We start from the raw sequence: 230686 nt of genomic DNA, 5'->3' as shown, positions 1-230686 counted from the left end.
GTTTTTTACAATGCGCTTCATCAGCAACTTCCTCTTAGTGCAGTATTTATTAAGCCATAATCACTGGCCAAGCCTAAGCTGATATTCGCACACTGTATTGCTTGCGAGGCAGCCCCTTTTAGTAAATTATCAATGGCGCAACTGACCACCAACACTTGTTGATCTTGCTCATATTTCCAGTGCACATCAGCAAATGGTGTGTGGGCAACATTATCTACTTTTGGCCAAGTATCCACTAAACGTACTAATGGTTTATCTTGATAAGTCGTTAAATAAGCTTGCTTTACTTGTGCTTCCGTCACATCGGCTTTTAACTGCAATGTGATGGTGACCAATAAGCCTCTTTTATACGGCGCAAGATGAGGATTAAAGATTACCGAGGCACCCGCTTCCTGGCTGATTTCTGGCTGATGACGGTGCTGTAAAATATTATAAGGTGTTAAACTTACCTCATTAAAACTCGTTGCTAATGATGCTTTCCTACCTGCACCACTGACCCCACTAACACCATTGACCACAATTAAGCCATCCATTTTATGAAGTTGATGATGCGTAATTGGTTTTAACGACAACAAACTTGCTGTTGGATAACAACCTGGCACAGCAACTAAGTTAGTTTGTTTAATCTCTTCTGCCTGCCATTCAGCTAACCCGTATACTGCTTGGTCTAATAACTCGCTGTATTGGTGTTCAAACTCATAGTATGTCGGGTAGTCTTCAAGCTTTTTCAGCCTAAAGCCACCAGATAAATCAAATACTTTCACACCATATTCAATAAATGCTTGTGCCCATGTTGCGCTAAATTCATGAGGTGTAGCGAAAAACACAGCATCTAAGTCACCCGCCGCTTGTGCTAGCCATTGAGCTGAAAATGGTGTTAAAGGTAAATCACAAATACCTGCATATTTAGGATGAAGCTCAGAGAATGTTTTTTCAGCCGAACTACTGTGCTCTGACACCACTAAATGGTTTAACGATATTTTATCGTGCCCACAAAGTAATGCGATAAGCTCAGCGCCAACATAACCACTTGCCCCAATGACAGCTACCTTCATACATCCTCTTCTATTTGCAATTTTATTCATTAATAACGGTAATTTTTTACAAATTCCCTCGCAAAACACCTTGTTTTTACGGGAAACCTTTATCAAGCAGTTGTTTTTAAACTAAAACATATGAGCTTTATTAACTATAGATGTAACTTAGAAAATAAATTTCGTAGCCAGATAGTATTTGCTTCATTAAACTATTGGTTGATAATTTATCACTCAATGGGTAGTTATGCAACTTTTTAACATAACTATCTAAAAAATAATTCGAGGTTTTTTTTAATGCCATTACCCAACTTTAGTGAGTCACTTTTTCAGCTGATCGCCAGTCCTTCTATAAGCTCAACCCAAGAAAGTTGGGATCAAGGTAATAGAGATATTATTGACTTATTGGCCACTTGGTTCAGTGAATTAGGGTTTAGCATTTCTATTCACCCTGTGCCAGATACTCGCAACAAATTCAATTTGTTAGCCAAACTCGGTTCCGGTGAAGGAGGGCTATTACTGGCAGGCCACAGTGATACTGTGCCTTTTGATGAAAACCGCTGGCAGTCAGATCCACTGAAGGTTTTAAATCAAGATGATAAGTTTTTCGGCTTAGGTACATGTGACATGAAAGGTTTTTTCGCATTTATTCTTCAAGCAGTGAAACAGCTAGATGCTAAAAAGCTCACTAAACCACTTTATATTTTAGCTACGGCTGATGAAGAAACCACCATGGCAGGTGCACGCTTTTTTGCCAACAGCCAAGATATCAAACCCGATGTCGCAATTATTGGTGAACCAACAGGCTTAGTACCTGTGATCATGCATAAAGGTCACATGTCACATCGCATCAAAGTAAAAGGTCAATCGGGTCATTCTAGTAAACCCAGCTTAGGCGTTAATGCGATTGAGATCATGTATCAGGTGATTGGGCAATTAATCGCCCTTAAAGAAAAGTTTGCTGAAAATTTTCATAATAACGCGTTCGACGTTGCAGGCCCTACCCTCAATTTAGGTGCAATTAAAGGCGGCGATAATGCTAACCGCATCTGTGGTCATTGCGAGCTAGATCTTGATATGCGTTCACTGCCCGGTATGACGGATGCAGAACTAATACAGTTGTTGGCTGAGGCCATTGCACCATTAGCAGAAAAATACCCTGATAGGATCAGTTTTGATGAACTACACCCAAGTTCTCCAAGCTTTGAACAACAAGCATCTTCACCATTAGTGACCTTAGCAGAAGAAATCAGTGGTCATAGCTGCTGTGCCGTTAATTACGCGACAGAAGCACCGTTTATTCAACAACTTGGCTGTCAAACTATCGTATTAGGACCTGGTTCAATCAACCAAGCGCACCAACCTAATGAATTTTTAGCTCATAGTGAGATCAGCCAAACTAATAGAATTCTGACCACGTTAATTGAAAAGTATTGTTTATCGCCTTTGCGTTAAGACGCGAATTCACTGATGATGATCTGAGATGTTCTCACTAAATTTCGGCCGGTAGACTTTGCCTGAAACATTGCCTGATCAGCTTTGCTAATGGCAACTTCAATGTCGTGGTATTCTTTGACAGAGCAAACGCCAAAACTGGCCGTCAAAGTGATCTTTCCCTTATCTGACTCAATCGACAATTGCTCAGTTTGCTGACGTATTCGCTCTGCGACATCCACAGCATGTTCTATGTCTAATTTTAGGTAACAACAGATATTATCTAGAGGTTTTGTTCCAAAGCTTTTGATGGCTTTTCATCGAGAAAAACTCACTGGCATCCCAACAACGGGGTAACAAATCTAACTTTTTGCGCTCTTGGTAGTTTGAAGAGAGCTTCTCCAAGATTTCATTGAGTCGCTCCTTACTGATTGAAGAAAAGGCCTTGGCTGTGTCTGTATGGTATAAGTTAACACTCAGTGGCACTTCAATGTCTTGTCCATGACCAATAAAGGTTAAATTACGTGTAGCTGTTCTACACAGCGGATGATCTAATGTATTTGGGTATAATTGATTAACAATAGCATACTCATACTGTTCCCCTTCTTTACCATCACGATCTCTGGGAATATAGGTCACACCAAAGCCTTGTGGGAAGTCACCAGTTATTTCATGTAAAGTATCAACAACGTACTGACTACAGGTGCCCCGTTCAGCATTTTGATCAAGCGCTTGGTAGACCTTTGGCAATAACTTATAGTTATAGCTTGGCTTGGTTGATAGAATGATTGAAGTATAAATTTGTGGGACTTTCAGTAAGTTACCTATGCCTTGTTTTGGCGAAATAGCATTTTTTAATAAATGCTTAATGAACACTAACTTACTATGCTCTAACAGATTAAATTTATCACGTTCTGTTTTAGAGTTGCCTACATACAAAGCAGCGCCAATACCTTCGACCAAGAAATTAATCGTCTCTCGATAGTTTACCTGTAGTAATGATTTACGCTCATCAACCGGTAAGGTTCGATGAACATCAAGTTTGCCATCATCACCCGTTAAGATTTTTAGTGCGTCTTGATGAAAATTACCGATATCTTGCAATAGCGCTGCCATTACCAATGGAATTTTGACATTATCAACAAATGCTTGATAACTCTGTGCATCGACCTTCGGCCAATTTTGGTAGTTATCACCATCAATGTTATGTAAATACTGCTTTAAGTGCCCATCATGAGCAATAAAAGCTTCATCAATACATAGCTTATCTAATAACCTAAGACATAAAATTGCACGGTATAAAGGCTTACTTTTTTCATTGGCTTCGGCAACTTTTTTACCTTGAGTAGGATTTAGTAACTGAATAGTGCCCAGCATTTGCGCTGACTTACGATTACATTCGTTAAAGTTATTACCTTCAGTTAACTCAACAATTTCCCGACAAATATTAAGCAAAAACTGATGTCGCTCATTACTTTCATCTTTGAGTTCTTGTTTTATTTCTCGATACTCTCGCTCAGCTTTTGCAAGCTGCTTCTTGATTTTTTCATCTCCAGGTAGAGATTTAAGCTCGACAATTCTGGTTTTTAAAGTATCCAGCTTATTTTGATTTAAGGGTTGGCTTTCATAATAAGCCATGGCCCGTTCGAGCAAAGAATCTTTGACAATACTTTTGCCATATAACTTATTAATTATTACTTTCACTTGAGCAGTGAAATGAGTATCACTATAAACTTTACCCGACATAAATCGATATACTTGGTTGTCAATGATAATAAGGTTGATTTTATGCTAATGAATAATGCATTAAGACTCAAGTCATTATCATTGATATTATTAACGACTAATTATAACCATAGCCTATTTTACAAAGTATTGATGCTTTTTAATTTTACTTGATGGTGACGATCAATCAATTGACGGCAAATACTCACCAAATCAGAATGTAATCCACCAGCGGTAACATCTCGACCAGCACCAGGGCCTCGAATAATTAATGGGTTATCGTGATACCACTGACTTTTGATCAAAAACACATTGTCACAAGGCGTTAAGTTGGCAAACGCATCATCGTTATTAAGTACTTCTAGACTGACACGCGCATTAATTGTTTCACCTTCAATACTTAACCTAGCAATATAGCGAATACACTGATTATTTTGCTTAGCCGCTAAAAACCGTGAAGCAAAATATTCATCAAGTTGTTCAGCATTCGCTAAAAACTCTTGAGTGGACAAAGATTGTAGAGATTCAGGCACTAAATTTTGGCAGCTAATATCTGATAACGATAGTGTTAAACCCGCCATGCGCGCTAAGATCAGCAATTTACGCTGGACATCTCGACCAGATAAGTCTTCACGTGGATCTGGCTCAGTGATCCCTTGCGAGAGCGCGTCATGCATTAAGGTCGAAAAAGGCACGCTATTATCATAACTTTCAAACAGCCAAGATAGCGTACCTGAAAAGATACCAGAGATTTCGGTAATGCTATCACCACTGTTTAATAAATCTTGTATTGCATAGTTCACTGGCAAACCCGCACCTACGGTAGTGTTACCTAACCATAAACTTTTATTGGCCTTTGCCGTAGCTAACAAGTGTTGATAATGCTCAATACTGGAAGATGCCGCCCATTTATTCGCACCGATCACATGAATTCCTTGTTTAAAAAACGCTGGGTAAAGTAAGCTAAACTCTTCACTTGGAGTAATATCAACGACAATTAATTCATCATAAGGATGATGAGATAGCCACGACATTAACAACTCATGATCATAATGCTGCGCCTCATGCTCAAACTGTATCATTGCCTTGCTGACATCTATACCATCATTATTAATCAATGCTTTTTTCGATGACACTAACCCCACTAAATGAATATTTTCTAACAATGGAATACAGGCTAATTGCTCAGGTAGCATGGCTAAAAAGCGTTCACCAATATTACCAAGCCCTGCAACAACAAGACCGATATGGCGCACATCTTTCGTCATATTATGATGTACATGATTAAGCAATTCTACCGAACATGGCTGAATTAATACCGCAATTAAACTATGCTCATAAGCCGAGTCAGCGATGGCAAACACCCGTTCATGCTTTAAGGTTCGCTTAAATCTTGCTTTGATATCACCATGGTGAATAACACGATGTCCAACTGTAGCAATAATGGCTGCGGGGGTAAAAGACACTTCAGTATCATGGCTGGCTAACCATTGGCTAACGGCTTTTTGCTGCTGTTGATGGATCACAATATAGCCGGCTTTATTATCACCACACACACATTGAAAACGCTGTTGAGCTTCATCCCCAAGTTGTCCGATAAAACTCTCAGATTGTGCAAGCAGTAATTCATTTAAGTAAGTTACCGATAACTCTTGCTTGGCAATCTGACCAAATTTACCAATTTCAGTACCACTGATCTGATGATCAAAGCTACTGGCAACATGCAAATGTGTACTGTGATCCGTTAATGGCTGCAATGTTTTAGCATGCAGCACAGGGTTACCTAAACGGCCTAACTCTTTTGCTACGCCATTAGGTAAACGATGTAGCTTTCGTGCCGACGGAACAATTCGAGGATCAGCACTATAAATACCATCAACATCCGTCCATAACGTCACATTTAATGCGCCTGATAAGGAAGCCATAATGGTCGCCGAATAATCACTACCATTGCGCCCTAACGTACAGGTCTTTCCTTCGCTGTCTTGACAAATATACCCAGTAACAACCCCTAGTTTATTGGGCTGAACTAACTGAGAAAATTGTTCTTGGCTTAACTGATTATCTACTAAGCATTCTCTTTCATTGTTAATCACTAAAAATTCACGGGCATCTGCGTAATAACTAGGGCAGACACGTTCACTTAAAATCGCAGAAAGTAACCGTGCTGACCAAAGTTCGCCAAATGATAACAGGTCGGCTTGATGTTGTTCTGGAGCATGCGCTAGCCAATATTTTAATTGATGGACATCGGAGCATAAATAATCCAACATTCTATTGGCACTAGCGGGGCTCAATAAATCCTCAATCAATTGCGCTTGGACTTGCTGTAGTTCATCAATCGATGCGTGTAATTGACTATCTTGAGCCATTGCTTGTTGATAAATATGAAATAGCGCATCAGTAGTATCACCATTGGCAGAGACGACAATCAAATCATTCAATTGACAATGCTGACGGATAATATCAATCACTCGCTCAATACATTGAGTGGTCGCTAAGCTACTGCCTCCAAATTTATGGATTTGCACGGCTTGTTTAGCAAGCTGGTTTCGTTCTGCAGTTAGCTGTTCTACAACATTTACATGGCTCATAATGCGCTCAAATTCATCAATAGGTGTTAAAAATTTAGCCTTGTTGGCTAACCGTCAATCCATGGTCTAAATCAGCAAGAATATCGTCAATATCTTCAATACCCACGGAAATTCGCACTAACGATTGGGTGATCCCTGCTTCAAGTTGTGCCTCAATTTCCATGCCTGCATGTGTCATGGTTGATGGATGACTGATCAAGCTCTCAACACCGCCAAGCGATTGTGCCAGCGTAAACAATGACAAATTATCAAATAACATTTTTACCGCTTCCACGCCGCCTTTGAGCTCAAAACTCATCATCGAACCGGCACTCACTTGCTGTTTTTTCGCGATAGCATAATTTGGATGCTCGCTAAAGCCAGGAAAATAAACGTGCTCAATTGCCGGATGATTCTTAAGAAATTTCGCTACTGCATCAGCATTTTCTTGGTGCTGCTTCATACGTAACGGTAGCGTTTTTAAACCACGTAGCGCTAGATAGCTATCAAAGGCACTACCTGTGATGCCAATACAATTTGCCCACCAAGCGAGCTCTTCACCCAAGGCTTGCTCTTTAGTCACCAAAACCCCACCAACCACATCACTGTGACCATTGATAAACTTAGTGGTTGAATGAAAGACGATATCAGCACCTAAGGCTACTGGCTGCTGCAATAATGGTGATAAAAAGGTGTTATCAACCGCAACCAGCGCTCCCGCCGCCTGACTTGCCTGCGTAATGGCTGCAATGTCAACAATACGTAATAACGGGTTACTCGGCGTTTCAATTAACACCAACTTAGGTTTTTGCGCCAACGCTTGACTTAGGGCGTGATCATCATTTTGATCGACAACCACTAGGTTGAATAACCCACGTTTTGCTAAATGGGTAAATAATCGATAACTACCACCGTAACAATCATGCGGGATCACAACAGTATCTTCAGGCGTTAACAATTGACACAATAAGTGCACCGCAGACATACCAGTGCTAGTCACAATCCCAACACTACCTTGTTCTAGTTCAGCAATAGCATCAGCAAAGGTTGCACGCGTTGGGTTGCCCGTACGCGAGTAATCAAATTGTCGCTTATCATTAAAGCCTTTTAATGCGTAGGTACTCGATAAATGAATCGCTGGCACTACTGCGCCATAATGTTTATCGCTATTTATACCTGCTCTCACCGCGATTGTTGATGCTTTACCCGCTGCCATGATTTACTCCAAATGCTGAAAATTGATGATTTTTCATCATCAAGACCAAATAGATGTTTGGACGTCCAAAAGTCTAAATGTTTTAAATTATTGGGTCAAGAACTTTAGACATCTAAACTTCTACACATTCATTATTGACTCGCTACCGTTAACCAGTAAAATCTACTCTAGATACCATTGTGTTATATAAGCTGGTCAAACGATAACATAATATTTAATTAATACTTTATTTGAGGTAATTCATGGCTGAGTGGAATGGTGAATACATAAACCCCTATGCCGAGCACGGTAAGAAAAGTGAGCAGGTTAAGAAGATCACCGTTTCTATACCTTTACGTGTGTTAAAAGTGTTAACTGACGAACGCACTCGCCGTCAAATTAATAACTTAAGACATGCCACAAACAGCGAACTGCTTTGCGAAGCATTTTTACATGCTTTTACTGGTCAGCCACTACCGGATGATGCTGATTTAGCCAAAGATAATGAGCAAAAATTACCCGCAAGTGTCAGAAAGTTACTAGAAGAACAGGGTGTTACTGACTTCAGTCAATACGAAAACGACGAAGATTAAACTTTCTTCTACCACATAAAACAAGAAAGGCCCGCGGGCCTTTTTTGCTTTTAAGCTCTTTTAATGGCAATTAAGCCATATAATCACTTGGCATTTCCAGTGCTGCTACACCTGAATCAATCGCCGCTTGTGCAACCGCTTTAGCTACCCTTCCGCGCAATCGAGAATCCGTTGGTTTCGGGATAATATAATCTTTGCCAAATGACAGACTCTCTTCACAGCTAGCTTCTAATACTTCTTTGGTCACAGGCTCTTTTGCTAATTCACGAATAGCATGGACACAAGCCACCTTCATTTCATCATTAATGGTGCGTGCTCTGACGTCTAATGCTCCCCTAAAAATAAACGGGAAACAAAGCACATTATTCACTTGGTTAGGATAATCAGAACGACCTGTCGCGATAATCACATCGTCTCTTGCCGCCTTAGCCAGTTCAGGCTTAATTTCAGGATCAGGATTTGAACAAGCAAAAATCACAGGTTTTGCCGCCATCATTTTAACATGCTCAACCGCTAATACGTTTGGACCTGACACACCAACAAACACATCTGCGCCTTCAATCACATCTTCTAATGTGCGCATATCAGTATTATTGGCAAAAAGTTTCTTATACTCATTTAAATCATCACGGCGAGTATGAATAACCCCTTTGGTGTCTAACATATAAATTTTTTCACGTTGCGCGCCACATTTAATTAGCAATTCCATGCAGGCAATAGCAGCCGCTCCGGCTCCCATGCAAACAATCTTAGCTTCTTTTAATGCTTTGCCTTGGATCTCAAGCGCATTGATCATCCCCGCTGCCGTCACAATAGCGGTGCCATGTTGGTCATCGTGAAATACTGGTACTTTACAACGCTCAATCAGCGCTTTTTCAATCACAAAACACTCTGGTGCCTTAATATCTTCTAAGTTAATACCACCAAAACTATCTGCAATATTAGCGACAGTAGAAATAAACTCATCAACCGTTTTATGTTTCACTTCAATATCAAATGAATTAATTCCAGCAAAGCGTTTAAACAATAATGCTTTCCCTTCCATCACAGGTTTTGAGGCCATACCGCCTAAGTTACCTAGACCTAAGATTGCAGTCCCATTCGTGATCACCGCCACACTGTTTCCTTTACCGGTGTACTTATAAACATCATCTGGATTTTCAGCGATAGCCCTAACTGGCTCAGCTACACCTGGGCTATATGCTAGAGAAAGATCTTGGCTGGTTTCTGCCGGTGTAGTAATTTCAACACTAATTTTCCCCGGTTGTGGGAACTGATGGTAATCAAGCGCTTGTTGAGTGAAGTCTGTCATTATCTGTCCTAGGAGCGTTATATTTATATCAATATATTATATATTTCAAACTATCTATTTCTTTTTGTTATTTTTAATATTAACGTATTTCTAGCGTGACATTCAAGCTGGCAAACGGAATCTAAGACTTAAATATCAACCTTTACCATACGATTTTTCTAATAGATTTTCATATTATTCTGCTTAATATTCATTATGCGTTATTGGGCAAGAACTCAGAAGATAGACGAAGATAATCGAACTTCGATCAATGGATGATAAATAACGTTAAAATGTGGCGATTTTCGACAAACAACAAGGTGATGAGCTGGCATATAGAAATAGTTATCAGCATAATTAACTAATACACAGAAGCAATAACTAGCAACAAATAAATATAAAAAAACCACCCATAAGGTGGTTTTTTTTAACAGAAACTGAAGTTACTCATCAAAAGGGTTTACCAAAATGATGGTTTCATTTCGATCAGGACCTGTTGAGATGATATCAACTGGCACACCTGTTACTTCTTCAATACGCTTGATGTAAGCTTTGGCGTTTTCAGGTAAGGCATCAACAGATGTCGCACCTACCGTATTCTCACTCCAGCCCGGCATAGATTCATAAACAGGAGTTATTTCTTCATACCCTTCTGCTGCTGTCGGAGGCACAGTTAGCACTTCACCAGATTTTGTTTGATAGCCAGTACAAATTTTTAACTCTTTTAAACCGTCTAACACATCCAGTTTGGTTAAGCAGAAACCAGTAATACTATTTATCTGCACTGCGCGATGCATAGCAACAGCATCAAACCAACCACAACGACGCTCACGCCCAGTAGTAGCACCAAACTCATGACCGACAGTCCCTAAGTGATGACCAATTTCATCGTCTAGCTCAGTTGGGAAAGGCCCTGAACCCACACGTGTCGTATACGCTTTAGTGATACCTAAGATATAATCTAAGTAACGCGGACCAAAACCACAGCCTGTTGATACACCACCCGCTGTAGTATTCGATGACGTTACATAAGGGTATGTACCATGGTCAATATCAAGTAAAGTACCTTGGGCACCTTCGAACATGATAGAGTCACCAGCCTTGCGCGATTGATCAATGATTTCAGAAATATCTGCAATCATACCCATTAGCACTTCTCGTACTTCCATCGCACCTGCAAGAACTTCTTCGTAATTAACGGCTTCAACCTTGTAATACTGGGTTAAAGAGAAGTTATGGTATTCAACAATTTCTTTTAACTTAGATGCAAAGGTTTCAGCATTAACTAAGTCTCCAACACGTAAGCCTCTACGCGCGACTTTATCTTCATAAGCGGGACCAATACCACGACCTGTGGTACCAATTGCTTTGCTGCCACGTGCTTTTTCACGTGCAGCGTCTAATGCATTATGATAAGGAAGAATAAGTGGACAAGCATCACTGATCAATAAACGTTCACGAACGGGTACACCTCGTTCTTCTAACATTTTGATTTCAGTCATTAATGCTTTTGGACAAAGCACCACACCGTTACCAATTAAACATTTTACATTGTCACGTAATACCCCAGAAGGGATCAAATGTAAGACGGTTTTTTCACCATTGATAACTAATGTATGACCCGCATTGTGGCCGCCTTGATAACGCACAACATACTTGGCTTTATCTGTAAGAAGGTCTACGACCTTACCTTTACCTTCGTCACCCCATTGAGTGCCGAGAACTACGACGTTTTTACCCATGTTCACATTTTGGAAAAAAAATTAGGCGGGGATTCTACCAAAATAACAAATCGAGTCCAAGCAATTATTTGCTGGTTTTTAATACAATTTAAGAATATCTTCTAGTGAGAACAAGTTAACTCGTCAAAGCATTTTATTAAACCAAGTGCCAATTAACTCGCTAACCATAAAAGTATGATGCCAATAATAATAATGGTAATACCGAGAGAACGGATCGATTGCGGTGTTTCTTGCGCTAACTTCAACACATATGCACGCCATTTATTGGGAAACAAAGCGGGAATAAGCCCTTCAATAATCAATGCTAAAGCCAGTGCGGTGAGCAATAGCTCAAATGTCATCTTCATCGTTTATAAACTCGATTGTTAGTGCCTTGATAAACAAAAGCCATGACACTGTCATGGCTTTTTCAACTAATGAACGTGTGTGATCACTACTGTACTTTAGCGCTTTTTTTCAAGTAATGAAAAAATTCACTATCAGGCTTGACCACTAAGATATCATTTTTATTACTAAAGCTTTTTTCATAAGCCATTAAACTTCTGAAAAAATCAAAAAACTCGGCATCCTTACTATAGGCATCCGCATAAACTTTTGCCGCAAGTGCCTCACCTTCACCACGAATTTCAAACGCTTGCTTTTGCGCCGTTGCTAACATAACGGTGACTTTAGCATCGATGGTTGCGCGAATAATTTCTGATTGCTCTTGACCTTGTGAGCGATGCTCCTTGGCAACAGCAGTTCGTTCAGCACGCATACGATCATAAATTGAAGCGCTTACTTCAGCTGGAAGGTTAATTGCTTTTACTCGCACATCAATCACATCAATACCAAGATCTTTACGACTAGATTCAGAGCTCTCCAATGCTTTCGCCATAATGTCATCACGATCCCCAGAGACAATTTCCTTGATTGTGCGCGAACCAAACTCAGTTCTTAAGCCATTATTAATCTTTTGTTTTAACAAGGCACCTGCATTTTCAATAGAGCCTGAAGTACGTAAGTAATAGGTAGAAAAATCGACAATACGCCACTTAGCATACGAATCCACCATTAAGTCTTTCTTTTCAGAGGTTACAAAACGATCAGGTGCTTCATCCAGTGTTTGAATACGTGCATCAATTTTACGTACCGTTTCAATTAACGGAAACTTAAAATGTAAACCAGGCTCATAAATCACCGGTTTATTGTCTGTGTCTTTTTTCATTTCTGAAAACTTGAACACAATAGCTCGCTGACCTTCAAACACGATAAAAAGCGATGAAATAACTAAGACAAACAATGCGGCAAGCACAGCAATTATAAAATTCTTCATCGCTTAGTTTCTCCCATTATTAAATCGATCACTACGCCCTGACATCGCAGGTGCGGAACTCGTGGTATTATTAGTTGATGAACTTCTCACATTTGGTGCTGATTTAGGCAATATTCGTTGCGTACCTGACTGTTGCTCCATAATTTTATCTAATGGTAAATAAATCATATTATTACCACCTTCTACATCAACCATAACTTTGCTGGTATTGCTATATACCGTTTCCATCGTTGAAAGGTATAAACGTTTTCTTGTCACATCAGGTGCAGCTTGATACTCAGGTAAAAGTTTTTCAAAACGTGCAACTTCACCTTCTGCATCTAACACTGTTTGTTGTTTATAAGCCAAGGCTTCTTGTTCCATACGCTTCACTCGACCACGCGCTCTTGGCTCGATACCACGAGCATAAGCTTGAGCTTCACGCAGGTAACGTACTTCATCTTCTTGCGCTGCAATTGCGTCATCAAAGGCATCTTTCACCTCTTCTGGCGGGCGGGCATCTTTAAAGTTCACATCAACGACAATTAACCCTAAGTTATAAGGCTCAATAATTTTATTTAACTCAGCCCAAACATCTTGACGCACTTGTTCACGACCACTCGTTAAAATATCATCCATTCTTGAGTGACCAACCACATACCTTAGCGCACTATCTAATGCTTGGCTCAAACTGTCATCCGCATTAGTTACGCTAAATACATAGCTTCGCGGGTCAACCACTCGATACTGAATTTGCATTTCAACACGAACAACATTTTCATCTTGAGTCAACATAAAGCCTGAGGCCGGTAAATCACGCGTGGTTTGGATATCGATAGGAATAACACGTTCCATAAACGTCCATTTCCAACGTAATCCAGGATCAACCATTCCCGTGTATTGACCAAAACGTAAAACAATTCCTTTTTCGGCTTCTTTCACGGTATAAAAACCACTAAAGGCATACACTAAAATAGCAATAATCAGCACTAAGCTAATACCAATAGATGAGAAGCTTTTTCCACTACCACCAGAAGGCTTACCACCAAAGATGCCACCAAATTTATTACCTAGATCTTTTAACAGGTCGTCTAAGTCGGGTGGCCCTTGATTATTACCACCTTTGTTTTTCCAGGGATCTTTATCGTCTTTCCCCGGTTCATTCCAAGCCATGATGCTCTCCGCTATTCAAAAAAATTGGAAATTGACATAATAAGTCAACATTGTGCTTAATATATCAGTCTGTTAACGTTCGATAAAGTCTTCTATTAAGGCTTCATCCTGTTTAATTAATCTTTGCCACTCTTTCATGGGTAATTTCACTTGTAAAAGACAGTTCCCTTGCTCATCGTATTGCTCATCATTAATGCAATTAAGCTGATAGAGTGCGCCGCGTAATTTTCCATAATTAGGGGGAATTTTAAGACAATATTGCACAACTTCTTGCCCTAATCGCTCAGCTAAAGCGGTAAACAGCAAATCAATCCCTATGCCTTGTTGCGCCGACAGCCATACCCGAATTGGCTTGCCCGTATCGTCTCGATCGATACGTGGCTCGACATCTTCTAGTCGATCAATTTTATTGCAAACCAGTAATTGTGGCACTTCACCTGCCTCAATTTCATTTAACACTTCTTGTACTTGTTCGATATTCTCACTACGGCGTTCATCAGCAATATCGATCACATGGAGTAATAAATCAGCTTCACGCGTTTCAGTTAATGTTGCTTTAAATGCGGCAACTAAATCATGCGGTAAGTGCCTAATAAAGCCAACCGTGTCAGCCAAGATCACTCGCCCAACATCCTCGACTTCAATTTTTCTCAACGTTGGATCTAAGGTAGCAAATAACTGATCAGCAGCATATACATCGGCTCGCGTGATGCGGTTAAACAAGGTGGATTTCCCCGCATTGGTGTAACCTACTAAGGAAACGGTTGGTATTTCCGCACGATTTCTTGCTCGACGCCCTTGCTGACGTTGCTTTTCTACTTTCTCTAGACGTTTTCTGATGCTGCCCATACGTTCACGCAATAAACGTCTATCCGTTTCTAATTGGGTTTCCCCTGGGCCTCGTAAACCTATACCACCTTTTTGCCTTTCTAAATGCGTCCAACCACGGATCAGTCGCGTGCTAATATGACGCAGCTGTGCGAGCTCTACTTGTAATTTACCTTCATGAGTACGGGCACGCTGAGCAAAAATATCTAAAATCAAAGTAGTACGATCAACGACGCGACATTGACATAAGGCTTCAATATTTTTTTCTTGTGATGGTGAGAGGCTATGATTAAATAAGATGACATTGGCATCATACAATTTCACGGCATCTGCAATTTCTTGCGCTTTACCACTACCAACAAAATATTTAGTGTGTGGGGTATTACGTTTTCCAGTGACAACTGTTAAAGCGTCAATACCCGCAGAATCCACAAGCATTTCAAACTCTTGTAAATCCTCTCGGGCATTTTCATCAGGAAAGTCTACATGAACAAGTATCGCCTGCTCACCTGCTTGATACCTATCAAACAAATGAGCGACTCCGTACAATACTGGCTATGATCATTAATCTTCTTGATCCATAGATGGGTTGTAGCCAGCTTGATTTGCTTGAGGCGAGGTATTCACTGCTCTGGCTGGTACCACAGTTGAAATAGCATGTTTATATACCATTTGACTGACGGTGTTTTTCAGTAATATCACAAATTGATCGAATGATTCTACTTGTCCTTGTAGTTTAATCCCATTCACTAAGTATATTGCAACTGGAATGCGATCACGACGTAAAGCATTCAAAAATGGGTCTTGTAACGATTGCCCCTTTGCCATTATTTGGCCCCTTTTGTTATTGTTGTGAAACCTAATAGTTCAATTTGAACTGTTCATTAATTCTTTAACGGTGCTCTTTTTATTTATAGTAAATCTACACATAGTTTACTATCTAATAATTTTAATTATACATCAATGTTTAAAGTTTGCTTAGCACAGTTAAAATTTGATCTAGGTTGTTTTCATCTTCCATATTCAACCATTGCAAATTTGGCCAATTTCTTAACCAAGTTAATTGCCGTTTTGCTAACTGCCTTGTTGCACAAATCCCTCTAAACACCATTTCCTTATGATCAAACTCACCATGTAAATATTGCCACATCTGACGATACCCCACACAGCGTATTGAAGGTAAGTCTTGATGTAAATCATTACGCGCTATTAATTCAGCGACTTCTTGTTCAAATCCTTGAGCGATCATTTGCTCATATCTTAGCGCGATGCGCGCATGTAAATCTGCTCGCTCTTTTGGCGCAATGGCAAATTGTAAAACATCACCAGTAAGTGTTTCACCTTTAATCGCCGTTAATTGCGTCAATGTTTTACCTGTCAGACGATAAACTTCTAATGCCCGCGTAATACGCTGGGGGTCATTTGGATGAATTCGCGCCCCTGACTCAGCATCAACATTCACTAACTCTTGATGTAGCCACGCCCAACCTTTGTCTTCTGCCTGCTGCTCAATTTCTTTGCGCACATTGGTATCGGCTTGCGGTAAAGGTGAAATACCTTCGATCAAGCTTTTAAAATACATCATAGTGCCGCCAACCAATAAGGGAATACGACCTTGTCCGCGAATAGTTGCAATCTCGTTTAACGCATCCTGACAAAACTCAGCAGCGGAATAACTTTCACTGGCATCACGAATATTAATTAATCGATGTGGATATTTTGCCAACTCTTTTGCTGTTGGTTTTGCCGTACCAATATCCATATCTCGATATACCAGTGCCGAATCAACACTAATTATGTCACAAGGTAAAGCATCAGCTAATTCAAATGCCAACGCGGTTTTACCTGAAGCTGTTGGCCCCATTAAACAAATAACGGGAGGTTGCTTTGCTGACTGTAATGAAAAAGGTGACATAATAACTTATTCTAACGCCTGTATTGCTGATGTAAGGTCGACTTCAACTGAATTCAAGAGCAGTACTTGATTAATTTCATCCCCTTTTAACTCAAGAGTTTGTTGATACAACCATTGAACTTGTTGTTCATCAAATTCATTGCGTTTTTTTTCAGCAATGACCCGTGCCATGATATGTTGCCAATCACTGTCACTTAACGCTTGCTCCTTGGCATTAGCAAGACATAAAGTTATTAAGTGCTCAAAACTATTACTGACATCTTGGTTACGCAGCAAAGCAGGATATTGCCGGATTTGTATCGACTGTTTATCCAAAATATGACACACAATACCTAGTTGATTGAGTTCTTCTTGATGCTGTTCTACAAACTGGTGATTATCAGGCGGTAAAGACAACTTTATCGGTAATAATAATGGCTGGCTAGTTAAGCCTGTCGACCATTGTCGGGCTATTTTTTCCTGCTGCAACAAACAATACAGCTTTAATAAAGACAGCAATCTAGGCTGACCCGCCATAACAAAAAGCGCATAATCTGGTGCGACAAAATGCAATGGGGAGTTAGCGACTTGAACACTGCTTTGCTCAACCTCTCGCTCTGCTGCCACCTCGGTCACTTCATCAGGGAGATTAATAGGCGTCATTAACCGTTGATAGTTTTCACCCGCCAAAGCTGAAATCCCAGCACGATTAATTGGCCGATAATTAACTGATTTTGGCGCTTGCTCAGTTTGCTGATCAGCCTGTTGTAATTGACTGACATACTCACGACTTTGTTGATACGCCTGAGCAATTGCCTGCGTTGCTGTTGATAATGAACTACCTTGATGTGATGCAAAATGATCTATGTTGTCATCGAGTGCTTGCTCCTGTATGGGCGGTATTAACGCTTGATGACAAACCGAATAAATAAAATCATGCACATAACGCCCCTGATGAAATCGCACTTCATGCTTAGCTGGATGAACATTAACATCAACTTCTTTAGCATCAAGTACTAAAAATAACACAAACGCAGGGTAACTCTCATTCGTTAACAACTCTTGATACGATTGACGAATAGCATGATTAATTAATTTATCACGCATCATGCGCCCATTAACATAGCTATAACACATATCATTTTGATTACGACTATAGCTTGGTTGTGCTAGCCAACCTGATAGCTCAAGCCCATCATGCTGACAATCAATTTTAACCGCATGATCAATAAACGCCTGACCACACACTTGCGCAACTCGCCTATCTTTTTGTGCATCTGAATTAGCAATGCGGTATTGACGAATAGTTTTACCGTTATGCGTTAAGGTAAAAGCAACATCAAAGCGTGCTAAGGCGATCCGTTTGAGGACCTCTTCAATATGATTAAATTCCGTTTTTTCTGTGCGTAAAAATTTTCGTCGAGCCGGAGTATTGAAAAATAAATCAACCACATCAATTGTTGTCCCATCGGAATGTGCAGCTGGCTGAATAACAACATCCATATCACGCCCCTGAGCGCATGCTTGCCAAGCGTTTTCCTGTGATGTTGGCTTAGATGTCAACGTAAGACGGGCTACTGAACTGATACTGGCGAGCGCTTCGCCTCGAAAGCCAAGCGAACCGATTGCTTCTAAGTCCGATAAGTTTTTAATTTTACTGGTAGCATGGCGGCTTAACGCTAAGGTTAATTCATCTTTAACAATGCCTTTGCCGTTATCACTAATGCGAATACGTTTAGCACCACCTTTTTCAATATCAACCTTAATGGAAGTAGCACCGGCATCTAAACTATTTTCAATCAGTTCTTTCACCACAGAGGCAGGTCTTTCTACCACTTCGCCTGCCGCAATTTGGTTGGCAAGCCGTGCTGGTAAAATTTCTATCGTCATGAATAATTGTTCTTATAATTAATTGGTACGTGGAATTTTTAACATTTGCCCAATACGGACAACATTCGAACTTAAATTATTAATTGCTTTTAGTTGCCTCACCGAAACATTATAGCGCTGCGCTACTATCGACAAAGACTCCCCTCTCGATATCTTATGTTTCTTTAAACTGAGAGAAGCTAATAATGTCCCTTGAGGTGGGTTAGCTTCAAAATAGTGATTAATCGCTTTAGCAATGGCATTAGCTAATTTATATTGATGTGCCGAATTATTTAATCGCCTTTCTTCACCTGGATTGGAAATAAATCCGGTTTCAATCAGTACTGATGGAATATCCGCTGACTTTAATACTGCTAAGCTTAAACGCTCGGGTCTTTTCTTATGTAATTTCGTCACCCTTTTGATCTGATGAAGCACATGTTCAGCAAAATCATAACTACTGGCCATAGTATATTCTTTTTTCATGTCCGCTAAAGTAATTGCTAGATTTTTATCTTTTGTCTTCTTTATCGTTTCACCCGCACCACCTAATAACTCAGACTCTTTCTGACGATTAGCGATCCAACGAGTGAACTCCGAATCCGCACGACGAGTAGATTGCACCAATACAGATGCCCCATTTGGTCCCTGAGAAGTGAATGCATCTGCATGAATAGACACTAATAAATCTGCGCCACTTTCACGTGCTAACTCCGTTTTACGATCATGATTGACATAATAATCTCCTGTTCGGATCATCACAGCTTTAAAACCAACTTGCTTATCAACCAATTTAGCCAATTTTTTTGCGATAGCTAAAGTGACCCGTTTCTCATACGTTCCGTTCGCCCCGATAGAACCGGGATCTTCACCACCATGCCCAGCAACAATCGCAACAACAATTGACCGTTTATCATCAGGGGTATGCGTTAATACAGGTTTTGACACCCTATTTTTATCAAATAAATCAATAACTAAACGGTTACCATATTGCCCAGCTGGCGCTAACGGGAAAAGGTTAAGTTTATATTTCTCTTTTAATTCAAGCACTAATCGGGTCGAGTTTTTATCTTTTGGCGTTGAAGTCCGAATTTTAAGGATTCGATCATCATTATCAGCAAGCTGTTTCAACGCCACTAAGTTTCGGGTGTTTTTTAAATCTATCACTAATCGATCAGGGGACGATAAACTGAAATAGCTATATTCTGGCGTTGTTTTGAGATCAAGCACGACTCGAGTATTTTCAGGGGCAGGCCAAACACGCACACCATCAATACTGTTACTCATGCTCGCATAGGCAGCGTTAATAATGACGGTGCTTAACACCACAATTATTAAAAATAATAACTTGTTATTAACGCGTGATGTCATTGATATCAACCTCTTTTATTCAATGCTATTAATAGCTGTTTACCTAGCTCACTTTTTGCGACCAACTCTACTATACGCCCATCTCCCTGATACGCTATGTTGATCATCATATCAGCTGATGCTAATAACCCTTCTCCCTTTTCAGGCCATTCGATAAAACAACAACAATGCTCATTAAAGTATTCGCGAATGCCCATAAATTCAAGCTCTTCAGGGTCTGCTAAACGATATAAGTCAAAATGATAAACATGCCAATCAGCCAACTCATAAGGTTCAACCAAGGTATAAGTGGGGCTTTTCACATTACCGCTATGACCCATTCCCTGCACAAAGCCACGCGTTAATGTTGTTTTACCTGCGCCTAAGTCTCCGTTCAAATAGACCACAATCCCCTGATTTAGTTCTGTTTTTATTACAGCTGCCATTTGATTGCCTAAATCAACAGTCGCTTGTTCATCCGCTAATGGTATGGTTAAACAAGGAAGTGAATTCTCATCTCTTGTTATATTCGATTCCATGGTCATAAATTTTTGTGCTCTTCTGGTTTAAAAGGTGCTGAATCTGTGGCAATAAATCACTTGCTAACATACCGATTTTACCCGATTGCATAGCAAGCCTATCAGCTGCAGCACCATGAATATATACGGCTAAGCGAACTGCATCAATGGTTGAAGACATCTGCATGGCTAGCGCGGCAATTATACCTGATAACACATCGCCCATGCCACCCGAAGCCATACCTGAATTGCCACTCGTATTAATCCAAACATCATGACCATCACCAATTAAGGTGCCAGCCCCTTTTAACACACAAATGCCGCCATACTTTTCAGTGATCTGTTGAACCGCTGCAAACCTATTCTGTTCAACATCAGCAATCGAGCAAGCAAGTAATTTAGCCGCCTCACCCGGATGCGGTGTTAACACCCAATCTTGACGGTAACTTGGTTGCTTCGCGAGTAAACTTAACGCATCAGCATCGAGCACACACGGTTTGCAAGAGCTTAGCACACAATCAAATAGGCCTTGCGCCCAATCACTTTGCCCAAGCCCAGGGCCACACAATAACCACTTTGCTTTTTGATAAAAATGGGAATCGGTCAATGCTTGCTGATCGGCAGCCAATAGCATTAACTCAGGTCGTCCATTTGCCACCATAGAGACATTATCACCATGACAACAAACTGTAACTAATGAAGCTCCAGCTCTTAGCGCCGCTTCACTGGCAAGACGGATCGCCCCTGGCATACCTTGGCCTCCACCGATGGTCAACAATTGACCAACATTACCTTTATGACTGGCAGGCTGACGTTTGGGATTACTTGGTAACTTCGCACGCCCTTGTGAGCAACACGATTGAATGTAAACATTTGAAGAAATAGTGTGCTCAAAGCTCTCTGCTAAGGTCAGTGACGCAAAATACAAATGGCCACAATAATTTGCCGCTTGTCCGGTAAACAGCCCTTGCTTAGCAGCAATAAAGGTCACTGTCGCTTTGGCAGTTATCGCAGTATTTTCTACATAACCTGTGCTGGCATTAAGCCCTGACGGCACATCAACACTGACCACAGGAAGGTAGCTGTCATTGACAACTTCCACCAACTGCGCAATTTCTTTTGGCAATGCCCCTTTAAAACCAATACCAAATACTGCATCTACCACCAAATGAAACTGTTCATCACTGAGAAAACCTGCCGAAAGTGTCCTTTCATTTTGATAGATGAGCGTCACTTGACTCGCCAATAAATGCTCAAAGGCAATCTTCGCGTCTCCCTTTAATTCGGTAGGCTGACAACATAAATAAACCGTCACCGCCATGCCATGTGCTTGGGCAAGGCGCGCAATGACAAAGCCATCACCGCCATTATTTCCTTTACCACACAGTACTAACAACTTGTCAGTATTCGGATAAGTGAGTTGAAGATAATCAAATACCGCTGCCCCAGCCATTTCCATCAGCTTCGTCATGGCAATCGACATTTTATTCGCAATCCGCGCTTCATTTTTCAGTACCTGTGTCGCGCTATAGGCTCTTTGTGGTAAACTCTTCAGCAATTTTTCATCTCGCATCAACTATTTGACCTTTCATGACAGCTTCCACTATCAACTATCAAGAATTAGCAGAAAAAATCAAGTCTTGGGGCAAAGAACTCGGTTTTTCACAGTTAGGATTTAGTGATGTCGACCTATCGAAACACGAAAAAGCGTTACAGAGATGGTTAGCCAATGACTACCATGGCGAAATGGACTACATGGCAAAGCATGGCATGATGCGAGCAAGGGCCGAAGAATTGGTACCTGAAACAATTCGCGTGATCAGTGCTCGCTTAGATTACCTTCCAAGTCAGGCAAAATTTGCTCAAACGTTAAAAAATAAAAATAAAGCCTATGTCAGTCGTTATGCCTTAGGGCGTGATTACCACAAGTTAATGCGTAAACGATTAAAACAGCTTGGTGATAAAATACAACAATATTGCCAGCAGTTTAATTACCGCCCATTTGTTGATTCAGCACCTATTTTAGAACGTCCTTTAGCTGAAAAAGCAGGTTTGGGCTGGGTTGGTAAACACTCACTATTAATTAACCAAGAAGCTGGTTCTTGGTTTTTTCTGGGGGAATTGCTGGTCGATATTCCTTTGCCTATCAGCACACCCTCCACTAACCAGTGTGGTAGCTGTGTTTCTTGTATTAAGATCTGTCCGACTCAAGCTATCGTTGAGCCTTATGTGGTTGATGCCCGTCGCTGTATTTCATATTTAACCATTGAACTTAGAGATGCTATTCCTGAAGAGTTTAGACCGTTAATTGGCAACCGTATTTATGGCTGTGATGACTGTCAATTAATTTGCCCTTGGAATCAATATGGCCAGCTGACAAAAGAATTAGACTTTGAAGCGCGGCAACAACTTGATGATATCAATCTACTCGAGGTGTTTGCCTGGACTGAACAAGAGTTTTTAGATAAAACCCAAGGCTCGCCCATTAGGCGTATCGGCTTTGATTGCTGGCAACGCAATATCGCGGTAGCCTTAGGGAATGCAGATTATCAGCAAACCATCATCGCGGCACTTTCCAATCAACGCCCTCATGCCTCTGCGATGGTGGCTGAACATATTGATTGGGCACTAGCCCAGCAAAATCAAAAAAAGAAGGCTTTGTCGGAACAAGCATTTAGCATTAAAGAGACAAATAAACGCTTATCTGCACGGCTCATTCGCTCGGTAGAAAAAGGCTTGCCTCGTGATGCTTAAATATTTATTTCCATTGGTATAATAACAGCTTATGGCGCCGCTACATTTTCGAACAAGCTCAACCATTGAGTTTTGACTTGTTCAACCGACTCAGCCGTTTTGCCATCGAGTTTAGTGGTGTCAAAGAGCTTTATCGCCTTGTCTGCGTTATCTAGATAACAGTCATCTAGCTCATCACTTTGTTTTAATGAAATAAGAATTTTTAATAAACTGATGGCAAATTTTATACTGGTAGGTGCTAACTGAATTGCTTGTAAAACTGCTTCTAACGCGGGTTGCATACGTTTCTTTTGAAAATGTTCTACCGCCATATCATGCAGCTGCTTCGGCGTAAAATGAATATCGCTACGCTCTTGAGTTTCTTGTTGAATATAACGATTAACAACTTGGCTGGTCAGTGAATCACCCGAAATTTGGTTTTTAATTGATTCTAACAACAGCATGGCTTCTTCACGCATACCCAGCTCATGATACACTTTTACTTTATCTAAATTATCTTCAATTAGTGGCGTTGGACGAATAGAAATTTGATTTTCAACAATACGTTTTGCTTTTTCAGTTTCATTTCTGGCGTTACAAACGCGTGCTCGCGCCACATTGATCTGCTCTTTAAATAACGCGGCATCATCATACTCTGCTTCTAATTGCTGAATATGTCGTTCTGCTTGTTGCAGTAATTTATCAGCACCGCCATTAGTGATAGTGACCGCAAGATCTACCCCAGATCGAATAACGTTAAGTAATAATTCGGGCGAGTCATGAATAGAGTTTTTAGCGTTTTGGGCAATACTTTTTGTCGCTTGATATTGACCATGATGATCATGGTTAAGCCGTGCTAAATCCCAAGATTTCTTATTGCGTTCAATATTGCGTGGCGCTAGTGCAGTAGCTTTTTTGATCTCTCGATAGGCCTGATCATAATTCTCTTGTTCGATATAATATTGCGCTAACATATCATGAGTCGCAAAACGCGTTTCAGGCTTATCTTTTAAGGTATCAATCAACTCTTGTATATCTTCAATTCGACCTTGTTTTAATAAAGATTTGGCATAGCCAATATAAACCCATGAGTACTTATAAGTATTGAACAACTCTTTATAAAAGGTTTCTGCCTCTTTATATTCCAATAGGTTTAATAACGCTTCCCCCTTCATACGTAAAATATTGGGGTGAAAAGGCGCCAAACTTTTATCAAGTAAATGGCGATCAGCATAATAAATGACTTTTGAAAACTCACGTTCATCCATATTTTGATACAATTTATATAGCTGATTTTTCACTTGTAACGTTTGATCTAAACGCTTTTGCACTTTGGCAGGTTGTAGTGGTTTCACCCAAAAGTCATCTGGCTGCAATTCAATTATCGAGTTAACTAACGACTCACTGGTTTCAGTGCTAAGAAAAATTAATACGGTTGTTTTCTTTACATAGCCTTTAAACTTAAGCTCTTCGAGCAAATGAAAGCCATCTTTATCACTTTTTACATTAAACGAACAAATAATAATATCAAATTGCGTTTCACTACAAAGCTTAATACCGTAATAAGCATTTTGAGCACAACGAACCACTCTAATATCCATATTATACAAGGTGTGCTTTAAGGCATCATGAACTAAAGTATTGTCATCTATAATCAATACTTTTAAGTCGCGATGTTCACCAATAAAATTTTTAACCTGAGATCCCATTTGTTCAATCCAATGATTTGCATGACTGCAAATAATTACTCGCGACTTTTCTTTTTGTACATAATGACAAAATAGCGATTTTTTCTTGTTTGGTAAAGGCTTGCCAGCCGGTTATTTCATCTAGATGTCGATAACAGCCCAGACAAACATCTTGCTCATTTAAACAGCAATTTCGTATACAAGGACTTAAATTCTCATTATTGGGGAGTTTATTCATAATTAAATCGCCTGAGCAAAGTCCACTAACGTTTGATGCGCTGATTGCAATGTTTCTATCATAGGTTGCACACCTTTGCTTGCTTGTCGAACGGATTTTTTTGCTAACGCCTGACTTAATTGCTCTGTTACCTCAACCAACGCAGCAGCACTTAAAATGCGCGCAGTTCTATTGATAACTTCATTATAGTGTAATACTTGTTTTGTGTCTTTGCTCTCCCAGCCCTTTTGTAGCTGCTCAAGCGCATCACTGATGTCCTGCAGATATTCCTCTAGCATGAACACCGCAAGTTCTGGAGAACCTTGATGACGAGCGTAGTTTATCAAATCAAAAGCCTGCTCATACTCATTAGTTAATTTTTGACGATCTACTGGGTGAATTGGTGTTACTTGTTCAATTTTTTCTGCATTATTTTTAGGAGGCTTAGCTGATGTTTTCACCGGCTCTTTCTTATCACCAACAGCTGTTGGTGCAATTACAGCCACTGTTTTTTCGCCATAGCTTTCTTTCAGCCATGGTGACAGTAATTTTACTAAGTGATCAATATCTAATACATTGTCAATTTCACCACTTTGCCAATGGGGAAAATCTTTATGTCCCTTAGATTGCTGTTGAGTATGCCCCGCATGCTTAAGCGAAAAAACACCTCGTTTGATATTATTACCAACGGCTAACTTGACCCAAGGTGATAGAGCGAGCTGATTAATTAAAATGACATAGCGACCACTTTGCCAAAGATGAAGCAAGCTTTCGGGTTCACAAACGATATATGGCTGAAAACCTAACCACTGGATAATTTTGGATAATGCTTGCTGCTTAACAGGCTCAGAAACGCCAATGAGCACTTCAGTTTGCGTTTGACTGAACCGGTATTGTTTAAATACCTCTGCACTGACCAGTAAATTGTCTTGTGCACTACCTTTAACTAACTTGGTCAACCCTTGATAAAAACCACTCGGCGTTGCAACCAAATGAGTATCAGCAAATAAGCCATATTTTGCTAATCGATTATTAAATAATGACTGTAAAACCATTAATTTAGGTCGAATAGGTTTCGCTAAGTTATTGAGTTGTTGAGCAATCACATGACATTCTGCACTGTAACACTCTGGCCCGATAATAATTGCAGCTATCGGCTGACGTTTTAAATGATGATTGGTCAACAACTTATTCAAATGCTCAATACTTTGTACAGAGTCAAACCGACCATTAGCCTGACTAACCAAAGATTTTAGTTGCGCGGTTAAGCGCTTATTTTGACTAAAGGCAACAATCGTTGCTTCTTTTAAATCAGGCGCCTGTATTGTCGTTAACTTCTTATGGCCAATCAAAGTGATCGGCAAGGTAAAATTCAATTCAAAACATTGTTCAGACTCGATAAGCTGAAGATCATCGGCATGATTTACCTGCAACAACAGCTGCAGATAGTGTATCGCACTATAATTATTTTCACCTTCCCTTGTACTATTTACCAGTGCTTTTAGGTCATTAGGGACAGTACATGTATTTTGTTCGGCTTGAGCTTCAATCGAGATTTTGACCAATTGTTGTCCCGCATTTTTATCAACCACTGTCGCCCTAATAACAACATCAGCATTCAACGTATCTTGTAATGCCAGTTTGGCAAGGCGCATTAACACTTGGTGAAATAAAAACGGATTAATTCGCCCTTGCTCAATCAATATAGGGTCTTGATAATATTGTACTTTATTGCGTCTGACACTGGTAAATTGACTAATATTATGAATAAAAGCAAACAGTTCATCTGGCAAAGAAACATCACAAAGACCATCAACTTTCATTTGTTCCAGCTCAATGTGACTAACTTGCAGCTGTTGACACCAATCCAATATTCGGTACAACTGTCTAGCAACCTGTAATGATGAGTCATTACCGCCAACACTAGATTTTTGATTCTGTAACATTGCACGAACGGTCATCTGCGCTAATTGCTGACCCAAACGATGCAACGCTTGCTCTTGTTGAACTTGTTGCAACTGCAACGACTGTTCAACTTGCTGCAATTTATCAGTTAACTGATTTTGCAGTTCATTGTTGATCACCACACCATGCCACGCATCATGATAATATTGCAGGATCAGCTTGATCTCAGTGCCTGATCGTGTTGTCAGTGACTTTTCAAGCAATTGCTGATCAGCTTTTGCTTGCCTAACCTCAGCCAGAACCTCATGGAGATCTTGTTTTAAAAAGGCGTGTCGCCAATGCAAACATTGTGGCATATTTTGCGCTGACGGCTGATGAATTTGCTGCGAAAATAATAGGCTTCGCATTTGCTCTGAGAGCTGCTTTTGTGTACTTGAAAATAAAACTGTACTCGCTTGTTCAAACAACTGTAGAGCCTGCTGCTCAATCGTTGCCCTTAACGCTAAATAATCATCTTCACTGTATTTAGGCGTACTCACTTGCGCTAATAGTCGCAACATTTGCTGTTGCAGTGCCGACTGAGCAGGTATTTTTTCTTCACTGCCCGTTAGTTGTTGCTCAACAATACCCAGCGTAGCCTCATCGTAACGTTTTATTCGAGCCCGCATGCTCAACAATAGCCAGACAACGAATAGAGTAAGCACGCTTAATAACAAGCCCAGTATTAGTTTAACCTGCTGATGTGTGAATGAAGCTGACGAAGGAATAAATGATGTTATCAATGCTGCCAAGCCCATCGGCTGAATTTTTTCATCGCCATTACTTACTGGCGGTGCTGGTAATCGCTGTAGAATATTATCTAAGCCAAGCACAAACTCTTGCGCTAATCGCACTTGCCCTCGCCATTTTGCCATCACGCTTTGTTCACTGTATAGCAGCTTTTCTAGGGTATTTAATAACGTGACATATTGAGGCTGCTTGGTTTGACTATCAAATTGCTGATGCCATAACGCAATTGCCTCTGCTAATAACCGATTGTAATAATCAAAATCTTCCAATAAGTACTGTAAGGAGATGCGATTAAACAATACATACACTTGCTCAACAGCAAAAAGTGTCGTATTCACTTTTTCAAGCTGCGCTGAAACCTTCGCATAGGCGTTTACTCTAGATGTGGTAATGGCATCATTGACCTTATCTTGAACGATCTGTTGATACAATTTGCCTTGCTGTGACGCTAGTTCCTTACGGATACTTTTAAATTCATCAAGCACTAATTGCAATTGAATTAACGCGTTATCACGTAATAAGGCATTACGTTCTTTATTTTCTGCTAGTCGTGTAATCGACTCTTGTTGAGGTTGCAGCTGCGAAAGCAGTCGCGTTAATTGTCTTTTATTTGTTGAATCGCTCTCAGCTAGTTTTGTCAATTCAGCTATTAACTTTTGGTAGTCAGCTTGTAGCAAGTCTGCTGTTTTATGCTGCGCTAACTGAGCCATTAATAGTCGAATTCGATACTGTGTAGCAGCTTCATTCTCCACCTGTATATATTTAGGTAAAGTTTGCTGGGTAAACTGAGAATGTTGTTGCTCTTGAAAAACAAAGAGGCTAAAAATTGCTCCTAAAAGGCCTACTAAAATAAAGAGTAAAGCGTAAAATCGAGCATTTAGTTGCTGGTAAAAAGGAGTCGATGAATCCATGCTGACAATATCTGCCTTAAAGCATTTGCAAGCCAATATCGTAATATTCGCTCAGCGATAAAATAAATGACTCCAGTTTAGGGAATTGCAAAGCAGAATCAAACAAATTTATCTGTCTGCTTAAAGATCTAGCGTTTTTTACTGATCCAAGCCCATTCCATTTGGCATAAAATTGGTTGTTCCATACTTTGATCATAAATTTCAACAGGGATGATCATATCGCCCTTTTCACTTTCTTTGATCTGTTGTTGCTGCTCATCCGTTAAAGCAGCTATTGCGGTTAAATCTCCCTGCATTCTTCGCTTATAGTCAATCTTCATTGATTTCAGTAAAGGCAAACAGCTGTCGGGAACATTCATGCCAAAAACAATACCTGTTGCTGATTCTGCCAATACAGCGGCAGCCACCGCATGAATGCCACCAATATGGTTTTGTACTTTCTTACGATTAGCCAATGTAATTTCAACACGATTGGCAGTAACTGACTGAATGTTAATGCCTGAAGTGCCTGCAAATCTCACTTTAGTACAAAACAGTTTAGTCAATAAAAAAGGATGAAACCGTTTGGGTAATCGCTGCACTTTATTTATTAAACGACTAAATTGATTACTCATTACTACTCCTTCATGTGGGAACTAACTTTCAGCTAGGCTTAATGAAATGATATTGTGCCGCAAACTGGTCTGACCATAAAGTTTTTTTGCAAAAAAAAGCACCATCATGTGCTTTTTAATATTCTAAAATCAGTTACACGTTGAAAAAATGCTGCTGGTAAACCTTCAACTCGGCGATTGATTCTCGAATATCATCGAGCGCTAAATGCACGCCTTTTTTTTCAACTTTATCTAACACTTGTGGTTTCCAACGGCGAGCTAATTCTTTCACGGTACTGACATCAAGATTGCGATAATGAAAGTACTCTTCAAATTCAGGCATATACTTGTTAATAAAGCGACGATCTTGGCCAATACTATTACCACACATAGGTGAAACACCTTTAGGCACATATTGCGCTAAAAACTTCATCGTTTCGGCACTCGCTGTTGATAAATCCGTTGTACTTGCCCGACAACGTTGAGTTAAACCTGATTTACCATGGGTTTCAATACACCATTCGTTCATATTCTCTAATACATGATCTGGCTGGTGAATCGCAAAAACAGGCCCTTCCGCGAGAATATTTAACTGACTATCGGTGACTATACTGGCAATTTCTAAAATAACATCATGCTCAGGCTCTAACCCTGTCATCTCTAAATCTAACCAAATTAAATTGCTATCGCTGCAAGACATATTCGTCCCTTAACCTTTATTACCACTTGTTTTGAGCAATTCAAACACAAGTATTAGATGAATTATGATTTTGTCAGTATAATACGTGAGAATTAACTTCGATTGAAACACTTTTATCTGACGCGGTGTTTTAATGTAACTATAGACAATATGAAAATATCACGTGGCAAAAGCTAAAAAACTGACCAAAGGCCAAGTTCGGCGTATTAAAGCAAACCAAGCAAAAAAACTAAGCAACAAAGCCGAAAAAATTCAGTGGCAAGATGATGAGCTTGGTGAAGCACAATCTGGCACTGTGATCAGTCGCTTTGGTCAACATGCCGATATTGAAGCTGATGACGGCTCCATCTATCGCTGTAATATGCGTCGCTCAATCGATTCTCTCATTTGTGGTGATAAAGTCGTCTGGCGTCAAGGTAAACAAACCGAGCATAGCATCTCAGGTGTCATTGAAGCAGTACATGAAAGAAGCTCTGTGTTGAGCCGACCAGACGTTTATGATGGCGTTAAACCAATTGCCGCCAATATTAGTCAAATCATTATTGTCTCTTCCGTGTTACCCGCTTTTAATGCCGACATTATTGACCGTTACTTAGTTGCTGCGGAAAATACAGGTATTGAGCCAATCATCCTACTCAATAAAATTGATTTATTCACCGAAGAAAACCAAAAAGAAATCGAACAACAACTCGATATCTATCGTGATATTGGCTACCGCATCATCTATGTCAGTAACAAAACACAAGCTGGCATTGAGCAATTAAAAGCACAGCTACAAAACAACACCAGTATTTTTGTTGGTCAATCAGGGGTAGGTAAGTCAACACTGACTAACTCATTAATGCCTAATTTATCGGTACATACTCAAGAAGTTTCTGAAAATTCTGGCCTTGGTCAACACACAACGACCGTTGCACGATTGTATCACTTTGCTCAAGGTGGCGATTTAATTGACTCTCCGGGGATCAGAGAATTTGGTTTATGGCACTTAACCCCTGAACAGGTATGTCAAGGCTTTATTGAATTTGCAGATCATTTAGGATTATGTAAATTTAGAGATTGTAAACATCAGTCCGACCCCGGATGTGCTTTAGTTGCCGCCAGTTTAGCTAACCAAGTACACCCAAAACGTTTAGCCAGTTTTCAAAAAATATTAAACAGTTTAAATGAAAACACCTTAACTTCTCGCTTTAACTAGGAGCTATTGATCTTCACTTTGATAATTTTGCATATACTGAACGTCATTTAACTGATGTTGCGTTACTTCGGAATCATCAAGCAATATTTAAGTGACAATAATGCGTAAATCACGTTTAATTGTCCCAAAAAGGTTACAGCCACAAATAATTACATAGGAAAAATCAGTGTCTCTCGATAAAATTAAAATTGCCCTTCAATATGTGATGCCCAAACACGGTATTTCTCGATTAGTTGGTAAATTCGCTGCTGCTGAAGCAGGGTGGTTGACCACAAAGGCAATCAAATGGTTTATTAAAGCTTACGATATCAATATGTCCGAAGCTAAACTACAACACGCTGAAGACTTTAACACTTTTAATGACTTTTTTACCCGTGAGCTAGCCGACGGTGCGCGCCCGATTGATATGACACCCAATACCATATGCTATCCAGTTGATGGCGCCATTAGCCAGCAAGGTGAGATTGTTGATGGACAATTAATACAAGCAAAGGGGTTTAACTACAGCCTGACCAGTTTACTTGGCGGTGATGAAGCCACCGCGGCGCCATTTCAAGGGGGTAAGTTTTCCTGTATCTATTTGGCTCCTAAAGATTACCACCGAATTCATATGCCAATGGCGGCCACTTTACGAGAAATGATCTACGTGCCGGGCGAGTTATTCTCTGTGAATCCATTAACCGCGAACAATGTCCCTGATTTATTTGCACGTAATGAACGAGTGGTCACCATCTTTGATACCGCACACGGTCAATTAGCCATGGTGCTAGTTGGTGCCACCATAGTGGCTAGTATTGAAACCACTTGGGCAGGAACAATTACTCCTCCGGCAGGCAAAGATATCTTTCGTTGGACATATCCAGCCACAGGTGTTGATGCGGTTCACTTTGAAAAAGGTGATGAAATGGGACGTTTTAAATTAGGCTCAACCGTAATATCTACATTTAGCCCGAATATGGTTGAGTTTAATGCTAACGCTGGACCAAAAACGGTGACGCGCTTAGGCGAACATTACGCCGATATTGTCACTAGCGCAGTAGCGTCGAGCGACTAATGCTGATAATTGCTCATCGAGGGGCGAGTGGTGAATTTCCAGAAAATTCACTGCTCGCATTCGAGCAAGCAATCGAACAAAATTGTGATGGCATTGAACTCGACATTCAATTTCATCAACCCAGTAAAACCTTTATCGTGATCCATGATCAGCATATTATTGCCACCACATCGGTTAAAAAACATATAAATGATTTCAGTTTAGCCCAGCTTATACAACCGCCACTAGGGGATCAGCAACCTATTGTCACTTTAGCACAGGCGTTAAAGCATATTGCCGGCAGGACATTAGTCAATATTGAAGTGAAATCTTCAGCGGGTACTCAGCAAGAAATTACCGAGCAAATAAAATGTTTACAACAAAATATTCAACATGCGCTCATTCACGATCACTTTAACCAAGCACAATTCATTATTTCTTCTTTTAACCACCCATTTTTATATGCTTGCAAAAAAGCACTCCCGAGCATTTCAACGGCAGCACTTATCGCTCACCTTCCTCTTGAAATCGAAAGTTTCACAAAAGCACTAGACTGTCATTACTTAAACTTAGATGTTGCCAGTATAAATCAGCAAATTGTCACTAATGCGCATCAACTCGGTTTAAAAGTGTGGGTTTATACTGTTGATGAGTACTATGACCTAGCCCTTTGTCGCCAACTAAATGTTGACGCTGTATTTACCAACTTTCCTCTTAACAGCCGAACGAGTAAGGCGATTAAATGCCAAAATTAACCGCTGAGAATAAATCAAAATTTAAATAAGAAAACTCAACATGTTACAGATCAAAGAAAAAAATTTACATTTATAGTTGCTCAATTAACCAACACAAGATACGATTAAGTTCGTAATATTTCCGTCATGTTTTATTACTCAACTTATAAATTTTTTATTAAGGAAGTTTGATGGCTCACGAAAACCCTGGTACTAAGCCAACCGAAGCAGAGCTGACGTTACTCAATATACTCTGGAAATTAGGCCCTGCAACAGTTCGTCAGGTGCATGAAGCGGTAAGCGAAACACAAAAAACTGGCTACACCACCGTACTGAAAATATTACAAATTATGCATGAGAAAGCCTTAGTTATCCGTGATGAAAGCAATCGCGCCCATGTATATGCAGCAGCCAATAGCCAAGTACAAACGCAGTCATCATTACTAAAAGATTTAGTCACTAAAGCGTTTGGCGGTTCAACGTCAAAATTAGTTATGCGTGCTTTGGATGAATCCCACAGCAAAGAAGAAATTGCTAACATTCGTCAATTATTAAATGAATTAGAACAACAGGATTAAATAGGAAGGATACTTAGCAGAGTATGATGGAAAGCTTTATCGATAGCCCACAATGGTATAATTTAGCTTTAACCCTGATCCACTTTATTTGGCAAGGGGGCTTGATTGCGCTTGCTCTTAAAATATTATTAATATTAACGCCTTATCATAAAGCCCAGTTACGCTATACTTGGGCAACGCTTGCCATGTTAGCGAGCTTAATTGTTCCTGTTGTCACTTTTATTGCTATCTATCAACCTGATTATCAGCCGATAAGCTATTTTAGCAGTGATATCTCAACAATAATTAATCAACAAACTTTCACCGATAAAGACACTATTACTTGGTATCAAGAAATATTTGATGTCTTACCTTACATTTCACTATTGTGGCTTGCGACTGTTGGTTTACTATCAAGCAAGTTATTGATTGAGTTATATAATGTTAATCGTTTGCCTCAAGTGGCATCAATGGCACCGACGCAAGAACTGACAGAACGATTTGCTGAATTAGTACGAAAAGTGGGTCTGCGTAAAACACCTCGTTTACTGATCTCATTACAAACTGATATTCCTATGGCACTTGGTTGGTTAAAGCCTGTGGTGTTGATCCCTGCCTCGATGTTATCAGGTTTAACGCCTGCACAGCTGGACATGTTAATTTTGCATGAATTAGCCCATGTGCGCCGACATGATTACCTGGTTAACTTTATACAGACGATTGTCGAAACCCTGTTATTTTTCCATCCTGCGGTCAGCTGGATATCAAAACAAATGCGCAACGAAAGAGAATATTGCAGTGATGATGTAGCAGTTAAGATCAGTGGTAACCCTATTGCATACGCAAGAACATTAGCAGATACCGCATCGTTATGTCATCAACACAGGCATCACGCTATCCCCAATATGGCGATGGCGGCTTCTGGCGGCGATCTAAAACAACGCGTTGTACGATTGGTTGATCAGCATCATTGCTCTGCCAAAAATGATTCTGGAAAGTTTTTAGCCACGGTATTAATTGTTTTTTCTGTGGTGGCGGTATTTATCAAACCTTATTTGAACGCTAACGTTATCGACCTCACGTCTGGCCATATTTCATTCTTTCAAACAGCCAACGATTTTATTCAAAAGAAACCCGTTTCAGCTGGTAGTTTGTCAGCAACTTCTATCGCCCGTTTACTGTTACAAAAAGATAAAGAAGGATTAGTCGAGCCAGATGAACAGGTTATCGCTACCGCGAAACAAACCATAATTAAAGACAAAAATTCTGCGGTAGAAAAAGTAGTCAAGCTCGCTGACAAACCAGTGACTTCCACGACAGATGAGACGGGTAATCAAGCTTTATCAGCTCAAGCATCAACAGAAGATGAACAACTTATTGCTTTAACGGTTGAGCAAAATACCAGTAAATCTTCCAAGAGTTCAGTAACTGAACAACTGTTAACCGAGCAAATGGAACAATCAACAGCGGATCAAGCATTTGAACGAACAGATTCTCATCGACAAAAATCGCAGATCCATAATCCATATGCAGAACAGGTTGCAGATCTGGTCAACACTCCCACATACCAAGATAACCAGAGCGAAAATAAGCCTGTAGCAGTTGCGCCAGCTAAAACAAGCCCAAAACCAATTAAAAAACGCCCCCGCTACACTATTACTCGGGCTCAACAACCTGAACAAAAGCAAACGGTTAATATTCGTAAGCCCGCTGAGATCATCGCTTCTCCGGATCCTCGTTATCCCACAAATGCTAAACGTCGCGGTCTTGAGCTTGATGTAAAAATTAATTTCACCATAGATAAGCAAGGTAGGGTGAAAGATATTGTATTTGAGGAAAAAAGTAAGGTGAATTATTTCCGAAATGCAATTCGTAATGCATTATCTAAATGGCGCTTTCTACCAGCAAAATACAATGGTAAGCCGATAGAAAGCAGTATGTCTAAAATATTTTCATTCAGCTTAATGCGTTAGCTTTTTAGCTCGGTGTTTCATTTTTTGTACGATTTCTCGTTGTTCAGCTGTTAATACTTGCAACACTTTATGTCGGGTTTTAGCTCGTGTTAATGCGCCTGCAGTAAACTGCTCATGATATTGATGATGTAAGTTCAAAAATGCTTGCTCATCAAAAACCGCGGCAGCCATAAGCGAGCTAAGTTGCTCTTTAAAATCTTTTTTTGAAGCTTGATGAGTTTTCATCTCCGCTTTACTCTGAATAAATATCGCTTTAATTTGTTGTTTCTGCTCATCGCTCAAGTCAACTAATCGGTTTAATTGCTTTAACTTAGCCCCAACTGAAAACGGCTTGTGATGAGACCCTTGGTGCTCTTGAGGCATTTCATCTCCCCCTTTATGGGCATAACTATTAAAAGAAACAGATGAAGCTATCATGGCAATGAAAGCTGCAACGGTTAGCGTATTATTGATTTTTTTCATGGTTTACACTCCTTAATTAATTATCAAGTACAGTGTAACCATTGCAATGCAAAGAAACGCAAAGCAGTGTAAATGTTCTGTAAAGTTAACTCTTCTGTTTGCCAATTTGTGTATTATTAACGAAGAGCAACAAGGTATTACGTAACGATGAAACAAGATAAACACTTATTGATTATTGACGATGATAAAGCACTGACTGCACTACTCAGTGAGTATTTAGCCCAAGAAGGTTTCCAGATATCTTGCTGTCATGATGGTTTATCAGGTCTTAGCTTAGCCAGAGAAAACAATTATTCATTAATATTGCTTGATGTCATGATGCCAGGTTTAACGGGCTTTGAAGTACTTAAAGCCTTAGGCGGCACGCATAGCACTCCGATACTTATGCTGACCGCTAAAGGTGATGAAGCCGATAAAGTACTAGGTTTAAATCTCGGCGCTGACGATTATCTCGCTAAACCTTTTCAACATAGAGAGTTATTGGCACGGATCAATGCCATTTTACGACGAATTGAAAAAACACAAACACAGCAACAATCCTGCAAGCAATTACTCGTTAATCAGATAGAAGTTAAACCGACAACGCGCGAAGTATTTTGTCATCAACAGAGTATCGAGTTAACTGGCACAGAATATCAAGTACTTACTTTATTGATGGAAAACGTAGGCCAAATCGTTAGTAAACAGACAATCTCTGAACAAGTATTACAGCGAAAGCTAAGCCCTTTTGATCGCAGTATTGATATGCATGTCAGTAATATCCGCCGAAAATTTGCAGTCCATTGCTCTGACGATAAAGTTAAAACTGTGCGTGGTGCCGGCTATATCTTTCTTTCAGGCGAGTAACCCCATGACATTTATTAAAAAATATCTATCCTCAATCGCGGTTAAACTCTTTCTTTCCTTCTGGCTGATCACTATTTTATCCATTTCAATTACCCGCTTTGTCTCCATTCAGTTAGAACAAGAAAGTATTATAGTCCCCGTTGAGCCTAGCGATTTACGGCAACTACAGCGCATTAGCAAAAGAATTGATCATAAACAACCGAGCAGCGTTGAGTCGCTACTTAAGCACATTCCCATGCCAAATAATGTTAATTTATTATTGAAAGAGAATGATTCTTCCACTGTTTACGCTAATGCTAAAAGGCACCTTAGAGGTATTCAGCATTTTTTAGAGAAAAATAACTTAAGTAATGTCAGCACGATCCAGTTTCCTTTTGTCCGCTTAACTGGACCTAAAACCATCAACATTCAAGGCAAAGACTACCTACTCTATATCACCCATCGCACCAGACCACCGGCTATTGGCTCGATTATTATGCAACTCCCCATGTGGATAAGATACTTGATCCCTTTCGTGATCAGTTTCTTATTTTGTTGGATATTAGCCCGTACCCTCACGAGCCCATTAATCGCAATCAAAAAAGCATCAAAAGCCATCGGCAATGGACATTATGATACTCGGGTAGGCAAGGCCGTTAAACGCAGTGATGAAATTGGAGAAATGGCTACTAGCTTCAATCAAATGGCGGAAAAACTTGAAAACAACATTAATGCCCATCAACGCTTACTTGCAGATGTCTCGCATGAATTACGCTCTCCCATGACTCGTCTGCAAATGACATTAGGGCTTATTCAACAAGCCAATCATAATAATCCTACTGTCGATAAGCACCTATTACGCTGCGAGCAAGAAGTTACCCAACTTGATAGCATGATCAGCAATATCTTATCATTATCGCGTATGGAAAATAACTTTCAGGCCATTGAAATTAATGAAATTAACTTAAGCCAATTAATTGAAAAAGTGATTGAGGATAATCAGCTTATCGCCGAAGAAAAAGCGATTACCATTCACTTGAATAACGCAGGTACATTACAGCTTGATGGCAATGCATCATTATTAGGCAGTGCTATCAATAACATTATTATTAATGCCATTAAGTATTGCCAACAAAACGGTACTATTACCATTACCACCTCGGTGTTAAATGACAGCATACGAATCGCTATTGCCGATGATGGCATTGGAGTCGATGAATCTCTATTAGCCAAGTTATTTACCCCGTTTTATCGCGTATCGGATGCACGCGATAGAGACACAGGAGGTACAGGGCTTGGGCTTGCAATAGCCAAACAAGCCGTAGACCTTCACCATGGTAGCATTCAGGCAGCAAATAATCATAGCGGCGGGCTAACGATTACTCTAGAATTACCAATTAAACAGCTTAATCATTAAGGCAATGGATTAAATGTTAAAACGTTTACTGCTTATCGTTTTACCAGTTTGCACTATTGTTGTTTCATTTATGACTCATTCATCACAATTTTCTCAAGCACAACCTCAAGAACAAAATGATGCTATTCAACAATTTTGGCAAGCAGGTATCTTTTCCTCTTTTCAGGGGGTGGACGATAAACGCATTAATTATGCCGCATTTATTCACCAGCCCCAAGCACAGTGCCTAGTGATCTCTCCTGGTCGCTCTGAAAGTTATTTAAAATATCAAGAGCTAGCCTATGAATTGTTCCAGCAGAAAATCAATTTATTCATTATTGATCATCGCGGGCAAGGCTTGTCTGAGCGACTATTAGCGAATCGTTTTAAGGGCTACGTAAAGCATTTTGATGACTATGCAGATGATCTACACTACTTTATTGACAAGATCATTCCGCGTTACTGCCAAAGCCATGCCTTACCCAAAGTACTGGCGCATTCTATGGGGGGAGCGATAACGCTGCGAATGATACAGAAGTATCCAAATACTATTAGCACAGCCTTGTTATCTTCACCTATGATTGCCATTAACAGTGGTGGCTTACCTTTATGGCTCGCAAAATGGCTGGTTGAAGGAGGCCTGTTTTTAAATACCTTAATCAGTAATGATGCATGGTATTTTCTCGGTCAAGGTGACTATCAAAGTATTGCATTTGCCGACAATAAACTGATGCACTCACCAGAAAGATACCAAGCATTTATCGATTTATATCAACAAGTTCCGGAGTTACAACTTGGCGGCGTCACTTTCAATTGGCTCAAACAAGCGTTAACAGCTCACCAGCAGTTATTTGCTGAACTTGATAAAATCACGACTCCTTTAACCATTTTACAAGCAGGCAAAGATACAATTGTTGATAATCAAGCTCAAAAAGCGTTTTGTTCTGCACTAAACCAAGTCAGATCCGATACTTGTCAGTCATTGATTGTTATCGAAGACGCCTATCACGAAATATTATTTGAACAAGATAGTTATCGAGAGCAAGCACTCAGAGCCATTAAAAAATGGCTTGAGCAATAATCCCCGTTATTAAATTATTTCTTTGGTTCGCAACTCATGATCAACCACGGAAGATGGGTCGTGGTGAATAAACACTTCACAAGGGGCTAAGGCTTGCTCAATCTCTTTTTCAATCGTCTCCCCTATGCTATGAGCTTCAAGCAGGGATAAGTCATCATCAAGTTCTAAGTGAAACTGAATAAAGCGTTGATGCCCCGCTTGTCTTGTCCGCAATTCATGCATACCCAATGCTTTGTCATGGGTTAAAATGATTGCTTTTATTTTATCGACTTCTTCGGCTGAAAGTTCATGATCCATGAGGTGATGTACACTCATCCATATAATTTTTCCTGCACCAAGCATTAAGTGAATACCCACTATCAAGGTAAAAACACCATCGGCTTTATCCCAATAGCCTTGGCTTAAAAACAGTGCCGCTAACACGCCTAAATTTAAGATGAGATCTGATTGATAATGTAATGAATCAGCACTGATCGCTAATGATTTCGTCTTTGCAATGACTATTTTTTGTAAAACCACTAAAGCTAACGTTAATACGATAGCAATAATACTGACCCAAATCCCTACTTCACTATGCACTATCGCTTTTGGGGTGATCACCCGCTCAACACCGTTGATAATCAATAACAGCGCAGACCCCAAAACAAAAGCGGCTTGCACTAAGCCCGCCAAACTTTCGGCCTTCCCATGACCAAATTTATGTTCTTGATCCGCCGGTGCTAAAGCAAAACGTAAAATCACCACATTCATCAGCGAAGCAAATAAATCTAACATGGAATCAGTCGCCGAGGCTAACATGGCACTTGCATCTGTCATTAGCCAGGCATATAACTTTAACACCACCAATACTAAAGCAACCGCAGTTGCAGAAAGGGCCGCCAATCGAACCCAAAAGTCATAGGTTTGTTTAGTTGAATTCATAAACTTCCTGTATCAAATCATCTATCGTTACTACTAACTGCGTTAATTAATAGCTATCTATGTTTGTTCTATGCTATGCGCAAGGTATAATTATATCGAATTTTTCTCAAGAGATTATCAGATGTTAGACGTTGTGCTTTTTCAGCCACAAATTCCACCTAATACTGGCAACATTATTCGATTATGCGCCAATACAGGTTTTAGGTTACACCTTATTGAGCCATTAGGCTTTGATCTAGATGATAAAAAACTTCGCCGCGCAGGATTAGACTATCATGAATTTGCTGCGATAAAACGTCACAGCAATTACCAAGCTTTTCTTGAAGCAGAACAACCAAAACGAGTATTAGCCATCACCACAAAAGCGAGTAATTATTATGGAGATGTAAGCTTTGCTGAAGGTGACTATATTTTAATGGGCTCAGAAACAGCTGGTTTACCCGATGAAGTTAGGCAACAAATTCCCCAACAGGATAAAATTCGCATTCCTATGCTTGAAGGTAGTAGAAGCATGAACCTGTCTAACGCGACAGCTGTTATTATATTTGAGGCTTGGCGTCAATTAGGGTTTGCTGGCTCAGTTTAACGCTTAACGTAATTAAACATTTGAGTAACGCGAGCGCTACTCAAATGTCCGTTCGCGAGATAATAAGTCAGATGCCGCAACTCGTGCTTCTTTGTTGCAATATAATACTTGGTAAACCTGCTCGACTATTGGCATCTCAACACCTAAGCGTTGCGCCAACATATAGACTTCTTTGGTATTGCGATAACCTTCAACTACTTGACCAATATCTTCCATCGCCTGCTCAACAGAACTGCCTTGCCCTAAGGCTAAGCCAAACCGTCGATTACGTGACTGATTATCGGTACAGGTTAATACTAAATCGCCTAAGCCTGCCATTCCCATAAAGGTTGAAGGCTCAGCATTTAATGCCTCACCTAAGCGTGTCATTTCAACTAAGCCTCGAGTGATCAACGCTGTACGAGCATTGGCGCCAAAACCAATACCATCAGCCATACCCGCCCCAATCGCGATAACATTTTTAACCGCACCACCTAGTTGTACGCCAACAAAATCATTATTGGTGTAGACACGGAAGGTTTTTTCACAATGCAGTAAATCTGACAACTCACTCACAAAGGCGTTATCAGTAGATGATAATGAAATTGCTGTCGGCAACCCTGCTGCCATTTCCTTAGCAAAGGTAGGGCCAGAAAGCACCGCTAAAGAAACCTCGTCACCGAGAATATCACGAGCAACATCTTGTAATAAATTGCCTGTATCGGGATCTAAACCTTTAGTTGCCCATGCAATTTTCGCATTTGACCGTAATAGTGGTTTAATTTGTTTTAGCATGTCACCAAACGCATGGCTTGGTACCACCACTAAAATATTATCACTCGCCTGCACAGCTTGTGATAAATCACTTGTCAAAGCTAATGCCTGGGGAAAGCAACTGCCAGGCAAATACTTTTCATTACTACGCGTATTAGCCATCTGTTCAACATGATCAGTATTTCTGCCCCATAGAAGCGTTTGGTGACCATTTCGCGCAAAACAAATAGCCAGTGCGGTACCATACGATCCCGCACCAATCACACTAATTTTAGCCAATGGCTCAGTCATCGATTAGTGAGTTTCTGAACTTGCAGGTGCTTGCTCAGCTTGTTGTTCTTGCGAACGTTGCTGGACATACGACGCATACAAAGCATCAAAATTAACAGGTGCTAAGTTGATCTGTGGGAATGAACCACGATTCACTAAGCTCGCCACTGCTTCACGTGCATAAGGGAACAAAGTAGATGGGCAAAATGCACCAATAGTGTGTGCCAGTTGTGACGCAGGCAAATTACCAATAGTGAAAATACCCGCTTGTTGTACTTCCGCTAAAAACGCCGTTTGATCACCTACTGTAGCAGTCACTGTCAATGCTAATACAACTTCATAAGTATCATCAGTTAATTTCGCAGAACGCGTATCTAAGTCTAATTTTAACTCAGGTTTCCACTCTTGTTGAAAAATAGCTGGAGAATTAGGAGTTTCAAAAGAAATATCTTTGGTGTAAACACGTTGAATTGCAAATTGTGGCGCCGCTTGTTCTGCATTACCTTCGGTGCTGTTTTGGTTTTCGTCAGCCATTTTCTTCTTCCTATTGCTATGCGTTTCGCATGATAAATTTTAAATATTGAATGATAAAACAAGTACGCTATAGCGACTTATTCAACCATAAATCGAGTTGGTTTTGACCGTGTAGAGCGTATAAATCATCACAACCACCAACATGTTGGTCATGGATAAAGATTTGTGGAACCGTATAGGCGCCATTGCTACGTTCGATCATTTCTTCACGTAGCTTAGGATCATAACTAATATCAATTTCGTTATATTCCACCCCTTTTTGTTTGAGTAACATTTTCGCTCTCATACAAAAGCCACAAGTCATTTTACTGTATATTTCTACCGCCATTATCGACCTACTACTTAACAGTCATTTATTTTTTTACAACAGGCAATCCTGCTCCCGTCCAAGCGTTCATACCACCTTTCAACAAACTCGCTTTACTAAAGCCTGCTTTATAAAGTTGATTGGCCACTTTAGACGCAGTGATACCCGCCGTACATACCACTATAATGGGTTTATCTTTATATTTTTCAAGAGTGGCAAAGTCATTATTATTAACTTTCTCCGTCGATAGATGTTTTGCATCGATAATATGACTAGCCTTAAAATCTTTTTCTGTTCGAATATCAACAACAACACCATCCTCACGATTGACTGACAAGGTCAATTCTTGTGGGCTTAATTGCTTTATTGGTGATAACTTGATTTTAATGCTAGTAACGATGATCGCGATAAAAATACCGACCCAAGCAGCACTTAATATTGGGTGATTTGATAAAAAAGTTATAAATTGTTCCATAAACTATTCAATTGTGATTCACAAAAATTTTCGACAGTATACAGCCAAGTGCATTTTTTTACAGCTATATAGACACATTTATCGCAGCTTGGCGATGAAAATCACCTTGCGGCATTTAGATAGAACAATTTTATCTAGTAAGGTTACAGCAATTACACTATAGCCTTGATACAATAACGCTCATATTAACTATGAACCTAATCGAATAATTGGAAGTAGTATGCCAAACAAAAAATCCACTGTACTTATTATCTTAGATGGCTGGGGTTATCGTGAAAACCAAGACTCCAATGCCATTTACCATGCTAATACCCCGGTACTCGATAAGTTAATACGCGATTACCCAAATATGCTGATTGATACTTCTGGTATGGCGGTTGGTTTGCCTGACGGACAAATGGGTAACTCTGAAGTTGGTCACGTCAACTTGGGCGCGGGCCGTATCGTTTATCAAGACTTCACCCGTATCACCAAAGCAATAGCAGATAAAGAATTCTTCGATAACCCAGCCTTATGCCAAGCCGTTGATAAAGCGGTTTCAAATGACAAAGCCGTTCACATTTGTGGCTTAATGTCACCAGGTGGCGTACATAGTCACGAAGATCATATTTTTGCCATGATTGAACTGGCTCATCAACGTGGTGCGAAGCAAATATATTTGCACGCTTTTTTAGATGGTAGAGACACCCCACCTAGAAGTGCGCAAGCTTCATTAAGTAAAGCGCAAGAAAAATTTGCTGCACTAAATTGTGGTCAAATCGCATCGATTGTTGGACGCTACTATGCCATGGATAGAGACCAACGCTGGGATCGTGTTGAAACCGCGTATAATTTAATGACCTTAGGCGCAAGTGAATACCAATTTGATAATGCTGTTGATGCATTACAAGCCGCCTATGAACGTGATGAAAACGATGAGTTTGTCAAAGCTTCTGCCATCACAAACAAGCAAGGTGAAACCATCCACTTAAATGACGGTGACAGCTTAATTTTTATGAATTTTAGAGCCGATCGTGCCCGTCAGTTTACCCGTAGCTTTGTTCAACAAGACTTTGATGGCTTTGATCGAAAAACTACGCCAGCCTTAGCTGACTTTGTAATGTTGACCGAATATGCCGCTGATATCAAAACAAGCTGTGCGTTCCCACCAGCCAAATTAGAGAATGTATTGGGCGAGTGGTTAGAAAAGCATGATAAAACTCAGCTACGTATCTCCGAGACAGAAAAATACGCCCATGTCACCTTCTTCTTTAGTGGTGGTAAAGAAGATACCTTTAACGGCGAGCAACGTATTTTGGTTCCATCTCCTCAGGTAGCGACTTATGATTTGCAACCAGAAATGAATTCAACCTTGTTAACCGATAAGCTTGTCGCTGCGATTGAAAGTGGGGAACATGACTTTATTGTCTGTAACTATCCTAATGGCGATATGGTCGGCCACACTGGAAAATTTGATGCGGCAGTAAAAGCTTGTGAAGCGGTCGATCAAAGTATTGGACGAGTGATTAAGGCATTGCAAAACACCGGTGGTGAATGTTTGATCACTGCCGACCATGGCAATGCAGAACAAATGGCAGATAGCCAATCAGGTCAAGCCCATACCGCTCATACATGCGAACCAGTACCCCTTATTTATTTTGGTCGTCATGCAATACCCGCTAGCAAAGGAGCGCTTAGTGATATCGCCCCAACCATATTAAATTTGATGGGCATGGCACAACCTGATGAAATGACAGGTTCTAATTTGATGGAGCTTGATTCATAATACTTTCGCGTTAAGTGGATTCCCGACAGTAGATATGATGATAAAACAATCGATTATAGTTAAAAAACTAGCCTTGTCTCGGTTGAGATTAGCGCTAGTTTTTTTTGTGCAACTGATTACCCTTAGCATTATGGCGAGTTTTTCGCTAGTTGCCCAAGAGTCGACTAACGATAAACTTGAACAAGTTAAAAAAGAGATCAACCAACAAAAAGATACCATCAAAGCCGTCGATTTAAAGCGACAACAACTATTAGCTCAATTAAAGAAAAATGAATTGGCCATTGCTAAAGTCAGTAAATCACTGAATGCTACTCGCCAATCCCTCAATGCGACTCAACAAAAGCTCAGCGAACTGAAGCAAGAAAAACAACAGTTAACCGCCGAAAAAAAACAACAGGAAGTCATATTAGCGCAACAATTACGCGCCGCTTATTCCACGGGTAATCATGATTACCTCAAGCTGTTATTAAACCAAGAAGAGCCGGGTAAAGTACAACGCACCATTAGCTATTATCAGTACCTCAATAAAGCACGTATTAAAGAAATTGATCATTACCAAGCAACCATCGAAAAGCTCATTGACATCACCAACGAGCAACAGCAACAATCTCAACTATTGAGCCAATTACAACGGAAACAAAAAGATCAAAAGGCCTCATTACAAGCCAAAAATACCGCTCGCCAACAAACGATAAATCAACTTAATCATCAGTTACTCAGTTCGAAACAACAACTGGCAAAACTGCAACAGGAAGAAGAAAACCTCACCCAAGCCTTAGCCCGCATGGCGAGATTAAGTAAACAAGCCATTGATCTAAATGGCTTAGATAAGCTAAAGCGACAATTATCTTGGCCCGTTAAAGGGCGCATAAGCCGAAGCTTTGGCTCTCGTAAGCAAGGCTACTTAAAATGGAAAGGCGTATTATTATCAGCGCCTGTTGGCCGTGAAGTCAAAACCATTCACCATGGCACAATCTTATTTTCTGACTGGTTAAAAGGTTACGGGCTAGTCACCGTAGTTGATCACGGCAAAGGCTATATGAGTTTATATGGCCATAATCAAGCGTTACTTAAATCTGTTGGCGATCGTGTTGAAACAGGAGAGCCTATTGCACTTGTTGGCCAAAGTGGTGGACAAAGCCAATCAGCCCTTTACTTTGAAATTCGCCATAATGGCCAAGCCGTCAACCCTAAACTATGGTGCAAATAACAAGGATTGAACTTCATCGTCTATCTCTGACACAGTTATTGCTCGATTAAGCTAAAACTAACTGATAAGCTATCACTTTATTTTTGTCTTGCTGTTTTATTTTGCGTACTTTAATTACCTTAGCCCTGTTACTTTTATCTCACATTTGCTTGGCGGAACAGGCGAAAGTTGCAATTATTATTGATGATATTGGCTATCGAAAAACCGATAGTCATGTACTAAAGCTTCCTGGCAATCTAACCCTAGCTATTTTACCGCATACCCCATTTGGTCCAAGCTTAGCTAAAAAAGCTTATGAGCAAAATAAAGATGTAATTTTACATATTCCAATGGAATCAGAGAGTGATAAATTACTAGGGCCAGGTGCGTTAATTTCCTCTATGGATGAACAAGCAATAAGGGATAGTTTACAAGCCTCTTTTGACGAAATCCCCTTTGCCATTGGTATTAATAACCATATGGGTAGCAAACTCACTCAGCAATACTCACCGATGGCGTGGACCATGCGTTACCTCAAAGATCATCAGTTATTATTTGTTGATAGCGTCACCACACAACACTCTAAAGCACGAAAAATAGCGCGTCATTATGGCGTGCCCAGTTTAAGTAGGCATTTATTTCTAGATAATCAATTAACTCAAACATACATCAGTGGCCAATTCGCTCAATTAGTACGTCAGGCAAAAAAATATAAACGCGTGGTGGCAATTGCCCATCCTCACCCAGAAACTGTCACCGCATTAAGTTATTTAATTCCTCAATTAGCAAGTCACGACATAGAACTAGTCGGTATCTCTGAGCTATTGCCGCCAAAAATCAACGAACAACAATTATTACACACAGATTAGTAGCTAAAGGCATATCTTAGTTGGGCGATAAAAGAACTTTGTTATTACCTCATAACACGATTAAAATACCAAGAGTATTTAGACAATAAATTTAAGGACATCATGAAAGTTACCGTATTTGGCGTTGGCTATGTCGGCTTAGTACAAGCAGCTGTACTAGCCTCTGTTGGACACGATGTAATGTGTGTCGATCTTGATGAGAATAAAATCGACAACCTTAAAAAAGGAATCATTCCTATTTACGAGCCTGGCTTAACCCCGCTGGTTGAAGAAACCTATCAAAATGGCTTACTACACTTTACCACTGATGCACAAGAAGGCATTGAACACGGCATTCTTCAATTAATTGCCGTAGGCACGCCGCCTGATGAGGATGGTTCCGCGGACCTTAAATATGTATTAGCCGTGGCTGAAACCATTGCTACTCATATGAATGAAAGCAAAATCATCGTAAATAAATCAACCGTACCGGTAGGCACCGCAGATAAAGTGTCGGCTAAAGTTAACGAGGTGCTTGCTAAGCGTGCTGTAAATATTGATTTTGATGTGGTTTCAAACCCTGAATTTTTAAAAGAAGGTGCCGCCGTTAGTGACTGCATGAAGCCAGATCGCATTGTTGTCGGCACAGAAAACAAACAATCACGACAAGCAATGCGTGAGCTATATGCGCCATTTAATCGTAATCATGATCGCATGATATTTATGGATGTTCGCTCCGCTGAACTCACAAAGTATGCCGCAAATTGCATGCTGGCGACTAAAATTTCGTTTATGAATGAAATGTCTAACTTAGCGGAATTATTAGGGGCTGACATTGAAGCCGTCAGACATGGTATTGGCTCAGATTCTCGTATTGGTTATCAATTCATATATCCAGGCTGTGGTTATGGCGGTTCTTGCTTCCCTAAAGATGTACAAGCACTGATTCGTACGGCCAATGGCATTGATTACCAACCAGCGTTACTCGAAGCGGTTGAGTCAGTCAATTACGCACAGAAGCAAAAGCTCTTCAAGCATTTGCATCAACATTTTAATGGTGATTTATCCGGCAAAACTATCGCACTATGGGGGCTTTCATTTAAACCACAAACCGATGATATGCGTGAAGCGTCATCAATCGTGTTAATGAACGCCTTATGGGAAGCAGGCGCAAATGTTCAGGCTTATGATCCTGAAGCCATGGAAGAATGCCAACGTATTTTTGGTCACCGAGAAGATTTGGCGCTTATGGGGACCAAAGAATCTGCCCTTAAAGGCGCTGATGCACTAGTGGTCTGTACTGAGTGGAGTCAATTTAGAGCGCCAGATTTTCAATTAATCGCCCAATCGCTTAGTCATAACGTGATTGTTGATGGTCGCAACCTTTACGATCCTCAGCTATTAAAAGCTCGTGGTTTTGCCTATTATGCCATTGGTCGTGGTGATAGCGTTAAAAAGGTCAACTAATGAAATATTTAGTCACCGGCGCTGCTGGTTTTATTGGCTACTATGTCGCAAAAGCGCTCTGTGAGCAGGGACACCAAGTTATCGGCTTAGATAATCTGAATGATTACTACCATGTAAAGCTTAAATTGGCACGTTTGGCGCAACTAAAACAAGATGCTAACTTTTCATTTATTCAGCTTGACCTTGCTGATCGACAAGGTATTGCATCCTTGTTTAAACAAGAGGGGTTTAATCGTGTTATCCATTTAGCAGCCCAAGCGGGTGTCAGGTACTCAATTGATAACCCAATGGCATATGCCGATGCAAATTTAATCGGTCACTTAACCATATTAGAAGGCTGTCGCCAGCATAATGTCGAACATTTAGTCTACGCATCCTCCAGCTCAGTTTATGGGTTAAATGCCAAAACCCCATTTTCAACATCAGACAGTGTTGACCACCCTATTTCACTCTACGCAGCAACAAAGAAATCCAATGAGTTGATGTCGCATACCTATTCACATTTATATGGCATTCCAACTACCGGCTTGCGCTTTTTTACTGTGTATGGCCCTTGGGGTCGACCTGATATGGCGTTATTTAAATTTACCAAAGCGATAATTGAAGGCAATGCTATTGATGTTTATAACCACGGCGATATGCGCCGTGATTTCACTTATATCGATGATATCGTAGAAGGCATCCTTCGTATTCAGGCTATTATTCCTCAAGCGGATCTAAATTGGTCAGTGGATAGCGGCGCTGCGTCAAACAGTTCGGCCCCCTACAAAATATTCAATATTGGTAATGGTAATCCAGTTAAACTGCTCGATTTTATTGAATCACTTGAGCAATCGTTAGGGCTCAAAGCAGAAAAAAATCTGCTACCGATGCAAGCAGGTGATGTCTATCAAACTTATGCGGATGTCGAGGATTTATTTAAAATCACGGGTTATAAGCCTTCGGTTAAAGTAGCTGATGGTGTTGAAGCCTTTGTCCGGTGGTATAAAAACTTCTACCAAAAACACTAATATCTCGGTTAAATTTATTTACCGATTAAATGCTATGTTATTTTTTTTCAGTAATTCGATAACATATTTCACTGGGATCGCATAGGTAATACCGCTTGGATTACTAATCACTCCTTCTTTAGTTTTTTGCACAAAAACTTTATTAATCACGCCTATCACGCGGCCAGTATCAATGTTGTATAATGCGCTGCCACTATTACCAGGATAAGCCGTGGCATCTAGCTGATACACTAAATAGGGATCGCGTAATCGTTTTAGCATGGCAATATTAATCTGCCTTGCATCTTGCACAGGGGCAATAGTCGGTGTGATGCTGGCAATGATGCCGCGATGTGTTACTGGATATAAGCCCAAAACCGCACCAATAGGAAAACCAGTAAAAGCGACGTCACTTCCTTCTGCAGAGTATTCATGACTCGCCAGTTGCATCGCTGGTAGGGGTTGTCCTTCCACCGCCAACACAGCTAAATCATATTTGCGAGAAAAATCCACTAACCGAGCTTTTCTCACTTTAGCATTTTTGCCTAAGCCAACAAAGACAGCGAGTTGTTGTAATAATTTCACATCAAGTTCATTAGCAACAACATGATAATTAGTAACCACATAGTTACCATTACCCACAACAAACCCAGTGCCCATTAACTGGTTCTGAGGCCTTCCTGTTGGCGTATGCACACCAACACCGACTACCGAAAGTTTGATCTTAGCTAACGTGGTAACTAAATCCCCCCAAGCACTGAAATTTACTACAAATAGTAATGTTACCAATAAACTCTTGTACACCTTCATTTTCCTTAAAAAGATTAATCGTAATATTTTTGTGCAGCTTTCCTGATCCTTTACCATAATAATATAGGTAACAATAAGTTAGTATGACTGATAAGTGAATATCATGGAAAAGAAAAAAATTGTGCCCATCTTAGCAGGGGGAGGGACTCGACTACCGGCCCATGCAGGCATTTTACAAGCGTTAGAAGAATATAATATTGACTTTGACAATATTGTTGGCGTCTCTGGTGGCAGTATCATTAGTAGCCTATATGCATCTGGCCTCACGCTTGCTGAGGTTAAGCACATTGCACTTAATACTAACTATAATCAGTTTCGAGAATTTTCATTAATTAAGCTCATCCGAAATGGCGGATTAAGTTCTGGCGATGTATTTGAGCGCTGGATTGATCGATTACTAGACGGAAAAACCTTTAAAGAAATGGATTATAACCTACATGTTGTCGCGACTGATGTAGCTCGCGGTAAGCCAGTCATCTTTAATAAGGAGCAAACCCCTGACGTTAAGGTATCGCTAGCTGTACGCTTTTCAATGTCAATTCCACTGGTATTTAGTTTTAAAAAATTTAAAGATCACTTAATGGTCGATGGTAGTATCCTATCCGAAGATGCCCTGCACCGTGACTGGGCGGATGATGGCACCCCCGTCATTTGTTTTAGACTAAAAGGTGACTACGAATATGATGAAGTGAAAACCAATGGCATCTTTCCAATTGTGCAATATATCAGTTTATTAATACGCACCTTTATGACCACCATCTCTCGTGAATATATTAATGATGCCTTCTGGCATAACACTGTGGTGATCAATACCGGTACTTCGTCAGCCGTAGACTTCACCATGACACCCGCTCAAAAAGAAGCCCTTTATTTCAAAGGTTACCACACCGTAAACAAAATATTACCGATGAAAATCCGCAGCTTATAACAAATAAATTACCTAACAATTAAACAAACTGAGAGCAGATAATTTTTTATCATTATCACTCAGTTATCGCTAGTTTAATTAAATTATTATCGTTACAATGAAAATATTGTTAATTTTTTGTAGCAGATAATAATTTAAACATTTGCTTGGAGTTAGAATGGAACAGATATCAAATGCCAAAGTTGCTGTCATCGGGCTAGGCTATGTAGGATTACCTCTTGCAGTTGAATTTGGAAAGAAATTTAACACGATAGGTTTTGATATTAATCAGGCACGTGTCGCGGAATTAAATCAAGGCTTTGATCGTACATTAGAAGTAGAAAATGAAGAACTTACCTCAGCTAAACAACTTAAATGCTCAAACCTACCTGAAGATATTCAAGGATGTGATTACTATATTGTAACTGTCCCAACTCCAATAGATGATCATAAGCAACCAGACTTAACTCCCCTGAGAAAAGCATCTGAACTATTAGGAAAAGTCATTAACAAAGGAGCAACTGTTATCTATGAATCAACAGTTTACCCTGGAGCAACAGAAGAAGCTTGTGTCCCTATTTTAGAACAAGTGTCTGGGTTAGTGTTTAATCAAGATTTTTTTGTCGGTTACTCACCAGAACGAATTAATCCCGGCGATAAAACTCATCGATTACCTAGCATACTAAAGGTAACCTCTGGTTCAACTCCTGAGGTGGCAGAGAAAGTAGATGCTTTATATCGTACAATTATTACCGCCGGCACCTATAAAGCATCATCAATTAAAGTCGCAGAAGCAGCAAAAGTTATCGAAAATACTCAACGCGACGTTAACATTGCCTTAATTAATGAGCTATCCATCATATTCAACCGTTTAGGCATAGACACCTTAGAGGTGCTTGAAGCTGCAGGCACTAAATGGAATTTCTTACCTTTTCGCCCTGGCCTAGTCGGTGGACACTGTATCGGTGTCGATCCCTATTATTTAACACATAAAGCACAGGCAGTTGGCTACCACCCAGAGATGATATTAGCGGGCAGAAGACTCAACGATAGTATGGGTGAATACGTCGTTTCACAGCTTGTAAAAGGCATGTTAAAAAAACGCATTCAAGTCGAGCAAGCCAATGTACTGGTGATGGGCCTGACCTTTAAAGAAAACTGTCCTGACTTACGTAATACTAAGGTTATCGATATTGTTCGTGAACTTAAAGAATATAATATTAATGTCGACATTGTGGATCCACTATGCGCTAGCGAAGAAGCAGAACATGAATACAGTGTTTCACTTACCGAAGTGCCCAAAGAGGATCACTATGATGCGATAGTATTAGCTGTAGCTCATGACCAATTTAAATCTTTAGGTATCGAGAAGATCAGAGCTTACGGTAAGGCTAACCATGTATTGTACGATCTAAAATGTATTTTAGATAAATCTCGTGTCGATATGCGTTTGTAAGTTTCATAATATAATAGGAAAAGTTTGTGACTAAGTTTGAACAAGTTAAGCAAGATCTTCTTCATCAACCGAAAACTTGGCTAATTACTGGCGTTGCTGGTTTTATAGGCTCAAATTTATTAGAGCAACTATTAACCCTGAACCAAACAGTCATAGGGCTTGATAATTTTGCTACTGGCTATCAAAAGAATTTAGATGAAGTTTGTGACATCGTTTCAAATGAACAGTGGCAGCGTTTTACCTTTATTGAAGGGGATATTAGAGATTTTGATACCTGTCTCTTGGCCAGTAATAATGTTGACTATGTTTTACACCAAGCGGCTCTAGGTTCTGTACCAAGATCCATCGCAGATCCGATTACGACAAATTCAGCGAATATTACCGGTTTTCTCAATATGCTAGAAGCAGCGAAACAAAATAATGTCAGTAGTTTTGTTTATGCGGCAAGTAGCTCAACATACGGCGACCACCCCGCGCTGCCAAAAGTGGAAGAAAATATCGGCAATCCCCTATCACCTTATGCGGTAACAAAGTACGTTAATGAATTATACGCAGATGTCTATGCGAGAACATATAATTTCAAATGCATAGGTTTACGATATTTTAATGTCTTTGGTCGTAGACAAGATCCCGATGGTGCCTACGCTGCCGTGATTCCAAAATGGACAGCTGCCATGATCAAAGGTGAACAGGTCTATATCAATGGTGATGGCGAAACTAGCAGGGACTTTTGCTATATTGCGAATACCGTACAAATGAACATTCTTGCTGCCACAGGGGCTGATGGAGCCAAAGCCCATGTATATAATGTCGCAGTAGGAGATAGAACTACCTTAAATGAACTTTTTGATTCAATAAAAAACGCATTAGCCACCAACAAAGTCAACGTCAGCAAAAAAGCTGAATATAGAGACTTTAGGCAAGGTGATGTCCGTCACTCTCAGGCAAATGTAGATAAAGCACGTAAAAACCTTGGGTACCAACCATCCCACCGTATCAAAGATGGAATAGCTGAAGCCATGCCATGGTACTTAAAAAATGTAAACTAATTATATCGTAATAATTATTCTCTGACGTTAATGATTTACCACGGTAGTTATCTATACTGTACTAGTAACATTTAAAGTAATTACCAAAAAAGTGAGCTACCTGGGAGCAAAAAGCTAAATGAGTTGGAGCAAAAAACTCTTGAATACACCTGTTGTGGGTGAAATGACCAAGAAAATAGTGTCAATGAAAGTAAATCATGACGCTAAAAATATTGCTGAGCATTTTACACAGTTTTTAGCTCCGGAAGTCGCCTCCACACCAGAGTTAAGAGAAGAAGTGTTTCGAATTCGCCATAATGTTTATTGTGAAGAATTAGCATTCGAACAAATCAAAGAAGAAGGACAAGAAAAAGACGAGTTTGATGATCAGTCTATTTTCTCAATGATCAAACACAAGCCTTCTGATATTTATACCAGTTGCGTGCGTGTTGTGCAGTCTCGTAATAATGATGAATTGTTACCTATGGAAAAGTACTGTCTAGACGCTATTCAAAATAAAGAGTTGCATCCTAGTAATTTTGCAAGAAATGAGATTTGTGAAATATCCCGACTAGCGGTAAAAGCAGATTTTAGGCGACGTGCAACAGATAAATTTAAAGGTTCTGCTACTGGTGCCATTAGTGAATCTACCTATTCAGAAACTGAGCTACGTTGTTTTCCTTTTATTGCTATCGGTTTGTATATGGCGGCCGCCACTATGGCAATCAATACAGGCATGAACCATGTATACGTTATGATGGAACCAAGGCTTGCTCGCAGCATGAAATTTGTCGGGATAAAATTCATTCAAATTGGCGAGGCCATTGACTATCATGGGCTAAGAGCACCTTACTATATTAACCCCAACATTTTCTTAGAAAATTTAACGCCTGGGTTTTCAGCGTTATTCCTATCAATTAGAGAAGACATTTGCCAACAATTACCAAAAATTAACTAAGTCTAAAAACATCGTTTGTTTGATAAGAATATTAAGTATCAGCAATTTCTATGTGGCACTTTTCAAATTTATCTATCATTATATTGATAAATTAACTTTTACAATCAATAAGGGCTAATATGTTCAACTACCAACAAGCATTCTCTCGCAATATTGGTTGGGTAACTGAGCACGAACAGCAGCAATTAAAAAATAAACGAATAGCAATAGCTGGAGCAGGCGGTGTCGGTGGTGTTCACCTGCTAACCTTAGCTCGTTTAGGTATATCAAACTTTAATATTTCAGATTTTGATGACTTTGAAGTCCATAACTTCAACCGTCAATCTGGAGCATTTATGTCTACCTTAGGCCAACAAAAAGTTGATGTGATGGAAAGAATGGCAAAAGATATTAACCCAGAGGCAGATATCATTTCATTTCCTGAAGGTGTTTTTGAACATAATGTTGATGATTTCTTAGAAGATGTTGATTTATATGTTGATGCTCTTGATTTTTTTGCACTCTCCGCAAGAAAGACAGTTTTTCAAAAATGTTATGAAAAAAATATTCCTGTCGTCACCGCGGCCCCCTTAGGCATGGGATGCGCACTTCTATGTTTTATGCCGGGAAAAATGACTTACGAACAATACTTTCGTTTCAATGACAAGAGCAATGAACAAGATCAACTAATTCAATTTTTAATAGGGCTATCTCCAGCAATGTTACAGCGTTCTTATCTGGTTGATGAATCGAGAGTGAACTTTAAAGAAAAGAAAGGCCCGTCAACGCCAATGGCTGTGAGTTTATGCGCGGGGATCACAGGGACATATGCGCTGAAAATATTATTAAATCGTGGAGATGTTATTTGTGCTCCTCATGGTTTACATTTTGATGCTTATCGTAATAAATTTGTCAAAACGTGGCGTCCTCTTGGCAATGCTGGCATCATACCAAGAATTATGTTTAAGATTGCTAAAAAAATTGTCAATCAGTAAACTATTTCAATAACAAAATAATTTAACCGATATTAATTTATTTAGGTTTTATCTATGAAAGGAATTCAGATGAGAATCACAGCCTTACCCCCTCTTTTTTTTACCTTTGTCATATTGCTTTGGGGATGTACAGAAAACAAGGACAACGATTCATTATTGGCTGATGCTAAGGCTTTCCTTGAGAAAGGTGAAGTAGCTACTGCAACTATCAACCTAAAAAATATATTACAGAAAAACCCAACCCATAGTGAAGCAAGGTACTTGCTAGGTAAAATATATTTAACAAATAATAATTTTTTAGCTGCAAAAAAGGAATTGAGACATGCCATTGCTGAAAATCCAGCGCATGAAAAGGCAATATTAACTCTTGGTCAAACATACCTTTCACTGACCCAACCTCAAGAAATTATTAACCTATTATCAACCCGAACATTTCAAACAACTGAAAATAATATCAGATCTCAAATTTTGCTTGCCCAAGCTCACTTACATTTAAATCAACTAGAGCAAGCAAAGGAATTAGTTAATTCAGCAGTTTCTGCCGATAATAATTCAAAGTACAGTCTTTTCGGTCAAGCACTGATTGCTGCTTATGAGAAAAAAACAAATCAGGCACTTATATTGCTTGACTCATTGATGGAGTCGTATACAGATTTTGTTGATGCTATTTTACTAAAAGCAAGTGTCCTAAGTAATGATCATCAATATCAACAAGCTGCTAAGACCTACTTGTTATACTACCAAAAGAAACCACAGAATTTCGCAGTCAGAACTTTAGTCGCTCATAATTTAATTAAAGCAGGCGATTATAAAGCGGCAAAAATACATATAGATGCATTAAGAAAGATTAATGATAAACATCCAACTATCAATACTCTAGCCTCTCAGATTGCCTATGTAGAGCAAGACTTTTCTTTAGCAAAAACATTAGCTAATCAAGTATTTAATGCCACTAATAGTGGCTTAGCACAAATGATATCAGGCTTAAGTAGTTATCAATTAGGGGAATTTGAGCAAGCTTATTATCAGCTTAATGCTATTACTGATAGCTTACCTAAGAATCATCAAGTCAATCGTATACTTGCTATTTTGCAAGTAAAATTAGGCTATACAGATGAACTTGATGAAAGTCTAGGAGCCTTCTCTGATGACGCTTCTTTTTTTGCAGATTTAGGAAGTGAATATGTTAATTTAGGAGATACAGAAGCGGCTAAAAAAATGTTTAACTCTGCTTCAAATTTAGCTCCTAATAATGCACAACTTAAAACTTTCTTGGGAATAATAAAACTAGCTAAAGACGATGACTCTGGAATAAAAGAGCTACAAACTGCTGTAGAATTATCTCCTAAATCTGCGATTGCAAATATAGCGTTAGCTATGAACCATGTAAAACAGGGAGAAATTAACAAGGCTCAAGAAATAGCGAATACCTGGCTAGAAAAAGACCCCAATAGTATCTCAGGTTTAATCTTAAATGGTAACATTGCTAATCACTCAGGTGATAAAGAACAAGCTATCGGATTTTTCAAACAGGCACTGCACCTATCGCCGACCAATATTATCCCCGTATTTAACTTAGCAGTAATCGCTGCTGAAAGCGGAAACATAGCCGAATCAAATGCATATCTGGACCAACTTTTTGCAATCGACCTTGAGTATCCTTATGCCTACAGATTAGCTATTAATAATGCTATCAAACAAAACAATGAAAAGCTCTTAGAGGGCAAATTACATGCCCTTATTGACTCTAACCCTTCAGCTATCTGGCCAAGAATAATTCTTGCTCGTCGCTTCAATGCAACTGGCATGTACAACAAAGCAGAAAAACTATTAGCACAGCTTACCAATTTCAAAGTGTTGCCTAACGCGTATTTTAAGGCAGTTCAAAATACGCTAACAAAAACGAAAAAATTTGATCAATTAATCCAAACTTTTACGCAATGGCAACAGGCACAACCAAACAATGCGAGCGCATATTTAAGCCAAGTCAAACTACTCGAACGATTAGGTAAATACCAAGATGCTTTAACTATCACTCGTGACGCTCTTACGTCAGAACCCTTGAAGCAAAACTTTCAATTGAAAGCACTTGAGGCTTACTATCTATTAGCAACCTCGCAATACTCTCTAGCTGAAAAAGAAATAAGACGATTATCTGCATTACAGCCAGAACACGCTTTTGTTCTTCGTTTACAGGGGCAATTAGCTATGGCTAAATCTAATTTTGATAAAGCAATACATTACCTTCGCAAGTCTTATCACTCAAACCCTAAAGATGAAACAGCTTTATTTTTAGTGACGTCATATCGCAATATAAAAGAGACGCAAAAAGCTGCGTTTTTAATGGAACAACTCGTTAATAAACACCCGAATAACATCGCCTTTAAAAAATTACTCGCTGAACTTTACATAACAACATCGCCAAATAAAGCAATAATTTCATACGAGAACTTATTAAAAACATCCCCAAAAAGCACAACCATACTCAATAATTTAGCTTGGCTATATTATAAAGAAAATAAACTTAGTATCGCTAACTCATATTCACAAAAAGCAGTAGAGTTAGCACCAAATAATGCTGATATTCTAGATACGTACGGTGTTATTTTAACAAAACAGAACAAGTTAGATGATGCTATTAAGGTATTAATTCGAGCAAATCAGCAAAAGCCTAATGATCAACAAATATTGACTCACTTATCATTAGCTTATAAAGCAAATAATCAACCAGAATTAGCAGAAAAGCTGTGAGTTCTCGCCATCAATATAATATTAAAGTGATAATTAAGTAGACATTCTTTATGTTAATCACAAAAAGTCATCCATTACTGATTGTACTACTAATATTTTTAGCTGCAGGAGTTAGCCAATATCCCATTATTGAAAATATTTGGCAGTTTAGCTTTGATGATGGCACATACTCACATGCGTATTTAATCCCATTTATTACTGGTTTTCTTTATTGGCAATTGTATAGAGATGGATTACTTGTTTATCAAGAAAGACTACGGCCATTATTTATCATCATGTCACTAACAATCATGTTAGCTCTGATTATATTTACTATTGCTCAATTCACTACTGGCTATCGCATTTCCTTTATCCTTTTTTTGTCATCTTTGATTGCGCTTATATTCCGACCGTCAATTAAAGTACTGTTTCCAAGCTTGTTTTTAATTTTTTTAGTACCAATATGGGGGGTATTAACTACACCGTTACAAGAATTATCTACTTTAGCAGTAACTTTAATAATGCAAGTTACTGGAATTCCTATTTTTGTTGAAGAAAACCTCATTACTATTCCTGCAGGGATTTTCGAAATTGCAGGGGGCTGTAGTGGATTGAGGTACCTATTAGTATCTCTTGCAATATCTTCACTTTATACCTTTCTTTATATCGATAAATTTAAGCCCGCTGTGCTTTTTGTTGTATTTGCTATTTTAGGCGCACTATTAACTAATTGGATCAGAATCACAGCACTTATTTTAATTGGTCACTATACCAATATGGAAAGCGAGTTGATGACCGATCACAATACTTTCGGCTGGTATCTCTATATCCCTTTTATGTTATTGTTATTCACCTTTGGACAAAAATATTGTCAAAGTAGTGGTTCCATTAACATTGATAAACCACAGAAACGAGCTGCAAATTGGCAAAATCTAGCAACTACAACTTCAATAGTAATAATCAGTTCACCAGTGATAATCAATAACACGATTTATCAACAAAGTAACTTCAATCTCGACCATTGTGATACTGTGCAGTATGTAAATGATCTTCCATTACCAATCGTAGTTTCCGAGCATAGAAAATGCAGTTATCGTGTTCAAAGCACTCTCAAATATACATATTTATTTAACGGTAAAAAACTAGGGCAGTCTGTTAACTATTTTGAAAATAAGTTCACTCCTCAAAACTATAAGGTATCCCAAATTAAAAACACCAAAGAATGGAACACTATGACAGTTAGAAACAAAAATAGTGCTTATTTTATTGAGTACCAATTTATTGCTGGTAACAAGGCAACAAGTAGTTTAACAAGCTTAAAGAAAATAAAAATTTTAAATGCCCTCAAAGGAATAGGTGATACACAATTAGTCTGGCATATAACGCCGCTACCACAGTAAGGGCTTTTTAATTGGACCAAATATTTTTGTCAGATTTTTTTACACACATAAAAAAAACGTTTCAGCATAACCATGCAAGATGATGATAAATAACAAATAAATAGTTTTGGCATGTTAACTGCTTTAGATTAAGAAACGAACCAAACTAATTTATCGCTAAGGAAAGAGCATGAATTCAAAATTAAAAGTCTGCGCATCTATATTAGCAGCATCAATTTTATCAAGTACTGCTTCTGCCGGTGTCGTTACCGAGTGGACTTACAGCAACCAAGCAGGTTTCCTTAATTGGACAGGCACAACTGACTCATACGGTGATACCAGTTGGACTGATGATGATGTCGCAGCAAGTGGAGACTCTACTGGCGGCGGTACAAATATACTAGATACTAACCTAGATACTATTGTTGACGGTAGCGATACTTCTTTAGCTACAATGTTAGAGTGGGGTACTCCTGGCTTTGATGGCAATGGCCAAAAAAGCAGCTTAGTTATCGATAGCCCTGTAAATGACACTTTGACTACTAATGATTGGAGTTGGGCGCAAGGTACTGATATTACACACAATAACTACAAAATCACAGATGATGAACTAACAAATGCGACAGTATTAGATGGATTAGCATTAATCCCTTCATCATGGGATGCTTTTGGTGATGATGAGAACCTTTTGATTGACAATGCTCCTTACTTCGCTCCTCAATTAGCATTTGGCATTAACTTCTTCGAAACACCGAACCAAGCAACAAACTGTCCTGATGGTTTTGCAAATGGTGTTGGCAGTAATATAAATGGTTGTGGTGATATTTTCCAAATAACTGGTTTAGATCAACTTCAATTACCAATTAACATTGGTGATGACTTTATAGAGTTTACAGTCCCATTTGTTTTAATGGGCGCAGATAATCAACCACTTGAAGGTTGGGGTGATACAGTATATTTAGTAACTACTCGTTTATCAGGTCTACAAACATTAGAGTCTGACGAGTGTTTTAATGATAATGTTAATACTTCTTGTCCATATGGGTTTGTAACTATTGAAGAAGATGCAAATCAACTGGCTGCTGAATTTAAAATCCGTACAGTTCCAGAGCCTTCTACAATCGCTATTTTTGGTTTAAGCATAATTGGCTTTAGCCTATTAAGACGCAAAAAATCTTAAGTAGAACGTCTTTTATAAAAAACCGACGTAAGTCGGTTTTTTTTTGCAAAAAATAAACACCTAGTCATATTTTTCTATATTATACCAACACATAAATTATCAAATATAATTCCATTAATGAGCATTTTATTTTTTCTAAGCCTGACACTACTTATATATACCTTCGTAGGGTACCCTGCCATTTTAAAGTTAGTTAAATCTGAGAAAACATCGCCTCCTATCAAAGATGAAAAATTACCCGAGTTAACCGTTCTTTTATGTATATATAATTCAGCAAATCAATTGGCTAGCAGAATTGAAAACATTCTAGCTAGCGACTACCCATCAGCGAAGCTCAATATTCTTGTCGTTTCTGATGGCTCCACGGATAACCCAGAACGAATAATTGACAAGCTAAATACCCCCCAAATCACCCTCTTGCAATACCCTGAGAATAAAGGAAAATCATACGCACTCTCATATGCTTTTCAGCATGTATCAACAGAATATATTGCTTTCACTGACGTTCGCCAGTCATTTAAAAGTGATGCACTAAAACTACTTGCTCATAATTTATCTTCAGAAAAAATCGGAGCTGTCAGTGGAAACTTAGTCATTACTTCTAAAGCAAATAACGAGGAAACAGGTTTATACTGGAAGTATGAAAAGTCTATTCGCCAAAAAGAAAGTGATCTAAATTCACTTCTTGGAGTAACTGGTGCTATTTATATGGCAAAAACTAAACTTTTGCCTAATTTACCACATGACTCTTTATTAGATGATATGTACATTCCTCTCTCAATGGTACAACAAGGCTATAAAATCAAGTTTTGTGAACAAGCAATTGCTTACGATAAAGCGTCTGGTACTATTGAAGAAGAGTTTACTCGAAAAGTAAGAACGTTAGCGGGAAATTATCAATTAATAAAACAAATGCCATGGTTACTTTCACCAAAAAAGAATCCTTTATTTTTTCAGTTTTTATCACATAAGATTGCAAGGCTTATAATGCCTTTTGCACTTATTAGTTTATTTGTTTCCAGCTTTTACCTAGACTCACCTACTCAACCAATATTTATTACAACTCAGATTGTTTTTTACGTTTACACGCTATTAGGCTATCTCACTAAAAATAGTAATACACAGCTTCCTTTAATCAATACCTGCATCAGCTTTTGTAGTCTAAACCTTGCTGCGTTATTAGCCTGTTGGAAATACCTTACAGTAAAAGATATAACTAGCTTATGGAAAAAGCATTAAACACAGCAATAAGAGTTGAACACAAACTTTAAGCAATTTCCTCATTAACGAATAAAATTAGAATGGTGGTTAAGATATTGCTTAGCTAATTCTTTTGCCCCTACCACATTTAGATGGTCATCATCTCGATAGAGAGGAATGTTATTCAAACTCATAGAACAACTTCCTTCCTTACAATACAGTTCACTCGGCCTAATAATAATTGTTTCAGGATATATAGACTTTACAATTCTAAATGCCTTTGAGATAAACTCATTCGTTTTAAGATTAATGTCACAGTTAAGAGATTCATTATAAATCTTTTGCTTTATAGGGCACTTAGGGCTTTTACCTTCAAGGGTAGGCGTATCTTCAAATAAAACAGGTACAGCGCCCGAATTTATTATTTCTTCAACAGTTTTTTGCAGCTTATTCTGAAATACGGCTATTTTCTCGTGCTCAGATGTCAGCTGTTTATTATCATCAAACATCCTTCTTGTAGTTTCATCTGGCCATGACGCGGCCAAAACAACATATGAGAAAGCATTTTCACGTATATGCCTTAGTATCATCTCATTTCGAGCTCGACAGCGTTCAGCCTTATAAAGGTTCCCCCCCCAGTTCAAACCAACGATAGGAAGACAACGGTCTAAGGTGTAATCTTGTCCCCAAGCAGAAGCTGTACTTAATAGCTCACTAATAAACGGTACTAAATGATTAGCATGGGAGTCTCCTATTATCAAAACCCCTTTAGAATTCGCTTGACGCTCCCCTATAATACAATCTTCGCTAGGCTTTCTATTATAATCTCGAAATGCTGAATGACATACTTTTCTAGAGTCACTTGAATGCGTATTGAGTGCCTGTTCCATTTTGAGCGTTTGTCCATCAAACCGGCTTTCATATCCCTTTTGATAAATACCAAAAAGAGCTATTGATACAATCAATACTGTTGGTACCACATAAAACTTTATTGCAATAGGAGAAAACGAATTGATACGACTCTTTCTACATGGTTGCTCAATATAATGGTACGAAAGAACAGATAGCACATAAGTCAGCACAATCGCTAATATTTGAATTAACAGCGATAGTTCAATCGATAAATACCTGAGTAAAGTAAAAATTGGCCAATGCCATAAATATAAAGAATAGGAAATATTACCGCTGTAAACCATTGCCTTAGTTCTAAGAAAACGGTTTACCACACCATATTGACTATAAATAAGTAAAGCGGTACCTACCGTAGGGTACAACGCATTATACCCTGGAAATGGAGAGTGCTCGCTTAAAGCAACAGCACTTACAATAATAAGTGCTAGTCCCAAAAGTGAAATAAAATGATGGCTAACTTCATTTAACTTTGGGCGCTTATGCCAAAAAATTGCCACGCAAGAACCAAGAAGCAATTCAAAGAAACGAGTGGGTAATAAATAATATGCAGCACCAATAGTTACTTCTGTCCCCCATTGCGAGAACACTGTCATAGCAACAAACAAGAAAATAGATAACCAAGCTGTAACTTTAACGCCAAATAGTCTGACTGCAATAATAAGCATAATAGGCCACACAAAGTAATACTGCTCTTCTACAGCAAGCGACCATGTATGTAATAAAGGGGCTTCTTGCGAGTTACCATCAAAGTATCCTCCATGATGAATCCACATAAAGAAGTTCCCAGCATATAAAATAACCCAAATAATACTTTGATAAAATTTAACCAAATCTTGAGGGAGCATGATTAATGAGAATACAATAGCTATGATAAAAATAATAAAGAACAATACTGGCATTAACCGCTTGATTCGGCGAGATAAAAACCAACCTATACTAAAGTTTTTCTCTACTATTTTAGGGTAAATAATTGAAGTAATTAAAAAGCCAGAAATAACAAAGAAAACATCAACTCCAACATACCCACCAGAAAATAAAGAAAACCCAGCATGATTCAAGATCACAAGAAACACGGCTATCGTTCTTAAGCCATCAATATCACTACGGTAATTCACAATACTTCCCTTAATTCTTATTGGTTTCTTTGAATATTGAAAGTAACCATGGCAAGTCATCCGTACTTGAATATAGCCAAGCAAACTTTCTTGGGGGCTTACTGACCAAGTGTGTTAATTTAACATACTTATATTTATCTAAAACTGCTAAGTGCTGCTTTTTACACCGTTCGGCCAACTGCTGAAAAACTTTCTTTGCCTGAGGGTTGCTTGAACTTCCAAGCTTGGTCTGTATATAAACACCTTTGCCTACCATAGCAGCCACATCACAGGTATGCTGCCTATCTGAAAAAGGATCAAGCTCCTCTTGTTCAGCGTTTTGAAGAGATACCAAATACTTAGGAATGATTTGCCCTTTGATTTTTCCTTTTGAGGCAACATAGACACCTTTGTCGGCAACAAAGTGTGAAAATGCAATTAATAGACGAGCGGCTTTAGGGCTCGATGTCAACCAATAATATCGCCATAACTGATCTGCAACTAACGCCATCATCCAGGGTGAACATGCTGGCGAATCATCCCCCCATCCTTCATGAGCCCGAAAACTATGCTGTGGACACCCTTCTTTAGGCCAATTATTTTCTGGCAAAAACGTCATTTCCCAAAGATTATTAATAAGATTGTTAACTCTTATATAAGCGCTAGTATCATTAGTTAACTCCCAATAACTAATAGCAACATTTAATGCCGCAGCATGATGACGCTCGGTCCAAAAGTTACTATTATATTGGGCAGACCAAGAGAGAGATGCCTGATATAGTCGCTCAATCACCTCAATAGATGATTCTCTTTGATTCAAAAGATACTGATAAACTATCGATCTACCCATTAAGTACTTAATATCATTAGGTTTCGACAATTTAAAATAACCGTCACTATCAACCTGACTAATATAAAATGCAACAAAACGATCTGCGGAACGCTTCCACTTATCCTCTCCAGTAGCAATGAACAACTGATAAAGAGCCTGAGGACGGTCATACAACCATTGGCTAGCTTCAAAGCGGGGATATTTATTCTTTGCTAATGCTTTTTCATCGATTATATATTCCGCTCTTAACTTTTGAACGTCTCGATACCACTGTTCATCAACGCTATCCCTCTCCGTTAAAAGCAAACTTTTCCTCAACCACTGCGAATCAGGATAAACAAATTCACTATTCATCATCAAACGCTTTGAGGTTTTAAGCAGTTTTTTGTGACTATTTTGCCATACTAATGTTATTGAAGATAAACGAATATCGTTTTGAATAACGATATTAATTAAGCGGACATAATCGAGCTCTCCTGCCAATTTAGGCCAGATTAAACCATAACTAACATCAGCTTTAACTAAAAGCCCCTTATTGAAAACCTTAATGTCGCTTGCGACAGGTATAAGATGATGAGGAACTGGAATAGTTAAGTATGAACCTTTCCCTCCCACTTCTAATGAAATTTTTTGTTGTGAAAACGCAAATAACTTAACTGAAGTGAGACATAAGAGAAACAGAAAAAAAACACGAAAAATAAGCATAATAATGACTATGAAGTTAAATACAGTTGTTGGTATTTTTTTGCACACTCGTCAAGTGAAAACTGTTGTGCAACTTTTTCTCGACTCTCTTGAGCAAACTGTTCATTTAATGCAACATTATTTTGTAAGGTTTTAATGTAACCTGATAATGCTTTATCATCATCATATTCAAATAAATAGCCATTTTTTTGATGGCTAACTAATTTAGGATTCCCTCCCACATGGGTCGCAATAATTGCACACGAATAAGCCATAGCTTCAATAATAGCAAGAGACAAACCTTCAGTCTCAGAAGTAACAACTAACACGTCAAAACTGTTATAGATAGTACTTCTATCACTTACCATGCCATGAAAAACAACTTGCTCAGATAAATCATTCTCATCTACAAATTGTTGAAGTTCAGCTAAACAAGGCCCGTCACCATAAAAATGTATTAACACCTTTTTTTTATATTCGCTCGGCAGGTAACTAACAGCTTTTAATAAACTGATCTGATTTTTAAGTGGAACCATCCGGCCCACGGATCCCAAGCGTAGGCAATCAGATGTCTCTCTATGAATGGTTATTTTCGAAAAATTAACACCATTATCTATCACATGTTTAGTTTTTCGCAGCCATCCATGCGAATTTTCAAAGACATCAGCACCTTCTTGAGAAACAAAAGTAACGTGATCAACAAAATAATTAGCAATTTTATGCACGATCCCCCACATAAATCCCGACAAAGGATCTGCTCCATGACGTGTGTATATAACTTTTTTAAAAAAGTAGATAGGCAAACAAGGCAGTAAAAATTTCAACGGATAGGGAGAATGAAAATGAATAATAGTAAATTTATTGATTACCTTTAGAGCCATTTGCCACTTTTTCGTTCGACTACCAGAGACAAAAAACACTTCTATATCATTTTTTTTGCACTCAGATACAAGAGGATCCTGTTGGCTACCGAATGTCAATATCGCAACTTTTTCCCCTTTTTCACGTTGCACCTGACACAAATCAATGACAAAACGCTCTGCCCCTCCAACTTCTAAACTGGAGACTACATGCAAAACTTTTGATACATTATTATTGTTAATCATTGTTAATCATTAGTTTCTAAATTTTTAACAATTATGCGGTAACATAGATGGGACTTCCAGTACTATCGAAGTCTAAGGCAAAGAAAACAATATACTTTATTGCGGCTAATATTAGATACTAAATGACAATTATTTGTAAAAAAATTGAAAATATAAAGCAGTTAATGGCGCTTGAGCCACAATGGGTAGACTTGAATCACCGTGTGAATGACGGCTGTATATTCACTTCTCCTAAGTGGATAACTACATGGTATGACACTTTTTGGCAAATGGACTGGCACCTCAATTGTTTGGCTATTTTCCGCAATAAGAAGTTGATTGCACTATTCCCTTTGTATTATCAATTTATCAGTAGTGGATTAACAGAAAAAAAGCTCTTTTTACTAGGTCAAGGAGAGCCTGACCAGTCAGAAGTCGCAACCGAATATCCGGATATTTTAATAGAACCAAAAGAGAAAGAAGTAGTTTATCCGTATTTTCTCAAATCATATTGCCAACGTAAATTTGATAGCATTCATATCCGAGCGGTCAAACCAAACGCCAACATACTCGAATTTCTAAAAGTAGAACACAAACTATCTGGGTATCAATATACAATAAATAATCAACAATGGGATAAAAGTTTACTCAGTAAAAACAATCGAAATCGGTACGCCCGCTGTAAAAATCAATTAGCGAAATTAAACAGTAAATTCGTTTGGATTGAACCACAGGATTACCCTATTTATTGGCATCAAATGAGTAAATATCACCAAGCACGATGGCAAAAAAAACACTTGCACGGCGCATTTTTTCATCAAGATTTCCATCAGTTTCATCATTATTTTATCGAAGATAAAAACAATATCCGTATCAGTGCCTTACTGGTAAATGAAGTCATTATCGCTGTGAATTATTATCTTGTGGACAAAAATACACTTTATTTTTATCAGTCAGGTTGGAATGAGTCTTCATACGATAAGTTATCACCGGGGTTCGCGCTACACGTTTGGTCGATAGAAAATAACAATAAGCTTTTTTATGACCTAATGATGGGCCCGATAAGTAATACTTATAAAAATAAATTTAAACCTTTTAAGCGTCCACTTTATGATGTTCATCACCAATTTAAACCAATAAAACACTTAATATTAAAAGTTTTGCGGAAGATAATTTCTATCTAGCTTATAATTCCGCGGCGAGATAACAATAAGGGAATATTTTCAATGGCAAGACGGTTACCCATACAAAAAGAAAAAAATGCACCTGTCGCTTTTTTCTTTCTTATGCTTTATACATTTTTTGTATTGGTAAGGCCACACGAGTTTTCTTTTGAGACAGCAAATTTAATTATAATCAAAGTCTTAACCTTAATAACTATCCTATTAACAATTCTTTCATTGCGACCGATCCGACTAATACCGCAACATTTTATGTTATTTATATTAGTCCCCTTTGTAATCATGTCTGGTTTGTTCAATGGGTGGCTAAGTGGAGGTATCAATCAGGCAAACATTCTAATTATCAGTGCAATCATTCCATTCTTTCTCTTTAGTAACTGCATCACCAGCATACAGCGACAGCATATAATTATGTACATTAGTCTACTGGCCGCCTTATTCATGGTCTATAACGGACATTTACAGTTCTCTACTTATAACGGTGAGTATGGCACAGGGATAGGAAGTAGCCGAAGTGTTGGTAGTATTGCTCGTCAAGAAATTAGAATTACTTATTTTGGTTTTTTTAGCGATCCAAATGATCTTGGCATGTTTTTGGTTATGAATTTCCCTTTCGCTATTTACTTTCTACATAGGGGTAATTTTTTCAAAAAGATCATAATGTTAGGAGTAATTTCAGCTCTGTTTTACGGTGTCTATATGACGGGTTCCCGTGGTACCTTGCTAGGTATTTTAGGTATTATTGGTATTTATTTCCTTTTTACTAAAGCTGGCACTAAACTTATTATCTTTTCAATGATTGTTGCCCCATTAGCCGCTACCTTGCTTGCCTCTTTTGGTGGGGTTTCCTCTTCGGAGTCCTCTGCACATGGACGGCTAGATGCATGGTATGTTGGAGTGCATATGCTTCTTAACAACCCTATTTTTGGTATAGGTATGGGCAACTTCATTGAAGAACATAATCTTGTTGCTCACAATTCATATATTCATATTGCCGCAGAGCTTGGCATATTTGGCTACTCAATTTGGGGAGGAGTATTAATAGTCACTATGCTTGTAGGATTTTTATTAATGAAAAAATATCAAACCCTCGACGGAGAAACTGTATCAAGTGATACCAAACGCCAGTATCAGAATGAATTACTGATAAACAAAACCCTGTTTTTTTCAATGGTGGGTTTTATGATAACAGCCTTTTTCCTCAGTAGAAGCTATAGCTTATTACTTTTCATTTTTCTAGGGTTGTTAACAGCTAGTCATTTAAGAGTCATCAAAATTAGGCCCGAATTAAAAGAATTATTTTCCGCCACCATGATATTTAAAAGCATAAAATATTCATGGTTGATTATTTTTACTGTATTTATAGCAATGAAAATTGGCCTATAGTAAGCAACTAATTAGAGTACCCAATGAAAAAACAATTATTTGCCAGCTCTTTTTTTAGGCTCATTGAAAACATCATTTTGGTTAGTATTTCCTTATTACTGACACCGTTTTTCATTAAGACCCTCGGTAATAATGACTATGGGTTGTGGTTACTTACGCTGTCAATTTTAGGTTGGTTCAATGTTATTGATTTGGGCTTTCCTGCTGCCGTTCAACGCCAAATAACGATTGCATTAGAAAAAAAAGATAATGCACACATCAATACCATTTTTTCCACAAGTATTGTCTTATTTGGCTCTCTCGGAATAATTTCTACAATTGGTTTATATACTTTATCCCAGTTTCCAATGATTGTTGGTGTAGACAATACAAGTGCAACGACATTTTCAAGCATACTAACCTTGTTAATGATTAAAGTACTTTGGGATTTTTTAATGAATGCCTTTCATGGCTTCTTCTCAGGTATGTTGCGATATGATATTGATGCAAATATTTCCACCTTTAACTCTATAATTAAAGCCGTTCTAGTCTTTATATTGATACCCCAAATGCATATTTTTGGTGCAGTCGCTGCTACTCTTTTAGCTGACTTTCTCAGTAATATTTTAAAAATTTACTTTGTAAAAAAGTTGTACCCACCGCTTAGGTTTAGCCGAACATTTGTTTGTTTTAGTGAGCTTAAAGAACTTTTTAATTTCTCTAAACATGTAATCGCAAGCGGAATAGCGAATTCTTTAAATACAAAATCAGCTCCAATTTTAGTCACAAAATTATTCGAATTAACTTTAGTTCCTATATATAGTATTGCTAACAGGCTAAGCACCTTAGTAGAAGGGTTCGCAAAATCAATCACGGCAATATTTCAACCCGTATTTACTCGAATGGTTGCCCGCGATGAAGATATGGAAGAGATGTACAATAATGTATCACTGATTAATATTACTGTTTACAGTATCTTATATCAGTCATTATTTATCTTTTGTGGCATGTTTATTGTGCTTTGGGTGGGTGATAATTTTACCGATTCTATTCTACTAGTGAACCTTCTCATATTCACATTCTTGTGCCGTTCATTAGGTTGGTCGACAAAAGCAGTTTTACTAGCACAAGCTAATCATAAGTTTTTAACACTCACTAATTTAGCTGGTGCACTCATCAACATTACTTCGTCAATTATATTAGCTCACTACTTTGGTCTTCAAGGTATTGCTTTAGGTAGCGCTCTTGGCTTTTTCTGTACCGATGTAGTGTTAAACCTATACTTACTTAAACGTTATAACAACTTCAATATTACCCCTGTAATTAGAGGCTTTTTACTTTCGGTGGTATTAACCTATACATTCGGAATACTAGGGCAAACCATACTAGAACAATATGTTGAACAAAGTTGGTTTATGTTAATAATATTTACCATCGTGCTGTTTCCTTTTATTGTAGTGACAAACTGGTTTTTCATACTCAATAAAACGCTGAAGAAACAGTCGATATCAATAATTACATCTAAACTACCATTTGGTAATAAGGCATAAGTGGATAACATGGATTTATATACCCCTCTTTTTCGGCATGTCATTATGCCTATTTATGACAGAATAAAAGGCAAAAACCTCATTCCTTATGTAAATGAATATCAGCAGCATTTATCATGGAGTCCAGAACAGTTAAAAGATAAACAATGGCAAGAGCTACAAAAATTAATTAAGCACGCCTTTGAGCATACTCTTTTTTATCCTAAATACTGGAAAACTCATGGCATCGATTCCTACTTAGACATACAGTCAATGAATGAATTTGAAAAACTCCCTGTTGTAACAAAGTCATTAATACGTGAGCACTATCGTGAATTTGTCAGTGATTTACACCCTAATAATATAAAAAAATCTACTGGTGGCTCAACAGGGCAGCCTTTTACATTCGAATTAGATATTGAAAGCAATACTAGGCGAGAAGCTGTAATGTGGCGAGGTTATGGTTGGTTGGGGGCTGGTTTAGGTATAAAAACACTGTACTTATGGGGTGCAGACTTAGGCAACCCTAATCAGGCAAAATCACTCAAAAACGCTTTATATCACGGTTTTTATCACAGAAAAATGCTCAATTCATTTGCTATGAATAAAGATAATATGATCAATTATATTCGTGATATTAATCTTTACAAAGCTGATGCCATTGTTTCCTATGTTAATCCTTTATATGAATTATCACGTTATATCATAGCAAATAACCTCAAAGTAACTTCACCAAAACGAATACTTACTGGTGCAGAACAACTACATGATTTTCAACGTGATACAATTGAAAAAGCATTCAAAGCTCCCGTATACAATACGTTTGGCTGTAGAGAATTCATGCTCATTGCTGCGGAATGCCAGCAAGAAAAACAATTACATATGAATGTTGATCATCTTGTCATTGAAGTAATTGATGAACATGGCCAGACACTCATTGGCTCATCAGGAGACCTAGTTATTACCGATCTCTATAATTACGGTATGCCTCTTATTCGCTATGTAAACGGTGATAAAGCAACAATCGAGAATGCGAAATGTAATTGTGGTAACCCTCTACCTATTATTAGTAGCATCGATGGCCGCAAGTTAGATATTATTAAAACAACGACTGGGGCTACCATTCCTGGTGAGTTGTTTCCCCATATGTTTAAAGAATTTTCAGGAATTGAACGATTTCAAGTCATTCAGAAAGAGTTAGCAAGTATTACCGTCAAGCTGGTCTGTAACCAAACGTTTTCTACAATCGATGAACAATCAATTCGAGATGAAATAAATAAATACAGTAAAGGCTCTCTTAATATCTATATTGAAAGAGTCGATCATATTCCACTAACTAAAACAGGTAAGCATAAGGTTACTATCTGTGAAGTCTAACAAAACCAAATTGCTAATTATTACGAACCTATTTCCTCTACCTTGGGAACCTAATAGAGCAACCTTTAATCGACAACAATTTGAGCCATTAGTCGAAGAATACGATGTTCATTATCTTATCCCTATCGCTTTTATTGAATGGTTTAAATATAGAAAAACAATCAGGCAGAGTGCTAAAAGAAGGTATGTACCTTATTTCTTCACCCCCAAAGTTGGCCGTCGTTTTTACTCACTATCAATGTTTTTATCCATGCTACTTCATTCAGGATTATGGTTAAAACAATTGAAACCTACTAAGTTACTGGCTAGTTGGGCATACCCTGATGCTGTTGCTGCCCGTTGGCTAAGCCAATGCTTAGGAGCAGACTTCTACTTTAAAGTACATGGCAGTGACATTGACATTCAATGTCAACATAGTGCTCGTGCCAAACAAGTTGTGAAAGCAAGTCGGTTTGCGAAAGGGATTTTATCTGTATCCCAAGCTCTGGCAAAAAAGATGATCACCATGGGTGTCGACGAGAAAAAAATAAAAGTTATCTACAACGGTGTAGACCATAATAAGTTTAATCAGGTAAGTGAACGCCCCCACCCTCATGAATATCTTTTATTTATAGGTAACCTCAAGCATGACAAGGGAGTTATAGAGTTACTCGAAGGCTTTGCAAAAATTAGTTCGTATCAATCAGAGCTTAATTTAATATTTGCTGGTAATGGAATCATGAAGCCTAAGTTAATAGAACTAGCAAAGCAGTATCATATTACAAATCAAGTAATATTTTTAGGTAGCGTTGATCATAGCGAAATCCCCATGTGGTTAAATCATTGTCGAGCATTAATTTTACCTAGCTATCACGAGGGGGTACCTAATGTCATTTTAGAGGCCATGGCATGTGGTAAACCCATCATAGCAACCGACGTGGGCGGCATTCCTGAAATTGTTGATGAACAAATCTGCGGTAAAATAATTCCCGCACAAGACGATAATGCTATTGCAAGCGCTATTCGCTACATTTCAGAACATCATTGGGACCCATCTGAAATCAAAAAACATAGTTTGCAATTTTCTTGGCAGAAAAATAAAGCGCAACTAGTCAATTTATTAGAAAGTAAATAACTTTTCTCTACCTAAGACTAATTTGATAGCATAGTTAAAGTGATTGCAAACCAAATTCTAATACTAATAAAGGCCGTTAGCTAAATGAACATCCTATTTCATCATAGAACAAGAGGTAAAGGTGCTGAAGGTGTCCACATACGTGGTGTCACTAAAGGGCTAAGGGAGCTAGGACATAATGTCAGTATATTGTCGTTGCCTGGCGCGGAACCTGAGCAACAAGAAGAAAACAAAACACCAAAAAATCAGCAAACACAATCCCAAAATGGTGTACTTGCATTCCTCGCTAACTTAACAAAATATACCCCAGAGTTTGTTTTTGAATTAATAGAAATTATGTTTAATTTTATTTCTATTTTTCGTTTACGAAAAGCAGTTGCAGACGCTAAAGCAGATATGATCTACGAACGATATTCCTTATTTCTATTTGCATCTGTCTGGTGGGCCAAAAAGCATAATATCCCCATTGTACTCGAAATTAATGACTCTAGTTTAGTGCATCGTGTTAGGAAACTGTTCTTTGTCTCCTTAGCACGAAAATTTGAACGCTGGATATTTAAAAATGCTACAGGCTTAGTCTTTATTTCAAGTGAATTTAAACAGATTGCAGAACAAGAACACGGTGAAATAGCGCCATGTGTAGTTTCACCCAATGCTGCAGATTTAGATGCATTTGTTATTAATGAAGACAAAGCACAAAAGTTGAGAATAAAACTGAACATTGATGATAAAGTCGTTATTGGCTATGTCGGCGCTTTTGTGCATTGGCATGGCATTGACTGGTTTGTAGATCTTATCAGCGAACAGCTAAAAAACTTCCCAAACATTGTCTTATTACTTATTGGTGATGGTGTTAGTTATGAACCAATTAAACAACGAATCAAACAAGCTGATATTGAAGAGCAAGTCATTCTTACTGGTCGAGTAGCCCATCACGAAGTAAGTACCTATTTGTCAGCAATGGATTTTGGTATTTTACCTGATTCAAATAACTATGGTTCGCCCATGAAATTATTTGAATTTATGGCAATGGGCAAAGGCATGGTTGCCCCAAACTTTACACCTATTGCCGAAGTAGTAAAAGACGATGAAACTAGCTGGTTATTTCCAGCAAATGATCGCCAAGCATGTATTGACAAAACCTTAGCTGTTGCAAAAGATACACAAGCACAAAAGAAGGTTGGTACTAATGCTCGTGCCTATATCGAAAATGAGCGTCAATGGAAGCATAATGCTCAGCAGTTATTATCACTCGTTAAACAACCAGACATTATGGATAAAATGTAAAGGAATAATAATTAAATGTTAATAACGTTACTCATTATCGCTATAGCGATGACAGCTGGTTTCATTTTAGTCATTAGAAAAAAACATATGCACCTATGGCTAGGGCATTATCTAAAAAGAAAACTCCGTCCCTCAGTAAAAAGTAAAGAGCCTAAGCACATAATGTTTTGTTTTGTAGATCATTATGAACCTATGTGGGGAAAAAATGTAAGTTATCAACAAGAATGTGATCGCGTTTCTCGTTGGCATAAAGAGTACCCGAAAGTAGCTATGCAGTTTAAAGATGCTGATGGTTGCTACCCTAAGCACTCATTTTTTTATCCCGAAGAAGAGTATCGAAAAGAACACTTAGATAAAATTACTGAGTTATGCGCTCAAGGGTTAGGGGAAATAGAAATTCACTTACATCATCACAATGACACCAGTGAGAATCTGCGTACTACATTAGAAAGATTTACCGAAACTTTGCATGAGAACCATGGTGCATTTGTTCGAGACAAGCAAACTGGCAAATTACAATATACTTTTATCCATGGTAATTGGTGTTTAGACAATAGCCTCCCTAGTGGGAATATGTGTGGAGTCAATGATGAACTCATTGTATTAAAAGAAACAGGCTGTTTTGCTGACTTTACCTTTCCGTCAGCGCCTAGTCCAACTCAACCAGCAATAGTGAATGAAATCTACTACGCAAAAGATGATCCAAACAAACCAAAATCTCATAATACTGGAAAAATGGTTGAAGTTGGCGGACAACCATGGGGAGACCTCATGTTAATAACTGGCCCTGTAGGCTTAAATTGGAAGCAATGCAAGAGAGGCATAATACCACAGATCGAAAACAGTGATATCCGCACCTCAATGCCTCCAACGAGCGATAGGGTTGATCTATGGGTTGATACCGCTATAACAGTTAAAGGAAAGCCTGACTGGCTATTTATTAAGATTCATACTCATGGTACCCAAGAGCAAGATATAGATACATTACTAGGACAACCATTTCATGATATGTGTCAATACCTAGATAAAAAATATAATGATGGTAATAAATATAAGCTTCATTATGTTTCTGCTAGAGAAATGTACAATATAGTAAAGGCTGCAGAGGCAGGTGAAAACAATGATCCTAATGAATACCGAGACTATGTCGTAGCGGCACCAAGCTATAAGGTCGGTTAATTGTAATGAAAACAATATTAAAAAAGCTATACGGAAAAGTAATGTGGCCAATGATACCAAAAGGTATTTATTGCTTTAATTATCATCGTATAGGCGATGAAAACGCTAGTATCTTTGACCCTAATGTATTCAGTTGTACTGCCAAACAATTTGAACAACATGTACAGTTTTATAACAAGAACTTTATAGTCATTAGTATTGAACAACTAATAGACAAAATCGAAAGAAATTTACCTATTGATAATAAATACGCATTAATCACTTTTGATGATGGTTATATTGACAACTATGATATTGCTTATCCAATACTAAAAAAGTATCAAACACCGGCCGCATTTTATGTTGCTACCAATTACCTCGATACACCTCATATACCATGGTGGGATGAAATTGCGTGGATCATTCGCCACACAAATAATACACAAATAAAATTTGAAAATTGGTCTGAAACTGTAGATATCAGCTCAGGTAGCATCACTGAAAAAGTAAGAAATATATTGAGGGTGATAAAACAAGACAAAGAGCGCACAATGGTAGATAAAATCACTGAGCTATCAAAAATATGCCAGTGTGAAATGCCTGATGAGTTACGCAAAACCCCATTATTTATCAGCTGGAAACAAGCAAAAGAAATGTCAGATAATGGCATGCATATAGGTTCTCATACCATGTCTCATACCATACTTTCTCACTTGCCCCCTCAAGAGCAACTGAAAGAGATCAGCCAATCAAAAGCGATAATTGAGCAACACCTATCGAAAGAAGTCACTTCAATTGCGTATCCTGTAGGTGGTCACTCGGCATTTACCGAAACGACACGTCAATTAGCCCAACAAGCTAATTACAAAGTAGCATTTTCTTTTGTTCCAGGCATCATCACTTCATTCAATAGCCAAGAGCGTTTTCAGCTTAAACGACTGCCTGTAGATGGAAATTGTAAAGTTTCGCAACTAAAAAATATTATCGTTAAAAATACATAGGACATAGAACATTATGGCAAATACAATCGTTCTTGCTGCAGGCCCAAATGGCTTAGGTGTTGTAAGAAGCTTACATATGCAAGGTGTAAAATGTCAGGTAATTACTCGCGATAAAAATGACATTACTTTAAGATCTAAAGTACCTACAATTAAATTGTATGCTGATGGTTCAACTGATGAAGAGCAACAAAAATGGTTGTTATCTATCCTAAGCACACAACCTAAGAATACCGTTATTATTCCAACATCCGATTGGTATGTAACTTTTTTAACAGAACACTCTTCAGTACTACAAGCAAACTGTGTGTTTATCATTCCAGATGCGGAATTATCAGAAATATTAATCGATAAAGCAGAGGAAACCATTGCTGTAGGTAAAGTTATCCCTATTCCTAAAACCGTACAGCAAATCAACAATGAACAACAATTACTTAATCAACTTGCTTTACCAATTATTATTAAGCCAAGATCCCATAAGCACATGGTGTTAGGATGTAAGAATATTGTCATTAACTCACGGAATGAACTAGAGCAATTTTTCAATACATTCGGTGATAAACTCGAGCATTTAATTGCTCAAGAGATAATTCAGGGTCCAGATAAGCTTCAATGGGTATGTAATTGCTTTTTTGATGAAAATAGTGAACTAACACAAGCCTTTACTTTTAATCGACTACGACTTTCTCCTTCGCACTATGGCGTCACAAGTTATGCAATAAGTAAGAAAAATCAAGACGTAATGGAGCTTTCCGCCAAACTAGGTAAAGCATTAAAGTATACTGGACCTGCCATGATAGAATTCAAGCAAGACCCTGTTGACAATATTTACAAGTATATTGAAATCAATCCTCGACTCGGTATGTGCAACTTTTTTGATACTTCTTGTGGCATAAACAACGCGTATGCGACCTACTTATTAGCAACAAACCAAGCACTGCCTCAAAACAATCAAATGCAAGAAAATGTAATGTTTGTGAGCTTTTATGAGGATTTATTCTCCCGTTTAAGAGATGGAGAATCATTTTTTGGCGTTATGCAGGAATATATTAAAAATTTCATTAAGAAGCGCCACATCTATATTTATTTTGTCTGGTGGGATCCGTATCCAGCAATAGTGTTAGCCGCTAGGCAGGTATCGGATATTTTCAAATCCGCTTGGCGGAAGGTATTTAATTAAATGGCGACAATCACAATAACTAAAATTAATCAATCGAGTGATAGCATAACTCCATTACCAGAATCGAGCTTTTACGGAAGAAAGTTAAGCTGTAAGATCATGGGAGCTATCAGCCATGTTGAGACTACCCATAGCCATATTTTTATCATTGGCTATATCCAAGATAATGATTACTTACACTCAAAAGACAAGGCTGAATATTTTTCTAACGAAAACATATTAGATAATATCACTAAACTTAACGGTCACTATTCACTAATAAAAGTTTGTAAAAATACAGACCAATTTACAGTATTTAGCAACAAATCAGGTGGAAACCGAGTTTATCTCAGACAAAACGATTCTCAATGGATTATTAGCCAAAAGCTAAGTAATTTAGTTACAAATAATGACACCATAGAGAATATAGCTCTTGAAGAAGAGTTTTTATACCGCTGGATTACTGGAGAGCACAGCTTAATCAAAGGTGTTTATCAAGTGCCCTCTGGGCATTATTGGTTAATTTCTCAGGATATTATCAAAGAAAAAATCAAATATTTTTCTTTACCCATCGCTCACCCAGAAAGGTATCAAAACGAATCTTTAGAAAGCCTCACTTCTACAACGCATAGCCTACTAACCACAGCACTGAACAAAATGGTTAGACCTAGAAAAAAAGTAGCTATATTGCTTAGCGGAGGTGTTGACTCATCAATTTTAGCAGCAATGGCTCATCATGCTGGTCATGAGCTAGTTGCGATATCACATCGTTCTTTACAGCACGAAAACCCAGAGCTAAATACCGCAATAAAATTTGCTAAAACGTTAAACATCGAACACAGAATAATTGATATTGATGATAATGAAATAGCTTGTGCTTTTAAGCAATGCTCTAAAATAATTGAACAAGCTCCGCGCTTTCAAAGTTCAATTATTTTATTTTTACTTTTTTCCAAGCTTGAAGGTGAGTTTTACCAAGTTATTTATGGGGAAGCAGCAGATACCTTATTTGGGAATAATACACTTAAACGTTATTTACAAAGATATAAAAAACGGCAACATATTAGTACTATTATCAATGCTATTCCATTGCTTGATAATATAATTAAGTTACTTCCTCAAAATTCTAAAATTAGTATGTTGTTAAACGAGTCTGTTGAAGACTTTATCCGCTCAAATAATCAGCTCGCACTCAACGACTACAGTATCAACTACATTAGAAAAATCACCTCGTTAAAAAAGGATAATTATTCATTCCAACAGTTAACTTCAGATTTACCAATAAAACCAAATCTAAAAAATGATTTATTAAAAATTAAGCGTTTTGCCCTAAATACTGATGTAGATAATCATTTCCATGAAACAGGTGCGTTAGCTAACCATTTCAACATAGAGATAATAAGCCCGTTTGTAGATATTGATGTAATCAATTTTGCATCTCAGCTACCAGTGTACCATACGATAGCAGGCGACAACGTTAAACCAATCCTCCGAAAAATTGGTGAAATGTACTTTAAATCAGAATTAATGTATTTACCTAAAAAAGGCTTTCCTGCCCCACACTTGAAATGGCTTGAAACATGTTTGCGTGATTATGTAATAACAGCAGCAGAATATTTAAACATTAGCGATCCAAACCAACTAGACACTGAAACTCAATGGACTATTGCTGCACTTGATATTGTACTGCAAGAACTCAACATCAAATATTAACATCAACATTTAGTTGAGGTTGTTAACCTATAACGAATTAGAGCTACTCCTTGTTTTAGCCATTGACGCCATCGGTAATTACGGACAATATCGTGGGCGTATTTAGCTAAATCAGGTCGTTGATGTTTTATGGCAAATTTATAATTATCGAGCCAAAAAGTTGCTTGGCTTTCTTTATAAATTTTAATTCCTTTAAGAAGGCTCAGCTTATTTGTTAACAAAGGAAGATTTTTGGTCTGTTTACCTAAAATCTCCAAAACAAACATTGTACGGAGGCACTTTTCACATTCACCACAGTTAAACTCTTCTGATGAATTACAAATACGAATACTATCTAATGCATTTTGATTTTCAGCAATAGTCATGGTCTTTTCCGAACGTGAAACAGCGCCATGATGAAGCACTTGAGTAATACCATTAGACAAAAGCGGATCTGTTAACAAATGACTTCCCCAAGGGAAAAGTTCATCAATATTATGAGAGGCTGGGATATATAAAAACTCAAGCCCAAAGGCTAAGACCATTGCAGTTAACAGCGCAGCATGCTGAATAGAACGATTACCATTTGGAAATACATGACGAATGTTTGTCGTTACAATCAATAACTGCTTACCGTTTCGACAGGCAAAATCACTATATAACTCAATAGCCGCTTCTACTTTATCAACTTCTTCTAATTGAATATCTAAGCCAATACATAAAAAAACGTGACTAAGCGATTGCTCAGTCAACACATATGTATAGAACGAATCAACCCCTCCAGAAAATAATGAAACCTTCCCTTTAGGAGTAAAGCTTCTGTCTACTGCATTGACATTAATATTAATGGGTAGAAGCTCATCTGGGAACCATCGGGTAAAAATACGTTGATGTTCAAATAAATTCTCAACTAGCGTTTTCGAAACTGGATAATCATTTGGAAGCTGTAAGTCAGTACCATCTTGCATTGATTGAAGATAAAGAGATAAGAATACACAATCATTTAGTAAAGGGAGGTTATCAGCCCCTTTAAAGTTAAATATTAAGGGAAAGTTATTTTCAATAGTTATTAAAACATCAATAGAGTTATTTTCATTGTTCGATTGTTCGATCGCTAAAATTTTCAACTGGTGCCCCAAAATATTAATAATTAACTAGGTACTTCACCTAATGTGTCAGGATCAAGCGATGGCTCATAAAAATAAATTGAACCGACTATACAATTATTTTCTGTTATTTCACTCATACTGACATATTGACTGACTTTGTTAATATTATACTCATCTGAATATCTAGAAGTTAATGCGACCTTTACATTCATATCATCTAAACCAGCAGATTTCCGTCTTCGTTTTAAAAAGAAGTTATTTAGTAAATACTTATCAAAATCTCGTAAGAATGACTTTAACTTATACTTAAACAACATCTTGTCAAGAATTAGCTTAATTTGCTGAAAATCTTTTTTAATAGCCAATTCTCTAAAAGTATTAAAATAATCAAAATCACTATCATCAAGTATCGTTTGCTTAGCAAGTCCATTGATATCAATTTCATTACGAAAACTAATTTCATGTTCAGCATTATTTAATAATAACGCCACATATGTCCGAATACATTTAGAACATTGCCCACAATTATGTTTAGGATCTTTCCAACAAACCCATAAATGCGATAAAGCGTAAGGTGTTTTTTTAAGAAAAGTAATTTTTTTTGAGCGATCCGCTTCTAAGCCTGTATGGATAAAGCTGGTATGCTGAGTATTCCAGAAATGATCCAATAACGGATGGCTTCCGTCAGGCTTGATATGAGAATAGGTTGTCGCTGAACTCAAATAGTACTTTTTAAACTTCAAAATCAAGCCAATAGCCGCTAAACAAGCACCAAAGTTAACCACTCTAGCAATACCATAGTTCAAGATAAACGTTTTAAAATTAGTTTCTACTGCAAGTAATTGCTTGTCAAAGTGCTCAACGAAATGACTATTACGAGCGACCATATTAGACCAAGTAATATTTCCCATGCCAAAATCAAAACCATTTATTAGGATTAAATAATCAATATCCTCCAAATGCTTCATCATGGTATACGTACCATCAACACCACCTGAAAAAAATGACCCTGTTCTATCTTGACCTTGCGAAATAGGGGCTAAATTAGAGTAAACATTGATTTTTTTAAAACATGGATTCCAATCATGATATATACTTTGAATATGATCTAATTGGTGATAAATTTCTTCGGAAATAAAGTAATTTTTACTGACTTCAATATCTTTACCAAGCAACATAGCAGGTAAAAGCAAAGACACCAAAAATGGTGTTGCATCTAAGTTATCAGGTTTGAATTGAACAGGTACCCTAAACCAAAGTTTTTGAAATCCAACATCTGCAGAGATTTGATAACACTTACCAATAGAAGTAACTGATATGTTGCTAATTTTTAATAACGAAGGCAATTTTTTTTCTCTAAAAATTTATACCCGACACTAAAGCTTATCGCCCTTTGCCAAATAAAACAATTTCTACCGTGCGAATTAAAATCAGTATATCCAACATAAAACTTCTGTGTTTAATGTAATACAGATCATACTTTAGCTTTTCCAACGAATCTTCTTCCGTTGAACCATAAGGGTACTTAAGCTGCGCCCACCCAGTCAAACCAGGCTTTACATTATGACGTTCATTATAATAAGGGATGGTTTTTATTAATTGCTGTACAAACTCTGGACGCTCGGGTCTAGGACCAACAAACCCCATATCACCGCGCATCACATTATAAATTTGCGGCAACTCATCAATACGATACTTGCGAATAAATTTACCAATTTTAGTCGTTCTATCATCATTCTCAGTTGCCATTTGTGCACCATGCTTCTCGGCGTCAATACGCATACTGCGAAACTTATAAATATTAAACGCTTGTCCATCTAAACCGACACGCTCTTGTAGATAAAAAACAGGCGCTTTTAACCCTTCATCAAGTTTGATCAACAAGGCGGTAATTAACATCACAGGCCAAGTGATCAAAAATAAAAAAAACGCAATACCGGCATTAAAAATCCAATCTAAGGTATTTCTTAAATGATTAGCAGAAGCAAAACCGTTGGAGTAAATCACCCAACTCGGATATATCAAATTAACTGCAATTTGGCCGGTTTCTCGTTCAATGAAATCCAATATTTCTGTAATTTCAACGCCACGAATTTTACAAGCAAAGAGTTCATCGACAGGTAAATTGTTTCGACGCTCATCACTGGCAACGACAATTTCATCAATATCATGCTCTAACGCATAACTTACTAACGAGCCATCTAAATCGATCCTATTTTCATTGACAATCCCATCTGATGCATCTCCATCCATCACAACAAAGCCATGCATAGTAAACCCTTGACGATCAACCCCACGACGCATACGCTTTTCAATAATAGAAGCCCTTTCTCCTGCCCCTAGTACTAAAACAGTTCGTTTATTTAAGCCAAAAATGTCTACTCGATAAGTAAAGTAACGGAAAAAGCAAATAATAAAACAGCTAATCAATGCCGCGATTGCTAATAATTCAATGGGTAACGCGAACTGAGCATATAATGGATTAATTAATACCGCGATAAAAAAGCCAATGGCGACCGACATTAAAATACGACGCACTAAGCCTCTAAAGCTTTCTCTTAGTTTAGAATTATATAAACCTAACGCTAATGACGATAACTGCACAATTAATGCATAAACAAAGGCATGAATAAAAACAAAATTTTGCGGAATGTTATAGTGTTCGACGATATGAAGAATACGATTACTATAAAAAGAAATAAGAAAAGCGCCTGCAAAGAGGAATAATTCAATAATAACAAGCGATTTGCTTCCAGATGAAAGATCACGAAACTTCGGGCTAGACATAAGTAAAATTTAATTCCTTATAAAACAAATAATAAGCCATTTATTTATACTAGTTTTTATATTGTGAGAGCAGACACTATAGTTAATATAGTTACTAGATGGCAAATACTAGCAACTTTTACTTTTTTTTAACAGATATTTAATAAGTGCATCAACTATAAAAATAAAATAGAATCTGTTAGTTTATGATTGTTTTTGCGATAACTTTAAAAAGGTTGAGACCATGGAAAACCGATTGATGAATAAAATAAAATATATTGTATTAACTTGTATTATCTATGTGATTTCGGGGTGTAGTACATCCTCTCTCCCGCCTGCAACACTGCACCAGTCAAAAACGGTTGATGTAAGTTCTTATAAATATTTAATAGGCGCTGGTGACACCGTTAACATTTTTGTATGGCGCAACCCTGAAGTATCTGGCACATTTAAAGTAAGACCAGATGGAATGATCACCACCTCTTTAGTTGAAGATATTCCGGTATCAGGCAAAACCCCCACTGAATTAGCTCGTACCATTGAAGAAATTCTCTCAACCTACTTACGCGATCCAGTAGTCACGGTAACAGTCAATGATTTTGTCGGTCCTTTTGGTGAACAAATAAGAGTCATAGGTGAAGCTGCACAACCACAAGCAATCAGCTATACCCAGCATATGACCCTTCTTGATGTGATGATACGGGTAGGCGGTCTAACAGAATTTGCCGATGGTAATGACGCTGTTCTTGTTCGAGTTGAAAATGGTCAACAAAAACAATACAAGATATTAATTGAAGACCTAATAAAAAATGGTGAAATCTCTGCCAATGTAGATGTACTACCAGGTGACATTATTGTTATCCCAGAAACTTGGTTTTAATTAATCGTTTTTATCCGTTTTATTTCCCTGTTTTTTAGAGGTCAGGAATGCAAGAGTTATTGGAACAAGCTTTAGATTATTTAAAAGGAATTTGGCTTAAACGTCGATACATCATGATATCGACATGGCTTATTTGCCCGCTGCTTTGGATTGTTATCGTCAATTTAGATGATATTTACGAATCTGAAGCACGTGTTTATGCTGATACTCAATCAATTTTAGGTCCATTATTGAAAGGGTTAACTGTTGAAACTAATACTGACAGACAGATTCAATTAATGGTGAGAACTTTATTGAGTAGACCAAATATAGAGCGCATTACTCGAATGACTGATCTTGATATACAAGTTGCGACCCCGCAAGAATATGAAGAGTTAGTTGATGACTTAAAAGAAGATATTACTATTAAAAAATCCGCGGGGAGACGAGACAATATTTTTACCATTTCTTATCAACATAAAGACCCACAAATGGCAAAAAATGTTGTGCAATCAGCGCTCACAGTTTTCATAGAAAATACCTTGGGTGAAAACCGAAGCGACACTGATACAGCGGGAAAATTTTTAGACACGCAAATTAAAGAATATGAGAATCGACTACTTTCAGATGAAGCGAAATTAACAAACTTCAAACAAAAATACAGTAACGTATTACCAGACCAGTATGGTGGATATTATAATAAATTGCGGATTGCCAAGGAACAACTGAAAGCAATTGAGTTAAACTTATCAGAAACTGAATCACAGTTAGCTAACTCTAGAGCACAACTTAGCTCAACAAATTCAGAAGAAAGTGCGCAGTCAAACATTAAGGATTCAAATACAATTGTAACTAGTTATGATGATCGTATTAACGAATTGCAGACCTTGCTTGACTCCCTATTATTGAAATATACAGAACGTCATCCTGATGTAAAAGAAGCTCAAAATAGATTAAATCTTTTGCTAACGCAAAAAGAAAAAGAAATTCAAGATTACCTATCAGCTCGTTCTGCCAATGATTCTACCCAAAAAATATCGCAAAACCCTGTTATTCAAAACTTACAAATTCAAATCAACCAGCTGGAAAATCAGGTTGCATCAATTAAAGTACGTCGCGATAACTATGAAAAAGAAGTAGAAGGTTTAGAAAATAAAATCCATATTTTACCAGAGATTGAAGCTGAGTTAACGGCTTTAAATCGAGGTTACAATATCACCAAAAAGAAGTATGAAGAACTCTTAAGTAGAAAAGAAACTGCTCAACTTGCCAAACAAGCCGATGAAACAACTAGTAAAATCAATTTCAGAATTATTGATCCTCCACGTGCACCGGCAGAGCCAACAGGGCCGAAAAGGATACTATTTTTACTTGCTAGTACAATTATAGGTATTAGTGTTGGTGTCGGCTTATCATTTTTATTTAGCCAGATTAATCCTGTTGTCACTTCAAGAAACCAAATAACCAAAGAAACAGGTATCCCTGTATTTGGTGTGGTCTCCGCAGCTGAAAACTTAGGCCTACAAAAGTGGCACCGTAAAAAAACCTTTGTGTTCATCGCTTCTAATACAGTATTGTTGATTTTACTAGCGTGTTTTATTATCTATTCAATTTTCCCTGAACAAGTTATGGCTCCATTAAAAGGAATGCTTTAATCATGAGTACTATTGAAAAAGCGTTAGCTCGTAAAGCAACAAAAGAAGCTTCTGAAAAAGAGCAAGCTACTCATTCTCCTCAATCAACTGAAAGCACCACTCAGCCTGATACAACAAGCTTAAGGGATGAGCATTCTCAGCAAAGAAGCGTGTTAACTATTGATACCGATAGTTTAGCTGGTCGTGGATATCTAATCGACACTGGAGAAAGAAAAAGCATTAAAGACGAATTTAGACAGATAAAGCGCAAGCTTTTGAATAATGCTTTTGGTAGTGGGGCTAAATTACTTAATCACCCTAATTTAATTATGGTTAGTAGTGCAAAACCAAATGAAGGTAAAACCTTTGTCTCTGTTAACCTAGCGTTAAGTATTGCACTAGAACAAGATAAGAAAGTATTACTGATAGATGCGGATGTTTTACGCCCTAGTGTCAATAGAGAATTGGGTATAGAAAAAGCTGAAGGTTTAATTGAGTACCTACTTCAGCCAGAGAAAAATGTCAGCGATGTGCTATACAATACAAATATCAAAAATTTAAAACTTATCCCTGCGGGTCAACCTCATCATTTATCCAATGAATTACTCGCCAGCGAAAGAATGGCAGCACTAGCTAATGAATTAGCAACTCGCTACCCTGATCGTGTCGTCATATTTGACTGCCCGCCCTTGATAGGCGTGACAGAAACATTAGTTTTAGCGAATTTAGTTGGTCAGGCAATTGTCGTTGTAGAAGAATCAAAAACAACTATTGCAAATATCAAAGCTGCGACAGAATCTCTCAATGAAGACCTAGCTCTTGGCATTGTAATAAACAAAGCAATAAGATCTCATAAGGATTTGTATGGCTATTATGGTTATGGGTACGGTGAATAAGACTAAATTAGCAGCGGCTATTGCAACATCACTGCTAATGCATCCAATTTACGCTGGAGAGTGGGAATTTACGCCAAAATTTCTTGCGGAAGAAGTATACACTGATAATGTAGAACTAACGAGTACTAAAAACACTAGCAGTTTAGTTAGTCAGGCTGGAATCAATATTGAGTCCAACTATAGCTCTAAATTACTTACATTTAATTTATCTTCAAAAAGTATATATGCTGCCTATAGTCATGACCATGAGTTAGATGATGATTATCAAACATTGAATAGCGACTTCAATCTAAAACTTGGCCAACAGGGTTTTGCATTAATTGGTAAGGCTAATATAGATAACAGATCACGGAATAATGCTAAAAATGCATTAGCAGATATCGTTTCATCGGATACGGTGCAAGTCGAGTCTTATAGTGGTGGAATCGCATACAACACTGTTAATAGTCAGTTTATCATCAATTCTAATATCAAATATAACTTGACCAACTCAGAAGATAATATCGGTAACTTTGAAGGCTATAGCTCTATCGTCACTTCTAAAAATGGCAATGCATCTCGTTCAGTTTTTTGGGATATCAATGGACAATACCAAGAAAGAAAAAACCAAAATCAAACGGCCCGCTCTTATCAAAGCGAGCTAAAAATTGGATTCATTACCTCTTGGAAAATCAACCCATTTTTACGTTATTACGATGAAGACAACAGTGGCACAATACAAACAGGGCGCTCAACAGAGTCAAACTCTTATGGGGCAGGCATCAGATGGTCTATAACGCCAAGGTTTTATCTCGATGCTTCTTACAATTTACCAATCAGCAGTAATTTAGGTTTTAATGGTAAACCACAAAGCAATTACATTGATATGAATGTTAATTGGCAGCCATCAAGCCGTACAACTTTAACAGCCAATTATTCCCAACGTTTTTTTGGAGATACATATGGTTTAAGCCTTTCCCATAGAAATAGAAGGTTAACCAACCAAATAAACTATAAAGAGGAAGTAAGAAGTTTCACCCGTAGTAATTACCAAGTAATCCCCTTAGGGAGTTTTTGGTGTCCATCCAATTCAGATATAAATCTAAATGATTGTTTTCTAGAAAACCAGAATGATATTAATTTTGATGACTATCAACTACTGACAATCACCGATTATGAACTCAATGAAGATGATGTTTTTTCATTATATAAAACACTTTCATGGAAAAGTGAATTAGCGCTAGCTAGAACCACATTTAATTTAGTTGCTGAGCTATCCAACAGAGAAGATCTAGAAAGCCTTAATGAAGATGATAAAACTTATATCAACTTTTCAACATCTAGAGCTATCAGTGGACGCTCTAATATCAATCTAAGTGCATCTTATACTGATAATTGGTTAAGAAAGAATAGTAGCTCAGAACGTCGAGATCGTTATCGTAGAATAGCGATTGGCTATTCAAAATCTCTTAATAGTAAATTAATTTTCGAATTTGATTTAGCGAATATTAATCGTAATTCTAATACTCAATTATATAACTATGAAGAAGGACGAGTATCCTTTAAAATAACAAAAGAATTCTGATATGTATGAAAGTTACTATGGCTTCAAAGAGAAGCCGTTCCAATTAAGCCCAGATCCAAAGTTTTTCTTTGCTTCGAGCCATCACCAAAGAGCATTATCATATTTGCAGTATGGTTTAGATCAAGGTGAAGGGTTTATTGTCATTACTGGACCTATTGGTACTGGAAAAACAACAATTGCTCGTAACCTCTTAAGCCAAATAGGCGATGAAAGTATCGTCGCAGCCCAGCTCGTTACAACCAAATTAGACCCACAAGAACTACTGGCTTTAGTCGTTTCAGAGTTTAATATTGAAGCTAAAGGGGACTCAAAGGCAGACTTATTACAAGCGATAGAACAATTCCTCATAAGTTTGAATAAGCAAGGTAAACGCGCGTTATTAATCGTTGATGAAGCACAAAATTTACCTTCTGAAACAGTTGAGGAACTAAGAATGCTTTCTAACTTTCAGCTAGATAATAAGCCTCTTATGCAAAGTTTCTTACTGGGACAAGAAGAACTTAAACCTATAATCCAGGCACCAAATATGGAGCAATTTAGGCAACGGATTATAGCCTCTGCTCATCTCAAACCATTAACTGTTGAGGAAGTAAAAGAATACATTAACCATCGTTTACAGCAAGCTGGCTGTAATAAAGAAAATCTATTTTCTGATAATGGTATTGAGTTGATTCATGAGAAAACACTCGGTGTTCCTCGTAAAATAAATATATTTGTTGATCGATTATTACTATTTGGCTTTCTTGAAGAATTAGATGAAATTAACTCAGAAGCAATCAGTAGCGTTGCTGATGAAATGGAAGTCGAGCTTACAGGTTCATTAAATAATGCTCCTATAAATAGTCAAGAGCCGAATCAACAAGTAGTAGTTAACTCATCTGAGAACGTTGAGAATATTAAAGAAGTACTTCGAGACGTTGAAGAAATTCTTGAGTCATCTATTAAGCAAAAAGTTAAGATGGCTCGTTATGTTGATAAGTTACTTAAACATAAAAGCAAGCTGTATGCTGAGCAAAATATTGAACCTTAATGTAACATGACCTTATTCACAACATAAAAAAAAAGCCCAAACTAGGCTTTTTTTTTATGTTGTGAATAAAGCTCGTGACTTTAACTATATAATTTTCTACGCACCATGAAAGCAAACACAGCCATCATTAGAATCCAAGTTGGCGGCTCTGGAACTTGTACGCTTTCAGCCACAGGATCACGTGCCCAAAAGCTAAAGTTTGATAGCGCACTACCACCAAGTACTTCGCTGATATCCCATGTACCTGTAAATGCATAGTTATAATCACCAGCCAATACAGGATCTAAACCTAATGCTTCGATACTAAAATTATACATAGCGAATGAACTACCCGCCTTAAAAATGATAGCAACCTGATCGAAGAACTCACCGCCAAGCAACTCAACAAGTTCATCAGGATTCATTGCAGGAGGTGTATAAGACCAGCTACCCTTAACCGCATTACCGCCTACACAATCAGTAGAATTACCCTTTTTATCTTCACAATCTGTAAATGTAATCAAATTATCAATAAAGTCATAGCTAGTACTGCCATCTGAACTAGTTTGTCCTTTAAAACCATTTCCTTCATCTTTACCAACATATACCCAACCTGGATCATCTGCTAAACCATCACCATCCAGATCGTATAAATCACTTTGATCAACAAAAGCACCAGGACCAGTCCACCAGTCATTATAGCTATCTTTATTTAACCAACCATCTTCATCATAACCCAAATTATCTACTGGGCTAATAAATTCACTATTGTTGCCATAATAGGCACCTAAGCAATCCGTAGCATCTGCAGGAACGGCTAATTCGACTTCCTCACTACCATCTAATAGTTGAAAGGTAGTGATTTGAAGGTCAGATAACTGACATTCATTAATTTCTTTTTTTCCAGCATAAGCAGCAGTTATTTGGGCAATCGCCAATAACCCCACCAACAAAATTTTAATCAACGGATTCACGTTATAACTCCTTAAACGCTAGTCTTTTAATCATACAATACGAAGACAGTCACATAACTGACCTTTATCTTGCAAAAAACAGACCAAAAAAAATAATGATAAAATACAGTAAATTACATTATCAAGATTACAGTGTTGTAAAAAAAACTGACATCAAAATTCAGCTACCTTTTATCTATTTGCTAATTCATTTAACCTTAAATCTACCCGCTGTCTATCAGGAAAATCAAAACGTGCCGCTTGTTTAAAATATTTTAACGCTTGCTCTTGCCGATCCAGCAGTAATAAGGTTTCCGCCATTCTATAAAGTAAAGTCGGTTGATTGGCATTACGAGCATGAGCAGATCGCAATAAAGGTAAACCCTCAGTCGGTTTACCTGACTGCGTTAACAGCCAGCCATAAGTTGCAGCAATTGCTGGTGACTGCTGATCAATACCATAAGCTTTTTTAGCATAAGTTACCGCCTGCTCTATATTTTCTTCTGATTTTAAAATAGCAAGTTGTCGATAAGCCAAAGCATCATTATGACTCTTTGCCAAAATAATAAAGTGTTTTTCCGCACTTTGTTTATTCTTCATCTGTAAATAAGCATGAGCAAGCGTTCGACGAATGTTAATATTGTCAGTTTGTCTCAAGTATTCCTCAAGTATAACTATGCCTTCATCAGCACGTTTCGCCGTCTCTAATAATCGATATAACTTATACACATAAAGCGGACGAGGGTACAATTTAAATAATCGCTGTGCGATGCTAATAGCACTCTCTTCATCACCCAAATATTCATAAGCACTGATTTCCAACTGTAAAGCTTTTTGATGACCCGACTGAGCTAAAGGTTTTAATAAACGTAAGGCTAATTCCGCCTGATTAATATCTAAAAACCATCGTGCTCTTGCCAGTTGTACATAGATATTATTGATATCCAACTGTTCCGCATATGTTAACGCCCGATTCGCTAATTCAAAGCGATGACATTGCATATACATATTTGCGATTGTAACTAATCGGCGAGCATGGTTTAACGATAAGCCGTACAGCACCCCTAAGACTTGATCAACATCACTGCAACGCTTTAAATCTAAATAAACTGTTGCTAACCGTGCGAGATATTGTGCATTTAACCGATAATCAATACGATGAAGTAAGAGCAATTGTAAAGCAGATTTACTATCACCTGTGCGAACAAGTGCCTCGGCATAGCGAACCAAGTTATCTAAATTATCAGGTTGTAACTTATATAATTGCTTTCGCCATTGAATGCTTGCTTGAAAATTTCGAACTTGCTCAGATAACTCAGCCAACTTTGTTAATAGCAGAGGTTGATTCGGGCTCAACTGATAAGCTTTGTTTAATATTTCAGCTGCCTGGTTAACATTTTTCTGAGCAATATAAACATAATAAAGATTAACATACAGTTGTAACATCTTAGGAGCCAAGTCTAGCGCATGTTCCAGTTTCTGCTGGGCAGAGACAAATTTACCACTTTGTAAATCGATACCAGCAGATAGGCTCAAATAAACAGGATTATCAGGCTTTTCTTTTAATAGTCTCGCTACCGTTGCCGATGCTTTATTAATCTCGGTTAAACTTAACTGTAATTGTCCTAGAAGTAACGCCAATTGGTCACTAGCACTCCCTTGTTCAAAAATGCTCTCCATTAACATTAGCGCTTCTCTTAAGTTGTTAGTGGCGACGAGTAGCTTACTTTTATACTCGAGCAAGGTTAGTTCATGAGGAAACCCTTCCATTGCCTGATCAACCACAACTAACGCTTCAAACATTTTACCCAGCTTAACTAAGGCATTCAACTTCAGCAGCCAATACTCAAGAGACCTTTCTTCTCCGTTATAATGTTCAAGAATCTCCATTGCCGATTGATAGCGTTCAAACTTCATATCCATATTAGCCACCATTAGGTGACTCTGCTCGTGACCTGGGAATCGGAGGGCATAATAATTTAAATGACTATAAGCATTCTCCCAGCTTTCTTGCATGTATAGACTGGTCCCCTGGATCAATCGTAATGATGGATATCGATTAAGATCAGCATCATCTAATTTACTTAAATAAGCAGAAATATTCTTAGCCACCTTTGCCGCTTCATTTTTCTTATCAGATTTAAACAAAGCAAAAGCATAAAGCAGGTTGACGTTTGGATAATTAGGCTTTAAATCTAAAACAAATGAGATATGCTTTAACGCCTGTTCAATATCCGATAATGCAATATAAACCTCAGCCAATAATAAGCGTGTTCGAAGATTATTCTCATCCAGAGTAAAACTTTGATTTAACAAAGATTCTGCTAAATTTAAATTGCCTTGTTTATAAAAAATATCCCCTTTTAACTGCAAGGCCTCAGCATTATATGAGTCAATCTCTAGTACTTGATCAAGCCACTGCTGCGCTAACGAAATATTACCAAGTTTAAGCTCTAAAATAGCTAATCCTAAATAACCAACAGCTTCATTTGGTTCATTAGCTATCGCAGCATCAAACTCAGACTTTGCCAGCTCAAATTGATTTAATTCTAAATATGCCCGACCTCGCAGTGAGAAGACTTCAGTAGCAATTAATCTTGTTTGCTCTGAAAGTTGGACATTATCTAAAACATCCTGATATTTACCTTGTAATAATAATGACTGCCCCAGAGGTATTAGTATTTGACTGCTATCAGCACCATCTATTAACGCCTGTCTGAACTGCTCTTCGGCATTTTCCAACTCACTAAGCAATAAAAATGTTTTGCCAAGCAATATTCGTCCTGACAAATGCCTCGGATTTTCTCGCATGATATTTTTTAACAAGATAACTGATTGCGCATATTCTTTTTTATTAAATGCCTGTAAGGCATCCTCATAAAGCTGATCAGCCGATTTTGCATAAGCAAATGAAAATACATGTAAGCACAATAAAATTGTAATAACTCTGACAGGATAAAATTTCAAATTACACCTCACTCCCGTATAAAAACATCATTATCTTCCAAGTTATTAATTAATATCTAACGCGTATTTTTCTATTAAAGAATATAGGGTCGGACGTGTGATCCCTAACAATTCCGCACATTTAGACATATTACCTTCAGTTAATGCATAAGCCTTTTGAATCGCAATCGATTCAGCATGTTCACGTACTTGCCTTAAATTCAGGTTCAATTCTAAGTCTTTATCAACATGGTCTAAGAAACCTAGATCCATAGCGGTCACTTGTGTTCCTGTTGCCATGATCACAGAGCTTTTTACTTTGTTTTGTAATTCGCGAATATTACCGGGCCATCGATGTGCTTTAATAGCACTTAAGCCATCTTGAGAAAAACTTTTAACGTTACTTTTATATTCCTCGGCATATCGTTGTAAAAAAAACTGCGCTAAGATCAAAACGTCTTCATCACGATCTCGTAATGGCGGAATATTCAAGGTAATTTCACTGACGCGGTAAAATAAATCTTCTCGAAATGTTTTATTGGCCACCATTTCTTCTAAATTCTGGTTAGTGGCACACACAACCCGTACATCCACTTCTATTTCTTGTCGTCCACCGAGCCGTTCTATTTTCTTTTCTTGTAAAAAACGTAATAATTTTGCTTGTAAATTGAACGGCATATCGCCAATTTCATCTAAAAATAAAGTACCGCCTTCCGCACATTCTATTTTCCCTTTTGTCGTGCGCACTGCGCCAGTAAAAGCCCCTTTTTCAAAACCAAATAACTCACTTTCTAACAATGTTTCAGGAATGGAAGCACAGTTGATTGCAACGAATGGTTTGTTACCGCGATCACTTGCCTTGTGAACTGCATTGGCGGTCACTTCTTTGCCCGTACCACTTTCACCTAACAACAAAGCGGTAATCTGCGTTGGTGCTATGCGCTTGATCATCATCCTTAAACGTTCAATCGCTTCACTATTGCCAATAATACCTATGTCACTACCGCCTACTGAGCGCATTAATCGGTTTTCTTCTTCAATCGAAGCCACACTAAAAGCTCGAGCGATAATGATATTTATCACTTCAGAATCTATCGGTTTTTGATAAAAATCGTAGGCACCTAATTCGATAGCTTTAAGCGCATGTTCCCTATCGTCATTACCTGTGATCACTATCACTTTGGTATGCGGAGCAATTTTTAAGATTTCTTCCAAAGCCGCTAATCCTTCCGTTGCGTTGGCAGAATCTGGCGGCAAGCCCAAATCTAAAGTCACCACTTTTGGCTCATAACGACGCACAGCAGCAATCGCACCTTCACGATTGCTTGCTAATACTGATTCGTAATCTGATAAGCTCCATTTTAGTTGTTTTTGGATGCCCTTATCGTCATCAACGATCAATAGTTTTTCCATGTGGTTAGTATCCTTTGTTTCACGCATTTGATTATGTATCATTGATTGGCAAACTGATTTTAAAGGTCGTGCCTTCGTGTTCAATGCTGGTAACTTTAATGGAACCGGCTAAGCTCTCAATAAACTGTTTAGCTTCATATACGCCAATACCCATACCAGCGTTGCCTTTGGTTGTATCGAACGGCTTGAAAAGGCGTTGCTCAATAAAGTCAGCCGTCATACCGCAGCCATTATCACTTATACTAATGCATATTTGATTCTCAGACGAGGTTAAATTCACTTTTACCCAGCCATCATCGCTTGTTGCTTCTTGTGCATTTTGAATAAGATGGTTTAACACAGAATGAAACTTTTCTTTATCTATGGCTAATAAGCAATTATCGCTTTGCACAATATGTACTTTAGGTGAATCAACATTACGTTGTTCAACCACTTTCTCAAGCACAGTCGCAATTTCTACATTCATTTTACCAGCTGATGCCATTTTTTTATTGCGTAGTTGGGTCAATACTCTAGTTAATCGCTCTGTTGCTGACTCAACGGTTTCAAAGACATCATCGATAAACTCGGGATTATCTCTGTGTTTTTCCGCATTAGTAGTAATTAACGATAATTGTGCTTGGACGTTCTTTAAATCATGTACTAGAAAGGCAGACATACGGTTAAACGCATCGAACTGTTTTGCCTCTGCAAGCTCATCGTTGGCTTCATTAAGTGAAATAAAATTCCCCAATTGCTTTGAAACCGCAAATAACAAATCTCTATCTTCCCAATTCAGTTGCTTTAACTCTTTTATTCTACCTAGTACAAACAATCCATAAAATGCCTTACCAATAAAAATAGGCACGATAATTCTCACATTAAAACTGCGACATAAATCAATATCTAAGGTTAAGCCAGAATACATCGAAGGAGTGATTTCATATTCATCAACGTCTACAATCCATCCTTTTTTTATACAAAATTCACTTAACAATGCAAGCTGAAGGTCAAAGGCTTGAGTTAACTCTAGGCCATCCTTAAATTGGCAATCAAAGTGTAAGTCATTCCTTTTTTTTATAATGGCACCGCTTTGAGCGTTCAATTTTGACATCATAATCGATGTCGCCATTTGATAATAACCCTGCGCACTGGTGGTTTCTATTTTTTCAATAAGATCCAACCACTCATCACGGTATTCATATCGATTAGCAAAGAAATTCTTAGCAATGAAAACTTTCAGTTTTCGTCTCAGTGATTCTGTGATTAACAACGTCATTAGCACAATAATACTGAGCATCAAAAAGCCAACACTAACGACACTGCCCCATTTCCCACCAATATAATTAATAACATAGCCAGCGAATGCCATAATGAGCAAATACACACCGGCCATCATCAAAATTGAGCTATAAAACACCACTTGTCGAGATACGAAGATTCTGACAGAGCCATTTTTAATGCGTCGAATGCTCACCAATAGGAGCGGCACGATAATTAAAGCGACAAAACCTCGACTAAACCAGAAATCAAAATCAATGCCATCAACCATTGTCGCCTGTGCATACATTACAAAGTCGAATACTGAAATACTTGCCAAAGCAATAACTAACGGCCAAATCGCCCAACGAACATGGTCATCAGCACTACGGAATAGTTGCTCTAATAACACCAAAGTCCATAGGTTCAAGACGATAAACAGTAAAAACAAAAATTGGTAAGAGAAATTAAAAGAATAAGTCGCAAGCCAAGCGCCCGACATCAATAGGAGCCATATAACCGCATACTGTCTAATATGATAATTACTTAACAAACGACGTAATGAGGTTAATTCAGTATTGCAAATCAACAATAAAATAGACCAACAGGCGATTTTTATACCATCAGCCAACATCACCCACTGTAAGCTAAAACCAAGCTTGATTTGCATACCTGCAACGGCATTTGCGACTAAAGTGCTTAGTGCTGACAAAATCGTCCATTGGGCCAGTAATGATTTATTACGAGCAGCAAAAATTAACAATATGAAAACAAGGTAAGCGATGCTACTTAACCCAAAACCAACTATGCCGAGAAATTCCATAAAAGTGTGTTCGCCTACTTACTATTATTTCGAGTAAACAATTCAGTCAATACGGGCACTAAAACAAAACTAGCGATAGCTGAAACACATAAGCCTGAAATAATCACTACGCCTAACGGTTGCCATAAGCCACCACCAAATAATGTTAATGGTAGTAATCCACCAATGGTTGTTAATGTGGTGAGTAATATTGGCGTAAAACGCGTTGCGCTTGCCTCTAAAATAGCTGTGCGCATATCATTGCTTATCAGATAATTATGGTTAGCTGTATCAATCAAAATAATGGCATTATTCACTACAATACCAAATAAACTGATCAAACCAATAAATGCCATCATTGAAAATGATAAACCAAATATATATAAGCCAATAACCGAGCCCGCCATCGCAAATGGGATTGAACTAAAAATCACTAAAGGCTGCAAAAATGATTTAAATTGTAATACCAATACAGAAAAAATCCCTATCGCTGTGATAATCATAATTTGAGAAAGCCCAGCAAACGACTCTTGTCGAGACTCCTCTTCACCACCCAGTGTATAATACATACCCTCAGGAAACGGATAATATTCTAAAAAATTTACCACTTGCTGCGTCAGCGCTGTTACCGAATAGCCATTATCGGCATCTGCAGAAACTTTTGCCATCCGCTGTTTTTGGTAATGAAAAAATTCTGAATGCCCCTTAGCGAGTTTAATTGACACCACTTGATTAAGCGGTATTAATTGCCCCAAGTTATTAGCAATATGAATATTTTCAAGCATTGACACATCCATTTGCTTGCTACGGATTAAAATAGGGTAACTTTCACCATTACTATCACTTAGTTGCCCGACAAATTGCCCGGTAATTAATGTTTTGAGTGTTTGATCCAGCGAGTGAATATCAATGCCAGACATACCTGCTTTTTCATAATCAATATCCATAATTAACTCGGTATTGGCTAATCCAATAGGGTTTTCGATATTAATGATGCCAGGAATCGTCGCCATTTTCTGATTCAGCTCTTTGGCAACTTTTTCAAGATCAGCAAGCGACTCACTCATCAAACGCACCGTAATGGGCTGATCGGTTACAGGCCCTTGAGTGAATTCCTTCACGGTAATTGTAGCCTGGCTCCACTGAGCAAACTCTTTCCGTAACCTTGTCACTAAATCTGTGACTTTTTCCGCATCAAACTCTGCCAATATCACTAAAATTTGCCCATAGTTAGCAACACCACGTTTTGGTATTTCATTGTAATAAATCCTCGGATTAGAATTACCAATATTAAGCGCTTGCTGTTTAATTAACGGGTAAGTACTCAGTTGTTTCGAGACACTCTGCATCACTTCTTGCGTATAAGTTAAAGATGAATTAGTTGGTGCTTCTATATCAATCAGTATCATGGGTTTTTCAGCTTTAGGAAATAAACTGAGTCCCACCTTAGTAAACAAAGAAAACATCAACACAAGTGCAGCAATAAACAGTATGATTACTATCAGTTTTCGCCGTAGAGCAATTGCTAGCGTATTCTTATATACCGTGGCGGCAAATCGATTAACATAATGTTGCAACGTCTTTATTCTACTGGGCCCAGTTTGAAATAGCTTACTCGATAATAATGGCGTAAATGTCAAAGCAAGCAGTAAAGATGCAAATAGAACTAATACAACGGTCACAGGCATAGAGCGCAGAAAATCCCCAGTATCACTGGCCAACATTAACATAGGCAAAAAAGCAAACATTGTGGTTATCGTGCCGCTTGTGATCGCCCATGCAACTCTACTGGTGCCACTTGCTGCTGCCTCTGTTAACGATGCGGCTTGCTTTTTCTCCCGATGAATACTTTCAGTTACTACAATGGCATTATCAACCAGCAGCCCAAGCGCAATAATTAATCCTACTATCGACATTTGCTGTAAGCCAAAGCCGGCAAAATCTAACCAGCCCATCGCTATCAAAAAAGATAACGGGATCACAGCAATGACCACGATTGCTTCTCTGAGACCCAGAAACAACAATGACATCAAGCCAACGAGTATCAAACCCTGCCATAAATTATCAAAAAAACCGTCTACACGGGTAGAGACACTTTCTGCTTGCTTAAACAAAAGCGCTAACTTCACTTCCTCTGGCAATTGCTGTTTAAATTGCTCAACTTCTGCCGTTAATCGCTCTGTTAAATCAAAAATATTGGTGTTTTTACGTTGTTCTACGGTAATGAAAATCACTGGATGTTGATTAAAGTAGGCTAAATAACTAGGCTTTGCGTCACCAAACTCAATTGTTGCAATATCTTTTAATTTGATCACCAGCGATTCATTTGAGTAGACAACTGTTTCTGACAATTGCGTTAATTGTTGATAATTGCCACTCGCTTTAACATTAAAGCGACGCGAACTAGCATCAACAAAACCTGGGGTTATATTCACAGCTCTATTTTGCAACGTTTGATTGATGCTATTTACCGCAATGCCATAGTGCTGCAGTAAATCTAAGTTCAAGTTAATAGACACCACTTGCTGGGGATAACCCCAAATATCTGCTTTTTTTACGCTGTTAATTGTCTCTAATCGTTTTTCTAATTTTTTCGCGTAAAACTCCATTTTCTTATAATCGAGTGGCTCACTCCATAACGCCAGTTGAGCAACAGCGACACTGGTTGGCGTAGCTTTTAACACTAAAACATCTTGCACATCACTTGGCAGATTAGGCTTTACAGAAGCAACCGCTTGTTTAATTTCATTAAATGCTATTTGTGGGTTACTGCCATAAATAAATTTAACTTCAATTCTCGCCCCATCATTTTTGATTTGCGATTCTATTTGTTTGATACCTTCAATATCGGCAAACTCTTGTTCTAACGGATTGACGACTAAAGTTTCAATATCATTAGGCGAAACCCCCGGATAAATCACTTCGATTAACGTGATAGGTATATCAAATTGCGGATCTTCAGAACGCGGCATATTAATATAAGAAACAACGCCTACTAATACCATTAAAATAACGATAGTCAGTGTGAATTGTGCGTTTTTAATCGCTAAACGAGGGAGCTGCATATAATCTACTCGCTCACTTTAAGTTGCTGCCAGCCGGTGGTAACAACGTCCAAAGTATCATTTTGACTATTCGCATTTAAGTATAAGAACTGATTATCCATATTCAACACAGTAAATGACTGGTGAATAAAACGTTCATCACTCACCTTTGTCAGTAAAATAGCATTACCAAGCTCATCAATTTCAATCAGCGCACTTAACGGCACTTTATACACCAATTTATCTGACGCAACATCAATTTCAACTTGCGCTAATTGTCCAGCCACAACACCACCGCCCGCTGACATGCTTTTTAACAACACCTCAATTAAATAGAGCTGTCCGGCAGTATTACTAATCACAGGTACTTTGGAAATAACACCATCAACTTGCCCTAAATTGGGCAATCGCACTTTTACTTCTTGCCCTTGTTTAACAAAAACCACTTCTCTCGAGGTTAAGCTCACTTTCACCACAAGGTTATTATCGATAGCTGCCACAGTTAAAATTGGCTTCCCTGGCGTTTGAAATTCTGCCAACTCTGCGTGTCTTGCCAATACTACGCCATTAAACGGCGCATATATCTCAGCTTTTTCTAAATTATAATAAGCGATTTGGTACGCTTCTCGTTGCGTTTCAACTTTCGTTTGTGCAAGTTCAAGTGCTTGTTCTGTAGTTAATTTTTTGGCTAATAGCTGTTGTATTCGTTTACGATCCTTTTTTGCCTGTAATAAAGCAATATAACGTGTATTTTTTAATGCTTTCAATTCTTCTGTATTCAATGAGGCTAATCGTTGTTTAGATGAAAAAAAATCCCCTTCATCAGCAGACAGTTCATCTAAATAACCACTACTTTTAAATGATAGGTTTGCTGTCCGTTTGAACGCCACCTTACCCGCTCGGGTAAAAGATTTTTCATAAGGCGAGACTGACACTTGCGCAATCTCATAGTTTTGAGCTGACGCTAAAAATGACGTACAAGTAATGCTTAAGAAAAAATAACAGAGAATATGTTTCATAACGTTAGAACTTAACTACCTTGTTGATGTAACTAGCAATTATTATAGTCCCTACTTTAATCGTCGATTAGATAAATGTACATTAAATTCATCATTAAGCGAGTCAAGCTGATAATTGAGCCATAATTACCAGCAAATTCACCTATTAGGCTAGACAAGCGACCAGATACCCATTAGTATTGCCGCGATTAAAATTGACCGCCCTTAGCTCAGCTGGATAGAGCGCGGCCCTCCGGAGGCCGAGGCCGCAGGTTCGACTCCTGCAGGGCGGGCCAGTAACAAAGCCAACACTCTTTCATTAGCAAATTCAGCCGCACTGAATTTCCCTCAATAACGAATGTTACATCCGCTGATACCTGGACACATATTTTAAGTCGTCAAAAAGATCAACTAACACAGATAATGATGAAATGACATGCGATCAATGCTCAATAGTATTCTTTAAGCTTCAAAAAGCAATCATACTAGAACGTGCTATTCTTCGCATTCTACTCAACCATAGATTCACTTTTATTTGTAGTAATTCCAAAGCTAATATGTCAGGAATTTTTACAAATTCGTTACATCATTTTATAAAAGAAATATTAATTTAAGTTGATTCAATAGATTAGAATCACGGCATTTTTTATGCTTAAAAAACAGACAAAACAAGTAATATGCTCCAAAACAAAAGGATTTATCATGTTTAAATATTTATCACAAAAGTTTATAGGGATAGTGATATTGAGTATTTTTTCAGTTGTTACTCATGCTGGTATCATTACCAATACTGCAACTTGCACTACTACTAGTGCTACTTTAGATTCCATCTATATTTCTGATTTAGACATTTCAGCCGGCACAGGTGGCGCTGTTGAACCGAACTTGCTACAAAACGGCCCTTATGATGCCAGTTCATGTATAGGTTTGTTTAATGGTAACGATGCTCAAGTTCCACCATTGGACAATAATATTGGTGAATATGGTGACGGGTTACTAAATGGCGCTGAATTCACAAGCGGGCCATATGCTGGTAACCAATTAAGCGGTCTTGAGTTTATCAACGCATCGGATTTACAAGACATAGATGGCGATGGTAATGCAACCGACCCAGGTTGGATTCACTTAGGTGACTTTGACGCAGAAGATACTGAAGCATCATACAGTAGTATTACTTCTTATGATCAAACGATGACATTAAATCTTTCTGAAGTTTTACAGTTATCATTTAGCTGTGAAGATGGTGACGGTGGTGGGCTTAACGACTGTACTTCCCTTAGCTGGACACTCGCTACTGATGTAGATATTGTCGAAACAGTGCAAGACATTATCGGTAAGTCTACTTTTGATCATTTAGCCTTCTCAGTAAAATCTGGTAACGAAAACAGCGATGGTGGTTGGGCAATTTATGATTTCAATTTCAAAGATATCTTCCAAAATGAAATTGACAACGGAAACCCAACTTTTGATAGCCCTAGTGCTTTTACCACTGCATTTGTATTAGGTGGCACATTGGATTTGGGTAGCGACTTTGGTGGCAAGGGCTTTTCTCACCTAGCTGTATGGGCTCGTGATCCAGCAGATACACCTACTGATGTGCCAGAGCCGTCAACACTAGGTATTTTAGGCTTAGCTTTGTTGGCTTTAAGGTTTAAAAATCTTAAGCATTAATGCTGAATTATCACTTATCAAATCAACATAGAAAACCGTCTTTAGATGGTTTTCTATGTCTTTCTCGTTTAACTTATTGACATAATACACTTGCCAATTGAATCCTTAGCGGTAGTCACGTAAAGTAGCTTTTTTGTATTGAGGCTGCTATGAAAAATCCGTTACCACAAAATCATTTATGTTCTCTCACCCTATTGGGTAACTTAGTTACTAAGCCTGATATTCGCTATCAAGCCAACCCTGTAATTGCTATTGCAGAATTTAAACTAGCCACTCACAGTAAGTGGTTCGACAAGGCGGCGGGTCAATACAAAGAGTGGACACAGTATCACACGGTAAAGATGATAGGTGATGTTGTTGAGCGTAGCCTGTTACAAGCAGATAAAGGCGACATAGTATTAATCCAAGGTTTTATGGTGAATAGTAAAAACTCCAATCGAGAAATTATTCACGCAACCTACGCCCACCGATACCCTAAAGGCTATGCTCGTTCCATTAACCAACTACACTGCAGTGGTAAAATTATTAACAATGTTAAATTGGTCACCACAGAAAATAATCGTCAACTAGCAGAATTTCCCATCAATATAAATTTCTATGTCTATTCTCCCATCTCACAAGAATTACGTTGTATCGATATAACTCGCACAGTACATGTCTGGGGAAAACAGGCTGACTATTTAAAAGACACGGTAATGATTGGCGATGAGCTGATCATAGAAGGTAAGTTAAATTACGTAAATAACAATAGCAAATCACAATTAATTGATGCTCAACATGTTGCTTTACATAAGGTAAGCTAATATTGTAGACAAACATGACTTTTAGGAAGATAAGTCCACTCACAACCTATGAAAAGACACCTTTATTTAACGAATCAACGCCGTAAGCTTTTGCTACTGTTGTCATTATTTTTTAACTTCATTTTATCTTCTCATGCTGAAAAATTAACCTTTACTCAGCTAACACTACCAACAAATAAAAGTCATACTACATGGCAACACATCATTATAAACCCGTTAACTCAACAGCAGTTTTTTACCAGTGAACACAATGGAAAAATCAAACTTTATGATAGTAAGGGCCTATCAAGTAAAGAGTTATTAAATGTAGTCGACCATTATCCTAATTTAGTCAAGTTAACCGCATTTTCCGCACACCCAAGTTTTAAATTAGTACAACAGCAAGGCTACCTCACCTTTTACACCGCTCATATCGAATCTAGTAAGAAAAATACTTCAACAACTATAATTAATGCTCCAACATACCAAGGGCAAACACCTTATGAATTAGTATTAATCGAGTGGCAATTTAATGATGAAAATCTACAGAAATTAAAGGTTACAGCAACTTCACGAAAAGAAATTTTCAGGATCGGCGTACCATCACAACAAACCTATATCACACAACTTGCGTTTAACCCGTTTATCCAGCCCTGGCAAAACCATGCCAATCAATTATTCGCCGTACTCATGCCAGATGAAAACAATACCGATATTCCACTCTACTCAGGGGCGATTTTAAGAGTAGCTTTAGAGAAGTTTGGCGCAAAAAATTATCGAATCCCCCCCGCTAATGCCTTTATTGACGAACCCAACATTAATAATGAAATCCTCATTTCACAGCTAAACCTGATTAACAATATCCATTGGTTTAAACAGAATCCGAATCAGCTTTATATTCGTCATAGGGGTAAGCAACAGCAAAAACTTTCAAGAATTCAGCTCGGTGATGATTTCACCTCAGCTTCAAAAAAAGCAGACCATTTAACTGATATAAAGCTCTCACCTAATTCATCAAATGGCTTAATTTATCGTGGCGAACAATTAAAAGCACATAGAAACAAATTACTCTATTTAACTTGGCAAGAACAATGGTTATTGGTAGCTCTTGCCCCACATGCACCATATCAACCCGAAATAATCACCTCATTAGAAAAGTTAGCCATGTCACCTACGGCTAAGCCAATACTCACTACAGACCATCAAGATGAACTACTGGTGTTTGATCAAAGTAGTAATAGCGCTTTTCAGCTATTTCCAGCGCCAGTCACTGCTGCCAATAAGCAGCACAACCCAAGTCATGTAGATAAGCCTGATGAGAATTTTTACCTTGCCTACTTTTTGTTATTAACCGCGTTATTTTTACTCATTGCCTTGTTCTATTTTTCGAAAAAATCCTCATTATCACTACTTAAAAAGTACTTGTATGAGCAGTTTGCTCAATTTGAGGTCGACAAGCACAATAACATCATCGCCCTGTATCATCGTCATCAATCCGAGCCAGCCATTAAACTGCCTTTAAATGAGGTAGTTGAAAGCAAAATCCATTTAAATGATGTGGAAATTTGTCACATTAATAGCGACGAAAATAGCGTATTTTCGAACAACAAAGAACAGAAATTTAACGCGTTATTACAACAAGAAAAACGTGAAAAAATGATTGATGAACGCGTAAGAAAGTATGAGCTTATATTGCAAGATACGAAAAAGAAAAGTTATCGGATATGTCTCTACTTTCGAAAAGGTAATCAACGGATGACCAAAAGCAAGTTTGATGAATCAACCGAACAATTATTGAATTGGTGTTGGTTATTCTCAGCAATGCTCCATCCTCAGCATACCGAAAAACGTAAAATACTGGTAACTCCAACCATTACTAGCGTTAGCAACACACAGAAAGCTCCGTTATCACAACAAAGTAATGTTGAGACCCAAAAGCGACCAACCAATAGCGATGAACATTTGCCATCCAACACTGCCTCTGTAAATTCTGTAAAAAAAACCGACAGTGAACCCCATGTATCCACACCAGCAAATCAACAAGCGTCTGATATAGCAAGAGATCATCCAGCCAGTGACACCTCTATCGTGCAGGCACTCGAAAAACTTGCAGCCCTAAAACAACAAAACCTACTCTCAGAACAAGAGTTCGAACAAGCAAAAGCGACTATTTTGCACCAACAAAAAAATACTAAATAAAAAATGCGAGGCTGTTATACCTCGCATTGTTCTGGGTAAGAAAACGTATTCGAAAAAATTAATCTAGCGCTAATAAATACTTCACTAAGTTAATGTAATCTTCAACAAAGTTTTCTTTATCTAAATCGTGGGTATGGATCATATACTTACCGTTAACTACCACAGATGGCACGCTTTTCAAATCACCACTTCTCGATAACGTATCTTGATTAGTTTTCATTTGCTTGGCGGCATTGTTTATCGCTTCACTAGCCATCAAACGATCAAACTCAGCACCATCAGCACCATTTAGTACAAACACATTTCGCACATCTTTTTGCGAAGTAAACACACCACGATGTACATGAATATATTTAAAAATTGCAGCAATATGGCTCTCAGTATTTTCCATATTATTGGCAACCACCAAAGCTTTAGTTAGCATTCCTTGCATTTTTTTTGAAGCACCAGGCAGAAAGTCCACGTGGTTTTTTACCAATTGAGCTTCTGCTGGCAGCGCTTTTTTAACGAGATCGATTAAACCCTCAAAGCGATAACAATGAGGACAATAAAATGAAAAGTATTCACGTACTTCAGGCGCATTAACGGCAATCTCTTTAACTTTTACATAATGCTTACCTTCTTGGTAATCTGTACTGCTGGCGATAAACGGCATTAATAGTAACGCTACGATACCAATCACTTTTTTCATTGAATGTTCCTATGATTAATTGTTTGTTTTAAGGCATTAATGTTAACGGCGCTTGTTGTAAAGCAGACACTTGTTCTTTTAACATCAATACCTGTTCTTCCCAATATTTTGCCGTATTAAACCAAGGAAAGCTATGCGTAAATGCGGGATCTTGCCAGCGTTTACACAACCATGCCATATAGTTCACTACTCGCATAGCTCGCAATGGTTCGATTAGTGCAAATTCTCTGGTATCAAAGGTACAAAACTCTTCATAGCCTTGCAACAATGTATCTAACTGCAACGTTTGCTGCTGACGATCGCCTGAGAGCATCATCCACAAATCCTGAATGGCAGGCCCCATTCGACTATCATCTAAATCGACAAAATGCGGCCCATCATCCGTCCATAAAATGTTACCCGCATGACAGTCACCATGAAGCCTAATCGCCGATTGCGGCTGATATTGCTGCTGAGTAAGGTCAATTACTTGATCAAGAATGGTAAAAAATGGCGTTGTTAAATAATCAGGAATAAAACCAGACTGAACAATAATGTCGCGTGCCTGTATTAATGATTCATCGGTACTATAGCTCGGACGATAATTGAACACTTGTTGACGTGAAACCGCATGAATTCTGCCGATAAACCGGCCCATCCACTCAAGCTGATCTAAGTTATCAACCTCAAAAATGCGCCCCCCTTTACAAGGATAAATGGCAAATGGATAGCCTTCGTACTCAAATAGAGACTGGCCATTAAATAGTAAAGGGGCAACAACAGGTAACTCATGATCCTGCAATTCCAATGAAAAATCGTGCTCTTCTTGTATCTGTTTAACAGACCAACGATGTGGACGATAAAACTTCGTCACATATTTTATCCGCTGTTCATCATGAAACTGATACACTCGGTTTTCATAACTGTTTAGTGCCAATAGACCGCTATCAACTTGTAAGCCAACACTTTCGATCCCATCGATAATTAAATCGGGTGATAACGAAGTAAAATCAAATACTGACATTAGAGATTAATTCACCTTAACGCTTATTAAAAAAACGTGTTTCATGCGCTAAAGAGATATCATCTTCGTCAGAAATAAGTTCGACAACAAAGGTAATGTCAGTCATATAACCATCCAATTCATAAGGGTCTACTGAAATACTCATCGGCAAAGTATAAACCGAAGCCGCTTTGACAAAAACTTCTTGCTCACCGTGCCATTTGGTATTTTCAATACCACGCACCGATAAACGATAACGATTATCGGTTTGCGATTTATTGAGAATCTTCAAGGTATAAACATTTTCAATTTCACCATTGAAGTTTTCTTTCGCTAATTCAGTGCGATCACGAATAATATCAAGTGATACAGGGGCACGATTAACAACTTCCATGGCTAACAGTCCAGTCATCACTAACAATACCGCAGCATAACCGACTAATTTAGAACGTAACAGATGAACTTTTTTTCCTGCTAATTCATGCTCAGTTGTATAGCGAATAAGTCCTTTTTCATAGTTCATTCGCTCCATTACACCATCACAAGCATCTACACATGCACCACAATTAATACACTCGTATTGCAAACCATTACGAATATCGATGCCGGTTGGGCAAACCTGTACACATAAGTTGCAATCAATGCAATCTCCTAAGCCCATGGCTTTAGGATCTTGTTTTCTTGAACGAGGACCTCTATTTTCCCCTCGATTATGGTCATAAGAAACGGTAATAGTGTCTTTATCAAACATCGCAGACTGAAAGCGTGCATAAGGGCACATATGCAAACACATAATTTCACGCATCCAACCGGCATTGCCATAGGTACAAAAAGCAAAAAACCATACGTTTGCCGCAACCGCAAAAGAGGCATTAAAGGTAAAAAAGTCTATAAACACTTCTTTTACCGGCACAAAATACCCCACAAAGGTCAATGCCGTTAATACTGAAAACATGAGCCAACAAAAATGCTTCAGTGACTTTCGCCAAAACTTATTCACTGTAAGCGGTTGACTATCAAGTTTTTTTCGTTGGTTGGCACTGCCTTCTATTTTTTCTTCAAACCAAATAAAAATAAAGGTCCACACCGTTTGCGGACATAAGTACCCACACCAAACTCGGCCTAAAAAAGTAGTGACGAAAAATAATAGAAATGCACTTAAGATAAACAGCCAGGCTAACAAGGTTAAATCTTGAGGCCACAAGGTTAGCCCCCACAAAGTAAAGCGCTGTTCGGCAATATCAAACAGAATCGCCTGATGGCCATTAAACTGTAGCCATGGCAGTATGGCAAATAAAGCTAAAAAGAAAAAATTCATCTTTCGACGTAATTGTTGAAAAAAGCCAGTTACTTTACGTACGTAAATTTGATCCCTTGGCTTATATTGCTCCGCCTGTTTAGGCTGATGAATTTTGATATTTTTAATTGGGATTTGAGCTTTATGGTTGTCTTGTTTTGAGTTCACAACTGTTCCTAACCGGTGAATTTCAGATAACTATGTTTGTATCGGCGATAAATTAACGGTATCTTGATACATTAAGTAAAATGATACTATGGCGACATCAATTTTGGTCGCACTTATAATAACTTAACATTATACGAAATCACATGAAGAATTTATTGATCTTAATCGTTGCAATTGCACTATTTTTACACTTTTACCCTCAGCCTGAGTTGACTGAGTGGTATGAAGAACAAAAAACTTGGGTATTATCTGAATTTTCTGATGCAACAGATACTAAAGTCAGATTAAACCCAAGCAAGATATATCGTGATTTAGAGTCAAAATTTGCGCAATTTAATGAAAACGAGCAAGGGTATATTAAAGAAATTACCGCCTCTAGAGCGAATGTAAAAGAATTTTTTCAAAAATATTGTGCTGATAAACAAGTCAGTTCACCAGTTTTGCATCAAAGTAATCAAAAAGTCGTGTGTGACGCTATATCACCTTATCAGTCACTATTTTAAAACATTGACTGCAAAAAGAGCGCAAGCGCATACAAGTATGCGCTTTTTTTATGCCGACAATTGCGATAAAAGTTCACTAAACTGTTCAGCGCTTTGATTTTCATGCACATGCTTACCGGCTTGTACCACCCATTGACCATTAACCATCACATCGGCAACTAGATTCGACTGACTAGCGAACACCACACTGTCAAGCAAATGTTGTTCACTATGGGCAAAGAGCTTTAACTTATCTTCATCTAGCACTAATAAATCAGCTTGTTTGCCAATCGCTAACTCACCAGTGTTACTATGAGTACTTAACGCGCCGCCACGGGCAGCACGTTGCCATAAATTTTTACCTACGGATAAAGTATTAGTATCCGCTAACACTGCGCGCTGCTGCTTAGTTAAACGTTGAGCGTATTCTAACCAGCGTAACTCCTCAATAGGATCAACTGAAATATGGCTATCTGAGCCAATAGCAAAATTGCCTTTTTCTGCTAAATATTCGGCGGTAGGAAATACCCCATCCCCTAAGTTAGCTTCTGTTGTTGGGCAAATACCAGCAATTGCCCCTGACTGAGCTAAGCCTTGTCGTTCTGCTTCGTTTATATGGGTCGCATGTATCAAACACCAGTGCGGATCTAAAGTAAAGTTATCTAATAACCACTGTACCGGGCGCTTGCCATAATGTGCTAAACAATCATCCACTTCCTTTTGCTGCTCTGCAATATGAATATGTATCGGCGCACACTCATCAATTCCTCGTATATGATTTACAGCCGAATTTAACGAGGGTAAGTCAACCGCACGTAATGAATGGGGCGCTATGCCGACATTGGTGTTGCGATAGTTTTGGCTTAACTGTACGCATTCTGTCACTAGTTGATTGAACTGTTCAGTTGTATTGATAAAACGCTTTTGCCCCTCAGTCGCAGGTAACGGGCCAAAACCACTGAAACGGTATAACACAGGCAATAAGGTTAAACCAATGCCAGATGTATCGCCCGCTTCAAATATTGCTTTGGCCATCGCTGACAAATCATCATGATTGTTACCATCTAAGGCATGATGCAAATAATGAAATTCCGCCACTCGAGTATAACCCATTTTCAGCATTTCAATATATAACTGAGTGGCAATTATTTGCGCATGTTCCACCGTCAATTGGCGCAAAAATTTATACATGATCGTTCGCCAGGTCCAAAAGCTGTCTTGCCCTTCGCTCCCTTGCTCACTGAAACCAGCAAACGCCCGTTGAAAAGCATGAGAATGGCAATTCACCATCCCTGGGATCACGGTACCAACATCCACATCGGCGTTGACATTACCCGATTCAATCTCGCTAATAATGCCGTTGTCTATGGTTAACGTTTGATTTTTATGCCAACCATCGGCAAGTAAAATACGCTGTGCATATAATTTCATCACTTCACTCACTGTTTCTGTATCATTTATGATTGACTAAAATCGATCAAACATTGAACAAGGGCTTTTAATTTGGGTATCACTTGATTCGCTTTTTGTTCATTGTATTCATTTGTTGGTTCATTCATGTAGGTGATTTGCGATAACTCCAATTGCAAGGCATGAATATTATTTTCCGGCTCTCCGTAATGGCGGGTAATAAAGCCTCCTTTAAAGCGCCCATTACTCACCATAGTGTATGGCGAATAGTCAATACTTTTAACCTGTGCAAGTAAGTCCTCACTACAGCTGTTACCATCGGCATTACCGAAATTAAAATCAGGCAGTTGTCCGTCGAAAAATCGTGGTACATGAGACAGAATCGAATGAGCTTCTAACAATACCGCCTTACCATGGTGTTGTTTAATTTCATCTAAGGTTGAACGGATCGTTTGGTGATAAGGTTGCCAATATTGAACAATACGCTGAGTGATTTCTTGCTCATCAGGTTGCTTTCCCGGTAGATAAAGTTCACTCAGATCAAATGCGGTAGTGGGACAAAGCTCGGTTGAGTTAGCACCAGGATATAAGTCAACACCATTTGGATCCCTATTAAGATCTATCACATAGCGATTGTATTTAGGCATTAATATGTATGCCCCCATCGCGATGGCAAACTGATAAAGCCTGTCTTTATACCAGTCAGTATCTGGCACTTCCTGCGCAGATGACGTCATTCTCTGGGCGATATCATCCGGTATGGCCTGACCGTTATGCGGCATACTGATCAACAATGGTACATTACCTTTAATTAACTGATAACTATCTCCCATGCTCTCACCCTTAATTGTATATACAAGTTACTCATAATTTATCATGGTTCGACTATTTCGCCAATATCTTTTAGCCAATCGCACTTTGCCTGATATCAAATATCAGAAAAATAACATTTGTAGGAATTAGTGTTATCGCATAAGGTTAGTAATCATTACCTATAAGTTAAAACTACTGACAAATGCCGCTGAAATTCCTTCACTTACTGCTACTGATTATTTATGTGATAGTCGCATTGGTGAAACCTTTATCGGCAGCAGAATCTAAATCGCCATTTCCTGAGATCGATCAAAATAGGGTGATACGTATAGCCTTACCCGATCAAGCCAGTTTAGCGGCAGCATCACCAGAGCCCTTCGGTCGCCTCGTTAATTTTTTGAAAGAATATTGGCAAATTTGGGCAATAGATCACCAGCTTGAAGTGCAATTTCTGTATATGCCGACAGAAGCGGCACTTGAACAATTAAAACAACAACAACTCGATATTGTCGCTTTAAATATTTTTGAGAGAGATAAGAAACTATTATACAGCCTACCTTATGGCATGTTTAAACAAAGTATTTTCCGCAACATCAATAAAAACCCCAGTAGTGGTAAAAATATTGCAATTCATGCTGAGGAAAATAAAGTGCTCGACTTTCTTTCCCCTCACATTGAGCGCTTTTATTATAAAGATGCAGATCAGCTGTTAGCGAAATACCAACAATATGATGCCATTTATTCCACCCGCCCCTGGCTAATGACCAGTAAGTTAAAGCAACATGGTATTGATGATCAGTTTTATATTAATCAATCAGAAATTCCACAGATAAAGCTTTATTTCTCCACTCGCAAAAATGATCGGGCCTTGATGGAGTTGATCAATAACAGTATCCGAGCAGTAAAACCTGCACAAGCCAAGCTTTGGAGTGAAAAGTATGCCCTTACTAACCACTCAAATATTAGCTTAACCATGGGGAAATATTTACAAAACATCTCAGCTGAAGAAAAACAATACCTGCTTGATCATAATGAAATACACTATCCGGTCAGCAAAGACGGTCGGCCACCGTTAATCATTACTCGTAGCTTTGCCCATATTACCGAAAGAGGCTTCACTGTTGATTTAATTAAATTTGTTGCTGAAAAAATAGGTATCACTTTCAACCCTATTTATGTGGAAAATGAACAAGCATTTCAACAGCAAATCACAGAGAAAAACGCGCAGCTGGTAATCAACTTTGAGCACCACCCAAGCACAGAATTAATCCCCAGTATCCCCTATTTTACCATTCGCTATAATTTAATTTATGATCCTAGGCTCACTAGTGTTGACCAACTAGAGCATATCGAAGCACTGAATATCGCAGCGGTAAAAAATCGCAATGCCACTGAGCGATTGAAACAAATGTTTCCAAAAGCAACCATTAAAGTGTTTGACACCACTACATTAGCAATCAAAGCGGTTGCCGATGGCAAAGCTCACGTATTTATCGGCAGTTCATTGATCACTTCTTATTTAATCAAACAACTGCGTTACGCAAATTTAACTTCACGTCCTTACCCGCCGTTTAATAAAGATGAAAGCTTAGTATTTGCTGCGCCAAAACAACATGCACTGTTAATCTCGTTAATCAATAAGGCAATTAATACCTTACCAACCAACCAATTCGATGCCATGTACAACAAATGGAGCCAATCTGCCTTTCCAGTGACGAATGTTGAAGAACAAATTGCTGATGCCTACCGCCAAGCCAGTTATGTTTTTTTAACGATTGCCTTAATCGCGCTGATTGCTTTCTGGGTTTACTATCGTCAATTACAAGTGAGAAAAATAGCGCAAAAAAAAGTAGAGCATGCCTTGGCTCTTGCTGAGTCTGCGCGACAAGAAGCCGAAACATCTGCACAAGCTAAAATTACTTTTCTCACTCGAATGAGTCATGAGATTCGTACCCCCATGAACGGGGTGCTAGGCATGACAGAGGCACTTAATTACACCAAACTAGACAAAGAACAAGCGGAATTACTCGAAACGCTTGAAGGCTCAGCACGGCACTTATTAGCGTTACTTAATGATGTACTGGACTTTTCCAAAATGGATGCTGGCAAAATGTCCTTAGAATCAATGCCAGTTAATATCCATCTATTGGCAAAAAACGTTATAAAAAGCTTTCAACATATCGAAACGAGTAACGATATAAAATTAAAGTTGTTTATAGATGACACGATTAATCATCGTTATTACACCGATCCAACACGTTTAAACCAAGTATTGAGTAACCTAATCAGTAATGCCGTTAAGTTTACCGAACACGGTACTATCACCTTAGCCATAAAAAAATGCGCCGCTCCTGCTCAGGCAAAATGCAATGATGTTGACCACATTAACATCAGCGTCAGCGATACTGGCATTGGTATTTCAACAGAGAATCAAAAACGATTATTTACTCCCTTTATTCAAGCCGACAGTGATATCACCCGTAAATTTGGCGGCACAGGATTAGGGTTAAGTATTTGTCAGGAAATTGTCAGTGCGATAGGCGGCGAAATCACCATAGATTCAAGTCCTAATCAAGGCAGCAAGTTTTCATTTACACTGCCTCTAAAACGGGCTGAAATCGTTGATAAAACAGAAGACAGACGAAAAAACAGTCGCCATATCAACGATAAAACCGACAACCGCTTTGCCAATATTCGGGTATTGATTGCAGAAGATAATTTAGTCAATGTCAAAGTGTTAACCGCGCAATTGTCGCGTCTAAATATCGACGCTGATGTGGCGTATGACGGGCTTGAAGCTCTAGCGTTACACGAGCAATCTCCTTATGACATCATTATATCGGATTGCCATATGCCAAACATGGATGGTTTTGAATTAGCCAAAGCAATACTTAAACAACAAACACGCCCTATCTGGTTAATTGCAGTCACGGCCGATGCACTCAGTGGAGCTGCTGAAAATTGCATGGCAGCTGGCTTTAATGACTACATGGCTAAACCCTGCCCGCAAGAAGAAATCACCAACAAAATGAATCATGCCTATCGTATGTTGCAAGCCCAAAAAACACAACTTAACCACTTAGAACATTAGTACTTTTCTACTATCGTTCCAGAACAACATTCAATAGATGATAGCTATTACCTATTGAATAGATAAGAAATAACGATTATACCAATTTAAAGTTTTTCATCATAATAGTCATCAGTTAATCATTCATTACAGCAACACAAGGACTTTTTATGTTAGAGAATAAAGAAGGTCAAACCGTACCAAATGTTAAGTTTACTTTAAGAGCAAACGACCAATGGCAAGTGCGTACTAGTGAAGATATTTTCACTGACAAAACTGTTATTGTCTTTGCTTTACCAGGTGCTTTTACACCAACGTGTTCATCAACGCATCTGCCGCGCTACAACGAGTTGGCACAAACGTTTTACCAACAAGGGGTTGATGAAATCATTTGTTTGTCTGTTAATGATACATTTGTGATGAATGCATGGGCACAAGATCAACACGCTGAGCACATTAGCTTTTTGCCTGACGGTAATGGTGAGTTTTCACAAGCCATGGGCATGTTAGTGGATAAAGCTGAACTTGGCTTCGGTAAACGCAGCTGGCGATATGCCATGTTAGTAAAAAATGGCGTGATAGAGAAAATGTTCATCGAGCCAGAAGTTGAAGGCGACCCATTTGAAGTATCAGATGCCGATACCATGCTAGCATACATTAATCCAGAGGCGGCACAAACAGAGAAAATATCGATGTTTACAAAACCTAATTGCCCCTACTGTCAAAAAGCGAAAACCTTATTAGCAGAGCAAGGGCTGGCATTTGTGGAAATTGAAGTTGGACAATCGGTGTCACTTGCAGCATTAAAGGCTGTCACAAATGCCGACACTGTCCCGCAAGTGTTTATTGATGGTCAGCATATCGGTGGAAGTGAAGCATTAGCAAGCTACTTTAGCTAATGCCAGCATTTGAGGGAGTTATCCCAACTCCCTCATCACTCAAAACACAAGCTCAACAGCTAACTTTTTATTAAATTTTTTAATGAGATCACCTGTTCAGTAAGTGCAGCCACTTGCTGCTCTAACTGCGACACTCGACTGGTTAACTCACTAGTGTTGTCACATGCTTCTTCAACGCTCAAGGCCGCAGTTGATTGTACAAACGGCTCTTGATCACATGCTTCCTGGTCAGTAAAAAGATGTACATACCGTGACTCACGTTTACCGGGTTCTCGGGCGAGTTTTTTTACTAAGCTTTGTCCGTTAAAATCTTGCAGCTGTAATAAGGTATCTTCTACAGCATTAACATCTCTAAATTCGGCTAAGCGTTGAGTTCTATTTCTTAACTCTCCGGGAGTTTGAGCGCCACGTAATAACAGCACACAAATAATTGCTCGCTGCTGTGCAGTAAATTGCAGATCACCAAACTCAGTATTACAAAAACGATGAATATATTTGGGCACTCGACTCGATGCTTGGCGATCTTCCATCAATTGCTGCATATTGATCAATTCATCGACGCCATTTTGCACATCGGATTCAGATAATGACATCACAGGTTCACGGTTACTTTTTTGGTTACAAGCCGTCATGATACCGTGTAAAGATAATGGATATTGCTCTGGTGTTGTTGTTTCTTTTTCAAGCATTGCGCCGATGACCCGACACTGAATAGGCGAAAAAACAAGCATAGTTAATCTTCCTGAAAATTACGATGGTTAAGTTATACCAAGCAAGCTGATAATTTGCCATTGTAGTGCTCGCAAACACTGTATTCTTCACACAAAAATAGCAAGGTAATTATGTCGTAATTTATCGAAAAATTGTCGTCTTTCTGCTAGCAGAACTAGGCACTTTGTTCCATGCTGAATCATCAGCATAGTACTGATAAAACATATACTTATAAAAATAAACACAAGGATATCCACCATGAAATTTTCGAGTAAATTTCTACTATCCATTTTTGCTACCCTAGCATTTTCAGCAAATGCAATAAAACCAGCATTAGACGTGAATGTAGACGTAGAAACATTGACCAACGGTGATGTAAACGCAACCCTCACCATCACCAATAACCATAAAGGCCAACAAAAAGTACTGAGTTGGTACACAGACTTAGCCGAAGAACATATTTTTCACATCACACGCGATGGTGTCGAAGTGCAATATATGGGCCCTCATTACAAACGCCCAGCGCCGACAGAAAATGACTATATTAAATTAAAATCAGGTCAATCTTTGACAAAAACCTTTGAGTTAACCGCTAATTACGACATGAGTGAAGCCGGTCAATATGACATTACATATGATGTAAAATCATTACATTTATATTCAAACCCTGGTCAGCTAAAAAAAGCCGAGCGACTTAACCTTGCCTCATTAACATCAAACACTGCATCTGTTTATTTAGAAGGCCTGTTAACAAAAGGTGGAACGAACAAAGGTAAACCAGACGGAGGCGGTTCCAGTGATTGTATCGACGGTACCTGTTTCACTGGTCGTTGTTCTAACAGCCAACAAACAGAAATTATCAGTGCATTAGCTGCTGCAGATAGCATTGCCAATAATGCGGTAAGTTATTTGAACAGCCATTCAGCCAGCAATGTCACTACACGTTATACCACCTGGTTTGGTAATGCGACATCAGCACGCTTTAATACTGCCAAAGCAAACTTTGAAGCCATTGATGACGCTATTGACAATCAACCGGTTACTTTCGATTGTAGCTGTAAAAAAACGTACTTTGCCTATGTCTATCCAAGCCAACCTTATAAAGTGTATTTATGTCGTGCATTTTGGAATGCTAATGAATTAGGTACCGATTCTCGCGCTGGTACTATTATCCATGAACTAAGCCATTTCAATGTAGTTGCCGGTACAGATGATGTTGTTTATGGTCAAAGTGGCGCAAAAAGTTTAGCCATTTCAGATCCTGATCAAGCACTAAATAATGCAGACAGTCATGAATACTTTGCTGAAAACACGCCAAACTTAAACTAGCGAAAAATGGTTAGCTACACTATGATGTAGCTAACCTAATAATGGAGTGATAAAAAATGGATGAGCGCTTTAAAGCCTATTGGTTCACTGGCTTGATCGTCATACTGTCTTTTATCACTTTTATTGCAATGTCTACACCCACTCATCGTTATTTACAATGTGAAATCTTTGCTGAACATCACCAACAAAACAGTCACGGCATTATGCTGACTTATAAAGTCACCAACACCTCTGCACAATCGCTAAAGCTATTAAGCTGGTACACACCACTCGAAGGCTTTATGAGCAACTTATTTGAAATAACTGATAGCCAAGGTAAGCAATTAGCCTATCAAGGCCCAATGTTTAAAAGAGTGCAACCCTTAGAAGAAGACTTCATCGTTATTGAAGCAAACAACAGCCGCTCCATTACGCTAAACTTGCTCGATGCCTATAGCTTAACTGCAGGGCATTACCAAATTTCATTACGCCCAAAAGTGATGCAAATAGAATTAGCTCAAGGTTCAATAAGCAAACAACAATGCCTGCTTCCATCCATTAACATCACAGTGGATGCATAGATTAACTGCAACTTGTGATCTGTTACATATCAACGCCGCCTAGCTTTCAATCTCTGTACAAAAGTTGTGCAAATAATATTCTTATGCTACAAGTGGTACGATCAGAGAAAAATATTAACAATACTGACAAGCATTGGAGAGCTGACTGTGAAACCTATTACAACCCATTTAAACACCCCGTTGACACTTCTCACCTTAGGCTGTTTATTAGCCGCTTGTGGTGATGATTATAAATACATTAACACCAGCAATTATCAACCACCTGAACCAGTTACTCCGACGACACCACCGAGTTCAGCTCCCATACCTGCATTCGACGCTGACGGTATATTAAATGCCAACATACGTTGGACCGATTATGGCGTACCCCATGTTACCGCCGACAATTTGCAAAGTATGTCTTACGGTGTAGGTTATGCTTTTGCTAAAGACAATATTTGTGTATTAGCAGATCAAATCATTAAATATAACTCTCAACGTGCCAAATACTTTGGCCCTGATCTAGTGCCTGGCTCTGGTGATTCTGAACACCTGATCAACGATTTTGGCTATTTAGCCTTAGATATCAGAAAACAAGCTGAAAACAATATTCGAGGTATGTCAGCCAATAGTCAGGCATTACTGTCTGGCTATGCCGCAGGTTATAACCGTTACTTAGCCGATACAGGCGATCAAATTGACCCTGCTTGTGCGGGTCAACCTTGGGTGCAACCCATTACTAACGTTGACGTATTAACCTACTCTTTAGGGATCGCCCTACTACCTGGTGCCGCTAACTTCTTAGGGCCAATGTTTTTGGCAGCCCCTCCAGGAGAAAGCTTTGCGCCATACATGAAAGCCGGTATGGCTCCGGCACAAACCATCAAGTATCGTCCTAAAGTATCGCTACCAGAAAAAAATCCTCAAGATTTAGGCTCAAACGGCTGGGGATTAGGCAAAGATAAAACTGAAAATGGCAAAGGCATGGTATTAGCCAATCCACATTTTCCTCATACTGGCAATTTAAGGTTCTGGCAATTCCACAGCACCATTCCTGGCCATATGAATGTTATGGGTGGTTCACTTTCCGGTATGCCTGGTGTCGTCAATATTGGTTTTAATGAAAACGTTGCCTGGACCCACACATTCTCCAGTGCCGAACACTTTGTCGTATATCAATTAACGCTCGATACAAGCCGTTCGGATCATTTAACCCAAGTGATTGATGGCTCTCCTCGCCCTATCGATATGCGTGAGTTAACCATAGATGTTGCTGTTGCACCTGGACAAACCATCACATTAGCGAAGAAGAGTTACAGTACTGCACAAGGCCCGATGATCGTCGTCCCGGGTAGCTTTAACTGGGATGAAACATCAGCTTATGCGATTAAAGACGCGAATAGCAACAATTTAGACATTATAGACCACTGGTTAGCGATGAATTTAGCTGGCGATCTCAACGAATTTAAACAAGCCTTTAAAGAGTATGACGGCGTAATCTTTAATAACACTATGTCAGCAGATAGCAATGGTGATGTTTTTTACATTGATGATTCAACCGTCCCGCATTTAACATCGGTCGCTATTGAGCAACTAACGACAAACCCACTTCTGATTGGTGCGAAAAAACAAGCAGGATTTACTATATTACCAGGGCACTTATCGACATTTATTTTCGATACTTCAATACCTTATGAACAGGCTCCCAAATATGAAGGCACTGACTATGTACAAAACTCTAATGACAGTTTTTGGTTAACCAATGCTGGCATGCCCATCACGGGAGTTTCACCATTATATGGTCAAGTAAACAACCAGCAAACCTTACGCTCGCGCATGGCACATAAGTTATTAAGTGATGCCGCTGGTAGTGACGGATTATTTTCGCCCACAGAAGTTGAAACCGCCTTATTAAGTAATCGAAATTACTTAGGTGAAGCGGTGCTAAACGACCTACTCACCCTTTGTAACGCTCAGGGAAAAACCCCTGTTAATGGCAAAGACATTAGCGCAGGTTGTAATGCGTTAGCGAAATGGGACGGTACCATGAATAATCACAGTGCTGCGGGACACTTATTTAGAGAGTTTGCCTTCCAGTTTGCACTTGATCCGCAATGGCTAACCCCATTCAATGCAGCAGATCCACTTAATTCCCCCAGTGGCTTAGCACAAAATGATACCACGCTAGCGCAGTTCGCCACTGCAATCACCAAAGTAGAAAATGCCGGCATTGCGCTAGATGCTGTGTTAGCTGATGTACAATTTGTAGAACGCAGTCTGCCAAATGGCGCACCTTCAGGGGTCAAAATACCTTGGGCTGGTGCACATAATATTGAGGGTGGTTTCAATGTATTTAATGCTCGTACCAGCAATAATGGTACTTTGTTACCACGCCATGTCTACAATCCGCAAGATAGTACATCAATACTAAGTACCGAAGCTGGTGGATATCATATTGGCTATGGTAGTAGTTGGATGAGTGTGGTGAACTTTACCGATGAAGGCCCTGTAGCGCGTGGTTTATTGAGCTATTCACAATCACGCACCTATGGTGATGAGCATAACACCGATCAATCAGAACTTTACTCGACTCAACCACAGCTGCGTCCATTACGCTTTACTGAAGCAGATATCGAAGCACATAAAATTGCTGAGATAACGTTATCAAGTGCTGATGACTAAGACAAAACACTGACATAAAAAACCAGTCTAAATGACTGGTTTTTTATGGGTTAATGACCTAGTTTATTGATAAATTCGTTGAGCCCAGCGCGTTAATCCTCCGGTGACACTACCAAAATGATCCCCTACTACCAATGGCGTATTCGGCAACTGTTGTCGCAAAAACTCACTGATGACAGGCGATTTTGCCGTACCACCGGTAACAAAAACCACATCAGGCTGGCACCTTGCTTGAGTCACTGCTTCTGTCATTAACTGGCCAATGTTGTTTAACTGACTTGCGTTAGCCTCGGCCATCAGCTGGCGTGATATGTTTACCGTTAAATCACTGGCAATATCGCTTAACTCAATGGTTTGTTCGTTCATCTCAGACAAGCCAATTTTTGCTTGTTCAGCACCATTGACCAGTCGATAACTTAACTTTTCTCGATAAACCTGTAGCAAACGTGCAAACAGCTCTGGTTGCTGAGCATCATTGAATAATTGCTGTAAATAACGACCATTCTTTTCGCTATAAAACTCCGTCTGATCATTAACATTATTGATTGCCACCGCCTGATTATAACTACTCACTGGCATCTGCTTACCGGATTTCAACAGGCTCTCCATGCCTAAACTCGGCATAATGCCTTTCAGGGCAAGTTGAATATCAAAATCATTGCCACCAACTCGCACACCACTATGGGCAAGTAAGCTTGCTGTTCTATCAGTGTTTTGCTGATAATTCGGTCCCATCAATAACATCGAGCAATCGCTGGTACCACCACCAATATCAACCACTAAGACTTTAGTTTCTTTGCTCAAGGTCGCTTCAAATTCAAAACCTGCCGCTACTGGCTCATATTGAAACTCAACGTCTTTAAAGCCGACACGATGTGCTGCATTACTTAACACTTCAATGGCTTGTCGATTACTTTCTTCGCCTTTCAAGCCCTGAAAATTAATTGGCCTGCCAATCACGGCTTGGCTGATCTCTCGCTGTAAATTCTGCTCAGCTAGGCTTTTGATATTGAGCATCATGGCGGCAACAATATCTTCAAACAGGTTAATTTGCATTGGCACTAAACCACTCATCCCTAAAAATGATTTGGGCGATTTAATATAATAACCTTCCTCTGGCTCTTCGAGATAATGCGCTAATGCCGCTTGACCAAAGAATAACTTAGCCTCAATGCCATCAAGGCTAAGTTCTCGCAACGCCCGCTGTGCTTGTTGCAGTGGTAATTTTCGTGCCGCAAGAAAGCTGGATTTTTCTACTTCAGCTAAACGCTGATAGAGCCAATGGACAATAATTTCTCGGCTCGGCGCATACAAATTCGATGGCACTAAACGGCCATGATCGCCTAACGATAAAATTTCAGGCTGATCGCCCTCCATCACTCCGACAGCACAGTTCGACGTACCATAATCAAAACCTATCATTGAACCTCCTCAGCAAGCGAAAAAGTCGCGTAGCATACCGAGATTATAAGGCTTTCTCAAGTGATGAAATTTGTAGTGACGCGCCCGCTGTTGTAATAAGGGTAACAGCGACATCATGATGATGCTTTGACAAAAAGAAAATGCGGTTACAAGTGCCAACTTCTCACAAGTAACCGCAGTGCACGGGAAGAAATTACTGCAAAATACCAATTAATTCAATTTCAGCAAGTTGCATAAGACCATCATTATTCTTATTTTTGGTAATAGTTAATCGATAGCTACTAAAGGCAAAGCCATTGACAAAATCAAACTGTTTACGTTCAAAGCGTTCGTCCCAGCTTTCACCTACCCAATTGCCAATTTCAACCCAAGTACTACCACCATCATTTGAGCCTAACAATTGAAAGTTTTCCGGATCACGCGCAGGAGCATCATTTGCACTAGTAATGGCTAAACTACTGACAATTTGTGCTGACACTAAATCTACTTGAATCCATGACGGATCATCTACAGAAGGAGCGCCTTGCCAATCATTATGATCAAGCCATTTAGTGGTGCTATCATTATCAAAGGCTTGCGCTTCACTCTCACCGTCACTGATCGAGTTACGCGCACTATAGATCGCGCCAGCTTGTTCACTATGATCCACCGCCGCATATTGTGGCCCGATCAAGCCTACTTCAGCAATTTGCAATAAGCCGTCGTTATTGGCATTTTTTGTCACATTCAAACGATAGCTGCTATAAGCCAGCACATTGCTAAAATTAAATGCCTTCCGCTCAAAACGCTGATCAAATGCTTCGCCAACCCATGAAGCTAATGTCACCCAAGATTCACCACCATCGTTAGAACCAAGCAACGTAAAGTTTTCTGGATCACGCTCAGGTGCATCATTGGCACTGGTAAGGGTTAAGGTATTGACCACTTTTGCTTCCGGTAAATCGACTTGAATCCATGCTGGATCTTCATCCGAAGGAGCCCCTTGCCAATCATTATGATCGAGCCATTTGGTATTCACATCACCGTCAAATGCTTGCGCTGCTCCTTCCGCGTCGCTAATACTAAAACGTGCTGAATAACTAGCACCAGCCATTAGGCTATGCTCAAGCCCAGCTAACTCGGGGCCGATAAACTCAATCTCTGCTACTTGCATCAAGCCATCATTACCAGCATTTTTCGTGATATTTAAACGATAACTGGTATAGGCAAGCACATTAGTTGTTTGAAATGTTTTACGTTCAAAACGTTCATCAAATGCTTCACCTACCCAGGTTTCAAGCGTTATCCAGGTGCTTCCACCATCGTTTGATGCCTGCAAGTTGAAATTTTCGGGATCGCGAGAAGGTGCATCATTAGCACTAGTAATAGCGACCTTATCCACAGCAACCGCTTGTGGAAAGTCCATTTGAATCCATGATGGATCGGCTTCTGACGGCGCCCCTTGCCAATCATTATGATCAAGCCATTTGGTAGTGACATCACCATCAAAAGCTTTATCTTGGTTTTCTCCATCACCGATGCTATTTCGCGCAGTGATCACTGCATTTTGATTGGCTGAATGCACTAAGCTGGTATATATCGGCCCAAGTAAGTCAATTTCAGCTAATTGCATCAAGCCATCATTACCGGCATTTTTAGTGATATTTAAACGATAATGGCGATACTTAAGTGCATTAGCAAAGCTAAAGGTTTGACGTTCAAAACGTTCTTCAAATGATGCGCCAACCATATCTAGTAAGGTGCTCCATGTTTCACCGTCATTCGATGCCACTAAGGTGAAATTTTCAGGATCTCGTGCTGAGGCATCGTTAGCACTGGTGATCATCAAGGTATTTACTGCTTGTGGTTCAGCAAAATCAATTTGAATCCACGCAGGATCTTCAACACTTGGTGCCCCTTGCCATTCATTGTGATCGAGCCATTTGGTATTCACATCGCCGTCAAATGCTTGCGCAGCACCTTCTGCATCACTGATACTAAAACGAGCCGTCAAGGTTGCACTGGCAATATTTTCATCCGTGGTAATTTCATGGATTGGTCCACCAGACGATTTAGCATCAAATAATGCTAACGCTAAATCAATCACACTATCCGCGCTGTAACCTAACTCGATAGCGACACTATGATTAAGCAACGCCTGATAAAGCATGGCGCGTAATGCAGCTAATGCGTCTGCATCACCATCAATGGCTAGTGCTAAATATTCTCTTGCAGCCTGAAGATGTGCTTGTTGTGTCGAAGTAGACTCAAACTGTGCAAATGCCGCATTTAATAATGACAGCTTTATCACGGTTTCTTCTGCCATGATATCTGAACATTGCTCATCACCTTGCTCCGTTGTTTGACATTCTGAGCCAGTGACAAAATTTTCCACATGTTCAGCACTCACTACTGGGGTAGTAAATACATTTGTATTATTGGTTTGCCAACCTAATGCCCTGAGTAATAACGATGAATACTCCGCTTGTGCTAATGATAACAATTCAGGTGTTGAGACATTTCGCCCATCAAGCATCGCTTGTTCAATTAGCTCAGTCGCTAAAGTGGTTAACACGTTGGCTTGCATTTGACCATCTGCATTACCGTCAGCGTGGTTACCATAATCAACGGATAACTGTCCTAACGTGGTTAACTCTGTGCCAGCAATAAGCTCCCCACTGATGCTGTCCCCTAGATTTGCATCACCACAGCTTGTGGCATCACAAATCATGCTGGTATTCGCATCCGCACTAACGGTGAGTTTAACAAGACTGTTAATGCCAAAACCAGGCTGTGAAGTGAGTTCAACAAAATATTGGCCATTACTGTCAGTCAGCACTTGGCCAGTGGGCGTTAATGTACTGCCGTTTAATGCCTCTACGGTAATAGCCGCACCCGATAAATTTCCTTTGACAACAGAGCCCGCTAATTCAGCAGAGGTTGTTACAGGTGTCACCGGTATATCATTAGCATCCGGATCATTGTCGCCACCACCACAAGCACTTAACACACTGGTGATAAGTACCATAGGCAACGTTAGTCTAAAATTTCTTGCCTTATTCATAATAATTCCTTGCATATGTCAGCCGATTCAACCGTTGTTTACCATCGACTACATTCAAATTAATGGTTGTGATTGTTAGAAACGATAAGTCAATCCAGCGTATATTCGACGCCCGGTATAACTACTACTACGCAATCGTGCTTTGGTATCATCACCATAAAAAGTTCTTGATTCTTCTTCGGTTAAGTTGATCACAGAAGCAACTAATGTCAGGTTTTCCATTGGGCTATAAGAAGCGTTCACATCCACTTGCTGGTATGGCTCTTGGAAAACAGTTAACCCATCAGCAAGGCCTAAGGCTGTTTTACCACGACGGTTATACGATGCTCGAATGCTATAATTGTCGGTTTCATAATAACCAGAAAAGTTAAATTGGTTCTCGGCACTGCCAACCAATTCAGAATCCCCAATTTTTTCACCATCTATGCTGATATCGGCACGATTAGTATCATTAAGGGTGTAGTTAACATTGACTCCAAAACCATTGTTAAAGGCATGTTGAGCAAATAATTCTAACCCGCGGGATGTGGCGTTAGTACCATTAGCGGTAGTGCTAAACGGCGTAACTTCAATCTCACCCTTAGGCACAATTACTTGACCAGTATTGGGATTGGTATAGCCGTCAAATGGACGTGTTGAGCTAATGATTAATGGCACAATAAAGTTATCCACTTTTTTATTGAATATTGCCGCACCAATCGCAGAACCTTCACCGTAGTAATATTCAATCGATATATCACTTTGTACTGATTCAAAAGGTTTTAACGCTTTATTACCACCAGAACCTGACCAACCTTGATCAACAGGGTTACCACGAAACTCTAAGCGATCATCCGCCCATTCCTGCGAAATAAAGTTTAATTGCTCTGGCGCTCCCATGTCATTAAATGGCGCTCTAGACATAGTTTTCGCCATCGCAGCTCGCACCACTAAGTTGTCATTAACATCCCAAACCAAGTTAACACTTGGTAACAACTGCTTATCCTTAACCACACGTTCAACCGTTGTTTCAACCGATAACAAGCGATCTTCACCCAAAATATCTTGTTCAGTGGTATCGTCTATATCATCAAGGAAGTAGTTAATTTTATCGGACGACATGATCCCCGTTTCAGTTTCCACATAACGGACACCAAAGTTCCCCCGTAAATTGCGATAAGAGAAATCCGCCTGCACATAAAATGAGGTAATTTCTTCTTCAATATCAAAGACAAAATCTGGTTCACGTCGGGTATATTTAACGTATTCACTAGTAACTATATCGCGGTAACGATCCCAGTTAATCGTAGGCATAACGTTAACATCAAAACCGCCAGGAATATTTTGCTCAGAATTTTCATTCAAAATATCGGGCATTGAAGGCATACCACCTATCCAGTGATAAGCGACATTATCAATATCACCTTGATTGAATGGGTCTAACTCGCCACTAGCAATACCGGCAGCACCTTCAGGAGTAACAAAGAAAGTGTTATTTGTTTCTCGATGCAGTGTGGCATTACGATATTTAGCACCGACACGTAAAATATCAACAATGCCGTAATCAAGTTGATAATCAAGATCAATTTGTGCGTAATCTTCTTCAAGCTCACTAACAATAAAACTTGAGCCTGTTGAACCTGGATCGGGATCACCAGCAATACCGGCTTTTAAATTGTCTAATACCGCAGGATCAGCATATAAACTGACGCGATCACCTAAACGCCAGCCAGCAAATGCTGCGGCATTTTCCACTAAGCCAGAATCACTGCGTTTAGCCGGTTGACCACTTTTATATGCAGCACGCCAAGACTCTGATGGTCCACCTTCGGCTTTGGTATGACCGAATTTAAAGCGTAAATCATACATATCACCTTGATATTCCAGCCCCAAATCGAAGGTATCAGAAGTATCTTCTTCTTCGGTGTAACTACCAATTATCCAAGGAAATTCCATATTCCCTTCAGTACCACCTGCGCCAGAAGTAAAATCCATGCCAGTAACAACTGTGCCCGATTCATCAAAGTGCACCCCAGTTAAATGATCAGGGTTGTACTTCCATTCTGGGATCCACATTTGAGAATTGGTTCGATCTTGTCCTAACGTAAAACGAAAATAATTGAAGGTCAGCGACAAGTTATCTGAAGGTCGCCATTGACTGGTCAATTGAATACCTTCACGTTCACGTTTTTCCTCCGTAATACCAACACCGGCAACTTGAGGTACCCAGACACCTTCAGCAAGATTACCATAAGCATCTTCTAATGCAGAAAATCGGCGAGTACTGTCAGTAATTTCATTACCATGTATGTCTGCGGCAGGTGCATCATTACTCGTTGCCCAACGCCAACCGCCGCCTCCCGTGGTATTACCTCCTAAGCTACGGTTAGTGCGATCTTGTCGAGTGTAGCCAAACAGAAAACCTAAATTTTCTTGCTCGTTTTTCCACGAATAAACCCCACTGACACCAGGCTCATAATCTTCAGTCACATCGGCGTAGGTATATTCAACATTAAATACACCTGAGTTCGCTTGCATATCTAACGGCTTACGGCTATGCAAAATAACGGTGCCACCCACACCTCCTTCATCTAAACGTGCTTCTGACGACTTATACACTTCAACACGTTGTACCATAGTCGACGGTAATAAAGAGTAACTGAACGATCGGGAAGGTGAGCCTGGTGATGATGCGATAAAATTACCATTAAGCTGGGTAAAGGTGAGATCAGAAGACAAGCCTCGAATACTGACATTTTCCCCTTCACCGCCACTGCGAGTGATAACAATTCCCGGTACTCGCTGTAATGAATCCGCCACGTTTTTGTCTGGAAACTTACCAATATCTTCAGAGGTGATCGCATCAACAATCGCTGAAGACAAACGTTTAATGGCCAAGTTTTCTGCCATACTGGCACGAATGCCTCGTACTTCAATCACTTCAACCTCTTCGGCCTCTATCTTTTCGTCTTTTTTCTTCGCTTCTTCAGCATATGCGAGATTGAACGAAGCAAGCAGCGCAAGACTTAGCGCGGACTTTTTGAACATTCTAATACCCCCTGAGAATGTTCGATGATTATTATTCGTCATACCGTTCTCCAACAGTTTCTAATGTGTGGTAACTATTTTTATTATTACTTTACTTCGCAGGGTGAACTGCAAATCTATCACCCTTCTCAGCATAGGGTTATGAGCAGCGAAAGGGATAATATAAATTCGGTTAGGAATGCAATAAAATCGGCGTTGTGGTGGCAAATCATACAATTATCTTTAAAACCATGTATGGTACAAGCTCATGTGATTAACATTTCTATCAAACACTAAAATCAAAAGATTGATACGCAGAAGTAAATGGCGAACCCTTGCATAACAAGTGTTATCAAAGATAATAATAAACATAAAAATCAATAAGATGGATAAAGAAAGAATTCTCGAAGTTTGTATTAGTACAAGTGACATCGAAAAAATGACAAAAAACATTAGCGCTTGTTTAAGTGCCGGAGCACAAAGAATTGAGCTTTGTGCCAGCATGGAATGTGATGGATTAACACCAAATACCACTGAAATTAAAGCAGCAAAATCGGCGATGAATCAAAGTGGTGAATTGCTCATTATGATACGTCCACGACATACAAACTTTTGTTATGATAACAATGGATTAGATATGATGTGTCAACAAATTACCGATGCAGCCAACCAGCAAGCTGACGGTGTCGTTTTAGGTGTACTAAACCAAGCCAATCACGTCAATATCGATGCAATGAAGCGACTGGTTTCATGTGCTAAGCAACAACAACTCAGTGTGACCTTTCATCGAGCTTTTGATGCAATACCTAATCAGCAACAAGCAATTGAGCAACTTGCCACTTTGGGCATTAACCGCCTGCTAAGCAATGGTAACACCTGGCAGAATCGATATGCTCACACGCCAAATATTGAGAAACTGACCGAACTTACTACGACCATCAATGGGCAGTTTGAGCTAGTGATAGGTGGCGGTGTCACAACAAAAAATGCCGCTAGGCTATGGCAACTGGCTGAAAACTCGCATACTCAGATCTCATTACACTGTCATTCAGCCGTGCTCGATCAACATGGCAATATCATGCCATCAACGATTAATCACATTTTATCCTAGGGCAATATCAAGATGACAATCATGCAAAAAAATCCACTTTATCTCGGCATAGATGGCGGCGGCACTAAATGTAAAGTCCAACTTGAAGATGTTGCAGGTAATGTTTTAGCGGTAGGGCTTGGCGGACCAGCCAACGTAGTGCGTAGTCTTAGAGATACCCAAACCGCTATTATCAACGCAACTATTCAAGCCATTGAGCAAGCCAACCTATCACAGCAAGACTTTCATCGTATCATTGCTGTCGCTGGTGTCGCCGGCGCGAATGTGCTGCAAAGTAAAACGGCCTTAGAGAACTGGCGTCACCCATTTGCTCAATTACATGTGACAACGGATATGCATATCGCTTGTGTCGGTGCTCATCATCAACAATCAGGAGGTGTCATGATTGTCGGTACGGGTTTTTGTGCCGCGATCAAAACAGGTGATCAGATAAAAGAATTTGGTGGTTATGGCTTATACCTCGGAGACCATGCAAGTGGCGCAGCTCTTGGCTTAAACGCGATACAACAATGCTTCCAAGTACTTGATGGTGTTCTGCCGGCCACTCAGTTAAGCAATGCACTGCTCAAGCAGTTGCGCTGTCATAGCAATGAGCAGTTACTATCGAAGGTATTAACCGCTCAACCCAGTTTTTACGCACAATTTGCGCCACTGGTGTTTAGTTATGCACAGCAAGGCGATGATATGGCGTTAGCCATAGTGAAAAAAGCAACGGACTATATCCAGTTATACGCAAAACATTTGTTAACACTGTCACCGCAGCGTTTATGCTTACTCGGTGGTATTACCAATGCAATCAGACCTTGGCTTGATAACACACTTAGTAGCCAGCTATGTCAGCCCAAAAGCACGCCAGAAGCTGGGGCTATCATACTCGCCCGACAACTCAATTCATCTGGTTAATCTAATTGTTTTCTTAAGTGTGACGGCACTTCGCCAAATAGGCGTTGAAACTGTTTGCTAAAATAACTTGGCTCTGAAAAGCCACATTGATAAGCAATTTGTGAAATCGCAAGCGGCGTTTCCACAATTAATTTCCGCGCATTTTCTAAACGCACTTCATTAATAAACTGATTAGGCGTTTTCGCAAGATATTTTTTAAATCGGCGCTCTAACGCACTGACCGACAAATGTGCAAGTTCAGCTAACTCTTCAATGGTAATAGTGCGATGGTAATGTTCTCGAATGAAACGCACGGGCACTTCTATCGCTTTCACGCTGGAAAGTGCTTTAGAGGTTTTTTCCAGATGCCTAGTCACCCCATAGGTACCCATCACTTTCCCTTGTTCATCAACCAAAGTATGTTTAGATGTCGAGAACCAGCCAAGTTCTCCGCTTGCGGTTTGATTTAATTCCAACCGTTCCAACACACAATGTCCTTGCATCACACGCTTATCATCATTGACAAATTGAAAGGCTAAATGCTGAGGCGAAAAATCAAAATCAGTTTTGTTCAGGATCTGATCTAAGCTTTTGAAGCCAAGATGCTCAATAAATAATTTATTGCCATAAAGAATTCGACTTTCAGTATCTTTTATCCAAAACAATATATCAGGTAGCAAGTCAAACGCGGCTATTATCTGTTTAACGCCTACTTGTTGTAACAGTTCTTTAGCTTCCATATCACGACATTCTTAGCAATTTATAAAATTTCTATCTACATTGTAAACGCCGATTTTGTTTCATTGTCAACCGAAAAATTATTATCACTTCACAAGCCATCACCGTATTATCAATATTATCGTCAAATTAATGCTGATACTGCTGAGGTATCAAAAGGTAAATAAAATGCAGCAAAAAGTTCGAATGGGGATGGTTGGTGGCGGTGAAGGCGCTTTTATCGGTGCAGTTCATCGGATTGCTGCCAATATCGATGGTCAAATTGACTTAGTCTGCGGTGCGTTTAGCTCTGATGAAAATCGTAGTGTATCGTCTGGTCAAGCTTTGTTCCTGCCTAAGCAACGTTGCTACGCCAGTTACCAAACGATGTTTGCACAAGAAGCCAAATTACCCGCAGAGCAACGCATGCAGTTTGTCGCGATAGTGACCCCTAATCATTTACATTTTCCAATCGCAAAAATGGCGATAGAACATGGTTTTCATGTGTTATCTGACAAACCAGCAACACTAAATTTAACCGAAGCTACCAGCTTAAAAAACGTGATAGAACAGCACAATTGTCTCTATGGATTAACACATACCTATACCGGCTATCCAATGATCAAACATGCCCAGTACTTAGTGGCATCCCAAGCATTAGGTAACATCAGAAAGGTGATTGTTGAATATAACCAAGGTTGGTTAGCCAATAAAAATAATGAAGGCAGTAAACAGGCAAGTTGGCGGCTAAATAAAGCCCAATCGGGTATCAGCTGCTGTATGGGAGATATTGGTGTTCATGCGGCGAATTTAACCGAGTATGTCACTGGTTTACAAATCACTGAACTCTGTGCCGATCTCAATACGGTTGTCGATAATAGAGAGCTCGATGATGATGGCACTGTGCTATTACGCTTTAACAATGGCGGTAAGGGTGTGCTTATGGCTAGCCAAATTGCCACAGGAGAAGAAAATAACCTGACACTAAAAGTGTACGGTGATCGTGCCAGTATCGAATGGGCACAAATGGAGCCAAATAGTTTATGGCTACGAAACCACAATGAACCCGCGCAATTATTACGTGCAGGTGTCGGCGAACTTTCGCCGAGAGCGCAGCAAGCATTACGCACTCCAGCAGGTCACCCTGAAGGTTATTTAGAGGCATTTGCCAATATATATTGCAATTTTGCTCAGCAAATATGTGCTTTTGAACAAGGGCAACCAGCGAGCAATGCATTGTTCGATGTGCCAGGTATTAATGAAGCGATTCGTGGAATGGCTTTTATTGAAAACACAGTAGCCGCAAGTCAATCAGCGACTAAATGGCATACTTTTCAGATGGATAACGTAAATGAAACAAATTAAAGGCCCGGCAATATTTCTTGCCCAGTTCGCGTCAGATCAAGCTCCATTTAATGACTTTCGCTCAATCTGTCACTGGGCTAGTAACTTAGGCTTTAAAGGCATTCAACTGCCGACGACCGATAGCAGACTCTTTGATCTATCACTGGCGGCGACCAGCACAAACTATTGCCAAGAAATAACATCAATAGCGGCAGAGTATGGTTTATCAATAACGGAACTTTCAACCCACTTACAAGGGCAATTAGTCGCGGTACACCCGGCTTATGATCAAATGTTTGATAGCTTTGCCCCAGCGGAGTTAAGCGGTAAACCTCAGCAAAGAACACAATGGGCAATAGCGCAAATGGGCTTGGCAGCCAAAGCCAGCCAAAACTTAGGATTAACAAGTCATGCCAGCTTCTCTGGTGCGCTACTTTGGCCAACGATGTATCCTTGGCCACAACGCCCAGCTGGACTAGTCGAACAAGGGTTTGAGGAACTAGCCAAGCGCTGGTTGCCTATTCTTAATCAGTTTGACGAGGCAGGTGTTGATATTTGTTACGAATTGCACCCAGGAGAAGATTTACACGATGGTGTCACATTTGAGCGCTTTTTAGCCGCGACAGGCAACCATCAGCGAGCCAACATTCTCTACGATCCGAGTCATTTTGTATTACAGCAACTAGATTACTTAGCATTTATCGATATCTATCATGAGCGTATTAAAGCCTTTCATGTTAAGGATGCCGAATTTAATGCCAATGGGCGCAGTGGCGTCTATGGCGGTTATCAAAACTGGCTAGACAGACCGGGACGTTTTCGTTCTTTAGGTGATGGCCAAATCGACTTCAAAAGTATTTTCAGCAAATTAACGCAATATGGTTTTGATAGCTGGGCAGTTTTAGAGTGGGAGTGCTGTATTAAGCACCCTGAAGATGGCGCAAGAGAAGGAGCTGAATTTATCAAACAGCACCTGATCAGGCCAACGGAAAAAGCATTTGATGATTTTGTCAGCGTCGCAACAGACAAACATCAAAATAACCAAATACTAGGCCTAGATAAATAGGCATCAAATAACTGGATACTATAATGAATAATAAAGAAAGTTTATTTGTCTTTAGACTCTGCTGCATCGCACTTGTTGTGACGTCAATGACCTTTGCCATACGTGCCGGTATTTTGGGACAGTTAGGTAATGAATTTGGTTTAACGGGTACTGAATTGGGCTGGGTTAATGCCATGGCATTTCTTGGTTTTCCGTTAGCCACTATGATAGGCGGAGCCATCTATAATGCCATTGGCGCCAAAAAACTCGTCACACTTGCCTTTTTCTGTCACTTGTTAGGTTTACTATTAACCATATACGCGGGCGGTTTTTGGGGGTTATTAATATCCACCTTTTTAATTGGCTTTGCCAATGGCTCGGTTGAAGCAGGATGTAATCCGTTAATCGCCGAAATGTATCCTGATAATAAAACCACTATGCTTAATCGCTTTCATGTCTGGTTTCCTGGTGGCATAGTGATTGGCGCATTAGCCTCGAATGCCATGACATCATTAGGCTTTAATTGGCAATGGCAAGTGGCACTTATCTTAATTCCAACATTCTGTTACGGTGCCTTGCTGCTAAAAAGCCAGTTTCCTGAGTTTGATCGCCAATTTCACTCAACAGCCAGCAATCTGCGCCATTTATTCTCCCCATTGTACCTATTTTTAGTGGTGTGTATGACGTTCACTGCCACCACAGAACTTGGCACACAGCAATGGATTGAACGCATATTAAGTGCTAGCGGCGCATCGCCCATGCTAATGCTGGCGATGATCACGGGTTTAATGGCGGTTGGCCGCGCATTTGCGGGCCCTATTGTCCATCAATTTAGCCCCACAGGTGTATTGTTAGGTTCTGCAATACTCGCCGCAAGTGGCATTTTTCTGATGAGTCAGGCTCAAGGCTACTTTGTTTATATTGCCGCCATTCTTTTTGCCTTAGGCGTTACCTATTTTTGGCCTACTATGTTGGGTTGTGTCGCAGAATACACTCCAAAAACAGGCGCCTTAGGTATGTCGATTATCGGGGGTGCCGGTATGTTTGCTGTCAGTATGTGGAACCCTGTGATCGGTCATTGGATTGATGATGCCCGTGCACAAGCACAAGTTGCCAATTTATCACCGACAGAAACAGATTTTGTCGCCGGTCAAGCCGTGCTGCAAAACTTATTTATTTTTCCATGCGTCTTAATTGTTGCCTTTATTGGACTTTATCTGTTCATCAATAAAAGTAAAAAACAGCAATATGCTAAATCAGCATGATCACTTACGTTTAAAGGTTAAAACTATGTTACATAAAATAAAAATGGCAATCGTAGCCATATCAATCGGAGCTTCTTCAGTCGCCTTTGCCGCGGATAACCAGTTAAGTGCGCAAGAAAAATCTGCTGGCTGGCAGCTACTGTTTAATGGCGAAGACATGTCACAGTGGCGTAATTTTAAAAGTGATACGCTCAATCCTCAGTGGCGAGTGCTAGAAGGCATTATGACCTTATCCGCTAAAGGTGGCGGTGATATTTTAACAAAAAAACGTTATCAAAACTTTGAACTGGTCCTTGATTGGAAAATAGCTAAAGCGGGTAACAGTGGTATTTTTATTTTAGCGGATGAATTAGGTGGTGCGATCTATTCACATGCGCCTGAAATTCAAATTCTCGACAATGAACGCCACAGCGATAATAAAATAGACTCGCATTTATCGGGCTCTATTTATGATTTATTAGCCTCCCCTAGCACGGCTCATAAACCTGCCGGAGAATGGAACCGTGTAAGAATTAAATTAAATAACAAACACTTAGAAGTTTGGCAAAATGGTGTGAGCACCACCAGTATCGTGATTGGCAGCACCAGTTGGAACGCTTTAGTAAAGAACAGTAAATTTGCCACCTGGCAAGGGTTTGCTGAAGGCAATGCCGGACATATTGGCTTGCAGGATCACGGCGATCAAGTCTGGTTCAAAAACCTAAAAATTAGGGAGTTATAACAATGTCAGATTTTAAACACCAAGTGTTAGTAGTTGGCTCAGGCGCTGGTGGCGCCATGGCCGCTTACACACTAACAAAAGCCGGACATAAGGTTTTAATGCTTGAAGCCGGACGTAATTACGATCCTAAAACTGAATCCCCTATGTTTAAAAGTAATGGCGAAGCACCATTAATGGGGGCTGGTAATGTGGATAAGAATTTTGGTTTTTATGACGCCACCGTTGATGGTGGCTGGCAAGTGCCAAATGAGCCCTATTCAACGGGGAAAGACTCGACATTTTATTGGTGGCGGGCCCGTATGTTAGGCGGTAGAACCAATCATTGGGGACGTTATTCCTTACGTTTTAGTGAACACGATTTCAAAGGTAAAAGTCGTGACGGTCTAGGCGCTGATTGGCCGTTTGAATACCATGACATTGCCCCTTGGTATGACAAAACTGAAGAAATTGTTGGTATTTGTGGCACAAATACGGGGCTTGACGATATGCCGCCATCACCTGATGGAGTGCTGCAACCACCACCAAAACCTCGGGTTCCCGAATTACTGGTTGCGGCAGCCGCGAAAAAGCATGGTATTCCCGCAGTTCCTATGCATCGAGCGGTTCTCACACGGCCCAAAGATGATCGCGCAGCTTGTTTTTACGCAACCCCATGTGGTCATGGCTGCTCGATTGGTGCCGCGTTTCAAACAACCACATCATTGATCCCAATGGCCAAAGCGACAGGTAATTTAAAAGTTATCACCAATGCCATGGTAAAATCGGTGGATACAGACGAGAACGGTAAAGTTGTTGGCGTCACTTATGTTGATAAACATTCAAGCGATGAACACAATGTTACTGCAAGAGTTGTGATACTTGCTGCCAGTGCATGTGAGTCTGCACGCATCTTATTGAACTCAAAAAGTAAGCAGCATCCAAAAGGCTTAGCCAATTCAAGTGGTCAAGTCGGCCGTAACTTAATGGACTCTACTGGCGCTTGGCTAGGAGCAACCATTCCTGCACTGAAAGGTCGTCCTCGTTATAACGAAGATGGTCATACCGCCAACCACCTGTTTATTCCTTGGTGGGGACATCAAGCGCAAGACAAGGGCGAATTAGACTTTCCTCGCGGGTATCATTTTGAAATTAGTAGTGGTTTTCACCAACCAGGTTCAGGAATTGGCAGTGGCTTACAAGGTTATGGTGCAGAAGTAAAACAGCAAGTGCGTGACTCTTACGGCTCTTATGTCGGCTTTGCGCTACGAGGTGAAATGTTACCGAACAAACATAGTTATATGGAAATTGATGAGCAGACCAAAGACAAATGGGGCATCCCTGTCGCTAAGTTTCACTTTAAATGGTCAAAACACGAACTTAATCAAATTGAACATGGTTTAGCTACAGCAAAAACGATACTGGAGACCATGGGTGGTCATGTGGGTAAATTACCCACGCCTGAGAGAGCAATTTCAAAAGGCGGGGAAATTATTCATGAAGTTGGCACAACACGCATGGGTAGCTCACCAAAGGATTCTGTCACTAATCAGTGGGGACAAACTTGGGATTGTGACAATGTATTTGTGATGGATGCGGGCGTATTTGCTTCAAACCCTCATAAAAATTGCACACTGACCATCATGACTTTGGCAATGCGAAATTCAACCTGGTTAGCCAAGCAACTGGATAAAGGAGTACTATAAAATGACTGAACGATTTGATAGTTATAAGTACCAATCGGGCATTACTCGCCGTGAATCATTGAAGTGGTTAGGGCTACTTGCCGCAGGCTCCGCCAGTGTTGCCGTGAGCAAATACAGCCAAGCCGCTGAGTTGGTTACCCCAAGTAAGACGGGTCATTGGCCTGATTTAACCTTGTCGCCGATTACCGCTAAAGGGTATGGCACAGATCCCAATTTGATTATTCCACCAAGCTCGCCATGGCCACTAACCTTAACCCAAAAGCAATTAACCTTAGTGGCAATATTAGCGGATATTATCGTGCCGAGCGAAGGCAGTTCACCGTCAGCTACACAGGTGCATGTACCCGATGTCATCGATGAATGGGTCAGTGCACCATATTCAGGGCAACAGCGTGACCGAGTCACCATTTTACATGCACTTGCGTGGATTGATGATGAAGCACAGCTACGCTTTAAAGCTAAATTTGTGCAACTATCATCAAAACAACAATTAGCCATCATTGATGATATTGCTTATCGCAACAAACAAACGCCGGTACAGTTTCAACAAATCGCTAAAGCATTTGATCGCTTTCGCGAACTGATCCTTGCGGCCTATTTCTGTTCTCCTGCGGGGATGAAAGACATTGGCTATATGGGCAATGTTGCTATTGCCGGAGACTACCCTGGGCCTGATGATGCCGCTAAACAACATTTAGCAACAGTGCTTGAAGATTTAGGTTTAACAGAATACGCCTATAAAGCGACTTCTGTTTAACTTAACCTTAATAGGTGAGCAACATCGACTTTCCCTGCTCACCTTTTTTTATGGGATAACACGCATGAATATATACCGCACATTAACAGCCAGCTTAGCACTTATCATCTCTGTCAATACAAATGCTTTTACTCAGACTTCTCATTCTACTCAGATACCGAAAATAGGCATTCAGCTTTGGTCAGTAAAAGACGCGCTGAAAAAGGATTTTAACGGCACCTTAAAGCAACTGGCGGATCTTGGCTTTGAAGGGGTTGAATTCGCAGGTTTTTATGGGCCTTATGCCGAAGACCCTCATGCATTAAAACAATTATTAGATCAGCTGAAGTTAATCCCAAGTGGCGCGCATGTTGGTATTGACGCACTGGCTGAAAATGTCATTGATAAAAACTTATTGTTTTTCAAAACACTGGGAATTGAATTGGTGATCATCCCTTGGGATGAGCGCGCATGGCATGATGAAAAAATACCATCATTAACCGAAGATTTAAACCGACTTGCACTAAGATTAGCAAACTACGGTATGAAAATTGGCTTTCACAATCATCAATACGAATTTTCCACCTATAAGCAACAAACTTATTGGGACTATATTGCACAACAAACAACCAATGATGTCGTGTTACAGCTAGATGTTGGTTGGGTAAGATATGCTGGTAAGGATGCAAAAAAATACATCGAACGCTATGGGGATCGTCTGTTAACCAGTCATTATAAAATAGCGACTAAAAAGCAAGGGCGTATCAGCCCGATCATAGGTGACAATGGCTTTGCCTGGGATAAATTAATCAAGGCGACAATCAATACTGGACATACCCAATGGATAATACTCGAGCAAGAAGAATATCCACAAGGACTAACGTCTCTCGAGGCAGTAGCAAAAACCAAACAAGGCTTTGATAAGTTTTTTAAATCTTCACTGCCCTAAGGGTTATTTGGCGTACTCAACTTATCTAATAAGTAAATAAACGATTGATATTCGATACCGGTATTGAGTGATAAGCCTATTTCGCAGGTTCTGCTTTGGCTGATGCCTGATTGACATCCTTTAGTGGCTGGTAATGTGTGTTGTAAGGCTTTTTTATTCAGTTCAGGTTGAAAAAAACCTTTATCGCCAGCAAAACCGCAACATTGTACATCTTCCGATTCAACCACGGTTGCACTGCACGCATCGGCAATTTGCCTGATATATTGCGCAGTGCCCTGCTTCTTAGCGCTGCAAGTAACATGCAATGCAATGGGAGTAAGTAATTGTTTAATGGTTAGTTCAGGTAACACATGAGCAGCAACATATTGTGCGAGATCATGAATAGGCCTAGCTGAATTATTATCTGACAAGCGTAACGTACATGGCGAGGTATCACTGATAATCGGCCATTGTCCGTTATTGCTAACCGTATCGAGATAAGCTAATAACTCATTTTTCTTTTTTTCACCTTGTTCGAAAAAGCCCTTGCTTTCAAATGGCTGCCCACAGCAATAAGCTAGATTTTGCTCGGGTACGATAAGGGTTATTCCGGCCTTTGCAAATAAAGACCGACAAACATCAACAAAGCTTGCCTCAAACTGAGAGCCTTGTTGTGGTCCCATCATTTGATTGGCACAGGAGCTAAACAGCACCACTTTTTTATCCGTATCCGTCAGCAAATTTTCAGCAGAATTAATCGTGTCAGCTCGTTTAGCAGCTTGAGGGTACTTAGCATGCCACAGTGGTAAATACCCCGCCCCCAACTTATGCATGGTTCGACCAATAGCATCGGTGAACTTAGGACCGAGTAATTTTATCGCCACACTCGATACGCTTAGCCCTGCCCGCATCAGCTTTACCATCATGGCGTAATGTTTAGCAATAAAATCAGCGCGCCAGTGTGCCATCGCCGTATGCTGCTTAGCGGCTAATTGTTTGACATAATGACCGGTATCAATACCAACCGGACAACGCTGGCTACACATGCCGGTCGCTGCACAGCTATCGATACCATAGAACTGATAATCCCGGGTTAATGCCTTTATTTGAGTCTGATTATCTACAGTATTTTCTTGCTGCTTAAGATCAGTTAAGCGCCGCTGCAGAGCAATACGCTGTCTAGGGGTGATGGTATAATCTTTTGACGGACAGACGACTTCACAGAAGCCACACTCAATACATTTATCCACCAGAGGATCGATTGCTGGCAACTGCTTTAAATTTTTTAAATGAATATCTGAGTCCTGACTAATGATGACATCAGGGTTTAAAATACCTTGGGGATCAAACAACTGTTTAATCTCAAGCATGATATTAAAGGCCTTTTCTCCCCATTCAGTCTTCACAAATGGCGCCATATTTCGCCCGGTACCATGTTCAGCTTTTAACGAGCCGTTTAATTTTATGGCAACCAGCTCGACCACTTTATCTAAAAATTTATGGTAATTATCGGTATCTTGCTCGGTATTAAAAGATTGACTAAAGGCAAAGTGTAGATTGCCATCTAAGGCATGGCCGAAAATGATGGCATCATGATAGCCATAAGTGACAAATAAAGCCGTTAAACCTCTAATACCGTCTGCTAATTTATCAAGCTCAAATGCCACGTCTTCGATAATAATGGTAGTACCAACCGCTCGTGTCCCGCCAATACTAGGAAACAAGCCTTTTCTAATTGCCCACAAGTTCTCTTTTGTCTGCTGATCGGTAGTAAAGGGGACAGAAAGCTGGGGATTGGCGTGTTGAATTAACGCAAATACCTCAGTGGTCAATTGTGTTAGCGCCTCTTCATCCATGGCTTCTAGTTCTATCAATAATGCCAAATTATCACAGCTGATAGCGCTTACATCACAATATGCACGCATTTTCTCTTCAACAGCAAGTAAGGCCCGGCTGTCCATTAACTCAATGGCTGAAACCTTCATTTGACTAAGCAAATGGATCAGCGCACTGGCTTGTTCAACCGTTTCAAAGATAAATAATCCAGTCGCACTATGTGCGCTGATCGGCACCGTATTTAAAGTAACATCGGAGATAAAGCCAAGTGTGCCTTCCGAACCCACGAGCAAATGGCTTAAAATATCGATCGGCTGCTCAAAATCAAGCAAAGCATTGAGCCCATAGCCTGTGGTATTTTTAATGCGATACTTAGTTGCTATCAAGGTGCTCAGTTCAGCATCGGCTTTAACGCGCTGACTGATCGCACTAAGCTTAGCAAGTAAGGCTTTATGACTATGACAAAAGGCGTTAACACTGTGCTCATCTGCCGTATCTAAATAACTACCATCGGCAAAGATAACGCTCATCGCTTGCAAGGTATGGTAACTGTTATTTTTCACGCCACAGCACATACCAGAAGAGTTGTTGGCAATAATGCCACCAAGTTTACAGCTCTCAATTGAAGCGGGATCAGGGCCAATTTTGCGTTTCAGTGGTGCTAACAGGCGATTAAGCTTTGCCCCGACAATGCCAGGTTGTGCCTTAACTTTTTGCCCATCATCAAGTATTTCATACGCTTGCCAGTCGGGGGTTAAGGTGATCAACACAGAATCACTGATCGCCTGCCCAGAAAGGCTAGTTCCTGCCGCCCGAAACGTAACCGGTACCTGATATTGCGTTGACAGTGTCAGTATCTGCCGTAACTCTTCCTTATTCGCTATTTGCACAACCAATTTAGGAATAAGGCTATAACAGCTGGCATCGGTTGCCATGGCAAAACGACGAAGATAATCAGTGATCACTCGCTCTTTAGGCAATATTGTGTTTATTTGAGCTAAATAGTCACTATGCATCGCTAGCTTTCCAATATGGCGCAGACAGTTGATTTAATTGTTCAACCAATTGTTGCCCTTGTCGATAACATAAACTGTCTTCGGTTAGCGTGTTCAGTTTTGTTACGCCATCGACACTGCCTTGATTTGACAGCCAACTAAGCACCTGAACAGGATCAAAATCGGGTAACAAACATTGCCCTTCCAACGCCCCCAACATGGTAAGCACACCATAAGCGCCCCAATTAGAAACATCAGCTACTAAGAGTTCATCACATTGAGTTGCCGACAAACTAACATTCAAACTGGTTAAGTGCGCTGAAATATTCCCCATGCCAATCTCATTACCACCATCACCAATAGCAATAGTTGGACAATTCGCCAGCTCGATATAGTGATCAAAATGACCACAGCGCTCTGAAATATCAGCGCCAAACATATTTCTGTAAGTGCCATCTTGGGTTAATCCAGGCCGCTCAATTGATAGCACTAACGATGGCTGGTATGTCCCTAAAACATCACGTACTTGTTGGGCAGATTGTTTAAAACCTACGGGTAGCTCTAAGCAATCAAATCGAGTAGAGAGCACTGAAAATAGCGGATCAGAGCAAACAATCATCGGTGAAAAGCCCAAGGCAAGTAACGCCTCGTAAAGATAAATAGCACCGACAGGCCCATCGGTTTCAAAGGTTTGTTCCACCGGAAATCCCGTACCTATTAGCACACAACCTTTATTTTGCTGGATTAATCTTGCCGCTCGTAAATAATAGCCTGGCTGTAAATGTTGGCTGGCAAACTGCATACCTCGGGGGTTTCTGGCCACCAATAAGCGTTCAACTTGAGCACTTAACTCTAACAATAAATGTTGCATAACTATGTAAAAACCTTTGCCTATCTTAAGTGAAGTTAACTAGGGCGTGTTGATCTTTCAAGTTTGTGTTTGCAGCAAAGATCAACACGCCCTAGTCATCAAATCGCTATTTAACATATTCGTCACTAACATACAGCCGGGACTATGAGTAATACAAAAAGCCAATTGAGCTTGCTTAATAGCATTTTGCGGTGTAACCCCACAGGCCCAAAACACCGGTAGATCTTCTGGATGAAGAGTCACTGCGTCACCATAATCTGGCTTAGAGATATCCGTTATGCCAATGAATTCAGGGTTTGCGATATGTATGGGCGCACCATGTACTTTAGGAAACTTACTACAGATTTGTATCGCTTTAATGGCATCACTAGCTGGCATTGGGCGCATGCTTACCACCATATTACCTTTGAACTTACCGACACTTTTATTGGGGATATTGGTATTAAACATCGGCACATTGACTTGCTCAGTGATATTGCGCACTTCGACACTTTCAGCCAATAAGGCTTCCTCAAAAGAAAAAGAGCATCCCAATAAAAAGGTGACTAAATCGTCTCGCCATAGCTCTTCAATCGCCTGAGGTTGATCGACCAAGTTGCCATTCTCATATACGCAATAACTTGGGATATCGGTACGAATGTCGGCAACATAGTCATCACCAACACTAATATATGGTGACCCCGGATGCGTTGACTTGGCAATGATAGGGCAAGCTTTGGCATTTAATTGACAAAAAGTTTCAAAATCCTTCGCGTCTGCTGCAGGCATTATCACCACATTACATTGCACAAAGCCTTTAGCCACGCCACTAGTATGAGAAGTCCAGCTACCTGCTCGAATTTGTTCTCGGATAGTTTCGGGAGATAAATTGGCCTTATTCATAATGACTCTTATTTTGATAGTTTGCTGTAAGTAATTGAGGAAGGTAGCCTTGGTAGCAGCTACTTTTTATTGCCATTTTCAACATAGTCACTGACCGCCTCGTTAGACACTTGCACCCGTTCTCTAAACTCGTCTGATTTTTGTGTCAGTGCGATAAACAAAGTATCAATAATCAGTTCTTGTGATGTTCTCGCTAAAATAGAAGATAAGCGCAAAGACGATTTTTCAGCGACACTATATAATGGAATTTGCGCCAATTTTTGCAACTTATTCTTAGTGACGCCGGTAATGCTGATCACTTTTGCTCCTCGACTAGTCGCTTGTTCGGCAACGGCAATCACATCAGCTGTTCGACCCGATTCACTGATCGCAATCACCAAATCACCTCGGCCAAAAGTTGCTGAATACGCAAGCTGACTATGACCACTCGCCTCAGAAATCGCGGGTAAACCCACTTTTTGCAATTTAAAACCAAAATCTTTTGCCACCAAGCCCGATGCGCCAATACCGCTGACTAAAATACGCTTGGCGTGTAAAATTAAATCGGTGGCTTGCTCAAAAGAAGCCGCATCATTGATCTGAAAGGTTTCTTTTAAGACATTCACTTTACTGGCTAACAATTTATCAGCTAACTGTTCAATATTATCTTCAAGCGAAATATCTCCTGGCAACGGCTGATCTTTGCTTTGTTTATTGATCGACTCAACCAAAGCGAGCTTTAATGCGGGATAACCTTTATAGCCTAGCTTTTGGGTAAATTTAACGATACTGGATTGGCTGACACCAATCGCGGCCCCCAATTCTTTCGAGGATAAATCTTTAATCGCTTGTGGGGATGAGGAAATAAAATCAGCAATTTGCTTTTCTTTAGACGTGAAAGCCAAATATTGCGCTTTTATTTTAACCAGTACCGACATTATGTAACTCCAACTCTTTTTTAAAAACGATCAGCGTATTAATGACCTGCTGTCGCATTTTCCTTTAATTTTTGTGTATCAATAGTCACAGGGAGTTGCCCTTGTGCTTGGATTTGTCCAGTCAGCAACTTAGCGATTGATTGATAAACCGTGCCTGTTTGCTTACCCATGCTATCTTCGTATTGATTATATGAATAAGTCGCAATGATATGATCAGCTATCGCACGATAATCTATGGCATCATAAGGCATACGTAAACTGATAAAGAGTGTTTCTTTGCCTTTTTGTTTAGCAAAGGTTAGCAGCTCTTTAATAAAATTATCTTGATCAGTTTTGCTACGTTTACTTTTTTTCAATTGCTCGAGCAATCGAGGCAGATCAGCCATACCACCCATTTCAACCACACTTTGTTTTGGTGTCACATTCGCAACGATTAACGCATCAGCTTGTTTAACTCGCACAATTTCCTCAGCAACTGTGGCCGTCATGGTGTTACTGCAAGTAATTTTTATCTCGGCGCGATAACGGGCAATTTCATTATTAAGTGCCTGACATTTGTTATCATCTGGAAATAAGATATGTAAGTGCTTAACCTCTGCTGATAATTGTCCGGTACCTTTAATGGCGGTGATCGCCTGATCAGACAATTCTTGCTCTATTGCCTTTGCTTTGTCATTAGCTAAAACAGTACGCGCCTGTTCAAGTTTTTGTTTCAGCGTCATTGTTGAGCTTGGTAATTGCTGTTTAGCATGCCAAATTCTATTAAAAGATTGCTCAACCATTTCTCTGTTAAGCGCTCCTTGTTCAACCGCTTGTGCTAATGACGATAACAACTGTTCAAATTTGACAATATCACCTTTCGAGCGAATAGCGATAGGCATCAAAGCAATGTCGGCACCGGCATTAAAGGTTTCAATCACCGCTTGAGTTTCATCAAAGAATTCACTGATACCTTTCATATCTAGCGCGTCAGTGATCACTAATCCCTGAAAGTTCATTTTTTCTCTGAGCAGATCCGTTAAAATCGCTTTAGACATGGTGGCAGGCTTAATCATAGTCTTGCCATCTTTACTGACGAAGGTAGATGAATCTAAAGCTGGGTATTGAATGTGTGCCGTCATGATCGCATGAGCGACATTTTGCTCAATCGCATATTGAAATGGTGCCAAATCAACCTGTTTAATTTTCGACACATTATGAGCAACTAATGGTAATCCGGTATGACTATCAACACTGGTATCACCATGACCTGGAAAATGCTTTAACGTACCTAACACCTGTTGGCTTTGCATTGCCTTTAATTGTGCTGTTGCCAACTCAGCTACTTGATCGGCATCTTCACCAAAGGAACGCACATTAATCACAGGATTATCTGGATTAACATTGACATCAACGGTGGGAGCAAAGTTTAAATTAAAGCCTGTAGCCATCAGTTCTTGCCCGATGATTTCACCACTAAGACGCGCATACTTAACGCCATGCTTTGCATAAGTAGCGGCAATAGACATACTGCCAGTAAATGCAGTTGAATGATTTCTCGGTAATCTGGCAACTCTGCCACCTTCTTGATCAACAGCAATAAACAAAGGTAGCTTAAGTGCCGCATTTTGGCCGGCAACAGCTAACTGGTGGTTTAATGTCACAATTTGTTCAACAGATACTAGATTATCTGAAAATAGGATCACTCCGCCAAGATCTGTACCCGCAATTAACTGGGCAATTTCTTCTGGCAACTCAGTCATTGGCTGAGTACACACCGATGCTTTATCACCATCAAAAGCAATTTCATCATGACAATAGTAACGAAAATCTAGCATTATTTTTTGTGCAAGTTGTTGCTTTAACGTCGCCAATGGTTGGTCGCCTTTATCAAGTTCATGCTCATCACAAGCACTGAGTCCCATCATTATTATTACTAAAGAGAAAATATACCTTACTTTATCCATGATAATCAGTCACCGAGATCATAAATGTTAAAATATTTTATTAATGTTTTTACATCTTAACAGGAATTATATATTCTATCTACAGAGTCGTATTGGAATTATTAATTATTTGGTCGAGGGCCACTGTATGGGATCTCAGTTTGTATTGGCTGATTGGCTGGTGTTTGCTATCTATGTATTGGTGTTAGCGCTAAGTGGCTGGTTTTTCAACCGTAAAACCGCCCAAAACACTAATGACTATTTTTTAGGTGGTAACACTATGCCTGTCTGGTTAGTCGCCATCTCTGTATTGGCAACTTCTCAATCAGCAGCCACCTTTTTAGGGGGACCAGATCAGGGCTACCGCAATGATTTATCCTATTTAGCCACAAATATTGGCGCCTTTATCGCCGCATTTATCGTCGCAGCACTGTTGATCCCCAAGTTTTACCAGAACAAGGTCGCAACAGTATATGAACTGCTTGAAAACCGCTTCGGCACAGCAGCAAAAAAACAAGCCGGCTTAATGTACTTATTTGGTCGGGTTTTCGCTAGCGGCGCACGTTTATATATGGCAGCCATTGCCGTTGCGATGATCATTTTTGGTAATATAGAAGCAAACAGCGTCATCATCTCAACCTTAGTGTTGGTCGCCGTAGGTCTTGGAAATTCTGTTGTTGGCGGTATTCGTACCGTGATCTATAACGATGTGATTCAATGTATTATTTATGTCACAGCGGCATTATTAGTCATTTACTTTCTGCTGGCGAGTATTCCTGCAGATTTCTCGCAAATTTTAGCAGCCCTAGAACACCCTGCTCCAGGTCAGCCTTCAAAGTTAACTTTGCTCAATTGGGACTTAGATTTTTCACCCAGTGGTGTGTTCAGTGTTTGGTCAGCCATCACCGGATTTGTGTTGTTAAATATCGCAGCATTTGGCTTAGATCAGGATTTAACCCAACGGGTGTTAACCTGTAAAAATGCCAAAGATGGCAGTAAATCGATATTACTGTCTATTGTGTTAGTTATTCCTGTGATGTTTATTTTCATCGCTATTGGTTTACTGTTGTTCATTTTTTATCAACGACCCGATTTAATGCAGACTGATGGGATGTCGGAAATTAATCAATCTTTTTCCGGTGAAAAAGTCACCATCTTTATGTATTACGTATTGCATGAGATGCCAGCAGGTGTGAAAGGTTTTGTTACCATTGGGGTCATCGCTGCTGCACTCTCAACCCTTAATTCTGGGCTTAATTCTATGGCTTCGGTATTGGTACAAGATATCTACCGTCCATGGAAATTAAAGAAAACACCAACGGTAAGTGAAAAACATTTTGTCTATTCGGGGCAAGTTGCAATGAGCCTAGTTGCTTTTAGTTTAGGCTCAATGGCAATACTTTGTTATTACTGGCAACAATATTCTGATACTCCTTTACTAGCATTTGCACTAAGCGTGATGGTGTTTTCTTATAGTGGCCTATTGGGTGTGTATTTTACGGTATTGTTTACTGATCGTGGCAACAGTGTCTCTGTGTTGCTCGCACTGATCAGTGGTTTTGTACTTACACTCTTATTTCAGCCCTACATGATGGATACCTTGTTCCCACCAGCATGGCAGTTAGATCTAGGTTTTACCTGGCAATTATGCTTAGGCACTTTGCTGTCATTCATCGTATGTGTCAGTGGTAAAAAACAACCCATCAATGTACGACCAACAGTCATAGAGCCTGCAGAGGGGTCTCGCATATGACAGTTCAGTATATTATCGGGATAGATGGTGGCGGCACTAAAACACTTGGTCGGATAAAAAATTTAGCGACAGGTGAAACGTTTGAATGTCGAAGTGGCGCAAGTTCTCTCACCAATGACTTTCGCTCAGCTTGTGCAACAATCACCCAACTTATTGATTGTCTGCTGGAAAAAGGGCAATGCCAAGCCAGTGATATCGCTGTAGTCATGGGATTAGCCGGCGGCGGCGATAAAAACCAAGCAGATGCCCTTAAAAACCATTTGGCGTATTCATTTGCGGCACTTGAAATTGTTAATGATGCAAAAACTTCCTTATATGGTGCTAATCTGGGCGAGCCAGTAGCAATAGTAGCATTGGGGACAGGTTCAGTCGGTGCCACCTTAGATAACGAATTACGCGAGCACTACGTGGGCGGCTGGGGATTTCACATTGGCGATGAAGGCGGTGGCGCTAAGTTAGGCCAAATGGCGGTTAAATCATTACTGAAAGAGCTAGATCTTTATCAAGCTCCAAGCTCACTTTTAGGGAAGTATTTAAATCAACAATTGGGACCGAATAAAAAAGCGGTTCAACAATGGCTTCGCCAAGCGAAACCTTTTGATTTTGCCAGATTGACCAAAAAAGTATTTGAACTCGCTGGCCAATGTGACACCGCACGCAATGTCATCGAGCAACATGTCAAACATGTGGAAGAATTAATAGCGCTCACTCGCAATGGTAAATCGTTACCTTTAGTACTGATGGGAGGGCTATCACCCCCTACCCTACCTTACTTAAATCCTAAAGTGATTGGTCAACCCCAATCACCTAAAGGCTCTTCACTAGATGGAGCTTGCCTGATCGCAGAACATATGCTGTTAAATATGCCGGATAGAATCAATATGCCTAAAAAAACTGACACACAATCAACGGGTGAAGCAAAGCAAAAGCTATTATCGCACCTAAATAGTATGGTGACCGAAGAACGCCATCCAAACACAATGCAACTCGATTTAATGTCAACTGCACAAATATTAACAACGATCAATGACAATGATAAAGATGTCCCCAATGCCATTGCCGCATGCATTCCCTCGATCACACAAGCGGTTGACAAAATTGTCGACGCTTTCCGTCATGGGGGACGTTTAGTCTACATTGGCGCAGGCACCAGTGGTCGCTTAGGGATATTAGATGCGGTTGAATGCCCACCAACATTCAGTGTTTCATCTGAACAAGTGGTTGGTATTATTGCCGGTGGTAACAATGCTATTTTTAAAGCAGTGGAAGGGGCAGAAGACAATCCAACAATCGGCGTACAAGATCTACAAAACATCTCGTTTAATCAAAACGATGTATTAGTCGGCATTGCCGCAAGTGGCAGAACGCCTTATGTGATCGGGGCACTGGATTATGCAACAAGTATTGGCGCGAGCACAGTAAGTGTTTGTTGTAATCCAAATGCTGCGATTGCTGAACATGCCGAAATCAACATATGCCCCGTAGTTGGCCCCGAAGTACTGACAGGTTCGACTCGATTAAAAGCAGGTACTGCACAAAAATTAGTACTGAATATGTTAACAACAGCGAGTATGATCCGCTCTGGTAAAAGCTATGAAAATTTGATGGTGGATGTTAATGCCAGTAATGAAAAGCTCTATGCTAGGGCAATTCGCATTGTGATGCAGGCAACCGGATGTGACAGTAACACCGCAGAACGAGCACTGAACCAATGTGGTCAAAAAGCAAAACTGGCAATACTACATATCCTGACAGATGTTTCCCCTGAACTATGTCAGCAATCACTCGATGAAAATAACGGTTTTCTACGACATGCGTTAACCAGTTTAGGTTCTAATCAACAAATGTAGGCAAGCAAGCTGACAACAAAGAGATAAACCAATGAAACTAATGATCTTGCTACCATTGCTGTTATGGCTACCACTTTTAAGTGCAAAAAATATCGCGCCTTCGCAAGTTGGCGCTGAACAAGTTCAGCGTTACCTGCCACGCTTAATCAATAAAAAAGTCGGCTTGGTTGTCAATCAAAGCTCTCGCGCTAAAGGCAAGCATTTAGTCGATTTACTGCATGAAAACAACATTACCATCAGTAAAATATTTGCTCCCGAGCACGGTTTTCGAGGCAAAAAAGATGCGGGAGAAGTTTTCAATTCCAGCAAAGATGAGCAAACAGGGATCGACATTGTTTCCATCTACGGAAAGAACAAAAAACCCAGTACCAAAGTACTCACAGAACTCGACGTGATTATTTTTGATATTCAAGATGTCGGCGTCCGGTTCTATACTTATATCAATTCAATGTTTTATATGATGCAAGCAGCGGCTCAACATGATATTGAATTTATTGTGCTCGATAGACCTAATCCAAATATCGCCTATGTTGATGGGCCCATGTTAGATGATAAATTTCGCTCTTTTGTCGGCCTGCTGCCGATCCCGCTTATCCATGGCATGACAGTCGGTGAACTGGCAAAAATGATCGTTGGCGAAGGCTGGTTAGATACCATTGAAAACCCAAACAACATCAAGCATAAGTTAAATTTACAGGTGGTTAAGGTACTCGACTATTCTCGTGCAGATCACTATGACTTACCTGTATTGCCTAGCCCTAATTTACCTAATAGTACCGCAATACGATTGTACCCGTCCTTGTGCTTTTTTGAAGCCACACCCGTCAGTGTAGGACGAGGTACAGATTTTCCATTTCAAGTACTTGGCCATGACACGCTAGCCATCGGCGATTTTGAGTTTACACCGCGTTCCATTGTCGGAGCCGCCAGTAATCCAAAACTAAAAGGCAAAAAATTAACCGGCATGGACTTAAGAGCTTCGCAGATCTCCGGTTTTGATTTATCACTTTTTTACCAGTGGTATCAATTATTCGCACAACATGATAATGAATTTTTCCAACGAGCGCAGTTTCTCGATAAACTAGCAGGTACTGACCAAATCAGGTTGGATATGCTAGCAGGTAAATCACTTGCAGCCATTACAGCAAAATGGCAAAACGGCTTGGCAGCATTTAACGCGCAGCGGCAACCTTATTTGCTTTACCCTGCAAATAAGCAATAAATACTGCCCCGCAATCAATAACAAGGTCAAACATCACTTAAGTGAGCAAGACACACATACAAAGATAGGTCTAATATGTCGATAGTGTATTTAAATGGTGAGTTTATTCCACCAGAACAGGCCAAAATATCCCCTATGGATCGCGGCTTTTTATTTGGCGACGGCATTTATGAAGTCATCCCAAGTTATGATAATAAATTTGTCGGATTTACCCCGCATATCGACCGTTTGCTCGATGGTTTAGCGGCGATTGAAATTAATCACCCTTATGATCATGCGTTTTTTGAAGAAATTTGTCACCAGCTCTGTGAACAAAACGGTGGGGGTGATTTAGGAATTTATATCCATGTTTCCCGTGGTGCTGACACTAAACGGCATCATGCTTTTACCCAAAACATTCGCCCAACCTTATTTGCTTATGCCTTCGAAATACCACCAGCACCTTGTGTTGATGATACCAAGATTAACACCTATAAAGTGATCAGTGCTCAGGATTTAAGATGGCAGCGCTGCAACATTAAGTCGACCTCCTTACTCGGCAATGTCATGCATTATCAACGCAGCCACCAAGCAGGGTTTGATGAAACATTATTATTCAATGAAAAAGACGAGCTGACAGAAGCCGCTAGCTGTAATTGCTTTATAGTCAAAGATGGCGTGGTGATCACCCCGAAGTTAGACCACCAAAAACTACCTGGCATCACCCGCCTGCTGATTTTAGATATATTGGATAAATATAGTGATATCCCAGTTGAAGAACGTGTTGTCACCCGCGACGAAGTGTTTGCTGCCGACGAAATATGGCTCACTAGCTCCACCAAGCAAGTCGGTCCCGTTCGTCAATTAGACGATAAAATCATTAATAATGGTAACTTAGGAGACATTTGGCGACAAACCCAAGCCTTGTTCACCGCCCATCAATTTGACTATAACGACTATTGAGAGAGGGTTTAACGGATCTCAAAGTCCCAGTAGCGATCACGAGGGTCGCTACTATGGGTGAAATGCCACCACTCTAATGAATAGTCGGTAAAACCATGGTTGAGCATCACGCTTTTTAGCAACTGTCTGTTAACGCTTTGCTGCGGCGTGATTCTTGGATCCTCTGTATTTGATAAGGTATCAAATAAATCAAATGGTGAGCCCATATCAACAGGCTGATAACTGCCATCAGGCTGCTTTTTTTCAAGGCTAAGATCAATGGTGTAACCACGACTATGCCCTGACTTTGCAGCGATATAATCAGGCACTAAGGTCGATTTTGCTAGATTTGGAAAGTACTCAGCTTTTGTTTTTAGCGCCGATAAATCTTGCGCCCATGCCATAAAGTGTCCAACAGCTCGCTCAGGTCGGTAACAGTCGAAGATGTTAAAGCGATAGCCGCTTTTTTTAAGTTCGTTAGCCGCAATGGTTAATGCCTTTGCCGCATCTTGATGAATAATGCATTTAGCCGCATGGTAGCCCTTAATTTTTTCACCAACAAAATTATTAGTACTGGCATAGCGAATATCATAATGGGCATCGGGTAATACATCACTTAAATCAACAAATTGCTTGGGAATATCATGCGCTAAACTCACACAGGCAAAGCAATAAAAGAGCACAAGTAAATTCTTCATCCTACTTCCTTAAATCATCATTAAACCAGCAACAATATAGGCAATGATAGAAAGTGCACCAGCAGTTAATGCATAAGGCAGCTGTGTTTTTACATGTTCCAGCAGATCACAGCCTGAGGCAACGGCAGAGACAGCTGTGGTATCTGAAATCGGTGAGCAATGATCACCAAACACCCCGCCACCCAAAATAGCCGCCAACACCAATGGCGCAGGTAAACCTAAATTAATCACTAATGGCATGCCTATGGGGATCAATATGGCAAATGTGCCCCAAGACGTTCCTGTAGAAAACGACATTAAGCCGCCGGCAATAAAAATAACTGCAGGGATTAAAAACATCGGTAAATTATCAGCCACTAACCCTGAAATAAAAATACCGGTGCCCAGTTGCTTTAAACTTGCCCCTAAAGCTAATGAAAATAACACGATACTCACTAACGGTAACAGTTCTGACATGCCCTTAAAGCCAATATTCATCATGTCTTTATGGGCAAATCGCTTACTCGCTGTCATCATAATATAGGCAGTTAAACAAGCTAACACAGTTGCGTAAAGTATTGACTTAGAGCCAGAACCCGCGGTGAAGTCACCATTTCCTGTGATGAACATAAAGCCCACCATAGAGAATGACATCATAAAAAGCGGGATCAACATATAGCGAGGTTTTGATGCCTCAACATCAAGCTCAGCATGACTATGCGTGATGTTTTGTTCTATTTCTGCTTGCTTAAGCGGACCATGGGTTTTATCAGCAACAATCGTATAAAGCACGATGGCCAAAGTGATCAGTGCATAAAAATTTAGTGGGATCGTTTGTACTAACAACGACACTATAGAACCTTCAAGTTCATAATTGCCAAGCAAGCCTAATACATAGGCGCCCCAACCGTTCATCAATAGCAGAATACATATCGGCGCACTGGTACTGTCTATGATATACGCTAGTCGAGCACGGCTCATATTAAACTTATCAAATAAGCCTCTCGAAATAATACCTGCCATTAACACACTGAGGTTAGATTCAATAAAAATGATCAAACCGGTAAAGAATGCTAACAGGCGAGATTGTCTGGCATTACCACTAAGCCCTTTGCGAATAAGAAAATCCACCGTCGCGGTGACACCACCTGAGCTGCGCATAAAGGCAAGTAGTGCACCGACTAACAGAGAAAAAATAAGCACCCGAGTATTGCCACCATCAGCAAATACGTTAACCACTCGTTCAATCCCAGCGAAGGTAAAGTTTGCTAGGGCAGATTGTTCTACTTGCATCAATATCAGTAATTCAGAACTAAATATTGCTAACAACAATGCCAATATGACTTCTTTTTTCCACAATACGATAGCAACCGCGAGTAACGGCGGAATGACAGTGATCCAATCTTGCACAATTTATCTCTCTTTATTATTGCCAATGATATTGCTTCAAAACAACGAATTAGCAACCAAGCATGACGTTATTATTTGGGTAAGGTTATGGGAATTGAGAGAAAAAGAAAAGGAATAAAATATTTTTCTTTCAAAATAATTAAGAAAGTATTATTCTAACTTGAGTGTTCCATCGAATAAGAACAAAATATTAAGTGACCTATTAATGATGCCAAAGAATTTTATTTTACAGTTACTTACCCTCTTTTCACTATTATTGAGTTTAGGGGCTTGTGCAACCGTTGAAGAAACAAGCTTCTATCATAATGTTGAAGGTATTACGGAACAAAAACTGCAGCCTAGCTACTGGCTCAAACAAACTCAGCACGCCAGCAAGCTCCTATTAACATCGACACAAATCTCAGCATTAAACCAGCAGCAATTTGCAAGTAAAACATACCTTAACGCTCCATTAGATTATCCTGAGACCTTATCAAAAGATGAAATACGCCAGCTTATTCAGGCAATCAGCACGCCATCCAAATATGACAGGTTTTACCCAAACGGCACCAAACTCACTCAACAACATTATCAAGCTTACCTTGATGAAATGGCGATACAGACACTGGCGCCAAAACAAACTATAGAGTTTGGCTTAGTGGTAAAAAGAGCACCGATGAGAACATTCCCAACCCTTGATCGGGTGCTCAATTCAGGCATGGACTTTGACATTGATCGTTTTCAGGAAACAGGCGCTTTTCCAGGTGAGGCAGTAGCAATATTACACACCAGTAAAACAGGCGAATGGTTGTTCGTGCAAAACTACCACTATCGCGCATGGATCCAAGCTAAATATGTAGCTAAAGCGCCTCGAAAAATCGTTGCAGCATACCATCAGGCCAGCGATTTTCTCATGGTCACAGGTGATAAAATTTATACCACGTATGACCCTTACCAAACCTCAGTATCAGAGGTACAGCTGGACATGGGCACTAAGTTACCATTAATTGATAAGGCCACTTTTAAACAACATGCGTTAAATCGTCAGAACCCCATCACTGGACATTTAGTTCAGCTACCAACACGTAACAACGATGGTACGCTGACAATTCAGCCGGCGCTGATTGCTAAAAGTGCCGATGTGCATATTGGCTATTTACCTTTTACCAAAGCCAATATCATTAAACAGGGATTTAAATTTTTAGGTGAGCGCTACGGATGGGGCCACGACTTTAATGGCAGAGACTGCACAGGTTTTATTGGTGAAATTCATAAAACTTTTGGCTTGTTAATGCCACGCAATACCGGACAACAAAGTAGTGCTGACTATGGCGTGAACACACGTTTTGCTAAAGGCACAAAAATAAAAGAGAAAATGAAACACTTTCAATCACTTGAAGTAGGTGATTTACTGTACCTTCCAGGTCATGTTGCTATGTTTCTTGGCTATAGCAATGATGGCAAACCTTTTATTATCCATGATGTACACGGTTTAAGTTATACAAATAGTCAGGGTGAAAAAATATCAGGCTTGTTAAATGGTGTTTCTGTCACTCCATTATTACCTTTTAAAAGTTATTTAAAAGGCATCTACAATATAAAGCGGATTAGGTAACCATTATGAAAATTACTGATATTAGCATTGGTATGGTAGAAGTACCGTTAATAACCCCTTTTAAAACAGCAATTCGCACCGTCGAGCAAGTCAAAGACATTGTGGTATTAATTGAAACAGATAGCGGTCATATTGGTTACGGTGAGGCGCCACCAACTTCGGTCATTACTGGCGATACCATAGCGTCAATGAAAGAAGCAATTTTGCACCACCTCAAGCCTAAGTTACTCGGGGTAGAGATAGAAAACTTAAACTACATTTGTCATACCATTCAAAATGCGATGGTGAACAACTTTAGTGCTAAAGCAGCAATTGAAATTGCCGTTTATGATCTCTGGGCTCAAATGCTAGGTCAACCGCTCTATAAAGCCCTAGGGGGCGGTGACTCAAAGCTGACCACCGATGTTACCATCAGTGTAGATTACATCGATAAAATGGTCGCTGATGCGGTAAAAGCAGTCGAACAAGGCTATGAAACCTTAAAAATAAAAGTCGGCAAAGATATTGGTATAGATATAGAGCGTATTAAAGCAATACACGCTGCCGTTGAAGGCCGTTCACTGCTTAGGTTAGATGCTAATCAAGGCTGGACACCAAAACAGGCGGTAAAAGCGATTAATATTATCGAAAATGCAGGTATTAACCTTGAATTGGTCGAACAGCCCGTCAAAGGCCATGACATTGAAGGATTAAAATATATTTTTGATCGAGTACATACCCCAATAATGGCCGATGAAAGTAGTTTTGGCCCCAGAGAAGTCATTGGCTTGATCCAAAAACAAGCGGCTGACATTATCAATATCAAATTAATGAAAACTGGTGGTATTTCTCGCGCCATTCATATTGCGGATATTGCCAGCACTTTTGGCGTCGATTGCATGATGGGCTGTATGTTAGAAAGTAATATCAGTGTTTCGGCTGCCGCCCATGTTGCTGCGGCAAAATCACACTCCATTCGTAAGATCGATCTCGATGGACCGTTATTATGTAAAACCCCTTCAATTCAAGGCGGTGTGACTTTTGACAAGTCTGATGTCACTTTAAATGAAAGCCCTGGGCTGGGCGTAAAAGCGATTAATCATTTTATCCCATTTAACGATTAAGGAGTCATCAACTTATGAACCGTGTCATTATTATCCTCATCGCCTTGCTACTAGTTGCCTGCGAAGAACAACAACCAACTGACTATTCAACGCAACTTACTAGTATTAAGCAGGATATTGATAACGGTCATTTTTCCCGTGCAACACAAGCATTAAACACTTTATTGACTCAACAAGGCTTAACAGCTGATCAGACAAAAAATGCATCGTTTGAATTAGAACGCATGAAACGAATCGAGAAAGATTTCAGCGCCAGTTTTGACGATGTCAGCGCCTATATCAAACGTTATGCAACAGGCGTTACCGACCAGCAGATTAAGACATGGGATCAAGCTGGCGAGTTGGAGTTTCGCGTCATTGATAATCAGCGTCGTTACTTCAAAAGCGCTGGTTATAACCTGTTTCAGTTAAATGACGATGCACTGCGCCTACGCAAAGATTACCAACGATTTACTGCTCGGGCGCCACTGTATGACACCAATCGACATCATGTGGCCGTGATTGATCAATCATTAGCAACGGGTAACACCGCAGTGTTACCTCAAACATTTCGTATTAAGTACTCACTAACCGTTGATGCCAATGCAGTGCCCGCTGGCGAGAAAGTGAAAGCATGGCTACCTTTCCCTCGAGAAATTGCTAATCGACAAACCAATATTACGCTTATTGCCAGCTCACATGACGAGCCAATCATCGCGCCAAATGACAACTTACAGCGTACGGTTTACATGGAAGCAACGGCAATTGCCAATAAAGAAACTGAATTTTGGATCGAGTATCAATACCAAACCAACGCAATCAACCACAATATTGATGCCAATAAAGTTACAGCGCTCACCGAAATACCTGAATCACTGAAGCCATTTGTTGCTCAGCGAAGTCCACACGTTGTTTTTACACCTGAATTAGTTACATTAAACCAATCAATTGTCGGCGATGAAACTAACCCTTATAAGATTGCCCAAAAGCTTTTTGCTTATGTTGATCAAATCAAATGGGGAACCGCTTTAGAATATTCAACCATACGTAATTTAAGCATGCGGGCATTCACCGCGCCTTATGCCGATTGTGGTCAACAAACCCTGTTATTGATCACTTTACTACGCATGAACGGTATCCCGGCAAAATGGCAATCTGGCTGGGAATTTTCAAATAATCAATTTGATACCATGCATGATTGGGGCATGGTTTACTTTGAACCTTATGGTTGGGTGCCAATGGATGTTACCCACGGCCAACTGAGCAGCACAGACAAACGATTAACTTGGTTTTATCTCGGCGGCATTGATAGCTATCGCTTAATTTTTAACGATGATTACTCCCAGCCGTTTTATCCGAAAAAACAACATGTACGCTCTGAAACCGTTGATTCTCAGCGAGGTGAAGTGGAATGGTCCGGTGGAAACCTTTATTTTGATCAGTGGCACTACGATATGCAATGGCAAGTGGTTAAAGAACAACAACCAGCTTTTTCACTTGATCAAATCGATGCACAGCAAGCGGTATTAGTGATCACCGATGATGAGTCAGCCATTCAAGGGCAGTTATCGCGTTTTGAAAAAAAAGACGGGCAATGGCAGCAAGTTGCTGAGCCTCATGCAATTGTCGTTGGTCGTACAGGGTTAGCCTGGGGCATAGGCTTACATCCCCAGCAGCCCGGTAAGCAAAAACAAGAAGGCGATGGAAAAGCCCCCGCAGGTATTTTCGAACTCACAGGAGCCTTCGGCTATCTTGATAATCTGTCGACTCAGCTTGAATATTCTCCCATGAATGAAAACAACTTTTGTATCGATGTCAGAGGTTCACAGTATTATAACCAAACAGTTGATGCTGCAATTGTTGGTAACGATGCGATACAAGGCTCCAGTGAGCCAATGCGCCGAGATATTCATAGTAATGACCATCTATACAAAAAAGGTATTTTTGTTGCCCATAATCCCCGTAATATTTCAGATCAAGGCAGCTGTATCTTCTTACACCTTTGGCGCGATAACAACAAACCAACAGCTGGCTGCACTGCCATGTCAGAGCAAGACATAGATGAATTACTGGCTTGGCTAGATGAAAAGCAATCACCCATTATCATCGCGTTAACCAAACAAGATTATCAGTTGTTTAAGACGAAATGGAAATTACCTTAGGGCATGTTGATCTTTCAAGTTTGTTTTGCAGCAAAGAGAAAACCGCCCTAGGAACATCAATCTGATTTATGCACTAACGCGGTGATTTCGAGCTCTAGTGCATAAATCAAATTGATCAAGCATGTTTCAGCCTGAAGTTTACCTAGCTTAGAATCATTATCAGTGACCACCCACTGTAATTGATGATGGGTGACGGCGTATAACTGAGAATCACCGAAGCGGTTAAGTAGTAAGTTATAAACACCCTGACGCCAAAGCGTATTCACCATCGAGACAAGCGAATTAGAGAACTCATCATCTTCAACAATCAACAGCACATCACCAGAGGTTAATTGCTGTAACTTCGACAGCTCATGAGGCATGTCTGAACGAATAATACGACAATATTTACCAAGGTCTAACAATTGCTCCATTAAACCTTCTATCGGACCAATACCAAAGCTGGTCGCGACAATAAATACTTTATTCACCTTTAATAACGCCTGAGCAAAGTCAGTAATCACCCCTTGCTCATTGATTGATTCACAATGTGTTAACGATTCATTAATGGCATTGCGAATAGTGCTTAAATGGCAAACGGATAAGGCATCATTCGCTAACTGAGGACTTGTTGCCGACATATTGCCTGCTTGCTCTTTCACCACCGACTCATTAATCGCCATTTTTAAATCGGGATAGCCTTTATAGCCCAACTTTTGGCTAAATTTAACAATGCTCGACTGGCTAACATTAATGGCAGTAGCCAACTGCTGTGACGAGTAATCGCGCATAAATTGAGAATTTTCTATGACAAAATCTGCAATTCGCCTTTCATTAGCAGAAAAACTGTCACGCAATGCGCGCATTTTTAATAAGCAGGACACAATATCTAGACCTTTGAAATCAAAGTTTTTTAGTTTCATTTTGCTAAAGCCTAATTCTATCTGCGAAAAAAGAAAAGCGATATATTCCCTTTTGCCCACAAACAACTAACACATAAATAACATTTGGCTAACAAAACAGATGAAAAATTACTACTTTGTCGATTATATACTGTTCTATGTGCTAATTGTTTCTCTTAAAAATCTTTATTTAATACCGCTTCGTAAATTAACGACATCACACTGCCATAATTACCAGTTTCAAAGTCTTTACCTAAAAACTTGTAGTTACGCTCATCCCCTTCAATTGGAGTATGGCGTGCATTAGTGAGTAAAATGATCCCTAAATCATGAGCAGGGTCGATTAAGGTTACCGTGCCTGTCCAGCCCGTATGGCCATAAGCTAAACTACTGGCATAAGGACCAAAAAACGATTTAAAATCACCATGATTGGCTCTGCGCCAACCTAAACCATAACTGCCAGCGTTTTCCTCCGGTTTGGTAAATTGATCCAGTACCTTTTGCGAGAAAAAGTATTTATCACCATAGCCACCACCGTTTAACAGGGTTTGCAATAACACCGATAAATCACTGGCGTTAGCAAACAAGCCAGCGTGTCCGGCAACCCCTTCCATCGAGTAAAATGCTTTTTCATCATGCACTTCACCCTGAAGTACATACTCACGCACATTCGGATAAGAGAAGCGACAACCTCTGGTGGTGCCATCAATCTCGGTTGCAGCAAATTCCGATTTCATTCGACCTTTTTTCAGAGGGTTAAATAAAATGTTGTTCAGCCCTAATTCCTGATAAATAAAACGTTCGGTATACACATCTAACGGCATACCGGTAATGCGCTCTATCAGGGTGCCGAGCAACATAAAATCCGTATCGCTATACATACGTTTAGTTTGTTTACCCACGGCAAATGGCACCTGCGTTAAAATTAGCTGCTGTGTTCGCGCTTTATCCTGTGAGAAAAAGCGTTTACCTAAACGGTTATCTTCGCTAAAAAAACGTACCTGCGGGGCATAGCCAGCATGGTGAGTTAATAAATCTTTGACTGTGCGTACTTCTCTACCGCCTCCTTGATACTCTGGCAGATAATGGGCAACAGGTTTAGTCACATCTAACTTACCTTGCTCAACTAGCATCATCAGCGCAAAGTTAGTGGCGTACATTTTGGTGTTAGAAGCTAAATCGAATAAGGTATCGCGAGTCATTTTTTCAGGCGTCTCTAGCAATACACCGCCACTGGCATATTTTCTTGCGCTGCCATAGGCGCTGTGTTTTATTACCTTTCCGTCTTTGATCACCAACAACACAGCACCAGGAAAACCATTGTCTATGTCTTGATTAATCAGCTGATCAACTTTCGCAAAACCTTTACTAAGCGCTTTATTCGTTTGCTTGGTGTTTAGTTCAGGGTAAGGGATGACAATATTGATACTTGCACCCGCAGGTTGCACATTATCAACTCGCAGCGTATTTAAACCATTTTTTGTTCTGCGCGCCAAGCTGTATTGGTATGCGGTATTTGCTTTTAGTTCAGCAGCAATATTTAATCGCTGGCCATTAACAAAAATATCAGCCGATAGCGCATCAATATTTTCAATGATGATCTCGCCTCGACCTTGGTGCGATTTAAACGTTGTTCTGTCATTGACTAGTGCTCTTTTATTGCGCTTAACTGCCGGAAATGTTTGATCAACTTGCCCGCGCTTAAATGCAAGCTCTGGCGTAGGCTCGGGTGTTAATTCTTGTTGATATCTTTGCATTAAACGGCTGAAACGTTCGGGGAAATATTTTTTCAGTAACGCAAAAATGGTTGCTGATGTTTTTGCATCTACCTTCCCGTTTACCTGCCAAGGTAAAAAGTGCATTTGAAATGCCGACAGAGTATCAAGCGTTTGGTTATCGAGTATGCCTGTTTCAATAATGTGATAACCATAACTATTTAACGCGCTTTGCACTAAGCCAATATTCGGTAAATGCTGACTAAATTGTTGCCATAGTTCATCGACATCTTGCTTTTCATACCAAGCGCCAATTCCTGCTTTATATAACTGATACCATGGAAAACGTGGGCCGGGATCATTTTTTCGTGTTGGTGTGATATCCGCATGGCCAATCACTTGCGTAGGACCAATATCAGGGTTTCTCGCTAAAATATCTTTTGATAATTCAATTAGTAACTGTATCTGCTCTGGATCATAGTCAGGGAAAAAACAGTGACGGCTATCACCATTTTCTTGATCTTTTTCGACTTCTGTTGCTGTATCTAGTCGCTTACATTTTGGAATATTAACAATTTCAATACCGATAGATTGATCATTTAAGTCTTGTCGCCCTTGCCAATAACTATTACCTGCATGCCAAGCACGATCATTCTCATCCACCAATTGATAAATTTTTAACTCCCCCTGATAAGTATCATCATCATTTTCAGGGAGCAGGTAATGTGAACTGACATAGCCTTTTTCAACTAGGGCTTTAACCGAACGTTGATAATTAATCGCCGTGTAATGCATCACTAAAAATTTAATGCGCTTACTGTAATTTTCTGAGGGGAGTTGCTCTATGGGTAAATGAGTACAACTCATCAACAACAAAACAACAGCAAATAAAAAAGACTTTTTAATCATAACAACAAGCAACAGACCAAAGATTTAATAACATTAAATAATCAACTGAGTAATTCACTATGTAATGCCATCAAGAAAAATCCCCGCCTAAGCGGGGATTAACTTATGCTTTACCGCTAATTAAAAACCGACGCTAAAAGACAGCTGTAAGCGACGCGCATTAATTAAATTGCGTGCTTCGCCAAATGTCTCACTACTAACGTATGGGTTGTAGTTATAGCCTGTTTGTCTATCGAACACGTTAAACAAATCGGCACGGAACTTCAGTGTATAGTTATCAAATACTTGGAAGTCTTGAGTGTAATTTAAATCAAGCTGCCAGTGGCTGGCTTCACGACGACTACCTGCAGGTTCTGCATAACGAATAGTACTGCTACTGTAGCCGTAGACACTACCATCCCATGCTTCCCAAACATCACCCGACTGATAAACAAAGTAAGCACCAAGGTTGGCTTCCCAATCAAGCGTATAGTAACCATAGGCTTTTAATACGTGCGGTTTATCACCATTAAGCTTACCGTATTTACCATCCCATAATTGACGACCTTTGCCATCCGCTAAGTTAGACGAACCGATAAACAAGTTACCATCACTACTGCCACTGGTAATATCTTGATCATAGTTACCATAGTAATGACTCCAGGTGTAAGAAACATTGGCATAGAAACGGTCAGTATTGTATTCAGCTTCGATACTTGCTTCCCAGTATTTATTCTTCGCATCATCAAGCTCAGCAATAACATAAGAAGAACCACCGACTTCAGCGCGATAATCGGCTAACTCCGGAATATATTCCCCTTTGGCTGCAATATGCGCTGGTACGCCACCAAAAGGACCGTATTCGCCGTATAAGCGAGAACCATTCCATGTATCTTCCCAAGGATGCTGTAAAGTACGGTGACGGATATGACCACGTAAGAATAACTCATCAGACACTGACTTAGTCGCCCCTATGGTGTACTCGTCCATTCGTTTGGCTTTCATACCTTTTTGGAAGAATTTACCCGATGAACCACTTGCCGGAATATTATCGATATAGTCACCATTTTCATCAAACAAGACATTTATCGACTTACGCGAGTTTCGTGCCCAAGAGGCTGCACGCGCTAATGAACTAGCTTCAGGGTTATAGCTAGCAAAATTGGCAAAAAAGCTGGCATCTTCCGCATAATTCCAAGTAATACCTAAGCGAGGCTGGATCATGTCTTTAAACGGAATTTCATGCATTTTATATTTATGACCTAATGAAATCTCATAGCCAGAAACATTATTTGCATTAGCTTTTAAATCTTGGCCGTAAAGCACATCTTTACTGACCAATACACCAATATTATAGACAAAGTCACCGTGTTCAATGGTATCGTGGATCTCAAAATTATATGATTCACTTGATGAATTGATGGCAGAAACTGACTGACCAGATGCCCCTAAACTCATTTGTTGGATGCTGGCAGCATAATACACCGGCACATCACCTTCGTAATCATCAAAGCCTTCACCACCAATATATGAAACAAAGCCCCAACCATTTGATGTTCGACTTAGGACTTCTTTTCCTTCAGACCACTTAAAACCAAAGTGTAGATAATGAATCATATCGCCAGCATCTAATTCATGCTCTAGGTTTAATTCAAAGCTATCACGATAAAAATTTTGCTCATTTATGGTTGAATGACCACCAATAACCCCACCGCCGTGTTTCATGCCGTCATCACCAATATAGCCATATTGATCAATCAACATTTGCGCCGTAGCATTATCATAATTCTCGTTATCTTCTTTTAAGTCAGGTACTCGGAATGAACCAATTTGATCCAACTGACTTAAAGGTAAAGAATCCCCTAGGTTTGGCATCACACTTGGGAACATTGTGTCTGGTCCCGAGGTGGTTTCATAATCATACTCACTATACTTAAAACTAAGGCTTGTGGTGTCATTAATAATATAATCCCCCTCAAGCAATAAAATATTTTGCGTAGCATCAGAACCTTGTGATGTACTATCTGTATCTAAAGAGCCGACAGATAAACCTCGACCGTCTCTATCGGAAGTACGATAGCTAAGATCTAATAATAAATCTTCTATTGGCGCCCAAGTGAGTTTCCCGAAATATTCTTCACGAACGCTCTCATAATCTTTCGCCGGTCCATAAGCGGTTTCTTTATTCACTCGTGTGGTTTCTGGACGATAATAAGAACCATAGAAGAATAATTCATCTTCAATAATTGGCCCACTGGCGTTTAATGATAGCCAAGACTTGTCTAAGGTATATTGAGCTAATTCTTTATCTTCAATATCGCGATCGGCAACAAAGTTTTTGTTTTGAATTTTATATTCCATGTTGGCATGAAATTCATTAGTACCTGATTTTGATTTTGAATTAACGGAAAAACCACCTGAACGGTTAAAACCAATCGCTTTAGCACCACCGCGATCCATAGAGACATGGGCAATGTCATGAGTGGAAGGTTCAGCTGATAAATTACCAAACATTGGTAAAGACACATCGACGCCATCAAAACCATATTTATTATCACGGCCCGAACCACCGGCATTAACACCTAACGTACCATTTTCTGAATATTGTACACCTGGCACTAACTTCATCATGTCTCTGAAATCTTGACCAACAGGCAACGATTCCACAACATCAGCGCCAATTGAGTTAGTTAAGGCTGAATCACCCTCACGGACAATTGCAGAACCTGTTACTAAAATTCTTTCAACATTACCTTCTGCTAAGGCAATATTCACATTGGATGTTTGATCTAAATAAACTCTTACCTGACGTTTATGTGTTGTACCATCTTTTGCTTTAAAGGTAAGTTCATATTGACCTGGAAGGAGAGCTGGTAAGCTATAGCTACCATCTGCGCGCGAGATTGCTCGACGAGGTTTAGGCATTACATTACTTGTTGCAACTACTTCAACACCTTCAATAGAGGCATTACTTGCACCCGCTAATATTTTACCTTTTATATCTGTTGCAGCATTAACACTGGTGATCGTACCAACGCCTAAAGCCAAACAGAGCGCCAATTTACTTAATTTCATAATAATATCTCTACCCTATGTTTTTTTATAATTAATTTCCCTGACCCCTTGTAGTGCTAATCAACCAAACTTTACCGGTTAATGCAGGTAAGCAACGTTTTTGTTCATTCCATTTTGCAAAAAATTTATTATGGCTAAATAAGCATCAATATTTAATGTATCAGAAATCACAACAATGTAAATAATAAATTATTCCATTTTGAATATTTAGGAATAAAGTATTAGTTTATAATTAATAATAGATTCGCTTATAACACGCGCATACCTTAGTAACGCTATGCTGCTATTAAAAAATTTGGATGGTAACTAAACTGACAGGTGAAATTATTTCAACTGTCTAGACAATGAAACTTACAGACATTTTCAATCACTTTTTATTTCCCTTGTTAACAAAAAATTTACAAAGGAATAAATTATTACTTACTGAAAGATAGGTAAAAAGCGATAGAATAGCGTAGGTAAACCTTAACGACATCTATCAGTTTATTACTTTAAACATCAATTGTCGGAATTAGTGAAACTTGTGAACTCAAATGCCGTACTTTAGATAAAATATTATCTTTCATTCTGCCTAGGTATGCTTCTTCCTCTTTATTGAACTTATTCAATTCAATTAAAGCTCGCATAAACGATTCTTCAGCTAGAGTAGAAAATACTTTTTTCAATAATTCGGCAAGCAATCTGGATAGTAACTTTTTATCTATATCACAAGTTTCTGCAAAGTCGGCCAATTGATAAGCATTGATATCAATTGGATCAAATTCGTCGCCCATTGCCATTGCTAGGACATGCTTGAATTGCCGGAACATGGCAATATTCACCAGATCATAAGCAGGGGTGAAACTACTATTATCCTTACCCCAAAACAGTGACACGTTTTTTCCATGACTATCATAATTACTAATAATTAAGTTAAATAATTGCCAATTAATTAGCCATTGTGCACTTTTAGCAGGGGAAGACATTGATTTGCTAAATTCAAATAACTTAGGGAGGCTTGCGCCATCTCGAATATGTTGAACATCTCTTCCGTCACCTAAGTTTCGCTCATATTTGTAGTCTCTTGGTAAATTCAACGCTTGGCAGCCATCAATAACATGACGTCTCATTACTTTGTTGGAGTCGACAACATATTTGCGGTCAAATCGTTTAACGATGAGCGCTGGGTGCGTTCCAAAATGTCTATACTCAACATCAGCAGTTGGCAATCCAACCGCACTAGAGAGCTTCATACAAAAGAATTCGTTCAAGACAAGATTAGGACAGTTTCTCTTTTCAAACTTTAAAATATGGGTAGAGCAGAGTGAGCCATCACCAAAGCCAATATTGCCTTTCTCATCAATAAAAACATTTAATTTATCTTGAACTCCGGCCACGCTGAGACGTGGCTTATCATCCCATGTGAGTAAGCCAAATTCTTCTTTATTGTCGAGTCTTGTAATTAACTCTTCTTCTTCAAGTATTCTAAAAGATGGCTGGTTTTGTTCTTCTTCTGATGACGGTAAAAATGTTACAGCGCCGGCTAAGTCATTTCCTATGGCTCGAACTTGTGAATAAACATTTTTCTCTAAAACACCCAAATTTTCAGCCAATAGCTTTCTTGCTTCACCTTCAGGCAAGGCATTATCTAGAAAGTTGTAAGCGACTTCTGGTGAGTGTTGATTATCCAGTGGTAAATGGGGAGAGATAGCAAATCCTTCGTTTTGCCACCGCGGTGAATAACTAAGTTTTAATAAGTTGGTCGTGTTATCTAAAGATAAATTACCAATTGCTTGACCAGCGTATTTAATGTCTAGCCTGTATTCTTTTGCTTTTGTCATAACTACACCCACTCATTGTGAGATGATGACATCTTTTCTAAAGGGGTTAGTTCTTTAGAGGTTAGCTTAATACCTAGTCCGTTTAAAACTGAAAATACCGCTGATAAAGTGCAGTTAGCGTTACCATTTTCAATGCGTGATAGAGTATTTATACCGACTCCACATAGCGCTGCACAGTCTGCTAATTTTAAGCCGAGTTCCGTTCTCTTTGCTTTGATGAGTTGGCCTAGAACTTCTGCACTATCTATGTATGCTGAGCTAGGCATGTCTGAAACTTTAACTCGATTAGCCATATTGATTAGCACTCTATTATTCACCATTAATAGTGATTATATTGGTAAATATAATATAATCAACCAAATATTCACCATTATTAGTGAAATAAATTATACAATAACCATACAGGATCAATATTCACCTTTACTGATGAATATAACTTTTTATAGCATCCATTCAACAATTGCTCACTATTACTGATGAATTTCACCTTTTACTGACAACAAAAAACCTCGCAAAAGCGAGGTGTTTTAAACATTAAGATATAGCAACGAATAACTTCATATTTTATTTGATGTTCTGGATCTATCCGGTGGGGAATGGAAATATTCGCAAATTTTCCAATAATTTATTTCGATGGTAAATTGTAGAACGCTTCACATTGTGTACCAATTCGACAATTTTAAATACAATTTCACTTCATTTACTCGATTGTGAGTGTAAACCAAATTCTGAATGAATGCCAGAAACTCGCTTAAAGAATCTGCAAAAATGGTGGTTTTTATATCTGCTAGCTAAATTTCATACGTTAGGAATTTTCATTATTTAGATTATCGAGTGCCGCTATGACCTCGTCATAGTCAATATCTAATTGACTGCTGTAATTTATGCTCAAATAATTATGCTTATACTTGATGTCGGAGATCTGAATAAAATCTTTATTCCTTACTACTTCTTGATCCAGTTTACGCATAAACCAGCAACTTACTGTGTATTCCCAACCATTAAAAATTGAAATTGCTCTAAAGCCATCAGAAGGAAATAGTTGCATAAATTCATCGTGATATTCCAACATAAGCTTTTTAAGTCGTCGCTTCTGTTTTACTTGCTCTAAATGCTCGATTTTAGGCATAAGTTAAGTTTCGTTAATCAGGAATAAATTCGATTATGGTCTTGATGTTGTAGGATTTCAAAATAGAAATGTAGAAGTTTATTAATACTGTTATTTGTCTCTACATTCTATTTTTACAAACTTATTGTTTGTAGGTGTTGGTAAGATAGTTCTTACGCAATTTAATGGGTTTATGCCGCTTGTTTGTTAGGTAACACTATCTCCTTGATCAACTCGACCTTACGTTCATATTTTTTGATGTCTGATTCAAGCCTCGTGAGTGGCATCACTATCTTTGACATCATTTTATAAACTTTTTTACGCTCACTTTGGCGTGTAGAAAGGTCGTATACCTTTTTACCTTTACGCTTCTTGTGATTCAGACACCGTTCCGTTACGTCATCCGATGCTTCATTATCACTCGCACTCGTTTTGAATGTGCGACGCAAATCATGTACAGTAAATTTTTGTACGTTAGCTTTGCCTAGCGGGTTATCAATTGTTACGGAATGCGTTTTATACTGACCAAAAAATTTGCTCAGCATATGATTTAAGGTGCTCTCTGAAAGGTGCCCAGATTTTGAGTTACCTTTTGTTGGGAACATATACGGATTTCCACTTTTAGAGCGAGCCTTTAATACCCAAAACAGGTTCATTACCCGATTGGGAACATCAATAATTAGCCTATCTTCACCCATTTTGGTTGGATAAACCGTCCACTCCTTTCTTTCGAAATCAAAATCAGTCCATTTGGACTTTAATAACTCAGATTTACGCGAGCCAAAAATAAGATATAAAGCAATTGCAATTTTATTGTCCAACGTGGCCTGTTGAGGATATTGCTCAAACACTTCGAATATTTTACTTATTTCTCGCTCCGATAAATGAACATTCCGTGACTTAGGGGATCCTCCAGCATGCTGTTCAACATCTAAATGATCGGCAATATTTTCTATCGTAAAACGGTGTATATGGGCATATTTAAAAATACTTCTCAGATAATACAAGCCCTTATTTGCAATACTGCTATAACCTGTATCAGCGACTGCTTTGATAGCATCTTCGACATCTTTTCTTGTTAGATCATAAAGCAGTTTCTCCCCTATATTTTCGGCGAAATACTCACTATAGATCTTTTGCTGTTTCTCATATTTGTATTTCGAAATGTTCAGGTAAACGTTGTGCAACTGATTTAAAGTAAAAACATTTACATGATCCCGCTCTAATGGATTTTGGCCAGCCGCAACAGCTCGTTGTACTTCTACAGATTTGTCGATAGCACCTTGATAGTCCATTAAATAAGGGTTCTTCTTACCGTAAGCTGCAACCTTTTTCTCATAGCGCTTTTTCTTATATTGAACTCTTACGAACCAAGAGCCAATTTTTGGACTAGTCACCTTTAAATACAAATTAGCAGCAACGTAGTAAATGCCCCGTTTTCCTTTGTCGATAAACGACTCAATAGCTTCCTCTTTATGAATTTTTTTCTTTTTAGACTTTTTCTTTTCTGCCATTTTAACCTCTCTTAATAATCAAATCATTGGCAGAAATATGACAACATAGAGTGGTTAAAATCTCAAATAGCAGCCTAGTATAATTTGCTGTTTTTTATGGTTAATTTCAAAGGAATATTAGGTGGTATAAATATTATTAGATTGGGCTAATATCTTTAGCAATCTAAGCAATTTGAATAGAGTGGATTAAAAGTTCAGCAGTTCTTCTGATAATAATGAGATTGTTGAAAATGCATTTTTAACTTCATGATTTAATTGAATGGAACTATTTCTTATCAATACGTTATTATATCGGTTCAAGCAAAGTAGTGTTCACAGGGATATGAATTGGCAGTGTTAGATTTTCAAGAAAGAGTGTTGTCAGGAATAGGTAAAATACCATTCCAAGAAATGGCTAAGGCAGGGATAGACTCTGATGAGATAAAGAAGCAAATAATCACAATATTGAATCCATTTTTCGAAAATGAAAACTTGCTAAACGATTTTGCTCTAGATTCGCTTCCTCCTGAAGCCGATAATTGTATGTTGCTAAAGCAAAACCCTAACAGTTTTGCACTATTCAAAAATGTTCTAGAAATTTATAGAGATGCGAAAAAGACTAACCCTGAAGCGTGTTACGAAGCTTGTGCAGCGATGGAGTTTGAAGTATCTGAAGGGTTAAAGATTTACTGGAGTACTGTTCATGCGGAAGCTAGCAAGGATGATTTAGGGTTATCAGACTTTGCATTCGAGTCCTTTCGACAGATAGGTACCATTATCGAAGCATGCATTCAGCCAATTTTAAAAGAGCTTCGCTTTATTCTAAAAGTCAGCCGTAACAAAGAGTTTGATTTTACTAAAGGAGTTGAGTTTGGAGGAATAGTCGATGAGTTAAAAAGCTCGGACAAGTTATCGAGACATTTAACCTTCACAAAAGATGATATCTTGCTAAATCAAGTGAGAAACATAGCGCAACATTTAAATTTTCAGATCCAGCAAAATATGATCAATGTGTCATATAAAAATGGCGAAAAAAAAGCGTCACTTTCCAGAGGTGAGTTGGATAATTTGCTTGAAGATATCTTATCTACGTTTAACGCGGTCAGATTAGCGAGAGTAATTTTCAATGTTGATAACATTTTAGGTATTTCAAATTACATAAACACTCGCAGGGAGCACAGAGATGACCAAATATTGTTTTCAATTATTTCTGGGTTAATGGCAAAAGGATATCAATGTAGTTCATTAGTTACGCAGTCAGAATATATTCAGATTGAATTAATCGAACAGCAAACTCCAACGCGTAAAAGGGCTTTGGCAGCGATGCATTATTTAAGTAATGTATGGAAATATAGTCAAAAAGATAGATTAAAGTTCTCGTATTTAGATAAAGCAGGGGCATATCTAGTTGAAAGTATTTTGGATAAAGAATCAGGTTTAAAGCTAATAAATAAAGAAATTTCGGTTGAGGATTTATTTAGGAACTTATCAATAAAAGAAACTCATACCAAAATTAGCATCTTTACGAGAGTATTTAACTGGCTAAAAAGTATTTGGAGCTGAGACTAAATTTTATAGCTCAAGAAGGCATCTCTTATTCTTTGCTTATTAGAATATTTGTCAACACACATGTAGCCTTGGCTTTCTAACTTAAGCCATAGCTCAATTGCTGAGTTCAACCCAAAGTTGTTTTCTTCAGGAGAAACATCTTGAAGGTATTTTCTGGGTGTTTCCAAAAACTCATCGACGTACCAAGCTTCGCTTAACTCAAAGCAAAAACTAGCAAGATCAAATTCATATTCAGGTAGGCATTCTCCAGAAGAAAATTTTGTAAGCCACGAATTGTTACACGTTTTACCAACTAGCCAAATATCATTATTCATAGCTATCGATGCACAAGCTGCATAGTAGCCTCGGCATCTCCAGTATGTATGAACCCAGCCGCCTAGAACGTGCAGTCTATTTACAGGTTTTTCGTTTATTTGACCAATGTTTTCTAGAATAACTATAGCGGAAGTGTAACTATCTAAAGGGACCGAGTTGTCGGGTCTTAAAGCATATCCGGAAAGCTCATTTCCTGTAGATTTAAGAGTATTTATAAACTGGATACACTTCTGTGGATTTTTATAAAAATGATGAACTTTGTAAACCTCTTCAGATGCGCCATGCAGCCATTCTAAGTTAATACCAAACAGCTCTGCTGCATCACGTAGTATCTCCTCAGTTATTTTTTCTATTAACTTATCAGACGAAGAGCAATCAGCTATGGATAAACCATGTCCGAAGAAGCCTGAAATTTGGCTTCTTGAAACACCATGAGACTCAAACAATTTAAGAAATCGTTCAGCAGGGCACTTAATAGATTCAACTTGTTCTTTTTTTTTGCCTTGCTGCTTTTTCCAAACAGCAAAGGCTGTATAAATAGCAATTAGTCCAGATACAATACCGATTAATGAGTTAGTGTCCGACAACCAGTTCATGTTTCCCCCAACATAACCTAACGCTTTAGAGCTTTTTCGACAATTGAATTACTCGTAACGCTATCAAGACTATCAGTAAAATTGAGTAATAGACGTTGAATTGCAGACTTGTTCTCTTCTAACGTCGTAAACCAATTGCTCAGCTCAACTTGTTGTTCAAATGTAGGCAATGACACCTCAAGGCTTTTTAGCCTCTCTATGGCAATAAACTTCTGAGCTGTACCTCTAGAGAGTTTATTCAATTCCAAACACTTTAAAACATGGGCAAGATAAGGAGTATAGATAACGTTTGGCTCTTTAACCTCTAAGCTTAAAGCATTGCTTGTTAGCCAGTAGGGTGTCAAAGAAAAGTGAATATTGCCACAATGTGTACCAACCTTACCTATAATAATCGTATCACGACTTCTGTTGGATTCGTGGTAGTAACCAATAATTCCATTTCCACCGTAAACGGGGAAGCTTCCAGTTGTTGAAACTTCTGACTTATTTAGGTTATTGCCCGTTTTAATGTTTGAAATGCTGCCGATAGTAACCTTATTTATATATTCGACGTCAAATTCTTTGGTAATAGTATCAAAGTGATTATCCAACAACTTATTTAAAGATAACTGCTCATTTTTTAATGAACTTACAATTTCAGACTTTCTATACTTAAAGCTGCTTTCTTCTTTTTGTGGTAGCGAGAGTAATAGGTTAAATGAACTATCATCGAAAATCTCTTGTTTAGAGATCAAACAGGAATTCGGGGTATTCTTTCTTGAACTAAATAAAGACGTAAATTCTTGAAAGTCGTCTTCATTGATAGAGCTTCGCTTGTTTGATGGTCTCGCATTTTGAAGCTCATAATACCAAATATCTTCGCTAGGAGACTGATTGCTGAAAAATAAAACACTTGCTTTACCGCCTTTGTAAGAATCTAACATCCCCTTGGGTATACTGAGAATTGAATGTAAATCGAACTCAGTTAATAGTTTTTTTCTCAAATATTCGACCCAATGCCCCTTTTTAAACAATATACTGTCAGGAACAATGACAGCCGCTTTTCCTCCTCGTTGGAGCTTTCGCATTATTATGTCAAGAAACATCTCCTCTAAGCTGGATGCTTGTCCAAGCTGGAAATAATCATATTTATTTATGTCATTCACTTTTCCAAAAGGAATTCCGGACAGTATATAATCAAATCGCCTATCATCCTGTTCAAGTAAAGAATCCTTAAGTGAAATATTACTGACGGTAACATCGTTAAGTAATAAATTTAGAGTTCCTACCAAGTGAGCAAAAGGAGAAATATCGTTTCCAACGATATTGTTAAATTTATGATTTGAACTAGAGCTTTCTTCTAGTAACTTGTTGGCTTCAATTAAAAAACGTCCAGTCCCCATAGCAGGATCAAAAATAGATGGAGAGCCTTTCAGTTCCATAACAGTAACAATCGCTTTTACTACTGAACTAGGGGTGTGATAAACACCAGAGGAAACTGAACCAATTATCATATTGGTAATTAGTTTGTCGTATGCAAATGCTAAATTATCGTTGATTTCTATTTGGCTAAGTAGCTCTACAACAACTCTAAATATCTTATTGGAGCGCAACTTAAAAGGAATTGAATCAAATATTTCCTCTATATTTTTATATTCAAAAAACAAGTTATTTGAACTTCTATTTATAGCATTTGAAAAAACATCTCTTATGTGAGAGAAGTTTCTAACACTTTGAGCCTGCCAAAACTCATCAAAATAATATTGGCTATCAAGAAGCTCCCCTTTAAATTCGCGTTGATTAATAACGCAATGAAATAAGAGAAGTAACGATAATTGTTCCATTGCGTCTATAGCATTGTTTACGCCAGAGTCTTTCCTAATATACTCGGCAACTTTAAAAAGCTTATCTTCATTATTATTCATTGTTTGCTACCAAATACATGTACATTTTTTCAATGTCACTACTGATCTCTTCACGAGGGATCTTTTCAACATATGACCGACAAGTGTCAACACAGAACAATTTATCTTCTTTACTTATAAATGGGTCGACAGTTTTCTTTATTAGCTCGGAAGGTAAAGTTGCAAGATTATTATTAAAAGCTCCTTTAATTCCCAAATCACCATTCTCTTTTTCTTTTAGTTGGCAGGCAGGTGCTAATTGCTCATTTATCTTATCTATATTACTTTCTAATGCGGTAAATGAGAGTAGGTAGTGTTTAATTTCCCTTCTCCACCAAGATAATAAATGGCACTTTTTAAGGGGGGTCGTTGAGCTAACTTTGATACCATTTACATTGAAGGGTCTAGCTGCATTTTTAGTATCTATACTAGCAAGAGCAAGTTCATCTCTATCACAAATCATAAATGCCTGCTGAGTACTTCCTTTAGATTTATATAAAAATCTACAAAAATTGATGCACCAATTTATCTTTGTGTCTGCAAAGTTATCATTTTGAGCACCATTGAAGCTCGAAGGTATTCCTACACAAATAAAATCTGAAAAGAATTCAGTTAGCTCTTTTTGCTTTTCCTCGTTTACAGCCAACTTTCTATAAACAAGTAACTTAAAAATTTCCCAATCATTCACGCAATCCATTATTACAACATTTTTATACATAGAAACGACTTTGTACAAAACTGCCTCAATATCAGATAAAGTCTCTAATCGCTTTACCAGATTCAGTGGATCTTCTGACGGCTTGACCTTCCCATTTTCTACTACTCTAATTCGTTTTACACCAGCCTTAGAAATAGAGTCTAATAAATGGGTTGTAGAAATTACTCTACCTTGGGCGTCGTTAAATATGGTCCATAACTTATCAATATTTTCATAGTGAAGATGAGAATCTGCTTCATCTAGTAAGAAAATAGTATTGTTTGTGTCGAACAGGTCAATTAGCGCGTTAAGAAACAGTAATTGGTACTCACCGTCACTCAATTCTTCTAAGCTTAGAACTTTATCCTGCGTGCCTTCAATCTGTTTAACAAATGTTAAATTACACGATTCTTTAACAATAAAATAATCATTGTCTGCTGCTTGTGTGAAAAACATAATAGTTGAATCAAAAGGAGCATCGGTATCTCTTTCAAAAGAGATATCGGCTAACGATTCTTGAGTAAGTTCAATAGATGTTTGTTTGAGAGGCTCCTCGAAGTCATACGAATTATCTATTAAGGTCTTAATAAAGTTATATAGCGTTTGGTGATAGGCTTTATTTGTAACAACATCAACTTTACCGTTGGCCTCATCAACTAATTCACCTTTAACTAATTCAACATATTGCTGCCCAACTTTTACTTGAAAAGACAACTTTGTAGACAAATCCTCATCCAATTCGCTTTCAATGACATAATTGTTTTGTTTTAGAAAGCTACGGACAAGCCCTTCTGGTTTCGTTGTAGACGCTAAGAATATTAATAATTTTGACCATATTTTGTCGTAATAAAAGCAGTCTAGATTTAAAGCATTCTTCTTAAAGCGCTCACTGTTAAGGTGTTCGCCAAAGTCTTTTGAATAACTCTCATTCTGTCCAGAGGAGAAACAGACAATCTTATAATCTTGATATCGAGTGCTTGCTGGCTTCAGTTTTTCATCAAATATTGATTTTAGAATTGATGATTTACCAGAGCCGTTTCCACCAATAAAAGTAGCGATTTTATCAAACTCTAAAACCTGTTCTTCAGTGTGCAGCACATTGCCCGGTAAGGGTAAAGAAATCGCTGTCATTTTAGTAATATTCCTTTATATAAGCGTATGCTCTATCAAATAGTGCTTGGTCTTTATGTAATTTGTACTTGAGAAGAGCTTTACGTAGTGATTTTTGTACTTCTCTTTCTCCACCAACAGTATTTTGCCAGCCCGGAAAGTTAACCACTCTAACGATGGCATCTATATCTGCTACAATTCGCTCAACTACAGCAGGGGTTTCATCGTTTTTAAGTTCAAGGAAAAGCTCCGTTAATGCGGCTTTAGGCGATTTTTCTGTTAGCTTTTCTTCTAATTCTTTTTCAGCTTGTACAGTCTCTTTCGCAATAGCACATAGCTCTTTAACGAACTCTATCGAAGTGATTAAGCCTTTCTCAGCTTTATCTCTCAGGGCTTCTAATCGTTCACTAAGTGTCTTGAAGCTTGCATTACCACTATGTTTGACAAAGCGCTTAATTAAGTCTTTTTCTAGTTGCTTAACTTTCTTAGGATCTGGATTATTGAAAATGTTCTCAATCACATCAGCGTCTAAGACAAATTCATCTAAGGTATGAACTTCTCCAACATGAATATTTTCATGTATTAGCTGAGTTGTTTGTGCGCCAAGAGCTAACCACAGCATCTTACCGATGTTATCTGACGCTGGTTTAACAGACTCAAATACTTGAGCTAACCATTTATAATCTTGGTTGTGTTTATCTAAGGCGTTGTCTGGTGAAAGTGATTCCCAAAGCTTAGCCAAATACTTAAAGTCTTTTGCGAAGGCATCTTTCTTTTCATCTGAGTTAATTGCATTTTGCGCTGCCTCTAGCCCTTCAAAACCATCAATTGTTCGGTCAACACCTTCAAAGTGCCTCAGTGCATCATCCATTGCTTGTGGTAACCTAGAGCGCAAATCACCTAAGTTGGTGATTACCTGCTTAACGCTTTGTTCATCAAATTCTAGTGCTTTAGCTGCATCATCAAACACACCAAAGTAATCAACGATACAGCCAAACGTTTTCTGTGGGTATAAGCGATTAGTTCGGCATATTGCCTGAAGTAATGTATGGTCTTTTAATGATTTGTCTAAATACATGGTTTGACAAATCGGTGCATCAAACCCTGTTAATAGCTTCGCAGTAACAATGATAAATTTAAGCTCGGATGTGGCGTCATTGTATTCATCAACAATTTTTTCTTGCTGACTTTTATCTACAGCCCATTTTTGCTTGAACTCAAGGTCATCATTGGCAGTGGTAGATATAACTACTTTACTGGCCTCTTCAGGGAAATATTTATCTAGTTCCTCTTTGTACTGCACACAAGCATGGCGATCCGGTGTTACTATCATGCCCTTAAAGCCGTGTGGCGCCACTTTAGCTTTAAAATGCTCAGCGATATCTTTTACTATTTTTTCAACACGCTCTGGTGACTTTAAGAAAGCCGACATCTTTGCTGACTTCTTATTTAACTCATCAGCTTCTTCGTCAGTTAGTGCTGCACTTTCTTTAAATTCTTCAAATGCTTTGTCTAAAGCTTCCTTGTCAACATGTACATCAACCAACCTTGGTTCAAAGTGCAAAGGTAATGTAGCTTCATCTCGAATCGAGTCGTGGAAGGTGTAGCGAGACATATACCCACCTTGATCTTCCTCTGAACCAAATGCCCAAAACGTATTTTTATCAGCTTTATTTACAGGTGTTCCGGTCAAGCCAAATAAGAAAGCATTTGGCAATGCAGCACGCATTTGGCGACCCAGATCACCTTCTTGTGTGCGGTGAGCTTCATCCACCAATAGAATGATATTTTCTCTATCATTCATATTTGGCTTTGCATCACGAAAGCGATGAATTGTCGAAATAATGATCTTGCGAGTATCTCGTTCAATCATTTGTTGTAGTTCTTTAATCGTCTCAGTGGTAGCAACATTAGCTACATCAGCGGCATTAAAGGTTCCACTTATCTGTGTATCGAGGTCAATTCTATCGACCAATACGATGACTGTAGGGCTTTTTAAGTCTGGTGCTCGTCTGAGTTTTTGGGCGGCAAACACCATAAGCAAAGACTTACCTGAACCTTGGAAGTGCCAAATCAAGCCTTTTTTAATTTTACCATCGATAACTCGCTGAACAATTTTGTTCGCCCCTTCATATTGCTGAAAGCGGGGGATAACTTTAATACGTTGTTTCTTCTTGTTAGTTGTAAACAATGAAAAGTTACGCATTATATCTAGTAAACGCTGGGGGCTAAGTAAATCGGTGAGTTCTCTGCCAATTTCAGCTAAGCCTAACGCTTTAGATATTTGATTATCATTGTCCTCAATACGCCAAGGTGCCCAGAACTCTAATGGGCAGCGAATTGCGCCATAGAACAACTCTTTGCCCTCTGTGGCAAAGGATAATATATTTGGCACGAACAACTGAGGTACTGAATGTTCATAAATTTGGTGAATTTCATGAGCACCATCTAACCAGCTTACCGATGGCCTAATAGGTGTTTTAGCTTCACCTACTACCACAGGAATACCATTAATCATCATTACCACATCGGGTATTTTGGTTTCTCTGTGATGAATACGGAATTGATTAGTAACAACATAATCGTTACGAGTTAAATCTTCAAAATCGACTAGTTTTACAGGCACATGGCGATTGTTTTCCCCAAATGGCATAGTCTTTTCACCTGTCATCCAAGCAAAAAACTCTTCATTGGCTTTAACCAAACCAACTTGATTTACCGAAATTAAAATAGCACGGAGTTTATGTATTACTTCATCCGCTAAGTTTAGATTAGCTTCAATCTCTGGATTAAGTCGAATTAACGCTTTAACCAATTGAGACTCAACCAACACCTCATTTACACCACGATCTAATTGCTCTGGTGATTGGAATTGCCATTTAACACCAAAAGTGGGTTGTGGCTCTGATACTTGGTTAGTGTTAAGGTTAACGCCACTCATTTGATGGATGATGTAGTGTTCCACACTATTTAATTCGGTAAATCCCATACCTAAAACACCTTATTTATGATATTTCCATTTACTACTTTGTATTTATTTTTTCTTAATTTAATCTGTTCTATAACATCTATACATGAAGCATTTGCTTCGGATATTTCCTGTCTAAGCTCAGCAGTTAATACTGGAATTTTTAGAGCATAGAACTTTTTGGGGTCTACACGTTTGTGGCTATTACTAGTACCTTGAACAAACCTCATAACTTGATTTATGAAATAGTCGGAAGATAAATATGCTAATAAATAACATATTTTGAATGTTTCATTTGGAATAACAGGTAGCCACTCTGTGGAACCAACTTTTTTAACTAGCTCATCAAATTCCACAGTCCAGATTTTGGGTAAATTAGGGTTTAACTTACTAAATAAAACCACGTCCTCACTAATAAGGATTTTGTTACTTTTAATTTCTGAAGCTTTTACTCTTTCAGGAGATTCATTCTCTAAAAAAGCAGGCAAACTGTAATGTAATACGGTTTCTTCTTTATAGTCTTGAGGGTTTATAGATTTGAACTTTCTACTGTAAAGAGAAGATAGTGCTACACTTTCACTTGATTTATTACTATATTCGTCCAGCAAATTTGATATTTTTACTTTTTTAAAAGTAATAGCTTTTTCTAATAAAGCATTCTCTTTTATTGATAAGTTATCCATTGATTTAAATAGTTTGGATAGTTCTCCCTGTAATTGAAGAGGAGGAATAATAAACTCTTGATGCTTCAAGGTCCCCCAATTAATAGTCGGAGAAAGAGAGCCGACAGAAATATCAACCGCTCTATTCATAAATAAATCTGAATGCAGGAAAAATGGAAATAGTTCAGGAGAAATGACTTCAGGGTTTGCTCTAAGAACTAAGGCGTGAGCTGAGCAAAAGCCATCTGTAGTCGCTATACCAGCTTTACGTTGATAAGCACGGCGGCGACCAAAGATTACATCACCCTTATAGAATTTTAATTTCTGACCATTAACATCATCTGGAGTGCCGTGACGTTTAATATGAATAGAACCAGAATCTAAATGCTCTAAGCCAATATAAACGGTTAAGTCTGTATTGTTTGGGTCTATTCGTTCAGAGATGTTCTTAGCGATTTCATCAAAGCGGTATGTTTTCCAGTTGGATTTATCCAAGTCGTTTAGGTCAATCGCCATTTCACTATTTACTATTGACATAATTAACTTAACTCCTTGAATAAGTGTTCCATACTGGTAGCTAAAGTGTTAGACGAACCTTTCCAATTATCTATTGCTTCTTCTAATGAAATATTTGCTTTACTGCTATCAACATTACTCACATACAGCGGCATATTTAAGCTTGCTTTATGAGATAGCGCGTCTTCAATGTTAATAACTTTTGCAAATCCATCTTCATCCGCAAAAGCCTTGTAAGCGTTATAAATTCGCTCTATATGGCTTTGCTCTAAATAGGCAATATTCTTATCTTGGCGAACTTCTTTAACAGCATTAATGATTAACACTTTGCCTTTTTTTTGCTCTTCCTTGTTTGTTTTAGTGATTAACAAACACGCTTCCATTGGTGAGTTATAAAAGAGGTTTGGCCCTAAGCCGATAACACACTCAACCAAGTCTTGCTCTATCATTTTTTTACGCATTTCAGTTTCAGCATCACGGAACAAAATACCATGAGGCCAAAGTGAGATGGAGCGACCATTGCCTAAATCTAAGCTTTTTTGAATATGTTGCTGGAAAGCATAATCAGCACACCCTTGTGGAGGAGTGCCCCAGATATTACGACCATACGCGTCATTCTCGAATGCGCCACGATCCCATGATTTAATCGAGTAAGGAGGGTTAGCTAAGATAACATTAAACTTTTTTAACTCATCATTTTCTAACAAGCCGGGATTGGACAAGGTGTTACCACGTACTATCTTAAACTCTTCAATACCGTGCATGAACATGTTCATACGAGCAATGGCAGAAGTTAGTAGGTTAATTTCTTGACCGTATAGCTTAAGTGTACGGTACTCTTTACCCTCATCTTTTAGATGTAAAGCACAATTAAGTAGTAAACCGCCAGAGCCACAAGTTGGGTCATACACAGACTCACCCGGCTGAGGATTCATGATCATCGTCATAAGCTTTACTACTGTACGGTTGGTATAAAACTCTGCTGCGGTATGGCCGCTGTCATCAGCAAACTCCTTAATTAAATACTCATAAGCATTACCCAATTTATCGTCAGGCACGTTTTTAAGGTCTAATTTGTGCTGAGAGTAATGTTCAATAAGATTAATGAGCATGGCATCAGACAGTCGGTCTTTATTAGTCCAACTTGCATCACCAAAAATACCCTCTAATGTATCTGGGTTGGCTTTCTCGATTGCTCGCATTGCATTTTGTAGTGCTAAACCAATGTTAGTTGTCACTTCTCTAACATCTTGCCAATGAGCACCCTTTGGTATTTGGAAATGATGGTTTTCCGCGAATGCGGCATATTCTAAATCACCATCACTTTCGGCTAAGGCGTTTTCGAATTCCTCATCGTATACATCTGATATACGCTTAAAGAACATTAGCGGAAAGATATATTGCTTGTAATCACCAGCATCTATGGTGCCTCTGAGAGCTGTTGCAGCACCCCAAAGGTATTTTTCTAATTCTTGTTGAGTCATCATGCTGATGCTTCCTCTTCTAAAACTGTTTCTGCATCAGCGTCAACCATAATTTTTTCTTCTAAAAATGATAAATGAAGCAATTCTAATTTATTCGCATGCGTTCCTAGATTTAGAACCCACCGTTTTTCCATAAATTCCAATAAAGATAATCCTCTATTTAATATTTCCAAAGCGCTCCAATCTTCATTCTGCGAGACTTCAATTTCTGAATATGAGCCATTTGAATATCCGTTTCTGATAACTTTTCCAGAATTATCCTTTTTAGTATTCTTTTTCTCAGGAAAAGAATCATTCTGCAAACTCGAATTAATACTTGAGGACAGTGGCAATAAGTTACCTAACGAACCTTTCAAGAAACGTTTTTCATTAGTTGAATGCATTGAGAAACGTTCAGCCCAATATTGATTATCGTCAGTTTGAGGAAGTATATGCTCAATAGAAACTTTATCTTTTTCACTTTTGATAAAATTCTTCCAACCTATTTTCGATTGACCTCTTGTATGCTTTAGCTCTTCTTCATATTCAAATAAGAAATAGCGCAGTTCATTCCAACCATAGAATCCAGCCCCCTGTTTGTTAGCAAATTTTTTGGTTATGAATTCCTTAAATGAACTGGTTTTAAACTCATTATTTTCATCAAACATCCACTCTAAATGCTCATTTAGCTCCGAGATCACATCTGTTATCTGAACAGTCTCTAGATAAATATCACGCGCTCTTCTTGAAAAATGGCTACTACCTGAATTGGAGGGGGAGCGGCATACCCTAAAATTCAAAAATATGAACCTTTCTATCTGTTTGAGTAACTCATATCTTTGAGGATTTTCTGATGAGTGTTTTAACAATACAGCCATTATTAACGGCCTGAAATATGCGATTTTGACTCGGTTTATTTTGTCCATCATAAGTCGTTCCGCATCTGTCAGTTCATTACTATCTTGCGGAAAAAAAGTCGCATACCATATTTTGGCAGCTACTTTGAGACTATCTACATAATCACCAATGTCTTTGATTGTTAGTTTTGACCGCTTTTCTATAACTAATTCAGAAGAATCATTTATGTCATCTTCATCGTTTATTTCTTCATCAGATAGTATTTCGACATTGCTTATTTTTTGAGTGCTTACTTCAAGCTTCTCAAATACATTTTTGGGTGAAAAGTGCTCATCTAATAAATAGCGTATGTAGTCGTTTCCTTTAACACGAGAGTACTTAAAATACATGACCCAGTGAGCTTTAAGGAATTCATCATCATTAAGAGGAGATAGTTTATTGCGACCTAGCTGATTATAAACCTCTCCCCATGCATCGTTTATCTTCTTCCGGGTAGTTTCTTTTATATCTTCACTGACATCTTTTGGTGAATACAAAGTAGTTAGATAAATCAATCGGTTTTTAAGCAACTCAAGATCTGATAACTGTTTACCTCGGTTATTCATAGTCTCAAATGCTACAAAAACGTCAAAGTTGTCATCTATCTCATATAGGTTAAACAAGAGTCTTTGAGTTAGCTTTATGTATAAATCTTCAAGGGCATCTAAGCCATTTCTATTTAATAACTCGTGTATATTTTCTTTGAAAAATGCTTTCGCATTTTCAAGATTTAGGGTGTAAAAGGTTTCCTTGAGTGTGCCAGCAAAGCCTTCATTAAATATATGATGTCTTAAAAATTCAAAGGAGGGGTTATCTACTTCATACCCAAATTTATATGTATGAGTAACTTTATGTTTAGGCTCAGTGGCCATGATGTAAGTTTCGATGATTTCACTGAGACTATATGAACCAAGATATATTTCATCATTAGCCAAACTTTCATTATTCGAATGAAGTTTTACTTCCTCAACTAAACATTGAAGAAATACAGAAACTGTTGTTAATCTTTGTTGCCCATCAACCACAAAGTAAGGCGTATAGCGACGCTTTTCAACAAGCCACTTTTCATCATGCCAAGAGCTATAAACATCTGGAGTAACGGCTTTTATAGAAAGTACACCTGTATAATGAGAACGATGTGAATCTAGACTGATTAGATCTTCCCAAAACTCTATTAGCTGCTTTTGACCCCAAGCATAACCACGCTGATAATCTGGAATACGAAAAATTTTTTTATTAAAAATATCTTCTAGCGATTGCAGCTCCTTCACTTTAAGAACCTCGCTAAAACTTCTTTAAATTTATCTTCTGCATCTAAGCTAGCTTGCCATGCTTGTTTTAGATCGGTCATTGCCTCTTCAACAGAAGGCAGATTATCTTCAATGATTTTTTCAACATACAGTGGGATGTTTAGATTAAAATCGTTTTCCTTCAAATCATCCATTGAAGCAACTTTCGCGTAATTCTCTACATCTTGATAATCGTGATACCAGTCATAAATTTGTTTAACGTGGCTTGGCTCAAGAAAATTTTGTGCACGGCCAATACGAATTTGATCTGAAGCATCAATAAACAATACTTTGCCTTTCTTCTCGGCAGGCTTATTTTGTTTAAATACCATTACACACGCTGCTAGTTGTGTGCCGTAAAAGACGTTTGGCCCCAAACCAATAACAGCTTCTAGCAGATCCTGCTCTAATAATTGCTTACGAATTTTCCCTTCAGCAGCTTTTCTGAATAGTGCTCCATGTGGCAGAACAACGGTCATACGGCCCGTGCTATTCATAGACTTGACCATATGCTGAACCCAAGCCATATCGCCATTACCTTTTGGGGGTACTCCGGCAATGTTTCGACCGTATGGATCATTTGCCCATGTATCCGCTCCCCAGTCTTTTAATGAAAAAGGTGGGTTGGCAATAACGCAATCGAAAGTTTTTAGTCCATCTGCTTCGAAGAATCTGGGGGTACGTAAAGTGTCATCACGTAATATTTCAAAGTCTTCAATTCCATGTAAGAACATGTTCATTCGAGCAATTGAACTAGATGTTAGATTCTTTTCTTGCCCATATAGCTTTAACGTTCTGTAGTCTTCTTTAATCTCTTTAAGGTGGTCAACACACTCAAGCAACATGCCACCAGTTCCACAGGCTGGGTCATAAATAGTTTCACCTTCGTGCGGGTCTAAGATTAAGCCAAGCAGGTGTACCACAGAGCGAGGCGTATAGAACTCACCTGCTTTTTTGTTAGTTAAATCAGCAAAGTGCTTAATCAGATATTCATAGGCATTCCCTAGCATATCCGGATCGACATTATGATTGCCTAAGATATATTGAGAGAAATGTTCAATTAGATTTATGAGTAACTCATCAGAGAGTTTATTCTTATTACTCCATTGCGCATCACCAAATATGCCATATAAAAAGTCTTGGTTCGCTTGTTCAATACCACGAAGTGCACTTTCAATAGCTCCACCTACATTAGTTGTCGTTTCACGAACATCTTTCCAATGACAGCCATCTGGGATTTCAAAGCGATGAAACTCAGGCAATGCAGCATATTCTTCATCACCATCAGACTCTTCTAGCGCAATGCGAAACTCCTCATCATATACATCAGATATTCGCTTAAAGAAAAGTAAAGGGAATATGTAAACTTTGAAATCTGAAGCATCTACAGGACCTTTTAAAATCCAAGCCGCTTTTGATAAGTATTGCTCTAACTGTGAGAGCGTTATTTTTTCAGTTGTCATCAATAATTCTTAATTAGTTTTGTTCTTCATCTAGCCATTTGTTTAATGTTGGGCGACTTACATTAAAGTGCTCCGCAACTTCTGCTTTCGTCATTTCTGGATCGAGTAACATAGCATTAGCTTTCTTTATATCATTTGGAGACATTTTTGCTTTTCGACCGCCTTTTCTCCCCCGCGCTCGCGCGGCATCAAGTCCAGCTTTGGTTCTTTCGGATATTAGCCGCCTTTCAAACTGAGCAATAGAGCCGATCATATGAAATGCTAATTCGCCAATAGCGGTAGTTGTATCGATATTCTCGTTGAGTGAAATGAACTGCACTCCTTGCTGCTTGAAACCATCCAATAGTTCGATAAGATCTTTTAAACTTCTGCCTAAGCGGTCTAATCGCTGAACGATGACTATGTCACCTTCTCTCAAAGCTTCTATCATACGTTCAAGTTCTGGGCGATTTTTTGATTTACCACTGTAACTTTCACGATAAACCCTTTCACACCCAGCTTCTACTAGTGCATCAAGCTGAGAGTCTTGCGATTGTTCTTCAGTGCTTACCCGCGCATAACCTATTTTCATAAATTAAAGGTACCTTTTATTTACGTAGAAAACTTTACGGGTTTGTTTACACTTATACAAGTTGTTTTATGCCTAATTTGGTAATCGACAGTGATATAAATTAAATGGTCATTTTGTTTACAGCATTAACATCTATATACCAGTTAATATTACTTGGATTAATTTGAAATTGTATTGGGAAAGTCATTTAACCCTCATGAGCTGATGAGTTAAATGACTTAATAATCAAAGTAATTGTGTAGGACCTTTAATTATCAGCAGTAATAACTCAGGAGTTCTGGATCTTCGCAAAGCTCTTGCTGAAGCTCAACTAGTCTTTCCATATCTTGTTTGCATATTTGTGCCAATATTTCACTATTTTTCATTTGTTTATGATCACGCTGATTTACTGTTGCATAAACAATTGCAAAATTTTTAAATGTATAATGCTCTTCATGTTCCCGTCGTGCACAATGAAGCTTTTCAAGAGAATTTGATCCTCGTATGAATTCTTTTGAGTGCATAATGCCGATGACTAACGCTGAAGTAAATTGCCATTCAGTGACTAATAGCATTGCTTTATCTTCACTCGTTTGGTTATTTGTTTTATTTATATACTTCTTAGCTACGTCTTCAAAGGTTAAATCTCTAGAACGAAGCAAATAGCCAAGCTCAGCAAACCTCTCATGGCCGATTTCATTTACAACATTATCAATGAATTGAGATTTAGGGCTTTGGGTTGATTTTTTTCGCTTAGCTCTCAAAAATTCATATAGCTCTTTAGGGTTTATGGCTTCTGTAATAAAAAGATTTGATTCAGAAATTTTGTCGTAGTCATCAATAAGTAACATCAAGTCACTTTTATCTTGGTTCGAAACATGCAGTTGACTTACTGTCTTGCGTAAGTTCAAGCCTGAAAGCTCAACTAAAAAGAAAATGATATATATTTCATTGTTGGTAAAACCATATATATCGTCACAGTAATCTAATTTCAGCGCGTTAACGATTCTTGAGTCCTGAGGGAAAATTGTTTTTAACAATTTACTAAATTTCAACTCATGCCTGTTCAGACTGTATCCATTTATTTCACGAACATTCTTAATGGCAACATAATATCGATGTGACTCCCTGACTCGCTCAAGCAAATAGGAAATCGTATAAATGGGTAGTTCAATTGGGTAGTCTTCCGGTTGGAACAAATAACTAACATTCATTTTCTTACTCTCAAAACATGGTGGTTAGGATTACTAAAAATTTAGCTCCGATCTGTGATTAAAAATCACTTTTAAGCTAGCTTTAAAAAAGCTATTAAGGAAATACTGATTTGATTTAAAAATGAGTGAATTGGTGATTTTATATTCTTTCACAAATTAATGTGCTATTGTCAGCATAAAACCTTCAACTTATTGATTAATATATATTTTAATATTTATTAAATAGTCATATTTAATTATTGCATTATTAATTCAAACAGTAGTTCTAACGTCATTATTTGTGTAACTAAAATCAATCTATGGCCGGATATATGTTTAACGATGTAGTGGGAATATTTCGTATATATTTCGTATATATTTAATATAGATTTAAACGATACAGAGTATTTAAAAAATATAGATTAGCTAAATAACTTATAAAATAGTGATGCAATCAATTAGGTTTAGGCTGAGCGTTTCCTTTAGTTACGCTTATTCATTATTTTTACTTCAGCCTTAAACCTGTGCTTAAGCAGCTTTTTGATGTGAGTCGATCACCTCCAGAATACAGTCGAGTAATTCAATGTCATTTTCTACATTTTGATCTGCCAATTCAGCAAAGATTTTTGGGATATCGTTGATGAACGTAAGTAAGTCATGTCGATTTGGTACATAATACTTAGCATTATAGTCACCGCCAAAAAAATTCATTTTTCGGTTCGAGCTAACTTCGTTACTCATCAAGTTAACAGGGTATTCGAAAAAATCATTGTCGCTAACTTGTAAACTGAGCAATGAAAAAGACTGCCCACATGCAAATACTTCATTGAGAAAGTATTTGCCATTTAATAACTCATTTAGACCAAGAGTTTGCATTTCTTCACAAATAAATTTTGCCACTTTCTGAGTTCGATACAGAAAATAATCTGTCACGTTTTTAGCATCTTGCAGTTTTGAAATTGTCTTACTTAATTCTTTTATCTTCATTCTATTCACCTATATTTTTTTAGTTCTAATTACAGATATTTTTTATTAGTGGGTTGTAACGCTTATTTGATCTTCTCGTGACCGATAATCAGGTGTTAAATTTATTGTGCCTTCGTTTTCTTCGAAAACGCCAAGGTCGACTCCAATTTGAAACGCTTGATTGATTTTTAATTCAAAGAATAAATAAAACAAAGAATCACAGATGCTAGTTTGCTGATCCTCGTCAGTGGGCAAGCTATCAATATCCACATAAGTAGTAATTAGCTGTGGATGGCGCCTTAATAATTCGATTGTAAAATTCTGGATATCGTCAAACATATAATTGTCGAGTAATGCTTCGCATTTACTATGTGTTCTAACGAAAAGCTCTTCAACGATATCAGTGTTTTTTCTGTTTTGTTTGAGGATACGATAGAACTCAGCTTCTAAATTTTCATCAAATAGCGCGATTGCTTGCTCATATTGACTTGAATTAATTGATTGTATGTTTAGATTTTTCATAAAAAATTTTCTCTATTTGTTTGTTGAGCGCAGAATTGGGCTTCAACGAGAAAACTTTAACTGAACGAAATTGCTATTTGAATACTAAATTGTAAATAAAAAATTTTATTTTATTATGTAAATATTGTTATATTTCAATGCATTGTGCTCATTGTGTAGCGTTTATTTATGATAGCCAATAAATTCACTGTGAACGGCTTGATTTTTTAAAATATTTAATAAGTTTTTATATTAAATTTATTAAATATTTAGATGTTTTTCGGTCGCTAAGAGCAATAGCAGATTGGGTTAGGGGGTTCATATTTGCTGATTTTCATGTTATAACGATTGTAACTATTATAAATTTATATAACCAAAGTAAGGACGCAAACGTCCTGAATCTCTGCTTTTCTACAAATCTTAAAAATCATGTCAAAATTTTTCGTGCCATTCTTGGCAAATTGACTGTCAAACTTGGAACGAACGTTGTCAAACTCGGCAAAAAGTCTGTCAAAGTTTCACTCTCTGATATAGCGAAATACTATTCATCTAGTTACCACATTTACTTCAATTAGCTAATTGCTCGCCATTAAATGTGGGCTTTCAGTTACTAATGCTTCGACATCACACTCTTCATTATAAGCGTTTGCCAAACTAATTGCCCTACGCTGCATTTCTTTCTTTAAGAATTCAGGCTGCAACACAACTATTGAGTCTGAAAATCCACTTAAATAATTTGCAATAAAGAAAGGATCTGGCTCTTTTCTATTGAAGTGAATTGGAAAGCTTAACTCCATTTCAACTAACCAACAGTTATCAGTCTTTAATTTAGTAAAAGTTGCTTTATTAGCTAAAGAAGTTGCTTCGAAATTACTTTTAACCCATTTATGGCAAATAGCTGAGACCTTTTCTCTTGTTTCATATTCTGTTTTTTTGACTGCAATAAACTGCTCTTTTGACGCAGTTAAATCATGCAATTTGCCTATTTCAAAATATCTTGTCGTGTTAGTATTATGCTCATGAGCCAGTATTTTTAAATGTTGGTTTAACAGTACAATTCTTTGAGGCGATAAGATTAATTCTTTTGCATCAAAACTCCTGTGAATTGATTGGTACTTAGCAGAAAAGCACTTTTCTTCAAATGTACAATCAAAAACAAACTGCCAAGCTTTTCGTTCTTCAATTGTTGCTGATTCGTGATCTAACGTGCTATGCATGTCATAACCCATCGGATTGAAATCTATTTTAGATAAATATTTTGTAAGCTCCGAATGGTCTAATACTTCTTCAGCTCTTTTGAATTCAGTTTGTAACGCTAAAAAAATATGAGGAGGAATTAGTTCAGGTAGATATTCTTTAATAAACGCAAATGCAAACGCTCTTTCTTCTGACATTTCAAACTGTTCAAAAGCATCATCTTTGTCTTTTTGTGAGGTCCAGTAATACCAATAAGCATTTCCCTTTTTTATTCTGGAGAGTCCTTCTCCTTCATCATCTAGCATAGAAGTGATAATTCGAGATGCGTTTTTCTTGAAAGAATCAAAAGAGTCTTGGCTTTCTTTTCTAAAGCTAGACAGTCGGTTTTCAATTAAATCTTTTATTTTAATCGCTTTATCTTCACCGACATCAATGCTTCGCACGATCGCGTTTCTAAATTCTGAATTTGATGACTTCATACAAGTGAGCAAACTCTATAGGACAAATATTGTCTCGATACTCTTTTAAAATGCCATTAATGTCAATCGAGGAGTAAATTTTATGCTGTCTGAACAACTATTGAATGTCATGAAAATGTTTTGTGAACCCTCGTTTTATGAAGACTTTTCAACGAGTACAGAAATTATAAACGTGATTAATCAACTTTCATTAGGACAACTAAATACTAATAGAGAAAAGTACGTTCTTTCATGCCTGATTCTCTCAGTACAAGAAGCTTTAGAATCAAGTATACAAAAAGCAGCTGACTCAGCAGTCATGTCTGACCTGACGAAACTGGTCGATGAACTTAAGCAATTTCAATCAACATTACTTTCTGAAGAAAGGGCGATGCACTAATGAAAACTTCCACTCAAGACCTTATTAGAGCATTTCACATTAAACGATGTGGGCATACCCTCATTGACAATGATCAGCAATATGAATCCTTGCTTTATAAAACGCTCGTTATGAATCTAATTGTTTTTGACGACAACAACTGGGGAAATTTTGAGTTTACTGATTGGATTTCTGCAATAGCGCTTTATGAATTTGATAACAATATGCCTAGCAAGTATTCAGAATTAAGGGAGCAACTAGAAAGCAAGCACAACGGTTTTTATATTGAGCCAGACGACTTTGGCGATTGGCTTGAATATGACAAAGATGGAAAACCATTAGAGCAAGAAGTTGACTCAAAATATGATCTTATCTCATCTGAAGGCGATTACTTATATCACTTACATAAATCTATAGATGTTATGTTTCATGCTTCTCCAGAGGACAAGCAACATTATAACCATGCCAAATGGTGGAAAGCCGTTGGGGTATACGAACAAAAGCACCAAAGACCTAGTCGTTCAACGCAGTATTATGCAGATGAACGATTTAGAGAAATGAGAAAAATCCGAAAAGATTTTTAGGACAATTTTTGTCCCATAAAAAATTTACAATTTCAATATTCCAATGTGATCAACAATTAAATATTTAGGAGTGCTTTTATGCAGTATCAACCAAAAGAAGTCTATATAGGGGGCTTTAACCCTGTTTATGAATGTGTTCAAAACGGCTTTTTTCTAATTGGTGCGGGTAAACTTGGCGTTATGTTTTCTATTGTAGTAATGAGAGGAGATATTCTATTTTGGGTTAGTGCTTTTATCGGAACCATTACACTGCTGAGAGCGAAGCGCTGGTATGATAAATGGCAGGACCGAGAGCTTAGAATCAAGTGTATCGATATTAACTATATCGAAAGATTAAGTGACGAAACTGCGCCTAAATACAAAAAACAACAAGCCATCACAGCTATAACGAATAGAGCTTCGAAAGTATGGTGGAGTTATTTGCTTTTCTTTATTCCTCACATGGCTTTATTAGGCTTTTGTTGGTGGCTGCTTGATGCTTGGGGAACTATTGGATAATCATAAAATTTCCCACCGATGTGTTGCAAAATTCCGGCAGGCTTGGCCTGCTCCCGAACCTAGTTTTTGGCCAGTTGGGTTAGTCACTGAATAAGTAAATTTTCTGCACGTTTGGTATAACACTCCTTGTTTGGAGTCTTCAAAATAGTCTTCAGCGTTTACTTTAAATACGTAACATGTATCTACGTTCGTCCATTTGTATGCTTGGTATGGCTCGCCAAATTGGAAAACCCTTGAGAGTTGTTCGAAGTCCCAATATCCAAATGCCTCATATTGGTCTATTTGTCCGTCATTATTATCGTCCGAAGCGCCATTTATTGGGCCTCTGTTATATTGTTTAACCTTGCTATATACATCGGCAGGTAAGCCACAGTTAGAGTTGGTAATTGCACAGCCAGAAGTGTTTAGAGCAAGTATTATATAGAGGCATTTATGCATCCTTTTCCTCCTGAAATACTAATATGTTTAACCCTTTCTGAATCAAAAACTGTTCAAACTGAGCAACTAAATAGTGATAAATTTGAGAAAAGCTACCAACAGCGGCTATTGATTCAACGAAGTTTGAGTCGTTTCCTGAAATGTCATGTATTTCTGCTTGTGCTCTAAAGAATAGATAAGATTTTTGACTTTTAGCCTTATCAATTTGAATATCTGAAATAGCTAACCTGTAACTTAAATCTTCAGAGAATAAGACTCCTGTTTGGGCTATTAAGAGATAAGCTGAAGCAACCGTGCTTGGCTCTATGCTAATTAAAAAGTGTTCTTCATTAACTGTTTCGCGATTCATTGATTCACTCATTTATAATTTAACTATTTAAATAAGCCTACGGAAAAGTTAGGACGCTTTTTGTCCCAATAACAAGCTAATCTTTTGTTTTGGGAGGTAGCTATGACTAATTTAGAGTTTTGTTTAATTTGGGCAGGAGATCATGTTATTCACAGTAAAGTAGAATACGAATTTCATTTGGAGCAAATCAAGCTTTCTCTTTTAAATAAGCAAGCAGATAGTGAATATGGCTTTATGTTTTGGACCGCCGCTTGTGAAGCATATGAAATCAAAAATAACCTGCCTTCAAAAGTAGATGAAGTTTATACAAATACGTGGTGATGTAATTGCTCATAGTTTGATGAATCAATTGCAGTTTTGCTTTAAATGATTGAATATAAATTTATTGGGACGTTATATGTCCTAAGTTAAAAGTAGACTTATGGAAAGACTTGATTAAAGGAAGTATTGATATGAGCCATCCACGCTATTTGACTAAATCACGATTTAAGTTAGCCACTGAGTGCCCAACAAAATTGTTTTACACGGGTAAAAAAGAATACTTGGATAACAAGCTTGATGACCCTTTTCTTGCCTCATTAGCTGATGGCGGTTTTCAGGTGGGTGAATTAGCTAAGTGCTATTACCCTGAAGGTCATGACATTACTTCTTTAGATTATGAAGAGTCGATTCAGCAAACCAGCGAGCTATTACAGCAGGACAACGTCGTCATTTTTGAGCCTGCAATTCGCTTTGGCAACTTATTTGTTCGTGTCGATATTTTAGTTAAACAAGGCAATGAATATCAGCTCATTGAAGTTAAAGCCAAGTCATATTCGGCTAAAAAAGATAAAGACTTTTTAAACAAATCTGGAAAGTTAGATTCAAAGTGGAAGCCATACATTTTTGACGTGGCGTTTCAAAAATACGTTTTAAAGCAGGCCATACCCGGTGCGCTAGTTAGCAGCTATTTAATGGTTGTTGATAAGGACACGCCTTGCCCTGTAGATGGTTTAAATCAGAAGTTTAAATTAACTCGTGATGACAGAAACAGACGCGGTGTGTCTGTTTCTAATTCGTTATCTGCCTCGGACTTATCGGTTAAAATTCTCAAAAAGGTAAATACCGACAAAGCGGTTCAAATAGCTTATGAAACCGAATTACAAACGGGTATGCCAGCAGAAGGTTTCATCCCTAATATCGAAGTGCTAGCTGAACGGTACGCTAATGATGAAAAGGTGATGCCAGTCATCGGCTCAAAGTGTAAAAGTTGTGAGTTCAAATGCTCGGAAGAAGATGAGGCGAATGGCTTTAAAAGTGGATTTAAGGAATGCTGGAAAGAGCAACTGCATTGGAGTGACGAAGATTTTAATGAGCCTACGGTATTAAGCATCTCTAACTATAGAGGTTCAAATCGCTGTATAGAAAATGGCAAAGTAAAGCTAAAAGACCTTGCGCCAGAAGACATCAACTACGAAGAGTCATCAACCCCCGCGCTTACATTAAAAGAAAGGCAGTGGCTTCAAATAGAAAAAGTGCAAGACAACGATTCTAGTGTGTATTTCGATGTTGATAGCATGCGAAATGAAATGGCATCTTGGACTTATCCTCTTCACTTTATCGATTTTGAAACCTGTGCTGTAGCTATACCATTTTATAAAGGAATGTCACCATACGAAGGCATAGCCTTCCAGTTTTCCCACCACATATTACACGAAGACGGCCGTGTAGAGCATTCTGGTGAATTTCTTAGTTCACAGATTGGAGAGTTCCCAAACTTCAACTTTGTAAGGGAGTTAAAGGCTCAATTAGAAAAAGACAACGGCACTATTTTCAGATATTCCAACCATGAGAATGCCTACCTCAATATGGTTTATCAGCAATTAAAACTATCGGCTGAAGTGGATAAAGACGAGCTTTGTGACTTTATTAAGTCGATCACTAGGTCTTCGAACAACAGCAAAGACAACTGGCTAGGTGAAAGAAACATGGTTGACCAGTGGGAGCTAGTTAAAAAATACTATTACGACCCCGCCACAGGTGGCTCAAATTCTATTAAGGCGGTGCTACCTGCCATTTTAAATAGCTCTCAATTTTTACAAGAAAAATACGAACAACCTATTTATGGGACCAAGGAGTTACCAAGCTTAAATTTTAAAAACAAAGCTTGGATTGAATTTGATGAAAGCGGAAAAGTAAAAGACCCATACAAATCATTACCAAAAATGTTTGCTGAAGCATCGGAGCATGACATAGAGCTGCTATCAGAATCCGATGAACTAAATAATGGCGGTCTGGCTTTGACTGCATATGCTCGACTTCAGTTCACTGAGATGTCTGATTATGAAAGAAAAGAACTTGAACGCGGACTGTTGATGTACTGTGAGCTAGATACATTAGCAATGGTGATGATCCAAGAAGCTTGGAGGGATATGATTAATGAAAGCAAATAGAGTTAGCATGTAGTGGTCGAGTGACTTTGGCCTCTTTAATTAAAGGTGTAAAGTATGGGACATTGTATGTCTTATTAACTGTGTAATATGCAGACAAATAGATTAGTGAGCCAACGTAAGTTGGCAGGAAGCATTTAGGAGTAGCAATGTTGGAGTTAATTGCAGAGTATCAAAGTCAACTTAACTTAGGGATGGCTAAGAGTGAAATTGCGAAAAATATGGCCAAGGCTCATCCAGAGTTTACAAGACAGGGTTTTCTTAAACTATTAATGGGCAGCCTTGAGATGAAAGAGAAGCAGGCAAATACCTATTATTATAAATATATAAAAGTTAATTCGAACAAAGACGATACAAAGCGAAATCTAAGTATAAAAAAAAATGTAAGTCTTGCTCCAGCAAAAACACCAGAGGAACATTTAGACTTTTTGTTCAAGAATATCTTAAGTTCAGAAGACGAGTCTTGGGCTGGCTTTAACATCAGAAGCTATGCTCAGAGCTTGAAAAACTTAGGATTACAAATTGATATTGAAAACTTTCCAGATAAAGCATTAAGTCGTAAAGACGTATTTGATTATGTTACAAATTGCTCAAATAAACTGTTTAATAGTTGTATTGTAATTTGTGCTTGGGGTGGTATGAATAGAAAGCATTGCTACAGTGCCTTTAATAAATGGTTTTCGTGGAAGTCAGTTGCCGAAGATATTTTATCAGGCAATGCCACAAGAGCAGGTGCGTACGATGCGTTTGCAAGCTTAAGAAAAAAGAAACAACTGCCCGGAATGGGACCTGCTTATTACACTAAGCTAATTTATTTTCTATCCCAGCCAAAAAATCGTGGGTACATAATGGATCAGTGGACTGCACGCTCATACAATTTGCTTCATGGGCATCACGACATTCTAATGAATAAGCAGGTTAAAAAGTCGGGAGAAGTTCAAGCGCATGTATCTGACAAAAATACATCGTCTGCTTATGAAAAGTTTTGCTACTTCATTGAAAAAACAGCAGATAGCTTAGGCGAAGCAGTCTCTGCGGATGACGTTGAATTAAGCATGTTTTCTGAAGGAAGAGGAAAAGGCGTTTGGCGTTCTTATTTAAAAGTACACGATAAGCATATTTATTAGATATGACCAATTAAGTCATTTTCAGTCTACTGAATTTGATTAGATATCATCAGGTTATAAATTACTCAACATTACCTCCATGCTTTCACGCGAAGTTTTAATTTTCTTTCCGTAAGATAAGCTCTTACTTAAAAATAGGAGCTTATCATGAACACTGTTGTTAAAGATTGGCAAATTGTATCCGTTTATGAAGCAGAGGAGCATATTGGTGACGTGTTGTATGCAACTGTCGTTGATGACAGTACGATTCGTTTTTGCAAAGGAGATTATGTTACCACCTCAAAGATTAAGAAGATTAATTTTGAAACTCAACTTATAACGACCACATCAGGTAGCATCTACCAACTACTAGGAACAGGTAGTAAAGCAAAGATTGATTTATCTGATTTTGAATTACTCCGCCACGGTTTTAGTCCTCAACAAATAAACGGCTTTAATAACCAAAATTTAATTTTGCATTAGTGAGTAAAAACTTATGAATATCGACTTTGAAAATGCGGAATGCACAGCCTGTAACAACAAAAGTATTGATATTCGCACTGAAGTCCTGCTGCCAACTGAAAAAAGTCATCAAAAAGGCAGAATAAGAAAAATGTATATTTTTACATGCCCAAAGCATTTAGGTACGGATACTGAACAGATGCTGATATTAGCAAAAGTTAAAGCAAAGAAAGCAGCGTCCAAATAATTATCAACAGTTATTTGTTTGTTTGTTTGTTTGTTTGTTTGTTTGTTTGTTTGTTTGTTTGTTTAAAAGTATAAACAGGTTAAGAAAATATTAGAAAATTTAATACTCTGAACTATTAGATTCTTAGTATTGATCCGCAGCATCTGTCTAGAATATGATCACTCTCAGCGGGGAAAATTAAACAATTAGTCGGGGGACAATTTAATAATTTACTCATAGAGGTGATATATGCGTCCGTCTAACTATACAGATGAACAGATCATTGCAGCGGGCAATGAATTAAAAAATGAAAACCCTGCAAAAAGAATTACAGGCCACGCACTTAGCGCAAAATTAGGTGGTGGTAGACCCGCTAGACTCATCGAAATCTGGGAAAGTTATCAAGCTGATCTGCGAGGGTCAGATGAATTGGTACAAGAATTACCTGAATCTCTTGAGTTTGCACTCGAATCAGTGCTTAGCACCGTCAAAACAAGCTTTGCTTCTTTCCTTTTAGAGTCAGATAAACAGATTCAAGACAAGGCTAGTTGCCGTATTGAAAAAGAAAAAGTTAAATTTGATGAGCAAATGCAAATTCTAGAAGAAAAGCTAACTGATGCAGATCAGGTCATTAATCAAAATGAAGATCGCATTTACTCTATGTCAAAAGAGCTTAAAGACGTCCATAAGCTTAAAAATAAGATAGTGGGATTAGAAAAAGTGATTATTGAGTTACAAGCGAAAGCTGAAGTCCACAATAATACTATCGCTGATAAAGACCGGATAATCAATGAACAAGCCGCACGGATATCGGAACTAAAAGCCGCATAGATAGATATATGAAAGTGGCTGATGAAGCCACTTTGGTATGGATACTGCGCTCTTTTACAATGTACTTTTTATAGTGTCCTAGTGAACAAGCTGACTCGGAAGCTGCCGTTTTATATTTAAGTTAGGCATGCTGTGAAAACGCTTCATATTTAATTAGGGGCATTACTAATTCCGCTAAACGATTATGAGCTTCGATTCGTTCTGAAAAATACGCATAACAATCATATGTTTTTTCTACGCCTTTTAGCTTGTGATTGATGCATTTTTCAGCAATTTCTTTTTTAACGCCCAACTTAGATAAAAGAGTACGGAAAGTGCGACGTAAGTCATGGACGGTAAAATGATCTACCCCCGCTTCTGTCATATAGTCTGGACCGGGTTTACGATTGCCATATGCTACGCCAAATAAAGCGCTAATTGCGTCATTTAGCGTGTCTTCAGAGATGTGAGGATTCTTGCTTTCCTTACGGTTGGGAAATAAATAGTCTGAATGTCGGCTCAAAATTTTAAGGTCTCGAAACAATGGTATAGCTAAGTCAGGGATTGGAACAATCAAGGCTGTAGCTGTTTTAGTGCCTTCGCTGAATAACTTAAATGTTTTACTATTGAGGTCGATCTGCTGCCAGCGAGCAGATAATAATTCCATCTTTCTCACGCCAAGTACAAGTAAAAGCGAAAGAGCAATGTAGCTAGCCGTTGGGATCTTGTTGGGATGCTCTCGAAATACGCCAAATGCTAGTTCAATCTCTTGCTCTTCTAAGAAACGTTGGCGTCGATTGTCAGCACCACCCGCATCTTCAGTTTGAGAAAATTCTTGGGCAATGTTGCTCATGACCACTTGATATTTAACTGCAACACGGTACACGCGTTTAATAAACAAAAGAACTTGATTTGCAACCGCAGGACGCTTTGAATCTAGTACTCGTTGAATGACACTATCAATATCATAGCTGTGAATGCGATCCATACGCACGTTACCCAGATAGGGCTTGATTTCATTGTTATACACGCGCTCATATATATAAGCTGTTTTAATACGCTCTTGCTTCTGAGTTAGGTATTTTTGAGCGCAGTCGTCAAACGTTACAAGTTTTTTGTATTGAAGGCGTTCAGCATCGAGCTTCGGATCAATACCACCGTTCAGTTTTTTACGACAGTCAATGGCAATTTTGATGGCATCTTCGACATCTAGAAGATCATCATGATCTACCCCGTAAGCACCAATTTTAAATTGACGTCGTTTGCCAAAAAGCTGATATCGGAATACCCAACTGGCTGTGCCTCTGGATTTAACATCGATATAAAGACCTTGATAAATACTTTCGAATGCAGGCTGACCTTGTTCAACCAATTCGGCCACTCGATTGTTTTTTTCTATTACAGACATGGAATACCTCATTTACTCGTTTTTAAAGTGGTGAGTAAATGAGGTGAATGAGGGTGACAAAGCACCAGTTGAATCACCACATTGGCCTAAAAAGCGCTAAAGAAAACATAAAGTTTTAAAAGTTTTCTTAAATATTTCCGCTCTAACGCCTTAAATTATATGGTATTTGGTTAAATTCCCTTCCAAATTGCGCAGATAGTATCTCTATTCAATGTTTTGGATCTGTTCGCGCATTTGCTCAATAAGCACTTTAAGCTCAACTGCTGAGTTGGTGATGTCGCTATTGATCGATTTTGAACCCAAAGTATTTGCTTCACGATTAAATTCTTGCATCATAAAATCTAAACGGCGCCCTTGCGCTCCGCCTTTCTTCAAGATGCTTTTAGTTTCTTTTACGTGACTGAACAAGCGGTCAATTTCTTCATCAACATCCATTTTCTGCGCCAACATCACAAGCTCTTGTTCAACACGAGTAGATTCTAGTTCAATTTTCGCTTCTTCAAATTTATCAATGATACGCTTGCGTTGCCACTCGATAACTTCTGGCATGTGAGCTTGCACTTTTTCAGCTTCTACTACTATGCCGTCAAGTCGTTGTTCAATTAAGGCTTTAAGGTTTTCACCTTCGCTGGCTCGAGCCACAATAAAGTCTTTTAATGCCTGATCAAAACCAGCGAGTATTTCTGCTTGAATACTATCCATGTCAGTTTCTTCAGCTTCCATCACGCCTGGCCAGCGCATAATTTCAATTGGATTGACTTTACTATTTAAGGTTTGCTCGTTAATCCAACTGGCATGTTGTAGCAATTGAAGTGCTAAATCTTGATTAAGTGACAATTTTCCTTTCGCAGCAGGATTTGGATTAAAACGTAGTCCGCATTCTACTTTGCCACGATTAAGTGCTTTTCGAAATCGCTCTCTTAATACCGGTTCAATACTGCGAAACTGTTCGGGAAGACGAAAATAGGTCTCTAAGAAGCGTTGATTAACGCTGCGAATTTCCCAAATGGCATTACCCCAATCTCCTTTCACTTCTACGCGTGAAAAAGCCGTCATACTATGGATCATAATCTTTCCTATTATTACTCTATAAAGTCTGTTTTATAAGAATGAACAGGGCGATTATGCCTGAGCAGCGATGAGGTCGCCACTATTAGCCTTGTTTATTTATTGTTAAATGAATTAGTTTACGAGTAAAACACCAACGGTTGTCATTAAAATGATGTTAAACCACTTTAGATACCCAGATACTATCAAACATCAGAGATACTAATTCAGCAGGCGCTTATAGCCCAGCATTTTTAGGTTCAACCTTCTTTGTTAGAACAAAGTATTCATTCTAAGCAATAAGATAATAGTAAAGCCATCATATGATGGCTTTAATTTTACTACAATTGGTAAACAAACACTTAATCGAGCTAATTGTCACCCTTGTTTACATTATCTTAGCTACTGAAATAGCGCTGCTTTATGTGGTCAGCCACACGAAAGGCATTGGCATAGATGGTAAAAGTATAAGGTACACTGCCACCTGTTGGCATAAATGAGCCATCGGTAATATATAAATTAGCAACTTCATGCGCCTGACAATGTTTGTTGAGCACCGACGTTTTTGCATCATCACCAAATCGGCATCCCCCTGCCATCAGATTAGTTGGAGGATAGCTACTCACTGAACTGCTCACATTTTTAGCGCCAAGTTGTTTAAGCAATTGCTCACCTTTCTCTGCGAGATATTCCCCCACTTTAAGATCGTGAGCATGTGCGCCAATTCTGACCTTAGCAACAGGATCGCCCCATTTATCGGTGACTTCTTCATCTAAGGTGACAAAACAATCATCGGTGGGAAGCCAGTCATTAAACACTTCAAAACGCAGCGTCTTATAACTAGTAAACTCCTTAAAAATATTGTGTTTGAGTTGTTCGCCCCACACTAGATCTTCATTATCATCCCATTGTGAACCTTGCACACGAGCAATTGGGTTTTGATGAAATAAAAAGTCGATAGTACCACCTTTCGCTTTACCCGCATCATTAGCGCCTGAAAACGTTGCGTCATCAATTTGATACCAATCTTGTAATGCACGATTAATAAAAGGGCCAACTTGCTTTAATTCTGCTTGTTTCTCTTTCGAGAGATCTTGATAGAAAAAATCACCTTGGCCGGTACCACCGGCACTAAATACTAAATTTTTTCCCACTTGTCCGTTGTTGTTTGCCAAACCATTGGGGAAATTCTTACTGCGAGAGGCTAATAACAGCCTTGACGTTTCAATTGCTTGACAGGCAACCACATAAATCGTGGCACTGACTTGCTGTTTCCGTCCTTGTCGATCGTAATAATGTACCGCGCTAACCTTGTTCTCATTATCAGTTTCAAGACGATATACCTTGGCATTATCCACTATGGTTAAATTACCCGTCGCGACCGCATGATTTAACAGCGCCGCTCGACCACTGCCTTTGGCTCCTGTAGAACAGCCATAGCTACTGCAATAGCCTGAATACTCACAACTATTGCGCCCCATTGCCGGCTGTGACAAAACCGCTCTTGGCACAGGCATACTATGAAAATCAATGGCTTTTGCCGCGTCATCAATCCAACCAGCAACCGCATGTTCAGCAAGTGGTGGGTAGGGAAAATCTTTGGTAGAGCGTGGTTCTTGATGTGGATGTTCAACCACTTTGCCAGAAACACCAACTACCTGCTCAACCAGCGCGTAATATGGCTCTAACTCTTGGTAACTAATCGGCCAATCGACAATATTGGCCCCATCAATATCTCCAAATTCTGACCGTAACCGAAAATCAATCGGCTTCAAGCGATGAAAATAGCCACTCATAAAGTTAGATGAGCCACCAACAACACTACCGTTCCAGAAGCTCCAACCAGATTCACTGGTTGCTTCACCTTGCCAGTAAGTGCTGCCATCCTCAGTTTCATACGCTTCTTCAATAACGTGTTGTTCATCTTGTAAGTCAGGGTTATACGCATCACGCAAGCTAATCGCCAACTCATCTTTAAAGAATTCTTTTTCTGTTAGCCAAGGGCCTTTTTCCAGTACCAACACTTTAGCGCCAGCTTTAGCTAATGTATAAGCAACAGGCGAAGCTCCAGCACCACTACCTACAATACAAATGTCATATTTCATGCTTTGCGATCACCTTTTGCGTTTACAGTCCGTTTAGCGGTTATATCATGTGTTCGAATAATGGATGCCTGTGCCTGCCCTACTACCCGGCTACGTGGCGGTAATTCATAATAACGCTGTCCAGCTTTTGGTAGCGGAAATCCCGCCTGATGCGCTAACCATTGCCAACCAATACCATCAGGATTACCGCCATAGGCAGGTGGTGACAACATGGCTTCATAAATATCTAGAATCAACATATTCAGCCAATTACTGCCAGCCTGAGATCGGCTAATACCTTTGAGTACCCGCTCTTTTTCTTGCGATGATAATTGCATAAATGGCTTTGAATAGTGATTATCACTATAACCATTGAGCCACTCAACACCTTGGTAGACAAACTCAATTTCACCTTTATCGGTTGGTTGTTCATGCACTAGCTGATACAGGTAATAAGTTGCTTGAATTTCTTTGGCGCCTGGGCCACTCACCGAAGATGGTAATAAATGATTTAATACAGCATCCAAGGTTTGCCACAGCGGTTGTTGCAAAGCCGATAAGTACTGTTTTTCATTACTGGCGGGAATTGCCAATGCAATTTTTGTCATCCCCAGCGTCGCTGAAGCACCAGCAGCCGATTTTAAAAATTGACGGCGTGATTGTTTTTCCACTAACCAAGCGGGGGTCGAAAATCGTTTATTTGAAAGAAATAAGTTTGTCATTCAGAAACCTTAGTTGCTGACAATAGAGCAAGGTGATGGGCATTATTTTTCACTTGCCACTGCTGTAAAAAATCAGTCCATGCAGTGACCGAATATTCACTGTTATCAAGTAGTTCGGCCGTGTCTTTTGATAACATCATTTTGCCATTAGCTGTTGCAACATACATATGAGGGTAGCCTAAAACAGGCGGTAATGATTCCATAAATGCTTTGTTTTCGTTACTGTCACTGACGTTAACTTTAAGTAACACATAGTGTTGATGAAGTAATGCTGCCACATCAGGATTTTTCGCTAAAAACGCGTCCATTTTATGACACCAGGCACACCAATTACCGCCAATTTCAATCAAGACATTACGATTACTTGCCTTTGCCAGTGCAATAGCGGCTTTTGCGTCTTTAAACGGGTCGGCTTGGTCATCATACACTTGGCTGTATCTGGGGAGTTCTGGGTCGAGTGTTACTTCACTGGCACCAACAACTTTTACAATCATCAACGCCATAACTAACCAAAGATAACCAATATATTTCATTATAAAACTCTATCTGTTTGAACTTGCTAAAGATGACCTTAAAACCATTTACTATATTTCAAAATTCTTTATTCGTCATTATGTCAATATTGCCTATATCCGATTATAATGCGCACATTAATTTACCGATAAGGATCAAATCATGCGTCCAAGTGGCAGAACATTAGGTCAAATTCGCCCCGTAACTATTACTCGTCAATTTACATCTCATGCAGAAGGATCAGTATTGATTGAGTTTGGAGACACTAAAGTCATCTGTACAGCATCTGTAGAAGAAGGTGTTCCTCGCTTTCTTAAAGGTCAGGGCAAAGGCTGGGTAACTGCCGAATATGGCATGCTACCACGTTCAACCCACACGCGTATGCGCAGAGAAGCGGCCAGTGGTAAACAAAGTGGCCGTACCTTAGAAATTTCTCGCTTAATTGCACGCTCACTTAGAGCTGCTGTTGATTTGCATGCGTTAGGTGAAAATACCATCAGTGTTGATTGTGATGTCATTCAAGCAGATGGTGGTACCCGTACCGCGTCAATTACCGGGGCTTGTGTCGCGTTAGTAGACGCACTGAATTACATGCGTGCTAAAGACATTATTAAAACCAACCCGTTAAAACACATGATTGCTGCAATTTCCGTTGGCGTATATCAAGGTGAAGCCGTTGCTGATTTAGATTATCCAGAAGATTCAGCCGCTGACACTGACATGAATGTGGTCATGACAGATACTGGCAAGTTAATTGAAGTACAAGGCACTGCCGAAGAAGAGCCTTTTAGTTTCGATGAAATGCAAGAAATGCTCACATTAGCTAAGCATGCCATTAACGAATTGTTTGATATTCAACAATCAGCATTGAATTAAGGGAGTCGCTATGAAAGATTACCAACGTGAATTTATTAAGTTTGCGCTTGAAAAGCAAGTACTTAGATTTGGTGAGTTTACCTTAAAGTCGGGTCGCACTAGCCCCTACTTTTTTAACGCAGGATTGTTCAATACCGGTCGAGATCTCGCTCGATTAGGTCGCTTTTATGCCGCTGCACTTGCCGATGCCAATATACCGTTCGATCTGCTGTTTGGCCCTGCTTATAAAGGGATCCCAATTGCCACAACAACCGCCGTGGCATTAGCTGATCATCATGATCTTGACGTACCTTATTGCTTTAATCGCAAAGAAGCAAAAACTCATGGTGAAGGTGGTAGCTTAGTGGGCTCTGAGCTAGCAGGTAAGGTAATGCTTGTTGACGATGTTATCACTGCGGGCACAGCCATTCGAGAATCAATGGATATCATTAAAGCTAATAACGCTGAACTATCTGGTGTATTGATTGCCCTTGATCGTCAAGAAAAAGGGAAAGGTGAGCTTTCAGCCATTCAAGAAGTTGAGCGTGATTTTGCCACAAAAGTGATTTCAATCGTGACCTTAACTGATTTAATCACTTACCTTGAAGAACAGCCTGATATGGCAACGAGTTTAGCCAGCATTAAACAATATCGCCAAGATTACGGTATTTAACCTTAGATAAACCATGTCTAAGACGGTTGGCGTAGTCCGCTACGCCAACTCGATTACCAGCAAGCTATCACTACCCGACAATTAAGCAAAAAAGTACCAAGCCTAAAGCATGAACTCACTCAAGTAGACCCGCAATAATAGTTAACCTCAGGTTTGTATAAGTAATGGTGCTAAGTCTAATAAAACAAAAACTTAACAATTTCTAGCTTGATATTTTTGTCTGAATTAAAGGCTTTTTGACGCTGGAGTAGCTGGTTTTTCCGTTTAAAAATAACGCACAAGTCTGTAAAAATAGCGCCTAGAAACGCAGGACTTATGCGAAGCTGAGGTTAGTTACGCTGTTAATTCAAATTGGTGACTAGGTGGGCGTTCATAAGCACGATTGATATCAGCGTAAAAGTTCTCAATTCTACCGGCTCTAGCATCAATCGCTTGATTACGGCTTGGCGCAATGGCCTCTTGAGACTCAAGTGTACTATTCACTAATTGATCAAAATCATTTTCAACAGCATTATCGGTATTGTTGCCACTAAAACTGTCTCGATTGGGTGTATTGGTTGAAGGTTCAAAATTGGTACGGCGTTCTTGTTCATTATCGGTGGTATTATTAGCATTTACTTCATCAAGTAACTTACCTTGCGCCTGTGCAATAATACGTGCCGCTGAATTTGCTACCCTCATATCTTGAATAGAAGGATTGGCAGGCGCTAACGCAGCATTATACACTTTTTGCATTTTGGTAATGGTTGCTCTTGGATCGCCACTAACGGGGCTTAAATCAACAGACACTTCCCCTTCAACTGCATACTTCTTACCATCAGGGCCAACTTCAAAACTAAACGATGGCGCCCCTGTGGCGACACCACCAGTAGCAGCATGTGCTTGTTCATGAGCACGTACTTCACGATCTCTCGCAGCTAGCTCTTTAATTTCCTTCTGGATTGCAACATCGTCAATTGCTTCATCAGCCCTTGAGTTTGTAGCACCTTCACTTTGTTCAGCTTGCTGTTGCTGGGCACCTTGCTGATCCTCTTGTTTACCTGAAGATTGTTCATCATTTATCGTGCTATTTTGTTCATCAATCTTTTTTTGTATTTCAGCAAAATTTACTTGTTGGTTTTGCTGAGCCGGCGTTTTTGCCCGTTCTCGCTCTGACGCTACCCCTTTTTCAGCAGCTGATTGATGGGTAGGAGCCGGTTGGGTGATCACTTCTCTTTGATGATTTTCACGACGTAAAGCATCCGTAGCCGGGTTAACTACGGTAGGAATTGGAATGTTGGGTGCTTGCGGCGTAATATTCATAACTTATACACTAACGTCTAATAAGGTGCCTAGGTTTTCATCAGCAGATTTCACAACCTGAGCAGATGCTTTCGCTTGATACTCAGCAACCTTTAATTCAACAATCGATTGATTCAGGTCTGATAAGTTACCGGAAGCGCTATTTTGCTCAACAGTATTATCATTAACTTGTTGACCAAGCGTAAAGTCTTCAGGTCGATACGAAGTAGATTCGACAATACTTGCCGCTGCATTATTGGCCGTCTCAGTTGCCTTTTGAAACCCCTGAACGCCAGCGTTAAAGGCTGATTGAATCTCCACTATGTACTCCTTAATATCTCAGCATGTCATTAGCCACTGTAGGTGACAACGCTGATACCACGATATTGACACAAAGTTACCTGTATAATTATTAACCAAAACAAGCAAAATGTAAAGCGCTTACACACTAAATGTGGCGTTCAAGCCAACCAGTAAGCTGCTCAACAAATTCGACTAGATCACTGATAAATGGAGCATGAGATGCTTGGTTGAAGATATAGTGCTCACTTGATAGTGACAGCTGATCAATCAAAGGAATAACCGCTTTTGGTACTAAGCCGTCTAACTTGCCATACATCCTCAAAAAAGGTACCTGAATACTAGCGAGTAATTCTCGTTGATCAACTTGCTCTAAAAACTGCAATGAGGTGTCAAGCGTTTGCGCTGTAGGCATTGGATATTGCATCACCAATTGCCGTACCTGTTTAATATCCTGGCGTATATGAGGGCTACCCATCGCTTGGATTTTTAAAAAGTTATCAATGGTTTTTTCTATATTTTGTGACAATTGACGATGAAACAATTGCAATACGTTAGCTTCAATGCCAGGCCAACTTTCATGTTTAACAAAATATGGTGTACTGGCAATCGTCACTAACCCTTTCGTCACTTTAGGATAATGATACGCAATATGTGTAGCAACCAATCCCCCTAAAGACCAACCAATATACACGGCTGGCTGATCGACTGATTGCACAATTTGTTGGGCAATTGTCTCAATAGTATAAGGCGTTACTTGGGCCTCAACATTTAAACCAAAACCGGGTAAATCAACCGTGATCACCTGAAATTTTTGCTGTAATTGCTCAACGCTTGGTTGCCAAACCCCCGAATTTAATCCCCAACCATGAATAAAAACCAGTGGTATACCTTCACCGACACTCGATATTTTTAACATTTCTGCCATGCTATATAAGACGCTAGATGCGCGACAGTTTATAGAAAGGAACAGACAAATGGAATTGCCTGATATTCGAAACCTTCATCTTAAAGAAGATCATTTAAGTAAAATTCACTCTCTCATTCAGCAATCAAAATTAGCGTTAAGCTGTTGTGAACTATGCCAAGGGCACACCCTTGTTCACCCACTGCTATGTAAGTATTGCTTGGCTGATTTACCAGCATTTGATCTGGCAATGTGTCAGGAGGATTTACTCAACTGGCCGGCAACCAACAAATTATTTCCGCGGCGCCATTTCGATCATTTACTGGCATTCGCGCCTTACACTTGGCCGATAAATGGGTGGCTAAAACAGTTAAAATTTCATAATCGCTTTGAACTAGCTGACTTACTCGGTTTCTTGCTGAGTGAATTGTGGCAACAAACATCAACTAATCACCAACAATACCAATTGCTTTCGGTACCAACACACATTAAACATTGGCAAAACAGGGGATACAATCAAGCGCATTTAATTGCACGAGCATTCGCAAAATATAGCAGTATTCCCTATCTGCCGCGGGCGCTCATTCGGCATAAACTTACCGCGAGCCAAGTAGGACAAAGTGGTAGAGCGCGACGCAAAAATTTAAACAATGCATTTTCAGTCGCTGAACATATATTACCCGCAAAGTCTCATATACTTTTGCTCGATGATATTGTAACAACGGGCACAACCATTAACGTTATCGCTCAGCAACTGAAAAAACAAAATGTAACAAGTGTTACAGCTATATGCCTTGCCTTAACCCTTCCTCGCTAGTTTATTTTGCTGAAGCGCTAAAGGCTTTAGCAAAAAACAAGCTATTAGCAAGCAATTTGGCACTTCCTAGCCAATAGCCTCTAAAACTCAAATTATCTGTGGTAGCGATCACACGCCCTTTACCGAAATCATGGGCAATCACGGCCGGATTATGGGCAATACGATTGACCAAGTTGCGATCGGCATAGCCACTCATTAGCGGCTTGGCGGTATATTCGGCTACCGTAGTAAAAGGTTGATCTTTACCGTCAAAGATCAAGGTACTATTCCTGAATAACGGTAACTGTTGATCGGTAAAGCCAAAGCTAAGCGGATGACTTAAATCTAAGTGAGTCTCAAAAATTGCGCCAGCAATACGCTTTCTCGCCGATAACCGTTCTTTATCCTGATAAGCTAAATCATCGGTTGCAAACAAGCTATCTAAGCTCTCGTCACTAACAATTTTAGCTTTTAATATTCCTTGACTGACTAACCAACGTGCAGCCCGTTTTTGGCCAAAAATAACGCCACCTTGCTTCACCCATTGTTTGATTTTTTCTATTTCAGACTTTTTCACATGCTGATTGCGGCCATCTACCATCACAATGTGGCTGTATGTTGATAAATCAATGTTTGCTAAACGCAGTTGTTCCACCACAGTGACGGGGATATTAAGGGTATCATCTAAATAATGTAAAACCTCTGCCGCTTCATACTGGGAACTGCCTTTACCGCCGATCAACAATACTTTTATCGGTTCAACATTACGCAAAGAGCGGGAGCCAAGATCAACGCCTTGAATCGTCAACCCCGTGTTAATGCTGAATATATTGAGATGATTCTCTTGTGCGTACTGCTCAACTAATTCACGCCATGCTGTTTGATGCTGAATACCCGCAGGGATCACTATGGTGCCAGTGGTAAACGTTTTGCTTTGTCCATCAATCACAGAAGCAAAACTTTTTGTTGCCACTTTCGCTTTAATGCCTTGTGACAATAATTGATACAACATTTTAGGGGCTAATGCATCATGCCATTCAAACGCATAAGCATAAGCCTGAGGATTGATTGCAGCAATTGTACGATCTTGGATCGGTTGCCAAGGCATTTTGGCAATCTCCATGCCCCAAGTACGTTTAACTCGTTTAAAGTTAATATCCATGGCAAGGGGCAAGGTCCAGCCTGAAACATCATAAAAAGTATTATCCTGAAAATTTGTGCCTTGATTAAACAAGGCTTGCAATACGCGGTATTGACGCTGAGCTAACGGGATGTAATAACTATGCGCTTTTGAATACAACTTACCATCTAAACGTAGATCTTCGATAAGTGGATATACCTTAATGCGATGCTGCTGTAATTTAGTTAAAAAATTAGTTAAACGGTACTGATCATGCTTTTCACTGATTAAATAGCCGGTATATTTTTCATCTTTCGCTTGCTTTAACGCTTCTTGATAAAAAGTTCTACGATATTGTTTAAATTTATCTTTGTTCTGCCAAGCCCCGGTTATGGTAGATAACGAGGTATAAACATGATTTTGTACGCCATATTCAAAGGTCAACAAACCATTAATACTTTCTTGCTGTAAACCACGACTACTGGCCTGCTCAAATAACACACCAACACCACCATTAATATCTGGGTAAGTAGAACCCTTGCCGTAATAAAAATCGTCAAAATTTTCTTGACTGTAATACAAACGATTGTCTTTATCTAATGCGGCACTGTGAAAAGTAGCTAACAATTGCGTTAATTGGGTATTGGCTTTAGGTGTTAATGGATGAGTGCGAGTAGGAATACCCGGCTGGAAAAAATAGCTACTATTTGCCCCCATCTCATGAAAATCGCCAACCACATGCGGCTGGTACTGATGAAAATACTCAATGCGATTTTGACTTTCTTGCTGCGACAACAATAACCAATCACGGTTTAAATCAAAACCAAAATGATTAGTACGGCCACTGCGCCAACCCTGATGATGTTCTATATGATTAGGATCCGCATTAGGTGTAGTTCCTCGGTGCATATTCACCCATTGAGTAAAACGATCCATACCATCAGGGTTAATACTCGGCTCAAGCACAATTACAGTGTCAGATAATATCTGTTCTACAGTTTTATCCATACTTGCTGCCAAGTAATACGCCACAACTAACGCGGCGTTACTACCCGTAATTTCATCGCCATGCACAGAATATCCAAGCCAGACGACTAAAGGATCCGCAGAATTCTTACCATCAGAGTCTTGTGCTAACAATTGCGGTAAACGAGCTAAGTTTTGTGGCGCTGAAATAGTCACTAACAGCTGCTGACGCATTTCTTTGGTATAGCCCATTTGTGTTAGCTGCACCCGATCAGACTCTTGTGACAATTGCTCCATATAGCGCACTAACTGATCATGACGGATATGACGTTCACCAATACCAAAACCTAATACTTGTTCAGGCTTAGTGATGCTTTTCTCATAGTTCTGCTTGGCTGGGAGATACTGCTCAACATTAGCAGCCTGTGCTGCACATTGAATAACAACTATGGTAAGAAAAGCTACCATCAATCGATAAAACATAAATAATCCTAGTCTATAAATAGATACTTAAATATGGCGGTCAAAATAGCAAACTCTAACGTTATCAGCTAGTATTTCGCCCCATGAAACCGTGTATTTTACCTCTTTTCTTTCTCTTTTTTCGTAATAACCCCACCAAGTAGATAAATTTATTGCCGGATCACTAGCGAATCTGATTGAAGGAGAGTAAAATGTACATACTTGACTAAATTAGTCAGGTATCAAGTAAACCATCAATTAACTGTCGTTAAGAGTGAAAGTCCAATATGATCACAATTTCAGAATCTGCACAAGCCCATTTCGTTAAGCTGCTGTCTCAACAAGCCGAAGGTACAAGCATCCGTGTATTCGTTGTTAATCCAGGTACGGTAAATGCGGAATGTGGTGTATCATATTGTCCTGCTGACGCAGTAGAACCTGAAGATTTAGAAATCCCTTATGAGCATTTCTCTGCTTATATTGATGCAGATAGCAAACCATTTTTAGAAGACGCTGAAATCGACTTCACCACAGATCAGATGGGTTCTCAACTGACCTTAAAAGCACCTAATGCGAAACTTCGCAAAGTTGCAGACGATGCGCCGTTATTTGATCGAGTGGATTATTTTTTAAAAGCTGAAGTGAACCCTCAATTGGCTGGCCATGGCGGTGAATGTACCCTAATGGAAATTACCGACGATGGTTATGCTGTATTACAATTTGGCGGTGGTTGTAATGGTTGTAGTCAAATAGACGTTACGGTAAAAGATGGTATCGAAAAGCAATTAATTGACATCATGGGTGATGAAATTAAAGGTGTTCGCGATATGACAGAACATCAACGAGGCGAACACTCTTACTACTAAGACAATCGATCCACCATAAAAAACCAAGCGATATTGCTTGGTTTTTTTATGGCCATCACAAAATCATACCAGGCTTTAATGAAAACTGAACATAGTCTCCGACCTTATATAACTATAAAACACACAGAAACACCTAAGCTCTGTTTACCTAACTGACGCTCCCGTATCCAACTAGTAAATCGCTTTACCTGCCAAGTGAGTTCGATAATGCCATGCCAGAGTAATACCACGTGCCAACATAAATACAGTAAAGGCTAACCATAACGCATGATTACCTAAAGACTGGAGGCTCCACCAAACAGGAAAAAAACATAAAAAAGTGGATGCCAACATGCTGTTTCGCATAATCCGCGCTTCAGTTAAACCAATATAAATACCATCAAATAAATAGCTCCAACAGGCCACCAACGGCAAAATAACTATCCATATCAAGAATTGTTCAGCATATTCAATCACTGAAGTGATATCAGAGATAAGCATAATGATGGATTGCCCAGCAAATAAAAATAATAAGCTATACAGTGACGCGAAGGCAAAGCTCCACCATAAGCTAATGGTAACCACTTGTTTAATACGACGATAATTTTGTGCCCCTTTTGCTTTACCCACCATCACTTCAGCGGCATTAGCAATACCATCAAGACCAAAAGAGATAAATAGTAAGAAATTCATTAAAATCGCATTAGCGGCAACCACATGATCACCAAGCCTAGCACCTTGGAAGGTGATAAAAATAAAGCAAAGCTGCAATGATAACGTGCGGATCAAAATATCCCGATTCAATTTAAAGTAATCAATCAATACCACTTTATTGATTAACGAATGTGTTAACTGGCCATAGAAGTTTTTTACCTTCAGCGATAACTTATTGCTGACAATAACAAGCCCTATAAATAAGCAACTATATTCTGCGATTAGCGTTGCCATTGCCACGCCGGCGACTTGCCAGTCTAAATACACGACAAAAAGTATATCCAATACTAAATTGATCAGATTAGTCATAATTAATAGCCACATCACCGCTTTGGCATGATGATTACCTAATAACCAGCCGATTAACACCAGATTTGATAACGCGGCAGGTAGCCCCCACACACGTATTTCGGCATATTGAGTGGCATATAACTGTACCTGCGCTGAGCCACCAGAAAGCGCAATCGCAAATGGGATAAATAGGCTTTGACACAGTAAAACCACCAAGCTGATCAACAAAGCGACCAATATGCCACGAATAAGTACCGTTAGCCCAAGTTGGCTATTCTGCTCTCCATAGGCCTGTGCTGCTAGCCCCGTAGTAGACATTCTTAAAAAACCACACAGCCAAGTAATGGAAGCAATTACTGTTGCACCAACTGTACTCGCGCCCAAATAATAAGCATGCTCAAGATGTCCTATTACCGCCGTATCCACTAAGCCTAATAGCGGCACGGTGATATTCGATAAAATCATCGGCAACGCAATAACGAATAATTGGTAATGAAGAGAATTTTTCAAAAAGCACAACACCTCTTAGCGATAAAGGAATATAATAACATCTTTCTTCTTCAACTAGCGTGATTTGCGGGAGCTCACCATGAAACAATTTTTAGCTTTGCTCTTATTTTATCTTTTAATATTGACCCAAACTCATGCCGCGGTGATCTTGCAATATCACCATGTCAGTAATGAAACACCAACAAGCACCAGCATAGCGCCACTACAGTTCGAAGCTCACATGCAATTTTTGGCTGACAATGGTTATCGGGTCGTTCCGTTATCCGACATTATGAACAGTATTAAAAAGCAGCAACCTATTGCAGATAAAACCATTGCTATCACGTTTGATGACGCTTATTTAGATATTTTGCAGTATGGTAAACCCATACTCGACCGCTTTAAATTTCCGTTTACCATTTTTGTCAATCCTGGCATTGTTGAGCAAAACAAGCCGAATTACCTCAGCTGGCAACAACTAAAACAAATGGCCGATGATGGCGTTATCATCGCTAACCATGGTTTCAATCATGACTCTGTTGCTCGGATTCCCGACGGACAATCACAACAACAATGGCTAAACGAACAAGCCAAACTGTTACTGGAATCAGAGCGAATGATTGAAGCAAAAACAGGTCAAAGCTGGTACTATTTTGCCTACCCTTATGGTGAATATACTCCAGAGATCGAGCAGTGGCTAAAGGACCTTGATTTCATCGCCTTTTCTCAACAAAGTGGCGCTGTTGGTCTTGCGACAAGTTTAACCAGTGTGCCTCGATTCCCCGCTTCCCAGCCATATGACAAACTGACCAGTTTAAAAGATAAATTAGCGTCCTTGCCCTTTGCTATTCATCCCTCAAAGCAAGATGCGCAAACGATTTTTCCAGTTAACACAGTTGAGAAAGTGACCTTTGAAGTGGTGGTTGATGACTTTCATCCATCACAATTAAATTGTTATATTTCGGGTTTAGGTAGACAAGAAGTACAATGGCAAGATGATAGCAGTTTTACGATTGAATTTAGCAAGCCATTACCTGTTGGTCGAGTGCGTTGTAACTGCACTGCGCCGAGTATCAGCCAGCCTGGGCGTTATTATTGGTATTCTAAACCGTGGTTTATCTTAAAAGAAAATAACCAGTGGTATCCGCTTTAACTCAAACAAGCGCTTTTGAGTTAATCAGCAAGTTGAACGATTTTAGCAAAATCATCGACTAGCTGCTGACCAGCAATGATCGGTAGTTGTCCTAGTTCATGCTGCGGTTTAAATATCGCGGCAACTTTACCTTGGGGATTTATCAACACGATAGACGCACTATGATCAACCAAGTAATTATCATCTGCTTGGTCATCACTAATGGCGTACATCAACCCTAAATTGCGAGCAAATGGAAATAATACCGAATGATCTGCCGTTAACCCTTTAAATTCATTATTAAAATAAGCGACATACTGAGCGAGTTTTTCCACAGTATCACGTTTAGGATCAACCGACACCAGCAGCACCTGCACATTGTTACTAACAGATTTAAAGTCATCATAGTAAAAATTTAATTCTTGCATAGTCGTAGGACAAACATCAGGGCATGAGGTATAACCAAAAAAGACCCATGACCACTTTCCCATCAGCTCTTGATTAGTAAACGCTTGCCCTAAATGATCTGTCATCGCAAACGGCTTAATCGTTCTCGGCTGTTGATAATATAAAGCATGTTCAGGCGCTGGACGATTAAATGACGATTGATAGACAAACACACCGATTGCAATCGACACAAAAGCAAGGATCAATGCCAGTAATTTATTCATGATTAAGTGCTCTTATTTTATCGGCAATAAGTAGTGATCAACTAACAACACAATAAATAGCACCATCAGATGGATAATAGAGAATTTAAAGGTGTCCATGGCAGTATTTTCATCGGCATTAAACTTAAGCTTCCACGCATAAACAAAAAAGATAATATTTAATATTGCCGCGCCAATAAGATAGAGCCAATTACTCATACCTACTAAATACGGTAATAATCCGACAACAAACAATAATACCGTATAGAGCAGAATTTGTGTTTTGGTAAAATTGACCCCATGAGTAACTGGCAACATAGGGATATTTACTTTGGCATAGTCATCTTTGCGATGAATCGCTAATGCCCAAAAATGAGGTGGTGTCCAAGTAAAAATTAATAATACAAGCAACAAGGCATTGGCATGTATTTCATTGGTGACAGCCGTCCAACCGAGTAATGGCGGGATAGCACCAGCTAAACCACCAATAGTGATATTTTGCGGCGTAGCACGCTTTAAATACATGGTATAAACAAAACTATAGCCAACTAAACCTGCAAAAGTGAGCCATGCCGTTAATGGATTCACTAAACTATAGAGCATAGCAAAGCCGCTGACAGCCAATAACATAGCAAATAAAGCAGCATTTCTCGGGTCTAATCGGCCAGTTGCTACCGGTCGATTATGCGTACGCCCCATCACACTATCAATTCGTTCATCAACAATGTGGTTAATCGCCGCTGCCGCAGATGATAAAAAACCAATACCAACAATTGATGGGATCAATACTTGCCAAGGAATTGCGCCAGGAGTTGATAAGCACATACCCACCAAGGCCGTTAATACCAGCAAAGCAACCACTCTTGGTTTGGTAATTTCGTAATAATCGCGCCAAGTTGTTGTTTTCACCGAGTCGACTGTCGTTTGTGCTGAACTAATATGAACGCTCATTTGGGACTCCTAGGCTTTTCGCTTTAAACTATACGTTAACGCAATCAACATTAACATTAAACAGGCAGCTACAATATTATGCGCCACCGCCACACTTAAAGGTAAAGAAAACCAAATATTACTGACACCTAAGCTCACTTGTGTCGTCAGTAGCACCAATAACCCGAGCACGGCCGATTTAAAAAATTGCGTTTGTGATTTCAAAAATACCATCAGTCCTAACCATAACAAATATATTGTTGTCACAATTGCGCCAATACGATGCATGACATGAACCGTTACCCGTTCATCATGATTTAAATGGCCAAATTCATAACTGTCACGTTTTGGTGGGATCGGATCAAAAGAGTTTTCAAAGGTTAATTGTTCTACCCAACCAGATTGACAGATAGGCAACTCGACACAGACTAATGCCGCATAATTAGACGATGTCCATCCGCCTAATGCGATTTGTCCCGCTAAGATGATGACGCCGATGATGCCAAACTTAGCATATTTTCGTACCCTCACATCTCCACCTGGCACACGATAAGGTTTTAAGCGTAAATACAGCAAAAATAGTAAACACAGGGTGGTAAAACCGCCAAGTAAGTGTCCCATCACCACAATAGGCATTAGCATCAATGTGACTGTCCACATACCAAGCGCCGCCTGAAAGATCACTACCAATAAGATACCAAGGGGTAATAGTACCGGTATATTGTGATGACGATATTTAATCGATAAAAACGCAATCGCTAGAATAAACAATCCTAAGGCACCAGCAAAATAGCGATGGATCATTTCATTCCACGCTTTATGTGGTTCAACCGGACGGTCTGGAAATGATTGTTCTGCTTTAGTAATTTGTTCATGAGTTTCAGGTACATCTAACAAACCATAACAACCAGGCCAGTCAGGACACCCTAAACCAGCATGGGTTAGTCTGGTATAAGCGCCGAGGCTTACCACAACCAAAGCCAGCAAGATACTGACAAATACGAGTCGTCTTAAATGAGTGATTTTTTTCTCTTGCATGTTTAGCCAATCCTCGAATATTTCAGCAGCTTCTTCATATCAGCTATAATCGCTTTACTATAGCTATTTAAATCATTTTCTGATGTTGGTTCCTTATAGCTCATCACTACATTACCTAAGGGATCAACAATCAATAATTGGCCATTATTAATAAAAGATTTAGCAGTATCGGGTAGCTTATTGAACAACCATTTATGATGACGAAAACTATCTTGCACAAGACTTTGGTTGTCAGCGCCATTTAATGCGACAGGAGACACTCGTGGTAGCTCCTTACCTAATAGCGTATAAGTATTATTGATGGTTAAGGTCAGTTGTTGACAGAACTGTTGGCAGTTATCAGGCACCCGATAAAGCATTAACCATTGCCCATTGAATTTTTCATTCACAAGCCCAAGTTTGTCCAAGGTGATTTCTTGTTCTACTAAGGTGCCATGATTCGTCACACCGTATTTAAACCAGTGCTGCTCTAACGCCAACTTTGCCAATATCACTGGCAGTATGAATACCCCTAGCACCAAAAGTAAATTTCGACGAGATTTAGTTAACTGTGATGACATAGTAAACCTTCATTATTGTTATTATGTGTCTTGATTTCGATAAAACCATACGCTTGCACTGAGCATTAATATCAACCATGCACCAGCAAGCGAAAACCACTGAAAAGCGTAAGCACGATGTTTTTCTGGAGGCATCACAATCGGACGCCAATTTTTTTCAAACCCAAGCTGTTCATTTGTATCTAAGTAAATGACAAAGGGCAATAACTTTTGCCCTATTAGTTGTGAAATTTTATCTAATTCAATCTGTTGAATGCGAAGCGGCCATGTCACTTGCTCATAGTCTTGCTCGGATAACACTATGCCCTGTTCAATAATTCGAATATTGCCGCGCACCTTATGCTCACCACTTATCGGCTTAACTTGTGGCAATTTATCGCGATCAATGAATCCTTGTACCCAACCTAAATTCACCAGCACATTGCCATTATTGGTATGTAATATCTGTAGTACCCGATAGCCTAAACGGCCATTATTGGTTTGATTGTCGAGTAATAGCAGATGTTCTGTATCAAATCTGCCTTTAGCCGATATGGGAACATCATTAATCTCTTGTTCGGTTTGATTGAGTTGTTGTAATTGAGCAAGACTTAATGCTTGTTGTGTTTGATATGCGCTAATTCTAGCTAAACGCTGTTCTTTTTCTAGCGCACGAGTTGTTTGCCATAAGCCAAGCTTGATTAATCCACTAAAGACAAGCAAAGTAATGATAATCAGTAGCCAATTAAGTTGGCGAAAATAAGCTTGTATGTGTTCTAACTGCATATAAAACTACTAATTAACACTTATAGCGAGGGTAATGTGATCATCAAAATCATTATTATTGGTTTATTAATATTTATGATCTACAACTTATTTAAAGCGCTCACATTAATGAACAAGAATGACCCAAACAAACCGAGCATGACTAAGTTTATCGGTCGACGAGTGATGACCTCTGTCGTCATTGTTATCTTACTGTTACTTGGTATATTAACTGGGGTAATTACCCCAAATCCACGCCCATTTTAATAGGCTACCAGCTTAACATTTAATGGAAGTATTCAGCTGAATACTTCCATTAAGCCACAGTCTTTTCCCGTTATAAGATGTAGACAAAGACAAACAACATGACCCAAACCACATCAACAAAGTGCCAATACCAACTAGCCGCTTGGAAAGCAAAGTGATTTTTCGGGGTAAAATGACCTTTAAACACCCGAATTAACATCACAATTAACATGATGGTCCCTAAGGTCACATGCATGCCGTGAAAGCCAGTTAACATATAAAAAGTATTGCCATAAATACCACTGGTTAAATACAACTTCATTTCATCGGCATAACCATGAGCATACTCTAAACCTTGGCAATATAAGAACGCCAAACCTAATGCCACAGTTAAACCTAACCAGAACTTAAGTAAGCCACGTTTCTCTTGCTCTAAAGCAACATGAGCAAAATGCGCGGTCACTGATGATGTTAACAGCAAAATAGTATTGATCAGCGGTAAACCATACCAGCCCATGCCTGTTGTTTCTGTGCCATCTGGCGTTTTAATTAATGGCCATTGCGCGGTAAATTCAGGCCATAACACTTGTCCAGTCATGGCATTATTACCATCACCACCTAACCATGGTACGGCAAAGGTTCTGGCATATAATAAGGCACCGAAAAATGCCGCAAAAAACATCACCTCCGAAAAGATGAACCAACTCATCCCTTGACGGAATGAATTATCCATTTGGTGGCTATATTTACCCGACATTGACTCGTTAATCACATTATTAAACCAGCCAAACATCATATAAATCACTAAAGCGATGCCGGCTATTAAAATGTAACCACCAAATCCTGATTCGGCATTTTTAATATCGGTAACATAATTAGCTGCCCCAACGGCTATTAAGAACAAAGCCACAGCCCCGACAATCGGCCAATGGCTTTGCGCGGGTACATAATATGTTTCATATTTTTTTGTTGTCATAACTATTCCCCTGTGTTTAAAGCGCTAACGCCTATGTTTCAACCGAACTAGTGATGTCGTATAAAGTATAAGACAAGGTAATCGTCGTCACTTCTTCAGGCAATTCAGTATCAACATAAAACTGTAATGCCATCTCAACATCTTCTTGTGCTTTTAATGGTTGTGAGTTGAAACAAAAACACTCTATTTTTTGAAAATAAACCGCTGCTTGCCCAGGTGAAACCGACGGTACAGCTTGACCTACAATAGCGTTAGGCGATTCATTTTTTGCATAAAACTTCACTAATTTCATTTCACCGGGATGAACTTTTATTTCATTAACCATCGGCTCAAACTGCCAAGGAATGCCTTTAGCGGTACGGCTGATAAACTGCACCGTAATGGTACGACTTTCATCAATACCTGCTTCATTGACATTGGCAGCTGTCGTCGATGTTTTCCCGTTCAAGCCAGTGATATCACAAAACACGTCGTATAAGGGTACTAAAGCAAAACCAAAGCCAAACATTGCAAAGACCACTAAGACCAATTTTTTCACGGTGTTAGCTGTATTTACCTTGTTATTTTCTGGCGTTGGTTGTTGCTCAATACTCATAAACGTTTACCTGTTAATCTATTTTCGGTGGTGTTTCAAACGTGTGGTATGGTGCAGGGCTAGGCACTGTCCATTCTAATCCTTCGGCACCATCCCAAGGCTTAGCTTCTGCTTTCTCGCCACCCTTAATACATTTGATCACCACGGCTAAGAAAATTAGCTGTGATAAGCCAAAGGCAAAACCACCAATACTGACCCACATATTAAAATCAGCAAATTGTAATGCATAGTCTGGGATACGACGTGGCATACCCGCTAGACCTAAAAAGTGCATCGGGAAGAACAGCAAGTTCACTGAAATCAGTGAGCACCAAAAATGCGCTTTACTTAATTTATCGCTGTACATATTGCCGGTCCATTTTGGTAGCCAGTAATAGGTACCCGCAAAAATCGAGAATAATGAACCCGTTACTAGCACATAATGGAAGTGCGCCACCACAAAATAAGTATCATGGTATTGGAAATCAATCGGCGTCATTGCCAACATCAAGCCTGAAAAGCCGCCGATGGTAAATAAGATAACAAAGGCAATGGAAAACAGCATAGGCACTTCAAATGACATTGAACCACGCCACATTGTCGCTACCCAGTTAAAGACCTTAACCCCTGTTGGCACCGCAATCAGCATGGTGCAATACATAAAGAATAATTCACCGAATAATGGCATACCGGTGGTAAACATATGATGCGCCCAAACAATAAAAGAAAGGAACGCGATCGATGCGGTCGCATACACCATTGAGCTATAACCAAACAGTCTCTTACGTGCAAATGCTGGAATAATTGTCGATACAATACCGAATGCAGGTAAGATCATGATGTAAACTTCTGGGTGACCAAAGAACCAGAAAATATGCTGGAACATGACCGGATCGCCACCACCAGCGGCATCAAAGAAACTGGTGCCAAAGTAGGTATCAGTCAGTAGCATGGTTACTACACCCGCCAACACTGGCATAACGGCAATCAATAAATACGCAGTAATGAAAAATGTCCACACAAACAGTGGCATTTTCATATAGGTCATACCAGGAGCACGCATATTCATGATGGTCACGATAACGTTAATCGCCCCCATAATTGACGATACACCCATAATATGTACAGCAAATACAAAAAACGCGGTGCTACCATTTGAATAGGTACTAGATAATGGTGCGTAGAACGTCCAACCAAAGTTTGGGGCGCCTGAATCCATAAAGAATGAAGACAATAAGATAGCAAACGCAAAAGGCAGTATCCAAAAGCTCCAGTTATTCATGCGAGGCAATGCCATATCCGGCGCGCCTATCATCATTGGGATCATCCAGTTAGCAAAACCGGTAAAGGCTGGCATGATTGCGCCAAACACCATGATCAAACCATGCACTGTGGTGAGCTGATTGAAAAAATCTGGCTCCATTAACTGCAAACCCGGCTGAAATAATTCAGCGCGAATGCCCATGGCTAACGCACCACCAACCAACAACATGATAAATGCAAACCAAAGGTATAAAGTACCAATGTCTTTATGGTTAGTGGTATATAACCAACGTTTAATACCCGTCATTTTATGATCGTGATGATCATCGTGCTCATGCGAGTCGTGAATAGCTTCTGTAGTCATTATTCTGCCTCCCTACTTAGCACTTGCAGCAGCAACGTCTGCGGGTTGGACAACATCACCGGTATCATTACCCCAAGCATTTCGCTCAAAGGTAATCACCGCGGCAATGTCAGTGTTAGATAATTGGCCACCAAATGGTGCCATTGCTGGATTTTTCTTACTGCCATTCACCACCATATCAATGTGCGCACTGATATCTCCAGTGGCAATCGCACTGCCTTTTAGTGGTGGGAATGCCGGCGGTAAACCAGCCCCTGTAGATTGATGACAAGCCACACAAGCTGTGTTGTAAACTTGCTCACCTTTGGTCATCATTTCTTCAAGCGAGTATTGTTTATTGATATCTTCTTCTGGCATTGCTTTTGAAATAGTCTCAGAAACTTTATCAACCGCATCTTCTACCACTTTTTTAGCTTCGGAAACCGCAGATTGTACAGCCCCACCGCCAGATATCGCCTGTACATCGGCTGCTTGTACCGCATCACCAGTATTATTACCCCAAGCATTGCGCTCATAAGTGACAACAGCAGCGATTTCTTTCAAGCTCAACTGCTTGCCATAGCCTTGCATACCAGTGCCCGAACGCCCATTAACCACTATGTTAATATGTTCTTCAACACTACCAGAAGTTGTCACTGGACTGTCTTTCAATGCAGGGAATGCCGGCGGCAAACCTAAACCTGTTGGTTGATGACAAGCGGCACAGTGTGCGGTATACGTTGTTTCACCTAACTGCATTAACTCATCCATTGATAGCGATGCATTTAAAGAAGCCGCTTCTGCTGCTTTTGCATCAGCAATCAACTGAGCTTGCTCAGCAAGCCATTTGTCAAAGTCAGCTTCAGACTTAACTTCAACAACGACTGGCATAAAACCATGATCTTTACCACATAATTCAGCACACTGACCGCGATAAATACCCGGTGTCGGCACATTGGTCCATGCTTCATTAATAAACCCTGGGTTAGCATCTTGCTTGACGGCAAAAGCAGGCACCCACCATGAATGAATAACATCATCTGAGGTCATCAAAAAGCGTACTTTTTTGTTAGCAGGGATCACCAGTGGTTTATCAACTTCTAAAAGGTAATGTTCCCCTTTATCGGTTTTAGTTCCTTGCTGGTTTTCATATTGTTCACGCGGTGTAGATAATACCGAATAGAACTCAATGTCATGATCAAAATACTTATAATGCCACTTCCATTGAGAACCCGTGATTTGAATGGTTAAATCAGAATCTTCATTATTCTCCATGGCGATCAGTGTTTTTGTTGCTGGTGCTGCCATGGCAATTAAAATGAGAATGGGTATCACGGTCCAAATGATTTCGACCTTAGTGCTTTCATGAAATGTTGCCGCCTTTGCCCCTTTTGATTTGCGATGGAATATCATCGACCAAATCATCGCGCCAAAAACGACAATGCCAATGGCGGTACAAATATAAAGCACAAACATATGTAATCCATATACTTCGTTACTTATTTCTGTCACACCCTTGGTAAGGTTTAGCTGCGTTTCTGCCCAAGCTATATTAGGAAGAATCATCCCTAATAATAGCCAACTTAGGTTACGTCTACTCACTCGACATCTCCTCCACCCTTTAAGTGCAAAAACTTGTAAAACACATAACCACTGCATTGATCACATACGTTTTTGCGAATTTATTTTATTATTTTTCTGACGATTTTTTCATCAGTCAAAAACTGACCTTATTATTCTATTTTGTTCACTTTCTACTCTAGAATTACTTAAATATTGATCTAGGTCAATTTATAATTTATGACATATTTGATAAAAAAACCAATAATAACAATAGAGTAAGGACTCTAAAAAATAAAATCGCCCATTTTAAAAGGGCTATAGCAGATGTTTAAATATTGAGCAACAGCTCTAAAAAAGTGACATATGTCACAAAAAACATTGATTATTTATCGAGCAAGTTAAAGTTAACTATGAAAGATAAACCGAGGAAATGATAATTATTCTTAGGAATATAAGAATTAGCTGTTGGTTTTTTAACCAAATAGAGAAATGAGAGACTTTCAACAATCACCTTGTTGAAAGTCTAAAGAAATTGAACTGTGCAATTTACATCCAATCTGCGTTACGAATAACCCCTACAGCAAGACCTTCCACATTAAAATGCTGAGTAGTTAAATCCACTTTAATTGGAGCAAAGTCGTCATTTTCGGCATGTAAGTAAACAATATTACCTTCACGTTTAAAGCGCTTTACTGTGACATCGTCCTCAACACGGGCAACAATGACTTGACCATTTTGGATATCGGTTGTTTGATGCACAGCCAATAAATCACCATCAAGTATGCCAATATTTTTCATACTTTCACCATTAACTCTCAAGAGATAATCCGCAACGGGATGAAATAAATTACCATCAATTTGGTATCTATCTTCAACATGCTCTTGGGCTAATATCGGCTCACCAGCAGCAACTCGCCCTATTAAAGGGAGTCCTTGTTCTTCAATCGCCTCTTCGGCTAAACGAATGCCACGTGAAGTTCCCGCTAACATTTCAATATACCCTTTTTTAGCAAGGGCTTTTAAGTGTTCTTCAGCAGCATTAGCGGATTTAAAACCAAAAAATTCAGCTATTTCTGCTCTTGTAGGTGGCATCCCCGTTTCAGCAATTTTTTCTTTGATCAGATCAAAGATTTGCTGTTGACGCGGCGTTAATGGACGTAAATCAGACATTTGGCACTTCCTGTAAGTTTGCACAGCATTACTGTTATTGTATACAGGCTGTAAATAATCGCAAGTATTAAAGTAACGTTTACAACGCTTTTATCTCGAACAAAAATTAAACAGTAAAGATCAACATGCTCTAGTGTAACTATTTTATCCTGTGCCGTTTTTTCACCAACTGACTAATTTACAGTCAAAGGGATTGGTACTGCATAGCTAAAAAGCAGATAAAGATAATCAAAAGGGTAAATTTTGCTTGTCAAGCAGCCTAAAAATACAATACAATCCACGCGCCTTAATAAGAGGCGCCTTAAGTAATATCAGTGGTGGCTATAGCTCAGTTGGTAGAGCCCCGGATTGTGATTCCGGTTGTCGTGGGTTCAAGTCCCATTAGCCACCCCATTCTTCTACTTCCTCAAACCTTTCTTAACTATTTATTAGCTGAGTAATTTCACGCTTCTAGCAATACATAAATAAACATGTGAAATTGTTTATCGGCGAACAATCTCTTTCCTGCTGAGTTGAAATAACCAAAATGAAAGATTTGACAATCTATTTATTCACCCGCAAACTGGAAGCGCTTACAAAATAAGTTTTACCTATCTATATAAGTAGTTTTTACTGTGTACTCAGGATAACTACGATCTATTTCAAAGTTGTGTTATTAACATGGAAGGACATTCAAAATGGAAATACTTAAAAACACTTTGTATCTTGTTATTTGCTCAATCGTTTATTTATTTGTTCACGCTTATTTACTTGCTGAGTTTAGCGGGTTTTTCTTAGAGGTTTTACCCCTAGAAGGCAAGGCTGGATTTGAACTCTATGGATTATTAAGTATCGGTCATTTGCTAGCAACCATCCTAGCGGCAATACTGGTCAGTATTTTAATTTCTTATCATTTCAAACAAAAGTTTTTTCTCGTCGGTTTGATAGTGGGTCTATCAAGCATTTTGCTTATTTCAACATTTGAAGTAGAAAGTGGTTGGCCATTAGCTGTGATGATAAAAGACACCTTACTAGTAGTGTTTACCCCCGCCATAGTAAGTCATTTTCTTGCAAAAATTTCATATTTTAAGAAACTACCAGACGCTTCATAATAAACTCAGTGCACAAACTATTGTTAGATTATTGGCAGTGATAATTTAATTCTCTGGCTAAACTGCTAGAGAAGTTACTGCATCCTTTCCACATCGAGCTTTCATTGCCACGATCAAATATTGTAGAGATGAATCAATAAATCCCACTATTATTGTTGTTGTTCCACCTTTCCCTGTTTAGAATCCCAGTTAAACGCTTATTGTGACTTTGCAATTTAAGGCCATTAAGTTAAATACGAATACATAATAATAAACAAATTCATCACACAAATTGGTACAACTATGAACAAACATTTATACGCGCCGATTGCCCTAGCAATTAGCTTGGCAACAATTGGCTGTCAATCTAGCGACATACAACACACGACAACAACAGAAAGTGTACAAACGGCCACACAAGGTAATCCTTTTTTTGCGCCATTTGATACCCCTTACGGTATGCCTGATTTTGCCAATATCAAAAAATCTCATTATTTACCCGCATTCGAACACGGCATTGCAGAAAATAAACAAGAAATTGAGCAAATTGCTAACAATACAGCCGAAGCAACATTTGAGAACACCATTGAAGCCATGGAAAAATCTGGCGACTTTTTAGATAACGTCACCAATGTGTTTTATGGTTTAACTGGCTCTATGTCAGACAAAAAAATGCGTGCTATTTCGAAAAAAGTATCTCCAATGCTATCAGCGCTGCGTGACGATATTGCATTGAATGACAAATTATTTGCTCGCGTTAAAAGTGTTTACCAACAAAAAGATTCACTGAACCTGCGCACCGACCAAAAAACACTACTTGAGAAAACCTATAAAGGCTTTGTGCGTGGCGGTGCAAATTTAAATGAGGCTGACAAACAAACTTTACGTGATTTAAACAGCCAGCTCAGTTCTTTAAGCCTTAAGTTTGGTGAAAACCTACTCAACGAGACCAATAGTTTTGAAATGGTCATCGATAACCCTGCCGATCTTGCTGGCTTGCCTGATGATATTATTGCTGCGGCCGCCACTACTGCACAAGAGAGAGGCCATAAAGGTAAGTGGGTATTTACTACACATCGTCCTAGTAAAAACCCGTTTTTAACCTATTCAACAAACCGTTCACTGCGTGAGAAAATCTACAAAGGTTATATCATGCGTGGCGACAATGATAACGCCAATAACAATCAAGCAATTGCCGCTAAAATGGCCAGCTTACGTTTTCAAAAAGCACAGCTGTTAGGCTATAAAACCTATGCTGATTTTGTCTTAGAAAGAGCAACCGCAAAAACACCAGAGAACGTATTTAAGCTGCTTGATCAGGTATGGCCGGCAGCACTTAGCAAAGCACAAGAAGAACGCGATGACATGCAAAAAATGATCGATGCCGAAGGCGGCGAGTTCAAAGTTGCCGCATGGGATTGGTGGTATTATGCAGAAAAAATTCGTAAAGCTCGTTACGACATTGATGAAAGCCAAACTAAGCCTTATTTTTCCTTAGAATCTACCTTACAAGGCGTGTTTTACACCGCAGAAAAACTCTGGGGTGTTACTTTTAAAGAACGCTTTGATCTACCTAAATACCATGAAGATGTGAGAACCTTTGAAGTATTTGATAAAGATAGTTCATTCGTTGGTATTTATATGACTGACCACTTTGTTCGAGAAAGTAAGCGCGGCGGTGCATGGATGAGTAGCTTCCGTAAGCAATATCGCATGTATGGCGAAGAAGTTACCCCTATTATTTATAACGTCCTCAATTATCCGCGTCCGATCGGAGATCAACCCACACTATTAACCTTCTCGCAAGCCTCAACGTTATTCCATGAATTTGGCCACGCGATTCAAGGCTTGTTATCAGACGGCTATTACCGTTCGCAAACCGGTACGGCGTTACCTAGAGATTACGTTGAATATCCTTCACAAGTCATGGAAAACTGGATGACAGAGCCAGAAGTACTGGCTAATTTTGCCAAGCATTACCAAACAGGTGAGGTGATCCCACAAGCACTAGTTGAAAAAATTCAAGCATCAGGCAAGTTCAATCAAGGGTTTGCTACCACAGAATATCTAGCGGCAGCTTTACTTGATATGAGCTGGCATTCATTACAAACCGCCGAACTACAAGATACCAATGCGTTTGAGCGCAAGGTAATGAAAGAAATTGGCTTAATTGATGAAATCGCACCTCGCTACCGAACGGGTTACTACTCACATATTTTCGCCGGCGGTTATGCCGCAGGTTATTATGGCTATATTTGGTCAAATATTTATGATGCTGATACTTGGTTAGCCTTTAAAGAAAATGGTATTTTCGACCAAGAAACCGCACAAGCCTATCGTAAATATGTCTTAGAGCCAGGCGGCATGGAAGATCCTGCCGTGATGTATCGTAAATTTAGGGGGCAAGATCCTGACGTAGCACCATTATTAGAACGTCGCGGACTCACCACAAAGTAGTCTGTTTATCATCTCCAAGGTGGCCAAATGGCCACCTTTTCTTTTTTAATTTTCTCTTTCAGCCATTGGTAATTTATTCAGATAGGTTCATAATTGCTGCTTAGATTAAATCAATAATAAGAGCATCATTATGAGTGAACAATTTATCAAATCTCGAGCAGCAATCGCTTGGGGTCCTAATCAACCGCTAAGTGTTGAAGAAGTCGACGTAATGTTACCTAAAGCGGGTGAAGTGTTAGTCAAAATTGTTGCCTCAGGGGTTTGCCATACCGATGCATTTACCCTCTCAGGGGAAGATCCCGAAGGCATATTCCCAGCAATTCTTGGTCATGAAGGTGGCGGAATCGTTGAACAAGTAGGCGAAGGCGTTACCAGTGTTAGCGTTGGCGACCATGTGATCCCTTTGTATACGCCAGAGTGTGGTGAATGTAAGTTTTGCTTGTCGGGTAAAACCAATCTTTGTCAGAAAATCAGAGAAACACAAGGTAAAGGCTTAATGCCTGATGGCACTACCCGCTTTTATCAAAATGGCAAGCCTATTTACCACTATATGGGCTGCTCTACCTTTTCTGAATACACAGTATTGCCTGAAATATCACTGGCAAAAGTTAATCCTCAAGCGCCATTAGAAGAAGTCTGCTTATTAGGCTGTGGTGTCACAACCGGCATGGGCGCTGTAATGAATACTGCAAAAGTTGAAGCGGGTGCAACTGTGGCCATCTTTGGTTTAGGTGGTATCGGTCTATCTGCGGTGATCGGCGCTAAAATGGCACAAGCTAAGCGTATTATTGCCATTGATATCAATGAGAGTAAATTTGAATTAGCAAAACAGCTCGGCGCAACTGACTGTATTAACCCAAAAAATATCGACCAGCCCATTCAAGAGTATATTGTTGAATTAACCGATGGTGGCGTTGATTACTCTTTTGAATGTATTGGTAATGTTGATGTAATGCGCTCAGCGCTAGAGTGCTGCCATAAAGGCTGGGGTGAATCTATCATCATTGGTGTCGCTGGCGCTGGTCAGGAAATTTCCACCAGACCATTTCAATTAGTCACTGGTCGAGTATGGCGAGGCACTGCATTTGGCGGTGTTAAAGGGCGCAGTGAATTACCTGAATATGTTGAGCGTTATTTAAATGGTGAATTTAAACTACAAGACTTTATCACCCATACCATGAAGCTTGATGATATTAATGAAGCCTTCGAGCTCATGCATCAAGGTAAAAGTATTCGCTCTGTTATTCATTATTAACACCATTGGATAGACCATGACCTATCAAGTACTCAATAAACACAAAGTCTTTGACGGATGGTTGCAGCAATGCAGCCATCAGGCAAATACCGTTAACTGCACCATGCGCTTTTCCATTTTCTTGCCCTCTTCAGCCAGTCAAACCAATAAGGTACCGGTACTTTATTGGTTATCTGGCTTAACCTGCACCGACGAAAATTTTATGCAAAAAGCAGGGGCATTAAAAATGGCGGAGCAACTGGGTATGGCAATTGTAGCGCCCGATACCAGCCCACGAGGTGACAATGTGCCAGATGATGAAAATGCAGCCTATGATTTTGGCTTAGGTGCTGGTTTTTATGTCAATGCCACACAAGCTCCTTGGCAACAACATTATCAGATGTATGATTATATTCGGCACGAATTACCCACCTTAGTTGAGCAACATTTTCCGGTCACACAACAACGCGCCATAAGCGGTCATTCAATGGGTGGCCATGGCGCACTCGTACTCGGGCTACGCAACCCTGAATTTTACGCGTCAATCTCAGCATTCAGTCCAATCTGCCATCCTATCGATTGTCCTTGGGGGCAAAAAGCATTGAGTCAGTATTTAGGCGAAGATAAAAATATGTGGGCACCATTTGATGCCTCTGAGTTAGCTAAACAAGCCACAAAATCACAACCAATATTAGTGCACCAAGGGAGTGATGATCAATTTTTAACAACTGAATTGAAACCGCAAGCACTGATTGAAGCGGCTAAAAGTAACAACTTACCATTAACCTTTAATATGGTAGCGGGTTATGATCACAGTTATTACTTTATCAGTAGCTTTATTGAACAACACTTAGTTTTTCATCATCAACTCCTACTTAATAACAAATAATTAGGCCTATTAAAGGTAAGCGATTGTGTATTATCAATCGCTTACCATTTACAGAAAAGATGCCTGAGCCTGTAATTAAAACGAAGTTTTTCGTATAAAAACACCGCATATTTTACCTAAAAACTTGCTAGCAATTTGTAAGACATTTGCCATTAAATTCACTTTTTCACCCTAAAAAACACAAAACAGATAAATTAAATTCTTAGCATTAACAATTAGTTACATGATAAATATGAAAAAACCTCTATTTTTATCACAATTGTTACTTGTTTGTTAAACTCACTGCTGTAAAGTATTGGCTAGCTACTCGGTAGCATTTACATAAAAAGGAATGTCGTTGCACGGAAAGCATACATATTCAATGAGTTGAATATGACTTTATTCGAATAAGGATGATTACCTTAAATTTACGGAAGAATACTAATTCAACAGTTCAGGAAATACGGATAGCTTAAGAAAGCGTTAGGATGACCGAGAAAAAGAAAACAGGAAGATAATAATTACAACAGGAACAATACTTCTAACAGGGAGCGTGCTAATTAGTTAGGATAACTATTTAAGAATTGGAACTATTATTGTGTGGAATAACCACACTGTATTCTCCTCAAACGATGGCTAAGCCATCGTTTTTCTTTTCTGGTCAATAAAAAATCGCTTTATCTGGCAATCGCACTAACCATTCTGATAAAAGTAACGTAAAATAGTCAGCAAAATTTATATTAAGACTTTGCTGCTATGACACGTAAGAAAAAATCAAGAAAGCCTGGCGTTGCCCCCGTAAGTGCTAAAAAAGACGATAAGACTTCCATCTCCCATGATAAAAAACCAAAAAAACATAAAGGAAAAAAGTCAGGATCTCGTCAATTAGAAGCAAGTAACAAAAAGCAAACTAGTGATACGTCTGCATCCAAAAAAGATCCAAGAATCGGCAGCCAAAAGCCAATTGTGTTAACCAAAGCTACTCAACCGCAGAATAAATCTGTTAAAGCCGCTAAAACGCCGGAAAACAAAGTGGCTCCTATTAAAGTGGTTGATAACAGTGAAGCATTAAAGCAAGAACTTTATGCCATTGAAGACGATCAACAACTACAATCGATAATTGCTAAACAAGAACAAGAAATTGCCCTAACTGAGCAAGAAGTTGATTACTTCAACGAAAAAATGGACCGTCATCAGTGGCTAACCACTCAATTAGGTTGGGATGAAGAAGAAGACATCACAGAAGCAGCACCAAAGAGCGACACTGATGAAGACGCGTTATGGGATAAGTTAGACAACAACCATTTAACTGATTACGAGTAACAAACTCAGATGTTTGATAATTATTGGCCTTATCTTATCGTTATTGGTGTGCTGATCATTA

At 39.1% G+C, this 230686-nt stretch carries 189 protein-coding genes and 2 tRNA genes (2 of these 191 cut by a window edge); 90 read left to right on the top strand and 101 right to left on the bottom strand.

The features are described from left to right. A protein-coding gene (gene argB, locus IV514_RS01455) for an acetylglutamate kinase (protein WP_206483141.1) crosses the window boundary here: on the bottom strand, positions 1-21 show its 5' end (the start). It extends 777 nt beyond the left edge of the window; the window shows 21 of its 798 coding nt (coding positions 1-21); its start codon is at positions 19-21; its stop codon lies off the left edge, out of view. Further along, complete coding sequence (gene argC / locus IV514_RS01450; protein ID WP_206483140.1) at positions 21-1055, bottom strand: N-acetyl-gamma-glutamyl-phosphate reductase; 1035 nt, start codon at positions 1053-1055, stop codon at positions 21-23. Before argC ends, argB begins: the two co-directional genes overlap by 1 nt. A 276-nt stretch (positions 1056-1331) precedes the next feature. Here argC and argE point away from each other — a divergent pair, with 276 nt between their 5' ends. Continuing rightward, the gene (gene argE, locus IV514_RS01445; protein WP_206483139.1) at positions 1332-2489 is read left to right on the top strand and encodes an acetylornithine deacetylase; all 1158 of its coding nucleotides are present in this window, start codon (positions 1332-1334) and stop codon (positions 2487-2489) included. Here argE and IV514_RS01440 read toward each other — a convergent pair. From IV514_RS01440 to metB, 4 genes are all read right to left on the bottom strand, one after another. Continuing rightward, positions 2486-2722, bottom strand: coding sequence for a diguanylate cyclase (locus tag IV514_RS01440; protein ID WP_346776899.1), 237 nt, complete (start codon positions 2720-2722; stop codon positions 2486-2488). The genes argE and IV514_RS01440 overlap by 4 nt on opposite strands. A gap of 25 nt (positions 2723-2747) precedes the next feature. Next, on the bottom strand, positions 2748-4214 hold the full coding sequence (locus tag IV514_RS01435) for a hypothetical protein (RefSeq protein ID WP_206483137.1): 1467 nt from the start codon (positions 4212-4214) through the stop codon (positions 2748-2750). Positions 4215-4333: 119 nt separating this feature from the next. Continuing rightward, positions 4334-6787, bottom strand: coding sequence for a bifunctional aspartate kinase/homoserine dehydrogenase II (metL, locus tag IV514_RS01430; protein ID WP_206483136.1), 2454 nt, complete (start codon positions 6785-6787; stop codon positions 4334-4336). 34 nt (positions 6788-6821) lie between these two features. Next, entirely contained in the window at positions 6822-7982 is a 1161-nt protein-coding gene (metB, locus tag IV514_RS01425; protein ID WP_206483135.1) for a cystathionine gamma-synthase, read from the bottom strand. A gap of 242 nt (positions 7983-8224) precedes the next feature. Here metB and metJ point away from each other — a divergent pair, with 242 nt between their 5' ends. Further along, a complete protein-coding gene (gene metJ, locus IV514_RS01420) occupies positions 8225-8554 on the top strand; it encodes a met regulon transcriptional regulator MetJ (RefSeq protein ID WP_206483134.1) in 330 nt (109 codons plus the stop codon). A 70-nt stretch (positions 8555-8624) separates the two neighbouring features. On the opposite strand, the gene IV514_RS01415 is transcribed toward metJ, so the two are convergent. From IV514_RS01415 to IV514_RS01360, 12 genes are all read right to left on the bottom strand, one after another. Next, positions 8625-9866 carry a malic enzyme-like NAD(P)-binding protein gene (locus tag IV514_RS01415; RefSeq protein WP_206483133.1) on the bottom strand — a complete coding sequence of 414 codons (1242 nt, stop codon included), beginning with the start codon at positions 9864-9866 and terminating at the stop codon, positions 8625-8627. A 422-nt stretch (positions 9867-10288) separates the two neighbouring features. Continuing rightward, on the bottom strand, positions 10289-11587 hold the full coding sequence (locus tag IV514_RS01410) for an adenylosuccinate synthase (protein ID WP_206483132.1): 1299 nt from the start codon (positions 11585-11587) through the stop codon (positions 10289-10291). 152 nt (positions 11588-11739) lie between these two features. Then, on the bottom strand, positions 11740-11928 hold the full coding sequence (locus IV514_RS01405; RefSeq protein WP_206483131.1) for a DUF2065 domain-containing protein: 189 nt from the start codon (positions 11926-11928) through the stop codon (positions 11740-11742). A gap of 92 nt (positions 11929-12020) precedes the next feature. After that, positions 12021-12902 (bottom strand): protease modulator HflC, encoded by an 882-nt coding sequence (hflC, locus tag IV514_RS01400; RefSeq protein ID WP_206483130.1) that lies wholly within the window; start codon positions 12900-12902, stop codon positions 12021-12023. A gap of 3 nt (positions 12903-12905) precedes the next feature. Next, positions 12906-14054, bottom strand: a complete 1149-nt coding sequence (gene hflK, locus IV514_RS01395) for an FtsH protease activity modulator HflK (protein ID WP_206483129.1) — start codon at positions 14052-14054, stop codon at positions 12906-12908. 72 nt (positions 14055-14126) lie between these two features. Further along, positions 14127-15413, bottom strand: coding sequence for a ribosome rescue GTPase HflX (gene hflX / locus IV514_RS01390; protein ID WP_206483128.1), 1287 nt, complete (start codon positions 15411-15413; stop codon positions 14127-14129). Between the two features lie 33 nt (positions 15414-15446). Further along, positions 15447-15710: an RNA chaperone Hfq gene (gene hfq, locus IV514_RS01385; RefSeq protein ID WP_206483127.1), complete on the bottom strand. Its 264-nt coding sequence runs from the start codon at positions 15708-15710 to the stop codon at positions 15447-15449. A 139-nt stretch (positions 15711-15849) separates the two neighbouring features. After that, positions 15850-16797, bottom strand: coding sequence for a tRNA (adenosine(37)-N6)-dimethylallyltransferase MiaA (gene miaA / locus IV514_RS01380; RefSeq protein ID WP_206483126.1), 948 nt, complete (start codon positions 16795-16797; stop codon positions 15850-15852). 6 nt (positions 16798-16803) lie between these two features. Further along, complete coding sequence (mutL, locus tag IV514_RS01375) at positions 16804-18666, bottom strand: DNA mismatch repair endonuclease MutL (protein WP_206483125.1); 1863 nt, start codon at positions 18664-18666, stop codon at positions 16804-16806. 18 nt (positions 18667-18684) lie between these two features. After that, a complete protein-coding gene (locus IV514_RS01370) occupies positions 18685-20016 on the bottom strand; it encodes an N-acetylmuramoyl-L-alanine amidase (protein ID WP_206483124.1) in 1332 nt (443 codons plus the stop codon). Positions 20017-20021: 5 nt separating this feature from the next. Next, positions 20022-20534 (bottom strand): tRNA (adenosine(37)-N6)-threonylcarbamoyltransferase complex ATPase subunit type 1 TsaE, encoded by a 513-nt coding sequence (tsaE, locus tag IV514_RS01365; protein ID WP_206483984.1) that lies wholly within the window; start codon positions 20532-20534, stop codon positions 20022-20024. Continuing rightward, complete coding sequence (locus IV514_RS01360) at positions 20509-22086, bottom strand: NAD(P)H-hydrate dehydratase (RefSeq protein ID WP_206483123.1); 1578 nt, start codon at positions 22084-22086, stop codon at positions 20509-20511. Before IV514_RS01360 ends, tsaE begins: the two co-directional genes overlap by 26 nt. 17 nt (positions 22087-22103) lie before the next feature. Between IV514_RS01360 and queG the strand changes: the two genes are divergently transcribed. Further along, on the top strand, positions 22104-23267 hold the full coding sequence (queG, locus tag IV514_RS01355) for a tRNA epoxyqueuosine(34) reductase QueG (protein ID WP_206483122.1): 1164 nt from the start codon (positions 22104-22106) through the stop codon (positions 23265-23267). Between the two features lie 29 nt (positions 23268-23296). On the opposite strand, the gene IV514_RS01350 is transcribed toward queG, so the two are convergent. From IV514_RS01350 to orn, 5 genes are all read right to left on the bottom strand, one after another. Continuing rightward, complete coding sequence (locus IV514_RS01350) at positions 23297-24955, bottom strand: response regulator (RefSeq protein WP_206483121.1); 1659 nt, start codon at positions 24953-24955, stop codon at positions 23297-23299. Positions 24956-24959: 4 nt separating this feature from the next. Further along, the gene (locus IV514_RS01345) at positions 24960-25172 is read right to left on the bottom strand and encodes a DUF1289 domain-containing protein (protein WP_206483120.1); all 213 of its coding nucleotides are present in this window, start codon (positions 25170-25172) and stop codon (positions 24960-24962) included. Between the two features lie 2 nt (positions 25173-25174). Further along, a complete protein-coding gene (locus IV514_RS01340; RefSeq protein ID WP_206483119.1) occupies positions 25175-28756 on the bottom strand; it encodes a hypothetical protein in 3582 nt (1193 codons plus the stop codon). Between the two features lie 128 nt (positions 28757-28884). Beyond that, positions 28885-29370, bottom strand: coding sequence for a DUF4442 domain-containing protein (locus tag IV514_RS01335; protein WP_206483118.1), 486 nt, complete (start codon positions 29368-29370; stop codon positions 28885-28887). A 133-nt stretch (positions 29371-29503) separates the two neighbouring features. Continuing rightward, positions 29504-30049 carry an oligoribonuclease gene (orn, locus tag IV514_RS01330; protein WP_206483117.1) on the bottom strand — a complete coding sequence of 182 codons (546 nt, stop codon included), beginning with the start codon at positions 30047-30049 and terminating at the stop codon, positions 29504-29506. A 163-nt stretch (positions 30050-30212) separates the two neighbouring features. Between orn and rsgA the strand changes: the two genes are divergently transcribed. From rsgA to IV514_RS01305, 5 genes are all read left to right on the top strand, one after another. Continuing rightward, positions 30213-31247 (top strand): small ribosomal subunit biogenesis GTPase RsgA, encoded by a 1035-nt coding sequence (gene rsgA / locus IV514_RS01325; RefSeq protein ID WP_206483116.1) that lies wholly within the window; start codon positions 30213-30215, stop codon positions 31245-31247. Positions 31248-31413: 166 nt separating this feature from the next. Next, positions 31414-32301 carry an archaetidylserine decarboxylase gene (gene asd / locus IV514_RS01320; RefSeq protein WP_346776884.1) on the top strand — a complete coding sequence of 296 codons (888 nt, stop codon included), beginning with the start codon at positions 31414-31416 and terminating at the stop codon, positions 32299-32301. Further along, on the top strand, positions 32301-33035 hold the full coding sequence (locus tag IV514_RS01315; protein WP_206483115.1) for a glycerophosphodiester phosphodiesterase: 735 nt from the start codon (positions 32301-32303) through the stop codon (positions 33033-33035). Before asd ends, IV514_RS01315 begins: the two co-directional genes overlap by 1 nt. 170 nt (positions 33036-33205) lie before the next feature. Beyond that, positions 33206-33592, top strand: coding sequence for a BlaI/MecI/CopY family transcriptional regulator (locus IV514_RS01310; protein WP_206483114.1), 387 nt, complete (start codon positions 33206-33208; stop codon positions 33590-33592). A gap of 23 nt (positions 33593-33615) precedes the next feature. Continuing rightward, entirely contained in the window at positions 33616-35544 is a 1929-nt protein-coding gene (locus IV514_RS01305; protein WP_206483113.1) for a M56 family metallopeptidase, read from the top strand. Here the strand turns inward: IV514_RS01305 and IV514_RS01300 are convergent. After that, positions 35533-36006, bottom strand: coding sequence for a Spy/CpxP family protein refolding chaperone (locus IV514_RS01300; RefSeq protein WP_206483112.1), 474 nt, complete (start codon positions 36004-36006; stop codon positions 35533-35535). The genes IV514_RS01305 and IV514_RS01300 overlap by 12 nt on opposite strands. 147 nt (positions 36007-36153) lie before the next feature. Here IV514_RS01300 and IV514_RS01295 point away from each other — a divergent pair, with 147 nt between their 5' ends. The 3 genes from IV514_RS01295 to IV514_RS01285 all read left to right on the top strand — a co-directional run bounded on the left by IV514_RS01295 (position 36154) and on the right by IV514_RS01285 (position 39308). Beyond that, the gene (locus IV514_RS01295) at positions 36154-36852 is read left to right on the top strand and encodes a response regulator transcription factor (protein WP_206483111.1); all 699 of its coding nucleotides are present in this window, start codon (positions 36154-36156) and stop codon (positions 36850-36852) included. 4 nt (positions 36853-36856) lie between these two features. Next, on the top strand, positions 36857-38248 hold the full coding sequence (locus tag IV514_RS01290) for an ATP-binding protein (protein WP_206483110.1): 1392 nt from the start codon (positions 36857-36859) through the stop codon (positions 38246-38248). A gap of 70 nt (positions 38249-38318) precedes the next feature. Continuing rightward, positions 38319-39308, top strand: coding sequence for an alpha/beta fold hydrolase (locus tag IV514_RS01285; RefSeq protein WP_206483109.1), 990 nt, complete (start codon positions 38319-38321; stop codon positions 39306-39308). Positions 39309-39317: 9 nt separating this feature from the next. Here the strand turns inward: IV514_RS01285 and IV514_RS01280 are convergent, their stop codons facing one another. Continuing rightward, positions 39318-40229: a cation diffusion facilitator family transporter gene (locus tag IV514_RS01280; RefSeq protein ID WP_206483108.1), complete on the bottom strand. Its 912-nt coding sequence runs from the start codon at positions 40227-40229 to the stop codon at positions 39318-39320. Positions 40230-40350: 121 nt separating this feature from the next. On the opposite strand from IV514_RS01280, the gene trmL reads away from it, so the two are divergent. Then, positions 40351-40815: a tRNA (uridine(34)/cytosine(34)/5-carboxymethylaminomethyluridine(34)-2'-O)-methyltransferase TrmL gene (gene trmL, locus IV514_RS01275; protein WP_206483107.1), complete on the top strand. Its 465-nt coding sequence runs from the start codon at positions 40351-40353 to the stop codon at positions 40813-40815. A gap of 36 nt (positions 40816-40851) precedes the next feature. Here the strand turns inward: trmL and gpsA are convergent, their stop codons facing one another. From gpsA to IV514_RS01255, 4 genes are all read right to left on the bottom strand, one after another. Beyond that, positions 40852-41859 (bottom strand): NAD(P)H-dependent glycerol-3-phosphate dehydrogenase, encoded by a 1008-nt coding sequence (gene gpsA, locus IV514_RS01270; protein WP_206483106.1) that lies wholly within the window; start codon positions 41857-41859, stop codon positions 40852-40854. 3 nt (positions 41860-41862) lie between these two features. Continuing rightward, entirely contained in the window at positions 41863-42372 is a 510-nt protein-coding gene (secB, locus tag IV514_RS01265; protein WP_206483105.1) for a protein-export chaperone SecB, read from the bottom strand. A gap of 67 nt (positions 42373-42439) precedes the next feature. Then, positions 42440-42703 carry a glutaredoxin 3 gene (grxC, locus tag IV514_RS01260; protein ID WP_206483982.1) on the bottom strand — a complete coding sequence of 88 codons (264 nt, stop codon included), beginning with the start codon at positions 42701-42703 and terminating at the stop codon, positions 42440-42442. Positions 42704-42725: 22 nt separating this feature from the next. Next, positions 42726-43154, bottom strand: coding sequence for a rhodanese-like domain-containing protein (locus IV514_RS01255; RefSeq protein ID WP_206483104.1), 429 nt, complete (start codon positions 43152-43154; stop codon positions 42726-42728). A 220-nt stretch (positions 43155-43374) separates the two neighbouring features. Here IV514_RS01255 and gpmM point away from each other — a divergent pair, with 220 nt between their 5' ends. The 5 genes from gpmM (at position 43375) to IV514_RS01230 (ending at position 49433) form a co-directional block, all read left to right on the top strand. Further along, a complete protein-coding gene (gpmM, locus tag IV514_RS01250) occupies positions 43375-44919 on the top strand; it encodes a 2,3-bisphosphoglycerate-independent phosphoglycerate mutase (protein ID WP_206483103.1) in 1545 nt (514 codons plus the stop codon). Between the two features lie 106 nt (positions 44920-45025). Then, positions 45026-46129 (top strand): peptidoglycan DD-metalloendopeptidase family protein, encoded by a 1104-nt coding sequence (locus IV514_RS01245; protein ID WP_206483102.1) that lies wholly within the window; start codon positions 45026-45028, stop codon positions 46127-46129. Positions 46130-46230: 101 nt separating this feature from the next. Beyond that, the gene (locus tag IV514_RS01240) at positions 46231-46977 is read left to right on the top strand and encodes a divergent polysaccharide deacetylase family protein (RefSeq protein ID WP_241242136.1); all 747 of its coding nucleotides are present in this window, start codon (positions 46231-46233) and stop codon (positions 46975-46977) included. Positions 46978-47079: 102 nt separating this feature from the next. Further along, a complete protein-coding gene (locus tag IV514_RS01235) occupies positions 47080-48423 on the top strand; it encodes a UDP-glucose/GDP-mannose dehydrogenase family protein (protein ID WP_206483101.1) in 1344 nt (447 codons plus the stop codon). After that, entirely contained in the window at positions 48423-49433 is a 1011-nt protein-coding gene (locus tag IV514_RS01230) for an NAD-dependent epimerase (RefSeq protein WP_206483100.1), read from the top strand. The genes IV514_RS01235 and IV514_RS01230 overlap by 1 nt, the downstream gene beginning before the upstream one ends. An 18-nt stretch (positions 49434-49451) precedes the next feature. On the opposite strand, the gene IV514_RS01225 is transcribed toward IV514_RS01230, so the two are convergent. After that, positions 49452-50216, bottom strand: a complete 765-nt coding sequence (locus IV514_RS01225; RefSeq protein ID WP_346776883.1) for a serine protease — start codon at positions 50214-50216, stop codon at positions 49452-49454. A gap of 109 nt (positions 50217-50325) precedes the next feature. Here IV514_RS01225 and IV514_RS01220 point away from each other — a divergent pair, with 109 nt between their 5' ends. The 9 genes from IV514_RS01220 (at position 50326) to IV514_RS01180 (ending at position 62073) form a co-directional block, all read left to right on the top strand. Further along, positions 50326-51150: a patatin-like phospholipase family protein gene (locus IV514_RS01220; RefSeq protein ID WP_206483098.1), complete on the top strand. Its 825-nt coding sequence runs from the start codon at positions 50326-50328 to the stop codon at positions 51148-51150. Between the two features lie 157 nt (positions 51151-51307). Continuing rightward, the gene (gene tviB, locus IV514_RS01215) at positions 51308-52585 is read left to right on the top strand and encodes a Vi polysaccharide biosynthesis UDP-N-acetylglucosamine C-6 dehydrogenase TviB (protein ID WP_206483097.1); all 1278 of its coding nucleotides are present in this window, start codon (positions 51308-51310) and stop codon (positions 52583-52585) included. Between the two features lie 26 nt (positions 52586-52611). Continuing rightward, the gene (locus IV514_RS01210) at positions 52612-53634 is read left to right on the top strand and encodes an NAD-dependent epimerase/dehydratase family protein (RefSeq protein WP_206483096.1); all 1023 of its coding nucleotides are present in this window, start codon (positions 52612-52614) and stop codon (positions 53632-53634) included. Positions 53635-53752: 118 nt separating this feature from the next. Then, positions 53753-54571: a PEP-CTERM/exosortase system-associated acyltransferase gene (locus IV514_RS01205; protein WP_206483095.1), complete on the top strand. Its 819-nt coding sequence runs from the start codon at positions 53753-53755 to the stop codon at positions 54569-54571. A 119-nt stretch (positions 54572-54690) separates the two neighbouring features. Next, positions 54691-55545: a ThiF family adenylyltransferase gene (locus IV514_RS01200; protein ID WP_206483094.1), complete on the top strand. Its 855-nt coding sequence runs from the start codon at positions 54691-54693 to the stop codon at positions 55543-55545. Positions 55546-55599: 54 nt separating this feature from the next. Next, the gene (prsT, locus tag IV514_RS01195; RefSeq protein ID WP_206483093.1) at positions 55600-58296 is read left to right on the top strand and encodes an XrtA/PEP-CTERM system TPR-repeat protein PrsT; all 2697 of its coding nucleotides are present in this window, start codon (positions 55600-55602) and stop codon (positions 58294-58296) included. Between the two features lie 50 nt (positions 58297-58346). Continuing rightward, a complete protein-coding gene (gene xrt, locus IV514_RS01190; RefSeq protein WP_206483092.1) occupies positions 58347-59675 on the top strand; it encodes an exosortase in 1329 nt (442 codons plus the stop codon). A gap of 169 nt (positions 59676-59844) precedes the next feature. Beyond that, positions 59845-60834, top strand: coding sequence for a THxN family PEP-CTERM protein (locus IV514_RS01185; protein ID WP_206483091.1), 990 nt, complete (start codon positions 59845-59847; stop codon positions 60832-60834). A 117-nt stretch (positions 60835-60951) separates the two neighbouring features. Then, the gene (locus IV514_RS01180; protein ID WP_206483090.1) at positions 60952-62073 is read left to right on the top strand and encodes a glycosyltransferase; all 1122 of its coding nucleotides are present in this window, start codon (positions 60952-60954) and stop codon (positions 62071-62073) included. A gap of 44 nt (positions 62074-62117) precedes the next feature. Here the strand turns inward: IV514_RS01180 and IV514_RS01175 are convergent, their stop codons facing one another. Genes IV514_RS01175 through IV514_RS01165 form a run of 3 tightly spaced genes read right to left on the bottom strand, consistent with a single transcriptional unit; the run spans position 62118 to position 66662 of the window. Further along, positions 62118-64061, bottom strand: coding sequence for an acyltransferase family protein (locus IV514_RS01175; protein ID WP_206483089.1), 1944 nt, complete (start codon positions 64059-64061; stop codon positions 62118-62120). 10 nt (positions 64062-64071) lie between these two features. After that, positions 64072-65625 (bottom strand): hypothetical protein, encoded by a 1554-nt coding sequence (locus IV514_RS01170; RefSeq protein WP_206483088.1) that lies wholly within the window; start codon positions 65623-65625, stop codon positions 64072-64074. Then, complete coding sequence (locus IV514_RS01165; RefSeq protein ID WP_206483087.1) at positions 65586-66662, bottom strand: glycosyltransferase family 4 protein; 1077 nt, start codon at positions 66660-66662, stop codon at positions 65586-65588. The genes IV514_RS01170 and IV514_RS01165 overlap by 40 nt, the downstream gene beginning before the upstream one ends. Positions 66663-66784: 122 nt before the next feature. Here IV514_RS01165 and IV514_RS01160 point away from each other — a divergent pair, with 122 nt between their 5' ends. The 10 genes from IV514_RS01160 (at position 66785) to IV514_RS01115 (ending at position 79522) form a co-directional block, all read left to right on the top strand. Next, complete coding sequence (locus IV514_RS01160) at positions 66785-67825, top strand: GNAT family N-acetyltransferase (protein ID WP_206483086.1); 1041 nt, start codon at positions 66785-66787, stop codon at positions 67823-67825. A gap of 42 nt (positions 67826-67867) precedes the next feature. After that, on the top strand, positions 67868-69208 hold the full coding sequence (locus tag IV514_RS01155; RefSeq protein WP_206483085.1) for an O-antigen ligase family protein: 1341 nt from the start codon (positions 67868-67870) through the stop codon (positions 69206-69208). A 23-nt stretch (positions 69209-69231) separates the two neighbouring features. Next, complete coding sequence (locus IV514_RS01150; protein ID WP_206483084.1) at positions 69232-70737, top strand: oligosaccharide flippase family protein; 1506 nt, start codon at positions 69232-69234, stop codon at positions 70735-70737. A 9-nt stretch (positions 70738-70746) separates the two neighbouring features. Next, the gene (locus IV514_RS01145; protein ID WP_206483083.1) at positions 70747-72093 is read left to right on the top strand and encodes a phenylacetate--CoA ligase family protein; all 1347 of its coding nucleotides are present in this window, start codon (positions 70747-70749) and stop codon (positions 72091-72093) included. Next, positions 72083-73207, top strand: coding sequence for a glycosyltransferase (locus tag IV514_RS01140; RefSeq protein ID WP_206483082.1), 1125 nt, complete (start codon positions 72083-72085; stop codon positions 73205-73207). Before IV514_RS01145 ends, IV514_RS01140 begins: the two co-directional genes overlap by 11 nt. 84 nt (positions 73208-73291) lie before the next feature. Beyond that, a complete protein-coding gene (locus tag IV514_RS01135) occupies positions 73292-74494 on the top strand; it encodes a glycosyltransferase family 4 protein (RefSeq protein WP_206483081.1) in 1203 nt (400 codons plus the stop codon). Between the two features lie 162 nt (positions 74495-74656). Next, on the top strand, positions 74657-75673 hold the full coding sequence (locus IV514_RS01130; protein WP_241242134.1) for a hypothetical protein: 1017 nt from the start codon (positions 74657-74659) through the stop codon (positions 75671-75673). Positions 75674-75678: 5 nt separating this feature from the next. Further along, positions 75679-76653, top strand: coding sequence for a polysaccharide deacetylase family protein (locus IV514_RS01125; RefSeq protein ID WP_206483079.1), 975 nt, complete (start codon positions 75679-75681; stop codon positions 76651-76653). A 13-nt stretch (positions 76654-76666) separates the two neighbouring features. Next, complete coding sequence (locus tag IV514_RS01120; RefSeq protein ID WP_206483078.1) at positions 76667-77830, top strand: hypothetical protein; 1164 nt, start codon at positions 76667-76669, stop codon at positions 77828-77830. Continuing rightward, positions 77831-79522, top strand: coding sequence for an asparagine synthase C-terminal domain-containing protein (locus tag IV514_RS01115; RefSeq protein ID WP_206483077.1), 1692 nt, complete (start codon positions 77831-77833; stop codon positions 79520-79522). 2 nt (positions 79523-79524) lie between these two features. Here the strand turns inward: IV514_RS01115 and IV514_RS01110 are convergent, their stop codons facing one another. Genes IV514_RS01110 through IV514_RS01100 form a run of 3 tightly spaced genes read right to left on the bottom strand, consistent with a single transcriptional unit; the run spans position 79525 to position 83397 of the window. Beyond that, complete coding sequence (locus tag IV514_RS01110) at positions 79525-80628, bottom strand: hypothetical protein (protein ID WP_206483076.1); 1104 nt, start codon at positions 80626-80628, stop codon at positions 79525-79527. A gap of 23 nt (positions 80629-80651) precedes the next feature. After that, positions 80652-81956 (bottom strand): hypothetical protein, encoded by a 1305-nt coding sequence (locus tag IV514_RS01105; protein WP_206483075.1) that lies wholly within the window; start codon positions 81954-81956, stop codon positions 80652-80654. A 37-nt stretch (positions 81957-81993) separates the two neighbouring features. Continuing rightward, complete coding sequence (locus IV514_RS01100) at positions 81994-83397, bottom strand: TIGR03013 family XrtA/PEP-CTERM system glycosyltransferase (protein ID WP_206483074.1); 1404 nt, start codon at positions 83395-83397, stop codon at positions 81994-81996. 223 nt (positions 83398-83620) lie between these two features. On the opposite strand from IV514_RS01100, the gene IV514_RS01095 reads away from it, so the two are divergent. The 5 genes from IV514_RS01095 to IV514_RS01075 are packed head-to-tail and all read left to right on the top strand — an operon-like array spanning position 83621 to position 89359. Then, positions 83621-84256, top strand: coding sequence for an XrtA/PEP-CTERM system exopolysaccharide export protein (locus IV514_RS01095; protein WP_241242133.1), 636 nt, complete (start codon positions 83621-83623; stop codon positions 84254-84256). 47 nt (positions 84257-84303) lie between these two features. Next, complete coding sequence (locus tag IV514_RS01090; protein WP_206483073.1) at positions 84304-85890, top strand: XrtA system polysaccharide chain length determinant; 1587 nt, start codon at positions 84304-84306, stop codon at positions 85888-85890. 2 nt (positions 85891-85892) lie between these two features. Further along, on the top strand, positions 85893-86765 hold the full coding sequence (locus IV514_RS01085; RefSeq protein WP_206483072.1) for an XrtA-associated tyrosine autokinase: 873 nt from the start codon (positions 85893-85895) through the stop codon (positions 86763-86765). Next, on the top strand, positions 86734-88329 hold the full coding sequence (locus tag IV514_RS01080; RefSeq protein ID WP_206483071.1) for a TIGR03016 family PEP-CTERM system-associated outer membrane protein: 1596 nt from the start codon (positions 86734-86736) through the stop codon (positions 88327-88329). The genes IV514_RS01085 and IV514_RS01080 overlap by 32 nt, the downstream gene beginning before the upstream one ends. Position 88330: 1 nt before the next feature. Next, the gene (locus tag IV514_RS01075; protein ID WP_206483070.1) at positions 88331-89359 is read left to right on the top strand and encodes an XrtA/PEP-CTERM system-associated ATPase; all 1029 of its coding nucleotides are present in this window, start codon (positions 88331-88333) and stop codon (positions 89357-89359) included. An 80-nt stretch (positions 89360-89439) separates the two neighbouring features. Here the strand turns inward: IV514_RS01075 and IV514_RS01070 are convergent, their stop codons facing one another. From IV514_RS01070 to IV514_RS01045, 6 genes are all read right to left on the bottom strand, one after another. Further along, on the bottom strand, positions 89440-90312 hold the full coding sequence (locus IV514_RS01070; RefSeq protein WP_206483069.1) for a PEP-CTERM sorting domain-containing protein: 873 nt from the start codon (positions 90310-90312) through the stop codon (positions 89440-89442). Between the two features lie 171 nt (positions 90313-90483). Continuing rightward, positions 90484-93258, bottom strand: coding sequence for an XrtA/PEP-CTERM system TPR-repeat protein PrsT (prsT, locus tag IV514_RS01065; protein ID WP_206483068.1), 2775 nt, complete (start codon positions 93256-93258; stop codon positions 90484-90486). Between the two features lie 45 nt (positions 93259-93303). Then, complete coding sequence (gene prsR, locus IV514_RS01060) at positions 93304-94650, bottom strand: PEP-CTERM-box response regulator transcription factor (RefSeq protein WP_206483067.1); 1347 nt, start codon at positions 94648-94650, stop codon at positions 93304-93306. Between the two features lie 31 nt (positions 94651-94681). Next, positions 94682-96712 carry an XrtA/PEP-CTERM system histidine kinase PrsK gene (gene prsK / locus IV514_RS01055; RefSeq protein WP_206483066.1) on the bottom strand — a complete coding sequence of 677 codons (2031 nt, stop codon included), beginning with the start codon at positions 96710-96712 and terminating at the stop codon, positions 94682-94684. A 14-nt stretch (positions 96713-96726) separates the two neighbouring features. Further along, a complete protein-coding gene (locus tag IV514_RS01050) occupies positions 96727-99756 on the bottom strand; it encodes an efflux RND transporter permease subunit (protein ID WP_206483065.1) in 3030 nt (1009 codons plus the stop codon). Between the two features lie 5 nt (positions 99757-99761). Beyond that, positions 99762-100754, bottom strand: coding sequence for an efflux RND transporter periplasmic adaptor subunit (locus tag IV514_RS01045; protein ID WP_206483064.1), 993 nt, complete (start codon positions 100752-100754; stop codon positions 99762-99764). Between the two features lie 198 nt (positions 100755-100952). Between IV514_RS01045 and IV514_RS01040 the strand changes: the two genes are divergently transcribed. From IV514_RS01040 to IV514_RS01025, 4 genes are all read left to right on the top strand, one after another. Next, positions 100953-101029, top strand: a tRNA-Arg gene (locus IV514_RS01040). 406 nt (positions 101030-101435) lie between these two features. Continuing rightward, the gene (locus IV514_RS01035; protein WP_206483063.1) at positions 101436-102404 is read left to right on the top strand and encodes a PEP-CTERM sorting domain-containing protein; all 969 of its coding nucleotides are present in this window, start codon (positions 101436-101438) and stop codon (positions 102402-102404) included. A 149-nt stretch (positions 102405-102553) separates the two neighbouring features. Beyond that, positions 102554-103207: a single-stranded DNA-binding protein gene (locus IV514_RS01030; protein ID WP_206483062.1), complete on the top strand. Its 654-nt coding sequence runs from the start codon at positions 102554-102556 to the stop codon at positions 103205-103207. Positions 103208-103255: 48 nt separating this feature from the next. After that, positions 103256-105385 carry an SHOCT domain-containing protein gene (locus IV514_RS01025; RefSeq protein WP_206483061.1) on the top strand — a complete coding sequence of 710 codons (2130 nt, stop codon included), beginning with the start codon at positions 103256-103258 and terminating at the stop codon, positions 105383-105385. A gap of 58 nt (positions 105386-105443) precedes the next feature. On the opposite strand, the gene IV514_RS01020 is transcribed toward IV514_RS01025, so the two are convergent. Genes IV514_RS01020 through ccoG form a run of 3 tightly spaced genes read right to left on the bottom strand, consistent with a single transcriptional unit; the run spans position 105444 to position 108523 of the window. Further along, positions 105444-106076, bottom strand: coding sequence for a thiol:disulfide interchange protein DsbA/DsbL (locus tag IV514_RS01020; RefSeq protein ID WP_206483060.1), 633 nt, complete (start codon positions 106074-106076; stop codon positions 105444-105446). Positions 106077-106104: 28 nt separating this feature from the next. After that, positions 106105-107079: a serine/threonine protein kinase gene (locus tag IV514_RS01015; RefSeq protein ID WP_206483059.1), complete on the bottom strand. Its 975-nt coding sequence runs from the start codon at positions 107077-107079 to the stop codon at positions 106105-106107. Between the two features lie 16 nt (positions 107080-107095). Next, positions 107096-108523, bottom strand: coding sequence for a cytochrome c oxidase accessory protein CcoG (ccoG, locus tag IV514_RS01010; RefSeq protein ID WP_206483058.1), 1428 nt, complete (start codon positions 108521-108523; stop codon positions 107096-107098). A 143-nt stretch (positions 108524-108666) separates the two neighbouring features. Here ccoG and IV514_RS01005 point away from each other — a divergent pair, with 143 nt between their 5' ends. Continuing rightward, positions 108667-109026, top strand: a complete 360-nt coding sequence (locus IV514_RS01005) for a hypothetical protein (protein ID WP_206483057.1) — start codon at positions 108667-108669, stop codon at positions 109024-109026. Positions 109027-109074: 48 nt separating this feature from the next. On the opposite strand, the gene IV514_RS01000 is transcribed toward IV514_RS01005, so the two are convergent. After that, positions 109075-110436, bottom strand: a complete 1362-nt coding sequence (locus IV514_RS01000; protein ID WP_206483056.1) for a formimidoylglutamate deiminase — start codon at positions 110434-110436, stop codon at positions 109075-109077. Positions 110437-110462: 26 nt separating this feature from the next. Further along, positions 110463-111248, bottom strand: a complete 786-nt coding sequence (gene hutG / locus IV514_RS00995) for an N-formylglutamate deformylase (protein WP_206483055.1) — start codon at positions 111246-111248, stop codon at positions 110463-110465. Between the two features lie 239 nt (positions 111249-111487). Here hutG and IV514_RS00990 point away from each other — a divergent pair, with 239 nt between their 5' ends. Continuing rightward, on the top strand, positions 111488-114319 hold the full coding sequence (locus IV514_RS00990) for an ATP-binding protein (RefSeq protein WP_206483054.1): 2832 nt from the start codon (positions 111488-111490) through the stop codon (positions 114317-114319). A 149-nt stretch (positions 114320-114468) separates the two neighbouring features. Continuing rightward, complete coding sequence (locus tag IV514_RS00985; RefSeq protein ID WP_206483053.1) at positions 114469-115197, top strand: glutathione peroxidase; 729 nt, start codon at positions 114469-114471, stop codon at positions 115195-115197. A gap of 59 nt (positions 115198-115256) precedes the next feature. On the opposite strand, the gene IV514_RS00980 is transcribed toward IV514_RS00985, so the two are convergent. Beyond that, positions 115257-115928, bottom strand: coding sequence for a DUF480 domain-containing protein (locus tag IV514_RS00980; protein ID WP_206483052.1), 672 nt, complete (start codon positions 115926-115928; stop codon positions 115257-115259). A 238-nt stretch (positions 115929-116166) separates the two neighbouring features. Here IV514_RS00980 and IV514_RS00975 point away from each other — a divergent pair, with 238 nt between their 5' ends. The 3 genes from IV514_RS00975 to IV514_RS00965 all read left to right on the top strand — a co-directional run bounded on the left by IV514_RS00975 (position 116167) and on the right by IV514_RS00965 (position 120458). Beyond that, a complete protein-coding gene (locus tag IV514_RS00975) occupies positions 116167-117237 on the top strand; it encodes a M35 family metallo-endopeptidase (protein WP_206483051.1) in 1071 nt (356 codons plus the stop codon). A 56-nt stretch (positions 117238-117293) separates the two neighbouring features. Next, entirely contained in the window at positions 117294-117797 is a 504-nt protein-coding gene (locus IV514_RS00970; RefSeq protein ID WP_206483050.1) for a hypothetical protein, read from the top strand. A 147-nt stretch (positions 117798-117944) separates the two neighbouring features. Further along, complete coding sequence (locus IV514_RS00965; protein WP_346776882.1) at positions 117945-120458, top strand: acylase; 2514 nt, start codon at positions 117945-117947, stop codon at positions 120456-120458. Between the two features lie 63 nt (positions 120459-120521). On the opposite strand, the gene yegD is transcribed toward IV514_RS00965, so the two are convergent. The 3 genes from yegD to IV514_RS00950 form a co-directional block, all read right to left on the bottom strand. Then, complete coding sequence (gene yegD, locus IV514_RS00960; protein ID WP_206483049.1) at positions 120522-121880, bottom strand: molecular chaperone; 1359 nt, start codon at positions 121878-121880, stop codon at positions 120522-120524. Positions 121881-122073: 193 nt separating this feature from the next. Further along, positions 122074-124923, bottom strand: a complete 2850-nt coding sequence (locus IV514_RS00955; protein WP_206483048.1) for a discoidin domain-containing protein — start codon at positions 124921-124923, stop codon at positions 122074-122076. A gap of 75 nt (positions 124924-124998) precedes the next feature. Beyond that, positions 124999-127992, bottom strand: coding sequence for a TonB-dependent receptor (locus tag IV514_RS00950; protein ID WP_206483047.1), 2994 nt, complete (start codon positions 127990-127992; stop codon positions 124999-125001). A 322-nt stretch (positions 127993-128314) separates the two neighbouring features. Between IV514_RS00950 and IV514_RS00945 the strand changes: the two genes are divergently transcribed. Beyond that, complete coding sequence (locus IV514_RS00945) at positions 128315-129040, top strand: copper homeostasis protein CutC (protein WP_206483046.1); 726 nt, start codon at positions 128315-128317, stop codon at positions 129038-129040. A gap of 21 nt (positions 129041-129061) precedes the next feature. Continuing rightward, on the top strand, positions 129062-129943 hold the full coding sequence (locus IV514_RS00940; protein WP_206483045.1) for a BadF/BadG/BcrA/BcrD ATPase family protein: 882 nt from the start codon (positions 129062-129064) through the stop codon (positions 129941-129943). Here IV514_RS00940 and IV514_RS00935 read toward each other — a convergent pair. Further along, on the bottom strand, positions 129940-130662 hold the full coding sequence (locus IV514_RS00935; RefSeq protein WP_206483044.1) for an AraC family transcriptional regulator: 723 nt from the start codon (positions 130660-130662) through the stop codon (positions 129940-129942). The two genes, IV514_RS00940 and IV514_RS00935, sit on opposite strands and share 4 nt — an antisense overlap. Positions 130663-130828: 166 nt before the next feature. On the opposite strand from IV514_RS00935, the gene IV514_RS00930 reads away from it, so the two are divergent. The 7 genes from IV514_RS00930 (at position 130829) to IV514_RS00900 (ending at position 138381) form a co-directional block, all read left to right on the top strand. Further along, complete coding sequence (locus IV514_RS00930; RefSeq protein ID WP_206483043.1) at positions 130829-132004, top strand: Gfo/Idh/MocA family oxidoreductase; 1176 nt, start codon at positions 130829-130831, stop codon at positions 132002-132004. Beyond that, on the top strand, positions 131991-133049 hold the full coding sequence (locus IV514_RS00925; RefSeq protein ID WP_206483042.1) for a sugar phosphate isomerase/epimerase: 1059 nt from the start codon (positions 131991-131993) through the stop codon (positions 133047-133049). The genes IV514_RS00930 and IV514_RS00925 overlap by 14 nt, the downstream gene beginning before the upstream one ends. 23 nt (positions 133050-133072) lie before the next feature. Beyond that, a complete protein-coding gene (locus IV514_RS00920) occupies positions 133073-134293 on the top strand; it encodes an MFS transporter (RefSeq protein ID WP_206483041.1) in 1221 nt (406 codons plus the stop codon). Positions 134294-134318: 25 nt separating this feature from the next. Next, positions 134319-135014, top strand: a complete 696-nt coding sequence (locus IV514_RS00915) for a DUF1080 domain-containing protein (RefSeq protein ID WP_206483040.1) — start codon at positions 134319-134321, stop codon at positions 135012-135014. 2 nt (positions 135015-135016) lie between these two features. Then, entirely contained in the window at positions 135017-136696 is a 1680-nt protein-coding gene (locus tag IV514_RS00910; protein WP_206483039.1) for a GMC family oxidoreductase, read from the top strand. A gap of 1 nt (position 136697) precedes the next feature. After that, the gene (locus tag IV514_RS00905; protein ID WP_206483038.1) at positions 136698-137453 is read left to right on the top strand and encodes a gluconate 2-dehydrogenase subunit 3 family protein; all 756 of its coding nucleotides are present in this window, start codon (positions 136698-136700) and stop codon (positions 137451-137453) included. A gap of 64 nt (positions 137454-137517) precedes the next feature. After that, complete coding sequence (locus IV514_RS00900) at positions 137518-138381, top strand: TIM barrel protein (RefSeq protein WP_206483037.1); 864 nt, start codon at positions 137518-137520, stop codon at positions 138379-138381. On the opposite strand, the gene IV514_RS00895 is transcribed toward IV514_RS00900, so the two are convergent. From IV514_RS00895 to IV514_RS00875, 5 genes are all read right to left on the bottom strand, one after another. Beyond that, entirely contained in the window at positions 138378-141212 is a 2835-nt protein-coding gene (locus IV514_RS00895; RefSeq protein ID WP_206483036.1) for an FAD-binding and (Fe-S)-binding domain-containing protein, read from the bottom strand. The two genes, IV514_RS00900 and IV514_RS00895, sit on opposite strands and share 4 nt — an antisense overlap. Beyond that, positions 141205-142062 (bottom strand): glutamate cyclase domain-containing protein, encoded by an 858-nt coding sequence (locus IV514_RS00890; protein ID WP_206483035.1) that lies wholly within the window; start codon positions 142060-142062, stop codon positions 141205-141207. The genes IV514_RS00895 and IV514_RS00890 overlap by 8 nt, the downstream gene beginning before the upstream one ends. A gap of 81 nt (positions 142063-142143) precedes the next feature. Beyond that, positions 142144-142944, bottom strand: coding sequence for a putative hydro-lyase (locus IV514_RS00885; RefSeq protein ID WP_206483034.1), 801 nt, complete (start codon positions 142942-142944; stop codon positions 142144-142146). Positions 142945-143003: 59 nt separating this feature from the next. After that, a complete protein-coding gene (locus tag IV514_RS00880; RefSeq protein ID WP_206483033.1) occupies positions 143004-143861 on the bottom strand; it encodes a MurR/RpiR family transcriptional regulator in 858 nt (285 codons plus the stop codon). A 38-nt stretch (positions 143862-143899) separates the two neighbouring features. Then, positions 143900-145768 (bottom strand): glycoside hydrolase family 3 protein, encoded by a 1869-nt coding sequence (locus tag IV514_RS00875; protein WP_241242132.1) that lies wholly within the window; start codon positions 145766-145768, stop codon positions 143900-143902. Between the two features lie 166 nt (positions 145769-145934). Between IV514_RS00875 and IV514_RS00870 the strand changes: the two genes are divergently transcribed. From IV514_RS00870 to IV514_RS00855, 4 genes are all read left to right on the top strand, one after another. Continuing rightward, complete coding sequence (locus tag IV514_RS00870; protein WP_206483032.1) at positions 145935-147539, top strand: sodium:solute symporter; 1605 nt, start codon at positions 145935-145937, stop codon at positions 147537-147539. Then, positions 147536-149389, top strand: a complete 1854-nt coding sequence (gene murQ / locus IV514_RS17665) for an N-acetylmuramic acid 6-phosphate etherase (protein WP_206483031.1) — start codon at positions 147536-147538, stop codon at positions 149387-149389. The genes IV514_RS00870 and murQ overlap by 4 nt, the downstream gene beginning before the upstream one ends. 31 nt (positions 149390-149420) lie before the next feature. Continuing rightward, complete coding sequence (locus IV514_RS00860; protein ID WP_206483030.1) at positions 149421-150611, top strand: DUF1343 domain-containing protein; 1191 nt, start codon at positions 149421-149423, stop codon at positions 150609-150611. Positions 150612-150686: 75 nt separating this feature from the next. Further along, the gene (locus IV514_RS00855) at positions 150687-151553 is read left to right on the top strand and encodes an aminotransferase class IV (protein WP_206483029.1); all 867 of its coding nucleotides are present in this window, start codon (positions 150687-150689) and stop codon (positions 151551-151553) included. A gap of 8 nt (positions 151554-151561) precedes the next feature. On the opposite strand, the gene IV514_RS00850 is transcribed toward IV514_RS00855, so the two are convergent. Together IV514_RS00850 and IV514_RS00845 are read right to left on the bottom strand one after the other, a co-directional pair. Next, the gene (locus tag IV514_RS00850; RefSeq protein WP_206483028.1) at positions 151562-152230 is read right to left on the bottom strand and encodes a M15 family metallopeptidase; all 669 of its coding nucleotides are present in this window, start codon (positions 152228-152230) and stop codon (positions 151562-151564) included. A 9-nt stretch (positions 152231-152239) separates the two neighbouring features. Further along, positions 152240-153619, bottom strand: coding sequence for a Na+/H+ antiporter NhaC family protein (locus IV514_RS00845; RefSeq protein ID WP_206483027.1), 1380 nt, complete (start codon positions 153617-153619; stop codon positions 152240-152242). A gap of 205 nt (positions 153620-153824) precedes the next feature. Here IV514_RS00845 and IV514_RS00840 point away from each other — a divergent pair, with 205 nt between their 5' ends. Genes IV514_RS00840 through IV514_RS00830 form a run of 3 tightly spaced genes read left to right on the top strand, consistent with a single transcriptional unit; the run spans position 153825 to position 158457 of the window. Next, a complete protein-coding gene (locus IV514_RS00840; protein WP_241242131.1) occupies positions 153825-155213 on the top strand; it encodes an SH3 domain-containing protein in 1389 nt (462 codons plus the stop codon). Between the two features lie 5 nt (positions 155214-155218). Then, positions 155219-156316 carry a dipeptide epimerase gene (locus IV514_RS00835; RefSeq protein ID WP_206483026.1) on the top strand — a complete coding sequence of 366 codons (1098 nt, stop codon included), beginning with the start codon at positions 155219-155221 and terminating at the stop codon, positions 156314-156316. Between the two features lie 14 nt (positions 156317-156330). Beyond that, positions 156331-158457, top strand: a complete 2127-nt coding sequence (locus tag IV514_RS00830; protein WP_206483025.1) for a transglutaminase domain-containing protein — start codon at positions 156331-156333, stop codon at positions 158455-158457. Between the two features lie 56 nt (positions 158458-158513). Here IV514_RS00830 and IV514_RS00825 read toward each other — a convergent pair whose 3' ends face one another. From IV514_RS00825 to IV514_RS00795, 7 genes are all read right to left on the bottom strand, one after another. Further along, positions 158514-159359 carry a MurR/RpiR family transcriptional regulator gene (locus IV514_RS00825; protein ID WP_206483024.1) on the bottom strand — a complete coding sequence of 282 codons (846 nt, stop codon included), beginning with the start codon at positions 159357-159359 and terminating at the stop codon, positions 158514-158516. Positions 159360-159514: 155 nt separating this feature from the next. Beyond that, the gene (gene pbp4b / locus IV514_RS00820; RefSeq protein ID WP_206483023.1) at positions 159515-161962 is read right to left on the bottom strand and encodes a penicillin binding protein PBP4B; all 2448 of its coding nucleotides are present in this window, start codon (positions 161960-161962) and stop codon (positions 159515-159517) included. A 120-nt stretch (positions 161963-162082) separates the two neighbouring features. Continuing rightward, a complete protein-coding gene (locus IV514_RS00815) occupies positions 162083-165016 on the bottom strand; it encodes a TonB-dependent receptor (RefSeq protein ID WP_206483022.1) in 2934 nt (977 codons plus the stop codon). Positions 165017-165507: 491 nt separating this feature from the next. After that, on the bottom strand, positions 165508-166836 hold the full coding sequence (locus IV514_RS00810; protein WP_206483021.1) for a HipA domain-containing protein: 1329 nt from the start codon (positions 166834-166836) through the stop codon (positions 165508-165510). Positions 166837-166838: 2 nt separating this feature from the next. Next, a complete protein-coding gene (locus tag IV514_RS00805; protein ID WP_206483020.1) occupies positions 166839-167129 on the bottom strand; it encodes a helix-turn-helix domain-containing protein in 291 nt (96 codons plus the stop codon). 512 nt (positions 167130-167641) lie between these two features. Then, positions 167642-167965, bottom strand: a complete 324-nt coding sequence (locus IV514_RS00800; protein ID WP_206483019.1) for a hypothetical protein — start codon at positions 167963-167965, stop codon at positions 167642-167644. A 170-nt stretch (positions 167966-168135) separates the two neighbouring features. Next, a complete protein-coding gene (locus tag IV514_RS00795; RefSeq protein WP_206483018.1) occupies positions 168136-169458 on the bottom strand; it encodes a tyrosine-type recombinase/integrase in 1323 nt (440 codons plus the stop codon). A 327-nt stretch (positions 169459-169785) separates the two neighbouring features. Here IV514_RS00795 and IV514_RS00790 point away from each other — a divergent pair, with 327 nt between their 5' ends. After that, on the top strand, positions 169786-171000 hold the full coding sequence (locus IV514_RS00790) for a hypothetical protein (protein WP_206483017.1): 1215 nt from the start codon (positions 169786-169788) through the stop codon (positions 170998-171000). A gap of 2 nt (positions 171001-171002) precedes the next feature. On the opposite strand, the gene IV514_RS00785 is transcribed toward IV514_RS00790, so the two are convergent. The 13 genes from IV514_RS00785 to IV514_RS00725 form a co-directional block, all read right to left on the bottom strand. Continuing rightward, positions 171003-171917 carry a hypothetical protein gene (locus tag IV514_RS00785; protein WP_206483016.1) on the bottom strand — a complete coding sequence of 305 codons (915 nt, stop codon included), beginning with the start codon at positions 171915-171917 and terminating at the stop codon, positions 171003-171005. 17 nt (positions 171918-171934) lie between these two features. Further along, positions 171935-173821: an N-6 DNA methylase gene (locus IV514_RS00780; RefSeq protein WP_206483015.1), complete on the bottom strand. Its 1887-nt coding sequence runs from the start codon at positions 173819-173821 to the stop codon at positions 171935-171937. After that, positions 173814-175628, bottom strand: a complete 1815-nt coding sequence (locus tag IV514_RS00775; RefSeq protein ID WP_206483014.1) for an AAA family ATPase — start codon at positions 175626-175628, stop codon at positions 173814-173816. The genes IV514_RS00780 and IV514_RS00775 overlap by 8 nt, the downstream gene beginning before the upstream one ends. Before the next feature lies 1 nt (position 175629). Further along, positions 175630-178596 carry an HsdR family type I site-specific deoxyribonuclease gene (locus IV514_RS00770; RefSeq protein ID WP_206483013.1) on the bottom strand — a complete coding sequence of 989 codons (2967 nt, stop codon included), beginning with the start codon at positions 178594-178596 and terminating at the stop codon, positions 175630-175632. A gap of 2 nt (positions 178597-178598) precedes the next feature. Further along, complete coding sequence (locus IV514_RS00765) at positions 178599-179774, bottom strand: restriction endonuclease subunit S (RefSeq protein WP_241242130.1); 1176 nt, start codon at positions 179772-179774, stop codon at positions 178599-178601. Between the two features lie 2 nt (positions 179775-179776). Continuing rightward, positions 179777-181240 (bottom strand): class I SAM-dependent DNA methyltransferase, encoded by a 1464-nt coding sequence (locus tag IV514_RS00760; protein WP_241242129.1) that lies wholly within the window; start codon positions 181238-181240, stop codon positions 179777-179779. Further along, positions 181237-183384 (bottom strand): DUF262 domain-containing protein, encoded by a 2148-nt coding sequence (locus IV514_RS00755; protein WP_206483012.1) that lies wholly within the window; start codon positions 183382-183384, stop codon positions 181237-181239. The genes IV514_RS00760 and IV514_RS00755 overlap by 4 nt, the downstream gene beginning before the upstream one ends. After that, a complete protein-coding gene (locus IV514_RS00750; protein ID WP_206483011.1) occupies positions 183381-184865 on the bottom strand; it encodes a class I SAM-dependent DNA methyltransferase in 1485 nt (494 codons plus the stop codon). Before IV514_RS00750 ends, IV514_RS00755 begins: the two co-directional genes overlap by 4 nt. Positions 184866-184878: 13 nt before the next feature. Next, entirely contained in the window at positions 184879-185436 is a 558-nt protein-coding gene (locus IV514_RS00745; RefSeq protein ID WP_206483010.1) for a recombinase family protein, read from the bottom strand. Between the two features lie 254 nt (positions 185437-185690). Then, complete coding sequence (locus IV514_RS00740; protein ID WP_206483009.1) at positions 185691-186629, bottom strand: hypothetical protein; 939 nt, start codon at positions 186627-186629, stop codon at positions 185691-185693. 507 nt (positions 186630-187136) lie between these two features. Next, positions 187137-187595 (bottom strand): hypothetical protein, encoded by a 459-nt coding sequence (locus IV514_RS00735; RefSeq protein ID WP_206483008.1) that lies wholly within the window; start codon positions 187593-187595, stop codon positions 187137-187139. A 45-nt stretch (positions 187596-187640) separates the two neighbouring features. Beyond that, complete coding sequence (locus tag IV514_RS00730; protein WP_206483007.1) at positions 187641-188096, bottom strand: hypothetical protein; 456 nt, start codon at positions 188094-188096, stop codon at positions 187641-187643. A 554-nt stretch (positions 188097-188650) separates the two neighbouring features. Further along, complete coding sequence (locus IV514_RS00725; RefSeq protein WP_206483006.1) at positions 188651-189751, bottom strand: WYL domain-containing protein; 1101 nt, start codon at positions 189749-189751, stop codon at positions 188651-188653. Between the two features lie 82 nt (positions 189752-189833). Between IV514_RS00725 and IV514_RS00720 the strand changes: the two genes are divergently transcribed. The 3 genes from IV514_RS00720 to IV514_RS00710 all read left to right on the top strand — a co-directional run bounded on the left by IV514_RS00720 (position 189834) and on the right by IV514_RS00710 (position 191191). Beyond that, entirely contained in the window at positions 189834-190130 is a 297-nt protein-coding gene (locus tag IV514_RS00720) for a hypothetical protein (protein ID WP_206483005.1), read from the top strand. Then, positions 190130-190693, top strand: a complete 564-nt coding sequence (locus IV514_RS00715; RefSeq protein ID WP_206483004.1) for a hypothetical protein — start codon at positions 190130-190132, stop codon at positions 190691-190693. The genes IV514_RS00720 and IV514_RS00715 overlap by 1 nt, the downstream gene beginning before the upstream one ends. A gap of 78 nt (positions 190694-190771) precedes the next feature. Next, positions 190772-191191, top strand: a complete 420-nt coding sequence (locus IV514_RS00710; RefSeq protein WP_206483003.1) for a hypothetical protein — start codon at positions 190772-190774, stop codon at positions 191189-191191. On the opposite strand, the gene IV514_RS00705 is transcribed toward IV514_RS00710, so the two are convergent. Beyond that, complete coding sequence (locus IV514_RS00705; RefSeq protein WP_206483002.1) at positions 191192-191629, bottom strand: hypothetical protein; 438 nt, start codon at positions 191627-191629, stop codon at positions 191192-191194. Beyond that, positions 191622-191978 (bottom strand): hypothetical protein, encoded by a 357-nt coding sequence (locus tag IV514_RS00700; protein ID WP_206483001.1) that lies wholly within the window; start codon positions 191976-191978, stop codon positions 191622-191624. The genes IV514_RS00705 and IV514_RS00700 overlap by 8 nt, the downstream gene beginning before the upstream one ends. Before the next feature lie 102 nt (positions 191979-192080). Between IV514_RS00700 and IV514_RS00695 the strand changes: the two genes are divergently transcribed. From IV514_RS00695 to IV514_RS00670, 6 genes are all read left to right on the top strand, one after another. Further along, entirely contained in the window at positions 192081-192299 is a 219-nt protein-coding gene (locus IV514_RS00695; protein WP_206483000.1) for a hypothetical protein, read from the top strand. 110 nt (positions 192300-192409) lie between these two features. Continuing rightward, a complete protein-coding gene (locus IV514_RS00690; RefSeq protein ID WP_241242128.1) occupies positions 192410-194410 on the top strand; it encodes a DUF2779 domain-containing protein in 2001 nt (666 codons plus the stop codon). Positions 194411-194556: 146 nt separating this feature from the next. Beyond that, positions 194557-195534, top strand: a complete 978-nt coding sequence (locus IV514_RS00685; protein WP_206482999.1) for a hypothetical protein — start codon at positions 194557-194559, stop codon at positions 195532-195534. 147 nt (positions 195535-195681) lie between these two features. After that, the gene (locus IV514_RS00680) at positions 195682-195996 is read left to right on the top strand and encodes a hypothetical protein (protein WP_206482998.1); all 315 of its coding nucleotides are present in this window, start codon (positions 195682-195684) and stop codon (positions 195994-195996) included. A 13-nt stretch (positions 195997-196009) separates the two neighbouring features. Continuing rightward, positions 196010-196222, top strand: a complete 213-nt coding sequence (locus IV514_RS00675; RefSeq protein ID WP_206482997.1) for a hypothetical protein — start codon at positions 196010-196012, stop codon at positions 196220-196222. A gap of 228 nt (positions 196223-196450) precedes the next feature. After that, complete coding sequence (locus IV514_RS00670; RefSeq protein WP_206482996.1) at positions 196451-197032, top strand: DNA-binding protein; 582 nt, start codon at positions 196451-196453, stop codon at positions 197030-197032. 121 nt (positions 197033-197153) lie between these two features. On the opposite strand, the gene IV514_RS00665 is transcribed toward IV514_RS00670, so the two are convergent. The 5 genes from IV514_RS00665 to IV514_RS00645 form a co-directional block, all read right to left on the bottom strand. Continuing rightward, positions 197154-198419 (bottom strand): site-specific integrase, encoded by a 1266-nt coding sequence (locus IV514_RS00665; RefSeq protein ID WP_206482995.1) that lies wholly within the window; start codon positions 198417-198419, stop codon positions 197154-197156. A 204-nt stretch (positions 198420-198623) separates the two neighbouring features. Then, on the bottom strand, positions 198624-199487 hold the full coding sequence (locus IV514_RS00660; protein WP_206482994.1) for a YicC/YloC family endoribonuclease: 864 nt from the start codon (positions 199485-199487) through the stop codon (positions 198624-198626). Positions 199488-199864: 377 nt separating this feature from the next. Further along, positions 199865-201571, bottom strand: a complete 1707-nt coding sequence (locus tag IV514_RS00655; RefSeq protein WP_206482993.1) for a GMC family oxidoreductase — start codon at positions 201569-201571, stop codon at positions 199865-199867. Beyond that, positions 201568-202272, bottom strand: coding sequence for a gluconate 2-dehydrogenase subunit 3 family protein (locus tag IV514_RS00650; RefSeq protein ID WP_206482992.1), 705 nt, complete (start codon positions 202270-202272; stop codon positions 201568-201570). Before IV514_RS00650 ends, IV514_RS00655 begins: the two co-directional genes overlap by 4 nt. Beyond that, positions 202269-202805: a thioredoxin family protein gene (locus IV514_RS00645; RefSeq protein ID WP_206482991.1), complete on the bottom strand. Its 537-nt coding sequence runs from the start codon at positions 202803-202805 to the stop codon at positions 202269-202271. The genes IV514_RS00650 and IV514_RS00645 overlap by 4 nt, the downstream gene beginning before the upstream one ends. A 142-nt stretch (positions 202806-202947) precedes the next feature. Here IV514_RS00645 and rph point away from each other — a divergent pair, with 142 nt between their 5' ends. Continuing rightward, positions 202948-203661, top strand: a complete 714-nt coding sequence (gene rph / locus IV514_RS00640; RefSeq protein ID WP_206482990.1) for a ribonuclease PH — start codon at positions 202948-202950, stop codon at positions 203659-203661. 10 nt (positions 203662-203671) lie between these two features. Continuing rightward, positions 203672-204313 (top strand): orotate phosphoribosyltransferase, encoded by a 642-nt coding sequence (gene pyrE, locus IV514_RS00635; RefSeq protein WP_206482989.1) that lies wholly within the window; start codon positions 203672-203674, stop codon positions 204311-204313. A gap of 333 nt (positions 204314-204646) precedes the next feature. On the opposite strand, the gene IV514_RS00630 is transcribed toward pyrE, so the two are convergent. From IV514_RS00630 to bioH, 3 genes are all read right to left on the bottom strand, one after another. Beyond that, positions 204647-205615, bottom strand: a complete 969-nt coding sequence (locus tag IV514_RS00630; RefSeq protein ID WP_206482988.1) for a putative metalloprotease CJM1_0395 family protein — start codon at positions 205613-205615, stop codon at positions 204647-204649. A 3-nt stretch (positions 205616-205618) separates the two neighbouring features. After that, on the bottom strand, positions 205619-205915 hold the full coding sequence (locus IV514_RS00625) for a hypothetical protein (RefSeq protein ID WP_206482987.1): 297 nt from the start codon (positions 205913-205915) through the stop codon (positions 205619-205621). Positions 205916-206042: 127 nt separating this feature from the next. Further along, complete coding sequence (bioH, locus tag IV514_RS00620; RefSeq protein WP_241242127.1) at positions 206043-206813, bottom strand: pimeloyl-ACP methyl ester esterase BioH; 771 nt, start codon at positions 206811-206813, stop codon at positions 206043-206045. Positions 206814-206871: 58 nt separating this feature from the next. On the opposite strand from bioH, the gene IV514_RS00615 reads away from it, so the two are divergent. Beyond that, entirely contained in the window at positions 206872-207618 is a 747-nt protein-coding gene (locus IV514_RS00615) for a ComF family protein (RefSeq protein ID WP_206482985.1), read from the top strand. Position 207619: 1 nt separating this feature from the next. Here the strand turns inward: IV514_RS00615 and IV514_RS00610 are convergent, their stop codons facing one another. Further along, positions 207620-210166, bottom strand: coding sequence for a M14 family metallopeptidase (locus tag IV514_RS00610; protein WP_206482984.1), 2547 nt, complete (start codon positions 210164-210166; stop codon positions 207620-207622). A gap of 266 nt (positions 210167-210432) precedes the next feature. Here IV514_RS00610 and nfuA point away from each other — a divergent pair, with 266 nt between their 5' ends. Beyond that, positions 210433-211011 carry a Fe-S biogenesis protein NfuA gene (gene nfuA / locus IV514_RS00605; protein WP_206482983.1) on the top strand — a complete coding sequence of 193 codons (579 nt, stop codon included), beginning with the start codon at positions 210433-210435 and terminating at the stop codon, positions 211009-211011. A 171-nt stretch (positions 211012-211182) separates the two neighbouring features. Here the strand turns inward: nfuA and IV514_RS00600 are convergent, their stop codons facing one another. Beyond that, entirely contained in the window at positions 211183-212505 is a 1323-nt protein-coding gene (locus IV514_RS00600) for an MATE family efflux transporter (RefSeq protein ID WP_241242126.1), read from the bottom strand. Positions 212506-212584: 79 nt separating this feature from the next. Here IV514_RS00600 and IV514_RS00595 point away from each other — a divergent pair, with 79 nt between their 5' ends. Further along, positions 212585-213637, top strand: coding sequence for a polysaccharide deacetylase family protein (locus tag IV514_RS00595; RefSeq protein WP_206482982.1), 1053 nt, complete (start codon positions 212585-212587; stop codon positions 213635-213637). Between the two features lie 20 nt (positions 213638-213657). Here IV514_RS00595 and IV514_RS00590 read toward each other — a convergent pair whose 3' ends face one another. Genes IV514_RS00590 through IV514_RS00570 form a run of 5 tightly spaced genes read right to left on the bottom strand, consistent with a single transcriptional unit; the run spans position 213658 to position 217559 of the window. After that, the gene (locus IV514_RS00590) at positions 213658-214287 is read right to left on the bottom strand and encodes an SCO family protein (protein ID WP_206482981.1); all 630 of its coding nucleotides are present in this window, start codon (positions 214285-214287) and stop codon (positions 213658-213660) included. A 12-nt stretch (positions 214288-214299) separates the two neighbouring features. After that, positions 214300-215217, bottom strand: coding sequence for a heme o synthase (gene cyoE, locus IV514_RS00585; RefSeq protein WP_206482980.1), 918 nt, complete (start codon positions 215215-215217; stop codon positions 214300-214302). Between the two features lie 9 nt (positions 215218-215226). Continuing rightward, positions 215227-216234, bottom strand: coding sequence for a COX15/CtaA family protein (locus IV514_RS00580; protein ID WP_206482979.1), 1008 nt, complete (start codon positions 216232-216234; stop codon positions 215227-215229). 2 nt (positions 216235-216236) lie between these two features. Further along, positions 216237-216794, bottom strand: a complete 558-nt coding sequence (locus tag IV514_RS00575; RefSeq protein ID WP_206482978.1) for a hypothetical protein — start codon at positions 216792-216794, stop codon at positions 216237-216239. A gap of 21 nt (positions 216795-216815) precedes the next feature. Beyond that, positions 216816-217559 carry an SURF1 family protein gene (locus IV514_RS00570; protein WP_206482977.1) on the bottom strand — a complete coding sequence of 248 codons (744 nt, stop codon included), beginning with the start codon at positions 217557-217559 and terminating at the stop codon, positions 216816-216818. Positions 217560-217595: 36 nt separating this feature from the next. Here IV514_RS00570 and IV514_RS00565 point away from each other — a divergent pair, with 36 nt between their 5' ends. Then, positions 217596-217805: a DUF2909 family protein gene (locus IV514_RS00565; protein WP_206482976.1), complete on the top strand. Its 210-nt coding sequence runs from the start codon at positions 217596-217598 to the stop codon at positions 217803-217805. A gap of 70 nt (positions 217806-217875) precedes the next feature. On the opposite strand, the gene IV514_RS00560 is transcribed toward IV514_RS00565, so the two are convergent. From IV514_RS00560 to lexA, 5 genes are all read right to left on the bottom strand, one after another. After that, positions 217876-218760, bottom strand: a complete 885-nt coding sequence (locus tag IV514_RS00560) for a cytochrome c oxidase subunit 3 (RefSeq protein WP_206482975.1) — start codon at positions 218758-218760, stop codon at positions 217876-217878. Between the two features lie 31 nt (positions 218761-218791). Further along, complete coding sequence (locus tag IV514_RS00555; RefSeq protein WP_206482974.1) at positions 218792-219355, bottom strand: cytochrome c oxidase assembly protein; 564 nt, start codon at positions 219353-219355, stop codon at positions 218792-218794. A 13-nt stretch (positions 219356-219368) separates the two neighbouring features. Continuing rightward, positions 219369-220961, bottom strand: a complete 1593-nt coding sequence (ctaD, locus tag IV514_RS00550; protein ID WP_206482973.1) for a cytochrome c oxidase subunit I — start codon at positions 220959-220961, stop codon at positions 219369-219371. A 12-nt stretch (positions 220962-220973) separates the two neighbouring features. After that, on the bottom strand, positions 220974-222506 hold the full coding sequence (gene coxB / locus IV514_RS00545) for a cytochrome c oxidase subunit II (protein ID WP_241242185.1): 1533 nt from the start codon (positions 222504-222506) through the stop codon (positions 220974-220976). 543 nt (positions 222507-223049) lie between these two features. Further along, complete coding sequence (gene lexA / locus IV514_RS00540) at positions 223050-223673, bottom strand: transcriptional repressor LexA (RefSeq protein ID WP_206482971.1); 624 nt, start codon at positions 223671-223673, stop codon at positions 223050-223052. 317 nt (positions 223674-223990) lie between these two features. Between lexA and IV514_RS00535 the strand changes: the two genes are divergently transcribed. From IV514_RS00535 to IV514_RS00505, 7 genes are all read left to right on the top strand, one after another. Beyond that, a tRNA-His gene (locus IV514_RS00535) sits at positions 223991-224066 on the top strand. A 284-nt stretch (positions 224067-224350) separates the two neighbouring features. Next, positions 224351-224764, top strand: a complete 414-nt coding sequence (locus IV514_RS00530; protein ID WP_206482970.1) for a hypothetical protein — start codon at positions 224351-224353, stop codon at positions 224762-224764. Positions 224765-225046: 282 nt separating this feature from the next. Beyond that, entirely contained in the window at positions 225047-227200 is a 2154-nt protein-coding gene (locus tag IV514_RS00525; protein WP_206482969.1) for a M3 family metallopeptidase, read from the top strand. A 130-nt stretch (positions 227201-227330) separates the two neighbouring features. Further along, a complete protein-coding gene (locus IV514_RS00520) occupies positions 227331-228455 on the top strand; it encodes an S-(hydroxymethyl)glutathione dehydrogenase/class III alcohol dehydrogenase (RefSeq protein ID WP_241242125.1) in 1125 nt (374 codons plus the stop codon). A 16-nt stretch (positions 228456-228471) separates the two neighbouring features. After that, positions 228472-229323, top strand: a complete 852-nt coding sequence (fghA, locus tag IV514_RS00515) for an S-formylglutathione hydrolase (protein ID WP_206482968.1) — start codon at positions 228472-228474, stop codon at positions 229321-229323. A 735-nt stretch (positions 229324-230058) separates the two neighbouring features. Then, positions 230059-230625 (top strand): Der GTPase-activating protein YihI, encoded by a 567-nt coding sequence (gene yihI, locus IV514_RS00510; RefSeq protein ID WP_206482967.1) that lies wholly within the window; start codon positions 230059-230061, stop codon positions 230623-230625. Between the two features lie 9 nt (positions 230626-230634). After that, on the top strand, positions 230635-230686 hold the 5' portion of the coding sequence (locus IV514_RS00505; RefSeq protein ID WP_206482966.1) for a DUF2489 domain-containing protein. It continues 440 nt past the right edge of the window; only the first 52 of its 492 coding nucleotides appear in the window; the start codon lies at positions 230635-230637; the stop codon falls past the right edge of the window.

The sequence above is a fragment of the Thalassotalea sp. G2M2-11 genome (assembly GCF_017168195.1).
Lineage (GTDB): Bacteria > Pseudomonadota > Gammaproteobacteria > Enterobacterales > Alteromonadaceae > Thalassotalea_E.
Note: the sequence above shows the minus strand (reverse complement) of the source record. Positions and strands in the feature narration are given on the sequence as shown.

What these genes read in the sequence shown, in the direction of transcription:
- argC (WP_206483140.1), bottom strand. Translation starts at nt 1,055, where the DNA reads ATGAAGGTAGCTGTCATTGGGGCAAGTGGTTATGTTGGCGCTGAGCTT.
- argE (WP_206483139.1), top strand. Translation starts at nt 1,332, where the DNA reads ATGCCATTACCCAACTTTAGTGAGTCACTTTTTCAGCTGATCGCCAGT.
- IV514_RS01435 (WP_206483137.1), bottom strand. Translation starts at nt 4,214, where the DNA reads ATGTCGGGTAAAGTTTATAGTGATACTCATTTCACTGCTCAAGTGAAA.
- metL (WP_206483136.1), bottom strand. Translation starts at nt 6,787, where the DNA reads ATGAGCCATGTAAATGTTGTAGAACAGCTAACTGCAGAACGAAACCAG.
- metB (WP_206483135.1), bottom strand. Translation starts at nt 7,982, where the DNA reads ATGGCAGCGGGTAAAGCATCAACAATCGCGGTGAGAGCAGGTATAAAT.
- metJ (WP_206483134.1), top strand. Translation starts at nt 8,225, where the DNA reads ATGGCTGAGTGGAATGGTGAATACATAAACCCCTATGCCGAGCACGGT.
- IV514_RS01415 (WP_206483133.1), bottom strand. Translation starts at nt 9,866, where the DNA reads ATGACAGACTTCACTCAACAAGCGCTTGATTACCATCAGTTCCCACAA.
- IV514_RS01410 (WP_206483132.1), bottom strand. Translation starts at nt 11,587, where the DNA reads ATGGGTAAAAACGTCGTAGTTCTCGGCACTCAATGGGGTGACGAAGGT.
- IV514_RS01405 (WP_206483131.1), bottom strand. Translation starts at nt 11,928, where the DNA reads ATGACATTTGAGCTATTGCTCACCGCACTGGCTTTAGCATTGATTATT.
- hflC (WP_206483130.1), bottom strand. Translation starts at nt 12,902, where the DNA reads ATGAAGAATTTTATAATTGCTGTGCTTGCCGCATTGTTTGTCTTAGTT.
- hflK (WP_206483129.1), bottom strand. Translation starts at nt 14,054, where the DNA reads ATGGCTTGGAATGAACCGGGGAAAGACGATAAAGATCCCTGGAAAAAC.
- hfq (WP_206483127.1), bottom strand. Translation starts at nt 15,710, where the DNA reads ATGGCAAAGGGGCAATCGTTACAAGACCCATTTTTGAATGCTTTACGT.
- miaA (WP_206483126.1), bottom strand. Translation starts at nt 16,797, where the DNA reads ATGTCACCTTTTTCATTACAGTCAGCAAAGCAACCTCCCGTTATTTGT.
- mutL (WP_206483125.1), bottom strand. Translation starts at nt 18,666, where the DNA reads ATGACGATAGAAATTTTACCAGCACGGCTTGCCAACCAAATTGCGGCA.
- IV514_RS01370 (WP_206483124.1), bottom strand. Translation starts at nt 20,016, where the DNA reads ATGACATCACGCGTTAATAACAAGTTATTATTTTTAATAATTGTGGTG.
- tsaE (WP_206483984.1), bottom strand. Translation starts at nt 20,534, where the DNA reads ATGGAATCGAATATAACAAGAGATGAGAATTCACTTCCTTGTTTAACC.
- IV514_RS01360 (WP_206483123.1), bottom strand. Translation starts at nt 22,086, where the DNA reads ATGCGAGATGAAAAATTGCTGAAGAGTTTACCACAAAGAGCCTATAGC.
- queG (WP_206483122.1), top strand. Translation starts at nt 22,104, where the DNA reads ATGACAGCTTCCACTATCAACTATCAAGAATTAGCAGAAAAAATCAAG.
- IV514_RS01350 (WP_206483121.1), bottom strand. Translation starts at nt 24,955, where the DNA reads ATGGGATCTCAGGTTAAAAATTTTATTGGTGAACATCGCGACTTAAAA.
- IV514_RS01345 (WP_206483120.1), bottom strand. Translation starts at nt 25,172, where the DNA reads ATGAATAAACTCCCCAATAATGAGAATTTAAGTCCTTGTATACGAAAT.
- IV514_RS01340 (WP_206483119.1), bottom strand. Translation starts at nt 28,756, where the DNA reads ATGGATTCATCGACTCCTTTTTACCAGCAACTAAATGCTCGATTTTAC.
- IV514_RS01335 (WP_206483118.1), bottom strand. Translation starts at nt 29,370, where the DNA reads ATGAGTAATCAATTTAGTCGTTTAATAAATAAAGTGCAGCGATTACCC.
- orn (WP_206483117.1), bottom strand. Translation starts at nt 30,049, where the DNA reads ATGTCTTGCAGCGATAGCAATTTAATTTGGTTAGATTTAGAGATGACA.
- IV514_RS01315 (WP_206483115.1), top strand. Translation starts at nt 32,301, where the DNA reads ATGCTGATAATTGCTCATCGAGGGGCGAGTGGTGAATTTCCAGAAAAT.
- IV514_RS01310 (WP_206483114.1), top strand. Translation starts at nt 33,206, where the DNA reads ATGGCTCACGAAAACCCTGGTACTAAGCCAACCGAAGCAGAGCTGACG.
- IV514_RS01305 (WP_206483113.1), top strand. Translation starts at nt 33,616, where the DNA reads ATGATGGAAAGCTTTATCGATAGCCCACAATGGTATAATTTAGCTTTA.
- IV514_RS01300 (WP_206483112.1), bottom strand. Translation starts at nt 36,006, where the DNA reads ATGAAAAAAATCAATAATACGCTAACCGTTGCAGCTTTCATTGCCATG.
- IV514_RS01295 (WP_206483111.1), top strand. Translation starts at nt 36,154, where the DNA reads ATGAAACAAGATAAACACTTATTGATTATTGACGATGATAAAGCACTG.
- IV514_RS01290 (WP_206483110.1), top strand. Translation starts at nt 36,857, where the DNA reads ATGACATTTATTAAAAAATATCTATCCTCAATCGCGGTTAAACTCTTT.
- IV514_RS01285 (WP_206483109.1), top strand. Translation starts at nt 38,319, where the DNA reads ATGACTCATTCATCACAATTTTCTCAAGCACAACCTCAAGAACAAAAT.
- IV514_RS01280 (WP_206483108.1), bottom strand. Translation starts at nt 40,229, where the DNA reads ATGAATTCAACTAAACAAACCTATGACTTTTGGGTTCGATTGGCGGCC.
- trmL (WP_206483107.1), top strand. Translation starts at nt 40,351, where the DNA reads ATGTTAGACGTTGTGCTTTTTCAGCCACAAATTCCACCTAATACTGGC.
- gpsA (WP_206483106.1), bottom strand. Translation starts at nt 41,859, where the DNA reads ATGACTGAGCCATTGGCTAAAATTAGTGTGATTGGTGCGGGATCGTAT.
- secB (WP_206483105.1), bottom strand. Translation starts at nt 42,372, where the DNA reads ATGGCTGACGAAAACCAAAACAGCACCGAAGGTAATGCAGAACAAGCG.
- IV514_RS01255 (WP_206483104.1), bottom strand. Translation starts at nt 43,154, where the DNA reads ATGGAACAATTTATAACTTTTTTATCAAATCACCCAATATTAAGTGCT.
- gpmM (WP_206483103.1), top strand. Translation starts at nt 43,375, where the DNA reads ATGCCAAACAAAAAATCCACTGTACTTATTATCTTAGATGGCTGGGGT.
- IV514_RS01235 (WP_206483101.1), top strand. Translation starts at nt 47,080, where the DNA reads ATGAAAGTTACCGTATTTGGCGTTGGCTATGTCGGCTTAGTACAAGCA.
- IV514_RS01230 (WP_206483100.1), top strand. Translation starts at nt 48,423, where the DNA reads ATGAAATATTTAGTCACCGGCGCTGCTGGTTTTATTGGCTACTATGTC.
- IV514_RS01220 (WP_206483098.1), top strand. Translation starts at nt 50,326, where the DNA reads ATGGAAAAGAAAAAAATTGTGCCCATCTTAGCAGGGGGAGGGACTCGA.
- tviB (WP_206483097.1), top strand. Translation starts at nt 51,308, where the DNA reads ATGGAACAGATATCAAATGCCAAAGTTGCTGTCATCGGGCTAGGCTAT.
- IV514_RS01205 (WP_206483095.1), top strand. Translation starts at nt 53,753, where the DNA reads ATGAGTTGGAGCAAAAAACTCTTGAATACACCTGTTGTGGGTGAAATG.
- IV514_RS01200 (WP_206483094.1), top strand. Translation starts at nt 54,691, where the DNA reads ATGTTCAACTACCAACAAGCATTCTCTCGCAATATTGGTTGGGTAACT.
- prsT (WP_206483093.1), top strand. Translation starts at nt 55,600, where the DNA reads ATGAAAGGAATTCAGATGAGAATCACAGCCTTACCCCCTCTTTTTTTT.
- xrt (WP_206483092.1), top strand. Translation starts at nt 58,347, where the DNA reads ATGTTAATCACAAAAAGTCATCCATTACTGATTGTACTACTAATATTT.
- IV514_RS01185 (WP_206483091.1), top strand. Translation starts at nt 59,845, where the DNA reads ATGAATTCAAAATTAAAAGTCTGCGCATCTATATTAGCAGCATCAATT.
- IV514_RS01180 (WP_206483090.1), top strand. Translation starts at nt 60,952, where the DNA reads ATGAGCATTTTATTTTTTCTAAGCCTGACACTACTTATATATACCTTC.
- IV514_RS01165 (WP_206483087.1), bottom strand. Translation starts at nt 66,662, where the DNA reads ATGATTAACAATAATAATGTATCAAAAGTTTTGCATGTAGTCTCCAGT.
- IV514_RS01160 (WP_206483086.1), top strand. Translation starts at nt 66,785, where the DNA reads ATGACAATTATTTGTAAAAAAATTGAAAATATAAAGCAGTTAATGGCG.
- IV514_RS01155 (WP_206483085.1), top strand. Translation starts at nt 67,868, where the DNA reads ATGGCAAGACGGTTACCCATACAAAAAGAAAAAAATGCACCTGTCGCT.
- IV514_RS01150 (WP_206483084.1), top strand. Translation starts at nt 69,232, where the DNA reads ATGAAAAAACAATTATTTGCCAGCTCTTTTTTTAGGCTCATTGAAAAC.
- IV514_RS01145 (WP_206483083.1), top strand. Translation starts at nt 70,747, where the DNA reads ATGGATTTATATACCCCTCTTTTTCGGCATGTCATTATGCCTATTTAT.
- IV514_RS01135 (WP_206483081.1), top strand. Translation starts at nt 73,292, where the DNA reads ATGAACATCCTATTTCATCATAGAACAAGAGGTAAAGGTGCTGAAGGT.
- IV514_RS01130 (WP_241242134.1), top strand. Translation starts at nt 74,657, where the DNA reads ATGTTTTGTTTTGTAGATCATTATGAACCTATGTGGGGAAAAAATGTA.
- IV514_RS01125 (WP_206483079.1), top strand. Translation starts at nt 75,679, where the DNA reads ATGAAAACAATATTAAAAAAGCTATACGGAAAAGTAATGTGGCCAATG.
- IV514_RS01120 (WP_206483078.1), top strand. Translation starts at nt 76,667, where the DNA reads ATGGCAAATACAATCGTTCTTGCTGCAGGCCCAAATGGCTTAGGTGTT.
- IV514_RS01115 (WP_206483077.1), top strand. Translation starts at nt 77,831, where the DNA reads ATGGCGACAATCACAATAACTAAAATTAATCAATCGAGTGATAGCATA.
- IV514_RS01100 (WP_206483074.1), bottom strand. Translation starts at nt 83,397, where the DNA reads ATGTCTAGCCCGAAGTTTCGTGATCTTTCATCTGGAAGCAAATCGCTT.
- IV514_RS01095 (WP_241242133.1), top strand. Translation starts at nt 83,621, where the DNA reads ATGGAAAACCGATTGATGAATAAAATAAAATATATTGTATTAACTTGT.
- IV514_RS01090 (WP_206483073.1), top strand. Translation starts at nt 84,304, where the DNA reads ATGCAAGAGTTATTGGAACAAGCTTTAGATTATTTAAAAGGAATTTGG.
- IV514_RS01085 (WP_206483072.1), top strand. Translation starts at nt 85,893, where the DNA reads ATGAGTACTATTGAAAAAGCGTTAGCTCGTAAAGCAACAAAAGAAGCT.
- IV514_RS01080 (WP_206483071.1), top strand. Translation starts at nt 86,734, where the DNA reads ATGGCTATTATGGTTATGGGTACGGTGAATAAGACTAAATTAGCAGCG.
- IV514_RS01075 (WP_206483070.1), top strand. Translation starts at nt 88,331, where the DNA reads ATGTATGAAAGTTACTATGGCTTCAAAGAGAAGCCGTTCCAATTAAGC.
- prsR (WP_206483067.1), bottom strand. Translation starts at nt 94,650, where the DNA reads ATGGAAAAACTATTGATCGTTGATGACGATAAGGGCATCCAAAAACAA.
- prsK (WP_206483066.1), bottom strand. Translation starts at nt 96,712, where the DNA reads ATGGAATTTCTCGGCATAGTTGGTTTTGGGTTAAGTAGCATCGCTTAC.
- IV514_RS01050 (WP_206483065.1), bottom strand. Translation starts at nt 99,756, where the DNA reads ATGCAGCTCCCTCGTTTAGCGATTAAAAACGCACAATTCACACTGACT.
- IV514_RS01045 (WP_206483064.1), bottom strand. Translation starts at nt 100,754, where the DNA reads ATGAAACATATTCTCTGTTATTTTTTCTTAAGCATTACTTGTACGTCA.
- IV514_RS01035 (WP_206483063.1), top strand. Translation starts at nt 101,436, where the DNA reads ATGTTTAAATATTTATCACAAAAGTTTATAGGGATAGTGATATTGAGT.
- IV514_RS01030 (WP_206483062.1), top strand. Translation starts at nt 102,554, where the DNA reads ATGAAAAATCCGTTACCACAAAATCATTTATGTTCTCTCACCCTATTG.
- IV514_RS01025 (WP_206483061.1), top strand. Translation starts at nt 103,256, where the DNA reads ATGAAAAGACACCTTTATTTAACGAATCAACGCCGTAAGCTTTTGCTA.
- IV514_RS01020 (WP_206483060.1), bottom strand. Translation starts at nt 106,076, where the DNA reads ATGAAAAAAGTGATTGGTATCGTAGCGTTACTATTAATGCCGTTTATC.
- IV514_RS01015 (WP_206483059.1), bottom strand. Translation starts at nt 107,079, where the DNA reads ATGTCAGTATTTGATTTTACTTCGTTATCACCCGATTTAATTATCGAT.
- IV514_RS01005 (WP_206483057.1), top strand. Translation starts at nt 108,667, where the DNA reads ATGAAGAATTTATTGATCTTAATCGTTGCAATTGCACTATTTTTACAC.
- IV514_RS01000 (WP_206483056.1), bottom strand. Translation starts at nt 110,436, where the DNA reads ATGAAATTATATGCACAGCGTATTTTACTTGCCGATGGTTGGCATAAA.
- hutG (WP_206483055.1), bottom strand. Translation starts at nt 111,248, where the DNA reads ATGGGAGATAGTTATCAGTTAATTAAAGGTAATGTACCATTGTTGATC.
- IV514_RS00985 (WP_206483053.1), top strand. Translation starts at nt 114,469, where the DNA reads ATGTTAGAGAATAAAGAAGGTCAAACCGTACCAAATGTTAAGTTTACT.
- IV514_RS00980 (WP_206483052.1), bottom strand. Translation starts at nt 115,928, where the DNA reads ATGCTTGTTTTTTCGCCTATTCAGTGTCGGGTCATCGGCGCAATGCTT.
- IV514_RS00975 (WP_206483051.1), top strand. Translation starts at nt 116,167, where the DNA reads ATGAAATTTTCGAGTAAATTTCTACTATCCATTTTTGCTACCCTAGCA.
- IV514_RS00970 (WP_206483050.1), top strand. Translation starts at nt 117,294, where the DNA reads ATGGATGAGCGCTTTAAAGCCTATTGGTTCACTGGCTTGATCGTCATA.
- yegD (WP_206483049.1), bottom strand. Translation starts at nt 121,880, where the DNA reads ATGATAGGTTTTGATTATGGTACGTCGAACTGTGCTGTCGGAGTGATG.
- IV514_RS00955 (WP_206483048.1), bottom strand. Translation starts at nt 124,923, where the DNA reads ATGAATAAGGCAAGAAATTTTAGACTAACGTTGCCTATGGTACTTATC.
- IV514_RS00950 (WP_206483047.1), bottom strand. Translation starts at nt 127,992, where the DNA reads ATGACGAATAATAATCATCGAACATTCTCAGGGGGTATTAGAATGTTC.
- IV514_RS00945 (WP_206483046.1), top strand. Translation starts at nt 128,315, where the DNA reads ATGGATAAAGAAAGAATTCTCGAAGTTTGTATTAGTACAAGTGACATC.
- IV514_RS00940 (WP_206483045.1), top strand. Translation starts at nt 129,062, where the DNA reads ATGCAAAAAAATCCACTTTATCTCGGCATAGATGGCGGCGGCACTAAA.
- IV514_RS00935 (WP_206483044.1), bottom strand. Translation starts at nt 130,662, where the DNA reads ATGGAAGCTAAAGAACTGTTACAACAAGTAGGCGTTAAACAGATAATA.
- IV514_RS00930 (WP_206483043.1), top strand. Translation starts at nt 130,829, where the DNA reads ATGCAGCAAAAAGTTCGAATGGGGATGGTTGGTGGCGGTGAAGGCGCT.
- IV514_RS00925 (WP_206483042.1), top strand. Translation starts at nt 131,991, where the DNA reads ATGAAACAAATTAAAGGCCCGGCAATATTTCTTGCCCAGTTCGCGTCA.
- IV514_RS00920 (WP_206483041.1), top strand. Translation starts at nt 133,073, where the DNA reads ATGAATAATAAAGAAAGTTTATTTGTCTTTAGACTCTGCTGCATCGCA.
- IV514_RS00915 (WP_206483040.1), top strand. Translation starts at nt 134,319, where the DNA reads ATGTTACATAAAATAAAAATGGCAATCGTAGCCATATCAATCGGAGCT.
- IV514_RS00910 (WP_206483039.1), top strand. Translation starts at nt 135,017, where the DNA reads ATGTCAGATTTTAAACACCAAGTGTTAGTAGTTGGCTCAGGCGCTGGT.
- IV514_RS00905 (WP_206483038.1), top strand. Translation starts at nt 136,698, where the DNA reads ATGACTGAACGATTTGATAGTTATAAGTACCAATCGGGCATTACTCGC.
- IV514_RS00900 (WP_206483037.1), top strand. Translation starts at nt 137,518, where the DNA reads ATGAATATATACCGCACATTAACAGCCAGCTTAGCACTTATCATCTCT.
- IV514_RS00895 (WP_206483036.1), bottom strand. Translation starts at nt 141,212, where the DNA reads ATGCATAGTGACTATTTAGCTCAAATAAACACAATATTGCCTAAAGAG.
- IV514_RS00890 (WP_206483035.1), bottom strand. Translation starts at nt 142,062, where the DNA reads ATGCAACATTTATTGTTAGAGTTAAGTGCTCAAGTTGAACGCTTATTG.
- IV514_RS00885 (WP_206483034.1), bottom strand. Translation starts at nt 142,944, where the DNA reads ATGAATAAGGCCAATTTATCTCCCGAAACTATCCGAGAACAAATTCGA.
- IV514_RS00880 (WP_206483033.1), bottom strand. Translation starts at nt 143,861, where the DNA reads ATGTCGGTACTGGTTAAAATAAAAGCGCAATATTTGGCTTTCACGTCT.
- IV514_RS00875 (WP_241242132.1), bottom strand. Translation starts at nt 145,768, where the DNA reads ATGATGGGACTCAGTGCTTGTGATGAGCATGAACTTGATAAAGGCGAC.
- IV514_RS00870 (WP_206483032.1), top strand. Translation starts at nt 145,935, where the DNA reads ATGGGATCTCAGTTTGTATTGGCTGATTGGCTGGTGTTTGCTATCTAT.
- murQ (WP_206483031.1), top strand. Translation starts at nt 147,536, where the DNA reads ATGACAGTTCAGTATATTATCGGGATAGATGGTGGCGGCACTAAAACA.
- IV514_RS00860 (WP_206483030.1), top strand. Translation starts at nt 149,421, where the DNA reads ATGAAACTAATGATCTTGCTACCATTGCTGTTATGGCTACCACTTTTA.
- IV514_RS00855 (WP_206483029.1), top strand. Translation starts at nt 150,687, where the DNA reads ATGTCGATAGTGTATTTAAATGGTGAGTTTATTCCACCAGAACAGGCC.
- IV514_RS00850 (WP_206483028.1), bottom strand. Translation starts at nt 152,230, where the DNA reads ATGAAGAATTTACTTGTGCTCTTTTATTGCTTTGCCTGTGTGAGTTTA.
- IV514_RS00840 (WP_241242131.1), top strand. Translation starts at nt 153,825, where the DNA reads ATGATGCCAAAGAATTTTATTTTACAGTTACTTACCCTCTTTTCACTA.
- IV514_RS00835 (WP_206483026.1), top strand. Translation starts at nt 155,219, where the DNA reads ATGAAAATTACTGATATTAGCATTGGTATGGTAGAAGTACCGTTAATA.
- IV514_RS00830 (WP_206483025.1), top strand. Translation starts at nt 156,331, where the DNA reads ATGAACCGTGTCATTATTATCCTCATCGCCTTGCTACTAGTTGCCTGC.
- IV514_RS00825 (WP_206483024.1), bottom strand. Translation starts at nt 159,359, where the DNA reads ATGAAACTAAAAAACTTTGATTTCAAAGGTCTAGATATTGTGTCCTGC.
- pbp4b (WP_206483023.1), bottom strand. Translation starts at nt 161,962, where the DNA reads ATGATTAAAAAGTCTTTTTTATTTGCTGTTGTTTTGTTGTTGATGAGT.
- IV514_RS00815 (WP_206483022.1), bottom strand. Translation starts at nt 165,016, where the DNA reads ATGAAATTAAGTAAATTGGCGCTCTGTTTGGCTTTAGGCGTTGGTACG.
- IV514_RS00810 (WP_206483021.1), bottom strand. Translation starts at nt 166,836, where the DNA reads ATGACAAAAGCAAAAGAATACAGGCTAGACATTAAATACGCTGGTCAA.
- IV514_RS00805 (WP_206483020.1), bottom strand. Translation starts at nt 167,129, where the DNA reads ATGGCTAATCGAGTTAAAGTTTCAGACATGCCTAGCTCAGCATACATA.
- IV514_RS00800 (WP_206483019.1), bottom strand. Translation starts at nt 167,965, where the DNA reads ATGCCTAAAATCGAGCATTTAGAGCAAGTAAAACAGAAGCGACGACTT.
- IV514_RS00795 (WP_206483018.1), bottom strand. Translation starts at nt 169,458, where the DNA reads ATGGCAGAAAAGAAAAAGTCTAAAAAGAAAAAAATTCATAAAGAGGAA.
- IV514_RS00785 (WP_206483016.1), bottom strand. Translation starts at nt 171,917, where the DNA reads ATGAACTGGTTGTCGGACACTAACTCATTAATCGGTATTGTATCTGGA.
- IV514_RS00780 (WP_206483015.1), bottom strand. Translation starts at nt 173,821, where the DNA reads ATGAATAATAATGAAGATAAGCTTTTTAAAGTTGCCGAGTATATTAGG.
- IV514_RS00775 (WP_206483014.1), bottom strand. Translation starts at nt 175,628, where the DNA reads ATGACAGCGATTTCTTTACCCTTACCGGGCAATGTGCTGCACACTGAA.
- IV514_RS00770 (WP_206483013.1), bottom strand. Translation starts at nt 178,596, where the DNA reads ATGGGATTTACCGAATTAAATAGTGTGGAACACTACATCATCCATCAA.
- IV514_RS00765 (WP_241242130.1), bottom strand. Translation starts at nt 179,774, where the DNA reads ATGTCAATAGTAAATAGTGAAATGGCGATTGACCTAAACGACTTGGAT.
- IV514_RS00760 (WP_241242129.1), bottom strand. Translation starts at nt 181,240, where the DNA reads ATGATGACTCAACAAGAATTAGAAAAATACCTTTGGGGTGCTGCAACA.
- IV514_RS00750 (WP_206483011.1), bottom strand. Translation starts at nt 184,865, where the DNA reads ATGACAACTGAAAAAATAACGCTCTCACAGTTAGAGCAATACTTATCA.
- IV514_RS00745 (WP_206483010.1), bottom strand. Translation starts at nt 185,436, where the DNA reads ATGAAAATAGGTTATGCGCGGGTAAGCACTGAAGAACAATCGCAAGAC.
- IV514_RS00740 (WP_206483009.1), bottom strand. Translation starts at nt 186,629, where the DNA reads ATGAATGTTAGTTATTTGTTCCAACCGGAAGACTACCCAATTGAACTA.
- IV514_RS00735 (WP_206483008.1), bottom strand. Translation starts at nt 187,595, where the DNA reads ATGAAGATAAAAGAATTAAGTAAGACAATTTCAAAACTGCAAGATGCT.
- IV514_RS00730 (WP_206483007.1), bottom strand. Translation starts at nt 188,096, where the DNA reads ATGAAAAATCTAAACATACAATCAATTAATTCAAGTCAATATGAGCAA.
- IV514_RS00725 (WP_206483006.1), bottom strand. Translation starts at nt 189,751, where the DNA reads ATGAAGTCATCAAATTCAGAATTTAGAAACGCGATCGTGCGAAGCATT.
- IV514_RS00720 (WP_206483005.1), top strand. Translation starts at nt 189,834, where the DNA reads ATGCTGTCTGAACAACTATTGAATGTCATGAAAATGTTTTGTGAACCC.
- IV514_RS00715 (WP_206483004.1), top strand. Translation starts at nt 190,130, where the DNA reads ATGAAAACTTCCACTCAAGACCTTATTAGAGCATTTCACATTAAACGA.
- IV514_RS00710 (WP_206483003.1), top strand. Translation starts at nt 190,772, where the DNA reads ATGCAGTATCAACCAAAAGAAGTCTATATAGGGGGCTTTAACCCTGTT.
- IV514_RS00705 (WP_206483002.1), bottom strand. Translation starts at nt 191,629, where the DNA reads ATGCATAAATGCCTCTATATAATACTTGCTCTAAACACTTCTGGCTGT.
- IV514_RS00700 (WP_206483001.1), bottom strand. Translation starts at nt 191,978, where the DNA reads ATGAATCGCGAAACAGTTAATGAAGAACACTTTTTAATTAGCATAGAG.
- IV514_RS00695 (WP_206483000.1), top strand. Translation starts at nt 192,081, where the DNA reads ATGACTAATTTAGAGTTTTGTTTAATTTGGGCAGGAGATCATGTTATT.
- IV514_RS00685 (WP_206482999.1), top strand. Translation starts at nt 194,557, where the DNA reads ATGTTGGAGTTAATTGCAGAGTATCAAAGTCAACTTAACTTAGGGATG.
- IV514_RS00680 (WP_206482998.1), top strand. Translation starts at nt 195,682, where the DNA reads ATGAACACTGTTGTTAAAGATTGGCAAATTGTATCCGTTTATGAAGCA.
- IV514_RS00675 (WP_206482997.1), top strand. Translation starts at nt 196,010, where the DNA reads ATGAATATCGACTTTGAAAATGCGGAATGCACAGCCTGTAACAACAAA.
- IV514_RS00670 (WP_206482996.1), top strand. Translation starts at nt 196,451, where the DNA reads ATGCGTCCGTCTAACTATACAGATGAACAGATCATTGCAGCGGGCAAT.
- IV514_RS00665 (WP_206482995.1), bottom strand. Translation starts at nt 198,419, where the DNA reads ATGTCTGTAATAGAAAAAAACAATCGAGTGGCCGAATTGGTTGAACAA.
- IV514_RS00660 (WP_206482994.1), bottom strand. Translation starts at nt 199,487, where the DNA reads ATGATCCATAGTATGACGGCTTTTTCACGCGTAGAAGTGAAAGGAGAT.
- IV514_RS00655 (WP_206482993.1), bottom strand. Translation starts at nt 201,571, where the DNA reads ATGAAATATGACATTTGTATTGTAGGTAGTGGTGCTGGAGCTTCGCCT.
- IV514_RS00650 (WP_206482992.1), bottom strand. Translation starts at nt 202,272, where the DNA reads ATGACAAACTTATTTCTTTCAAATAAACGATTTTCGACCCCCGCTTGG.
- IV514_RS00645 (WP_206482991.1), bottom strand. Translation starts at nt 202,805, where the DNA reads ATGAAATATATTGGTTATCTTTGGTTAGTTATGGCGTTGATGATTGTA.
- rph (WP_206482990.1), top strand. Translation starts at nt 202,948, where the DNA reads ATGCGTCCAAGTGGCAGAACATTAGGTCAAATTCGCCCCGTAACTATT.
- pyrE (WP_206482989.1), top strand. Translation starts at nt 203,672, where the DNA reads ATGAAAGATTACCAACGTGAATTTATTAAGTTTGCGCTTGAAAAGCAA.
- IV514_RS00630 (WP_206482988.1), bottom strand. Translation starts at nt 205,615, where the DNA reads ATGAATATTACGCCGCAAGCACCCAACATTCCAATTCCTACCGTAGTT.
- bioH (WP_241242127.1), bottom strand. Translation starts at nt 206,813, where the DNA reads ATGTTAAAAATATCGAGTGTCGGTGAAGGTATACCACTGGTTTTTATT.
- IV514_RS00615 (WP_206482985.1), top strand. Translation starts at nt 206,872, where the DNA reads ATGGAATTGCCTGATATTCGAAACCTTCATCTTAAAGAAGATCATTTA.
- IV514_RS00610 (WP_206482984.1), bottom strand. Translation starts at nt 210,166, where the DNA reads ATGTTTTATCGATTGATGGTAGCTTTTCTTACCATAGTTGTTATTCAA.
- nfuA (WP_206482983.1), top strand. Translation starts at nt 210,433, where the DNA reads ATGATCACAATTTCAGAATCTGCACAAGCCCATTTCGTTAAGCTGCTG.
- IV514_RS00595 (WP_206482982.1), top strand. Translation starts at nt 212,585, where the DNA reads ATGAAACAATTTTTAGCTTTGCTCTTATTTTATCTTTTAATATTGACC.
- IV514_RS00590 (WP_206482981.1), bottom strand. Translation starts at nt 214,287, where the DNA reads ATGAATAAATTACTGGCATTGATCCTTGCTTTTGTGTCGATTGCAATC.
- cyoE (WP_206482980.1), bottom strand. Translation starts at nt 215,217, where the DNA reads ATGAGCGTTCATATTAGTTCAGCACAAACGACAGTCGACTCGGTGAAA.
- IV514_RS00580 (WP_206482979.1), bottom strand. Translation starts at nt 216,234, where the DNA reads ATGCAAGAGAAAAAAATCACTCATTTAAGACGACTCGTATTTGTCAGT.
- IV514_RS00575 (WP_206482978.1), bottom strand. Translation starts at nt 216,794, where the DNA reads ATGTCATCACAGTTAACTAAATCTCGTCGAAATTTACTTTTGGTGCTA.
- IV514_RS00570 (WP_206482977.1), bottom strand. Translation starts at nt 217,559, where the DNA reads ATGCAGTTAGAACACATACAAGCTTATTTTCGCCAACTTAATTGGCTA.
- IV514_RS00560 (WP_206482975.1), bottom strand. Translation starts at nt 218,760, where the DNA reads ATGACAACAAAAAAATATGAAACATATTATGTACCCGCGCAAAGCCAT.
- IV514_RS00555 (WP_206482974.1), bottom strand. Translation starts at nt 219,355, where the DNA reads ATGAGTATTGAGCAACAACCAACGCCAGAAAATAACAAGGTAAATACA.
- ctaD (WP_206482973.1), bottom strand. Translation starts at nt 220,961, where the DNA reads ATGACTACAGAAGCTATTCACGACTCGCATGAGCACGATGATCATCAC.
- coxB (WP_241242185.1), bottom strand. Translation starts at nt 222,506, where the DNA reads ATGATTCTTCCTAATATAGCTTGGGCAGAAACGCAGCTAAACCTTACC.
- lexA (WP_206482971.1), bottom strand. Translation starts at nt 223,673, where the DNA reads ATGTCTGATTTACGTCCATTAACGCCGCGTCAACAGCAAATCTTTGAT.
- IV514_RS00530 (WP_206482970.1), top strand. Translation starts at nt 224,351, where the DNA reads ATGGAAATACTTAAAAACACTTTGTATCTTGTTATTTGCTCAATCGTT.
- IV514_RS00525 (WP_206482969.1), top strand. Translation starts at nt 225,047, where the DNA reads ATGAACAAACATTTATACGCGCCGATTGCCCTAGCAATTAGCTTGGCA.
- IV514_RS00520 (WP_241242125.1), top strand. Translation starts at nt 227,331, where the DNA reads ATGAGTGAACAATTTATCAAATCTCGAGCAGCAATCGCTTGGGGTCCT.
- fghA (WP_206482968.1), top strand. Translation starts at nt 228,472, where the DNA reads ATGACCTATCAAGTACTCAATAAACACAAAGTCTTTGACGGATGGTTG.
- yihI (WP_206482967.1), top strand. Translation starts at nt 230,059, where the DNA reads ATGACACGTAAGAAAAAATCAAGAAAGCCTGGCGTTGCCCCCGTAAGT.